The organism is Rhizobium sp. R86522 (genome assembly GCF_042466255.1).
Classification (GTDB): Bacteria; Pseudomonadota; Alphaproteobacteria; order Rhizobiales; family Rhizobiaceae; genus Allorhizobium.
The window spans coordinates 2,820,188-3,050,873 of the sequence record NZ_JAXHBX010000001.1; the positions used below are offsets into that span (position 1 = coordinate 2,820,188).

Consider the following 230,686-nt stretch of genomic DNA (forward strand, 5'->3'; position numbering starts at 1 on the left):
CTGCCTGGGCGGCGGCACGTTCTGCCTCGCGCTGGTGACGCTCGCTTTCGGTGGCCGTGCGCCGGCTTTCGTTTTCCGCCTCGAGTTGGCGCTTGTCGATCTCGGCCTGACGGAAAACGGCGACTGACCGCACCATGTCGCCGATCTCGTCGGAGCGGTCGATGCCCTTGAGGTCGATACCGGTATTGCCGTCGGCAAGCTGCCCCATCGAGGTGACGAGCTCGGAAATCGGACGGGTGAGGCTGCGGGAGAAGATGAAGCCGACGAGCGAGCCGACCAGCACGAGCACCGCACCGATGCCGACTGATTTCAGGCCCGCGGTGACCAGCTGCGCGGCGACTTCGTCCTCGCCGATGAGCGCCACGACGGACCAGCGGACATCGCCGAAATCGAGCGGCACGACGGCGGCATAGCTCGTCATGTCGCGATAGCCGGTGATGTCGCCGCTCGCATCCTGGCCACTGATGGCACTGGCCACCATCGACGATGACAGGCTCACCTTCAAACTCTCGACGTCTGCCGTCCGAGGGCTGTCCGAAACCAGCATGCCGGACTTGTCGACCAGCACCGTTTCCCCAGTCTGACCGAGGCCTCGGGTATTGGCAAAGATGGTGTTCAGCTGATCGTTCGGCAGCTGGTAGGCAAGCACACCGAGCTTGCGCTCGTTCATGATGATGGGAACAGCGACGAAGGCCGCCGGCGCGCCAGCAGAAGGCTCGTAGGCCTCGAATTCCGAATTGGCAAAACTCTCGGGATCGTCGCTCGCGATCGCCTTCTTGAAGACCTGTGCGAGGCCTGTATCCTTGTAGGGACCATTAAGAAGGTTGGTACCGAAGTCGCGCTCCTTCATGACGGTGTAGACGATGTTGCCGTCCGCATCGATGAGGAAGATGTCGTAATAACCCTGCGCCTTAAGATGCTTGAGGAAGGTCGCGTGCCCCTGGCGGTGGGCGCGGTCGTAGCTGTCCTTCTTCGCGCTGTCGAGATTGTACTTCTCACCGACTGGGTTCGGGTTTTCGTCGATGTAGCGCCTCTGCAGTTCGCCGGCCGGATCGTCACCCAGCTTGGTCCAGGCACCGGTGATGCCGAACAGCGCCTGCTGGGTCATCATGTCGGCGGCGGTACCACGGGCATCGAGCCTGATGGCTTCGAGGAAGCGGCGTGCCTCGTTGCGGCGACCGTCGGCTGTCGCCTCCAGCTTCTGGTAGACCTGCTCATCGAGGATGCGGCTTTGCTGAACCAGACCGATGGCCACGGAGGCACTCAGGATCACGAGGGCAAACAGCGTGGCGGCCAGGGGCAGCTTGGTCGATATACGCATGAGGGGTCTCCGAAAAAGGTAGCACGTCAGGCATTTTCATCGCTGACATACGCTCGTTAGCAACAGGTTACTTCCGGTCGCTTTTCCCCTCGTATTTCACACCCTTCATAGTTATTTTAGCGTTTACAAAAAAGCCCGGTCCAGAATAATCGGACCGGGCAAGAGGCAGGGCTATTGGCTATCACCCTGCGGGGTTGGATCAGAGTGTCTCAATCGGTCTTGTGACCGCGAAGGGATCGCTCGGCGCGGCGGCGCGCCAGGCGGGTCAGCTGCTGCGAAGGATCGTCAGCATAGCCGTGTCGACGCAGCACATCCTGGACATCACCCCGGCTGAGGCCGAGGTCGTTCAGAAGGCGCTCGTCGAGATCGACCAGGCTGTTCGCGGCAAGTCGGTTGCGCACGCCCACGCGAAGGGATCCGATCCAGGCCTGCAGGCGGACCAGACGCGCGGCAAGCGTCCGGGCCGGCCGGTCAACGGCGAGGTCGAGGTCAAAGTCGAGGATCCGATCGTTCGTGCGCATGGCTATTTCCTTTCAGCGGGCACGAGAAATTTCTCCCGTCCGCGAGAAAGCGGACAGGCGACGAGGGTTGGAAGTGGATGCTTGGCCGGAGACCGGTCGGTGAGGATTACGATCATGAAGATGCCGAAAGGATATTGATCAGTCCAACGAATGTTTCTAATGGTAGCCATCAACCCTTCTGATGGATCACTCTCATGTCGGCTCCCCTCGATATCGATCAGTTGCAGACCTTTATTGCCATCGTCGACACCGGCAGCTTCACCAAGGCTGCTGGGCGTGTCTTCAAGACACAGTCCGCCGTTTCCATGCAGATGCGCCGCCTGGAAGAACGGGTCGGAAAGCAGCTGTTCATCAAGGACGGCCGGGGCAACCGGCTCACAGCCGATGGCGACAAGCTGCTGAATTACGCGCGGCGCATCATCCGGCTGAATTCCGAGGCGATCGCGGCCTTCGACGACAACAGGCTCGAGGGAACGCTGCGGATCGGCACGCCGGACGACTATGCCGACCGCTACATGCCCGAGATCATCGGTCGCTTCGCCAAGACCCATCCGAATGTAGAGCTCTACATCGTCTGCGAGCCCTCCATGGATCTCGCTGACAAGATGGGCAAGGGCGAACTCGATATCGCGCTCGTCACGCACAATCCGCTGCTCAGACAGTCCGATGTCGTGCGGACCGAACCGCTCTGCTGGGTGGGATCGGCCAATCATCCGCTGAAGGATGATGCGCCCGTGCCACTCGCGGTCGGACGACGCGACTGCCAGTGGCGGCAGCTCGCCTGCTCGGCGCTGGATGCGGATGGTCGTGAGTATCAGATCCTGTTCACCAGCTGGTCTTCGACGGTCGTCGCGGCAGCGGTGCTCGCCGGCATGGCGGTGTCGATCCTGCCGGAATTGGCCCTTAGAACGGGCATGAAGGTCCTGACGGCCAATGACGGCTTCCCGCCGCTGCCGCCGGTGCAGATCGGCCTGATGAAGCGGCCAGGGCTTTCGACCTCGCTCGTCAATGCGATCACAGACCACATCACTGCCTGCCTGGACAACATCACCCCCGCACAGGTCGAAGATGACATGGACGGCGAGCCGAAGACCTATTCGCGCTACTATCCAAGGCTACGCGCCGGCAACATGATCCCCGGTTGGTGAGGCGGATCAGAAGGCGAAGATGCTGCTGCGAATAACGCGGCGCCACTGGTCGAGGTGAACCCGTGCAACCTCGTCCGGCTGCTGGGTGGTGAAGCGGATGACCTCGCCGGTTGCGAGGATCATCAGCTTGATGTTGACGCGAAAACGCTCGAATTCGCTTTGCGGGACGAGATGGGCCAGATCGCGGTAGAAGCTTGCGATGATCTGCTCGTGGAATTCGTTCGACAACTGCGAAAGGTCCTTGTTGACGACGATCGCCTGCCACAACGACATGTAAATGCGTTGCTCGCGGAACATGGCATGAAGCTCGATCAGACTTTCGGAAGCGCGCTCCGCTGCCTCGTCCAGCGTCTTCACCTCTGAAAAGATCTGGCGGATGAAACCTTCCAACTGGGCCGAGAAACGCTCATGCAGCGCCTTGATGACGGCTGCCTTCTGGGGAAAGAACTGGTAGAGCGAGCCGATCGAAATGCCCGCCCGCAAGGCAATTTCGCTCATGGTTGTCTCGGCGACGCCCTTTTCGAGAAAAAGCTCGACGGCGGCCTCGAGAATTGCCTCCAATCGCTGGATGCTTCGTTCCTGCTGCGGCTTCTTGCGAAGTTGCAGCCGCCCCTCCACGGCGTGGTCGTTCATCATTCTTCCCCATCCGCTGCAACCATCATGGCTGTCAGACTTGTGTCATCGACATAAGTGAGCGGTCTGGCAAAAGTGTTAATGGCAGAGGGAGCACCCATCTTTGGTTGCTTCCCCCACAAAAAAGGTCACGATCCTCAGGCTTCCAATTGCAGGTGACGCTCGCGCGCGAGGTCGAAGATCTGGATGCCGTCTTTGGGACGGCCCCGATTGCGCCACTTCGGATGCTTCAGCGTGTAGGAGGCGTCGTCGTAACCTGCCTTCCAGTGCTCCTCTATCGAGCGGCGGGAGAATTCCGCATCCATGGCATGGGTCGCATGCGAGGCGCGGCGGTGGATCAGGTGAACGATGGTAACGTCATACTCGTGACCGATAGAGCGGAGGATCTGCGCGTCCTCGTCGTCACGGAATTCCGGCGGCAGCTTTTCGAGGAGACGCTTGGCAGCGCGGCGGACGATCTGACGCCTGGCAAAATCGTCGGTGTTCATGCGTGTGCGGCTGGAGTAGCGGATCTCCTTGATCCGGCTTTCCACCTCGAACTGGTCGCGCGGCATGTCGCCCCGCGCATTGAAGAGATCCACCTGGAAGATTTCGAGATCGCGCGAAGCATCGTTGACGTTCAGGACATGCTGCAACGGGGTGTTGGAGACGAGACCGCCATCCCAATAGTAACGGCCATCGATTTCGATTGGCGGAAATCCCGGCGGCAGGGCGCCGGAGGCTGCAATATGGCGTGCGTCGAGACGGCCCTTGCGATTGTCGAAATAGGCGAAATTGCCGGAGCGGATTTCCACGGCACCGAGGCTCAGCCGCGTCTGGCAGTCGTTGAGGAGGTCGAAATCGATCAGACGGTCGAGCGTCTTCATCAGTGGCTCGGTGTCGTAGAAGCTGACGCGGTGATCCGGATTGGCGAACAACTGCTGGAAGGTCGGCAAACGCGGCGAGAAGAAACCCGGAATGCCAAAGGCCATGGCGGCCGTGGCCGCGGCGTCGTTCTGCATCCGGCGCAGCGTATTGTCCTGAGCCGTCCAGCCGAAATCGAGGTTGGACGAAACGGTGTGCCAGAAGTCCCGGAGATTGGCGATGCGCGTTTCGCGCGGGCTGCCGGCGATGATAGCGGCATTGATGGCGCCGATCGAAATGCCAGCCAGCCAGTCAGGCTCCACCTCGTTTTCATGCAAGGCCTCGTAGGCGCCCGCCTGATAGGCGCCGAGCGCGCCACCGCCCTGAAAGACGAAGATCCTGTCCGTTGCGGCGTTGGTCTCTGCTTGCGTCATGTGACAATCCCTATCTTGCTGCAGTGCAATATATAGCGACCTGTCAGGCCGGCAACCAGACCCGCCTCCTTCACTCTGCGTTCACAATTGCCGCGCTCTATTGCAGATCCCTCCAAAAGTGATGCGATGCACCGTCGCAGATCTGGATTATCAGGTGGGTGAAGCTTGTTTGGGGACCAACATCACATGATCAGATCGACTGCCATTTTCTTTTCCGCCGCGCTCGCCGCAGCTGTCCTTACGACCCAGGTCGCGCGAGCCGACGAAGCCTCGGTCGATCAACAGATCGAAACCCTTCTCGGGGATGTCGCAGACTACAAGGAGCTGTTTTATGCCTTCAAGGTGGCGCTCGAGGAAGGCAAGTCCGACATAGTGGTCAGCCTGGTGAGCTATCCGATCACCGTGACCATCGACGGCGAAGAGGCGACCTATAGTTCGGAACAGGAATTGCTGGACGGCTATGACAGCGTGTTTACCGAAACGATCGTCGAGGCCGTATCGAACCAGAACTATGGCGATCTCTTCGTCAATTCCGAAGGTGTCATGATCGGCAATGGCGAGGTCTGGCTCTCGGGGATCTGCGAAGACACGGCCTGCACCAGTGCTCTTCCGCGCGTCGCCGTCATCCAGTCGGGCAACTGACCCGCGCGTCGGACGAAAACGTACGAGGGGCGGCATACGCGATGCCGCCCCTCGACTTGTCGTTTTGAATCAGGCTGCGAGATCGAGGACGATACGACCGTCGATCTTGCCTTCTTTCATGCGGTCGAAAATCGCGTTGATGTTCTCCAGCTTGTCCCAGCTGAAATGGGAGGCGACCTTGCCTTCGCCAGCAAACTGCAGGCTCTCCTCGAGATCCTGACGCGTGCCGACGATCGAGCCACGCACCGTGATGCGCTTCAGCACCGTCTCGAAGACCGGCAGCGAGATGAAGCCGGGCGGCAGACCGACCAGCGCCATGGTGCCCTTGGAGCGCAGGAAGCCATAGGCCTGCTCCATGGCCTTGGGCGAAACCGCGGTGACGAGCGCGCCATGCACCCCGCCGGTCGCCTTCTGCACTTGTTCGATCGCATCTGCCGCCGTGCCGTTCACGACGACATCGGCGCCGAGATCCTTGGCAAGCTTCAGCTTGTCCTCGAAAATGTCGGCGGCGACCACATGCATGCCCATGGCCTTGGCATATTGCACGGCCATGTGGCCAAGACCGCCGATGCCCGAGATGACGACCCATTCACCGGGCTTCACCTCGGTTTCCTTCAGGCCCTTGTAGACGGTGACACCGGCGCAGAGAATGGGAGCGGCGGCGCCGAACTCCAGATTGTCCGGCAGACGGCCGACATAGTCGGGATCTGCGAGGCCATACTGGGCAAAGGTACCGTTCACCGAATAACCGGTATTCTGCTGACTGCCGCAGAGCGTTTCCCAGCCGGTGCGGCACGGCGAGCAGCAGCCGCAGGCGGTGTGAAGCCACGGCACGCCGATCCGGTCGCCTTCCTTGATGCGCGAGACGCCGGAGCCGAGCTTCGCAACATAGCCGACACCTTCATGGCCGGGAATGAAGGGCGGGTTGGGCTTGACCGGCCAGTCGCCATTGGCGGCATGCAAGTCGGTGTGGCATACGCCCGTCGCCTCGTATTTCACCAGGATCTGGCCGGGGCCAGGATCCGGGATCGCCCTTTCCTCGATCACCAACGGCTTGCCGACTTCGCGGACCACCGCAGCCTTCATCATCGATGCCATGTCAATCTCCCTCGCTTGATTGCGCGCGACGCGTGTGCCGGCGAATTGAGGGCAAGCTAGGCGCAGGAGAGGTGAAGCGGTTTGATCGGTGTCAAAGGCAGGGAGATTTCATCGAAATGTCATGGATGGGGGGAGCGCGACGCTCCCCCCATCCGATCAGGCAAGGTTCTTCTTGAGGAACTCGATAGTGCGCGACCAGGCAAGGTCTGCGGCGGCCTTGTCGTAGCGGGCAGACGAGGTGTCGTTGTTGAAGGCGTGGTTGACGCCCTCATACATGTGCAGCTCGTAGGTCTTGCCGTTGGCGTCGAGGGCTGCCTTGTAGGCGTCGATGCCGGCATTGATGCGCTCGTCGAGGCTCGCATAGTGCAGCATCAGCGGGGCCGTGATTGACGGCACCTGATCGGCTGGGGCCTGCGAGCCGTAATAGGCGACGCCGGCGCCAAGCTCCGGAGAGGCGACCGCCATGCGGTTGACCATGCCGCCGCCCCAGCAGAAACCGATCGCACCGACCTTGCCATTGGTCTTCTCATGGCCTGCGAGGAAGGCGCGTGTCGCCTCGCCATTGGCCGTGGCACCGGCCATGTCCAGCGACTGGAACATGTTGCGCGCCTCGTCCTCATTGGCGGGCGTGCCGCCATTGGGCGACAGGAAATCGGGGGCGAGTGCGACGAAACCTTCGAGTGCCATGCGGCGGGCGACATCGCGGATATGCGGGTTGAGGCCACGGTTTTCGTGGATGACGATCACGGCGGGCAGCCGGTCGGCGGCATCCTTCGGGATCGCCAGATATCCCTTCATCTCGCCGGATGCGCCGGGATAGGTCACGTCCGACACGTCGAGCCGCGCGTCGGTCTCCTCGACCATGGCGGCATTTGCCTGATTGGCGGCAAGCATGGGCATGATGGCCGCGGCGGCGGCGCCGGAGCCGGCGAGCGCCGTCAGCTTCTGCATGAAGCCTCGGCGATCGAGGGTCAGGTGGGTGTATTCGTCATAGGCATCGATCATACCTTGCGTGATTTCGGGCTTCGACATGACACTCTCCTCGGGGGATGGATGGGATGCCACGCAAAGATAGGGCCGAGGCACGGAGCGCCCAGACACGTTGCCGTGAAGGGTGAAGTCGTCAGCTGGTGGCCATCCAGACGACAAGCCAGAGCCACATCAAGAACAGCGTCGCGAACCCGACCATGAAGAACAGGCGGCGCAGCGGCAGATTGCCGATCAGCTGCATTGCGGCCTGAACGTAACGTGCTGCGACGAAGATCCAGGCGAGAACAACGGCAACGATATTGTCGGCCTCGGTGATGAAGAGCAGCACCGAGAGTGCATAGAACAGCACCGGCAGCTCGAACTGGTTGGCGATTGCCCTGTTCACCACCCTGCTTTCCTCTGGTTCAGCCAAGTTCTCGCGAAAGGCGATCCGCTCGACCTTGCCCGCGCGGACGACGGAGGCGCGGCGCATGACCAGCAGGGCATAGAGGCAGAAAACGAGAAAGGCATGGGCCATCAGCGGCCAGAACATCTCAAAACCGGTCATGGAAAATCACGTCCTTAAATTGATGCGGCGGAGGAATCAGGGCTCGATTGCGGGCTTCGGGCCAAATGTCAGCCGCAGAATGAGGATGCCCGAAATGACGAGAGCGGCAAACTTCAGACGCGTGAGCCAGGAGATGGCTTCCGCAAAAAGGTCTGCGGTGCCCGGCGCGGGCATCGCGGGGGGAAAGAGCATCAGGCTCAGGATGTTTTCGGCATAGTCGACTGCCACATAGGCCACGGGCAGAGCCGTCAGTGCCGGCAGCAGACGCTCGGCCGCGCGTCCGTAGAGGCTCGCACCCGGCGCGGCCTGTCGCATCAGCAGGAAGAGAAACAGGCCAAGCACCGCCGGTAGCAGGAGGTCGGGACCGAGATGCATGGCGCGCAAGAGTTCGGCCGCTTCCGGCCTCGTCTCCAGAAGCGACTTCAGCGCAAGCAGCCCCTGCCCCGTGCTCTCGATATCCAGGTCGGGCATGGCCCGTCCGCCGGTCAATCCAGCGAACGGTCGTGCGAAGCCGATATGCATCCAGGCAAGCAGCCCGGCCGAGAGGACGCCGCTTGTCCAGAGCAGCGGCGCCCGGCGCGGTCCGGGTGTTCGTTCCAGGATCACGCGGCGCCCGGGTAGTTCGGGCTTTCGCGGGTGATGGTCACGCCATGCGGATGGCTTTCACGAAGGCCGGCACCGGAGATGCGCACAAAGGTCGCCTTTTCCTGGAAGTCCTTGATGTCCTTGCCGCCGACATAACCCATGGCGGCCTTCAGGCCACCGGCGAGCTGGTGCAGCACGGCCGAGACCGGGCCCTTGTAGGGCACCTGGCCTTCGATGCCTTCCGGCACGAGCTTCAGCGTGTCGCGCACTTCCGCCTGGAAGTAGCGGTCAGCCGAACCACGGGCCATGGCACCGACGGAGCCCATTCCGCGATAGGCTTTGAACGAACGGCCCTGGTAGAGATAGACCTCGCCGGGGCTCTCGTCCGTGCCGGCGAGCAGCGAGCCGACCATGACGGCCGAGGCGCCGGCGGCAATCGCCTTGGCGACATCGCCCGAGAACTTGATGCCACCGTCGGCGATGACCGGGATGTCGTGCTTGTTGCCTTCTTCGACGGCGGCCATGACAGCTGCGAGCTGCGGCACGCCGACGCCGGCGACGACACGGGTAGTGCAGATCGAGCCCGGGCCGATGCCGACCTTGATGCAATCTGCGCCGGCATCGATCAGCGCACGGGTGCCCTCGCTCGTGGCGACGTTGCCGGCGATGATGCGGATGGCGTTCGACATCTTCTTCACATGGGCAACGGCATCCAGGACCTTCTGGCTATGGCCGTGGGCGGTATCAACGACGATCACGTCGCAGCCGGCATCGATCAGGCGCTCGGCGCGCTCAACGCCATCATCACCGGTGGAGATGGCAGCGGCGACACGCAGGCGCCCTTGCGCATCCTTGGCGGCATGCGGGTTGAGCTGGGACTTCTCGATGTCCTTGACGGTGATCAGGCCAACGCAGCGGCCTTCATTGTCGATCACCAGCAGCTTCTCGATGCGGTGCGAATGCAGAAGGCGCTTGGCTTCCTGCTGATCGACACCGTCCTTGACCGTCACGAGGTTCTCGCGGGTCATCAGCTCGTAAATCTTCTGGCTCGGGTCAGATGCAAAGCGCACGTCGCGGTTGGTCAGGATGCCGACGAGGCGACCGGGGCGGCTTGCACCCTCGACAACCGGAATACCGGAAATGCCGTGTGCGCCCATCAGCGCCTTGGCTTCCGCCAAAGTTGCCTCTGGGCCGATGGTCACCGGATTGACGACCATGCCGCTTTCGAACTTCTTGACCTGGCGGACTTCTTCAGCCTGCTCGGTGGGTGTCAGGTTGCGGTGGATGACGCCGATGCCGCCGGCCTGGGCCATGGCGATCGCCAGCCGGCTTTCGGTGACGGTATCCATGGCAGAGGAGAGGATCGGAAGGGAGAGGTCGATATCCCGGGCAATCCGCGTCGCGATGTTGGTCTGCCCCGGCATCACTTCGGAGTGCCCCGGCTGCAGGAGGACGTCGTCAAAGGTGAGCGCTTCTGCGCCAGTTGCCGACATTACGATGCGTGCCATTGCCAATTCCTTCGTTTGAATAGGCAGAATCCGGCCGGAAAACGAGAAATCCCGTTCGGTCGCTTCTGCATGAAATGCTTGGAAGTTGGCGAGGGCTGGTAACACGTTCATGACAGGAAAGGAATAGCAAAAGCTGGCAAAGTTCCCAGGTCGCGGATCGAGGCTTCGCCGATACAGAAAAATCCGCGATCGTTAGAATTGTATCGACCCGCTACACGGTCCTTGAAGCCCTTGCTTATATAACGGGTCTGCTCTCGGGGCTGGGGGCACAACCAAGAACAAGAAGACCAGGGGATCGACAATGACTGCATTGAAGAAGCGTGCTCAGGCACTCGAAAACCAGTTCGCCCGCCAGGCGGAAATCCAGTTCAAGGCCCGCGTGCGCGGCAGCAAGATGGTCGGCCGATGGGCTGCCTATACGATGGGGCTCGACGATGTCGAAGCCTATGCGCGCACCGTTGCCGTCAAGCAGGTCGTGGAGCCGCATCGGCTGCTTGAGCAGTTGCGCCAGGACTTTTCCTCGGCAGGTGTCGTTGTGAGCGATGCCGACCTCGACAGCCGCATCCATCAGTTCATCGAGCAGGCAACCGACGAAATCTTCGCCGGTCAGTGATCCTCAGAATAAAGGGGCCGCACCTCGGCGCGGCCCCTGATCAGGCTCAGATATCGAACTGGTAGGCCTTCGGCACGTAGCGATAACCCTGGTCAACCTTCTCGACGAAACCGACGGCCGGGAACGGCATGTGGTAGCCGAGGAAAGCGAGCTTGTCGGTCGCCAGCATGTCGAAGACCTTGGCGCGGGTGGCGGCGGCTGCGGCCTTGTCCATGTCGAAGCGGACTTCCCAATCCGGACGCTGCAGCGAGAGGACGAAGTGGTTCGCGGTGTCGGCCGTTAGAACCAGCTGGCGACCTTCCGACTCCAGGCGGTAGATCATGTGGCCCGGCGAATGGCCGAATGCCGCCATGCCGGTAATCCCGGAGACCACCTCGCCACCGTCGCCGATGAAGGTCATCTTTTCGGCCATCGGCTGGACATTGGCGAGCACACCCTTGTGGCCGTTCTCGGCCGGTGTTCCGACGCGGGCCGGATCGGCCCAGAAGTCATATTCGGCCTGGCCCGTCACATAACGCGCATTTGGGAAGGTCGGCTGGCCACCTTCCATCAAACCGCCGATATGGTCGCCATGCATATGAGTGAGCACTACCGTCGTCACATCTTCGCGCTTGTAGCCGGCGGCCGTCAGGCCTTCAACCAGGCGACCGAGGCCGTTTGCACGTCCGCCCTCACCGAGACCGGTGTCGAACAGGATCACGTCGGAACCGGTATTGACCAGCACCGGGGCGAAGCTGTTGACGAACTTGTCGGAGGGCAGGAAGTGAGCCTCGAGAAGCGCGCCCACAGTTTCCGGCGACTGGTTGGTGCCGAAGGTTTCCTGCGGATTTTCCGAGGGGCGCGCGCCATCCTTGACCACCACGACCTCGAACTTGCCGACATTGAAGCGGTGCGTTTCCGGCGGCATTGCATGGTCGATATTCATAGAGGTCTCCGCACCCGACTGCTGCGCCACGGCAGCACGCGTCATGATCATGGGAGCCGCCAGTGCTACACCGGCACCGCCGAGCAGCATACGTCTTTTCATAGAAATCATCGCAATCTCCTCAAACAAAATTCGCCCAGGCCCTGCGCAGGCTCACCACGACATAGGGGAAAGGCGGGCGGCGGGTAGCGGTCTCACACCATCGTGATGCTTTCTGATCCAGACGACGGGAACCTCGCTTCCTTGGGGGTCCGTTTCGCTGGCGATCGGCGGTTTCAACCCGGGCTTGTCTGCGCTATGTGACGCTTAAGACCGGCCGCAGTCGCGACATCTTCCGGAATGCCGATGAACCGCATCACACCGCTTATTCTCGCCGTAGCCCTGTTCATGGAACAGATGGACTCGACCGTGATCGCCACGGCCCTTCCGACGATCGCGGCCGATCTCGGCGTGGGGCCGATCACGCTGAAGCTCGCACTCACCTCCTATATGGTGGCGCTTGCGATCTTTATTCCCGCGAGCGGCTGGATGGCGGATCGTTACGGCGCCAAGCGGGTGTTCCGGGCGGCGATTGTCGTCTTCATGCTCGGTTCGCTGTTCTGCGCCATCTCCGATTCGCTTCTTACCTTCGTTTCTGCCCGCTTCCTGCAGGGTATGGGCGGGGCAATGATGACGCCGGTCGGACGTCTCGTTCTCTTGCGCACCACGAAGAAGAGCGAACTGGTCTCCGCAATGGCGCTGCTGACCATTCCCGGCCTGCTTGGCCCGATCACCGGGCCGCCGGTCGGCGGGTTCATCACGACATTCTTCAGCTGGCACTGGATCTTCCTGATCAATCTCCCGATCGGTCTCCTCGGCCTCTGGCTGTCCAGCGTCTACCTTCCCGAGATCGAGCCGGTCGAGACGGCGCGGATCGACTGGAAGGGCTTTCTCCTGAGTGCGGTGGCGGCATCCGGACTGGTCTTCGGCCTTTCGGTGATGAGCCTGCCGGCTTTGCCCGTCTGGGTCGGAGCCGTCGCAACCTTGATCGGCATCTTGTCGATGATCCTCTACGTGCTGCATGCCCGGCGACATCCCGCACCAATTTTGAACCTCACCCTCTTTGCCAACAGGAGCTTCCGCGCCTCGATCGTCGGCGGCACGCTGTTCCGCATCGCCGCCGGTGCCACGCCTTTCCTGTTGCCGCTGATGCTGCAGCTCGGCTTCGGCATGACCGCCTTCGAATCCGGCATGATCACCTTCATTGCCGCCGTCGGGGCGATCTCCACCAAGTTTATCGCAAGACGTGCCTTTGCCGCTCTGGGCTTTCGCAATGTGCTGATCATGGCCGGCATCTTTGGCGCGCTGACGACGGCTGCCAATGCGCTGTTCACGCCGGCGACACCTGTTCTTCTGATCATGGCGATCCTGCTGGTCGGCGGCTTCTGCCGCTCGTTCTTCTTCACAGGAGTGAACACTCTTGGTTATGCGGAGATCGAGGATCGCGCCGCGTCCCAGGCGACCTCGCTTACCTCCGTGCTGCAGCAGGTAAGCCTGGCGCTCGGCGTCGCCGCCGCTGCCTCGATCCTCGAGGCCAGCACGCGGATGTCCGGCGAGGGCCTGTCGCTCGGTGATTTCCACCTGGCGTTTGCGATTGTCGCGGGTCTTTCGCTGTTTGCGGTCGTGCCGTTCTTCGGCCTGCCACGCGATGTCGGCTCGGCCGTCTCCGGCTACCGGCGGGCAAGCGAAGACGAGACGATCAACGTCAAGTGACTATTCCGGTCGCTCGCAAAGCGCCGAAAGCTTGTTGCCGTCGGGATCCCGGACGTAACAGGCATAGAAATTCGGATGAAAGTGGCGAATGCCGGGGGCGCCGTCGTCCGTGCCGCCATGGGCGATTGCTGCGGCATGGAACGCATCGACTGCCGCGCGCGAAGGCGCCTCGAAGGCCGGCATGGAGCCATTGCCCACCGTTGCCGCGCGGCGATCGAAGGGATGATTGATCCAGAACCGGCAGCGGCTATCGCCGGCGGTGGCATAACCCGCCTCGTTCTCGTCCGTTTCACGGCGCTCGATGCCGAGCGTCGCCAGGACAGCATCATAGAAGCGGATGGCGCCGGTCAGATCGTTGATGCCGACGGTGATGTAAGTAAACATGACAGATGCTCCCTCCGCTTGGCCCAGGCTTAAGACACCGCGCTTCCACCTTGACCTCAGTCCTGATCCAGATCCTCGGTGGCGGGCATATCTTCGCGCGGATCGCGGGCGAAACCTTCCTCGTCCAGTTCGACAACGCCTGGGCCATTGCGGCCCTTGAAGCCCTTGGCGAGCAGGAACATCTCGACCAATTCCTGGCGCGACGAGGCTGGCTTGATATGCAGGACCTGGCGGAAATTCTGCTTCAACATGTTGAGCAGATCCTTTTCCGTGCCGCCCTGGAAGGTCTTGGCAAGGAAATGGCCGCCCTCGGCCAGAACCTCGACGGCAAAGTGTGCCGCCACTTCGCACAGATGCATGGTGCGAATATGGTCGGTCTTCTGGTGGCCAGTGGTGGGGGCTGCCATGTCCGACAGGACCAGGTTCGGCGTGCCACCGACGGCCTCGATCAGCTGGCGGGGTGCATCCGGATCAAGGAAGTCGAGCTGCAGGATCTTCACGCCCGGAATCTGCGCCATTTCCAGGAAATCGATCGCGGCGACGCGGATATCGTCGTCGGTGGAATCGGTGACCTTGGCGGCGATCTGCGACCAGCTTCCGGGGGCCGCACCTAAGTCGATGATGCGCTTGGCGCCCTTCAGGACCTGATGCTTCTCGTCGATCTCCAGCAGCTTGAAGGCGGCGCGGGCGCGGTAGCCCTCGAGCTTGGCCCGCTGGACATAGGGATCATTGATATGCCGCTCGAGCCAGCGTCTGGAAGAGGCCTTGAGCTTGCCCTTCTTGACCTTCTGGCCGAGCTTGCGGCCCGTGCGGTTACCGCCGATGGGTGGTTTCGCCATGGTCAGCGCTCCCTGGATACTGGAGGACGTCGATTGCGGCCGCGGCGCCAAACGCCGTCATCGGCCATCATGTCGGTGAGCAGGCCTTCGCGAAGGCCGCGGTCGGCGACGCGCATGCGGCTCGAGGGCCAGCGACGGCGGATCGCTTCGAGGATCGCGCAGCCGGCCAGAACGAGGTCGGCGCGATCAGGGCCAATGCAGGGATTGGCGGCGCGACCGGCATAATCCCAGGAGAGGAGCTTTGCCTGCATCGCCGTCACCTCGGCATCGGAGAGCCAGAGGCCGTCGACCTTGCGGCGATCGTAGCGCGGCAGGTCGAGATGCACGCCGGCGAGCGTCGTCACCGTTCCCGAGGTGCCGATCAGGTGGAAATCATCCATGCTGCGCGGGATATCGGGGCATTCGAACTTGGCCAGCATGCCCTCGACCTCGCGGGTCATGCCTTCGAAGATATCAGGCGTGACGTCGCGACCGCCATGCCGTTCGGAGAGCGTCACCACGCCGACGGGCAGCGATGTCCAGTGGGTGATGTGGTTGGCAAGCCGGCTGGAGCGGTTGTCTTGGATGCGGATGACCGCAATCTCCGAGGAGCCGCCGCCGATGTCGAAGAGCACCACGGAGCGCGCTTCCCGGCCGACGAGCGAAGAGCAGCCTGAGACGGCAAGCCGCGCCTCGGTCTCGCGATTGATGATTTCGAGCTGCAAGCCTGTCTCGGCGGTGACCCTCTCCAGGAAGAGCTCACCGTTTTCCGCCGCACGGCAGGCTTCGGTTGCGATCAGCCGCATGCGCCTGATGTCACGGCCGGACAGCTTGCTGGCGCAGACGCGCAGGGCATCGACCGCGCGGTCCATGGCGTCCTGCGACAGGCGGCCGGTGGAGCCAAGGCCTTCGCCGAGACGCACGATGCGGGAAAAGGCATCCACGACACGGAACTGGCCAGGCCGGGTCGGCTGGGCAATCAGCAGGCGGCAATTGTTGGTGCCAAGATCGAGTGCCGCATAGAGGTCATCCGGCCCGCCGTCCTGGGCCGGGCGGCCCCGCTCAACAGCGGGCACGGTCTTTTGCTGCACATGGGCAACCGGATGCGCGTTGGGTGCAGCATGCGCCTGGGCTCGACCCGGCTTTGCCGCGGCGGCCGAGGGCGGCTCGGAACCGGCCAGCGGGCGAACATGGCCCGGCTTCTGGGCTACCGCATGGCGGTTTCGATTGCGCTTGCGCTTGCGACCGGGGCGCGGGCTTGCCGGATCCGACCCGCCCTGCTCTCCGATCCGCGCCGCACGCGACTGAGGCTGCATGCCCTGCCCGCCGCGGCCGCTGTCCCGCAGGTTCGCGGACGCCACAGTCTCTGTGCTGCCCGTCGCGTCTTGGTCATGGATCTTGCCGTTGGGATTGGCACTGGTCGCAGCCGCCGCGCCGGGACCGCCGCCCTTGCCGCGACGACGGCGCTTTCGCTTGCGGATGGGACCATCCGCAAAGACTGATTCGGAACGTCGCTCGGCGACCGGCGTGCCCGCCGATCCTGCCGAGGCAGAAGCCTCGTGACCGTTTTTAACCGGCCCCGTCTTCTTGCCCTTGCCGCGCCGACGGGGAGACCCGCCCTTGCGCTTGCCTGTCGACGCCCCCTCGCTGTTCGGCTGTCCGCCGCGATTGGGGTCTGTCACTGAAGTTTTCCACTGCACCGCGCAAGGCGCCAAGATCGACGCATGCCGCTGGTGTCATCATTCGTTTCGTTGGGCAAAGCATACCAGCGCCTGCCCGGAGCACCAAACGGTTTTTCAAATGGGCCGCCGGGAGCATGGGGCACGGCTGCGAGCGGCCGGCCACGGCGCTCAACGAGCGGCCGCCGACCTCGCGTCACGCTCTTTTGCGAAAGCTGTCATTTTTTTTGAAATTCAGTCTTTGCAATGCCGGATGTTTTGGCTATAAGCCCGCTCACCGATCGCGGCAGCGATACCCTGGTGGGGAATAGTTCAACGGTAGAACGACGGACTCTGACTCCGTTAATCTTGGTTCGAATCCAGGTTCCCCAGCCAATTCTCCCAAAAAGCCTTGATTCTCGTGTTTTTCCGTCGTGCCGGATCCCGTTTTGGCGTCATCGGCGACCTGATGCCCAAAACTGATGCCCAAAGGTGAGACCCAAGCCGAAATAGGCACGGGGTGACCTTCGGGCCTGATTCAGGGTGTCTACGTCATGGCAGTCCGCCACGGGGTCGAAAATCTTATCCGCCGGGGAAACATCTTCTACTGGCGGCCACGCATTCCAGCAGCCTTCATTCACTGCCAACCCGGCAGCCGACTTTCACTGACCCTTCATTGTTCGGATCATAGGAAGGCACAGATGATCGGCCGCAAACTCAACACGCGGCTTGCCGAATTGAAGATGCAGTCGAAGGAAACAATGTCCAAGCAGCAGCTCCAGAAGCTCTTTGAACATGAGCGCGACAAGGAACTCGAGCGACTGGGAGAGATCAGCGAAGCCGCAAAGATTTTCGGGCGCGCGGGTGATGTCGTTGACATGGAGCTCGATCTTGAAGCGGGCTGGGCCTACCAACTCCTCGCCAAGTTCGGAACCCGTGTGGAACTCTCCCTGGAGGAAGGGTGCATCGGCCTTAGCTATCTTTTGAAGAATGGCGTACCAGTCTCTCACGTCGATGCCATCCGCATCAATTATCGTGCTGAGCGCACGACAGCCGTGAGCGCAAGTTTTGAAGCTGGCATCAGCAGGCTGATGTACCACTTCGAAATTGAAGACACCGCGATTAATCGCCAGCGAGCAGCGTCGAAGATCTTCGAGGGTCGCGCAGCAGCCCTTCTCGAGATCGATGAGCGCCACGAACTCGTTGATAAAACCTTGAGCGAGTTCACTGGCGGCGGCAGACCTGCCCAGCGCGCACCGCAGGTCCCAGCAGTCGAAGTTGTCGCTCCGGTTTTAGACCAAACTCCTTCTATTCCCGCGGAGGCGGAGGTCCTGCCTGAACCCTTGGCCCCGGCCCCGCCCTCGGAAGAAGCAAAGCCTGCCTATCTCGATCTTACGCCGCGCCCGGCAGAGCCAGGCAAAGCAATTGTGACACCAAAGTCGGGGACACAGCGAGTGGTCCCCGTTTCTGACTTCGAGCAGGAATGTGAGAAGTTGATCGCCAATATGGGTAACGAGTGGGAGCCAGCGACCGGGCGAGATGCGATGGCGTTGGTTCGAATTTTCAAGTCCGTTCTCATCGAGCACGGCGTCGAACATTCAGGCCAGATCGAGCAGTATCACATCGGCCAGCTCCGTCAGCACCTAAACCATATCCCCACAGACTGGGGACGAAGCAGCAGAATGCGTGTCATGTCAGCCCCGGAATTGCGTGCTGAAGGTGACCGATTGAAACGCTTGGCTGAGGCTGCCGGAACCAAGCCGAAAGTGGGGCTCGCGGCCACGACAATTCGCAAACATTTCGGAAACCTTCAGCATTTTCTGAAGCACCTCAAAGGCCACGGTTTCGAAATCGAGGCCTGGACTTTCGAGGGTCTGCGACCGAGGAAGCCGAAAGCAGGAGACATTCGTCACCAGCAATACAAGCCTACGCCGAAAGACATCGCTCCGATTTTCTCGACTCCCGTCTACACCGGATCTCTGGGCCAATTTCGGCAACGGAAAAAGCCCGGCCCGCACGTCTTTCACGACTCGCTCTATTACCTCCCGATCCTCTTCACCTATCTCGGGCCGAGGCGCAAAGAATTTGCCGGGCTGGCGGTGGATGACATTGCGAAGGACGAGGATGGATATGTCATCATCCTTCGAACCAATGCCTACCGCCGCCTGAAAAACAGACAGTCGAAGCGGATGTTGCCGCTCCCAGACGAAATGGTGCGTCTTGGCTTCATCGAATATGTCGAAGCAATCAAGAGATTGGGCTATGGGCCGCTGTTCCCTGACCTCTTCTCCGACAAAACCAACAATGATCCCGGCGATCGCTTCTACGATACATTCGTGCCCATCATGCAGGAAGCGCTGGGCGAAAAGATGTGGGAACGGGCGATCCATGCGTTCCGCCACGGCATGGCAGATACATTGAAACAGGCCGGAGTGTCGCCGGATGTTATCGATGATATCTCAGGTCGCCTCACCGAGGGGAGCGAGACCAATACACGCTACACCAACCCTGCCGGGCTCCCACTGATGCGGAGCGTTCTTCAAAACTACCCCGTGATCACGTCGAACGTCGAACACAAGCCACTCCAGCTCCTGCCTTGGATTGAGAACAAGCAGTCGCCTCCGTGGGCGCGTGAGGGGAAGAAATAAGAGCGTCGAGGCGGAAATGATTTCCGCCTCGATCAACCCTGCCCCCTACGCTGCTTCCCAGACCTGGTTTAGAATACGCGCGGCGAGCGCCGACTTATCCTGAGGCAAGAAGCGACCATAGTGTTTTGCCACCATGTCTGCGGTGTCCTGGATGGCGTAGCTCGCCTGCTCATATGAGCCCGTCTGCTTCAGGATATGTGTGGCAAGCACATCGCGGACATTGTGCGGGCCGTGGGGCAAGAGGCCCTTGATGGCCCCTCGCCCGGTATAGGGATTGTAGATGCCGTATCGCTGGATCGTCAGCCGCCACGCTTCATAGAAGCTGGTGATGTCATAGGCGGCCTCAGTGCTGGTCGTTTTGACCGTCTTCACAAAGAAGGTTCCGGGATCCTCTGCCGTTCGCAGCAGCACTGATCTATGCCGTTCGACATAAGCGTCGATGTAGCGATAGAGATCGAGAAGATCCGGCAGGATCAGCCGAAAGGGCTTGTCGCCGAAGAAAGAGGAATGGGCATTCTTGAATGCGACAGCCGGGATCAACACTTCCCAGCCGCCGTCTCGATCGCTCCACCGGATCTCGCCGCGCTTCATCTTCTCGAGGACACGCTCAGACCGCGGGATCTGCCCCCGAGGGCACAACATCAATTGCCGCAGGTTCTTCTGGCGCAGTCCGAGATGCAGCCCAAGTCGCAACATCAGAAATGAGCGGACGGCTTCGGCGGCTGGCCGAGGATATAGCTCCTCATCGGGCATCAGCCGAATGATTTCTTCCGTGATCTTCCTGTACTCGCCGACCGGGCTTTCAGCTTCCAGCACGGGCATAATGGGTTCGAAGGGATCGCGATGGACGCGGGCGATGCGCTGAATTTCCTTCACGCGTTGTGACGCGTGTTTGTGGAAGTCCTCGCAGGCGCCATGCCAGTCCTCGCGGGCGTTGTCGATCTCGTTTTGAGAGACGAGCCCCGGAATCGCATGCACCCGGGTCAGAAGCTCTGGATGTTGGCGAAGCCACCCAGTCCCCTCCTTGGTGATCGCCAAAGCAATGCGCAGCATGTCGATTTCCCAGGACGTATAGAATCCCCGGCGGCTCTCCCGCCATTGCAGATACCAGTCCCAAACGCCTGGAAAGATCAGAAGGCCAAAGGTCAGATGGCGCAGGGGCACCCCGCAACCTTGAATTTCTCCGCTCTTCGAGGCCGCCAGCGCCCCGAACATCAAGCCAAGATGTTCGATCTTTTGGGAAGCAGTTTCTTCGCCCCAGACCCCGCTGCGCTGAAAGCCGATCGAGGTTAGCGCAGACGTTTTGAAACGAACGAGATCGGCCATCTCCATGGCGAGCGCTGGCGGCGCATCGATAACACCAGAGAGAAGGTCGGGATCCTCGATTGCACCGTGGTCGTCCATAGTAACGTCAATCTTTCCACTCGGGTGCACCTGCCCCCCATAGGCTACTCCTGGGAACCGGATGGCATAGCGCTGCTTTGCCGCCGCCGCCTGAAATTTCCGATAATCGGTAGAGCCGCTGATGATCACCCGCCGGACCCATTCAAGAATTTCCTCCCTTTTGGCGAACGGCAGAGAGTTGAAATCATCGGGCAGATGCCAGGCCAGTCGGCGACGCTCGGCAGGCTCGATCCCAGAAAGATCAAAGCCTGAGCATGAGCGTGCTTGGTGCGGCAGCTTCGCCTTGAAATAGCCTTGGGGCAGTCGGTAGCGGCGCTCGATCCTCCCCAATACCTCGAAGCTATCTGTGCTGCGGGGCACACGCCTGCCCTCCATCCAGCTCAGGATCGTGTTCTTGTCAGTCGGTTCATCCGGTCGAACGATTGATCGGTGCAGGACCCAATAGGTTTCACCGTGCCGCCGCATTTGAAGCGCCAGAGCCTCGGCAAAGCCGGAGGGTTCGATCCACTCGGCGAAAAGAGGCTCGGGAAACTCCACTGTCGCCGAGGACACTCTCTGCGAAGCCGTCGGCTCGATAGCTGACTGGCGCGATTCCGGCCCCTCTTTCGCCCTAGCGGGTTTTGCTGCTTTACGCTCCGCTGCCACTCGGCGGGGCCTCGGGACAGATCGATCGGCTTCAGACAGGCTGCCGTCCCTGCCCCAGCGGATGATTGCATCGAAGCCCGGATCAAGTGCACGGTGATGCGTTGCCAGCAGCTCTGCGTCGACACCAGTCACTCTGGAAACGATTTGCCAGTCGGTTCTGCCATTGGTTCTCGGCGGTCCGCATCTGCGCTCGATCAAGCGTCGCATGTAGGCTTTGAGCGCCTCAGCGTCATCGCTGGAAAAGATGGGGTTCAGTCGCTGCAGGCAATAGGCGTCGATCTTTCGCTGAAAGGTTCTGATGGCTGTAAGCTTCGTCATTTCACATCATGCTCGTGGTTATTCTGCCCCTCGATCGAGAGGGGCAGTCGAGCTAGGCGAGCTGCGTTAACGAAACGTTTGAGATTGGGGGCGCTGTGGAATTCCGATTCAGAATCAAACGGCGTTTTATGAAGTAATGGGGGGAATACGTCCGGATCAGATGAACGCCGTTCGGCGCTCACTGCTTGGCAACAGCGGTAAACACGAAGGCACCGAAGCTAACTCTGGTCAGCTCTCACTCATCCTCAGGAGCGCCATCTGGATGGAGAAGGTGAAGCTTTCGCCGGAACGGACGGTCATCGACCCGGTACTTTCCTACGAGATCATCGAAAACGAGATCGCTTTCGCGCTCGTCAAAGCCCTGGTCGACCAACATCGAGACGATCTTTTCCTGGAACTTCTCCAGCTCGGCTTCCTGCCCCTTTTCAATCGCGCGCCGGATCAGCCAGAACAGGGCGACACGGGCAACGTCATCTCGCTCTGGGCGCTTAGCCCGCCTGTTTGCGTCGCGCAGTGCCTTTTGGCGCTGCCTCGCTGCTTTCAATGTCATGAGCCCTCCTGATAGATTTCTGGCCCTATCATGGTCAGGGGACCGGCGGCGCGACACAAGCTTGTTTTGGCTGAATCGAAACCATCGAGTGCTGAATCTGAAATCCAGAGTTTGGAATCAAAAGAGCGCAATTTGTTTTGAGTTGTGGGCGCTTTGTTTCAGCGCGAGACAGGTTGTCTGCGCATGAAAGCTGTTGCGGAATCGATCTGCCAGACTTCTGAATCAGAAATCCCGAAGTCGGAATCAAACATGCGCAATTTGTTTCAGATTACCGGCAACGCGAGATGCCTTGCCGACAACTCGAAGTCAGTTGGCCCAAATCGACATCGTTTATCGGATGGCAACGCTGGTCCGGTCATCGAGGATGTCGATTACCGCCTCCCCATCCAGCGCCTGCTGTTCAAACAGAACCGCCGTCAGCCGATCAAGCTTATCCCGGCTTCCGGTGAGCAGATCCATCGCCTTCGCCAACGCCTTCTCGAGCCGAGCATGGACGCGAGCGGCAAGATCCGGATGCGCATCGAGGACTTGGGTCGGATCCTTGTCGTCACGGTAGAGGAGCGGCTGCACCGCCCCAAAGCCGAGACTGCGCTCCATCGCCAAGGCAAGCCTCGTCGCGCGTGCGAGGTCACTGTCTTCTGATCCCGCCGAGCCGACGGACACGGAGCAGAAGACAATCTGCTCTGCCGCCCGCCCGGCCAGCAGCATCGCCAGCAGGTCTTCCCGGTAGCTCAGCATGTCACTTCCCGACCTTTGGAAGGCAAGAAGACTGTACCCGCCATCGGGCATATCGATGGTGATCCCCTGGATTGGACCAAGCTTCAGGACATGGTGGACCACCGCATGGCCCGCTTCGTGGACAGCGAAGCGCCAGCGTAGATCGTGCGGAAGCTCTGGCCTGTTCATCCGGACGGCGTCCTCCAGATCCTTGTAGCGGATAGGACGCTTCTGCCTGCGGGCGACATGGCGAGCCTCACGAACAACTCGTTCGACATCAGCCCCGGTAAGCCCCATCGCACGGGTCCCCAGACGCTTCAGAACCGATTGAACATCGCTCTCGGTCGATCCGGTATTGCTCTTGGCTTGCTCGGTCATTGGCTTCCTCCATTCAGCGCCGCCTGTTGACTTAGGCTGTCCTCCGCATCCGGGGACGGCTCGGCGATCTCGGGTTTATCCTTGGTTGGCACCTGCCCCTCGGCGACCAGAACGTTCAGATCCTCGCCGAGATGATGCCGGAAGATCTCGGCCAGTGTCGCGGTGTCAGGCCTGGGGATCTCGATCTGGGTTTCCAGCCGCCCGGAACGTTTCAAGGCCTCGTCGATCTGCTCCGGTCTGTTTGTGGCGCCGACAACAATCAGGCCTTCGCCCTTGACCGCACCATCCAGCAGTTCAAGCGCCTTGTTGACGACCCCATTCCAATAGTCCGCGTATTCCCGCTCCGCCGGCTGCCGCTTTCCGATGCCGTCGATCTCGTCGATGAAGAGGATCGCAGGTGCAACCGCACGCGCCTCGGCAAAAGTCCGGGCCATGCGATTGAGGACGTCACTCAGATGCGCACCCTGGAGCCAGGTCGAGACCGAACTGACCACCAGCGGCACCTGCAAGCTGTTGCAGAGCGCCCGCGCAAATGTCGTCTTACCGGTCCCCGGTGGTCCCGAGAGAAGCAATTTGGTGCTCATGTCAGACCATGCGAGGGCCGAAGCGCGGTAGTCATCGAGATCCGCCTTCAGATCGAGCGCCCAGGTCTTCGCCTTGCCGTATCCAGGGAGCGTCTCGACCGCGAGGCTCGGTGGGCTGCCGTCTTCGCTCCAAGGCTCCGGCTGAATGACCTCGGCCCCGGAGGGCTTGTCCCGCCGCCATCCGCTACTGCTACTGTCTTGCCCCGAAGCAGAGGTGTCATGGCTTGCCCGGCCAGGCTTTTGCTTTGACGTCTTGGAGCCACTTGAGGAGCCGTCGCTCTCATCGTCGTCATTCTCGCCGTCGCGCGCGGCGATGCGGTTGCGCTCAGTTAGGGAAGCAAGGATCGCAACGACCTCGGCGGCGCTGCGCCCCGGTCGGAAGGCCAGCACGACGTCATCGATCGTGAGGTAGTGAACATCATACGCATTCGTCCACCGATCGAGTGGCAACCTGCCGCTTGGTCCATAGACGGCTTCCAACATCAGGACGAGGAATGGGTAGTCCAGCCTCCCGCCGACCAGATTGATGTCGGCCGCGATACTGATCTCGTCCGGAGCACCTTTCGCATCTTCGCAGATTGCAACGACGGGATAGTCACGTCGTAGCGCGTTGAGGAGCCGCCGCTGCAGATTGCCGCCTGCTACACGACGCAAAAGGTGACCGAGCAACAGAACGTATGTTCGTCCGGGCCCCTCATCCCCGGCGATGGTCATGTCGTCATAAACATACTCACCATCGAGCCCTTTAAGATCGCCACCGGGTACAAAACTCGGGACTTCGATCAGCCGTCGGATTGCCGGTTCAAAGCCGATGATCGGCGCATGCAAGGCGATTACGGGAGCCGGCATCGCCGCCTCGCGGACCACGGAGGCCAGGGTCACACGGGCTCTCTCGATCGTCCTCGCAAGAACGATGGCAGCGGTGATGTTACTGACGAGCGGACCTTTGCCAGCCTGGCCGATTAGGCCGATGGCATAGGCCCGGCTTGCATGGTCAGCGTCAGACAGGCGCTCACTTTTGGAACCGGACTTCCGCCGAGATTCCGACCGCAGACCCGCGCTCGCGGAAGTACCTTCGAACGCTCCCGCCGTTGGCTGCAGATAGTCGCCAAAGTGCCGCCGCACCCATGCCAAGTCCTTGTCCCGATCGTCGGTGAGGGACGAGGTGTCGAACACGGGCGTGTAGCGCCGGACCACGTGACCGTCGATCTCGATGGCCTTCACGTCGAGCAAACCGTTGCGCAGGGCGTTGCGCCTCGCCTCGCGCCGGGCAAGCTGTGCGAGCCGGTGAACAAACAAACGGGCGATCTTACTCATCAGTTTTGCCCTCCGCAGTTTCGGCAACAATTGCCAAGTCGGATCGGCCAAGGTCTCGTGCCCGCAAGGCGCGTTTCCGGAGATGGCCCGGCTCTGGCCGGGCGCGCTCGCGAACCCTGCGACGCTGGATCTGCATGGCGGTGTTGCGGCTGCGCTTGGCGAGCCAATCCATAACCACTTGGCAGGCTGGATCGCCACGCTCGATATGGACTAGCAGGTGGGCCATCACGCGAGGCGGCACGGCGCCAGTCAGTCCGTCTTGGGTCCGAACGTGACCAAGTGCGAGGCCGATCGCGACGGCAGGATCATCCGTGGGCGATTGATCGGTGGGGGCACGCCGGGTACGGAGCAAGGCATCGTGGGGACGGTGGCAGTCAAGTGTCGTCGGTCGGTTGCTCGGGGTGACAGCTTCGCAATGCATGCGCGGCAGCCCCTCCGAATAGGTTTCGGAAGACATGGGAACTCCTTGGCTGGACCGCATCAGGGTCCAGCGCAAACGGGGAACGGGGAATGGTGAGAGGATCCACGGCCCGAAAGCGGTGGCGATCAACGCCCACAGCCTGACGGCAAGCGCCTGGCTGCAGTACTCAGATCATCAAACGGATCAGATCAATGCGGCGCAGGACGGCGAGCGTAGCCGACGCGGAAGAAGACCGGGCGCGGCTTGTCGACATCTATTGAATCCAGCCGCTCGAAGCTCTCTTCCTCCCAGGGGGCGCGATCCAGATCCTCGTCGAACGATCGGGCAGCCATATCTTCCTCGAACGTCCGGTCCGGGCCGTTGAGGTTGATCCGAGGTGGCTTCGGCGCGATCAGCTCGGCTTTAGTATCGGCAACCGCTTCGGCGAACCGCTCATCCACCCCAATAGCCTTGCGCGCTTCCACTTCGAGAAGCTGCTGCACCCGGATGCCGAAGCGGCGGCGCAGTTCCGCCATGCAAGATGCGGCCCCGTCGATCTCAAGCAGGTCATCGATTTCGGAGAGCGCCCAGATGCCGGTGGCGTGATCACTCGGACGGCTGGCTCCATCGACGATCGCGACTTCAACGGTATCAACCATCAATCGCTTTTGGGTCTTGTAAAGCCAGTCCGGCAAAACCATTGCCGCGGCCATCATCTTTGTCTTCAGTTCCTCGAGGCGGCTGGTATCGCCATATGACGCGAGCGAGCGCTTGAGGTCGAGGATGTAGGCCGTGTGTCGCGCGCGGTTCACCACGATCAAGTCCGGCGTGTAGCTGCCCTTGGCCGGTGACTCGCAATCAAGTTTGATACCGTCGAGGCTCGACCAATCATTGCCGGACACCGCTTCAAGCGCTGCCTTGACCAGCGGCAGTTTGAGCGATTGCGTCAGCACCAGCACATTCGGATTCGCCCGGGCCACCCGTTCAAACGCGTATTCGAGCAGCTTCCCTTCGCGGAACGAGACCGCCCGGACGAGCGACGCGATGTGAACGTAGTGGCCCAAGATCTCATCTTCGGTCGGTTCGCCATCCGTGATCGCAGTGATGGCGCGATCGATGAGGACATCGAGATCGGCTTCGACGTCTGCGAAGCGGACGAGGTGCGGATGCCGGCGCAACACGGCGGGTTCACGGATCGGCGCGGCAGCCACATTGCGGCCAAAACCAAACGTGCGCGGGCGGGAGCCTGACATGGCCGATGCGCTGGCGTTGGCGAGTGAGTTGAGAACTTCCCCATAGGGGACAGAAGCGGTATTCGTGCTCATAGCCCGATTCCTTCTTATCAAGGTTGACGGTCAGGCCCTTGTCGATGTTGGCGCATCGGCTTGGGCCGCTTGTTCCGGTCATCCGGAACGCGCTTACCCTGGCAGGACCCGAGCTGGGGCTCAAGGACCCTGGGAACACAAAACAGAACAAAGCCGGTACAAGGTTAACGGTGGGCTCACAGCGTCCGGACAGCGATCGCATTCGAGATCGCCCATCGGATCCCATCCTCAATCAGGTCGGAACTGATCCCCAAATTGAAAAGGGCCGACGAGCGGCCCTTTCGAGTTCGATGGCAAAATGGACAGTCAAGCCTTCCGATCGGACCTCAAGCTGCTGGCGCTGAGGCGAGTTTGGCTTCGCCGAGGACGGCAGGACGCGGACTGTGGGACTGGGGTTTGGCGAGGGCCTCCGACAAAGTCGGGATCGTCGTCTTCTTTTCCGGGGCGGTAAGGTTTACCCTAGCGTCGACACCGACCCCGGCAAACATCGACTCCAAACCTTCCTTCAGTGTCGGAAAGGTCTCGGCTATCAGTTTTGATCCCCTCGCCAGTTTAGCCGTCGCTTTCTTGGCGGGCAGCACGTCAACGGAAGCGGCTTTAGCCTTCAATGCTCTCGACTCTGGCGGCTTCGGAGCCACCCAATTCAGCAGCGGGAGCACTTCGTTTTCCAACCACGCGCGAAGTCCCGCTTTGTCCGGCCAGGTATCTTCGCCGCCCATGTTGTAAAGAAGATCGCCGACTGCTGCCCATTTCGTGCGAGCCGGAAGCAATGTGGAGTTGATGTGGTAAGCTGCTTCGGGGTGCGGTGTAACGAACTCGGCAAGACTTTTCAGTTCCTCCCTTGCCAGCCGTGCAGTCAAAGCCGTTCTCTGAACAAGAGCTTTTTTGACGATGTTTTGCTTCGGCAGCGCTTCTTCGATATGCGCGCGGATTTCATTCACGTGTGCGATGAATGACTTCATGCCTTCGCGGACCTTGAGCGCAACGATAGCCTTGAGACCGTCAGGACCGCCGACATCAAAGGGATCGACGTCCTCCTCCTGCTCGGTACCTTCCTTGGACCCGGAAATGATTGCCGCCACGTCTTGGACCCTGAGACGGCCAGTCTCCCGCGCCATGCCGATCGCTTGCTCGATCTGGTCGGGGCTTGCCGAACTCAGCTTGCCAACAACGGTCGGGCCGACGGCGAGCTCCACGAGAACCTGCCTGTATGCACCAAGGTTACGTGCCGTGGCGCGCAATGTCCGGATGTGGCGTGCCGTGTAGCCGCACCGCTCGGCCGCCCATTGTTCTACGGTTCCATCCGGCAGCAGGGTGGCTGCCTGTTCGAGGTGCTCACCGAGTTCGAAGGTCTCTTCAGTGGAGCGTCGCGTCGCGCTGATGAGAAGAACTGCAGTGCTTTCGAGGCGGCTCTTGATGTCCTCGGGGACTCCATGGGCCTTATAGAACTGGTCTGCGGTGGGGGCGGGCGGCGGCGTCTTTGTAGTGTTGGTCACGAGATAACTCCTGCGTTGTTTTCACGTTGTAGACCGATGTGAAGCCTACCCCTTAATTATGAAGCAACTGAAAGTAATGTCAAATCAGCGACGACTAATGAAATTGTCAACAATTAGCGATTTGCTTAAATCATTACTTCATATACTTGAGAAAATGGGGTTATCCACAGGCGTGAGCTCCTTGTTGCTTCATTTTCACCCAAGTAAATCCCAAGCTCCATTTTGGGTGCTCAGACCACCAAACCCACCCCTAGGATCCCTTCACTTGCGCTTCCCATGATCTGCGCGACCTGGTAGCCAAAAACGAACGGCGGGGAGCGCTTTGCGAGGGATCGGCGTGCAATGGCGAAGGCAGTTCTAACGACCAAGGTCACGCCCCAGCGACTGCCATCGAACACCCCTTATGAATAGCCGTCGGCAAGGTGCTCCAGAGCACGCTCGAACGCGTCAGGTGATAAGCTAGTTGTCATGAATCGATGGATAGAGTGCCGTCACGCTGACGACAAGCAGGGGACCAGGTCACTGGAAATTCCGCGCCTTGATCTTCAGGCTGTCGATATGCAGATCTCGAACAAATATGTCCCGCGGTGCCGGAGGCGCCCGATCCCTTGTATCGCCTCCTCCAACGGACCCATGGGCAAACTCGTCACCACGACCCGTGGTCAGCTCGAACTCCATGTCCCTGTCAGCGAGTCCCGAGAGATCCGACGACAGGTCAAAAAGTTGTTGTGCGACGAGATGAACGACATCACCTTCCCGCTGGATGCGCCCGTTGATGGCCATCAAGGATGCTCCGAGTACTACACGCCGCCGCTTCTCGAAGAGTTTCGGCCAGACGACAATGTTTGCCGGTCCAGTTTCGTCCTCAATGGTGATGAACATCACGCCTTTTGCAGAGCCCGGCTTTTGTCGAACGAGCACGAGGCCCGCTGTCATGAGCCAGCGCCCGTCCCGCGCCGTCATCGCCTCTTCGCAAGTGATGATGTTGCGCTTGTCCAGGTCCGCCCGCAAAAACGCAATCGGATGGTCCCGAAGTGTGAGGCCTGTATGGCCATAATCTTCAACGACGTTGTGACCCTCGGTCATTTGCCGTAGCTCAACACCTGGTTCGACCTGCTCTGCAATTGTTCTCATCTCGCGCTCTGCTGCTGCCGCAAAGAGCGGCAAGGGCTCGTCGCGCAAAGCCTTGATGGCCCAGAGCGCATCGCGTCGCTCAAGCTTCATTGACGGACGAAACGCATCGGCCTCGGCGAGTTCAACCAGCGAGGCGGCTGGCACCCCCGATCGCCGCCACATGTCATCAACGCTCGCGAAGATACCATTCATCCGGGCCGCGACGATCCGGGCTGCGTCCGCAACCGCTAGGCCTTTTACCATCCGCATGCCCAGTCGCATCGCATGCCGCCCGTTGTCATCGATCTCCTCCAAGGTGCAATCCCAACGGGATCGATTGACACAGACGGGCAACACCTCGACGCCGTGCGCTCGGGCATCACCGACGATTTGGGCAGGTGCGTAAAATCCCATGGGCTGACTGTTGAGAAGCGCTGCGCAAAATACATCCGGGAAATGGCACTTCACATAGTTGGAGGCATAGGCGATCAGCGCGAAGGAGGCAGCGTGGGATTCCGGGAAACCGTAGGACCCGAAGCCTTCAAGCTGGGAAAAGGTCTTCTCGGCAAATTCAGACGTGTATCCATTCTTCACCATGCCGGAGACCAGCTTTTCCTTGAAGCGGCTGACACCCCCGGTGAACTTGAAGGTCGCCATCGATTTGCGAAGCTGATCGGCCTCGCCGCCGGTAAAGCCGGCACAGACCATGGCAACGCGCATTGCGGATTCCTGAAACAGGGGAACGCCGAGGGTCTTGCCCAGAACCGCTTCCAGTTCAGGTGTCGGATACTCGACCTTCTCCTTGCCCTCTCGTCTGCGCAGGTAAGGATGCACCATGTCGCCCTGGATCGGACCCGGACGCACGATCGCCACCTGGACAACGAGGTCATAAAATGTCCGGGGTTTTAGGCGCGGCAACATCGCCATCTGTGCACGGCTCTCGATCTGAAACGTCCCCAGCGTGTCGGCGCGGCGGATCATCGCGTAGGTTGCCGGATCCTCCTGCGTGATCTTTGCCAGATCCAGATCATCATTCTTGTGCTCGCGGATCAGGTCGAAAGCCTTGGACATGCAGGTGAGCATGCCAAGCGCCAATACGTCGACCTTCATAAATTTCAGCGCCTCGACATCATCCTTGTCCCATTCGATGATCTGGCGGTCCGCCATGGATGCCGGCTCGATGGGAACGAGATCATCAAGGCGATCATGGGTGAGAACGAAGCCGCCCGGATGCTGCCCGAGATGGCGTGGTGCGCCCATCAGTTGCTGCGCGAGTTGCAGGGTCAGCACCAGGCGTCGATCATCCGGATTGAGGTTGAGCTCCCGCACATTGCGGTCGCTCACTTCTTCCGACCAGGACCACATGCCCGACGACAAGGCCTTGATCAGATCCTCCGGCAGGCCAAGCGCCTTGCCGACATCGCGGATGGCGCCTTTCGCCCGGTAGCGCGTCACCGTTGCACAAAGCGCCGCCTTTTCTTTTCCATAGGTCTGGTAGATCCACTGAATGACCTCCTCGCGTCGCTCGTGTTCGAAGTCGACGTCGATGTCAGGAGGTTCATCGCGTTCCTGGCTGACGAAACGCTCGAAGAGCAGGTCATTGGTTTCGGGGTCGATCGAGGTGACGCCGAGTATGTAGCAGACGGCGGAGTTCGCGGCCGATCCCCGCCCCTGACACAGAATGCCCTGGCTTCGCGCGAACCGCACAATCGAAAAGACCGTCAGGAAGTATGGCGCATATTTCATCTTCTCGATCAGATCGAGTTCGTGCCTGATGATCTGCAGCGTTTTTGGCGGCAGACCTTCCGGATAACGAGCGGGCACGCATCGCCAGACATAGTGCTCCAGAGATTGCTGAGCAGTCTTTCCCGGAACGATCGCCTCCTCGGGATACTGATAGGTGAGCTCCTCCAAGGAAAACTTGCAGCGATCGACAATCTCCATAGTTCGGCGCAAGGCTTCCGGATATCGAGGAAACAGGCGCTCCATTTCTTCAGGAGGCTTCAAATACCTGTCTGCATGACGTTCGCGCTCGAAGCCGACAGTATCTATCGTCGTGTTGTGGCGAATGCAGGTGACAATGTCCTGTAGCTGGCGCCTGGCCGGCTCGTGAAACAGAACGTCATTGGTGACAACCGTTTTCACTTTGAAGAGCGCCGCCAAGTTCGACAATTCATGCAGTCGCAGTTGGTCATTGGGTCGACGCCTGAGACACAGCGACAGATACGCCCGGTCGCCGAAGATCTCTGCCAGTTTTCGAAGCTGGACGGCGCAGGTGTCATCGGCAAGATCGGGGACAAGAATGGCAAGCAGGCCATCGCGATACTGCGCGACATCATCGAGCGACAGGATGCAGTTGCTTTTCCCACCACGGCCTTTGCCAAGCGTGATCAGCCGGGTCAGCCGGGAATAGGCGGCCCTGTCCGTCGGATAGACAAGGATGGACATCCCGTCAGCCAAATCGAGACGACAGCCGACCACCAGACGAACCCCTGTGGCACGCGACGCCTCGAGCGCCCGCACAATACCGGCGAGCGAATTGCGATCGACGACACCGATCGCGTCGATGCCAAGATCGCGTGCCGTGGCAAACAGGTCGTCGGCTGACGATGCGCCGCGCAGAAACGAAAAGTGGGTAGTGACCTGAAGCTCGGCATATCTCATGCGAAGATCCCCTGGACAAACCACTTGTGCGAGCCGGTGCCGCCATCGACCCCGTCACCGGCACGAAAGACCCATAGCCGTTCGCCCCCCTCGTCCTCGATGATGAAGTAATCCCGAACCGCAGCCCATTCCGACGTGCGTTGCCACCACTCGCCAAAAATCCGCTCAGGTCCGTCGGCGCGCTTCACTTTCCGGCGTTTTCCACGCCACGTGACGGCAACCGGTGGATGGTCGGGCAAAAGCGCAATCACTTCGATCAGCTCCGGATAGGCCATCAGGCGGACCGGACGCGGCCAGTGATGAGACCAGGACTCAGTTATATCGTCTGCCACAGCGGCGATGCGCTGGACACTGCGTTCCGGCACGTCAGAGGCGACGGGAGCCAGCCGGTAAACCCGTTGCCCGCGATTGCCGAAGATATCGATGAGCGGTGTGATGTCCTGGACCTCATCCTCGACAAGTCCGGACGATCTCTGCGCTTCGTCCAGCGGTTCCGCCATGATCGCGATCAGCGTCAGTTTTTCGATCCCGAAGCCCGGATCGATCTTTTCCGTCCGATCTCGGAACAGCTTGGTCAACCACGCGACGTCGCGCGCTGGCTTGGCAGTCCCCGCCCGGATGGCCTGGACAGTATTGTCGACCCGGTGGACGATCAGATCGGCTCGGCGAACACCCAGCCCTTGGCTTTGCAACGCATCGCAGAGCTGCACGACCAAGCGGCCGACATATTTGTTGATGGTTTCGGCTGCCCCGATCGGTTCCTGGAACGCGCGACTGACCTCAACCAGTTCCGGACTGCGGACAGGCTCAATAGGCTCTCTGAGGCGCCCAAAGGTCTGGTCGAGGCGACGCGCGATTTCTGGGCCGAAGCGAAGAGTCAGCGGTGCCCGCGCGGTGGCTGACAACTCGCCGATGGTGCGAAAGCCAAGGGTTTCTAGATCTCTGACCGTATTTTGAGGCAGACGAAGCAACGAAATTGGCAAGTACTCGACCGCACGCATTGTTTCGCCATGCGGCACGATAACTGTGTTGCGGTTGATCGCACGTGCGCAAGCATGCGCTGCCCCCCAGGTGTCTGCAATCGCGACACGCACGGTCAGGCCCCTTGAATGGAAGCGATTGGCGATGCCTGTCAGCATGAGAAGTTCTCCGCCCCGAAGATGATCGGCGCCATCCGTGTCCATGACGATGCCGTCAGACCCATCGAGGGCAACGATTGGCGAATACTGGGCAAGCGCCCACAGACTGATACGTTCAAGGGCGGCGGCATCCGCTGCCGGATCGGCATCGATCATCGTTAGCCCCTGAAACAGAGCCTGGGCCTTTGCCGCCGGCATGCCGACACGCACCCCAGCCGCCTTTGCGGCTGCATCCGCCGCCGACACCCAGCGCTTTGAGCCGCTCTTTGCGATCACGGCAATCGCCTGCTCAGCCGGAATGGCGGGATCGGTGCGACGAATGCGATCCGTCGGAAGATCCGGAAGGTAGATCGATACGACCCTGGTCATCACATGCTCCAACGATAAACTCAGCACACTCGCCCGCACGCGATCTCATCAACTCCAGCAACCAGGTTGCGCGCCCCAAGCCGGGCACAGGCAGCGCCCGGGATGGCAAGGCGCTGACCCGCCATCTGGTTGTGGACGCGGTCGGTTGGCCAAAGTCATTCGCCTCCGTCTGTCGGCGCCATCGGCGGACGACAAGCGCCAGGCTAGCCTTCTTCTCCGCAGCAAGCTGAAGCCGCCTACTGGCCACCATTGGCAGGCGAACGAGTTCACCGACCACGGCACCCAGACCGCCGTAGGACAGCGCCTCCTCCATGGAGGCGAGCACGTCTTCTTCCCGATCGCCCTCGACGAAGATCACCCTGTTGGGATCAAGCCCTGCCTGCGCGAGTGCGGGGAAGAACAGATCCGGCCGTGTCAAACACCAGACGATCTTACCTTTGGTGCGGGCGGCAATACCCGCGACGAACAGGGCAGCCGCCGCACCATCAACGGTTCCGGCACCACCGCCGGCGAATTCATGCAATGCGCCGCGAGCAAGTCCACCACCTGGCAGCACCTGGTCGATCTCGGCGACGCCGAAAGGCAGACATGCGGACTGCTTCGCCCTCCCTCCCTCAAGACAGGCGATGCGATCACGCAGATCCGCTATGACGTGCTCGCGCGCAGCCGCCATCGTTCACGCAAATCCTCTCGGTTCGTGTTGAGAAAATGAACGGTATCATGCCGTTTTCTCTGATGAAGTTCACGTTCTGTTCTGGACGTGATCGAGAGTCAAGGTCTCTAAAATAGGAAAATTCTCCTTCACTTTAGCAGAGAGAGAGATTCACGAGCCGAATCAGCGCGGTACAGTTCGCGGCGAAGTCGGCACCGCCGATAATAATTATTTCTGAAAACGGCACAGGCTGCCAATCGCGTCACCGCTTGCAGGGCTGCGGGCACAACAGTTCGAAGGCTCAATGCTTCGGACGCGAAAGACGTCTTGCAGCCTGGCTGGCAGCAAAGGACTATGGCGCGTTCATTATTTGTTCTGGAGTCCTTTAGGCAGTGCTGCTAAGCTCACGGCAGGCGATATGGTTCGATGGAATGCAACAGGCCAAGCGGTCAGCTCCGCAACAAACGGAAAGACGGATAGGCACTTCTCAGGGATGACGGTATGACGGTATGACGGTTGCCTATCTGGACAAACTGAACGAGCAACAGCGGAGTGCTGTGGAACACGGTATTGGCCTTCCGGATGGAGAGACGGCAGCGCCACTGCTGATCATCGCGGGTGCCGGCTCCGGCAAGACCAACACACTGGCACACCGGGTGGCACATCTGATCGTCAATGGTGCCGATCCCAGACGTATTCTTCTGATGACATTTTCGCGGCGTGCCGCGTCCGAGATGTCGCGCCGTGTCGAGCGGATTTGCAAACAGGTCCTCGGTGCAAATTCCGGTATCTTGACTGACGCACTATCCTGGTCCGGTACATTCCATGGGATCGGCGCAAGGCTGCTGCGGATCTACGCCGAGCAAATCGGGCTGAACGTGGACTTCACCATCCATGATCGCGAAGACAGTGCCGACCTGATCAACCTTGCCCGTCACGAGCTCGGATTTTCCAAGACGGAAAGCCGCTTTCCAACCAAGGGCACGTGTCTCTCGATCTATTCGCGTGCGGTCAATTCGCAGTCGCCCCTGAGCGAGATCCTGCGGCAGCATTATCCATGGGTGGCGACCTGGGAAGAACAGCTCAAACAATTGTTCGCGACTTACGTCGAGGCCAAGCAGGCCCAGAACGTTCTCGATTACGATGATCTCCTGCTCTATTGGGCACAGATGGTCAGCGATCCTGATCTCGCCGACGATATCGGCAATCGCTTCGATCATGTGATGGTCGACGAATACCAGGACACCAACAGGCTACAGGCCTCGGTGCTGATGGCGCTCAAACCCGGCGGACGTGGGTTAACCGTGGTTGGCGACGATGCCCAGTCGATCTACTCGTTTCGGGCAGCGACAATTCGCAACATCCTCGACTTCCCGGCCTCCTTCAGCCCGGCCGCCGACATCATCACGCTCGATCGCAACTACCGCTCGACACAGCCGATCCTGGCAGCGGCAAACGGCGTCATCGGACTGGCGCGGGAGCGCTATACCAAGAACCTGTGGACCGACCGGCAATCGCTGGAGCGACCAAAACTCGTCACCGTCAGGGACGAGACCGAGCAGGCGAACTTCATCGTCGACCAGGTGCTTGCCAATCGCGAGACCGGGATGGCGCTCAAGAGCCAAGCCGTTCTGTTTCGCACGTCCAGCCATAGCGGTCCGCTAGAAGTCGAGCTTACCCGTCGCAACATTCCCTTCGTCAAATTTGGTGGCCTGAAGTTTCTCGATAGTGCCCATGTGAAGGACATGCTGGCCGTCTTGCGCTTCGCTCAGAACCCGCGAGACCGTGTGGCCGGCTTCCGGCTGCTGCAAATGCTGCCGGGTATCGGACCGAAGACAGCCGGCAACATCCTGGAGACCATCGCAACCGCCCCCGAACCGCTGCTGGCGCTGGCAGAAATCCCACCACCGCCGAAGACCGGCGAAGACTGGACATCCTTCGTTCAGTTGCTGACGAACCTGCGCAAGACGGACGCGGATTGGCCCGCTGATATCGGGCAGGCACGCCTCTGGTATGAGCCGCATCTTGAGCGCATCCATGAAGATGCCGAGACCCGCAAGGCGGACCTGCGTCAGCTCGAGCAGATCGCCAGCGGCTATCCCTCGCGCGAACGCTTCCTAACCGAACTGACGCTCGATCCGCCCGATGCCACCAGCGATCAGGCCGGCGTGCCTTTGCTGGACGAAGACTATCTGATCCTGTCGACCATCCACTCGGCCAAGGGCCAGGAATGGCGCGCAGTGTTCATGCTGAACGTCGTCGATGGCTGCATTCCCTCCGATCTTGGGACCGGCACAACGGAGGAACTCGAAGAGGAGCGCAGGCTGCTTTACGTTGCCATGACGCGTGCCCGAGATCATCTGGCGCTGGTCACACCACAACGCTTCTTCACCCATGGGCAAAACCCGCAAGGGGACCGGCACGTTTATGCAGCCCGAACGCGGTTCATCCCGGCAATGCTGCTGCAATTCTTCGAGGCGACGACCTGGCCGATGATTTCGGCGCTAAAATCTGAGCGAAGCGCCCAGCAGATCCGCGTCGATGTTGCGGAGCGTATGCGCGCCATGTGGAAATAGGAGGCGGATCGATGTGCAATCTCTACAATGTCACCACCACGCGTGAAGCAGTCCTTCAGTTTACCAAAGCCATCCGCGATCAGGCGGGCTGGAATGAAGCAAGCTTTGATGTCTATCCCGGCTATCAGGCGCCTGTTGTCCGGGTGGGCACCGACGGGGGCCGAGAGATTGCGCGCGCTACCTGGGGCATGCCATCACCGCCTGCCTATGTGAAGAATTATGATCCGGGCGTCACCAATATCCGCAACGTGGGTTCCCCGCATTGGCGCCGTTGGCTAGGCGCAGCCAGCCGTTGCGTTGTCCCCTTCACATCCTTTGCCGAGCCTGATCCTGCCAGCAAGGTTGAAGGTGGGCGCGTGCCCAACGCCTGGTTTGCGGGCAGCGACGACCGGCCGCTGATGTTTTTCGCAGGGCTCTGGACACCATGGACGGGCGTGCGAAAAGTGAGAGACGGTGCGCAGGACTATGAACTCTTCGGCTTTCTCACGACCTCGCCAAACGAGATCGTCTCTCCCATCCATGAAAAGGCCATGCCGGCCATTCTGACCACACCGGAAGAGGTCGATGTCTGGCTGACAGCGCCATGGGACGAGGCACGTGATCTGCAACGTCCCCTTCCCTCCAGCATGCTGATGATCGTGCCGCCTCAGCCCAAGCCCACTTTGGACAATGAGGGCCTCTTGCTGTGATCATTGGGTGCGAAAGCCGCAAAGTTCGGCAAATGATCGGCCGAGGCGCGCCAACGTCACTGGGCGACATAAAGAGCCAAAGCAATGAATAGCGCACCAGTGCGCAAGATCATCCATGTCGATATGGACGCGTTCTATGCCTCTGTCGAGCAGCGCGATAATCCGGATTTGCGCGGGCGACCATTGGCCGTTGGCGGGTCGGCGGCACGCGGTGTCGTGGCGGCTGCCAGTTACGAGGCAAGGACCTTCGGCGTGCATTCGGCCATGCCATCTGTGACGGCCAAGCGCAAATGTCCTGATTTGATCTTTGTGCCTCCGCGCTTTGAAGTCTATCGGCAGGTCTCGCAGCAAATCCGAGAGATCTTCGCGGAATATACGCCGCTGATCGAGCCGCTGTCGCTGGATGAGGCCTATCTCGATGTTACCGAGAACCTCAAAGGCATGGAGATCGCCACCGAGATAGCGCTTGAGATCCGCGCGAAGATCAAGGCGGTCACCGGCCTCAACGCGTCCGCCGGTATTTCCTACAACAAGTTCCTGGCAAAGATGGCAAGCGACCTGAACAAGCCAAACGGACAGGCCGTCATCACGCCGAAGAACGGCCCGGGCTTTGTCGAAGCCCTGCCCGTCAAGAAATTCCATGGCGTGGGGCCGGCCACCGCGGAGCGGATGAGGAGGCATGGCATTGAGACCGGGCTTGACCTCAAATCGAAGTCGCTCGCCTTCCTGCAGCAGCACTTCGGCAAGTCCGGCCCGTATTTCTATGGCATCGCGCGCGGCATTGACGAAAGGCAGGTCAGGCCCAACCGGATACGAAAGTCCGTCGGTGCTGAAGACACATTCGCAGAGGACATCGATGATCTGGATGAGGCCAAGGCCGAGCTGCGCCCCCTGGCTGAAAAGGTATGGCGCTATTGCGAGGCGCACGACGTCACTGGGAAGACCGTGACCGTCAAAATCAAATATTCGAACTTCAGTCAGGCGACACGCAGCAGGACCGTGGCGGGGTCGGTCTCTGGCATCGAGACGATTATGGAGATAGCTGAGCCCCTACTCGCCTCGGTGTTCCCGCTTAAACATCCAGTGCGGCTTCTTGGGATCACTCTGTCTTCGCTGAACACCGAAGCCAGCGAACAGAAGCCACAACTCGTGCTCCAGCTTTGATGTGACGATCCTTAACGAAACGACTGCCGCCGGAGGAGACGTAATGTCTTTTCAGCCTCACGAATCTTGGGCCGGGACACCTCGGCAATACAGACACAAGGACACCCGCACGACGGGAAGTCTGCGATCGCTCGGCACATCCACACGATAAAAGGGTAGGATGTACCCCAGTCGCCAATCCTAGCTGAACGACCGCTTTCAACACGGCAGCCCGGCAGTGTGAATGACTGAAAGGAAGGCGCTAAGCTGCCACGAGAACATGCTCCCCTCGCCTCCGGCTTGGCGCTCCCGCGCGGAAATAATTGCCGCTCTCCCGCTATGTTGACGTCGGCCCAAAGCCAGGGCACAAAGATGGCATCCACGGTCGCTCGCGGCAGGAAAACAGAGGAAAATCAACGGCGATTTTGTTAAGCCTTTGAAATCATGTGAGAATCCAGGTTCTCCAGGCAGGCCATTTTAGGCCGGTTCTCCGCGTAAATTCGGCGGCTGTTTCTCACAGAAAAAAGCGACGCCTTCTCAACAGCTTGAGCAATTTCGGCTGCTGTTCTTCAGGCCATCCGTCGTGCTTGAGCGGGGCTCGCAAAGCTGGCTGGGGACCCGCAAGCGATGTCTTTTATGGGGCCGAAAGGGGACAGTACGCTACCCGTGCTGCATGATCGCTTTGCAGCCCATAAGAATGGGGGTGATCTCGACGTTTCCTCGCCAAGATACCCGCAAGAACGGCCCCTCAGCCACAGAAGGCCATGCCATTCGGCGCGTACCACTTTTGGGCCAGATGGCCTACGCCCACTTGCGGCAACGGCTAGTCGAAAGGTCTCCCCGGCAAGCGTTGATACGTGCCGATTGCATCTAGATGGCAGAGGTGGCACTCATGGTTCGTTTGAGTACATCGGGTTTGGACGTGTGACCATGCATAATCGAGAAGCGGATCGAGTTGAGGCTCTCGAAGCCTACAATGTGCTCGACAAGAGGTGGCTCGGTTTGTCTGAACAGCTTCGGGCGTTTCGCTAAGTGGATTTCCGCCTCGATTATGCCGCCACCATCATTGGTGTCTGCGCGTTGAAGTAGGCCTGATCCGGCGTCTGCCGGTCAAGGGATGAATGTGGGCGTCTGGTGTTGTAGAAGTTCAGATATCGGCCGATGCCAGCGCGTGCCTCGGACACAGTCTTGTAGGCATGGAGGTAGACTTCCTCGTATTTGATCGAACGCCAGAGCCGCTCGACGAAGACATTGTCTCGCCACGCACCCTTGCCATCCATCGAGATGGCGATCTGTGACCTCTTCAGCACGGCGGTGAAGTCGATGGAGGTGAACTGCGATCCCTGGTCGGTATTGAAGATTTCCGGCCTGCCATGACGGGCAAGTGCCTCCTCCACCGCCTCGATGCAGAAGGCTGCTTCCATCGTGATCGACAACCGCCATGACAAGACCTTCCGGCTGAACCAGTCCACGACGGCGCACAGATAGACAAATCCCCGCGCCATGGGGATGTAGGTCAGGTCCATTGCCCAGACCTGATTGGGCCGGGTGACTGCCAGCTTTCGTAGGAGGTAGGGATAAATTTTGTGCCCTGGCGCTGGTTTCGAGGTGTTCGGGCGGCGGTAGATCGCCTCGATGCCCATCTTCTTCATCAGCGTGGCGACGTGTAGCCGCCCGGTCTCCAGGCCTTCTCCTCTCAAGAGCCCTTGCAACATCCGACTTCCGGCAAAGGGGTAGTCGAGATGCAGTTCGTCAATCCGGCGCATAAGGGCCAGATCGCCGTCAGACACCGGACGAGGCAGATAGTAGACGCTGCCACGGCTGAAGCCGAGAAGCTTCGCCTGGCGCACGACGGATAGCTTGTGCTCGCGGTCGATCATTTCTTTCCGCCCAGCAATCCCGCCTTGCCGAGCGCACCGGATAAAAAATCGTTCTCCAGTGTCAGTTCGCCGATTTTCGCGTGCAGCGTTTTGACATCGATGGTCGGACCCGACGGCTCCGCCTTCGTTTCATCGCCGAACACACCCGTCGCCCCCTCAAGGAGCTGGTCTTTCCATTGCTTGATCTGGTTGGCGTGCACATCGAACTGCTGGGACAACTCCACCAGCGTCTGCTCACCTCGGATGGCGGCAAGTGCCACCTTCGCCTTGAAAGCCGGGCTATGGTTCCGGCGCGGTCGTCTCGTCATGGTCTCTCCTGTTCCCGGCATCTAAGCCGAAGTCAGGCAGAAACTCCACTTATCCCCGCTGTGCAGATTTCCCGAGCCAGCTCTAACCTTGCCCTCGTGATACATGAATTGGCGACCAATTCGCTGAAATACGGCGCGCTGTCGGCAGAGCAAGGATCGCTCGACATCTCAGGCTCGACAGACGATGAGCATGTAGAGATTTTGTGGAGTGAACATGGCTGTCCGCAAGCACCGGGAAGTTCGACTGACGGATATGGAAGCAAGTTGCTCCAACGCACCGTGGCCGGTCACCTCGGTGGATCTATTTCTTACGAATGGACCGCCGGAGGGGTTATTGTGACATTACGCTTGCGCGCCAGCGGTTTGGCGCACTGATTTACCGCGAGGTCCTTGTCGGCATTGGGAAGGCGCTGGCTTCCATGGTCACAGCGCTTCCCCGATCCAAGGTTGAGATGGTTCGCCTATTGCGGAATTGAGGCCTTCCCGGTTTTTACAGACGGTTCGCGTCCCCATACCCGCAGCTTGCCAAGTGATGAAACGAACCCGTCCAATCCCTCTTCACCTGGCAATTCGATCACCCCCTCATCGAGAGCCTCTGCAATGCCAGCCTTTTCCAGAAGCGGCGTGGCCGTCGGATCGTAGCCAATGAACTTGCAATGCTGAAAGGCATCCGCCACGAAATCGCGTGCGGTCGCTTGCTTGACGAGATCGTCCATTGCCTCTGCCGATGTCAGCAATACGGCCGCATCGAAGAGAACCGATGGCCCGCCGTCAATCATATGGTGGACCTCGAGCCAGGTCCCATCGGACGCCTTGACGCCACCAACCTTCGGCAAAGCCGAGCCGATTGTGATTGCGTCTCCGCAGTTCGATCTCCAGGCGATCCGCCAATGACAATGAATAGTGGCGGATTAGGGTGTCCTCGTCGACCGGGATATCGACAAGCTTCCGGCGATCTTGATCTTTGAGAAGCTTGCGCTTTGCCATCGCCTGACCCCATGCATGACCAATCTGCGTGAAGCGTTGTCGAGTCGGGCCGGACAGAGAAATCAAAACTGGCGCATGTCGATGGCAATCCAGAGAGATCGGATGTTGCATATCCGATCTCTGGCATCGTTCCGATTCTGTTCGACCTTAGCGTACGATTTCGGCCTGCTCTTGTTCTGACCCCATTTAGCGAAACGGACATTCGCGCTTGGTAGGCGCATAGTCACTGCGGCCCATTGCTGACCTTTGTGGTCTGCGCCGCTAAGGCTTGGCTCGCTTCCGACACAAATACGACACAGTCATTTTCGACGGACTGATGAATAGCTGCTGTCCCATCCGTTTCATTACCAAAAGGTAACCCTGACAAAGAAATCGTAACTTGATGTTTTGCACTGCAACATATCTACGACAGTGACAAGTACCAATGCAACAAGGCCGATGGCTCACGATTTTATCAAAGGAATTCAGCTTGACTTCCCACAAGACAAAACGGTTTTCGGTATCAGCAAAAGCCGCCGTACTGATTCCCTTGCTGCTTGCACTCTATCCGAATTTCGCTTTCGCCCATGGCGAAGAAGATCATTGCATGGCAGTAAAGGCATCCGTTGCCGACGCGGGGTTTTCTGATGTCGTCAAGGTGACATGCGAGAACGGCAAGGCAATCATAACGTCAGACACATACCCTTCGCATACCCTGATGACGGGCATTGTTGGTACGAATGAGCAGGTGCCTGTACCTGCCAAGGACTATGCCGCTCCCATCGTCCTAAATCCGGTTCTGGGAAGCACGCCCCAGACCCGTGATGCCGCCCTCGGTGTGGCGGTCAATGGTGTTCCCATATATGATTATACAGGCGGCGGCGAGATGACCCTGGACGACCTGAAGCATCATCAGGAGCAACATGACACCCTGCAAACTGAGCAACTGGATGTCTGTGGCGGGCATGCTGGAAGGGGAGACGACTATCATTACCACGTCAAGCCAACCTGCATGATTGAACAGATGAAGAATGCCGGCGATGCTGCCATTATCGGCTGGGCTTTTGACGGGTTTCCCATCTATGGCGACAACAACCCTGACGGCACGCCAATCGCGATGGGCGAGCTTGATGTCTGCAATGGAAAGACAGACGACACCTATATCTATCGGTATCACACCTCGACCCAGGCACCTTACATCATTCAATGCCTGATGGGTGAGGTTGGTGACATGGCCGATTTACCCAGAGTTTCCCCGTTGGAGGCGGCAGGTGGCTGGTTCAACTGGGGCGGAAAATTAGCAGGAGTGCCGCCAAGTGGGGGCGTCGAGAAGCTAACTTTCACGCAAGACGGGAATGGCCGGCGTAGTATGGACTACATCTACAAAGGCGAGGCCTACTATATGCGTTACACGCCAACTCAGACACCCGATTGTTATACTTTCGAGACGCGTACCATCACCGATGGCGGCTCGGTCGAAACAGGAGAATATTGTCGGTGACCCGCAGATTTTGCCTGACCATGATGCTTGCCATGCTGAGCCTTGCCGCGCCAAGCCTCAGCATCGTTGGCACGGCGGTGGCGCAGGACAGTTTTACGCTGACCAGCCCCGCCATAAAGGATGGCGGCATGTTGCCAGCGGACCTAAAATGCACGCGTGATGGCGGCGATGGAGTGACGCCTCCACTAGCATGGGATGGAGTTCCCTATGACACAAAAAGCCTTGCGCTGATTATGCACCATTACCCGCGAGGCAGAGTCGTAGGTGTGGATGCGCCCAGCCAGTATTGGTTGCTTTGGAATATTCCGCCTGAGACCCGGACCTTGCCCCGCGGCAATCCAGCATCGATTGGGGAAGAAGGTGCCGACAAGGACGAGAGGAGCACAGGCTATACGCCACCCTGTTCTCCGCCTGGCAGCCTGCACGAATATACAATCACACTTTATGCGCTGAGCGCGCCGCTCGACACGTTGCCTTTGCACGATAACCCGGATGTTGATTGGTCAGCCATGACCAAAGCAATGGACGGTAAGATCATGGCAGCTTCCCACATTTCGTTTCAGAACTGACCAAGTAGGACCATCATGCGCAGACTCAGTAAGATCGCCAACTTCTTGGCTGCCGCAACCGTATTGGCCGGACTTGTTTCCGGATGCACCGACAAACCGGAAAACAACAGCACGGTTTTGAATGAGCGCGTGATCGAGGGTGAGGGTGAGATAAAGGTCATCGGCGAAATCTGGGTCGATAACTGGTTCAGCGTCGCCGTAAATGGCGAACAGTTGATCGAAGACAGCGTCGCCTACAACACCGAACGGTCGTTCAACGCCGAGCGGGTCACGTTCACAGCCACTTTGCCGATGACGCTGGCCTTCGAAGTTAGGGATTTCAAAGAGAACGACACTGGTCTTGAATATATCGGATCGGATCGTCAGCAGATGGGCGATGGTGGCATGATTGCTCAGTTTCGCAACGCGGCAACGGATAAGATACTCGGAGCCACCGACAAAACCATGCGTTGCCTTGTCGTGCACCGAGCGCCTCTGGACCGGGCCTGCGCTGATGAAAAGGACCCTGTTGCGGGCCAAGGCGTCTGCAACTTCAGCGAAACAGCTTTTCCGGACAACTGGACTGCGCCCAATTTTGATGACAGCAGCTGGCCCATGGCCGTTGAGCACAGCTCGGACGAAATTAGCCCGAAAGACGGATATGACGATATCAGCTGGGATCAGTCAGCGAAGCTGGTGTGGAGCGAGGACTTGGTGCAGGACAACACATTGCTCTGCCGAATGACAATTGCCGACTAGGGTGTTTTATCCGCTTATCTGACTTCGGCTGCTCCATGACATGGTTTCTGCGACAGACACTAGAGCGTTTCCCCTTCATGCTGGATCGTATCCGCATGATGCGAAGAAGATACGATCTCTATATCCCAAAGCCCTATTTGGAAGAGCAATTGATCGAGGCCGTGACGGCTTCATCCGCTAACCGAGAAGCCTGGCAGTTGTGTCGAAGCGGTGCGTGATGTCACGCATGCACGCTTGCTTCTTCTATGTTCGACATGATCGCAAAGCTGCTGCGCGCGAATGCCGCCGGATCTCCGGCTTAACGATCCAAAGCGGAAATAATTGCCGCTCTCCCGCCATGTTGACGTCGGCCCAAAGCCAGGGCACAAAGATGGCATCCACGGTCGCCCGCGACAGGAAAACAGAGGAAAATCAAAGGCTATTTTTCTAAGTCTTTGAAATCATGTGAGAATCCAGGTTCTCCAGGCGGGCCAATTTAGGTCGGTTTTCCGCGTAGATTTGGCGGCTGTTTCTCACAGAAAAATGCGACGTCTTCTCAACAACTTGAGCACTTACGACATCTGTTTTTCAGGTCATCCGTCGTGCTCAATTGGGTCTCGTAAGATTGGCTGGGGACCTTCATTCCTACATCGGGCGAGCAGAATTTAGACGCAGTCGGACCGCTATGTGGCTGGCTGGATCATAGCTCTTGGGGTCTCCCGCTCACCTCTTTTGTCGATGCACTCCCAATCGTTCAGATCAATAAGAAACCCTGACCCAATAGTTGCGACTGACCATGCGGCAGTTGTCGCTTCCGCCTAACAGTGCGGCGGCTTCCTTCGGCAGAACGATCTGGACGGTAGAAACATGTTCAATCTCCGTCTCGCTCCTGAGCGTGAGGCGCCAGGTCATCTTGCTGCCCGCCCCCTGCCCTGCGGGAATCTGGCCGAAAAGTTCAGGAAACACCTCGGTTATCCAGACATCCTCTCCCGCATTGCGCCAAGCGATCCGGCTCAGCCCTTCAGCCGAAAGTCGGCGGGACATTTCAAGCTGGTCAGGATGGAAAGGGGTCTCGAAATCAAGTTTTCGCGGCGCCAGCCATTCTGCAGGCAGCGCGCCGAGCGACTTCGGGAAGGCCTGCTGCATCATAGCTGGGCAGCCTTCAAGCCGCGTGTCGCCAAGACGCGCCTGCCAGAGGCCAGACTGCGGTTCGATACCGGGGAAAAGTCCGATCGGCGGCTTGCCTGGCGGAAGTTCCTCCGGCTTGCGCTTGTTGTCCGGCAGGTCAACAGGCAATCCGGGTGGCAGGCAGTGACTCGGGCCGGAATACAGATAACCATCGCTGCTTGCGCCAAACCCAACCAAGACCAGGGGCAGTTCTGTTCGTGCGATCCAGATCCCCTGACGGTTTCGGGCGTCGACAACAAGGATCGAGTTTGGACTAGGCGCCTCACCAAAGAAGCTCTCCATGTCACGCTTCACCTCCCGGTCCGGGGAAATGAATTCCGCCTGTCCGTTTGCATCAATGGAGATGACAGGGCTGTTGCAATCCTGCGCGGCGAAGGAAACTGAAGCTGTCACCAGAAGGATGAGGCTTGTTGCTGCTATTTGTCGGCGCATGTTTCAGTTCCCCCTGACAATGGAAAGGGCGCGGTCAAATTCGGCAGGCGCAAGGGTCCGGATGCCGGATGAGGCGGCTGCGCTGACCTTCAGGTTCTCGCGAATGAGGTCGAACTCATCCGTCGAAATGTAAGGCGTGTATTCGCAGAGTATCTGCCCTTCCCCGGCCTCAAGGCAATTGTCACCGTCCGGTTGATTGAGACCGATCAGCTTGAAATTGCCCGCGCGGTCACGATCCCAGAACCATGTGGAGATCCGGCCGTCGGGGAGCGGACGCCCAACCTCGACAGACCAGAGCGCTGGCAACCTTCCAGAGAGTGCGGGGTTGGGGTGGGAAAAGTCGCATTCCTCATCGCCGCAGCGACGCAGAACCTCACCTGTCGTCAGCGTGAACTGCAGGGTCTGTCGCACACCGTCAAGCGCTTCATCTACGCTGTCCGGATCCAGGCACAATTGCCCGACCCGCGTCAGGAAACAGCCACGATCGCCGAGAAGCCAATCCTTCGGATTGAGCCAGATCGAATGGGCTGAACCGGCCTGCTGTGCAAACTCGGCACGAGGAAATGGGGATGAGGGTTCTACCTCCGCCACCCAGTCTTCCGGCAGATGGAAGGAAAGATTGGTCGCCCCATCGCGCATGTCGCAGTTTTGAACCGTCCGGTCACCCGGCAGGCAACGATGGGAATAGTCAGAAAATGCTTTCGCTTCAGCCTCCATCCCGTTTTCGCAAGCATCGGGACCATGGCCGTCATCATCGGCGCAGCCACGGTCAAGAGAAGATTGATCCTGTGGCGGATCCCATTTCAAGGTCGCCTTGACGAGCTGATAGGCGGCGAGCACCTGCGGATCCGTGCTCTCAAACATGCAGAACGGACCGAGCGCGCCCATCTCCTCACATGGGCCATTCATTGCTACCCACTGGCGTGGGCCAAGGACCAGCGCATCGTTTGTACCCGTTCGGAAGAAATTGACCCGCGGGGGAAAGACGTCGCCTGCCGCCTGAGCACCGCGAGTGTACCCCTCAGTCGTGGGGTAATCGGTCGACCAGCCAGCCGGCAGCATGAAGGAAAGACCCGTGCTGCCGTCCGTGATGGGGCATGGTGCCGGGCCCTCGCACAGATAGCCGGTGTCCTCGCCGAGGTTGTCAGATCCAGGCTTTGAGGGGACAAGATCGATGGAACCGGCCGGAGCCTGTGTCTCGTCCGGGAGAATGACAAAGCGGTTCTGTCCATCGGAAGAGATCGTGACCTCGCCGGTGAAGACGACGTCAGCCGCATCGCCGCGAACAGCGTAGGTCCCAGGCTCAAACTGTTGCGTGACGGGCCCGGTCACGAATTCATTCATTGCCCAGGCTTCAGGCGCAGTGGATTGGCCCGGCAACGGTACCGCCGACCACTGGATCGCGGTTCCGGCGAAATCACCGGGCACATCGAAAGTCGCCTCCACCATCGCAATGGCCGGGATCTCGGGCGCGTTCGGATCCACCGAGAGTGGGATGCTGGCAAGCACCCGGCGTCCGCCGGCACCCTCCGAGAGATAACGGATCAGATAATTTCCAGGCTCCGTTGGTGCCCCCAGTTCACGGGGGCCTGGTCCTGCGCCGCCAATATAGGCGTAGGTCAGTTCGCCACTCGGTTCCGTATGGTTCGAAGGCACGATGTCGATGTAGTCAAGGCTACTTCCGGGACCTTTCCACCGCACGGCGATTGTTGCGCCAGGCCGGACAAGAAGAGCCGCCTGCAACGAGACTTCGCCTTCGACAATCTTCAGCGGCACGGAAACACCCGGGCGACGCTCGCCCGAACCCTCGACGATGTAGAGAAGCTCAAAGTCTCCAGGCACGTTCGGCACCACCATTTCGGCGGGATTGGCATCCTTGGTGTAGGCATAGTTCAGGTCGCCTGCCTCGGCGTTAACGGTCTCCCTGATCGCGAGATAGTCGCCGGGACCATCGGGGCCTTTCCAACGAACCGAGATGGTGGAACCCATCTGGATCGGGCCTTCAGGCAGAAAAATCGCAAATTCGGAATCGCTGACCGTGAGCGGTGCGGTGGCTAGGACCTTGCGGCCTTCGGGGCCACTCCAGATGTAGCGGACAAGATAATCGCCTTCGTTCGCGGGTACGAGCAGGCGCGCCGGCGATCCTTCCCTCGTATAGGCGTAGTTGCGGCTGCCGCTGACGACCTCGCTCGTTCTCGCCGGCACAATCTCGAGATAGTCCTCGGCATTGTTCGGACCGGTCCATTCGACATCGATCGTGGTCGCTATCGCGGCTGTCGATGGCGCTGAAATAACTGCCTCGGGCAGAGCAACCGGCGCGGGTTGCGGAGCAGTCTGTTGAGCCGCAACCGTTTGCGTCAGTGCATCCGTCAGATCCGCAGTATTGCTGGCCTGGATATATCGCCCGCCTGTGTTTTCGGCGAGGCAGGCCACCTGGGCGCCGTCTTCCTTTGACAGCCCGAAACCGACCACATGGGCGGTAAAATTGACGCCTGCCGCCTCCAGTTCAGATGCCAGCGCACACGGGTCCGCCTCGCAAGTCTCAAGTCCGTCAGTCACGAGCACGACTGTTGCACTTTCCTCGCCATAGCGCAGCGCCTCGGCGGCCTGACGCACGGCTGCCGAAAGCGGTGTCTTGCCAAGGAAGCGCATGGCGTTGACCGCTCCGACGACGGTTTGGCCGGTGTTCTTGCCCGGCGGCACGAGAAGCTCGATATCGCCGCAATTGCCCTTGGAGCGGTGCCCATAGGCAATCAGCCCCAGTTCCTGCTCAGCCGGCAGGCGTGTCAAGACGTCAGCCACTGCTTCACGGGCGATTTCGAGTTTCGGCCGACCGTCAATCTGCCCCCACATCGAGCCTGATCCATCCATGACGATGATCGTGCGTGGTGCTTCCTCGGCATGCCCCGTCGGGATCTGAACAAGCAGGAGCCCTGCGAGGAGACTGCCGATTTTCAGCAAAGCGTTTTTCATGGATCTGTTCCTCTCAAGCCGATGCCGCAAGGGGCTGGACAGGTGTCTGCCGCGCCGATGCCCAGCTTGCGGATTTGCTGCCGATATCTCTGAATTTTCCCGAAAGCTCCTGCAGGCGTGCTCGCCATTGCGGATCCGGCACCTGTCCTTCGGTCGTCTTGAAGAAGACCTGCAGCATGCAGGTGATGGCGAGCGGTTCGAGCAAGGCTGCCTTGAAGGCCCAGGCGAAGAGAAGAGCAAAGACGAAACCGCCTGCGCTGAGCGCGCCGGGCAAGAGATAGACAAGTGCTGCAGCAGGCGCGAGCGCCAGCAGAAACACGATGAAGGATAGTCCGTAGATGATGACTGCGAGCCAGGCTGCATTGCGCAACATGGTCTTGTAGTTCTGGCCATAAAGAACAAGGGCTTCCTCCGCCGACGCCCAGGGATTGGCGGCACGGGTTCGCAGGGCATGGGCAAGGATGACCTCGTCGGTGAAGCCGACGGCGATCTTCAGGAAACTCCGGAAAGCCCGGGCAGCCGTATCGAGACCGGGAATAGGCAGGAGTGACGCAATCCCCTCGATAAGCCCTGCAATGGCGGCAATCACACCTTTCACGAGCTGGTCGATACCGAACAGCACACTTGCCTCGGTAAACCGTTCGCGGACCATCCGGCTGCCATAGGCGATCTGTCCTTCGCCAGCAGGCAGTGCTCGACCGTCCATCAATTCCACGAGTACGGCGATATGTCCCGCCTTGACGAGGTAGAGCAGATACTCCCGCAGAAGATAGAGGACCGCGGCCAACAGGCCAAAGCCGGCCACTCCACCCAACATCGTGCTGGCCGCCAGGAAGTCTCCATCTCCGAACTGACCGACGCCATAACCGATCGCAGCCCCCGTTCCGGTCGCGATCACATAGGCGCAAGCCACGGCGAAATAGACGACTATCCGGAAGACAAGAAAAGGAGCGGTACGGGCCATGAGCGCCAGAGCAGCCGATAAACTGAAATTCCACATAGAGCTTGATCCTCAAAAAGGTCACGAAGGGGCATGTCCTGGCAAGGGAATGGCCGCCAGGATCGACAGTAGATTTCGATGAAGCTTCGGTCTTGGGCCTGACGGCACCCATTTGCGGGGGCAATGGCACAAGGACACAGAGACGGGCACCAAGGCGGACTAAAGCTGGTCCCGCCTCTTCCCTGTCAGGCGGCTATGCGAGTCCGGCCCGCGCATCCCTTGGTGTCATGCCATAGGTCTGTTTGAAGCGGGTGTTGAACCAGGACAGATCCCCAAAGCCTGCGTCCATTGCAATCTGAGCGATGTTGAGATGTTGCAAAGCCGGGTCGCTCAGCATGCGATAGGCACACGCCAGACGCCGGCTCGCCACATAGTCGCGAAAGGATGTTCCCTCCCGCTCAAAGAGGGCGCGAAGATAGCGCGAGGAGAAGCCCAGCCGACTTGCGACACTTTCGGCACTCAATTCAGCCGAGAAGAGATTTTGCTCGATCTGTCTTTTTACTTCCTTCAATCGTGCCGCCCGCACCCCGCGTCCGGCGGCAATCTCGGTCGCCTCCCGCGTCGCCCCCAGCGCCATCAAGGCAAGATCCTGCACATGCGCCACGCATTGGGCTGCCTCTTCGGGAGCAAGTGCTGGCAGTTCGGCGTGCAGACTGCGGGCGTAGTTGAGAAAAAGCCGCCATTGCGGTGTGAGCGGTGCAGAACGCCGAAGCACAGCCTGAAGTCCTGCCTCAGCCATTCCGAGATGTGCCTTTGGAATGGAGACATAAATGCCCTCCATGTATTGGCCACCGAACCGCACAGTCCCGGGCACGTCGCCTGGATCGACATAGACAGTTCCGGCACGCAAAACCTCTTCCTTGCCACCGATCTGCGAGATCGTGCCACCGCCGGCCAGCGGAATATGAAACATCACGTCGTCGCTACACTCGGCGGCATGGCTGCGTGTCCGGATGGCTCTCGACGCAGAATGCCGACCATGTCCGATGATCACACCGGGCAGGACGGCGATCGATGTCTCCGAATTGAAGTGCTGCCGGTCATCGGGAATGAAGTCGACCCTAGTCATACTGGCAACGACATTGCGAAACGCATCGACGCGGCTTGCCCGATCGAAATCCTGCGATCGAATGGACAGCAATGGCATGATGACCTCCCCTCCAGCTCTTCTCCTCTCCCTTTCTAGTGATACACGTCATTTGGCGCATACCCCATTTGGCGTATCATCCCGATCAAGGCTTTTGGCAGGAGATTGGCTGTGCACAGAGATGAAGGACGTTCGAAGCATGCAGTGAAGGCAGGAATGGACCACGAGGAAGGGCCGGTTGCTTCCGGGATGATAGATCCAGACGTGGACCTCGACATCATCTCGAACACCTATCGCGCCATTGTCGATCAAGAGGCTTTCGACGCCATGATCGACAGTTGGCAGGCGAAACTCGGTCTCATTCCGGATGATGAGAAAGCCTCAAAACAGCTGTCGCGCGCGCTTCTGGCACAACTTGCCTTGGCACGCACGACCCTCGACGGCCTCGACATTCCCGCCGAGAACGATCCCTTGGCACGCGCGGTGCAGGATGTGCCGGGTCCGGCCCTCGTTCTGTCCCCCGAAGGCCGCGTCGTCGTCACCAACACCGAAGGGGCATCCGTGCTCGGAGCGCGGCAGGGAAGTTTCCTTGATCTGGACAGAATAGACCCTCGGTCGCTTGAAACCTTCCGCACCATGATGCGCGCGGCGAACAAGCGCGCCAATCGATCGCAGGCCATTCTCCGGATGTCTCCGCTTAATGACGGCGACGCCATTCTGGCCGAATCGTGGCTCCTGACACCGAAGATCGAGGGCGCCGCTTTTGTCGTCATCCGTTCCTTGGAAATCGAATGGACCGATCGCGCCTCCGAGATGCTCGCGCAAGCCTTCGGGCTCTCTGCCGCAGAAGTGGAGATCGCCCGAATCTTCTTCCGTGTCCGAGACGTTGCCGCCACTGCCGCCGCCCGCAATGTATCGCTACTGACAGTGCGTACCCAGCTCAAGAGCATCATGGCAAAAACGGAAGCCCCCTCGCAGGTCGAACTCATGCGGCTTCTCGCGATGACCGCCGGACGTGCCATTCAGGACCGTCAGGGCAAGACCGATACATGGAGGGACCCGCTTGGCCGCGAAGAAGTTCTCAACCTGGCGGACGGACGCTCCGTCGCCTGGACGTGGCTCGGTGACCCGAATGGTCGACCCGTAATTCTCTGCCGCGGTCTACCGATGTGCTATCTCCTGCCACCCGACAGCGAGGGCCAATTAAGAGATGCCGGCATCAAGCTTCTGGCCCTTTCTCGACCAGGCTTCGGCAATTCCAGCCAGCATCCCAATTTGTCTCCACTGGAAGACAATCTCGCCGCGCTGCGCGGCTTCCTCGACCATGTCGTCAAGGCACCCTGTATCGCGATCGGGCTGAGCAATGGCGTCTTGCCCCTGCTCGCGGAAGCCAGCCTGCGTCCCGACCGGTTCCATGCGCTTATCGCCATCGGCTATACGGGTGTGCTTGACCGCAGCGGCATCCGGCGATTACAGCCGACACAACAGGCTATGATGCGGCTCGTCGGGATGTTGCCCTGGCTGGTCGACCTGATGGCCAAGCAAGCCCATCGGATGATCCAGACCTATGGGGTAGATTGGTATATCGAGCGCGCCTATCGCACCCGTCCACTCGATTACGCAACCTGTACGGACCCCAATCTCGCACCCTTCATTCGAAACGCCTGTTCGCACCTGCTGGCCCAAGGGCATCAGACCTTTGTCCGTGAGCTTCTGCTTGCCCGATCTGACATCGACCCGGCTATCGACACCTTGTCAGTGCCATTGACATGGGTTGCACCGAAAGAAGACGGCGTCTTCGACGAGACGAGTTTTCGGCGAATAGAGAGGAAAAATCCTCGCATCCGCGTAAGACCTCTCGCAAAGGCTGGAGAGCTGGCACTCTACCAACAAACCTCCCGCATTGTCGACTTGATCATCGACACCGCGAGCAGCAAAACTGATGGCTTAGATCGGCTGTATTCGGATTCTCCGTGAATCCGTCCACGCATCTCGTTTCAGTGCGACTGGATTGACTGCCTACTCGGCCCTTAAAGTTGGAAACTGTTACCGCTCCGCTTTGCTCATAGCCTGCCTCCACCTCCGAGGTGGTGCCCCCGAGCGGAAATAATTGCCGCTATCCCGCCATGTTGACGTCGGCCCAAAGCCAGGGCACAAAGGTGTCATGCACGGTCGCTCGCGACGGAAAAACATAGGGAATTCAAAGGCTATTTTTCTAAGCCATTGAAATCATGTGAAAATCCAGGTTCTCCAGGCACGCCACTTTAGGCCGGTTTTTCGCTGAAAATCAGCGACTATTTCTCACAGAAAAAAGCGACGCCTTCTCAACAACTTGAGCAATCCAGGCTGCTCTTCTTCACTCCATCCGTCGTTCCGAAACGGGTCTCGCGAGAATTGGCTGGGGACCCGCAAGCGATGTCCTTTCAGGGGCCGTAAGACGACCGTCCGCTCTTAGCGCAGGCGCGAAAAAGCGGACTTCCTCACCGGGAAATTCTAGCCCCAACTATTGTGGGGCCGGACTTAGGAGTGCATCACAAGCGACGTTACGCCAAGCTGATACGTCGACCAGTTCGAACGCTTTCCAGTGCCGCGTCAGCGAGCTCAAGTGCGAGCAGGCCATCTTCACCGCTCGGCGAGATGGGCCCACCACTCCCAATCGCAGCGATAAACCCGGCAATCTCATTTGCGTAGGCTTCGGTGTATCGAGTCATGAAAAAATCGTGCAGAGGGGGACGGGTGTACCCTTGCGCGCTTGCCACCTCGATCGAGATCGGACGCTGGTTTTCCGCACTGGCCGACCCCAATGAGCCGTGGACTTCGATGCGCTGGTCGTAACCGTACGTCGCGCGGCGGGAATTCGAGATCACTGCCTGGCGACCCGTTGCCGTTTCGAGGATAACGGTCACGCTGTCAAAGTCGCCGGCAGCGCCGATCTCTGGATCGACGAGGACAGCGGCGTGGGCAGAAACGGACGAGATCGCTTCTCCATCTAACAGGAAGCGGGCCATGTCGAAGTCGTGGATCGTCATATCACGGAAGATACCACCCGAGCGGGCGATATAGTCGAGGGGCGGCGGACCCGGATCGCGGGACGTGATGGTGATCATTTCGACCTTGCCTATGCGGCCATCATCGATTGCCTGCTTGACCGCCATGAAGTGCGGGTCGAAGCGGCGATTGAAACCGACCATCAGCTTAGCCTTCGTCTGTTTGACCACGTCGATGCAGGCCTTGACCCTGGTAACGTCGAGATCGACGGGCTTCTCGCAGAAGATCGCTTTTCCCGCTTGAGCAAACCGCTCGATGAGGTCGGCATGGGTATCTGTCGGTGTGCAGATGATGACCGCATGAATGTCGCGGGCCGCCTCGATCTCATCGATGGTGCGAACCTCGGCGCTGTATTGAGCCGCGATCGATTGGGCAGCGGCTGGGAACGCATCGGCCACGGCAACTAGCTTCGCATCGGGATTGCTGCTCACAGCCTTGGCGTGGACGCGACCGATACGGCCCGCGCCTAGAAGGGCGAAGTTTACAGTCATCGTATTGTCTCCTATCGGCTCGATCAGCCGTTGATCATAGTGGTGAAGCGGGCAAGCTCGTCTGCTGGCATACCGACATTGTGTCGATCGGCAGGATAGGCGCCGCTCTCGACGTCTTGGCGGAACTCCTTGAATGCCGAAATCCGCTCTTGCTGAAGGCGGTCGTACTCCACCGCGAAATTGCGATACGTTTTGGCATGACGCGGCAAGTGCCCCTGAGTTTGACCCAAAACATCTTCTGCGAAGAGATATTGCGCGTCGCAGCCAGCGCCCGCGCCCATGGAAATCATAAATAACGAGGTATTCGAGCTGATAAGTGCGGCAACTTCCGCCGGGACCACTTCGATTTCTGCAGCAAAAGCACCAGCCCCTTCCAGAGCCTTCACGGCATGCCATATCGAGATGGCACTCTCTGCGGTCTTTCCGACAGCCTTGAAGCCACCGGTCCAAGTTGCTTTTGAAGGGATGAGGCCGACATGGCCGCAGACCGGGATACCTTCGTCACGCAGCCTACGAATGATGCCCAGGCTCGCTGCGCAGTAGACGGCATCGCCGCCCGCCCGCATCGCCAAGAAGGCAGCTCGGAGATACTCCTCTGAGGTAACGAAGTCGCCGTACTCCAAGCCGGGAACGGCGAACACAGTTGGGGCTGCATCACGGAATTCCGGCCCAAGCAAGGCCGGAGGAACCGAGACCATTTCGATACCGGCTTTGTCAGCGGCCTCTGCCTCCTCAAGCGTGACGACTCGCAGCATGCTCAATTGCCGCTTGCCCTTGAGTGCCAAGATATCAGCGACGGTGGGACGATTGGATTTCATGGATCTTCCTCTGGCGCCCTGCGCCTATAAAAGGGATTTGAGCTTGACGGCAGGGTCGGCGAGCGCTGAAGGATCCGGATGCGCCCGACGGGCGATCAGCATTTCCGCGAGCCGAATATCGCGCGCCACAGCGCCTTCTCGCCCGAGGCCGCTTGCCGCAAGAAGGCGCCCGTCATCATCGAGGTGAAACAGGATCTCCGCTCCGTCAGACAAAGGGCGCATGACGGTCGAGACGGCACCATCTGCAAGTCCGGCTACCTGCAGCGTCAAGTCGTATTGATCGGACCAGAACCATGGCACGGAATCAAAGAATTCAGCCTTACCGAGCATGTTGGCTGCGGCCACACTGCCCTGTTCCTGAGCGTTTCTCCAGGATTCGAGCCTGACCCGTCGGCCACCGTAAACGGCAACCGGATAGGAGCAGCAGTCACCTGCGGCGAAAATGTCGGGATCATTCGTGCTCAGGTACCCATCGACAGCAACACCATTTTCGAGGGTAAGCCCTGCCTCCGCCGCAAGGGCAGTGTTGGGCTGAACGCCAATTCCCACGACCAGCGCATCGGCACTGACCCGCTGGCCGTTCGCGAGCGTGATGCTCACACACGTGTCGTCCTCTCCAATGTTTTCGACCCCTTGGCCACAGAAAAGGTGGACGCCTTCCGTCGCGTGCCGCGCTTGAAGCGCCAGCGCCAGTCTTTCCGGAACACCGCGCATTAGCACGCGCGGCTGCATTTCGATCAGCGTCACCGTGGCTCCAAGTATCCGGCCCATTGCGGCAAGTTCCAGGCCAATAAAGCCGCCTCCCAAGATAGCAAGGTGCTGCCCCTCCCGCATCGCGCAGCGAATGGCGGCAGCCTGTTCAACAGTCCTCAAGGTGTGAATGCGTTTCCCGTAATGAAGGCCGGGAAGCTCACGCGGTGCAGCCCCAGTGGCCAGGAGCAGTCGCTCATAAGCGAGCGTTTCACCGCTCGCCAGAATCAGTGAATGCTCCACGCGATCAATGGCGCAGACTCGTGACCCACGGCGGTACGAAATTCCTGCTTCGGCGAACCGGGCCTCGGCGACGATCGCCCGAGCACTGTCAGCCTCGGTTCCCACCTTTGATAGGGGTGGGCGCTCGTAGGGCAGGTGCGGCTCATCCCCGATAAGGCTGATGGAGCCCTGGTATCCCTGCTCGCGCAACGCAAAGGCGGCGCGAACACCTGCCTCGCCTGCCCCTACAATCACCATGGCAGAGGTGGCCATTTCATGCCACCTGGATGAAGACGCGACCGTCCTCGACCTTTGTTGGATAGGTCTTGAGGTTAACGCAGACGGGAGCGCCCTTTGCTTCGCCCGTTTTGTAGTTGAAGCGGCCGTTGTGTTTCGGACATTCGATGATGTCGTTCATAACGAGACCATCAGCCAGATGCACGTTTTCATGGGTGCAATGCCCTGCCGTCGCATAGTAGCTGTCGTCCGGGCTTCGATAGATTGCAAAGCTCTTGCCGTCATGATCGAAGCGGATCACATCCTCTTCGTCGATCTCGTCCTTGTCACAGACCTCGATCCAGGTGCTCATCGGGTTCTCCTCCCAAAATTATGGATGTCTTGGCAGCCGGGGTTACTCCGCCGCAGGTGCTAAGACTTCGCCGTGGAAGTCTTCCCGGTACGGCCTCGCTGTCGCCGGCAGGTGGCGCTTGAGAAAGTATTCCTCGTTGCGGAGTTGACGCAGGAAGGCTGGGATCATCTCACGGTAGCCGTCGAGGATTGACGGGTTGGGAGCCGGCAGATCGTCCTTGATCATTGCGTGCAGTTTCGGCAGGGCGTGATACGGCACCATTGGAAACATGTGGTGCTCGACGTGGTAGTTCATGTTCCAATAGATGAAGCGGCTGATCGGGTTCATGTAGACTGTGCGGCTGTTAAGCCGATGGTCGATCACGTTGTCGGCCAAACCTCCATGCTGGAGCAGACCGGTCATTACATGGTGCCAGGCACCGTAGAGACGCGGCAGTCCGATAAGCATCAACGGCAGGATCGAACCCATGTAGATGGCCAGCGCGCCTGCCGCGAGATAGAGCGCAAGCCAAATGCGGGCAACACGGACTGCCTTGGGCTGTTCGCTTTCCGGGACGAACGTCTTTTCCTCCGCACTGATGACCCCGAAGGCATTGCGGACCATGTCGATCATCGCGTGCCAGGTATCGAGCAGACCAAAGAAATTCAGAACGAGGCGCAAAAGGTCCGGTGGACGCATGACGGCGATTTCAGGATCGCGACCGACGATGACGGTATCGGTATGATGCCGGGTGTGGCTCCAACGCCAGGTGACCGGGTTGCGCATGATCATGAAGCAGGCGATCTGATATACGGCATCATTCATCCACATCGTCTTGAATGCCGTGCCGTGACCGCATTCATGCCAGCGGCTGTCGGAGGCTGACCCGTAGAGCACACCGTAAGCTATGAAGAAGGGGATCGCCCAATAGCTACCCCAGAAATAGACGCCGAGGCCACCGAAGACGGCCATTGCGCCAAGCCAGATTGCGGTGTCGCGAATGGCCGGGCCATCTTCGCGCTTCATCAAGTCCTTCATCTGCTTGCGGGGAACATCGGTGTGATACCACTCGGCCGCTGACAGGCCGTTGGCAACCGCTGCTTGGGCGTCCCGCCCCAAAAGGCTGTAGTCTCTTTTGCTTGTTGTGCTCGCCAAGATTTCCTCCTGCCTGTCCGGTTCTGGCCGGACCAATTCGTCTAACGAATGCCAGAAGGAATACCGCGGATTCCTATCCGCTCAATGGGGGCCTTGATATAATCTATCATTTCACATCATACTGATGTTTATAGATGATGGAATAACATCAGGGGATAACAGCCATGGCATCGCGGCCGACCATTTCAGACCTCGCAAAAGCAGCAAATGTGAGTGTAGCGACTGTCGACCGAGTATTGAACGGTCGCCACAAGGTGCGGGAAGATACCGCAAGGCGAGTGTACGACGCGGCGAACGAAATCGGTTTCCATGCAGTCGGCCTGCTCAGGCAGCGCGTGTTCGAGGGACTACCCCAATACAAGTTGGGGTTCGTCCTGCAGAAGCCGGATCATCATTTTTATCAGGCTTTTGTGCGCGAGATCGAGGTCGCTGTACAAAACCATCCAGGGATACGAGGTATTGCGCAGATCGATTTCTGCACATCGCAGACGCCTTCGGAACTGGCAGACAAGCTCCGCGAGGTTGGCGGCCGAAACCAGGCCGTCGCGATGACTGCTCCTGACTACCCCGCCTTGTCCGTTGCAGTCGAAGAAATGAAGGCGAAGGGCGTGCCCGTCTTCTCGCTGCTATCGGATTTTGCTTCCGGCATTCGCGAAGGCTACGTCGGCCTCAACAATCGCAAAGCCGGGCGCACCGCTGCCTGGATGATCGCAAAAACGGCGAAGAAGCCCGGAAAGGTCGCGGTTTTCGTCGGCAGCCATCGGTTCCACGGTCATGAATTGCGCGAGATCGGCTTCCGCTCCTACTTCCGGGAACACGCGCCGGACTTCGAGGTACTCGACACATTAGTGAACCTTGAGACGGTTCAGATCACCCATGAAGCAACTCTCGACCTCTTTATGCGCCATCCCGATCTCGTCGGCTTCTACGTCGCAGGCGGCGGCATGGAAGGCGCGATCTCCGCTATTAGGGAAGAGAAGCTCGGCGGAAAGCACATCGTCGTCGTCAACGAACTGACGCCAATCTCTCGCGCCGGGCTGGCAGATGAGATCGTGACCTTGGCCATCGCAACCCCTCTTGCAAATCTCTGCCGTGAACTGGTTCAGTTGATGGTGGAGGCGGTCGACAGCGGCCCTGCGGCTGCACCAGGGCAGACTTTCCTACCCATGGAGCTTCACGTGCCCGAAAACATCTAAAAAGATGGAATCGCATCATAGCATTCTGCAAATTCTAGCATGAATGAAAGATAATACCTCTATTTCTGCTTTGACGAACGTCATGAAACCTGATGACTTCCATGACAGCGAGCCCCGAGGAGGAACCAGGGGCCCGACGGATACCTCGGGAGAATTTTCATGGCTGCGCCCACTTTCGCGCTCAACCATATGGTTGCGCCACAGATGTCGCTTGGCTCTTTTTTCAAGCTCGGCAAAACTCTTGGCATCAACCAATTTGAGATCCGCAACGATCTCACAGGCAATGCCATTCTAGACGGGACTTCACCGCATCAGGTTCGCGAGTTAGCGGAAGGAGAAGGTGCGGAAATCATTTCCATCAACGCCCTTCAGCGTTTCAACGAATGGACGCCTGCTCGTGAGGAAGAAGCACGACGCCTTGCAGCCTACGCTTCAGCATGTGGCGCAAAGGCACTCGTGCTGGTGCCTGTAAATGATGGTTCCGGCAAGCTTGAGGGCGAGCGCCAGGGCAATCTCCGCATTGCGCTCAAGGGGCTTAAACCGATCCTTGAACAGGCAGACATTATAGGTCTCGTCGAACCACTAGGCTTCCAGATCTGTTCCCTTCGCTCCAAAAAGGAAGCTGTTGATGCCATCCACGCGACCAATGGTGCTGACCGCTTCAAGCTAGTGCATGACACCTTCCATCATGTTCTTGCTGGCGAGCCAGATATATTTCCGGCGATGACCGGTCTCGTACACATCTCCGGGGTCGACGACAGCAAAGTCAGCGTCGACGGTATGCGCGATCCGCACCGGGTGATGGTGACGGGCGGGGATCGCCTCGGCAACGTGACGCAAATCAGGGACCTGCTTGCGCAGTCCTACGCAGGTCCCTTCTCTTTCGAGCCTTTTTCGCCTGTTGTTCATGCCACGACCGATGTGACCGGCCTCATCAAGTGCAGCATGGATTTCATTCGCGAGAAGCTCTGACCAGATCCCCGTACCTCCAGGAGGAGTTGGGCGTACGGGCGAATTGCCTCCTGGGAGGAGGCGTGCCGGCTTTCAGGGGTGTTGCCGGGCACCGAACAACATGTGGAGGATACAATGAAGAAAATCATGGCAGGAGCCCTTATGGGCATGCTGATGGGATCCAGTGCGATGGCCGGGAACATCGGCGTCTCGATGGCGAACTCCGATACCTTTCTGACCGTGCTGCGCAAGGGCATCGAGAAGGCTGCAGGCGATGCCAGCCAGCCCGTTCAGATCGAAATTGCTGACGACGATGTGCAGAAGCAACTTTCTCAGATCCAGAACTTCATCGCGTCCAAGGTCGATGCCATAATCGTTAACGCGGTCGATACTTCGGCAACCGCACCGATGACCAAGCTTGCCAACGATGCCGGCATCCCAATCGTCTATGTTAACCGTCAGCCCGCGGACGTTGACGCACTTGGACCTAAGGGTGCCTTCGTTGCTTCGAACGAAGTCGAATCCGGCACCTTGCAGACCAAAGAAATCTGCCGGATCCTCGGCGGAAAGGGTGACATTCTCGTGATGGTCGGCGATCTTGCCAACCAGGCCGCTGTCCAGCGCACGAAGGACATCCACGACGTGATTGCGACGGCGGATTGCGCGGGCATGAAGATCCTCGACGAGCAGACCGCTGTCTGGGACCCGGTCAAGGCTCAGGACTTGATGACCAACTGGATTGCCGCTGGCCACAAGCCGGCAGCCGTCATCGCCAACAATGACAACATGGCAATCGGCGCGATCAATGCCATGAAGTCCGCTGGCTGGGACATGAAGGATGTAGTCGTCGGCGGTATCGACGCGACCCAGGAAGCGCTTGCCTACATGAAAGCCGGAGACCTTGACGTAACCGTCTTCCAGGACGCCTTCGGTCAGGGAGCAGGCGCTGTGGATGCAGCCGTCAAACTCGCCAAGGGTGAGAAGGTCGACGCAAAGGTCTGGATCCCCTTCCAGCTCGTCACCCCTGAAAACATGGATCAGTTCGTAACCAAGAACTGATGTTAGACTGAACAGGCCCGCCGTCGACAAGGCGGCGGACCTGTCACTCGGGGAGGAGCTGACATGGCACGATCACAGGCAGTAAGCCCGCAGACCATGCAGGCGGTCAGACAGAGTGGTGCCGTACCACAGAGCGAATATCTGCTCGAGGTCTCGGACGTGCGAAAAGAATTTCCAGGAGTTGTCGCTCTCGACGATGTCCAGTTGAGGCTCCGCCGGGGAACCGTTCACGCACTCATGGGTGAGAATGGCGCTGGCAAGTCGACCTTGATGAAAATTCTCGCTGGCATCTACACGCCGGACAGCGGCAGCTTCAGGCTGCGCGGAATCGATATCCGCCTGAAAAACCCGCTCGATGCCCTTCAAAACGGCATTGCCATGATCCATCAGGAACTGAACCTGATGGCTCCGATGACTGTTTCCGAAAACATCTGGATCGGACGGGAGCCTCTGGGGCGTTTTGGCCTTGTCGACCACTCAGAGATGAACCGTCGTACGGCAGCCCTTTTCGACCGCCTTGGTATCGAAATAGATCCCGAGATCAAGGTCGGCAAGCTCAGCGTCGCCAATCGTCAGATGGTTGAGATCGCCAAGGCAGTCTCGTTTGACTCCGATGTCCTCATTATGGACGAACCGACCTCCGCTCTCACCGAGAAAGAGGTGAACCATCTCTTCCGGATTATCCGGTCGCTTCGCGAGGATGGAAAGGGCATCATCTACATCACACATAAGATGAACGAGCTCTTCGAAATCGCCGACGAGTTCTCGGTGTTCCGAGATGGCAAGCACATCGCGACTTGCAACTCTGCAGATGTGACACGCGACGACATCATTCGGATGATGGTCGGACGTGAAATCACCCAGATGTTTCCAAAAGAGCCCGCCTCCATAGGCGACGTAGTCCTGTCGGCGAAAGATCTGACGCTGAATGGCGTTTTCCGTGATGTGTCTTTTGACCTTCGTGCGGGCGAAATTCTTGGTTTTGCTGGACTGGTTGGTTCGGGCCGCTCGAATGTGGCGGAAACCATTTTCGGCGTTACGCCCGCCGATGCGGGAACAATCGAGCTTTTCGGGAAGAGGGTTGATGTATCGTCGCCATCAATTGCGATGGGCCACGGGCTAGCTTTCCTGACTGAAGACCGCAAGGAAACTGGCTGCTTCCTGTTGCTCGACATCCAGGAAAACGCCCAGATGGCCGTTCTTCAACAGGGCTACTCCAATCTAGGCTTTGTCCAACAGGAGAAGCTCAACAAGGCGGCATCTGACATGGCCAACAGGCTTCGTGTTCGCACGCCTGATATGAGCGAACCTATCATCAATCTTTCCGGCGGCAACCAACAGAAGGTGTTGATCTGTCGGTGGCTGATGACCAATCCCAAAATCCTGATCCTGGATGAGCCGACCCGCGGCATTGATGTGGGTGCCAAAGCCGAGATCCATCGCCTGATCTCCCAGCTCGCAAGTCAAGGTGTGGCGATCATCATGATCTCATCGGAAATGCCCGAAGTGCTTGGCATGAGCGACCGCATCGTCGTGTTGCATGAGGGTCGGGTCACAGGGATCCTGGACCGGGCTGAAGCCGACCAAATCAAGATAATGGAGCTGGCGTCGCGTTGACGACCAGCCGGGAGGAAATCATGTCAGATGCCACAAACGAACTCGGCGAGACGTCGAAGACGGGCCTCAAGAAGGTCCGGCGGCTGCCACCTGAAGTCTCGATCCTGGCCGTCCTGATCGGGATCGCCCTCGTCTTCGAAATCCTCGGCTGGTATGTGGTGGGTGAGAGCTTTCTGGGCAACAAACAGCGCCTCTCGATCATCGTACTGCAGGTGGCCGTTACCGGGATCATTGCCGTCGGTGTCACCCAGGTAATCATTACAGGCGGAATTGACCTGTCGTCCGGTTCGATGGTCGGTTTCATTGCCATGGTCGTCGCAAGTTTCGCCCAGACGTCGCTCAATGCCCGCGCCGTGTTTCTGCAACCGGAATATGCCGCTTTCGGCCTGGACTGGTTCATCGATTCCAGTCCGTTCTGGCCGATCTTGGCAGGTATTCTGCTCGGTGCGCTGCTTGGCTACCTCAACGGTCTGATCATCGCAAAAACTGGCATCCCACCGTTTATTGCGACACTTGGGATGATGGTTTCCGCGCGTGGTCTTGCCAAATGGTACACCGAAGGCCAGCCCGTGGCACTTCTGAACGAGAACTTTACCTGGCTCGGCCAGAGCTTCGATGTCTGGGGCTTTCCGGTCCCACGGACGGTTATCGTCTTCTTCATCGTGGCGACTATCTGTCATATCGCTCTCTGCTACACACGCTACGGCAAGTTCACCTACGCAATTGGCGCAAACCCACAGGCCGCACGCGTCTCTGGCATTGATATCGGGAAACACCTGATCAAGGTCTACGCGGTCGCAGGTGTGCTATCAGGCATTGCAGGCGTGATGCTTGCGGCCCGTGCACAATCAGGCCAACCAAATATGGGGGTCGCATTCGAACTTGATGCGATTGCGGCGGCCGTGATCGGCGGCACATCGTTAGCAGGTGGCGTTGGACGGATAACCGGTACCGTGATTGGTGTAATCATCCTCGGAGTCGTGACCTCCGGCTTCACGTTTCTCAAGGTGGGCGCCTATTACCAGGAGATCGTCAAGGGCGCGATCATCGTCACCGCCGTCGTGATTGATGTGCACCGCCAGAAGAAAAAATCTCGCGCCTGATTTCATCTCGTCAGGTGCGTAGAGGCGATGCGGCTCGGGGGAGCTGCATCGCCTCCCTCCCCTTGCACATCACTCTTTCGCACAGTTCATTCGGAGCGTCCAAGGCCCATGAAGACCTATGTATTGACCGTATCCTGCCAGTCGACCCGCGGCATCGTCGCTGCGATCTCGGGTTACCTCGCTGAGCAGGGCTGCAACATCGTCGATAGCTCCCAGTTCGACGACCTTCATACCGGCCAGTTCTTCATGCGCGTTTCCTTCATCTCGGAAGACGGTGCCAATGAAGCCAAGCTCGAAAAGGGCTTCCTCCCCGTCGCCGAGAAGTTCGGCATGAACTGGAACCTGCATGACGCCGCCAAGCGCATGAAGGTGCTGTTGATGGTCTCGCGCTTCGGCCACTGCCTGAACGATCTGCTCTACCGCTGGAAGATCGGCGCCCTGCCGATTGAGATCGTGGGAGTCGTTTCCAACCACTTCGACTATCAGAAGGTCGTCGTGAACCACGACATCCCTTTCCACCACATCCCGGTCACCAAGGCGAACAAGATTGAAGCCGAAGCTCGGATCATGGACCTGGTCGAGCAGACCGGCACTGAGCTGATCGTGCTCGCCCGCTATATGCAGATCCTGTCCGATCAGATGTGCCAGAGAATGTCCGGCAAGATCATCAACATCCACCACTCCTTCCTGCCCTCTTTCAAGGGCGCGAACCCATACAAGCAGGCATTCGAGCGCGGCGTGAAGTTGATCGGAGCGACGGCCCATTACGTCACCGCCGATCTCGACGAAGGCCCGATCATCGAGCAGGACGTTGCCCGCATCACCCATGCACAGTCAGCCGACGATTACGTCTCGATTGGCCGCGACGTGGAAAGCCAGGTGCTGGCGCGGGCCATCCATGCCCATATCCATCACCGGACCTTCATCAACGGCAACCGCACTGTCGTCTTCCCGGCAAGCCCGGGCTCCTACGCCTCCGAGCGCATGGGGTGACACATGACAGTTATCATCGACGGAAAGGCAGCCGCCGCTTCGGTGATCGAAGCAGTAACCTCGGCAGCGACGACGCTGGAGAGCTCTGGCCATCGCAAACCCGGCCTCGCCGTCGTCATCGTCGGTGACGACCCGGCGAGCCACGCCTATGTCGGCGCGAAGAGCCGCATGGCCAAGCAGTGCGGCTTCAACTCCATCCAGCACACGCTGCCCGAGGACACATCTCAAGCTGACCTGATGGCGCTGGTTGCCTCGCTCAATGCCGATCCCGAAATTGATGGGACGCTCGTCCAGCTTCCGCTTCCCAAGCATCTGGACACCGAGCAGGTCATTCAGTCGATCCTGCCGGAAAAGGATGTCGACGGGCTGCACATCGTCAACGCCGGAAAGCTGGCGACGGGCGATCTGAAAACCGGGCTGATCTCCTGCACACCCGCCGGAGCCATGATCCTCGTGCGCCAGATCCACGGTCACGATCTTTCAGGCCTCAACGCGCTGGTCATCGGCCGCTCCAACCTCTTCGGCAAGCCTATGGCGCAGCTTCTGCTCAACTCCAATGCCACCGTCACCATCGGTCATTCGCGCAGCCGCGATCTGCCGGAACTCGCCCGTCAGGCTGATATCCTGGTCGCGGCCGTCGGCCGTGCCGAGATGGTCAAGGCTGACTGGTTGAAGCTCGGTGCAACGGTTATCGATGTCGGCATCAATCGGGTGGCCGCACCGGAAAAGGGCGAGGGCAAGTCCAAGCTTGTAGGCGATGTCGCCTTCGCCGAATGCAAACCCATGGCAAACGCAATCTCTCCCGTTCCGGGCGGTGTCGGCCCCATGACTATCGCCATGTTGATGGCCAACACAGTCATCGCCGCCCATCGGAGGGCGGGTATCGTAGCGCCACAGTTCTGAGCGCAAGTTACAGAATTCTAACCCCCGGGAGGGCGACATGGGACTGGGAGTAGGACTGATCGGTTCTGGTTATATGGGCAAGTGTCACGCGCTTGCATGGACATCCGTCGCAACGGTATTCCCGGATGTACACCGTCCACGGCTCGTCGCGCTCGCCGATGCAACCTCAGAACTTGCACTTCAGCAGGCTCAAGCTTTTGGCTTTAGCAGAGGCACCGGAGACTGGCGCGATCTAATCTCCGACCCAGCGATCGACGTGGTCTCTATCGCGGCCCCAAACCAGTTTCACGCGGAAATGGCCATCGCGGCGCTGGAATCCGGCAAGCACGTCTGGTGTGAAAAGCCGATGGCAACGTCCCTCGAGGATAGCACCCGCATGCTAGATGCCGCGAGACGCTCAGGGAGGACGGCGATCCTTGGCTACAATTACATCCAGAACCCGATGATCCGGCACGCACGCACACTGATAGCCGAAGGCAAGATTGGGATCGTCAATCACATCCGCCTCGAAATGGATGAAGATTACATGGCAGACCCGGCCGAGCCCTTCTACTGGAAAAGCGAACAGAGGTCGGGATACGGCGCACTCGATGACTTTGCAGTTCATCCGCTTTCGCTCCTGTCTGTTCTTCACGGACGCATCACCTCCGTGGTCGCCGATATGGCCAAACCCTATTCGGAACGTCCGACGAGGGATGGTGGTCGTCGTACCGTCGAGAACCACGATATCGCCCAGGCCTTATTCAGGACTGACACAGCCGCCTCGGGCGTTCTGATGGTCAATCGTTCCGCGTGGGGAAGAAAGGGACGGATTTCGCTGCAGATTTTTGGTTCGAAAGGATCAATTCTCTTCGACCAGGAGCGGATGAACGAGCTACAGATTTTTTCAACAAATGATCCGACGAACCTTCAGGGGTATCGTACGATCCTGTCGGCTCCGGACCATACGCCCTATCGCCAGTTCATCCCCGCACCGGGCCACGGCCTAGGGTTCAACGAACTCAAGGTGATCGAGTGCTATGAGCTGCTGCAGGCAATTTCTGGCAGCCGCGGCGCTCACGTGATCGACTTTGAACGCGGTCTTGAGATTGAGCGAGTGGTGCACGCAATGGCGCAGTCGGCACAGGACGGGAAATGGGTCGACGTGTAGCGCGCTTTGCTTGCAATAGTGCCTGACATTTCTTGATGTTCAGCTATCGGCTTCTGGTCGAGAACCTGCAAGGCATAGCCCTTGGAATGGGGACGTAGCGGTGATCGTTTCCGAAAGTAGGGCATATCGGCCGACGATTCCGGCTTGTCGCGAAAGCAAGTTAGTCTCAGAAGATCTTTCGCATCCAGAAGCTACCTTTGAGAGAATGACTGGAAGAATGATCAGACAAGTCGCTGGCCAACGTAACGTCGCTGCCGAGAGCAAAACCGTCGACGTTTGCATGGAGAACGCCGCCAAGCCCTAGTTCGCCCGTCCATGGAGCGCGCGGATCGACCACCGGCACACCACCCACCAAGACGGATGTCTCGCTGATCATCTCATGCGTCAGATTGACGATGCCATAAATGCTGATGCGTCGATCGGTGCCATACGGCGTCGTCCAGTCATGCGCCCGCTCGACATGCAGTCCCATTCGCGCGGCTAGCCTGCGACCATCATCAACAGCGACTATGCCACCGGCCTTAGAGGCAAAGCTGTCGAAGGACAGGGTCGAATAGGTTAGCTGCGCCTGCGGTGTCAGCGTGAAGTCGTTAGCGATTGAAAGCCGCTGGCCCACTTCCAGAGATAAGACCCCACCCAGCCCATCATTACCCTCAGCAAGCGATCCCATACTCGATGAGTGAAGATCGCTGTCGAACCAGGCAAGCCGTCCCTGCAGGTCCGCGTAGAAGCCTGATGGAGTATCCCAAGCTGCCGTCAGGCTCGCGCCACGGGCTTCGCTCGCAATGCTGCCATTTCCTGCCTCCGCCTCGATCACGGTTGAGACCTTGCCGACGAACGCTTCTCCGACCAGTGTCAGGCGACCGCGTTGATCGTCGATCACCGGAATATCGATTGTGCCGCGTAGCATCCAGGACTGACTGTCGGTCGCCGATTGTGCCATCGCGCCGCTAGCGTCTCGCTTTTCGGAAATGCCCTCGGTTGTGATCCGGAACGCTTGTCTGACGCAACCTTCCGCCCCGTCCCCAGCACCATCAGGACAATCATCGAACTGGCGACTTCCGAGCCTTTGATCCCGACGCCGTACGCTGTTGAGCAGGCCCAGCGTATGGAGATAGTTCTCGTAGACCGGCGCAACGGGCGACAGGCTTGCCGTCAGATACCAGTCATTGGCCAATGCCTGAAGATCATAGCGATATAGTCCGCTCATCAGAGGTTGAGAGAGGTAGAAGGCATCTGCAGCCGTCGTACCTGTGACGTCGATCAGCCGGACGCGTCCCCCCTTGATGGCGCTGGTCGATCGATCGGTAATTGAGAGCCGCGTCCGCCCCGTCACGTCCCCGCTGATGCTGAGCGTGTCTGCTGATCCAGTTGCCAGGTCTGTGTCGAGCGCCAGCACACCGGTCCCGGTATAGTCCTCGGTTACGGTCAGGACATCACCCACGACACCGTCAGCCAGCGACATAAGACCGTCGTTGTCGATCGTCCCCGTGACAGAGAGCAGGCCAGTGCTGCTACCGCGCGCCAGAAATCGCGAACCGCTGTCGATCGCGAGGTCACCCGAAAGTGCAAAGGTCGAGCCAAGATTGACGGTGGAGCTGTTTGACAGTCTGAGCCCGGTTGCCGCATCGTCGCCGACAGACAGCGCTGTGTCGGAAAAGGAGAGTGTCGAGGCGGAGAGGTCGATCACTTCCCAATTAAGCAGCCGTGCTCCTGCAACCGTCGCGGTCACGCCATTGAGTGTCAAGGTGTCCACCATGCCGTCCGCGGAATCCGCGTCGTCGCCACCGTCGAGCGTCTGACTGCCGTCGAATCCAGCGCCTGCCCCGATCGTCGCAGTGTCAGAACCGTCCTGACCGAAGAAGCCACCGATAAGCTGTCCGCCGCTCCAGGTGAAACTGTCGTTGCCCTCGTTATTGGTGATACCGTCATCGCTGGCGGCGGCATCCCGGTCGTCTCCGTAGATGTTGCCGGTGAGCGTTCCGCCTGTCAGGGCGAGGCTATCGTCACCCATACCAAGGACGACGTCTCCACTGATCGTTCCGGCCGTGGTGATCGCGGTCGCGCCGCCAGTGGTGGCGAGCGTCGCTCCGTCGCGCAGGGCCGTTCCCGAGGCCGTTCCGTCGATGGTCGCGGTCGAGCCGATCGTGACCGTACCCGCGCCGTCGCCCAGCAACTGGATCGCGACGCCCGTACCGGAACCACCGGTGACTGTGGCGCCATCGACACTAACCTCCCGCGCACCGGACCCACTGTTCTCTACCTGGATAGCGTCGGAATTGGCACCGCTCGCTGTGATCGTGCCACCACTGACGGACACCGCGGCCGTTGCGCCGCTCAACGTATTGTTGACGCGCGCAGACAGGCCGTCGCTGCCGCTCCCATTGATCTGGACAGTACCGGCATCAACCGTGACCCGCGCGTCGCCGAGGCCCGCATTTAAACCATACAGCCCGCGTGAACCGGAGCCGTTTGTGCGGACCACGCCGCCCTGCATGATCGCGTCTGCATCGGCCGTGCTGGTCGTCGAAGCGACATGGGCGTGCAGCGCCGTCCCGGATGTGCCGTTCATCGTGATGGTGCCGCCGCTGATGCGTGCGGTTGCCGTTCCCGACCCGTTGGTCAAGGCGTAGATGCCGGCCGTGGAATTGCCGTTAGTGGTAATGCTGCCACCACTCATGAAGACGCTTACCGCAGAGGCGTTGGATGCGTTCAAGATTCGCGCGCGCATGCCGTTGCTGGAATCGCCGAAAGTGGTAATCGAGCCGCTGATCAGGTTGGCCGTCGCCGCCCCGAGCGCCTGGTTGAAGGCATAGATGCCCATCTTGGCGGGGTTGGTTGTGACGATTGTGTCGAAGGCCGTTCCGGTGATGACGATCGCATTTGTATGCGAGCCTGTGCCCGTCACGATGACACCGTCATTACCCACGGTCATGGCCGGGTTGTTCAAGTCAAGGGTGAGCCCGTCAGAGCCAGGATAGGTGATGCCGCTCGGATAAGAGTTGGCACTGCAGGTCAGGCTATCGGCACCGGCTCCGTCCGCCCCACACTCAGCGTCAGCCTGTGCTGTCGGGACTGATTGCATCAAGAACAGCAACATTAGCGCCGGGAGCAGAGTGACGGGCAGAGCGTTGCATGATTTTCGATCGCGCCTCCATCTCAGCAGTCTCCGCGAGACGAAAAAACCTCTCCAGAACTGCATGCGATGCCTTCATCTATGTCCGGGGCTACCAGTGGAGAGGTACCGAACCTGAATCCCACAATGTTCGAATTTTCGAATTTCCATTATGGTTAAGAAGTCTTGAATATTGAGTTAACACAGGGCTTTGCGCCGGCCTCTGGTGCAGTTTTCGATATGCCTTCTAGCGCGGCATGGGAACCAACACTCGGAGTATCAGGGCCCGGCGCAGCGATCGCGTGACCATCCGGTAGCGGGTGAACAAGCTTCTGATCTACTCGCACGCCAACACTCTTAGGCTACTGGTCCATCGCAAAGTGCTTGCCACCCAGGCCACACGCCCTGCCGCCAGTTCATCTCGGCACCAGATGACGGTCTGGCGTTCAACGAGTTTAAGATGATCACGAGTCACGTATTGCTGCAGCCGATCTTCGGCAACCGCTGAGCCCATTTAATCGGCTACAGCCGCGGCGGTGAGAACGAGCGCGTGGCGTATTCGATGGTGGAGAAGCCGTAGTGTCTGCTTCTGGGACGCAGAAGTCGGTCGTTGAATGGCAAGAATGGAGGCGCACAGCGGACACGCGAAAATGCTCACCTCACCTCCGGCTTGACGCACTTAAGCGGAAATAATTGCCGCTCTCCCGCTATGTTGACGTCGGCCCAAAGCCAGGGCACATAGATGGCATCCACGGTCGCTCGCGGCAGGAAAACAGAGGAAAATCAACGGCGATTTTGTTAAGCCTTTGAAATCATGTGAGAATCCAGGTTCCCCAGCCAATTCTCCCAAAAACCACTGATTCTCACGTTTTTTCGTCGTGCCGGATCCCGTTTTGGCGTCATCGGCGACCTGATGCCCAAAACTGATGCCCAAAGGTGAGCCCCAAGCCGAAATCGGCACGAGGTGACCTCAGGGCATGATACAGGGTGTCTTCGTCATGGCTGTCCGCCAAGGCACAAAGATGGTGTCCATGGTCGCTTGCGGCAGCAAAACAGAGGAAAATCAAAGGCGAATTTTTTAAGTCTTTGAAATCATGTGAGAACCCACGTTCCCCAGGCGAGCCAGTTTAGGTCGGTTTTCCGATGAAAATCAGCGACTATTTCTCAAAGAAAAAAGCGACGCCTTCTCAACAACTTGAGCAGTCACGGCTGCTGTTCTTCAGTCCATCCGTCGTGCTGCCACGGGTCTCGCGAAAAAGGCTGGGGACCCAAGAACGATAACTGCAAAGGGGCCGAGAGCGGACTGGGTGCTGGGCTGCTGCATTCACCCAACGGATCGATCATTACCAGGTCCTGTTGACTAAGTAAGGCAGCCAAATCTTTGCGGCGGCCCGAGCAAGAAATGCGGAGAAGGATTCTCGGGTTTTGTCAAATCGGGTCGCATGCGACGAAACTGCTTGAGACGATTGCACATCCGCTCGATGATCATGTCCCGCCGCGAGCCCAATTTGCCTGCCAAAAAAGCAGTCTTGAATTACGTTTCCCTTGATTTTGGAACCAATTTTGACAACAGTTCCTGTAATCAAGCCGGGACAGCCAAACTCTGCTTTCGCCGAAGCCTATGCAGTTCCGGCCTTGTTTGCGAAACCGGATGTGACCAAGTAAAGCTTCCAATATGGATCTTGGTCGAATGAGCGGCGATATTCGTCGGTTGCGTATAGCCGGGACGGGACATTTTGTTCCGTCCCGGGTCCTTTTGTCGACGGACCTCGATCGGGAACTGGGCTTAGAAGAGGGTTCTCTTGAGCGACTATCCGGCGTGTTCAGCCGACATGTGTGTCAGGCAGAGGACGATCAGATTGCAATGGCTGTCGCCGCTGCAAACCTTGCGATGCAAAAGGCGGGCATGGGCCCTGAGGACATTGATCTTGTCATCGGCGCTTGTGGTGTTCCCTATCAGCCCCTGCCGACAACCGCCCCGCTGGTGATGGACCGGCTCGGCATTGCCGCTGGCCGTGCTGCCGCCTTCGATGTCAATGCGAGCTGTCTCAGCTTCCTGGCCGCTGTTGATCTGGCCGCCGACCGTATCGCGATGGGACGGGCACAGGTCGCCATTGTCTTTTCTGCAGATATTGCCTCGAGGGCGCTGCCTTGGCACGATCAGCCGGATGTTGCGGCATTGTTCGGCGATGGGGCGGCTGCAATCGTGCTGGCGGCCGCTTCCGAGGGTGACAGTTCAATCCGTGCCAGTCTCATGCGCAGCTATCCTTCAGCCTATGACGCTTGCGGAATCGGTGCGGGCGGTACGCGCTTCGATTTTCACCGGCAGCCGGATGAATTCGCCGCCCATGCCTCCTTCCGTATGGATGGCAAAGCGCTGTTTCGCGTCACGCATCGTCATTTCCCCCGCTTCGTCGACGAGCTTCTCACCGCTGCCGGATGGACGGCCGATGATGTTGATCTGGTGGTGCCGCATCAGGCCAGCCCTTTGGCGCTGGAGCACATGATCAGGCAGACCGGGATGGCGGCTAATCGGGTGGTCAATATTACGACGCGATTTGGCAATCAGATAGCAGCCTCTATTCCGACGGCGCTCGATATCGCCTGGGCTGACGGGCGGATCAGCAAGGGAAGCAAGCTTCTCATGCTCGGCACATCGGCCGGTGTGTCCTTTGGCGGCATGGCGATAGAGGTTTGAATCCCATGCGTGTTCTCGTCACAGGCGCCACGGGTTTTCTGGGCGGTCGGCTGATCCGGTATCTGGCGGCCCGCGGATTTGAGACGGTCGGGCTCGGTCGTGATGAGGCCCGTTGCCGTCATCTCCAGGATCTGGGTTTCGCGACCGTTTGCGCGGATATGTCCCGACCCGTGCTTCAACTTGTCGATGAGATCGGCACCGTGGATGCTGTGGTGCATTGTGCGGCACTCTCGGCATCCTGGGGAAAGCCTGCAGCCTTTCGCCTGGCCAATGTCGAGGGCACGGGCCATGTGCTTGATCTGGCTCATGCGCTCAAGGCCCTTCGCTTCGTCAACATATCCTCGCCGACGGTTTATTTCGAACTCAAGGACAAGACCGACGTCGCCGAAACGGCGCTGCTGCCGCCTCCGATCAACGCCTATGCCCGAACCAAGGCCGAGGCCGAAGCAATGGTTCTTGCCCGAGGGAGTGTCGGCCCGGTGAACCTGCGGCCGCGTGGCATCTATGGCCTTGGCGACCAGACGCTGCTGCCTCGGATCACGGCTGCTGCCCGCCATGGTCCCCTGCCGCTGTTGCGGTCCGGCGCGGCCGCCATCGATCTTACCCATGTTGATGATGTTGTGCAGGCCATCGAGGCGGCTTTGACGATCAGTGATATCGAGGGGCAGACCTTCAACATTTCGAGTGGCGAAATGGTGCCGGTGCGTCACATCGTCGAGCGTGTTTGTTCAAGGCTTACAATCGAGCTGCGCTGGAGACGCGTGCCGTTTTATCCGGCGCTGGCGGCTGCTCGCCTGGTGGAACTGGTGAGCCTTGCCCGTTCGGCCTCAACCGAGCCCCTGGTTACGCCCTATACGCTCGGTCTATTTGCGTTTCGCCAGAGCCTCGATATCTCCAAGGCCCGCCGGATGCTTGGCTGGCGACCTCGGATCTCATTCGAAGAGGGGCTTGCAATGACGATTGCCCAGGGGCGCGGGCCATGAGACCGGTGTTTGCCAACAGCGCCTTTGTCAGCGCGCCGGAACGCTTCTATCTTCGCGGCGGAGGCTGGCGGCCCGTGCCTCTGAGGGTGCGCTACGGTCTTTTCGAGCATCCGACAGCGGGGCTTGTGCTGATCGATACGGGCTATGGGCCGCGGGTGACGCAGGGCAAGCGCAGCCTCGGCTTGCGCCTCTATAACGCAATCCTCGGTCCGGATCTGGTGACGAGCGGGCAGCCCGCAGCGGTTTTGCAAAGGCTCGGATTTACGCCCGATGATGTCTCTATCGTCATCGTCACCCATTTCCATGCCGATCATGTCGCGGGTCTCGATGCGTTTGCCAATGCGCGGATCATCGCAAAGCAAGAGATGCTGGGACGCGTCCTGCGGGCGCCCGTTCGGGCCAATCTGCGCCACGGCATATTCACCGAGCTTCTGCCTGCCGGCCTTCTTTCGCGAACGGTCGATGTCGACGGATTTGCCCTGATCGAGGCGCCGCTTGGCCTTGGGAAAGGCCGCGACCTTTTCGGTGACGGCAGCGTGCTTGCCATCGATCTTCCGGGGCATGCCGCCGGCCATTTCGGTCTGTGCTTTAGCGCCATGCCGCGGCCGCTTCTCTATGCGGTCGATGCACAATGGTGCGGGGATGCATTGGTGCCGGAGCGGCGTCCGGGCTTTCCCGCAAGCCTCGTGGCTGACGATCCCTTGGCCCTTGCCGAGAGCACCCGTCGCGTCCTTGCCTTTCAGGAGGCGAGCGGTGAGGTGCTTTTGTGTCACGACCCTGCGGTCAGCCCACATGATCTGGGTGAGGGCATGCCGTGAGCTCCCGCCTTCGCATTGCCTCCGCCTTTGCGCAAACTCTCTGGACCTCGCGGACCGGGCGCTCGCGTGTCGCGTTCAAGCGCTGGCAGTCCTCGGCGCTTCAGCGCTGGCTCGACCACAGCCTGCCCGCTGTCGATTTCTACGAGGGTGCAGCACGTCGGCTGGAGATGCTGCCCATCATCGACAAGTCCGTGGTCATGGCAGATTTTGCCGCCTTCAACCGAGGGCGGATCAGCGCCGAGGACGGATGGCGCGCGTTCCAGACCACCGGCCAGATCGGGGAGGTCAGCCTTGGTGCAAGCACCGGCACGAGCGGCAATCGCGCGCTTTATGCTGTTGATGCCTGCGACAAGGACCGCTGGCTGGGCACCATTCTCTCAAAAGCCGTGCCGCGGTTCCTTCTTGATCCCGAAAGGGTTGCCGTCATCCTGCCGCAGAACTCCGCGCTTTATGACGGTGCCAATCGCTCCCGCTTGCTGCGACTGATGTTTTTCGATCTCAACCGGGGTATCGAAGCCTGGCTTGACGATCTGGAGCGGTTTGCACCCACCACCATCGTCGCGCCGCCTCGGGTTTTGCGCCATCTTGCCGAGCATGCCGAAAGGCTGCAGCCGAGACGCATCTTTGCCGGTGGCGAAACGCTGGATCCCTTCGACCGCACGATCATCGAGACCCACTTCGGCAAGAGGCTGGGGCAGATCTACATGGCGACGGAAGGGCTTTTCGCTGTCTCCTGCTCGCATGGGGCCCTGCATCTTGCAGAAGACGCCAATTTCTTCGAATTCGAGGCGGTGGAGGGCGGGCTGGTTTCGCCCCGTGTCACCTGCTTCCGGCGCCGGTTCCAGATCATGGCACGGTACCGCATGAACGACCTTCTGCGCCTGTCCGACCGCCCCTGCGCCTGTGGGTCGCCGCTCCAGGTTGTCGACGAGATCGTCGGTCGGCTGGATGACGCGTTTGTTTTTGACCGTGCGGATGGCATGCGGCTTCTGGTGACGCCTGATGTGATGCGCAACGCCGTGCTTGAGGCCGATCGCTCGATCACCGATTTTCGCATCCTGCGCGAGGGGGCCGAGCAGATCGCGCTCGTGCTGGAGCCAAAACTCGCCGCCCATGGTGCAAAGGCGGCCCGGGATGCACTCGCCGATGTGTTTTCGCGGCGCGGGCTGTCCCCGACACTTATCCTTCGACAGCAGGCGATGGAATTTGAGCCTCACCGGAAGCTTCGACGGGTGGAAAATCGGCTTCCGCCTGAGGATGCACGATGATGACACTTTCTGGAGCGGGTAGCGCGGTGTCCAATGAGCCGGAGGCGGTTCGTCGTTTCGTGGCGCTTTTCAACGCCTATCCCGTCCCGGACCTCATTGGCAACCTCTCGACAAAGGTTGATGCAATCGACGTGGAAGGGCGTCATTTTCCGATTACCCTCAACGAGCAACGCGATGCTCCGACCTGCTATATCTGTTGCCCAAGCAGCGCCTATATCGACTATGCCCTCGACGAGACACGCAATTTTGCCAGCGCTCCCCTCTTGCGTTGGGCTGCATCTGGCCTGATCCGTGCCTGCGGCCCGCTTTTGAGGGCCAGTGGGCTCGATCAGCAGGTGCAGGTCAACAACTGGCTGCTGTCCACCAATCCGGTGCCGGCCATCAGCGCCTCGGGGGCCTCCGGGCTGGTGGCAGAGTTGTGCGAGCGATATCCCAATCGGGCGATTATCATCCGCTCATTGAACGAAATGGCTGACGGGTCTTCGATCCGTCATCTGAGGGCGGCGGGATTTCGCATGATCGCGGCGCGGCGGATCTATCTGTTTTCCGGCAATGACCGACGCAAGACGCAGAACCAAGGGTATGACCGCAAGCTCATCAGTCGGACAGCCTACCGGTTTGCTGCCGGAGAAAGCTTTACCGAAGCGGATTACGAGCGTGCAGCCGAGCTTTACGCGCTGCTGTATCTGGAAAAATATACCCCGCTCAATCCGCAATATACCGCGCTTTACATCAGGGAGATGCACAGGCGCGGCCTGTTTGACCTCGTAGGCTTCCGGGACGGCGCGGGCAGGCTTGCGGCGGTGTCCGGCTTTTTCGCCAATGGTCGCACGCTGACGCAACCGATCGTCGGCTATGATACGAGCCTTCCATTGAAGGATGGGCTTTATCGGCTGGTCATGGCGACAGGCCAGATGATCGCGGCGGAGCGGGGGCTGTTTTTCAACATGAGCGCCGGGGCAGGCCGTTTCAAAAGCCTGCGCGGTGCGGTACCCGTCATCGAATACAATGCCGTCTATGTCGCGCATTTTCCGGCACGCCAGCGGATGGCGGTGCGGGTCATGGAGGCGTTGCTGCGGCGTATAGGCATTCCGCTTCTGGAGGGTTTTGACCTGTGAGCATGTCTCCCGACACCTGGCAGGCCGTTGCCATTGCCTCTGAGATTGGCAAGAGACCGCGGCGGATATTGCTGGCAGGACTGCCTGTGGTGCTGTTTCGCAGCGGCGAGACGATTGCCGCTTTGCATGATCGCTGCCCCCACCGGCATGTGGAACTCTCGAAGGGCAATGTCAAAGACGGTGAGATCGAGTGTCCGTATCACGGCTGGCGATTCAACGCGGCAGGTTTCTGTACGGCCATTCCCGGTCATACGGGTGCCGTGCCCGGCTATCGCGTGCCACGATTGACGACATTCGTGAAGGAGGGTGTGGTGTTCGTGGCAAGCGGCGCGCCCAAGGACGAGCCCTATCTGCACTGCGCCGAGGGGCAGAAGATCATCGTCAAGCTTGTGAGCAGCAGCACGCGCTCGACGCTGGTCGATGCCGCCGAGAACATTCTCGATGCAACACACACCCATTTCACCCACAAGGGCCTTCTGCGCGGATTGAGCAGCGAGCGGCAGCGCGTGCGTGTCGATGTCACCGGCGGTCCCGGCTGGGTCGAGGCGTGTTATACCGGCGAAGAACGGCAAAACGGCCTGATCAGCCGTTTGCTGGAGGGGGAGCGGGTGAGGACGATTGGGCGTTTCCGCTATCCCGGTATTGCCGAACTGGAATACTGGGGGCCGAAGGGCCTGGTACTTGCGACGACATTCCATCTCCGTCAGGCGGCGGAGAGCCAGGTGGATGGGATCGGTTGCCTGATCGGGCCGCAGGGCGGTCTGCTTGATCACCTGAAGTCTCTGGCTTTCCGGCCCATGTTCCGCATTGCCCTGGAACAGGACCGGCGGGTACTGGCATCGGCAAGCCGGAATGCGGCTTACTGGCCGCAGGCATCGGCGATCATCGGACCGCTTGATTTCCTGCGTCGAAGCATCGAGGCGATCATGGACGGTGCAGCGCCGCCTGCTGCCAATCAGTCGGAGAGTTTCTCTTTCGAACTCTGATCCGGCCCGTCCCATTCGATATCGCGGGTGGAGGCGCGTTGAAGGGAAATGCGGTGGCGAAGGGCGAGCGCCGCGATTTCGCCAAGCGCACGCCATTGCGCGCGTTTTGGTTCAGGGTCTTGCGGCCAGTCGAGAAGCTCCTCCGCGCTTTTGAGGTCATGCATAAAGCTGCGGAGATCGCCACGGCGCAGAGCGGCTGGCAGCCCGTAGATCCACAAGGCAAGGCGGACTGTCTGCGGGCTGGATATATCCGGTTTCAGGCTGCCTTCGCCTGTCCAGATCGCCTGTGCGAATGGCTTTGGATCGCAGAAGAAATGCAGCCCGCTTGTAGCGCGCGGATTGCATTCAAGCGGCAGTACGGCACCGTCGGTCTTGAGGATCAGGTCGAAGGAAAGCTGGCCCGTCCAACCGGTGCCGGCGGCAAAATCCGTCACGAAAGCCTTGGCCGCCTCGTTCTCAACAGGCTTGAAATAAATGCCCGCGCCCTTGCCGGCACGGTAGATTGAGCTGTAGAGCGAAAGCGCCTGCAGACGGCCATTCTGCGCGATGGCGTAGGCACTGATCTCCTGTCCCGCGATGAATTCCTGGGCGAGCCAGGGTGCCTGAGGCGTTGGCGCAAGAGCGTCTACCTCTTCAGGTTTCGGCTGAAGCAGCACCCGGCTCGCAAAGCGCGACCAGGCGGGTTTGAAAACCATCTGAGACGCCATCGAGCGGATAGCGGCAAGGTCGGCTCTGTTCTGCAGGAGCACGGTATGCGGCGCTGCCAGTTTGAGGCTTTTGCAGATTTCGATGAAATCAAACTTGTTGTGCGCCCGTGTAAGGACATCTGCGTCTGGCGCGAACAGCCGTGCCGTCATCCCCCGTTCGCGCCAGAGTGCAGCCAGATAAAAGATCTCCTCGCAGGTCGGCACGACCAATGAGACATTTTCCCGTTTCACCAGGTCTTCGACCACATCGGCATAGCGTTTCGGTTCAAAACGCGGCGGTGGCAAACGAAAATAGCCATCGCAGGCACGGCTGGCGGCTGAAATCGGTTTGGCTGGCGTGTCGGCAAGCAGCACGCGCCAACCTGCGCCGTGGAAGAGCCGCGCGAGGTGCAATGCCACCGGTGCCCTCGCCCCGGTGATTAAAACTGACCGACTTAAAACCGAAGCCACCATCGTTGCTGCGTCCTACTGTACTGGTGTCGTAGCGGAGATACTGGCATGCCGCAGAGCTTTGCCTGACGCATTAGCCAACAGACGTTCCAGGCACAAGATCATCGAGCCGCAACGTTGCGGTTGCTAGGCCCTGTTGACAAATTGGCGGCTTCACGACGAAAATCCACGCCCGAGCAGACGGTCATCCTTCTCATTCGAGGTCAGGACGTGGATGCACAGGCCGAGTTTAGCCGCCAAGCAATCCCAGCCACCGTCGCCAATGCGGTTCCGGGTCTCGCAGGGCCCGTGACAACGAGCATGGGCATCACACCTATCTCTAACGACGATGCCTTGACGACCTTGTATGAACGAGCGGACAAGCTTCTTTACGAAGCCAAGAGTGCGGGACGAAATAGAACCCGCAGCGCGATAGGTCCCACGCATTCATCGAAATCCGCCCAGATCGATAGGGTCATGATTGCATAGCCCGCGGCAGCGCCGGCCATGCGGTTCATAACGACGAACTGTTTTTGCAGAGATCTCACTGTCTGCAAGTGGCGGAAAGGCTACGAGCCACTTGCGCGAGCCGCGTCTGATTTCAGGTGCCTGCCGCGAAGTTTCTACGACCGAGATGGTGGAGGGTTTCGGGTGCCGTCAGGCGTACGAAAGCATCCACCATTGCCGTCATTCGCTTTTGCAATTCGCTAAATCGAAAGCTGTCGTTCAATTAATTGCGCTGGTAATAGGATGAAACGGGGGGAAACCCTCGGCGTTTGGGCCGAAACAACAGAGACTAATCGATGATATTGCCCACGGTGTATTGCGACTATTGGCTGTGGGCCAAGGGGCAAGTCCATCGCCTCCAACAGCCGTCCCCCTTCACCCAACGTACCGCTGTTCGAGGCGCACGGCTTTGTCTCGCGCGAAGCTGGCATCACCACGACACCCTGCATTCTGAATACCAACCAGAGCGCAACATTGCACAAATGCCCAGTGAGACACCCAAGGGGAGAGGCATGAAATCGAGGATCGTATCGGCGCTGCTGGGCACGGCGCTGCTGAGTTTGGCTGCGGCTGGTCCAGCCCAGGCGGTGATCATTCTCGACAGCACCTGGGCCGATCAGGGCGGGGCGGATGGTGCGGAAGGCGACGGATTCGGCGCCGCCAAGGCGCTGGCCATGGAGCCGCAATTTTGCGCCATTATGAGCTTTTTCGACGGCGAGCAGATTGGCGCCTCCGGCACCTGGATCGGCAACGATCAGGATGGCAATACTTATGTATTGACTGCGGCGCATAACTTCGGCGACGGCGACGACCCCAACACCTGGACCTACTACACACCCGCGCTGGTGCCGAATTTACCGGCAAGGCCGTGCATATCCATCCCAATTACGACGCCAATAGCGACGAAACGCCCGGCTATGACATGGCCATCGTGGAATTGAGCGGGCCCGTGACGGATTGCGATACGCCGCCACTCCTTTATGGCGGGGACGATGAACTGGGACAACGCGCCACAATGGTCGGCTTTGGCTCGAGGGGCATCGGCTCGGTCGGCCAGGATGACAAATATTACAGTAGCGAAGATGCCGCTGCGGCGCGCAACATCATCGACGTGGTCGAGGACCCCGCCCCCGACGGCAAAGGCGGCAATCAGTTGCTGGTCGACTTCGACAGCGAGGACGGTTCCACCAATGTCTTCGAGGACGGCGGCTCCCTGCCGGTTGATGAATACGAAGGCGTGCTGGGCTCAGGTGACAGCGGCGGGTCGCTGTGGATCGAGACCGACGAAGGTTGGGCTATTGTCGGGGTCAACGCCTGGGGCGACGATGCGGTTTATGGTTCGACCGGTGGTTTCGGCCGGATCAGCACGCAATATGACTGGGTCAAGTCCATCTTCGATGCGAACTTCACCAACGAGTAAGCACCGGTGCGGCGAACGCCGCCTGACCGTTTGGCGACCCACCACGGGCCTTCCGCCCTTGAGACATTTGCAAGCACGACATTCGGTTACCGAGCCATTGAACCACCAGGTAAAGCGTCCCGGTACCACCGTTAAGCTCGGCCAAGGATCATGGCTGATAGGGCGATTTTCTGCCTGTCCGCCGGCAGCCCTCTTTCGCCCATCTGCCTATGTCCGCTTTTCAAGCAGTGGAACCATTAACGGACAGGCAGGCCCCCATCACGGACATCGGAGTTACGCAAACAGACCAGCAGCTTTCCACTATTCGGCGTTTCGGCTTGAATGGCCGACATGAAGGCGCAAAGCTGCCACGCGAAATGCTCACCTCGTCTCCAGCTTTACGCCCCCGAGCGGAAATTATTGCCGCTCTCCGCCATGTTGACGTCAGCCCAAAGCCAGGGGACAAAGATGGCATCCACGGTCGCTCGCGGCGCAAAAATATAGGGAATTCAAAGGCATTTTTTATAAGCCTTTGAAATTATGTGAGAATCCAGGCTCTCCATGCGGGCCATTTTAGGTCGGTTTTCCGCTCAAAATCAGCGACTGTTTCTCACAGAAAAAAGCGACGCCTTCTCAATAACTCGAGCAATCATGGCTGCGGTTATTCAGGCCATCCGTCTTGCTTGATCGGGTCTTGCAAAATCGGCTGGGGACCGCCAAGCGATGTACTTTATGGGGCCGTTTCCGGACATCCAGTTCCAGCTACTTCTTCCGAAAAGCAGACACTTGGCGCCCCACTTGCTTGGGGCCATGGAGGACAAGCGCGGGCAAAGGCCCAGGCTCGCTGCTTGAGATATGATTCGCCGGAGGTCTTCACTGCCGAATAGGTCGCCAAACCGATCGCGAGCTTAAGCAGGATATGTTTGGCGAACAGCCGTCAAGACGACCCGCCTTCTTGAAGCGACCCAATCAACTCATGATCACGAAATCCGTGCCCGTCCGGCTGTCTGGAGCAAGCGGAGCGTCCGTCAGAATGAGGACTGCGCCGGGGTGCAGAACCCTTTGCATGGCCGACACGAAAGGCGGGTCGGCGGATATCCGGGAGAGAAGGTTTGCGGTCGTGCTGACAACAGCCTCGTCCTCGTTCGGATTGGCAAACGCAATCCAGCGCATGCCCAGGACGGCGTCATCGAGGTCGTCAAGCAGGAATACATGGCTGCTGAATTTGTCCCTGCCGCTCACGGTGATCCTTCCCTCGGCGCGGATTTCAGAGTTTTCGACCAGCAAGGCCCGCCCATCGAAGGTCGACATGATGACCGAAACCACGGGCTGCTTCTTCAGGTCCGTCCAGTCGTTCGGCCGCTGTTTGCCGTGCAGCGCCGCCACGGCATCGCCGAATTCCCGGGCGGCGTAGGCACCGAGCACCATGCCCGGATGGGTGAGTTCCTGCGGATCTGCGGCAGCGCCCGAAATGATGACGGGTGTGCCGAGATGGGTGATGTCGAAGAGACGTTCGGAAAAGGCCATAGGCAGGCGCACGCAGCCATGTGAGGCCGGATATCCCGGCAGATTGCCGGCATGAAGCGCGATGCCAGACCACGTCAGCCGGCTCATGTTTGGCATTGGCGCGTCGTCATAGGTGCTGGACTTGTGGTGCTTGTACTTCTGCAGCACGACGAAAACGCCGGTCGGCGTCTCATGCCCCGGCTTTCCGGTGGAACAGGTGGCGACCGCTATGCGGATACCGTTGCGATAGACATGCACGCGCTGCTCCGGCAGCGAGACGACGATCGCCACCGGCCCGGTCCGCTGTCGTTCGGGATGCCAGGTGAATTCGCCGGGCTTCAAGGCCGCGACCTCCTTCATCACCTCCCCGGCCAAGAGTGCGACCGGACTGCCTAGAAGCGCGACCGCCGAAATGCCCTTCACAAAAAGACGCCTGTCATCGTCTGTCTTCGTCATGGTCGATCTCTCGTTCACAATTTCGACGTGAGAGACCATTTCAGGGCCGACCGCGGGTGTCCAATGAGTTTCTCTCTTGAATTTTAAATAATCCTCATGAAACGTTAGTTTCAGGCGCACCCACTCTCGCTTGTGCCGGGGTGCAGGGCGCCCGATATCGAGCGCATTGCCGCATCAAGGATTACGCGATGGATTTCAGGCATAATCTCAGGGCCTTGCACACGTTTGAAACGGTATCCCGCCATCTGTCCGTGGCGGCGGCGGCGGACGAACTGGGCGTCACGCAAAGTGCCGTCAGCCATCAGTTGCGGCTGCTCGGAGAGATCGTCGGAGAACGACTGATCCAGAAAAGTGGTCGCGGCATCGCATTGACAGACGCTGGCCGGGACCTTGCGCGACGGCTGCAGCCGGCCTTTGCCGAGATCGACCGATCCTTGGCCGTAGCGATCGGCGGCACACGCGATCGGGTGCGGCTCGCGATTTGCAGCAGTTTCGCCCAGGCCTGGCTGGTACCGCGGCTGCATTCCTTCTATGCGGCCCATCCGGATATCGATCTGCAGATCAACATGTATGCGCAGGATCCGGAACTCACGGATGCAACGGGTGATGCGTTCGTGACGACGCTCCCCAAGGATCGCGGCTATCACGCGCAACTGCTCTGGCCGGAGAATCTGGTTGCAGTCGTGTCGTCAACAGTTGCAGCGCGAAACAAGAGCTTCGATTACATTACCACCGAACTGCAGCCTGGAAAGATCGGCTCGGACTGGCAGACCTATGCGCGACACAGCGGCCGGGCGGATCTCCTTCCCCTCACCTGCCGCTGGCTGTTCGCATCCCACTATGTAATCGCGCTCGACATGGTTCGCCAGAACCTCGGTGCGGCGCTCGTACCAGACTTTCTCGCACAGCCCGACATAGAAACGGGAAGAATGGTGCTTCTGGACGAAGCACTGCTTCCTATCCACGAGGATTATCACCTGTGCATCAAGGAAAGCCGCAGAACTGAGCCTGCTCTCGACGCCTTGCTGCGGTGGTTCAAGCAGGAGCTCGGCACATCGGAGCGCCGCGCGACGGACAACCGTTTGAAACTGGTGCAACCATGAAACCCTCTCACATTGGACGAATATAATTCACTGGTTCGCAGGCTTTAGGCATGTCAGTCTCGGGACATCGAGAGGTTGCAATTCAATCGCTTGAAGCCTTCCCAACGGGAGATGTCGGATGCGTATGTGGCGTGCGTTCGTGGGTGTAGTGGTCGCGATGGCGCTTGTCGTCATTGCAGATTTCGGGCAGCAAGCGGCACTCGCGCAGGAACGCAGCGCCCGGGTCGAATTCGGCCGGGGCCAGAGCTCGACGGTCATCCGCGGGACGGTCCGGGGCTACGAAGGCGCCAATTACCGCATCAATGTCCGTGGCGGCCAGAGGCTCGCCGTCACCATGGATAGCTCGAACAGCAGCAACTACTTCAACATTCTCGGCCCCGGCGGTGGCGAGGCCCTGTTCAACGGCTCAATCTCGGGCGATTTTGCCGACATCATCGTTCCCGGTAGCGGCGACTATGTCGTGCAGGTCTACCTAATGCGCAATGCCGCGCGCCGCAATGAGCAGGCGCGCTTCACGCTGCGGATCGAGGTCACTGGCGGCAGGCCGATTGCGCCGCCCGCACCTGATTTCGCCGATGGTCTTTCCGGCGGGCCGGACTTCTTCCAGGTGGTGGGCATTTCGCGCGGCGATGCCTTGAACATCCGCACCCGCCCGAGTGCCCAGAGCCCGATCGTGACGCGCGTGGTCAATGGCGAGATCCTGCGCAATGGCGGCTGCCGCATGACCGGACAAACACGATGGTGCCGGGTTTCCCGGCCTGATGGCAGCAATGCCGGCTGGGCGGCTGGACGGTTCCTGGTCGAGGCGAGCAACTGAGCTCGATCAGGCCCTGATGAAGCAAAACAGGAGGGGAGACGCATGATCAGGTTCATCACGACTTTAGGAACGATGTGCATCGCTTTGGGGCTGCTTGCGGGCTGCACCTCGGACGGAACATCGCAACTGCCGCCCACGGCTGCCGCAACTCCGAGGTTGATGGACGAGAGCGTGCCGCCGGCTGCCCGTAGCGCCTGTCTGGCAGCAGTATCCAACACCACGAATAATGGCGATGTCGAGATCATCGAAATGATCTTCTCGGAAGCCAACTCGCAGGTCACCGTTGGCGTTGGACCGACGCGCGCACCGTGGAACTGCATCGTCTCCAATAGCGGAGTGGTCGCCAACGTGATGTCCATGACGAACGAGGGCGCTCTGTGAGGCCCGCTTCCTAACGGTGCCGGCTCGCTCCGGCACCGGATCTCCGCGCCATGAGCGGAGGACTTGGCCACGACAGGTTTTCATCATTGACCAAAAAGAGGATCCTCATGCAACGCCTGACGCCTCTCGTCCTCCTGTGCCTGTCTGCCGCCATGTCCGCGCAGGCGGCCGAATTGGTTCCGGTGCCAGAGATCGGCCCGGACCAGCTATCGTTCTCTGTGACCAATATGGACATGTCGGTCGATCCGGGCACCGATTTCTATCGTTATGCGGTGGGCGGCTGGCTGGACCGCGTCGAGCGGCCGGCAGACCGCGTCAGCATCGGGACCTTCGACTTCATGGGGCTGAGACTGACGGCGCAGATGAAGAACCTGATCGCGGAGGCCGGGGTGAAATCCGCAACCGCGACAAAGGGAAGTCCGCTGCAGCAGGTCGGCGCTTTTTACAACTCCTACATGGATATTGCCGCCCTCGACGCGAAGGGCATAGCGCCCATCGAGCCTGAACTGGCCAGGATCGACGCCATCGCGAGCCTCGACGATCTCGCGACCTATCTCGGGCACTATGTTTCCGTTGCTGGAGAGGTTCCCCTGGTCGGCATCGTTCCCTCGGCAGATCAGGCCGATACGACGAAGATGGTGCTCTTCATCGTCAAGGGTTCCCTGATCTTCAATCAGGAAAACCTCTACGAGGCTCCGGCGGGTTCGGCACTCGATATTGCTCTGAGGGGCAACCTGAAGACCGTTCTGGAACAGGCCGGATACGAAACTGCCCGTGCGGCGACCGTGGTCGACATAGTTGCTGATCTGGAGCGCGAGCTGCATGGCGCAATGCTGACACCGGTCGAATCGATGAACCCGGACAACAGCTACCAGCCCAAACCGTTCGACGCTGTTCAGGCCGAGATCCCGGCACTCGATCTCACGAAAATCCTCGCAGCCGTCAACGTCTCGGTGCCGGGAACGATTGTCCAGACGCAACCCCGCTACCTTGCGACACTTTCGCGGGTGCTGGCGGACAGGCCACTCTCCGACATCAAGGACTACCTCAAGGTCAGGGCCATCAACCACTTCAAGCCGTTCCTTGGGACACGCTTCGATGGCAGTGCCCGCGAATGGAACCGGATCGTCTTTGGCATTGACCGGCTCCCGCCGCGCGAGGAGCTCGTCCAACAGAGCCTGCAGGCCAACATCGGTCATCCCGTTTCGCGTCTCTATGTCGAGCGCCACTTCTCCGAGGAGACGAAGGTCAAGGCGACAGACATGGTGGAGCGTGTTCATCAAACCTTCGAGAACCGCATGAAGCGCCTGACCTGGCTCAACGACGACACCAAGAAAGCGGCCCTCACAAAGCTTGAAAAACTTTCTTACAAGATCGGCTATCCGGAAAACTGGATCGACTATTCGACTGTCGACATCCGCGCGGACGATCTGATCGGCAACATCATGCGGATCAATGCTTTCGATACAGCGCGCTCCTATGCGAAACTCGGCAAGCCGGTGGAACACGAGGCCTTCGCGGATTCCACCTCGACATTGCCCGTTATCATCAACGCCGGCTACGACATGCAGATCAACGGCTTTGAGGTGCCAGCCGCGATCCTGCAGCCGGCGGCTTTCGAGGCGACGAAAGATGCGCCCACCTATTTCTGCCGCATCGGCGCGGTGCTCGGGCACGAGATGACCCATGGTTTCGACAGCCGGGGCCGGCTCTACGATGCCGATGGCAATCTCAACAACTGGTGGAAGCCGCAGGACGCGAACGCATTCGACAAAGAGGCCGCCAAACTCATCGAACAGGCTGGTGCCTATGAGGTGCTGCCGGGCCTCAGGCTGAACGGTGCGCTGAGCGTCGGCGAAAACATGGCGGATGTCGGCGGCATCAACTTCGCCTTCGACGCGCTCAAGGACTATCTGGCGGAGCATCCGGAAGAAAATGTCTCGATCGATGGCCTCACACCCGCGCAGCGCTGCTTCGTTTCCTGGGCCCAGTTCTGGGCGATGAAGGTGACGGACGAGGCCATCCGCAGCGTCTTCATGAGCAATGCGCATCCGCCGGGCTTCTACCGCGCGACGGCAGCGCTCAAGCATGTCGACGGGTTTTACGAGGCCTTCGACATCAAGGAGGGCGACAAGGAATGGGTGCCGCCGGAGCGGCGGGTGAAAGCTTGGTGAGCAGATCGCCGACCGGCAGACATCAGGATCATGAACCAGAAAAGTGCAAAGGAGAGGGACTATGAAACGCATCGTCGCATTGCTGGCTGCCATGACCCTCGCTCTTCAGATGGGTCTCCAGCCGGTTGAAGCCGGCATGAGCGACAAGGACAAGGCGGCCGCGGCCGCCGCAGCCATCGCCATTCTCGGCATCGCCGCTCTCGCCCACAGCAAGCATCATTATGAGGAGGGCTATGAGCCGGGCGGCGGCGAGGAGACGGCTGAATTCGAGCGCGGCTATCGCGACGGCGTTCACGGTTACCCCTATTGGGAAGGAAACCGGACAAGCGGTTATGCCGCAGGCTATCAGGCCGGTGATCGGGAGCGCGAGAATTCGATGGCGCATCGCCAGCAGGCGTCCGCTGCCAAGGCGCCACCCATGGCCTATCAGGGTTGCGCCCAGACTGTGGCCCGCAACTTCGCGGTCGGCACCCATCAGGTCCACTTCACCAAGGCGCGCTCGCCGGGCAAGCATGAATGGATGATCGAGGCCGCAGTCGGACGGCAGTACATGACCTGCAAGATGCGTGACAGCGGTGAGTTGATCGACCTGAGGGGCGGCCGCCTCTAACGCCTGCTGGCAGGTCGCGGACACAGGTGCCGCGACCCGTTTCATGACCGAAGATGCAGTAAAACAGGGGTTTTACGATGGACTATACCGGCATACTGGCCTTGATCTCCTTCCTCACCGGCAACGCCGAGGACGGGTTCGCCACGTTGAAAGCGGGTACGGCTGGAAGCACGCTGATCACCCAGATCGTCTGCCCCCGCCCGCTCCCGGTGGACGAGATCGAAGGTAAGACAGTATTTTGCGGCAGGGTCCGGGTTCCGGAGGATCATGCCAAGACGGACGGAAAGAAAATCAGCCTCGACTTCGCGATCCTGAAATCGCATTCGCTCTATCCGGAACCCGATCCGGTCGTCTATCTGCAGGGTGGGCCAGGCGCGAGCGCAATGGTGCAGATCCCGCTTCTGGCCCAGACCTTCGAACCCTTCCGGAAGACCCGCGACGTGGTGTTCTGGGACCAGCGCTCGGCAGGCCTGTCCGGTCATTCGGTGAAGTGCTTCAACGCTCTGGCAGCCAATGCCGCCAGCATCGCCAAGAAGCAGTATACGACCACCGCCATTGACGGATCGAACGTCAACAACAATACGATTGCCGATTGCCTGCGGGAGATCGAGGCCGCCGGCATCGACATCTCCAAGTACAACACAACGGAAAACGCCAGGGACATCCCGACAATCATCAAGGCTCTCGGCTACGAGAGCTACAACATGTATGGCATTTCCTACGGTACGAAGCTGGCTCTGGAAGCCATGCGGGTCGCACCCGAGGGCATCCGCTCGGTCATCATAGACGGTGTGGCGCCTTCCTGGGTAAAGCTCTACGACACCTTCGCGCTCAAGGTCAGCGAGCCAATCGAACACGTGGTCGAACAGTGCAAGGCGGATGAGACCTGCAATGCGACCTTCCCGGAGCTCGACAAGATCATCATCGAGACACTGCATGCGGCCAAGGCCGGCAAGGTCATCCACCAGGGCAAGCCAGTGGAGCCGAAGACGATCTTCCGCCCTTTCGAGGAGCGCAATGCAAAATACGGCAACCTGTCGATGACGCCCTATCTGCCTGCCTTCATCTACGAATTGCATCGCGGTAAGGAGATGCCGACCGTCGACCTGCTGGTCGGTCGCGACTTCATCATGCCGATGCCGGGCGACGACGACGTTGCCAAGGCTTCCGCGACACTGCCCAAGGCGCAACGCGCCCTGATCGGCACATTGGCCGACAATGCCATGATTTCTGCCAGGATCACCCGTTCCAACCAGAACGTCATCGAAGAACTGCGCGACGAGATCGATGCGGAAAAGAACTATGGCCCCGTCGCCATCTTGTTCGACACCGAGCTCGAGAAAGCGCTGATTGCCGCGCGCGGAACCGATGCGACAAAAGGTGCCGGCATGGTGGCCGATTACGCCGCACTGCAGGTCATCACTCCATCAAAGGAAGCCCTCGGCACCTTCGTCAAAACCCATACCACGGGCGAAGCCACGGCCCGGTTGACCGCTCTGATTGACAGCATGAGCGAGGCCGAACTCGCCGGCTACTTCGCCATCATCCAGCGGGATGTAGCAAGATCAGAGGAAGGTTTCTTCGGCGACCTCTATCTCTTCAACTACGCCTGCCAGGAGGACCTGCCGTTCAACAGTTTCGAGGGCTACCAAGCCTTCACCGCTGCCCAGAAATACCCCTATATCGGGGATGATGCCGACGAAGCGGCCCGCTTCGTCTTCGGTTCCTGCATTCCCTTCAAGCAGGTTCAGCGCGACAACTGGCAGGTCCCGGTCAAGAGCGACATTCCGACTCTGTCGATCGGCAGCCTTTATGACAGCCAGACGCCGGCGAGCTGGGCCGAGATCGCGACCGAGGAGCTGAGCAATGCTCAGGTCTTCATGATCCCCGAGGCCGGCCATGGCGCCCTAATCTACCAGTCCTGCGTGGGCGATATGGGCGTGGCTTTCATCAACCAGCCCGGGCGCAAGCTGTCGAACGATTGCGCGGAAAGCATCAGCATCGAGTGGCACATCCCGGACTGGGCAAAGGCAGCGAAGTGAGGTCCGGCACTTGGCCCTTCGGGAACAGACAAGGGATTTAGGAGCTGCAACAAAGGGTGCGCCGCCACTCTGGCTGCGCATCCTGCAGTTTCCGCTGACACGCATCCTTCTGCTCGCCCCACTGCTATTCCTTTTGATGGGCATCAGCAATGGGTTCTGGAGCGTCCAATTTGCCGATCGGCCTCTGCTGGCGATTGCCAGCGCGGCCCTGATGGCGGCGCTGGCAATCGCCGTCTATGTGGGCTTCGTCCGTTTCGTGGAAAGGCGCACCGTGGACGAACTGGCCCTGTCGGCGATGGGCCGCGAACTGGGCCTCGGCCTGTTCGCTGGCGCCGGCCTATACACACTGTGTGTCGTGATCCTGATCCTTCTCGGGGTCTACAGCATCGACGGCATCAATCCCGCTTCGCTCATGCTCCCGTCCGTGGCGATGGCACTGAGTTCGGGGGTCTTCGAGGAACTGCTGCACCGGGGCACGATCTTTCGCAATGTCGAAGCGCTTGCGGGAAGCTGGATTGCGTTACTGGTCTCGGCGCTGATCTTCGGCCTGGTGCATCTTGGCAACCCGGACGGCAACATCATTGGCGCGCTCGCCATCACCATCGAGGCCGGCCTGCTGCTTGCCGCTCTTTATCTGGTCACGCGAAGGCTTTGGTTGAGCATCGGTGCCCACATCGCGTGGAATTTCACCCAGGGCGGCATCTTCTCCGGCTCGGTGTCAGGCGCCTTCGAACAGCCAGGCCTGTTCAAGGCCGTGATCGAAGGGCCGCAGCTTTTGACCGGCGGAAAATTCGGGATGGAAGCAAGCCTTGTCGCGCTTGTTATCTGTACTGCGACGGGCCTTTTGGTCCTACTCATGGCCGTGAAGCGCAAAAACATGGTGCCGCCGATGTGGAAACGGACCTGACGAGATGCCGGGAAGAGGCGCAATACTGCCGAGTATCGCCACGGCAAAGGCAAGTGAACAAAGGTAGGTTCAAATGAATTTTGCACACGGGAAGGCCCGTCTCCCTCTCAGCCTCATCGTCTACGTGCTCTGGGCCGCGATCACCATTGGCGGCGGGATCTGGCTGAGCGGCGGGCAAAAGCAGTCCTTGATTGAAGGCCTTTCCAAGGGACCACTGTGGAACGTTATCGCGGCCTTTCTGTTTCTCGTCATCGTCATTGTCCTGGCAGGCTGGCGCGACCTGAAATTCGGGGCGCCCGACCCGATGAGCTCGCTTCGGATCATGTGGTTCCCGGCGCTTTACGTCATTGCGTTCCTCAGCGTGGCAGGTCTCCTTGGACTACCACCTCTCAACCTGATGCTTTTGATCCTTCTCAGCACCGCATTTGTCGGCCTGTCAGAGGAGACCATGTTCCGTGGTGTGCTGTTTGAGGCTCTGCGGACCCGGGTGAAGCTCTGGCCCGCGATGATATGGACATCGACCCTGTTCGGCTCCGTCCACATCCTCAACGCGCTGACGACGGGCGAATTCCTGAACGCCTTGCTGCAGGCCTTTACCGCGACCCTGAGCGGCTTCGCCTTCATCGCCATTCTCGTTCGCACCGGCTCGATCTGGCCGGCGATCATCTATCATGCGCTGTGGGACTTCGGCACATTCGCGATCTCTGCCAGCAGCGAGGCAAGCGGTGCCGCGTCGAGCGGCGAAGTCGACAGATGGGCCTTCCTGCTGCCTGTACTGCTCGTCCTGCCAAACTTTCTCTATGGGATGTACCTTCTGCGACACGTTCGGAACGAGGATGTTTGAGTAGGAAGAAGCCTTTCGCCCAGTGACTAGAAAAGGGCTTCACTGTGCCTTTGTGCCAGCAGCGTTTGTCGCCGACGTCATGGTCTCTGCCGTAGTCGACGCCAAAAGTCGGGAATGCGGCGTGACGCCACTCCCGCGCTATGTCCGCTGCCAGGCGAGGGCAATGAAGACCGAACGACCGAAATGGAGGCGCATAGCAGAAATCATTACGGCAGGGGGGCCTGGGCATACTGGTGGGCTCGAAGCTGATCTGGCTGACCGTCGAGAACGCATTCCTCCATAAGCAACGTTCAGGTGTCTGTCAGCTTTGCACGGCAGTGCATCGGATCTTAGGATCCATGCACGAAAGGAAGCGGGCTTGTTGAAGACGCTTTTGAAGTTCAGACCGCGCTTGCGCAGCGAATGGCTGAGCCTACTCACCGCAGTCTATCTGCTGTTTTTCATGAACGGGACTTTCTGGGGCAAGTCCTTCCTCTACCTCCAGGGGCAAGGCTTCGCGCTTGTTGGGCTGGCGGTCGGTCTTTTGGCCGCCTTTGTCGCGCTGACCGTCACGTTCTCAGCCAAATACCTGATCAAGCCGGCCCTGATCCTCATGGTGATCACCAGCGTGGCGAGTGCGTGGTTCATGGATCGTTTCGGCGTGATCGTCGACACTGAGATGATCCGCAACGCGGCCGAGACCAACACGGCCGAGGCCGGCCACCTGATGACCGGTGCCTTCGTCCTTCATATGGGGCTCTTTGGTATCCTGCCCTCGCTGTTCATCGCCTGGGTCGAGGTCGTGCACCGTCCACTCCTCAAAAAACTCATAGTCAATCTGATGATCATCGCGCCGTCTCTGCTGGTATTTGCTGGTGCTGGCCTCTCGAACAGCGGCACATTCATCTTCAGCACCCGTGAGCACCGTGACTGGTTCCGAACGCTGAACCCGATCTTTCCGGTCGGAAGCGCGGCCAGCTTCCTGATTGGACGATCACGCGAGCAAGCGATTGTTCTCCAGCCGATCGGTACCGATGCCAGGGTTTTGGATGCTCTGCCGGCCAATGGCCGCCGACCACGCGTCACGATCATCGTCGTTGGCGAAACGGCGCGGGCGCAGAGTTTCCAGCTCGGCGGCTACGAGCGCCCGACGAACCCTCAGCTTTCGAAGCGCGACATCACCTATTTCAGCGACACTTCTAGCTGCGGAACGGCGACGGCTGTCTCAGTGCCCTGCATGTTTTCGGTCTATGGTCGACGGGACTACTCGCACGCAAAAGCCTTGGCGACAGAGGACCTGATGGATGTCCTCACCCATGCCGGCATCAAGACCGAATGGTGGGACAACAACACCGGCGACAAACATGTCGCCGATCGAATCCAGAAGACCGATTTCTTCAAATCGAACGATCCGCGTTTCTGCCATGGCGGTGAGTGTCTGGACCAAATCCTGGTCGACGGCCTCGATGCCTGGCTGGACAAGGTGGATGGCGACGCCGTTCTGGTCCTCCACCAGCTCGGCAATCACGGCCCCGCCTATTATCTACGCTATCCCGACGAGTTCCGCAAATTCGTGCCGGATTGCCGCTCGGCAGACTTTGATGCCTGTACGCCGGAGACCATCAGGAACGCCTATGACAACGCCCTGCTCTACACCGACCATATTCTCTCCGAGGTAATCGACAAGCTGAGCGCCCATGCCAAAACGCTGGATACGGCGATGATCTACATGTCTGACCATGGCGAGTCGCTGGGCGAAAACGGTCTCTATCTGCACGGCGCGCCGTATATGTTTGCGCCAGCCGAACAGACCCATGTTCCGCTTGTTCTCTGGACGTCACCCGACCTTCGACAGTCGACCGGCATCGACAAACCGTGCCTCACATCCAAGGCGGATTTGCCCCATTCGCACGACAACCTCTTCCACAGTGTGCTCGGCCTGATGCAGGTGAAGACTGCGGTCTATGACCCGGCCCTCGACATTTTTGCAGCCTGCCGCAGCAAAGTCTCGTCTTGAGGGGCACTTCAGAGATTCGGTCCATCAAACCCATCAAACCCATCAAACCTACTCACGACAGACAAGGACGCCGCGGTTTGCGGCGTCCTTTGTTTCGTTGGGGCTTCTCTTTCAGAGAATATCGCCGCCGTCCGGTGCGCGTTTGCGCCCGGTGAACATGGCAAGCGCAAGGTTTTCATGATGCCGGAGGCTGGCATGAATGACGCCCACCACGTGGACAGCGATGGCCACCAGCAGCAATTGAGCGAGCGCTTCATGTGTCTCCTCGACCCATTCAATGCCCCAATAGGCATCCGTCGTCTGCATCCAGCCGGTGAGCGCGATGCCACCGACCATCAGAAGCAACACGACCACCATGGTGGCCCCGAGCGGGTTGTGGCCGAGATATCGGGCCTCCTTGTGGCGAAGCATGTCGCCGGCGTAATGCAGCGTGCGCTTCGGCGAGCGGATGAACTGGCTGAAACGGGCGTAGCGCGTCCCGGCTATGCCGAGAATGAGCCGCAGGCCAATCAGGCCGGCGGCCGCATAGCCTGCCACCTCGTGCAGGCTTTGCAACTCGTCCGCCGTCAACCAGCACAAGGCGACACTGCCCACGAGGCTCCAGTGAAAGAGCCTGACCGGACGATCCCAGACCTTGACAGTCGACGTCATCGATCAGTCCTCGATCTTCATGTCGACCGACTGGAGGGTCTGCGGGTCAAAATAGGCTTCGACCTTCTTGCCTTCGGCATTGATGGCATAGGCTTCATAGCAGCCGTCTTCGGTCTTGATCGAGCGGACCTTCCAGCCTTCGCCTTCAAGCTTGGTTTGCAGCGCCTCGCGCGGCTTCCAGTCGGCCATGGCGACATTGCATTTTTCGGAAGCAAGTGCGGTGCCGCCAAAGGCAGCTGCGAGGCCGAGAGCGATGATGATCTTCTGCATGGAATGTGTTCCTTTCCTGGTGTTGGACACGAGGGGAGGATCGACCCGCAAGCTGACAGCCACCTGAAGGGCGAGCTCAGACCTTGCGGGCGGTTCAGCGGGCTGTCAGTTTGGTGCGCGACAAGAGATCTCGATCTCTTTGACAGGGGAAAATGAATGCGGGTCTTGCTGGTCGAAGACGATGAAATGCTCGGCGATGCGGTGAAGACATACGTGCACCGCCAGGGCCATGCCGTGGACTGGGCGCTCTCGTGTGACGAGGCCGAGGCGAGCCTTCAAGCAGCAGCCTATGATCTCGTGCTCCTCGATCTCAGGCTGCCGGATGGGAGCGGGCTCGGTATTCTGAAGGCTCTGCGGGCCCGCCGCGATGAGATGCCTGTCATCATCATGACGGCCCACGACCAGGTGTCCGATCGCATTGCCGGATTGAATGCCGGGGCCGACGACTATCTTGTCAAACCTGTCGATCTCGGCGAGCTCCAGGCCCGTATTCACGCCGTATCGCGACGCTACGGCACGCACAAGCTGCCCGATCTCACCATCGCAGGCATCGGAGTTTACCCTTCCGAGCGGCGGATTGCGGCTGGGGACGGTGCGGAAATCCTTCTCTCCTCCCGCGAATGGGCCGTGCTCGACAGGCTGATCGCCCGCAAACGCGCCATCGTGTCGAAGGCCCAGATCGAGGAAGCGCTTTACGCCTTTGGGGCGGAGGTCGAGAGCAACACGGTCGAAGTCTATGTCAGCCGCTTGCGCCGAAAGCTGGGCAAGGATGCGATCGAGACCGTGCGCGGTATCGGCTACAGGATTTCCGCCGATGCGAGTTGAGACCCGAAGCCTTTCCGGACGCCTTGTCCTTTCTCTGTCGGTCCTGCTCGTGCTATTCTGGACGATCGCGGTCGGACTCTCCATTCACGTCATGCGTGCTGAATTCGATGAAGTGTTTGACAGCGCGCTGCAGGAGACCACGGAACGCCTCGCCCCTCTCGTCATCGACGATTTCTTCCGTCGCGACATCGGCAAAGGGCCGGACCAGGTGGCGGCGCTCAATCCTGGCGCAACAGACGAATACCTGACCTATCAGGTGCGCGATGCCTCCGGAAGGGTGCTCCTCCATTCGCACAATGTCGGAGCTGAACCTTATGCCGCACCGCTCTTGCCCGGCTTCTGGAGCGGCGATGACAGACGGATCTTCACCATCGCGGCGGTCAGCGATACGCTCTTCGTCCAGGCGGCGGACTCGCTCGCGCATCGACGCGAGGCGACGCTTGAAAGCGCCTTGACGCTGTTGCTGCCGATCCTGCTTCTGCTTCCGCTCGGCATGTTCGCAATCCGCTGGGTCGTCGTGCGGGCGACAAGGCCGGTCAATGAACTGCGGGACGCGATCAGTAGACGCGATGGCAACAACCTCGAACCCATCGCTTTGTTTGGGCTTCCGACAGAAATCGCGACGATACCGGGCTCGGTCAACACACTTCTCGGACGATTGAAGCTCGCGTTGCAAGCAGAACGGGACCTCGCCGCCAACAGCGCCCATGAACTTCGAACACCACTCGCCGGCGCACTCGCCCAGATGGAACTGCTGGCCGATCAACTCACCGAGCCGGATGACCGGTCGCGGTCGCATCGGGTGCTGGAGGCGCTTCGTCGCCTATCGCTTATGCTGGAAAAACTGCTGCAACTCTCCCGCGCGGAGGCAGGCGTCGGATTATCCAGTACTCCGGTTGATTTGCTCGCCCTCGTAAAGCTGCTTGTCGAGACCTTCCAGCGCTCGCATCCAACCGCGATGATCGAGTTGCGGCCGGAACCCGGGTTGCTGGGCCTCGTACGAGCAATCGACCCAGACGCCTTCGCCATTGCCTTCAACAACCTTCTGGAAAACGCAGCTCGTTACGGCGATGCCGAACAGCCCGTCACGATCGCCATCTCCGCGGATGGGCGCATCACGGTGACCAATGCCGTTTCCGTTCCACTCGATCCAGACCTTAATGTTTACCGAGCGCGCTTCAGGCGCGGCCATACGAGTAAGCCTGGAGCCGGTCTCGGTCTTGCGATCGTCGAAAAACTGGTGGCTCAGATGAGCGGCGCGATGAGCTTGAGGACTGTGGTTCTGCCTGAGGGAGTCACGGGATTCGAGTGTGAACTCTCACTCCCGCCGCCAGAACAATGACTAAATGGCGCTCGTGATAATCGGCGAGCCGGCGTAGCCGTTCGGAGCTGCTCGTGATCTAGGTTCCGGAGCAGATCACCACTTGCGTCCCGGTTTGAGTTAGCGCTCCACTTGAAAGGCTGCTGACTTGGTGCGCGATGCGGCGGCTTTCAGAGCAATCAATTGAGATTGCCAACGACCGGCATGACGGCGCTTAGCTGCCCCGCTCAAATGCTAACCTCACCTCCGGCTCTGCACTCCCGAGCGGAAATAATCGCCACTCTCCCGCCATGTTGACGTCAGCCCACAGCCCTGTGAGGCATTCCACCCCTCTCGACTGATCAGCAAAGGCGGGCACAATAACCAATGGCGGGCCCGCATAAGCCTCAGGCCTCAGTGTCACGAGTTGCACCCGCAGCCCGATTGCTGCCTAGCAATGCTAGAACGACCTTATGGTCCGCGAAACTTCCTGAAGGTTGAGGAAGGCCTGATAGCGTCCTTCATGGAGTGTCGCTACACGCTGGCCGCTCGGCGTATGGATCGAAGCACTCCTTGTGAGTTCACGCATGGCATCGCGAACATCTTGGAAGGCCTCAGCCGCAACGCTACCAAGAATGGCAGAGCCGAGCAGGACAGGTTCGTCCGCTTCAGTCGCGACAACAGGCTTGCGACAGGCGTCTGCCAAGATCTGGCGAACTAAGGGGCTTGCACCCGCGCCACCGCTGATTACCACCCGCTCCACGGACGCACCGGATTTTGCCTGCGTCTCGATGATCTGGCGCAATCCGTAGCCGATCCCACAGAGGCCGGCGATGTAGAGAGCGATCAGACTGTCGAAGTCACGCTCCATTCCAAGCCCGGCAATGACTGCGCGGGCATGCGGATCAGCAAACGGTGCGCGGTTCCCGAGAAACTCCGGCACCACATGCAGGCCCGCAGCGAGCTCGACGGCCTCTGAGGCATTGGCAATCTTGAGTGCTACCTGCTCGGCCATGAAGGCGGGCAAAGACTTCCCCTCGGCCTGCGCCCGGGCGGTCGCCTCGGCGGCAGCGGGATGGAAAGAGAGAAGCTGATCTATCGCCGCGCCAGCAGCACTCTGACCACCTTCGTTCAACCACATGCCGGGTACCATGGCCGAGTAATACGGCCCCCAGACACCAGGCACGAAGACGGGATCAGCCGTCGACGTCATGGTGCAGGAGGAGGTCCCGAAGACGTAAGCCAAGTTCTCGGCGGGCTTGCCACCAATGCCGACCGTGCCGATGCCACCCGCATGGGCATCGATCATGCCCGCGGCGACGGCCGTACCGGGCTTGAGACCCATGGCTTCGGCGGCTTCAGGCGTCAGCCCCTGCCCCAATCGGGTGCCGGGCTCGACGATGTCAGTGCCGATGCGGGTAAAGCCTTCTTTCACCAGCTCTGAAAGGCCGATCTGCTCGAAATAACTTTGATCCCAACGCGCCTCATGGGCGAGATAGGTCCATTTGCAAGTCACGGTACATGTCGAGCGCGAGAGAGCGCCAGTCGATTTCCAGGTCAGAAAATCGGCGAGATCGAAGAACTGCCAAGCGGCTGCGAAAGTCGCCGGGCGATTTTCCTTCAACCACAGGATCTTCGGCGTCTCCATCTCGGGCGAGATGCGGCCACCGACATAGCGCAACACATCATGCCCCATCGCATTAATGCGTTCGGCCTGGGCGACTGCGCGGTGGTCCATCCAGACGATGATGTCACGCTCTGCCTTTTCCGAGGGGCCGACTGCAAGCGGCTTACCACCCTCACCCAGCACCACCAGCGAGCAGGTCGCGTCAAAGCCGAGCCCGATGACCTGATCCGGCGCCACTCCGGCTGCCTCCACCGCCTCGCGGATGATAGCGCAGACCGCGTTCCAGATCTCGGTGCTCGACTGCTCGACGATCGAGCCTGCCTCGCGGTAAAGCGTGATCTCGCGCTTGACGACCGACAACATACGCCCCTCAAGGTCGAAGAGGCCAGCACGTGCGCTGCCCGTTCCGACATCGACGCCGATGACGTAACGCGTGGCTCCCTCGGTCGAGTTCTGTGCTGAGGTCATGGTCTTCTCGTCTGTTTCCGCATTTCAAGGGCAGGCTACTGAGGATCAAGCAGGCGTCAGAGATCGACGCTGTTGGGCAGAATCACCAGGTCACGAATGGTCACATTGCGGGGCCGCGACAGCATGAAGAGCACGGCATCGGCCACCTCCTTCGGCTGCATCAGGCTGCCATTGGCAAGCGCCTCTTCCATCTTGGCCTGCGGCCAGTCATCGAGGAGTGCTGTAACAACGGGACCCGGCAGAACCGCACCGACGCGCACGCCATGGGGCGCCACCTGGCGGCGGGTCGAATGGACAAAGGCCTGAACCGCGAATTTCGAAGCTGTGTAGATCGGCTCCCAGACGACCGGAACGACGCCGGCGATTGAGCTGGTGAACAGGATGTCACCGGACTTCTGCGCGATCATGTGCGGCAGGACTGCATGCACCGAGCGGAAGGCAGCGTTGATGTTGAGGTTCAGCATGCGGTCCCAGGCATCAGGATCGCCTTCCGCGACTGGACCGCCGATATAGGCACCGGCATTGGCGTGGAATATGTCCAAACCGCCTGCCAGCTCAAGAATGCGCGGCAGCATGCTGGAGACGGCAGGCCCATCGAAGAGGTCGACCACCAGCGGCTTGGCACGCTCGCCGAGTTCCTGGCAGAGCGTCTCGAGCTTGTCCTTTGCGCGGTCGATCAGGACGACGGTCGCGCCTTCGGCGATCAGGGTTCGGGCGCATTCAAGACCGATCCCGGAGGCCGCTCCGGTGATAGCGGCAACCTTGCCCTTCATCAGTTCAGTCATAACAAGTCTCCAGTCTTTGGATCAGGCGCGGCCATGGCTGACGCGGGAGCGGCGGGCAAGCGAGTCGACGATGACGGCGATGGCGAGAACAGCACCGGTGATCATATAGCGAAGCGACGAGCTGAGGTTGAGGAGCGTCAACCCGTTCGAGATCGCCTGGATGACGATAATGCCAAGCAGTGCCGAATAAGCGCTGCCGCGTCCGCCGAAGAGGCTGGTGCCGCCAATGACGGCCGCTGCGATCGCGTTGAGGTTGACGTCACCCGTGCCGGCCTGCTGGCTAGACGAGGCGAGACGCGATGCGGACAAGGTGCCGCCGAGAGCTGCCAGCGTCGAGCAAAGCATGAATGCGCTCATGTAGATGCGGCGGACATTGATACCCGAGCGGCGCGCAGCCTCACGGTTGCCACCGACAGCAAACATCGAGCGGCCCCACTTGGTCTTGGTGAGCGCATAATTCAGGATCACGACCAGGGCCACGAACAGGCCAAACATCCATGGTACGCCGCGCCCGAGGTTCAGGTAGTAGACTGCAGCTTCAAGCACGACCGTCAGGACCACGGCCTTGACGATGAGGCTGCTGATCGGCTGCGAGGAGAGATTGACCGCCTGTCGACGCGCACGGATGACCATACCGGCGACAATCAGGACGGCGCCAGGCACAAGTGCCAGCAGGTAGGACAGCCAGTCAGGCATCACGAGGATCTGGCCGAACCGGACGAGCGGCGAGGCATAGGGCAGGTTGATGCTGCCCGTCGGGCCGAGGATATAGAGCTGCAAGCCGAGCAGCGCGAGCAGGCCGGCAAGCGTTGCAACGAAGCTTGGCATGCCCAGGCGATTGTACATCATCGCGTAGATCGCACCGACGCCCGCTCCCGTCACCAGTGCCGCACCAATGGCGAGCGGCAATGAGATACCGGAGTTGACCCAGAGCACGCCGATGATCGCCGAGGCGAGACCGCTCATCGAGCCAACCGAGAGATCGATCTCGCCGAGAATGAGCACACAGACGATGCCAAGCGAGATGATGCCGACTGTCGCGCAGTCGAACAGCAGGTTTACGAGGTTGTTCGGCGCAAGAAAGATCGGATTGAGGATGCTGAAGACCGTCGAAATGACGATCAGACCAATGGCGACCGGCAACATTCCGAGGTCGCCGGAACGAACCCGGCTGACGAAGGCACGGACCATACCGCCGATGCCATCGGCGTGGCGGACGCGCTCATCGCTGCGATCGAGAGCAAGAGGCGCAGGTTTGTTTTCATTCGACATCTGAGTGCTCATGCGGGGCTCCCGCCGATTTCGGCCTGTTCGACGGCCTTTCGGCCAGCGCGGCGCGAGACAGAGTTTTCCGTGGCGCCGGTAATGGCGGCCACGAGTTCGTGGTTCGAGGCGTCGGGCGAGAAGACGCCGTTGTTCTTGCCAAGACGCAGGACGACGACGCGGTCGGCAACGGCACGGACGTCCTCCATGTTGTGGCTGATGATGATGACCCCGAGGCCGCGCTCACGGACGCGTTCGATCAAGTTCAGGACTTCTGCCGTCTGCGCAACGCCAAGTGCTGCCGTCGGCTCGTCGAGCATAATGATCTTCGGGTCGAGCAGAAGCGAGCGGGCAATCGCGACCGTCTGGCGCTGGCCACCTGACAGCGAGGCAATCGGCTCACGTACCGAGGGAATGCGGGCGGCGAGTTCGCGCAGCAGCGTCCAGGCACGCACCTCCATCGCCACCTCATCGAGGTTCCAAGGCGAGAGTTCGTGTCCAAGAAAGAGATTGGCGACGACATCGAGATTTTCGCAAAGCGCCAGGTCCTGGAAGACGGTCGCAATGCCGAGCTCGAGCGCGCGGCTCGGGCTGTCGAGCGACACTTCCTGGCCCAGGAACTCGATCCGGCCGGAACTCGGCTGATGGACGCCGGCCAGAACCTTGATCAGCGTCGACTTGCCGGCACCGTTGTCACCGACGAGAGCGACGACCTCGCCCGCCTTTACTTCCAACTCGATGTCGCTCAGCGCAGATACCGCGCCGAAGTTCTTCGAGACATTGCTCAGCTTCAAGATGGTCGTGCCCTTCGGGGGCAGACCGATGTCATTTCGTTGCATGACGCGGCGCTCTTCCTTGCGAATGGAATACGCCCGGCCGGAGCAAGCCCCGACCGAGCGCCTTGGGAGATCATTACTTGATAATGCCGAGCTTCTTGCAACCCTCGGCATATTCACCGGTGCAGACATCTTCGGGGTTCTGGATGCCCTTGTCGAAGATCTCTGCCTTGATGTTTTCCGCGGTCACAACGGCCGGCACGAAGAGCTCGGACGGTGTGTTGTAGAGGGTGGTCTTGGCTTCGACCGTCTCGCCCTTAAGCAGCTTCACAGCCACATTTGCTGCTGCAGCCGCGACGATTTCCGATGGCTTGGAAATCGTGTTGTACTGGTCGCCCGAGATGATCAACTGCAGCGCCGCGATCGTCGCGTCGTTGCCGGTGACAGGCGGGACAGGGTTCACGCCGGCTGCCTTGAAGGCTGCGATGGCGCCACCGCCGGTGCCGTCGTTGGCAGCAACGACGCCCTTGATCTCGGCGCCGAAGCGGGTGATCTGGCCGGCGGCCCATTCCTGTGCCTTTGGCGGCGCCCATTCCGGCGTGTCGAATTCGGCAAGCGTCTTGTAGCCGGAGTCCTTCAAGCCGCGATGGATGCCGTCACGGATGAGGCCAGCCGCCGCATCGGTTGGCGAACCGTTGATCTGCAGCACGCCCGCACCTTCCGGAACGCCACTGGCCTTCAGATGGTCAACCAGCGACTTGGCGATCGCATGGCCGATGCCTTCATTGTCGAAGGACACGTAGTAGTCTGCAGCCTTGTCCGGGATCGGACGGTCATAGGCGATGACCTTTACATCCTGGGACTGGGCGATTTCGACGAGAGCGGCGGCCGCAGCGGAATCGACCGGATCGAGAACAACGACCTTGGCGCCCTGCGCAATCACCGAATTGAACTGCTGCTGCTGGAGCGCGACATCCGCATTGGCATTCTGGTAGATGACGGTGCAGGTCGGGCAGAGCTTTGCCATCTCTGCCTTGAAGCCCGGATAGTCGTGCTCTTCATAGCGCGTCGATGCCTGGTCGGGCATCAGGAAGGCGACTGTCGCCCCTTCCTGCGCGAGAGCAGAGCCGGAAAGCATTGCGGCGAGACCGACGGTCGCCAGCAGCATGGAACGAATTTTCATATCTCATTCTCCTCCTTGAATGGGAACAGCTCGCCTTGTGAGGCTGCTCCGGACTGTCATTCTCCCGCCCATTCCGCATCGCCCGACATGAGGACGCAGCGCATCGTTCGTCGCCGAGCACATCGGCGCCGCAAGACATGGGCACTGGCAGAACGCCTCCCGGTCGACCCTCCACAGCCAACCTGTATCATCGATTGAGCACCACTGCTCAATCGATGAAGCATGAATTGCCACTTCTCTCATTTGATGTCAAGTTGAGACTCGCAGGAGGAATTCGTGAATCAGCAGCGCCCGCAGAAGAAGACGACGATTTACGATCTGGCCGAACTCGCCGGAACGTCCGCAAGTGCTGTCAGCGCCGTCCTGAACGGCAATTGGAAAAAGCGCCGGATCAGTAGCCAGTTGGCAGAAAAGATCACCCGGATCGCCGAGGAACAGGGCTACGCCATCAACATGCAGGCAAGCCTGCTGCGCCGGGAAAAGTCCCGGATCATTGGCATGATTGTTCCTAAATACGACAACCGCTATTTCGGCTCGATCGTCGAGACCTTCGAAATCATGGCGCGCGAGCGCGGGCTGTTCCCGATCATAACCTGCACGCTGCGTGATCCTGGCTTAGAGATGGAAGCGGCACGCACCATGCTGTCCTACCAGGTGGAATGGCTGATCTCCACGGGTGCGACCGATCCGGATCGCATAACAGACATCTGCTTGGCTGCAGGCACTCGCAGTCTGAACCTTGACCTACCAGGAACCAAGGCGACGTCGATCATCTCCGACAACTTCGCCGGCGCGCGCGAGCTAACGCGGCGCACATTGATCAACCATCACACTAAAACTGGTGTCATGGCGCCGCTGCTCTTCATCGGCGGCCGTGGCAGTGACCATAACACCGCCGAACGTATCCGCGGCTTCCGCACTGCCCATCAGGATCTCGGCGTGCCAATCGAGGAACATCATGTCCTCGCCTGCGGCTACGCGCCAGAAAAGGCCGCGCAAGCGCTCAGCGCCATGGCGGCCAGAGAAGGAAGCGTGCCGCGCGGCATGTTCGTCAACTCAACCATTTCGCTCGAAGGCGTCATGCGCTGGATCAAGTCCTCAGCCCACTTTCAGGGTGAGCAACCCATCATCGGTTGCTTTGACTGGGACCCCTTCGTCGCCCTACTTGGCCACGACATCGAAATGGCACGCCAGGACGTGCCCGGCATGCTTACCGCAGCCTTCGACATCCTCGAGACAGGAAGCAGCGACGGCCGCAAGCTGATCGAGATCCCGCCGATTTTTGCGTGAGCCAAATAGATCGGCCGATCTGAAGCGTTTGGTAAATCCAAAATAGGGGGTGCAAACATCAGCACCGTCACGAGCGGTGGCACATTTTGCGATATATCAAACTGTCGCTGCGCGATCATTTACGCTCTAACACAGCGCACTCGGGCAGCCGCATACGAATGCCGCGTCACCTCCAACTTGGTGCTTACGAGCGGAAATGATTGCCGCTCTCCCGCCATATCGACGTCAGCCCAAAGCCAGGCCACAAAGACGGCACCCACAGTCGCTCTCGGCGGGAAAACACAGGATAATCAAAGGATATTTTGTCAAGTCCTTGAAATAATGTGAGAATCCAGGATCTCCAGGCGAGCTCTTTTAGGTCGGTTTTCCGCTGAAAATCGGCGTCCGTTTCTCACAGGAAAAAGTGACGCCTTCTCAAAAACTTGAGCAATCCTGGCTGCCGTTCTTCAGGCCATCCGTCGTGCTTGAGCGGGTCTCGCAAAACTGGCTGGGACCCGCAAGCAATCTCTGTGTAGGGGACCGACACCGGACATTCCACAGATACCGAATAACTTGTATCAGCCGATATTAGTGCTCACGCGGCCAGTCCGGATGTAGCCGATCGATCATGAAGGCATGACTGTGCCGGCGACCTTGGCGATGGTGTCCCTCGCGCAGATGTGGGTCATCATCTGCAAGGTCATCGTGACTGTGTTCCACCTCGGCTTCATCCGCCATCTCCCAAAGGGACACCGCGGTAACAAGACCCGCCGCGCCCATCGCCGCCATGATCAAGGCGGTCCCAGGAAGACCAACGACGACACCGAGCCACCCGGCAAGGGGATAGGTTATCAGCCAGCAGGCGTGAGACAGGGCGAAATGGGCCGCGAAGAGTGCTGGCCGGTCCTCCGGATGAGCTGATCGCCGCAGCAGACGGCCGGATGGTGTCTGAACAACGGAGTAGCCGATACCAAGGAGAAACCAGAGCGCCAGCAGCAAACCGTAGGTCTCGATGAACGCGGTCGCGATCAGACCTGCACTGAGCAGTGCAGCGCCGTAGAGCATGACCAACCTGTCTGGCATTCGGTCGAGAAGCCTGGGCAGCACGAGTGCCGCGAGCATCGAGCCAGACCCGAATGCAGCGAGTGCGATCGCCGTGTCGGAGGCTGTCAGTTCGAACTTTGCCTGCACGAAGACGACGGTGTTGACGATCACCATGGCGCCTGCGGCAGACACCGTGAGGCAGAGTGCGAGCAGACCGCGAAGCCGTGGCGTCGCGAGATAGATCTTCAAACCGCGTGTCGTGCGCTCGTAGATGCTCCGGCGCTCTTTCGCGGGATGATTGGGCAGCGTCACAGAAACGACGAGTGCCGCCGAGGCCAGAAATCCGAATACGGTTCCGGCAAAGAGCGAGTGGAAGGAGATGACCGTCAGCAGGGCAGCCGCCAGCATCGGGCTGACAAGGCTTTCCAGATCATAGGCGAGCCTGGAGAGAGAAAGCGCCCGGGTATAGTCCTTTTCTTCCGGCAGGACATCCGGGATGGTCGCCTGAAATGCCGGAGTGAACGCGGCAGACGCAGACTGGAGAACGAAGATCAGGACATAGACCTGCCAGATCTCCGAAACGAAGGGCAGACAGAGCGCGACTGCGGCCCTGATGAGATCGAGCGTAACCAGCATGGCCCGGCGCGGCAGCACTTCAGCGAAGGCTCCGGCAATCGGGGCGACAGCGACATAGGCGATCATCTTGATCGCCAACGCCGTGCCGAGCACCGCTCCGGCACGATCGCCTGCGAGATCGAAGGCAAGCAGACCCAGGGCGACGGTGGCAAGCCCCGTTCCAACAAGCGCGATGACCTGCGCGAAAAACAGATGCCGGTAGGTTCGATTGCGCAGAACATCCAGCATCGACCGCGTCCTTCAGAGGTACTTCGTGATGGTCTTGAAGTCGTCGATCGTCTTTCGCTGCGAAAGATCCAGCGCACCGACCGTTTCCTCCAGGCAATGGTCGAGATGGTCCTGGATCAGCGTGCGCTTGGCGTTGCGGACTGCCTTCTCAACGGCATCCAGTTGTTGGGCGATGTCGAGGCAAGGCTTGCCCGCCTCAATCATGGCGGTGACACTCCTCAGATGGCCCTCGGCGCGCTTGAGGCGCTTGATGATGTCGGGATGCGTTTCGTGTCGATGTTCGCTCATGGGCCATTCCTATCCCCCTGGAGGGGATATTTCAATCGGCTTTCTTGTTTCCGCCATCAATCAGGGCTATCTCGTCGGCCATGAAGTTTCGCGGTGGACGACGATTCGGATCTCTGTTGATGACCATGCTGGCGATCCTCGCCACGCTGGTGTTTTCGTTCGTGCCCCAGAGTAGTCATCCGCTGATCGAACACGCCTCGGCTCAGTCCATGCTGGACCATGGACATGATCATGGCGATCACTCTCACGACGATGATCAGGATTTTGGCGTCGACACGGCTGATGCTGAGCATCATCATGCTGACCATACGCATGAAAAAGCCGGTCTCGTGTCCGGATCCCGGCCCAAGGTGCCGGATGGTCGGCACTCGGCCTTCATCCTGGTCGATACGACGCGGGATGATGGTCGCCTTTATGGCATCGACCGCCCGCCGCGCTTCGTGAACCTCGTCTGATCCATGCCGCCCCAGGCGGTCGGTTCAACCGTTCACGGATATCCAACATGACAACACTGCTTCTAGGAGGCGTGTGGCACAGGGATTATACCCGCCACATCGTCGCCACCCTGCTGCTTGCCAGCCTCTCTTTGCTGCTCTTCGACCATGGGGCGGCGGCCCATGCCGTTGCCGAAGGCGACAAGGGCTATATCCAGGAGATCTCGGGGGTTCACATCATCCCCTTCATCTATCTGGGCGCAAAGCACATGGTCACCGGCTATGACCATCTGCTCTTCCTCTTCGGCGTGATCTTCTTCCTCTACAGGCTGAAGCACATCGCTCTCTATGTAAGCCTGTTTGCCATCGGGCATTCCACCACGATGCTGCTCGGCGTCTACTATGGCTGGAATGTCAGCTCCTATCTCATCGATGCGATCATCGGGCTTTCGGTCGTCTACAAGGCGCTCGACAATCTCGGCGCCTTCCAGCGCTGGCTCGGCTTCCAGCCGAATACCAAGGTGGCGACTCTCGTCTTTGGCCTGTTCCACGGGCTCGGTCTGGCGACCAAGATCCTCGAATACGACATTGCCGAGGACGGGCTGATCCCAAACCTGCTCGCCTTCAATGTCGGCGTCGAGATCGGCCAGCTTATCGCGCTTACCATCATCCTGATTGCCATGAGCTACTGGCGCAAGACCTCGGGTTTCCTGCGCCATGCCTATACCGCCAATGTCCTGATGATGACCGCCGGCTGGCTGCTGTTTGGCATGCAGATGACCGGCTATTTCGTTTCCTGAACCTCAGAGGAATAAACCATGTTCAATTCTCAAGCTCCCAATCCCGACGACCTCCCGTCCTCGGCACAGCTCGTCAAGTCAACAATCATCTCCGTCATCGCCGCAGGCGTTCTCCTGGTCACCGTGGTGATGCCCTCGGAATATGCCGTGGATCCGACCGGACTTGGCGCCGTCATGGGCCTGACCGAGATGGGCGAGATCAAGGCGCAGCTTGCCGAAGAAGCCGAACTCGACCGCATCAAGGACCAGAATGCAGGCGAGAGCCTCATTGCTCCGCAGCCGGCACCCGGATCACAAGAAGGATCGAACCTTCTTGAGCGTATCATCCGCGAATTCGGCATCTCCGCGGCCTATGCGCAGGATGCCGTGCGTCAGGACGAAGTGTCGATCACGCTGCAGCCTGGCGAAGGTGCTGAGGTCAAGCTCGTCATGCTCAAGGGCGCCAAGGCCAACTATAGCTGGACCGCCAATGGCTCGAAGGTGAACTTCGACACCCATGGTGACGGTGGCGGCGAAAGCATCAGCTACGAGAAGGGTCGCGGCGTTGCCGAGGACACTGGCGTTCTGGAAGCTGCCTTCGACGGCAATCATGGTTGGTTCTGGCGCAACCGGACCGGCGATCCCGTGACGGTGACGCTGAAGACCGACGGCGCCTATAGCGATATCAAGCGGGTGATGTGAGATGTCAGATGCCGGCGGATCGCTCCGCCGGCATCCTCGTTTCGTTTGATGGCTAGGTTATCACATTTGATGTCCTGGCATGATCCCGGAGTAGGCCAATGCCATCCACACCGCCATCGCGATCATCATCAGGTTCTCGGTGAGTGAGATGAACCCGAGCGGTACGTTGCTCGATCCACCGACGCAGGCGCATTTCAGCTCACGCTTGTCGATGTAAACGGCCTTGAAGACCGAAGCTGCGCCAATGCCACCAATGAACAGAGCCACGGGAACGGACAGCCAGTTCGCGATGCCGGCGACCATCAGGACGCCCGCGAGTCCTTCGGCATAGGGATAGATATAGCTGTATGGCACCCACCGCTTCGCGAGCAGATCATAGTTCAGGAACATCGTCGCGAAGGTTTCGACATTTTGAAGCTTGAGCATGGCCAGAACGACCATCGAGAAGGCGATGAACCATTCGGCTGCCTTGATGGTGAAAGGCGTCCCGAGAACGGCGTAGCTTGCTGCCGTTGCCATCAGGGCAGTCAAGACAAACAGCACGATGACAGGCCGATAGGTCGTCGCCTTGGGATCTGCAACCGGCTTTCCGAAGTGCCGCCGCAAATCGTCATAGCCTCCGATACGGCTTCCGCCGATAAAAACCTGGGGCGTTGTCTGGACGTCATGCTCCTGCTTGAACTCGTCCGTTTCCGCGCGCGTTTTCAGATGATGGTCTTCGACCTCGTAGCCTGATCGCTTGAGCAGGTCCTTGGCTTTCAGGCCGTACGGGCACGTATGCTCCGCAGTCACCATCCGGTAGAGGACGGCTTTCTTCGCTGTAGTCGAGGGTGTTACTCTGTCCAACATTTCACGTCTCCTTTGGCTTGTGAAACAGTTGGCAAGACCATAGGTTCCGTACCATGGTACGGAGTCAACACCCCATGGACATGACAATCGGAAAATTTGCATCAGCCGGCGGCGTCGGCGTGGAGACGGTCAGGTTCTACCAGCGCAAGGGTCTTCTGAAGACCCCTAAGCGTCTCGAGGGTGGCAGGCGCTATGGAACTGAGGATCTGAGGCGTCTGCAGTTCATCCGGCAGGCCCAGACCGCTGGTTTTACGCTGGAGGAGATACGAGAACTGCTCGAACTCGATGCCGGAGATGACAGGGAGCGGGCACGCGAGGCAGCAAAGGCGCGGCTAATCGCGCTGGAAACGCGGATCGCCGAGCTCAATCGGACCCGCGACGCGCTCCAGCGCCTGGTTGCAGAGTGCTCATCTGGGAAGAGCGGTCCGTGCCCGATCCTCCAGTCGTTTGGACTGTAGCCTGCAAAAGCAGCAGCTCCTGTCAGTCCGGCTTGAATGACTGATAAACATACATCTCACCCCCATCGCGCGGAATTGCGATGACGTCGTAGGGTTCCGGCGAACCGCCCATGCCGAGCGAACCCAATGGCATTCCTGCGACTGCGAGCCCGGCCAGGGGTGGTCGTTCATCGAGCAGCCTTCTCACGGCATCGATCGGCACATGTCCCTCAAGGAAATAGCCTTGTACTTCCGCTGTGTGGCAGGCTCGAACGGACAGCGGAACCTTGAAGCGCTGCTTGACGTGATCCATGTCCGGTTCCTCAACAGCGCGAACCGAGAAGCCCCCCTTGGTGAAAGCATCGCCCCATGATGAGCAGCAGCCACAATTGGGATCCTTATGAAGGATGACCGATGGCGCTGCGGCGAAGCCAGTGGCGGGTGTCATAGCCACCGTGGCAGCCACAGCCAAAAACTGTCTGCGTCTCATTCTCTCTCCTGCGACCTTCGGTTAGCCCCCCCCAAAAATGAAGGGAGATGCACGGCAGGGCTCCAGACAGTTGATGACCTGATCTTGGCACGGCGATGGCGTGACATCTTTGCCCCAAGTCAAGGATCCTACCACTCTCCCTCGCGCGCTTCCGAGATTAGAACTTCCCCTGCGCGGTGGTCCCGTCCGGGGTGATCACCTGGATCGCACCCTTGACACCCGGATTGACCGGAACGGGCGAAGTCCCCGTGAGGCGGTTGCCATCAGCAGCAGACAGCGCAAACCGACGAACAGCGCCGTCGATCAAAAGGATTGCATTGCCTGTGTGTCCGGTTGCCGAGACAGGCTGGTCGGCCGCGTCGAAGAGGTAGATCGTCATGTCCGTCGTCCCGGTGGCGACCAGTTCGACATGATGGTTTGCCCCGGCATCTACCTTGAGGCCGCCGTTCGGACCCGGGCGTGGTGCATGTGCATGAGCGGGAAGAGCCGTCATGACGGCGATGAGGGACAGGGCAAGCAGGCTGCGACGCATGGAGTTCTCCTGGCAGGACTAAAAGGCTTCAATAGTTCGGGTGGCTGATCCGGCAGACTGCTGTGCATCGCTGGCCTGGCGGCGCGCCTGCTCGACCAGGCGCTCCAGAGGCTTGCGACCGTATTTCAGGAACAGCGTCGGCGTGAGAAGCGTGTCGAGTACGGTCGCTGTGACCAAGCCTCCGAAGATCGTGATCGCGACCGGGTGGAGGATTTCCTTGCCAGGTGCGGTCGCATCGATCATCAGCGGGATCAGGGCGACACCCGCAGACAGGGCCGTCATCAAGACCGGGGTCAGACGTTCCAGCGAGCCCCGCACGACCAGTTCCTTGCCGAACGGCAGATCTTCCTGGATCGCGAGGTTGATGTAGTGGCTGATCTTCAGGATGCCATTCCGTGTCGAGATGCCGGTCAGGGTGATAAAGCCAATCATCGAGGCAACAGAAAGCGGCTGGCCGGCAATCCAGAGCGCGGTGACCGAGCCGATCAACGCAAGCGGCACGCTCGCCATGATGATCGAGACGAAGAGCACCGAGCGATAACGCGAATAAAGGATCGCAAACACCATCGTCAGCGAGATGATGGACAAGAGACCGATCGTCCTCATCGACTCTTCCTGCGCCTGGAAGGTCCCTTCAAGGCTGACGAAGAAGCCGGGTGGCAGGGTCGAGGTCGCGATCACCTTTCGGATCTCGGCAATGACCGTGGCCATGTCGGCTTCGCCGTCGGTATTGGCAAGGACCACGACGCGACGCTTGCCGTTTTCGCGCAGGATCTGGTTGGGGCCATCCGTCTCGCGGACTTCTGCGATCTGGCTAACCGGGATCCAGCCTGCAGGCGTCTCGATGAGGAGATCCGATAGCCCCTTGGTGCTGCGGGTCTCGTCCTCGAGACGCAGCACGACGTCGAACCGCTTGTTGCCGTCGACGATGCGGGACACGACCGTCCCGTTCGACAGGCGCTCAAGCTGCTCGGTCACGGCCGCCGGCTGGATGCCGTAAAGGGCAGCCCGCCGGTAATCGACAATGACCTCGAGATGCGGGATGCGAACCTGCTTTTCGACCTGCAGGTCGACGATCCCAGGGATCTCAGCCAGCTTGCCACGAAACTCCTCGGCAAAGCCGCGGATGCTGTCGAGATCCTCGCCAAAGATCTTGAGTGCGATCTGCGCCCGCACGCCCGAGAGCATATGATCGAGGCGATGGGAGATGGGCTGGCCGACATTGGTCGCGACGGGCAGGACCGAAAGTCGCGAGCGGATATCGGCAATGATCTCGTCCTTGGACCGACCGTCTGCAGCGAGCGCCACTTCGATTTCGGACGAGTGGACGCCCTCTGCATGTTCGTCGAGTTCGGCGCGTCCCGTGCGACGGCCCACCTGCTCGACCTCGGGCACTTCCATGATCAACCGCTCTGCGATCAGGCCGACCCGATGGCTCTCGGCAAGCGAGATGCCGGGGTTAAAGAGCATGCTGATCGTCAGTGTCCCTTCATTGAAGGGCGGCAGAAACGAGCGCGGCAATTGGGTGGCAAACAGAACCGCTGCCACGACACCCGCGACCACGGTCGACATCAAGATCTTCGGATGGCGGAATGACCAGTCGAGCAGCCGACGGTTGGCGCGTTTGAGAACCCGCACGACCACGCCCTCATGCTCATCGAGACGCTTCAAGCCCGGCAGCATGTAATAGGCCATGACGGGGGTCAGCGTGATCGAGACCACGAGCGAAGCGAGGATGGAGATGATGTAGGCTTGACCGAGCGGCGCGAAGAGCCGGCCCTCAATGCCTGACAGGGCAAACAAGGGCACGAAGACCAGAACAATGATCATCGTTGCGTAGACGATGCCCGAGCGGACTTCCTGGCTTGCGGAGACGACGACGTCGAACACCGAACGAGGATTGCCCTTTTCCCGGTTTTCCCGCAGGCGCCGGAAGATGTTTTCCACGTCAACGACGGCATCGTCCACCAGTTCGCCGATGGCGATCGCCAACCCGCCAAGCGTCATCGTATTGATCGACAACCCGAGCAGGTGAAAGACGATAGCGGTGACCAGAATGGATACCGGAATAGCCGTCAGCGAGATCGCTGTCGTCCGGGTATTCAGGAGGAAGACGAACAGGATGATGGCAACAACGACGATTGCCTCGGCGAGAACCTTCTGCACGTTTCCGATCGAAGTCTCGATGAAATTGGCCTGCCGGAACAGGACCTGATCGGCCTTGACGCCCGCGGGCAATGTGGCGCTGATTTCGCTAAGGGCTGCCTCGACTTCGCGGGTCAATTTGACAGTGTCGATATCAGGTTGCTTTTCTACCGAAACGATGACGGCAGACTGCCCCTGGTAACCGGCATCTCCGCGCTTCAGGCGTGGTGCAAATCCGACTTCCGCGACCTGCCGCAGGAGAACCGGCTGGCCATCGACACTGGCAACCACCACGCTCGCCAGATCCTCGATGTTTTGAGTGCGGCCGACATTGCGGATCAGGAACTCGCGGCTGTACTGGTCTGTGAAGCCGCCCCCGGTGTTGGAGCCGAACTGCGCGAGAGCCTGTTCAATCTGTTCGAAGGACACGCCGAGTGCCCGCATGGCGGCGGAGTTCGGAGATACGCGATATTGGCGAACTTCGCCCCCGATCGGAATGACCTGGGCGACACCCGGAATGCTAAGGATTCGCGGTCGGACAGTGAAATCGGCCAGTTCCCGCAACTCCATGGCCGAAATGGTTTCAGGCCCGGTCACAGCAATCAGCATGACCTGACCCATGATCGAATTGATCGGTCCCATCTGCGGCACGACATTGGCGGGCAATTGCGGCTGCACGAGTGACAGACGCTCGGCGATCTGCTGGCGGTTGCGATAGATATCCGTGTCCCAGTCGAATTCGACATAGATAATCGAGAGACCGACGCCCGAAGTCGAGCGGACACGGCTCACACCGGGAAGGCCGTTCATCTGGGATTCGAGCGGATAGGTAACGAGCTGTTCGACCTCCTCCGGTGCGAGCCCCTCGGCCTCCGTCATGATCGTGACGGTCGGCCGATTGAGATCTGGGAAGACATCGACGGGCAAACGTGTGGCCGTGAACGCCCCGTATATCATCAGGACGGCCGCGATCGCCAGAACGAAAAGCCGATTCCGCAACGACTGGGTAACGAGAAAATTGAACATCGGAGCCTCAGCGGATCTGGTTCAGGAGTTCGGCACCCTGTGTGACGATGCGTTTTCCGGCTTCGACCCCGGACACGATGAGAAGACGATCGCCATCCAGCGGCTCCGTGCGCACTTCTCTCGGTACGAAACGCTCCGCATTGGTGTGTTCATAGACGAGCGACTGGCCGTTTGAGGCACGCAGCACGCTCGTGCGCGGAACAGCGATGCCTGCGCGCTCTTGCGTGGTCGACGACAAGACGGTCAGCAATTGCCCGGCGCGAATACCATCAGGCGTCTCCTCAACGCTGAAGTGTATGGGGATCGCCTGATTACGATCGGCAAGGCCGCTTCCTCGATAGGTGAGTTCGGCGGTCCGGCCGTCCATGAACTTGCCTCTGGCCATACCAGTGACCGAATGCGCGTCGAAGCTCAAAGCTTCAACCCAGTAACGGCTGGGATCGATGATCTGGAAGATGATGGTGTTGGGCTCTGCGATCTGTCCTGCAACGGCCTGGGCCGCAGCGATGACGCCTGATACGGGTGCGGTCAGTTTTTCAGCCGCCGTCGGTGCCTGTTCCAGATTGGCGCGCCGTGCCTTCAGGCCCTGGAGTTCCAGTGTTGCATCCTCGATCTCGGCGCGCGCCACCACCGATTGAAGCCGCTCGAAGCGTTGCAGTTTTCGTTCGACCAGCATGATCTCTTGGTCGAGCTCTCGGGCCTGCTGCTGCTGGCTCGTCAGATCAGCGGCACTGAGTGAGGGCTGGACCAGCGCCAGTACATCGCCAGCGGCGACACGCGTGCCGAGTTGGGGGAAGCCGCCGGGAGGCGGCAGAAGCCTTCCCGACACGGATGCCTGTACATAGCCGGATGTCGTTGGGTCTGGGATGATACGCGCCGGCAACTCGACGGTACCAGAATGGGCGGCCTGTTCCGTGAAGATCGTGCGGATGGCAAGGATGCGCTGGGTTGTCTTCGGCACGAAAATCGAACCATCGGCAAAACGCTGGGCGACATCCCGTTCGGCTGCTTGCGCCGTGAGTGCTGCAGGACCAGCGGCCTCGGACTGCGGTGCTCCGGCAAGCACGAGGGCTGCCGCGATCGCAGCGACAGATCCGGCAGGTTTGCGGCGGCGGAAGAGTGCAGCAAGGAGAAGCCCGACCACGATACCGCCACCGCCGACGGCCCACAGTGTCATGTCCTGTCGCTGCAGCCGCGCGCCCACGTCCTGCGCAAAAGCCGAACTGATCAGGAAACCATCAGCGGCAACCACTGGCACGGCGGTGCTGGCCATCTCGGGGATCACCATGGTGACTGTCAGGACGTCGAAGACGTCTCCGGCCATCACGGTGATGGCAAGATCATACGAGCCGGGATTTGTCAGCCATGGCGCATTCGCCACGTAGGTCCCCTCGCCCGCAGGTTCGACTGTCAGCGTTCCTGAAGGGCCGTCAATTTCAAGCATCGCACCGTCGACCGGTTCATTGCCCTTGAAGCTGTCGAGGAAGATTTCCAGCCGCTCTCCGCGCGCTACAGCAACCAGCTCAAGATCGGCCGTCGAAGCGTCGGCGCGCGGTGCGATCGTGGTGGAGACAGGCGGAGGCGGAGCGCCGTGATCATGGCCCTCATGGGCCGCAGCGGAGGATGCAGCAAGTCCTGTGATGGAAAGGCAAATTCCAGCGAGGACAGAGGCGAATCGGTCGACCATCGTAACCCTGAGCAAAAGTTGATTTGCTTCGGTGTAGCTGCGCCTCTTTGTCCGTCGATGTCCCGATTGTTACAGAATGTTTCAGGATGATTTTGGCGAGTCCTTCGGGAGGATGACACTGACGACCAGCCCTCCCGTTTGACCGTTCTCCAGGCGAAGCGTACCGGAATGCCCGTCAATGATCGCCTGGGCAATCGGGAGGCCGAGCCCGAAACCGCCGGTTTCAAGGTTCCTGGACGGCTCGAGCCGAACAAAGGGAGAAAGGGCTCGTTCGATGTTCTCTGCTGCGATGCCGGGGCCTTCATCACCGATTGTGACGACAACGTCGGATCGCCGATCATCGACCTCGACCCACGCCCTCTTACCGTATTTGAGTGCGTTCTCGATGAGATTGGAAAAGGCTCGCTTGAGCGCCAGCCGACGCCCCGTGATAATTGCATGAGCAGCACCGGAAAGCTCGACGGATGCGCCGCGATCGACCGCATCATCGACGAGAGTTTCAAGGATCGCGACGATGTCGATCGGCTTCAGTTCCTCGTCGCTACGATCACCGCGAAGGAAAGACAGCGTCTGATCGAGCATCCGCTCCATCTCAGTCAAATCCTCGGCCATTGCGTCGCGCGCGACACCATCGGCCAGATCCTCGGCTCTGAACCGCAGTCGTGTGATCGGCGTCTTCAAATCATGCGAAACGGCTGCGAGTGCTTGGGTGCGATCTTCGATCAATCGCTCGATGCGCCGTTGCATGTCGTTGAAGGCGACGGCCAGTTCAACCACCTCCCGCGGACCCTTTTCCGCAACGGGCACGACGGTCTTGCCTCGATAGAAATCCTTGGCCGCGGTAGCGACAGCAGTCAGAGGACGAGTGAACCAACGCACCAGAAGCATGGAGACGATGATTGCCCCGAGAGCCATCAAGGTCGTCGAAACCAGCATTCCTCCCGGCGGCGGCACCTTGCGGTCCCAGGAGACCAGATTGACGTTGATCCACGACGCATCGGGGAGCTTGATCGACACGACTGCCAGATGCGGATCATCACCTGCCTGGTTATCCGGCCCGATGATTAGACCGTCTTCGGCGATTTCGGGAGCAAGTGCTCGAAGGTTGCGACGAAGTGGCTCCCAGTTCTGGCCAGCGGTATCACCCTCAACCGCATAGGGAGTTGAACCCCAATGGGCGTCTATCGAACCGCCGGAGAAGTCGTGCGCGACATCCTCCCGTTCATCGAGCGGCGCACGCATGACGGATCGTTTGATTGTCAGTAGCTGGTCTGCAAGCCGGACTTCATTTGCGAGGTCCAGTTCTTTTTCCAGGCTCTGGTGGTAAGTGAAGAGGCTTCCAAAATGGACGAGAGAGATGCCAAACAGCACGACGAGGGCTGTCCGCAGTCTCAGGCTGTCTATCGACCGCCACCAGCCTTGTAACCGTGTTTCGGAACGAACATCATGCACGGACGACATCCGTCGCAAAGAGATAACCCGCGCCGCGCACTGTCTTGATAAGATCCTCACGCCCGTCGAGCTTGCGACGCAGGCGGCTGACCTGAACATCGATAGACCGATCATAGCCTTCGATCGCACGATTGCGGGCCGCGTCCAAGAGGAACTCACGGCTGAGAACGCGTTGTGGCGCTTCGAGAAACGCGAGCAGCAGGTCATATTCCCCCGTTGAAAGATCCACGACCACGCCGCTCGGTGCGGTCAGTTCACGTTTCATGGTGTCGAGCGACCATCCAGCAAAGCTGAAGCTCCGACCGGCACGCTCAGTCGTCGGGTTGCCAGCCGTGCGAGTCCGCCGTAGCACCGCGCCGATGCGTGCCAGCAGTTCGCGAGGATTGAAGGGTTTGGGCAGATAGTCGTCAGCCCCGACCTCAAGACCGATAATGCGATCCGTCTCGTCACCCTTGGCCGTCAGCATGATGATCGGGACGGAGGAAGTGCGACGGAGTTCACGGCAGATCTCCAGCCCGTTCTTGCCCGGGAGCATCAGATCAAGGACAATTAGATCCACTGAAAGCCGCTTCAAAGTCTCGGCCATCTCGACCCCGTTACGCGCCGTGTGAACACGGAACCCGTTTGCCCTCAGGAACTTTGCCACAAGGATCAGGATCTGGCCGTCATCGTCAACGATCAGAATTTCGGCTAAGGCATCCAAGGGTATTCTCTCCGCAAGTCCATTCATAGCGCAGCCCTCCTCACTTAGCAGAGGGCTGGGCTGCAGTTTGTGTCGAGAAGGTAACAGATTGTTTCACCAGCAATAGCCTACACAGGAAAACCGGCGCATTTAGCCCTTGAGCATCATGGGGCGAACGGTCTCTTCTGGGCTATTGTTCTGCAAGCCGAACGCCGGAAATGAAGCCGCTTCACTGCTGCTTGAGTGTCAACCTCACCTCCGGCTCTGCACTCCCGAGCGGAAATAATTGCCGCTCTCCCGCCATGTTGACGTCGGCCCAAAGCCAGGGCACAAAGATTGCATCCACGGTCGCTCGTGGCGGGAAAACAGAGGAAAATCATAGGCTATATTTCTAATCCGTTGAAATCATGCGGGAATCCAGCTTATCCAGGCAGGCCGTTTCAAGTCCGTTTTTCCGCGGAAAACAGCGTCTGTTTATCACAGAAAAAAGCGACGCCTTCTCAACATGAGGAATCCTGGCTGCTGATCTCCAGCCACTCCTCGTGCTTAAAACGGGTCTCGCAAAATCGGCTGGAGACCCTCTAGAACGCTAGCTCTGGCGCGCCCAAAACGGCAACAGCGCTAGTACTTCAAAAAGGCGTTCGCTCACGTTGGTCAAATGGGCCCGAACCTCTGTTCCTGAGAAAGGGATTCGTGGTTGAGAACCGTAGCTTCGGCTCGCCGGCTGAACACTGCGCCGACGCCGATCAGAACAGGTTCGTCGACGCCGATTGTCCGCATGGCATCTGCTAGGCGTCCAAGAGAGCCTGCCCAGCGACGTTCTTGCGGGCGGCTGACTGAGGAGACCACAACGACAGGCGTGTCAGACGTCATGCCGTTATCCCTCAGGCGCTGTTCGATCTGTCCAGCCATGCGTCCCCCCATGTAGAAGATCGAAGTCTGGTTCGGCCTGGCGAGTGAGCCCCAGTCGATGGTTCCAGGCAGTTCGTTGTGCCGGGAATGGCCGGTGACGAAACGGACCTGCTGGGCGTAATCACGGTGGGTGAGCGACGTCTTGAGCGACGCCGCCATGGCCGAGGCTGCGGTGATGCCCGACACGACATCCACGGCAATTCCCTCGCTCTCCAGCCGTGCGATCTCTTCTCCCGCGCGACCGAAGATCATCGGATCACCCGATTTCAGCCGAACCACCCGTTTGCCTGATTTCGCGAAGCGCACCATCATGTCGTTGATGTCATCCTGACGGCAGCTCTCTCGACCGCCCCTCTTGCCGACGAGGAAACGTTTCGCCTCGCGTCTGGCCAGTTCCAGAACCTCCGGCGAGACGAGATCGTCGAACAGGATGACATCGGCTGCCTGCAGCGCCCGCATGGCTTTCAGCGTCAGAAGCTCAGGATCTCCTGGACCAGCGCCGACCAAGGTCACAGAACCGGTGCGCGGCTCAGTTGCGATCTGCTCCGCCGTGGCGAGCAGATCGTCAGCGATCCCTTCCCTGGGCGGTTCGTTGGTCGAAAGGCTCCGGGCAACGAAGCGTTCCCAGAAAAGACGCCTTGGCCCGCCCGGTGCCAGACGGCGATTGATTGCTTCTCTCAACGACTGAGCAAGGCTTGCCCATTGCTTCAAAGATGGAGGGAGCAGTGTCTCGATCCGCTGGCGGATGGCCTGGGCGAGGATGGGGGCAGCGCCATCGGTGGAGATCGAGACGATCACCGGCGAGCGATTGACGATCGAGCCGAACTGGAACTGGCAGAAGGCTGGCTTGTCGATCACGTTGACGGGCACGCCCGCCGCACGCGCCGCACAGAAGAAGGCACGCGCCTCGTCCTCGGTTTCGCAGTCGGCGAGCGCCAGCGAGGCCCCGGTGAAGATGCCGCAATGCCAGGGATGGGCATGGTGGATCAGGGATGTCCGCTCGATCAGCGCTGTCATCGTCTCGCCGAGATCATCGGTTTCGCAGTAGAGCTCGACGGCAGCGCCGCAGGCCTGCAATAGCTCTGCCTTCCAGGCAGCGCCATCCGATCCTCCCGCAATGACCGCCCGTTTGCCGGCAAGGTTCCAGAACACCGGAAGCTTGGCGAGCGCCGAAATGCGCTCCTGTCCGTCACTCGGCGGCAATGGGTTGCGTCGCATCGAGGATCCTCCTGATTTCGGGGCGGCACGAGCCGCAATTCGTTCCGGCATTCAAGGCAACGCCGATGGCTTCGACCGACCGGCAGCCGCTTCGTGCGGCCGCGTTGATCTGGTTGATGCCGACCGAAAAGCAGGAGCATACGATCGCCCCCTTGTCGGGTCGGCCGGCAGCCGGTCGACCGGCAATCAGCATGGAGCGCGCACTGCGATCCGGATGGCTTTCCGTGAGTTGATCGACCGCCCATTGCCGCGACACCGAAACAGGGTCCGAAGAGACGAACAGGCCAGCCACAAGCCTCTCTCCCTCGAAGGCGAGCAGGCGGTGGTCACCGGCTCGCTGGTCTATGTAACCGGAGAACTCATGATCATCTTCAAGCTGCAGGCTGCGCCGCAGCCAGGTCTCCCAGCCCTCGGCGGGCGGGTCTCCGGCAAATTCCACGCGGTAGCCGCCTTCGGCTCTCGCGATCGCCCAGTAGGTGAATGGAAGGTCGAGTGGACGGCTCGCCGATACCAGGAAGCCATGGGCCTTCGCCGCGTGGCGGGTGACGGACGCGCGGGACATCTTCAACGCCGGTTGGCCGGAGGTCGGATCGACGCGGGAGGAGACCAGGGTGTCGACACGGGCGCTGGGTGCTGTCTCGCCCGTCCAATGCATGGGCACGAAGATCGCGCCGCGCATCTGCCGTTCGGTCAGCAGGGCTCGCAAGATGATCGATCTGCCGTTTGCGCCTTCGACACAGACGAGATCGGCATCATTGATGCCGGCGCTCGCGGCGTCCCCCGGATGGATCTCGCAGAAGGGTTCAGCAATATGCGCAGACAGCCGGGCGCTTTTCCCCGTCCGTGTCATCGTATGCCAGTGATCGCGGATCCGGCCCGTGTTGAGGGTGAAGGGATAGCGCTCATCCGCCTCTTCAAGCGCAGGCGTCGCAACAGGCACGAGGCGCGCCTTTCGGTCCGCAGTGAAGAAGCCACCATCCGCGAAAAAACGGGCAGCCTTCGATCCGTCTTGACGCATAGGCCATTGGAACGGTGCGAGGTCATCGTAGTCGAGGTCGACAATTCCGGCATGCGCACCGATGTCGAAATCCCGTTCGCCGTCGTTTTCGAAGGCGGAGAGCGCCGCATGCTCGGCATAGATATCGGCAGGACCGCGATAGGCGAAATCAGCACCGAAGCCCAAGCGTTTGCCGACCTCAGCCAACTGCCACCAGTCGGCGCGGGCCTCGCATGGAACGGACAGGAATGGCCTCTGCCGAGAGATCCGCCGTTCGGAATTCGTCACCGTACCGGATTTTTCGCCCCAGCCACTGGCCGGCAGCAGGACATGGGCGAGACGGACCGTGTCGGTATCTTTCTGGATGTCCGAGACGACCACGAAGGGACAGGCCTCAAGGGCTGCCTTCACCGCATCGGCATCAGGCATTGAGACAACCGGATTGGTCGACATGATCCAGATCGCCTTGATCCGCCCATCGGCCGCCGCCTCGAACATGTCGACAGCCTTGAGGCCGGGTCTCTGCGCGATTGCAGGCGATTTCCAGAAGCGTTGCACGCGCTCGCGGTGCTCTGGGTTCTCGATCGCCATATGGGCCGCGAGCATATTGGCGAGCCCGCCGACCTCGCGCCCGCCCATGGCATTGGGTTGGCCGGTCAGTGACAGCGGCCCCATTCCGGGTCGACCGATCCGGCCTGTCGCCAAGTGACAGTTGAGGATGGCGTTGACCTTATCGGTGCCGACGGAGGACTGGTTGACCCCCTGGCTGTAGCAGGTGACGACCTTCTCAGTCTGGGCGAAAAGGCGGAAGAATTGGCGCAGCAGCATACCGGACACGCCGGTGGCATCGGAGAGATCCGCCATGCTTCCGCGCGAGGCGGCGAGCAGCGTTTCGCCAAACCCGGAGGTGTGCTTTCCGACATAGTTTTCGTCGATCGCGCCTGTTTCCGCCAGATAGGCGAGCAGACCGTTGAAAAGGGCGATGTCACCGTCCGCCCGGACCGCGAGATGCAGGTCGGCGATGTCGCTGGTCGCGGTTCTGCGGGGATCGATCACGACCACCTTCATGGCAGGACGGGCAGCCTTGGCCGCCACCAGGCGCTGATAGAGGACCGGATGGCACCAGGCCATGTTGGAGCCGACCAGGACGACGAGATCGGCGAGCTCCAGGTCCTCGTAACAGGCGGGCACCGTATCGGCGCCGAAGGCACGGCGATGGCCGGCAACCGAGGAGGCCATGCACAGGCGGGAATTGGTGTCGATATTGGCGGAGCCGATGAAGCCTTTCATCAGCTTGTTGGCGACGTAATAGTCTTCGGTCAGTAACTGCCCGGAGAGGTAGAAGGCGACGGAATCGGGGCCATGATCGGCGATCGTCCGCTGGAAGGTCGAGGCAACAAGATCGAGCGCTTCGTCCCAGCCGGCGGTTTGTCCATGGATTTCCGGATGAAGCGCGCGACCTTCGAGGTCGAGCGTTTCGGCGAGCGCCGACCCCTTGGAGCAAAGGCGACCGTAATTGGCCGGATGGTCTGGATCTCCCCGCACGCTGACCTTCCCCTCGTCGTCAACTGCGGCGATCACGCCGCAGCCGACACCGCAATAGGGGCAGGTCGTCTTGGTTTCACAGGACATGTCTGCGGCTCCGCGCGTTGATCTTCCCACTTACTCGGCTGCGACCATCATGCTTTCGAGCATGATGGAGAGATGACCGTCGATATTGCGGACCGGGATGGTCTTGACCTCGCCTTCGTCGGCCCCAAGCGCCCGGCCGGTTTCGAGCGAGATGACCCAGTTGTGCAGTGGGCAGGTCACTGCCTTGCCGTGGACAATGCCCTGCGTGAGCGGGCCGCCCTTGTGGGGGCAATGGTCCTCGATGGCGAAGACCTCGTTTTCGGCGGTGCGAAACACCCCGATCTTGCCTTGGGGGGTCTTAACGCAGCGTGCGCCACGCAGCGGGATGTCGTCGATCGTCCCGATTGCGATCCAGTTTCCGTTCATCGCCTCACTCCGCAGCCTGATTGTAGTTGATGGTCGCCATCGGCTTGAACTCATGCTTGTCCTTGCCGGAGACGCGCTCCGACCACGGATCGACCTGGGCGAATTTCTGGCTGAAGACGAAGCGGTCGTAGTAGGCACGGCGCTTGTCGGCATCCTCCATGATCTGGCGGCGGATTTCGTCATGGCCGATGCGTTTTGCCCATTTGTAGATGCGCTCGAGATAGCGCCCCTGCTCGCGATACATCTGGGTGAGTGCAACGATGTGCTCCAGCGCCTCGTCCTCGGTCTTCACGAGGCCCAGAACATCGGTGCCCTTGATATCGAGGCCGGCGGCACCGGCGAAATGGATCTCGAAGCCACTGTCCACGCAGATCACGCCGATATCCTTGCAGGTCGCTTCGGCGCAATTGCGCGGGCAGCCGGATACGGCGAGCTTCAGCTTGGCCGGTGTCCAGGAGCCCCACATGAATTTCTCAATGCGGATGCCAAGGCCGGTCGAATCCTGCGTGCCGAAGCGGCACCAGTCGGAACCAACGCAGGTCTTCACTGTGCGCAGACCCTTTGCGTAAGCCTGGCCTGACACAAAACCTGCCTTCCCGAGATCGGCCCAGACGGCGGGGAGGTCTTCCTTTTCGATACCGAGCAGGTCGATACGCTGGCCGCCAGTCACCTTGACCATGGGGATTTCGAACTTGTCGACGACATCGGCGATGGCACGAAGCTCGGCGGCATTGGTGACGCCGCCCCACATGCGCGGCACGACGGAATAGGTGCCGTCCTTCTGGATGTTGGCGTGGACACGCTCGTTGATGTAACGCGACTGATAGTCGTCGGCATATTCGTCCGGCCAATCCGAGACGAGGTAGTAATTGAGCGCCGGGCGGCACTTGGCGCAGCCGCAGGAGGTCTTCCACTCCAGCTCCTGCATGACGGCCGGAATGGTCTTCAGCCCCTTGGCCTTGATCAGACGGCGGACGTCGTCATGGCCAAGTTCGGTGCAGGAGCACATCGGCGTGACGGCGGCGGGGTTGTAGGCATCGCCCAAAGACAGAGCCATCAGCTGTTCGACGAGCCCGGTACAGGAGCCGCAAGAGGCGGATGCCTTGGTATGGGCGCGCACGTCATCGAGCGAGGTCAGGCCCTTGGAGGAGATCGTCGTCGTGATCTTCCCCTTGCAGACGCCGTTGCAGCCGCAGATTTCTGCATCATCCGGCAAGGCTGCAACGGCCGCCATAGGGTCCAGCGGGGTGCCCCCCTGGTAGGATTGGCCGAAGATCAGGGTGTCGCGCATCTCAGAGATATCGGTTCCGCGCTTCATCAGGTCGAAGAACCAGGAGCCATCTCCCGTTTCGCCATAGAGCACGGCGCCGATGATCTTGTTGTCCTTCAGCACGAGGCGCTTGTAGATGCCGGCAGACGCATCGCGCAGAACGATCTCCTCTCGATCAGGCGCTTCTGCGAAGTCGCCGGCGGAGAAGAGATTGATGCCGGTGACCTTGAGCTTCGTGTTGACGACGGAGCCGTGATATTCGCTGGTGCCGCCGGTCAGCCGATCGGCAAGAACCCGGGCGGCCTCGTAGAGTGGCGCGACCAGGCCGTAGCAGGTGCCGCGGTGTTCGGCGCATTCGCCAAGCGCAAAGACATTGGGGTCCGAGGTCATCATGCCGTCATCGACGACGATGCCCCGGTTGACGGCGATCCCGGCGTCCTTGGCAAGGCTCGATGCAGGGCGGATGCCAACGGCCATCACCACCATGTCGCCGGTAATGACGCGGCCATCTTCCAGCTCGATGCCCTCGACCTTTTCGGTGCCCAGGATCTGCTTGGTGTTGGCCTTGGTGATGATGTCAATGCCGCGTTCGGTGAGCGCCTTTTCCAAGAGATAGGCGGCGGCCGGGTCGAGCTGGCGCTCCATGATGGTCGGCATCAGGTGGATGACCGTGACATCCATGCCCTGACGCTTCAGGCCATAGGCTGCCTCGAGACCGAGCAGGCCGGCGCCGATGACGATCGCCCGCCCCTTCCCTTGCGCGATCCTCAGCATGTTGTCGACATCGTCGAGATCACGATACGGCAACACGCCGGGCAGTTGATGACCTGATACGGGGATGATGAAGGGCAGCGAGCCTGTCGCAATGACCAGCTTGTCGTAGGGTACCGTGATGCCGTTGGCCGAGGTGACCGTCTTCGCATGGCGGTCGATCTCTGTGACCCTGGCGCCTTTGTGCAGCGTCACGCGATGGCCGGCGTACCAGTCGTCATTATGGATGACGATGTCTTCATAGGCCTTCTCGCCTGACAGTACCGGCGAGAGCATGATGCGGTCGTAGTTGACGCGCGGCTCGGCGTTGAAGATCGTGACGTCGAAATGGCCGGGTGCCCTCTCGAACAGTTCTTCCAGCATGCGGCCGGGGGCCATGCCATTGCCGATGATGACGAGTTTCTCAGCCATTGATGTTACTCCGCGGCTTCGACGAAGCGATGGCGTTCGTAGAGGAACTTCAACACGGCTTCGCGGGATTTGAGATAGGTGCGGTCGGCTGCGAGCGCGATGCGGTCGCGCACCCGCGGAATGGGGACTTCCAACACTTCGCCGATGCGGGCGGCCGGGCCGTTGGTCATCATGACGATGCGGTCGGACAAGAGCACCGCCTCATCGACGTCATGGGTGATCATGATCATCGTATTGCCGAGACGGGAGTGAATCTCCATCACCGCATCCTGCAGATGGGCGCGGGTGAGGGCATCGAGCGCGCCGAAGGGTTCGTCGAGCAGCAGGATCTTCGGCTCCATGGCCAGCGCCCGGGCAATGCCGACGCGCTGTTTCATGCCGCCGGAGATCTCAGCCGGACGCTTGTCCTTGGCATGCGCCATCTGCACGAGGTCGAGATTGCGCATGACCCATTCATGCTTCTCCGCCCTTGTCTTCTTGCCTGCAAAGACCTTGGAAACGGCGAGATTGACGTTCTCATAGACGGTCAGCCAGGGCAGCAGCGAGTGGTTCTGGAAGACGACGGCTCGTTCAGGACCGGGTTCGTTGACCTCGACATTTTCGAGGAGGACAGCGCCTGCAGACACCCGCGTCAGCCCGGCGATCAGGTTCAGCAGCGTGGACTTGCCACAGCCGGAATGGCCGATGATCGAGACGAATTCACCTTTACCGATAGTGAGGCTGACATCCTTAAGGACCTCGGTCTTTGTGCCGCCACGTTCGAAGCTTTTGTCGATATGGTCGATCTTGAGATAGGCGTTCATGGTCGCTCTCCTCAGTTCTTCGCGGTGCCGCGGGTGATGACGTTGCCGAGGAATGCGACGAGCTTGTCGAGGACAAAGCCGGTCACGCCGATATAGGCGAGCGCCACGATGATGTCGGAGAGACGCGAGGAATTCCACGCATCCCAGATGAAGAAGCCGATGCCGACACCGCCGGTCAGCATTTCCGCGGCAACAATCGCGAGCCAGGAGAGGCCGATGCCAATGCGAAGACCGGTGAAGATGTAAGGGGCGGCGGCCGGCACCATGATGCGGATGAAGAATTCCAGCGGGTTCAGGCGCAGCACGCGGGCGATGTTGCGATAGTCGTCGGGGATGTTGCGCACACCGACAGCGGTGTTGATGATGATGGGCCAGATCGAGGTGATGAAGATGACGAAGATCGCCGACGGATTTGAATTCTGGAAGGCAGCAAGCGAGAGCGGCAGCCAGGCAAGCGGCGGTACCGTGCGCAGGATCTGGAAAATCGGGTCGAGACCACGCATCGCCCAGACCGACTGACCGACAACGGCACCGAGAAAGACGCCGACGACAGCCGCGAGGCCAAAGCCGATCGCGACACGCTCGAGCGAGACGAGAACGCGCCAGGCAAGGCCGATATCCTGCGGCCCATAATCAAAGAACGGGGCGGCGATCAGATCATAGCTGTCGATCCAGACCTGTGATGGTGGCGGCAGCGTGGCGCCCGGATTTGAGCAGGCGATCTGCCAGATGCCGAGTAACGCGATCAGCACCACAAGCGGCGGCAGGACATTGCGACAGATGGCGGCGATTGCCTTCTGGAGGTCAATCTTGCGGGTCGGGCGTTGTGCGATCATGACGACCGTGCCTGTCCTGGTCGCTGAAATGGCCGTCGCCTCGGTGTCAATCTTGCGGGCGGTTGCGGTCATGGTGTGGTCCTCTTTCGAGTGGTTTTCGTTGTCATGAAACTGCCCCTCACCCTCTCCCCGCAGGCGGGGAGAGGGGACGGAACGGCTGCGGCTGAGTCCTTCTCTCCATTTAAGGGGAGAAGGTGCCGGCAGGCGGATGAGGGGCCGTGATCGGAACTAGGTCCTTACGCCCCAGCCTTGATCGTCAGGCTGTCGAGATAGACCTTCGGATTTTCCGGATCGAAGACCTTGCCGTCGAAGAAGGTTTCCGGACCGCGCGAGGTCGATGCCGGGATGTCGGCGGCAGCAATGCCGAGATCAGCGGCCGCCGCACGCCAGATGTCTTCGCGGTTGACCTTATCGACCAGCGCCTTGATGTCGGTGTCGGGGGCGAACTTGCCCCAGCGGATGTTCTCCGTGAGGAACCAGGCGTCATGGCTCTTGAAGGGATAGGAAGCGTGGTCCTTCCAGAACTTCATCTCGAGCCCGGTGTTTTCGGCGAGACGGCCATTGCCGTAGTTGATGGTGCCCTTGAGGCGACCGGCGACATCCTTCGGAGGCACATTGAACCACTGGCGCTTGCCGAGGATCGCCGACATCTCTTCCTTGTTGTCCATGCTGTCGGCCCAGATCTGGGCTTCCATGACGGCCATCATGAGCGCCTTTGCGGCGTTTGGATTCTTTTCGATCCAGTCGGTGCGCAGGCCGAGCGCCTTTTCCGGATGCCCCTTCCAAAGCTCGCCGGTGGTGCAGGCGGTAAAGCCGATGCCCTGATTGACGAGCTGCTCGTTCCACGGCTCCCCGACACAGAAGGCGTCCATGTTGCCGACCTTCATGTTGGCGACCATCTGCGGCGGCGGAACAACGATGGTGGAGACGTCCTTGTCCGGATCGATGCCTCCGGCTGCCAGCCAGTAGCGGAGCCAGAGGTCATGCGTGCCACCGGGGAAGGTCATCGCGACCTTGATCTCGTTGCCGGCTGCCTTCTTGGTGGCGAAGGCTTCCTTCAGCTTGGAAGCGTCGAGCTGCACGCCGGTCTCGGCATATTCCGTGGCGACCGAAATGCCCTGGCTGTCGAGATTGAGCCGGGCAATGATCGACATCGGCACCGGCACGTTGTTCTGCGTCACCTTGCCGGTCGATATCAGGTAGGGCATCGGGGTCAGGATATGCGCGCCGTCGATGCCGTTCGCCTCGCCGCCAAGCACGAGATTGTCGCGGGTGGCACCCCAGGAAGCCTGTTTGAGGACTTCTACTTCGGTGAGACCATATTTCGCAAACAGCCCCTTTTCCTGCGCGATGATCAGCGGTGCGGCATCGGTGAGCGCGATATAGCCGAGCTTCACACCGGTCACTTCAGGCCCGGCGGTTGCGGCGAAAGCGCCCGACGGAAATGCCAGGCGAGCCGCGCTTGCAAGTGCTGCCGCAGAACCGATCTTGAGAATCTGACGCCGGCTGATGCTCGTTGCTGTGGTCTTGGTCATAGCTGTGTGCCCCTCTTTGTCTGTTGACGGAGATCCGGAAAAACGAAAAAACGCCGCGTGCTATCTTGCGAGGTCCTGGCGGGAGGAGCCGGACAGCAAGAAGCCTGCGACGTCATTGTCTGATGGTTATCTGCGCCGATAAGGCGCTCATCCGTCCCGCGATCGCCGTTGACCGTGGACATCAAGAGCGAAGCAAGGGCCGTGCCAGTTTCACCTGGCGACGGTTAAGCGTCGGAAAAACAAGCGCTGTTTCAAGGGCAGGCACGACCGCCTCTCGACGGTCGCAAGATCAGCCTGCTCGTTCCAGAACCTGACTTTTCGTGCAAATGCCTCAGGTTTGTGCACCGCAGCGCATCAGCCATCGACCGTCCCCACGCCTGACGACGAGGCTGATCGGACCGGAAATCCCTCGACGTAAGCCTGCACCGCATCCGGATCAAAACGCTTGCCATCCATGAAACCCTCATAGCCGCCAGCGCCCTTCTCGCTCGCCTCGTCCGGCATGGCAGCATACTGTCCCAGCGCTGTCAGATAGAGGTCCGGCCGAAAAGCGCTCCGCGCATGTGCCATGCCTTCATCGCTGAAGTCTGTCTGGCCCCAGCGAAGCATCTGGCTGTAGATCCACGATGCCTGATCTGGCCGCGGATGGTTGGCGGCCCCGCGATGGAAAAGGAAATAATCCGGGACGACCCGTTTCGTCCCCTGCGCATCAAGACTGAACTCGCCATTCAATACGCGGCGAATGATGCCAGTGGGCGCTGCGATGTATTCCGGCGCGCTCAAGATCCCGGCAAGCTCGTTGTGGTGACCGGGGTCATCGCACCAGCGCGCCGCCCGATCGAGCGCGACGATCAGACGGGAGACGGTATCGCCATTGGCATCGGCCCAGTCGGGGCGCATGCCGAGCACCTTCTCAGGTGCCAGAGGCCAGATATCCTGCTTGGCAGCCACGATGCGCCCCGTGCCTCGTTCCGACGCAATCATGTTCCAGGGCGCCCCGACGCAGAAGCCATCGATTGCGCCAGCCGCGAGCGCATCCGAAGTCAGCGGTGGCGGAACTACCACCAGCTTCACGTCCCGGTCCGGATCGATTCCGCCCGCCGCCAGCCAGTAGCGGAACTCATAATTATGCGAGGAGAAGGGATAGGTCATCCCGAGTGTTGGCACCGGTTCGCCCCGCGCGCGCATGTCAGCGAGCAAGGCCGCCAGTGCCCTGGCATTGGCCAGGGCATCCGCATCGTCTGCCAGCCCCGTCAAAGACTTCATCCGTTCGAAGATTCGGGCGGACAACGTGATGGCATTGCCACCGCGACCGAGGGAAAAGGGCGCGATGGTCGGCGAGGGATTGGATCCAAGCCCGAGCATGGATGCGACGGGCATCGGCGAGAGCATGTGCGCAATGTCGAACTGGCGGAAAGCGAGACGGTCGCGGACATTGGCCCAGGTGACGTCCCGGACCAGCTCGAGATGCAGTCCCTCCCTTTCGGCAAAACCAAGCTCTGCAGCTGCGATCAGGATCGAGGCATCCATCAGCGGGATGTAGCCTGCCCTGAGCGTCCTCTGCTCCTTGCCACGCACAGTCACGGGGGCATGGATGGCCGTATCGCCGGATTGGGTTGAAACCATATCGCTCACCAGCATTCTCCGATCCACGCCGCGCTCACAGTAGCAGTCCTGCAGCCGTCACGACGCTCTGGGCGATGTCGGCCAGCTTCTTCTTTTCGTTCATGGCGGTCTGTCGAAGCAGAGCGAAAGCCTGCTCCTCGCTCAAGCCCCGCATTTTCATCAGGATGCCCTTGGCGCGCTCGATGACCTTGCGCTCCTCAAGCGCATTGCGCGCCTCGACCAGTTCGCGTTGAAGGCGGCTGAAGGCATTGAAGCGGCTCACCGCCATGTCGAGGATCGGCTTGATACGCTCTTTCTTCAGCCCATCAACCACATAGGCCGATACGCCGGCATCGACGGCAGCCTCAATGGCGGCAGTATCCGAGCGATCGACAAACATGGCAATCGGCCGCGAAATCATCCGGGTGAGCTGGAACATATGCTCCATCATGTCACGATTGGGGTTCTCGATGTCGATGATGATGACGTCAGGATCCATCGTCTCGATCAGCCGCGCCACGCCCTGCATCTCATGGATCACCCGGACATTCATATGCCCAGCTTCGTTCAGCCCCTCTTCGATGATCGAGGCCCGAATGGCATTTTCGTCAATGACAAGGATCGTCAGGTCGGAGGAGGTCTTCGCCATAGTCAGACCACGGTTGCCAGAAGCAGCCACGAGATCCTCGTGATACTTAGACATCTCCCCGGATCCACTGCTTCGCCCAAAACGCGCCGTGGCTTCCTTGCAAGTGCATGGCGTATTGTGTGTACGGACAATGAGATCTCCCGGTCATATCTTCCGGTAGCGATGCAATTCTCACGCCAGATTTCTCGCTCGATATGTGAAGATGAGATCGTAAACGCCGCGCTGTTCGGACGGTGAAGCAGTATTCCACATTGCTGTGCAATTCCTGAGCCCACCGATAGGATGAGGCGAGAAACACCATCCTGGCAATGCACTCGTATTTCCAACTGACGCCTGAAGATATCACTCCGATTTTCTCAAGCCCAGTCTACTCACGGTCAGGCACTTGAGTCCGTTGCGCGCTCTGCAACGACAGAAACGGCCGACGTCTTGGCTTCGGGCTTTGTCGTGACAATGATTCCATCGACGATTTCGATGATGCGGTCCGTCCGGCGCGCAAGGTCGAGATTGTGTGTCACGATCAGGAAGGTCGTCTTCTCCCGTCGGTTGACGTCTCGCATCATCGCAAACACCTCGTCGGCGGACTGGCTGTCGAGATTGCCGGTCGGCTCGTCTGCCAGCACCAGTGCAGGGTTCATGGCCAGCGCCCGGGCGATGGCGACCCGCTGTTGCTGCCCGCCGGACATGCGGTTGGCGGGACTGTTCTTGAACGGGGCTAGCCCCACCTTGTCGAGCAAGGTTCCCGCCTGCTCCCGCATTGCCTGACTGGGCCAGCCCTTGTCGAGCAGCATCGGCATCATCACGTTCTCGACCGCAGTAAAGGCAGAAATCAGATGGTGATACTGGAAGACGAAACCGATGCTGTGTCCTCTGAGGCTGGTCTGTGCCGCGTCACTGAGGCCTGCGGTATCCTTGCCTTCGATCTGCATCCGGCCGGAGGTCGGACGATCGAGAAGGCCGATGATGTTGAGAAGCGTGCTCTTGCCGGATCCGGAGGGGCCGATCAGGGCGCAGAACTCCCCCTCCTGGAGGACCAGATCTATGCCATGCAGCACTTCCGTCTCGATCTCCGTCCCGACGCCGAACGACTTGGTGACCGCCTCGAGGCGCAGTACGGTCTTGTCTGTCGGTGCGGGCCTATCCACGGATCGCATCCACCGGATCGAGACGGGCGGCACTGAGCGCCGGAAGGACGGCGGTCACCAGACCGGTAAGGGTCGCAACCACAGCGGTGGCGACGAAGAGCGACGGCTGAAGCGCAATCGGAAAGAATTCGGTGCCGTCGGGGTTCCTGGCAAAGGCACGCCAGACGAGAACGAAACCGGCCCCGAGCGCAGACCCGGCCAGCGATCCCAGCATGCCGATCACGGCCCCCTGGACGAGAAAGACCCGCATCACCTGGGCGCGCGACGCCCCCATGGCCCTGAGGATGCCAATTTCGCGGGATCGCTGAACGACGGACACCACCAGCACGCTGGATATGCCGAGCGCCACCGCGATCGCCACAAAGAACTGGATGACGTAATTGGCGATCGACTGGGTGTTGAGTGCGGTGAACAACTCCTCGAAGGTCTTGATCCAGCTCTCGGCATTGACGCCGAGAGCCGAGCGCAGATCGGTGGCCACCACTTCCGCCTGATAGGCGTCGATCAGATTGACGCTGAGGCTGGTCACGCCCCCTGCCAGCCCAAGCAGGGATTGCGCCGATCGCAGGGACACGAAGACGCTGCGCTGATTGACCTCCTTGTTGCCGAGATCGAAGGTCCCGCCGATGATGAAGGTCTGGTCGGAGCCGCTTGTGGTCTTCGTGCTGGTGGTGCTGGTGGTGCGGATGCGCAGTTTCTCGCCGACCCCGATACCGAGATCGCTTGCAAGTTCAATGCCGATGAGCACGCCATTGGGCGACAGTGTCGCCGAGCCGGAGATCATCTTTTCGGGCAGCGCGATGATCCGGTAAAAGGCGTCCGGCTCCATCCCGGTCACCGAGACCGCATCGGCGACCTCGCCGCGCACGGCAAAGGCGGCACCGACGACCGCCGGTGACACGGTGACGATATCAGGACGTGCTGTCAGCTGGGCGGCAATCGCCTGCCATTGGTCAATCGAGCGCAGCCTTTGCGCCGGCTTCTGCACGATCGCGAAGGTCTGGAGAGCTGTCGCCATGCGCTGGGGCCGGGCCACCTCCTCGCTCGGCGAAATCACGATATGGGCCCGGGTGGAAAGGACCCGGCTGAAGATATTGGCCTGAACACCCGCGAGCAACGAAGACATGAAGACGATGACGGAAACACCCACCGCCGCCCCGACAATGGTCAGCAGGGTCTGCATCCGCCCCTCGAGCAGGAAGCGGAAAGCGGCGATCAGTTCGAACGGCAACCAGGTTTTCATGGGGATAGCGCAACGTCAGCGACGCGGACGCGCGCACCCGCCACGACGGTCGTGACCGTCGAGGGAATGACGAGGTCGCCGACAACAAGTCCATCGAGGATCTCCATGCTGGCGATCCCCCTCAGGCCCAGGGTGACGGGTCGCTCGACGGCATGCCCGTCGAGGATCAGCAACACCTTGGGCGCAGCACTCGCGGCATCGCGAACAGCCGCATTGGCAACCACCAGCGCATTCTCATGGCGGGCGACCTCGATGTCGACCGACACGGTCATGTCCTCCTTGAGGTAGCTGGGTGGCGCATCGATGGAGAGCTTGACCTCGACGGAGCCCTTGTCGGCATCGACAGTCGGACTGATCGTTGCGACGGCGGCGCGAAAATTCTCCTCCGGATAGGCATCGGCCGAGGCAAGGGCCGGCTGGGCGATGCGGATCACGTCGAGATTGCGCTCGTCGAACTGCACGACAAGCTGCTTGGATCTGTCTGGCGCGAGCACAAGAAGCGGCGTCCCCGCCTGAACGATGGCGCCTTCTTCGACGGCTCTCTGGATGACGACGCCCGTGACGGGGGCGGTGATCAGTGTCAGGCCCAAGCCGGCCTGCGCGGCCCTGAGCACCGCCTCGGCCCGGACGACGGCACCCTTTGCCGCCGCATGACCACTGCCGCCGACGGATAGGCTCTTCACCTGCAACTCGGCTGATCGGACCTCCGTCTTGGCAATATCGAAGGCGCGCTGAAGGTCCTCAACAGTCTCGCCGGTCGCAATCGAACGCTCAGCCAGTTGCAAGGCACGGGTCAGTTGTGATTCGGCATTGCGCAGGGTCGCCTCGGTCTGGATCAAGGTCTGCTCGGCCAGTGGCAGCGTCAGTTCCTCCACCTGTCGGAGGCTCGTGCGGGCCTCTGACAGGGATGCGGCGGCCTGGTCGACGGCAGCCCTTGCCTGCCGGTCATCGAGGGTGATGAGTGCATCGCCTTTGCGAACAGCGGCACCCTGCCTCACAAGGACGGTGAGCACGGTTCCGATGATCTGGCTGCCGATATTGACACCCGATGGTGTCTCGACGCGGCCACTCGCCACGACCGTCTGGACGATGGTGCTGCGGACAACAGAGATTGCCGCGACCTTCTCACCCAGGACAAAAGGAATGCCAAAGTAAACGCCGACTGTGGCGAAGACGGTGGCACAGATCGTCCCGGCGATAAGTTTAGGCCCAATCTTCATGACGCTCTCCGCCGAGAGCGACCGGACAGGACCCGACTGCGTGAACGTTTCATGCGGGCGGATGCGGAGGCGCACCTCGCATGGGTCACGTCTCTGGGGCCGCGAGGACAGATTTGCTTCATGGTCGTTCACATATGCCCTGCGCGCTTGCGGCAACAGGATCGGAAGATACTCATGTTGCCGAGACGGACACGATGCGTTGGAGGCCGGAGCAGCAAGGCAATCTTGCTCACCGTCATCATGTGCTTCCGGCTCGCCATCCTGCCGACTTTTGCGACAATGGCATCCCTTGTCCGCGAGGGTCTGGCCTGAGAAAGACGTTCCGCCATTCCATACCGCTGAGCGACGACCGTTAACGGCGTTAGTCGACCGGGTTTCCGATACGGAGATACTCAGCACTGATGTCCCGCATCAGTGCTGTGACATCGGTGACAACTCCATCAAGTGTCATATCGATAATGTATTCAAGACCTTGCAGCCCTCTTGAGATCGTCGTGCTGGAGGTCGTGCCTTTCAATCCTCGCCAGGCGGTCAGAAACAATGCCGCATCCGCGTCATCGTAACGCGCCTTCTGTTCATAGCCGCCGTCCTCAGGCGTGAAATAGAGCGAGATGACGTCCCAGTTGTAGTCAGCCTGGTCTGAGCGCTTCAATATCTCCTCTGCCCGCGCGGCAATCGCCTTCATCACCGAAATGCGCACGCGCAGCTTTCCCTTGTCCGCAATCGTGTTGATCATTTCATTGAGGGACATGTCGTGTTCCTGATTTCGGGGCGGGCGCGACACCAGACGGAGAGAGACGTTGATCCCAAGATCAATCGTTCCCGAATGTCAGTTCGGCGATGCGTAGAGGGGCTTACTGACGGTCGTCTCGCCCGCACTCGGAAAGTAGTATCTCAGGAGCAGTATGCCCAGAACACCGCCAATCGCGAGGGTGAGAAGTGCCAGCATGACGAGGCGCAATTTGTTACAAATCCCGGATGGATGGAGGAGTACTGCCGCTGGTTGATAACGGAAAACGACCATGATCGCGGCCAGTGCAGCATCACGGCTGCTGCCGGCCGGGGCCAGGGACGGATTCTACCTAGTTTGGCCGACCATGGGTATATTCCGGCCCTCACCGTTATGGCCCATTCCTCTTTATTCTGAGCACGGTCAATTCGTGGCGGGTCTTGTGGAGGAAAGCATGACCTTAATCCCAGACAAACTGATTGACGCAGCGTCCGATGCAAACCTTCTGGCAGCCTTCACCAAGACCTGTGAGCAGCACGGGTTTTCGTCAGATGGCGAAGATGGTTCCGATCTTGCGACAGTGCTCAGCCACGCGTTTGAACGGGGCATCACCAGTGAAGCGGCCCTGATCGCCCTGGTGAGGAACCTGACCGACGGGTGATGAACGATAGCGTGCAGAGCCCTGCCCTGTCGGCTTTTACAATGCCGGAGACCGGATCAAGGTCTGGGGTTCCCAAGGCGCATTCTGGGGCGGATTGTGGGGATTGTTCTTTGGCGGGCTCATCCTGACCGTCCCCCTCTTCGGATATGTGTTCATATTGGGTTCGCTCGCAGCAACAGTGGCTTCAGCACTCGAAGGCGCGCTCGCGGTCGGCGGACTGATACCCGCGCTGAAGGCCGACAGTTTTCTCGTGATGGTCCATGGATCCGAAACAGAGCTTTCGCATGCGAGACAGGTCCTCGACGCCGTCAAGCCGACGAAGCTCGACACGCATTCAGGTGCAGCCGAAACGGATCTGAAAGCGATCGTATAGCAGGTCAAAGGAACACTCGAACTTCGCGAGAACAGCCTGGTCCGTTTCGATCAGGTGGCTCTCGCGAAGGTGTTTTCAGAATGGCCTGCCTGCTGCCTGCATGGCGGCATGGATCGCCTGATCGACATCCGCATCAAGGAAAGGCTTCTGCAATATGATGGCATTGGCCGGGACCTCTTCTCTGACCAGCCTATCGCCAGTCATGAAGATGTAGGACACCGGTCCTTCTTTCAGGATCCTGGCGACAGCAACGATGCCACTGCCCTGCTTCAGATGCCTGTCCACAATCAGAAGGTCTGGCTTTAGCCGCGTCGCCGCTTCGACAGCCGCGTCCTCCGTCACTTCGATGGCACAGACCTCGTATCCCATTTCCACGAGGAGTTCTGCGAAGAAGATGGAAATGAGAGGCTCGTCTTCCGCAAGCAGTATCCGAAGTTTCTCCATCTTTTCAAACAATCGCTTTTACCGGACACGCATCCGACCCGGCGTTTATCAGGGACGGAAATGACAGGGGCGTGAGAAACCGCTCGAACAGCCAGAGTTGCCTTTCGGTGTCGCCCGTGATGCCTGCAAACAGGCCAGCCGTCACCGGGTCGCCTATCGCGTTGAGAAAGGCGATCGCCTTCTGCATCGAGTGGGCATAAGCGGCAATGCTCCTGGAGGCCGCAAATGCATGCTCCTGCTCCCCCGCGATCAGGACGGGATATTCAGGCAGGAATGAGCGGGCGGCCACGAGTTTGACGGTGCCGAAAGCGATGTCACCAAGTGCCCCGCTTCTGTCGGCAAGTGCATCGCACTGTGCAGCCACCAGCATGGCGGCTGAACGCAAGATCACCCGCATTCCCTCGTAGTTCGGGCCCTGCACGTTCCATTCCGCCTGCTTTATGTGGGAATGAAGATCGAGCGCTGCCGCAAGATGATTATTGATGGTGAACGTGGACTGGGCGCGAACATTCTCCGGCAAGCTGTTCTGGGTGGGGCGCATGGCATGAGTTCCTGGCATCATCGATTGCGATGCCGCAGGACGCAACATCTGCAAATCAGTCAGCCGGAGCATAGCTCCCCGACTTTCTGACTGTTTTCGGAACCATAATTCATGCCAGCCTTTGAACAGAGGCTCGGAAAACACTCATTCAGGCAAGTCGGCCGGCGCCGCATTGACCCACCGGAGCAAAGGTGACCATGTCTTTGACATCGATCAGGTTGGAATGCTCCCCATAGGGGTATTATTGGTCTTTGCAACGGCTTCTTTCCAGGAGCACGAAGGGATCGATACCATGAAGGCTGCCGATACAGTCAGCGGCAACGGACCGCCGGCGCCCGCTCTTCCGGATGAGATGCAAACCGTGAGCGCTTCTCCAAAGCAGTTTCCTGTCGTCGCCATCGGTGCGTCCGCAGGCGGCCTGGACGCATTTCGCAAGCTTCTGGATGGCATCGCTGTACCAAGTGGGGCGGCTTTCATTTTCGTGCAGCATCTCGATCCGCACCACGAAAGTCTCCTCGTTGATCTCGTGACAGACAACACGCCCATGACCGTGGTCGAAGCGCGCAACGAGATCGCCCTTGAGCGTGACCATGTCTATGTCATCGCGCCCGGCACCGTGCTGACGGTAAAGAACGGCATATTGCAGGTGGCAACAATCAATCCGCCGCATGGCGCGCGGTTGCCGTTCGATACGCTGTTGATTTCACTTGCAGAGGACGCAGGAACATCCGCGCTCTCGATCATTCTTTCAGGCTCCGGCACAGACGGGAGCATCGGGCTTGCTGCGATCAAACAACAAGGCGGCATGGTCTTCGTTCAGGAGCCCGAGGAAGCCGGCTATGACGGCATGCCCCGCAGTGCCGTGGCGACCAATCTCGCCGACAGGATCCTGACCCTGGAGAAAATGCCGGACGCGATCGCGGCATTCGGCCGAAATCTCGCAGAAGCACCAGTTCCCGCAATGGAGGCTCAGTCTCCGACAACATCAGCGACACTGCTCGACATCATCAAGGTTCTTCGCTCAAAAACGGCGCACGACTTCACGTCCTATAAACCTGGCACCCTGCAGCGTCGGGTCGAGCGACGAATGGGAATGAAGGGATTATCCCCTAACGCCATGGATCAGTATCTTGCGCTGATTGAAGAGGATAAGGGCGAGCGTGACGATCTGGCCAAGGATCTGCTGATCAATGTCACCAGCTTCTTCCGTGATCGCGCGGTCTTTGAAACTCTGGAAAACGCCGTCATTCCCGACCTCGTGAAGGCGCATCCCTCCGATCAGCCCATGCGAATCTGGATCGCTGGCTGCAGCAGCGGCGAAGAAGCCTATTCGATCGCCATCCTCTTCCGCGAAGCACTGTCCGCCGGCAACTCTCCCATCAAACTGCAGATCTTTGCCTCTGACGTCGATGAGGATGCAGTGGCCGCGGCCAGAGAGGGACTTTACCCCGAAACGGTCAAGACTGACATCGATGCCGAGAGGCTTTCGCAGTTCTTCCTCAAGGAGGACAATGGCTACCGCGTGAACCCGGATATCCGGTCGATGATCGTTTTCACCGTTCAGGACGTGCTATCCGATCCGCCGTTTTCCCGCATCGATCTGGTCTCCTGCCGCAATCTCCTGATCTATCTGGACCCCAAAGGTCAGGCAAAGGCGATCTCTCACTTTCACTTTGCGCTGCGCGAGGGCGGCATCCTGCTTCTCGGTGCTACGGAAACAGCGGGCAGTGCTGAAGGTCGCTTCACACCGATCTCCAAGTCTGACCGGGTCTATCGCCATGTTGGCCGAAGCCGTCCGGGCGACATGATCTTTTCGCTCAATGGGTCTGCGGGCGTTCATGTGCCTCAGAGGTCAACTCCAAAGGCAAACAACGCCAGTTCCCCGTCTCTCGCGGACATCTGCAACCGTAAGATACTCGAGATCAATGCGCCGGCCGTTGCCGTGGTCAACAGGAAGAACGAATGCCTTTTCACGATGGGGCGCATCGGAAACTATCTTGAAATCGCGCCCGGCTATCCCTCGACCGATCTGTTCGCCATGACACCAAAGACGCTGCACACCAAGCTGCGCTCGGCGATCCAGCGCTGTCAGCAACAGAAAACCGCGATCGTCGCGCGCGGGGGGGAGATAAATGACGGGAAAGGCAGCCCCAGGCGCGTCAGCGTTCGGGTGGAACCGATCGAGCATGAGTGTCAGAGCCTGTTTCTGCTCTGTTTTGTCGATGAACCCGACGTCCAAGCGAAAACCCAATCCGGGACTCCCGAGACGGCCGACCTTGGACGGGTGCGCGAACTGGAGGCTGAACTTGTCGCCACGCGCATCGAACTGCATGGAGCGATCAGCAATCTCGAACTGTCGAGCCTGGAACAGAAGGCAATCAACGAGGAAGCCCTATCATTCAATGAGGAATTTCAGTCGACGAACGAGGAGCTGCTGACCTCGAAGGAGGAGCTGCAGTCTCTGAACGAAGAGCTGACAGCCTTGAACAGCCAGTTGCAGGAGACACTGGAAAAGCAGCGAACGACCTCGAATGACCTGCAGAATATTCTCTACAGCACCGCTGTCGCAACCCTCTTCCTGGACGTAGACCTGAACATCCGCTTCTTCACGCCCGCCACCAAGGTCGTGTTTCATGTCATCCCGGGTGACATTGGTCGCCCTCTGGCCGACCTGCGGTCGCTCGCCGTCGATACCACGCTGATCGCCGATGCAAAATCCGTGCTTGGCGATCAGGAACCGCTTGAGCGCAAGATCGAGGCATCCGGCGGTCTCTGGTATCTGCGGCGCATCATGCCCTATCTTAACGAAGACAAGGCCGTTGAAGGCGTGGTCATCACCTTTGTCGACGTCACGGACCAACGCAACACTTCCGAGGCATTGAGACTGGCCAAGCGGCAAGCCGATATCGCCAATGTTGCGAAATCCCGGTTTCTCGCGGTGGCCAGCCACGATCTGCGCCAGCCCTTGCAAACCCTGAGCCTGCTGCAGGGCCTCCTGGTTCGTCGAAACCATGATGAACGATCGGGTGAATTGCTGGCGAGATTTGAAACCACACTTGGCTCAATGTCGGGCATGTTGAACGACCTTCTTGATATCAACCAGATCGAAACCGGTGTGGTGAAGGCGGCCATTGTGGATTTCGGCGTACAGGCGCTGTTCACCTCGCTGCGGAACGAGTTGACCCTGGTTGCCCAGTCCCAAGGCCTTGATTTCCGAGTGGTGGACAGCAGTCTGTTTGTCCGCACGGACCCGCTTCTGCTGGAACAGATCCTGCGCAATCTGATCGCCAATGCCTTCAAATACACGCAGACGGGAAAAGTGCTGCTGGGATGCAGACGGCGCGGCACGACAGCCAGCATCGAAATATGGGATACCGGGATCGGCATCCCCGAAGCGGAACTGCAAGCGATCTTCGACGAATACCACCAGATCGACAATGATGCGCGCGAGCGCAGCAAGGGGCTCGGCCTCGGACTCTCGATCGTGCAACGGCTGAGCGATCTCCTCGGCCATCGGATCAGCGTGAAGTCCCGGCCATCGAAAGGATCGGTCTTTGCAATCGCACTCGAACGCCTGGCCGGTCATCACAGCGCGCCCATCGCAAACGTGCCGGTTGAGACACCCTCAATTGTCAGCAAGCCCCTGAAAACCGGCCGGATTCTTGTTGTCGAGGACGATGCCGAGATTCGAATGCTGCTTGAGCAGTTGCTGAGCGATGAAGGCTATACTGTCACTTCGACGCCCGATGGCCCTTCAGCCTTGAACCACCTGACATCCGGCATCGCGACGCCGGACGTGATCCTCACGGACTACAATCTGCCAGGGGGAATGAACGGCGTTGACGTCGTTGCCGAGATCAGGAAGAGCCGCAAGTCCAATGTCCCGGCCATTGTGCTGACGGGCGACATCTCAACGAAGACCTTGGCGCACATCTCGAGCGCCAAGGTCATTCACCTCAACAAGCCGATCACGCTGCAGGCTGTGACCAGCTTGATCCGGCGACTGCTCGAAACGAAGCCGACACCCGAACAGCCTGCTGCACTTGCGACCGAAGATGTCATCGCGCGGGCAGGTCTGGTCGACGAACCGCTTGTCTATGTCGTTGATGACGACGAGGATCTGCGGAAATCCTTGTGCCAGATGATCGAGGCGCATGGCTTGATCGCCGTCCCCTATGACAGCAGTGAAGCCTTCCTCGCGCATTCTCATCCCGAACAGCCGGGTTGTCTTCTTGTCGATGCCTATCTTCCCGGCATGACGGGCGTCGAGCTTCTGCAGACCGTCAAGCGGTCCGGGCGAAAGCTGGGGGCAATCATGATCACCGGCAACAGCGACGTTCAGATGGCTGTCGATGCCATGAAGGCCGGCGCCTCGGAGTTTATCGAGAAGCCCATCATGCCAGCGGCGCTGCTGGAGATTATCGACACCACGATCGCCCAGTCACGGGATCAAACGGAAACGCTTGCGCGGACCGCGTTGGCGGTCCAGCAAATCAACTCGCTGACGGCACGGCAGCGCCAGATCATGGAAATGGTGCTGGCTGGACATCCGAGCAAGAACATCGCGGCTGATCTCAATATCAGCCAGAGAACGGTCGAAAATCATCGCGCCTCGATCATGTCGAAGACAAAGTCAAAGTCTTTGCCGGCCCTTGCGCGTCTGGCGCTGGCGGCGTCCGAAGCTGGCCCGTGAACATCGTAGGGAAGCTGCGGGCAATACACATACCCTGCCTGCATAGGCGACGCTAATGTCTGTCGAGCAGGAACGCCTCCCCTGTCGCTTCCGCGAGATATTCGCCATGGCCGACAAGCTTCAACCTTCGACCATCGGACAATTCCATGGTCCGAATGCCTCTGTTGTCGTTCGCGCTCGGCTCCAAGGCCATCGTCAGCTCTGCGAGGTCTTCCATCTCGTAGAGTGTGACGGGTTCACCCGCTGATGTCTTTGCTTCATGCATGCCAACGATCTTTTTCATCATTCTCTCCGGTCAAGCGCGGCCTAATCGTGTGATCAAAAATTCTAGCCGCCATCCAGACGCGCGAAAGCATCGGAAACTACCTAGGGAGTGCATGGTAGTTTCACATTTAACCCGGATCCTGCCTTTGAGGCGATACAGACCGCCCCCCCTCAAGCCTGGGTAGTTTCCGAACCTAGTCGCGACCCAAAGACGCCGCGATATTGCGACGCAATCAGGCTCTGCCTGCAAAGGCCAGACGCACCGGTTCGCCAGAGCAATCGTAAGGAGATCGATCATGGACAGCACCGCTGGTAGGATCAAAGACATCGGTCCGAAGCCGCAATCCTTCGACATCGAGCGCGCATCGAAAGACAACAGCGATTATCGTTCGGTTGCCTGGAGTGGCCGCTATCTCCAGGTAACGCTGATGTCGATCCCCGTCGGCGGCGACATCGGTCTTGAAGCACATCCACAGACCGATCAGTTCATCCGCCTCGACGGAGGCAACGGTCGCGTGCAGATGGGAGATGCGAAAGACAAGCTCACGTTCGAAAAGGACGTCTCGGATGGCTGGTGTGTCCTCGTTCCCGCAGGGACCTGGCACAACATCACCAATACAGGGGCGACGCCGATGCAGGTCTATACGATCTACGCGCCGGCCCACCACAAGCCCGACAAGGTGCAGGCAACGGCGGCGACAGCAGAAGCAGACAAAGACGATGAACCGGCGCTATGGTCGGTGCAGCCAGATCACCGACCGGATCAACAGGGGTGATCTGATCGAAGCGGCACGCTGAGGCGGCCTTCCCTGACCAGCGTTCCATTGCGCAATTGCTGTTGGAAACATCAGGGATGGCTGTCTTCGGCCGTCTCGCCGCCCTCGGTCTCCCATGACGATATTACGGCACTTTGCTTCCTGCTGAATTTGAAGCGGATCCCAGCACCAGCTCCGCGTGCTTCTGGTATGAACGTCATGCCCAGCCTTCCCAGCGCGTCTTTCAGCGCATCCGGCAACCCAACAGGAAGATCAGCGGTCTTTCGTCGTCCTGTCGCGATGACGTGATCGCCCGGGCGTGAAGGAGGCGAACAATTGCAAGCCCAATGCCCGATGATGCGCCAGTTGCGAATTAGGACATGGGGCACAGGACAATCGATGTGCGGTCAAATGCCACTTCTGCATGAACGGATCTGCTTGAAGATGATGGGGATCAGCGCGATCTCGGCCACCGTAAAGAAAGCAAGCGTGATTTCTCGGGTGACCAGATTGGATATGTGTGCCTCGCGTCCGGCTTCTTGTGCAGCGACCAGCACGCTGTCTACGCCCTGGCCGAGATGGGCATAACCGTTAGACATCGTTGAGTGACCAATCATAGACAAAGGAGCCGACAGAGGCTGTATCGATCCGTTGCGCAAGATCGGCACTGGCAAGGGATTTCCAGTGTGCCTTGAGCGCGCCCTTGCCGCCGAAGTCGTCGGCATACCAGGAATAGATTTTCGATGCAGTGATCTCGTCATCCGAGACTGTGACACCACGCGGATGGTTGACATAGTCGCGGGCGTTTTCAGCGAGTAAAGCGTCGACATTGCCACCAGTGTAAGCCCTCGCCGCCAGGTTCGGGCATGAATATGACGCGCAGTTCAGGCCGTAATGGCTCATCGGGTCCTTGAACAGAGCCCGAACGATTTCGTGTTCGACATCATCCAGCGAAAGCTCGACCCCGCCGACGACCATGATCTTCCTCGACCAGGGACCTGTTTTGAACAGGCCACCCCCGCCGAGCTTGATGTCTCTTATCGAGGCGACGGGATAATGGTCGATAATCACCTCGAGGGTCTTGGCGTTGTAGAGATTGATCCAGAACGCATGGCCCTCGTTGCGTGATAGTCCCGCAGGGTTGATGCTGGACAGTTCCGAAATGTAGGATTTGAGAACCGCCGCCCCATCTCTCCCAAGCGACTTGTAGTCGACTCGGTTGTAGCGGCTCTTGTCGGGTTTGACATAGCGCTGAAGCAATTGATCGAAGGCAGTGTGGTCGAGGCTCGCTGCTCCGGCTGGAGCGAAGGCTGCGAGGCCTGAGGCGCTGGCAGGCCGTGCCCCCATAGCGATTACGCCGGCACCCGCCAGACCAAGCATGGCGCGACGAGATAGTCGGCTGTGTATCGGTTTCATGCTCTTGTCCTTCTCGTTGTGAATCTGATTTTGCTCAAGAAGCCCCCGAATTCAGAGTCACGATGACTTGAAGCTCGCGAATCTTGCTGGACTTTCAGAACGATTGTTCTGTTAATGCCTCGCCAACATCGACTGGAGGGGCTGTGGAAGATAACGAGTGTGATGACGCGATCTTGCTTCCGCGGCTGGTCGTAGGCGATCAGATGGCTTTTCAGCGACTGTTTCGGCTGCACAATGCCCCGATGATCCGTTTTGCGACTGGCATCGTCAGAAGCCGTCATGTGGCCGAAGAAGTCGTCCAGGATACCTGGGTCTCGGTCCTCGGACGGATCGATCTCTTCGAAGGACGAAGCTCTCTGGCAAGCTGGATCTACGCCATTCTCGTCAATAAAGCCCGAACCGTTGCGAAGCGTGAGGGCCGCATCGTCTTCTTCGACGATGCCGGTGATGGCAACGGCCTTGCAGATGCCTTTGACGGGCGCGGTCGCTGGCGCGACATTCCCGAGCTCTGGGATGAGTTGACGCCGGACAGACATGTTGAGGGCCGCAGCGTCCTTCAGCACGTCGAAGCGGCCATCGAGGCGCTCCCGCCGGCGCAGCGCGCGGTCCTGATCCTCCGCAGCCAGCAGGAACTCGAGGCCAAGGAGGTCTGCACTCTTCTCGGCATGAGCGAGGGCAACATGCGCGTGCTTCTCCACCGGGCTCGTGTGAACGTGCGAAACGTCCTCGATCGGCTCAGCAAGGATCTCTGACATGGCGCTTGGCGTAGCGCACTCCAGTATCGGCGCAATGCAGGCCGAGACTAGGTCCGCATATCCTGCCCCAATGGCAATCCGATTGCGGTTCAACCGTTTTGGTCGCGACCAAAGACGATTGGACCGGGCGGAGTTTTGATCGGTCGATGCCACCCGGGCTCCTTGCGAAACTTCGGCCCAACAGGCCTGCTGCACGAAGGACTATCGAGCATTCAATCTGTTACACAGGAGGAAGCAAAAACGTCGCCAGATGTTTCTCGCAGGCGTGTTCAGGTCGCCAAACAAGTTCGCCAGTTCCTTATGGAGCGGCGCTTAGGCTCGTCACAGCGGTGACTGCCGCTTGGGCGACAGGTTTGAGCTCATCGGCTGTCTGGCCAGAGCGCGCCTTGAGCGTCATCCCGCGGGCCACGGACGCAATCATTCCTGCTACAGCCCCAGGCGCCATCTTGGCGTTAGCGGGCCACGGGGCCAATTGAAGGCGTACCTCTATTTGCTTTTCCATCGCCACGAAACGACGGTCGAGCTCTACCGTGAAGACCGGGTTGGTTCCCGCTGCTTCCGCCAGGACGCAGGAGATCAGGCAACCTGGTGTCTCACGATCCGATGAGGCAAGATAAATGACCTCATCGAAGAAGGCAGACAAATCCTCAGCAAGCGTGCCCTTCGGTCCCAGCGCAGCAATAACACGCGATACGCGCGTCTCGCCGTAGCGGCCGAGCGCAGACAGAAACAGGCCCTGTTTGTCCCCAAAGAGCTGATAGAGGCTGGCGCGAGGCATGTTCATCGCCCGACACAGCCTGTCGATCGAAGCCGCTTCGTATCCTTCTGCCCAGAAAGACCTCATCGCTGCTTCCAACGCAGTCTCCCGATCAAAGCCGCTGGGACGGCCCCGCTGACGGGTTGTTGGGGTGGTGGCTGCCATTGATCACCCAATTCTGAACTGATCATTCTAAAATAACTGTTCATTCCTCGAAATTCAATTTAAAGAATGACCGTTCTGAAATTAAGGAGGCTTCATGACTCGCACCCCTCTTCTCGATATGCACCCCGAAACACTAGAAGCATCCACGGGCGAGGCGCATGCCTTGTTGGCGACGGCAAAGTCAAAACTCGGCTTCGTGCCCAATATGTATGGCTACATGGCGAAATTACCGCCGGTCCTCGCCAACTACATGTCGAGCTATGACGCCTTTCGCAACCAGTCCGGCTTTACACCTGCTGAACAGGAAACCGTGTTTCTCACCATCAGCCGCGTTAATGGCTGCACCTACTGCATGGCCGCACATTCAATGATTGCCGACAAGAAGTCGGGCGTACCTGCAGCATCTCTTGCCGCGCTCAGATCCGGAAAAGAATTGCCGGATGCCGGACTTCAGGCTGTCGCAGCTTTCACCGAAGTCATGGTCATCTCGCGTGGCAATCCTGGAAAAGCGGCGGTCGATGCATTTATCCAGGCTGGCTACACCGAACAGCACATCCTGGGCATCGTATTGGCGATCGCTGCAAAAACGTTTTCCAACTACGTCAACCACCTGGCAGGAACTACGGTCGATCCGGTATTTGCGCCTTATTCGGTGGATTGATACAGCATGGCAAAGAACAATTGAGGTGCGCCCCGAATAGGGGCGCCCACTAGAGACAGCCATTGAAAACGGGCGTTCGAGATCGGCACTGGATGAGATATTGTCTAGCCTGAAGCGAAGGCTTTCCCGCCATGTTGACGTCAGCCCAAAGCCAGAGCACAAAGATGGCATCCACGGTCGTTCTCGGCGGAAAAACAGAGGGAAATCAAAGGTAATTTTTCCAAGCCTTTGAAATGAGGCGAGAATTTAGGTTCTTCAGGCCGGCCATTTTAGGTCGGTTTTCCGCTGAAAATCAGCGTCCGTTTATCACAGAAGAAAGGGACGCCTTCTCAAGAACTTAAGCAATTCTGGCTGCTGTTCTTCGGGCCAGCCGTCATGCTTAAAACGGATCTCGCAAAATCGGCTGGGGACCTTAGTCGGCGCCCGAATGGTAATAGACCTCACTGACTTGGTTCCCCCCCATCCGGTCCTGCCGGATAAGGTCGGCCGCTTTCTCGGCGATCATCACCACCGGTGAGGCGGTATTGCCCGAGACGATGCTGGGCATGATGGAGGCATCGACGACGCGCAGGCCCTGGATGCCGGTCACCCGCAGCGAGGGGTCAACCACGGCATCGGGGTCCGGGCCCATGCGGCAGGTGCCGACGGGGTGAAAGATGGTGGTGGCGATGTCGCCGGCCTTTTGCAGCAGGGCTTCGTCGTCCTGGAACTCAAGGCCCGGCAGGATCTCCTCGGGTTGGAAGGGGCGAAGGGCTGCAGCCGACATCACCTGTCTTGCCTGGCGGATGGCAGCGATCGCGACGGAACGGTCCTGATCGGTCGAGAGGTAGTTCGGGCGGATCTCCGGCTGCAGGGCCGGATCGGGCGAGGTGATGTGGCAGGTACCGGCGCTGGTCGGGCGCAACTGGCAGACCGAGACGGTGATCGCCGGAAACGGGTGCAGCGGATCGCCGAGCTTGTCGGTGGAGAGCGGCTGGATGTGATATTCGATGTCGGGCCGGTCTTCTTCCGGGTTGGACCTCGTGAACATGCCGAACTGGCTGGGTGCCATCGACATGGGACCCGAGCGGTAAAGGGCATATTCGGCAGCGATCTTCATCTTGCCGCGCCAGGAATTGGCAAGCTGGTTTAGCGTCACCACGTTTTTTACCTTGAAGACCGTGCGGATCTGCAGATGATCCTGCAGGTTTGTGCCGACGGCAGGTTTCGCCATGGTAACATCGATGCCGAGCGACCAAAGGCGGGCGGGATCGCCGATGCCGGAGAGTTCAAGCAGCTTCGGCGAGTTGATCGCGCCGGCGGCGAGGATCACTTCGCCTGACGCCTTTGCGGAGAACGCGCCTCCCAGCGTGCGATACTGGACGCCGGTCACGCGTTTGCCCTCGAAGGTCAGGCGTTCGACCAGCGCATGCTGGACCAGGCGTAGATTGGGGCGTTTGAGGGCCGGCCTCAGAAAGCCGCGGGCCGTGTTCCAGCGGACGCCCTTGTGCTGGTTGACATCGAAGAAGCCGGAGCCTTCATTATTTCCGTCGTTGAAGTCGGCGCGCGGTTCGATGCCGAATTCGCGGGCGCCTTCCTGGACGGCCTCCAGGATATCCCATTTCAGGCGCTGGCGGCTGACCTTCCAGGGGCCACCCTTTGCATGCATGTCTCCTGACGGCCCGTGATAGTCCTCCGACTTGCGGAAATAGGGCAGCACATCCGACCAGCCCCAGCCGGGATTGCCGAGGTCGCGCCAGCCGTCATAGTCGGCCGCCTGGCCGCGCATATAGATCATGCCATTGACCGAGGTGCAGCCGCCGAGCACCTTGCCGCGCGGATAGGCAAGGCTGCGGCCGTTGAGACCGGGTTCGGATGCGGTGCGCATCATCCAGTCGGTGCGCGGATTGCCGATGCAATAGAGATAGCCAACCGGGATCTGCACCCAGTGATAGCGGTCAGATCCTCCGGCCTCCAGGAGCAGCACGCGGGTCTTCGGATCCTCCGTCAGGCGGGCGGCGAGCACGCAGCCCGCTGTCCCTGCCCCGACGATGACATAGTCATAGTCGCCATCGAGCCGTATCGTGTCCGGCATGGTCTGTCCTTTCGTTGGCGATCAGGATCGCCTCTGTTCGTCTGTGGTCTTTAGCCGGCCTAGGGCTTCAGGCGGAGTGCGCTCCAGAAGTCCCGCATCTGGTCGGTCAGGGCCGTGTAGAGCCCGTATCGCCTGCGAAAAAGCTCCGTCCGTTCCGTATTCGGCTGGAAGTCTCTGGCAGAGCGGGTCATCGCCGCCACGGCCTCTTCGTAGGAGGCGTAAAGGCCAATCGCGACCGTGGCGCCGATCGCAGCACCCAGAGCCCCCGTCTCGCGGGCTTCGGCCACGGTGAGCGGGATTTCCAGGACGTCGGCCATCATCTGCGGCCAATGGGGGCTGCGCGAGCCGCCGCCGGACATGACTGCGCGGTCGACGGCCAGACCGGAATTGCGCAGCACTTCGATATGCCGTCGATGTTCGAAGCAGACGCCTTCGAAGAGCGCCCGGATCATGTGGCCTTCACCATGCCACCCGGCCAGCCCATAGAAGCCGCCGCGAAACTCGGCGCCGAGGCGCGAGCCGAAGATGAAGGGATGGAAGAAGGGGTCGTCGGCGCGGGCCACGACCTTGCCGACCTCTTCGTTGCAGCGATCGAAGGCTTCGCCGCCATGGTCGCCGCGCATGCGATGCACATACCATTCGAGATTGGCGGCCGATGTCGCGCTGGATTCAATGTTGACGTATCGCCCCTGCCCGAAGGTCGTGACCATGAAGACGTCGGGGCTGATGACAGGCTCATCGGCAAAGACCTGGTTGATGCTCCAGGTCCCCGCGATGACGGAGGCTTCACCGGCATGGATGACGCCGGAGCCCATGGCGCTTGAGACGACGTCGAAATAGCCACCGATCACAGGCGTGCCTTCTGCGAGACCCGTTGCCTTGGCGGCCGCTGCGGTGACCCGACCGACAATATCTGCGGACTGCACGCGCTCGGGAAAGAACGGCAGGGCATCCTCGAGGTGGTAGAGGCCGAGCAAATCAGCGTCGAGTTGGCCGTCCGGCATGGCAAGCAGCCCCGCGCCGCTGAGGTCCGAGATATCGTTGGCCAACCGTTCCGTCAGACGGAAGTTGATGTAGTCCTTGCAGAACAGGACAGCGCCGATCCTGGCATAGGTCTCCGGCGCGTGGCGCTTGATCCAGGCGAGCAGGCTCGGGGTCTGTGATGGCCAGGGCCGCTGGAGACAGCGCGCCTGGAGAGCGTCCCCGTTCTCGCGGTCGAGTTCTGCGGCGATATCGGCTGCCCGGCTGTCCAGCGACTGGATGCCTTTCAGGGGCTGATAGGACCGATCGAGCAGATAGAGGCCGTTGCCATGGCCGGCACATCCAAGGCCAAGGATCCGCGTGGGATCGACACCGGACGTGGAAATCACTTCGCGGATCGCCGCGCAGCCGTTTTCCCAGAGTTCGGAGAGATCACGCTCGACATGGCCGGGTTCGGGAAAGCTCGACTGGCCGTCGATGGCGCAGTGGGCGATCTGGTGGCCCTCCGTGTCGAAAAGCACGGCCTTGATAACAGTGTTTCCGACATCGACACCCAAAATGTAGTTCTTCTCAGCCACGGTTATAAATGTCCCATGCTTCTTCGCCGCTGGCGCGCTGATGGATGATCGCCATCAGTGCCTTCACGACCGCCTTCGGATTGTCATGCTGATAGATGTTGCGTCCATAGACCATCCCGTTTGCGCCTTGAGCCATCAGGGCCGCTGATTTCGCCAGCACGACGCGCAGATCTTCGCGACCGCCGCCACGGACCAGAACCGGGCAGCGGGCAGCTTCGATGACCTTTTGGAAGTCCTCGGGATCGCTGGTCGGATCGGCCTTGATGATATCAGCGCCCATTTCGGAGGCCAGGCGGACCAGCGTGACGATCTTCTCGGCATCGCCATCCACCTGATAGCCGCCCCTGATATCGTTGGGCAGCATCACCAAGGGCTCGATCATCAGCGGCATGCCATAACGATGGCAATCGGCGCGGACGCGGGAGATGTTTTCGACGCATTGGCGAAAGAGTTCCGGCTCGTCCGGCAGCATGAACAGATTGACGACGACGCAGGCCGCATCCATTTCCAGCGCGCCGATGATCGGTTCGTCATGGTTCTGCAGTTGCGACCACATGCTGCGGTGGCGCGTGGAATTGTAGGGATTGCCCATGTCGATGCGCATCACCAGAGCCGGCTTGTCACGTTCGGGTCTTGCCTGCAGCAGATCGGCTTGGCCATAGGCCATCTGGATGGCATCGGGACCTGCTTCGACGAGCTTGTCCACCACGCCTGCCATGTCCTCCAGGCCGATCAGAAAGCTCGGCTCGTTGCAGACACCGTGATCGATGGCGACGTCGAGGCAGCCGCCCTGACGGAACAGCCTGTTCATTCGTGCCTTCTTGGAAATTCGCATCATGACGCCTTGTCCTTTTCCTTGCATCTGTCCTGAAGCATTGCGACCGAGACCCCGTAATAGGTCCCGAGTTCATCGATGAGTTGCCGCCGCTCCGCCAACATCTGCTCGCCCGACCAGGCGAGCTCGCGGGCCATGACGGTCAGCAGGGTGTCGAGAATTTCGAGATCGATCCGGCCGGTGATCGCAAGGCTCGTGCGGCGGAGCACGATGTCGGCCAGGTGGTGAACGTCTTCGCCCTGGATCAGCCAGAGGATTTCGGCCAGCGTCATCACAGTTGTGGAGGACAAGGGAACGTCATCCGTGTGCCCGTCGCAGAAGGCCATGAGATCGAAGGCGCGCGATCCATAGGTGGATGCCAGGTGATCGGCGCGGGCTTTGCTTATGGGAAACTCGCGGGAGAGCAGAGCCGACAACCGCTCGCCATCCGCCGGGTAGTTCCGGCCGCCACCGATCGGGCGGTCGGCGGTTGTCGCGATGCGGGGACGGCCGAGGAAGGCGAGCACCTCGTCGGTCACCTGTTCACCAAAGGCGCGGAAGGTCGTCCACTTGCCGCCGACCATGCAGAGCTGGGGCGGATCGCTCTCGACACGATGAATGACATGGCTGCGCGAGATCTTGCCCGTGAATTCCGCATCGCTGCGCGGCAGCGGACGGATGCCGCTGAAGCTGAAGACGATATCGGAGGCAGCGATGGCGAGATCCGGAAAGACGGTGCGGATCGCAGCGAGAATATAGTCGCGTTCCTCAGGCTCGCAGCGCGTCCGGCCCGGCTTGTCGACCTTGATATCCGTCGATCCGGCCAGCACGCGGCCGAGATAGGGAAAGAGGATGCAGACCCTGTTATCGGTGTTCTCGAAGAAAATCATGTGGCCGTTCAGAGCCTGATAAAGGGCGTCATTCGCGAGGATGAGATGTGAACCCTTGGTGCCGGTCACCGTCTTCTCGGCTGGTGCTGCGCCGTCGCTGAGCGCCGTGATGGTCTGATCGATCCATGCGCCTGTGGCATTGACGATCATGCGGGGACGCACGACGATGAGTTCGTTCGAGCCTTCTGCCGAGAGCTGGTAGCTGTCGCCGATCCGCAGGAGTTTCGCGTAGTTCAGCGCGATCGCCTGGGGCGCGTCGCGTCGCGTGTCGAGGACGAGTTCGAGCGCCAGGCGTTCCGGCTGGCTGATCCAGGCATCGTAATAGGTCGCGGAATAGCGGACCTGAGACGTCAAGGCCGGCCAGAGGGCCCGGGTACTGCGGGCATTGCGGAACTGGTGACGCGGGAGAAGCCGGTTCTTGCGGGTGACAAAATCATAGAGCGAGAGGCCGGCCTTGATCGCGAGCGCGCCGCGGCTCGACGGTTTGCCGGCCGAGCCGAAGAAGGTCGCAGCCGCGTTGAAGAAGCCACTGAAGATCGAGTGGATCGGGATCGTCGTCGGCAGGGGGTGGACCATGTGGGGTGCGAGCCTGAGCAGTGCATCGCGCTCGGCCAAGGATTCCCGGACGAGATTGAATTCCCCGTTTTCGAGATATCGCAGGCCGCCATGGATCATGCGCGAGGGGGCGGCACTGCAGCCCGAGGCGAAATCGTCCCGCTCGACCAGAAGCACGCGCAATCCCTGCAGCGCCAGATCGCGATAGGCGGCGATGCCATTGATGCCGCCGCCGACCACGACGGCATCAAAATCGCCGTCCTGTCGAATTCGCCTGAGCGCGTCCTCGCGGAATGTGGACATGGAAGTACCGTTCGCTGGTTTTGACGCCAACGTCCCAATTCTCTGTTGTGGTCTGTGATGGTTACCGGTCGAGTTCGACCAGATGGTCTTTCATGCCGGCCGTGATGGTCGACACTTCATGTTCTGCCAGGCGCAAACGTGCGGCGCCGGCATTCTCGATCGCCTGGGTGGGGTCGCGCGCACCGCATAGCGAGAAGGTGATGCCCGGCTGGGCGAGCGTCCAGGCGATGACGACCTGGGCGACCGATGCCTGGTGCTGGTCGGCGATCGGGCGGATCACATGCATCAGTCGAGCGACCTTCTCCCGATTGCCGAGGCTGAAGCGCGGATTGTCATGCCGCTGGTCGTCATCAGCAAAGATGCGGTCCGGACCGATCTTGCCCGAGAGCAGTCCGAGCGCCAGCGACGAATAGCTGAGAATGGAAACCCCGTTGTCGAGACAGGTCGGAACGAAGCTCGTCTCGATGTCGCGCTTGACCATGGAGTATTCCTCCTGGATCGCATCGAGCGCACCCGTCGCGAGATAGGCGGCCAGATCTGCCTCTGACACATTGCTCGCGCCGATCGAGCGGATCTTGCCCTCGTCCTTCAGGCGAAGCAGTTCCCCGACCGTCTCGGCAATCGGGGTCGTTCCATCCTGCCAGTGGGTGACATAGTGGTCGATATAGTCGGTGCCCAGGCGGCGCAGGCTTTGTTCGACTTCGTAGCGAATTGAGGACGGGCCCAGGTAGCGATGAACCGGCTTGCCAGCCTGCTCGAAGAAGTAGGTTCCCTCGCCGACATGCCAGACGAGACCGCATTTGGAGACGAGCACGACCTTGTCGCGCTGGCCTGCAATCGCCTTGCCGACGATGGTTTCGGCCAGCCCCATGCCATAGGCGGGTGCGGTATCAATAAGCGAGACGCCGGCATCCACCGAGGCCCTGATAGCGTCGATCGATTGCTTCTCGTCGGTGCCGCCCCACATCCAGCCGCCGATCGCCCAGGTGCCGAGCCCGACTGCCGATGCTTCTATGCCGCTTCGGCCGATGGGCCGGGTTACAATGCCTTTGTCCGTCATCGGATCATCCTTCCCCATGTGTATCGAGTGCCCGGGCGATTTCTTCGTCCACCACGAGCGAGGTCAAAAACCGCCCGGCAAGGGTCGCTGCCACCGGGCCCGCCTTCAGACTGCCTGCCGCCACGCCAATGATGGTCGGGCAGTTGGCAAGGTCTGCCGGATCGAGTGCGACGACCCGCGAATTAAGATCGATCTCGGCGAGCGAACCGTCCGCCTTGATCAGATGCGCCAGAAATTCTCCGGCAATGCCCGCGTCCACCAGCGCCTGGCCACCCCGTGCCGGATCCGGCAGCAGGTCGTAGTAGCCGGAGCCCGGTGCCTGGACCGAGCCGATGCCAACCAGGGCCACGGTCGCCTGGCGCGCCAGATCGAAGACATCGCGGATCGAGGCGACATTCATCAGAAGGTCGCGCTGCTGCTCGTCCTCGGCAAACAGGGGTGCGTGGACGAGTTGCGCCGTGCCACCCAGCTTGTCGGCCAGTTGCGTCGCAAGGTGGTTGACGTCGGTATAATGCTTGCCCTGCACGCCGCCGGTCAGCGGCACGACCCGGACATCGAAACGGCGCTCGGCCTCGAGGTTTTCGACCACGGCACTCACCGCCTTGCCGCCGGTGATAGCGATGACGTCGCCATCCCGAAGCGTTTCGAGGAGATGGTTGGCCGCAACCCGTCCCACCATCTGCAGCGTCGTCTCGGGATTATCCGATACGGTGGGCGTGACCACCGACTGCTTCAGGCCGAAGCGCTGCGTGACGTCGTTTTCCATATCGACCAGCCGCTGATAGGGGCTGGAGATGCTGATCTTGACCATGCCTGCCTTGCGGCCAGCGGCAATCATACGGTTCACCTTCGTATGCGAGAGGTTGAGCTTCTCGGCGATCTCCGACTGCTTCACACCCTCGATGAAATGCAGGACGAGGACCGAATACATCTGGCGCTGCTGATCGAATTCATCCCTGTTGTCCACCATGACGCGTCGTCTCCTCGTTGCTTCCCGGCTGCTCAGCGGCGGCGCTTGACCAGGTAGTGGTCGAACAGCACGGCGGTGAGCAGAATGCTTCCCTTGATGATGTCCTGCCAGTAAACCGACACGTTGAGCAAGGAGAGCGAGCTGGAAACCACCGAAAGCAGGACCGCGCCGAGGATCGCACCGAAGATGGTGCCGGCACCGCCCGAGAGGCTGGCGCCACCGATGACGGCAGCGGCGATCACGTTCAGTTCCATGCCGACGCCGAAACTGGGCTGGGCGGAGCCGAAGCGGGCCATGTAGATGACGCCAGCCACACCGCAAAGCGCAGAGCATAGCGTGGTGGTGGCGAAGACGACGCGGCCGACGCGGATGCCGGAATAGGCGGCCGCCTTGGGATTGCTGCCGGTGTAGAAGACCTTGCGGAAGGCCGTTGTCCGGCGCAGCAGGAAGTCGAAGGACACCACGACGACCACGAAGATGATGATGACGAGCGGGATGCCGTAGACAGCGCCCTGGCCGATGAACTTGAACTCCGGCGGCAGGGAGAAGAGCCCGAGCGGTCGACCACCCGTCGCCAGCAGGCAGATGCCGCGGGCAATCACCATGACGCCGAGCGAGACGATGAAATGGTGCAGGCCGACCACGGTGGTCAGAAAGCCCATGAACATGCCGATGCAGGTGGTGACAGCGATGGCAAAGGCGGCAGCGGCCCAGGGATCGATCCCGTTCAGGAAGAGCCAGCCGGCGACCACCATGGCCAGCGCCGTAACCGAGCCGACCGACAGGTCGATGCCGCCCGAGATCAAGAGGATCGTCATACCGACCACCACGATGCTCTCGACCGCGAAGGCCATGGACATGGCCCGGAGATTATCCACCGTCAGGAAGTAGGGTGAGATGAAGGACATCACCGTGAACAGCGTCAGGATGATGACGATCAGGCCTGTCTCGCGCGCCTTGATCGCAGGTGTCCACCACTGTGCGCGGCGCTCGGCGGCCGAGCCTGCGTGATGCTGTGTTTCGATCGTTACCATTTGTCCCACTCCCTCATGCTTCGCCGTGGGGCGACGCATCGCCCGGGGCCAACTGACTGCTGATCGATGCAAGCTGCATGATCCGTTCTTCGGTCATCTCGGCACCGGTGACCTCTCCGGTGATGCGCCCCTCGCGGACCACCAGCACCCGGTCGCTCACCCCGATGAGCTCGGGGAGTTCCGAGGATATGACGACGACACCAACGCCCTCATTGGCGAGGTCCCTGATCTGGCGATGGATCTCGGCCTTGGCGCCGACATCGACACCACGGGTCGGTTCGTCGAGGAACACGACCTCAGGCTCGACCGACAGCATTCTGGCAAGCGCGACCTTCTGCTGGTTGCCGCCGCTCAGCGTGTTGACGGCGTCGCCCACCCCGTTGGAGCGCAGCTTCAGCCGCGTCCCGTAGTGCTCGGCGCGTGTCGTTTCCTGCCGGCGGCTGATCAGGCCGAAGGGATTGGCCACACGCTTGAGATCAAGCGCCGAGACATTGCTGGCGATGGACATGTTGAGAAACAGGCCGTCGCCCTTGCGGTCCTCGGAGACATAGACCAGCCCCTCGCGAATGCTGTCGCGATAGTCGCGGAGAGAAAGTTTCCGGCCCTTCAGCACCACCTCGCCCTCGGCCTTGCCTTCCAGCCGGCAGATGGCGCGCACAATCTCGCTGCGCCCCGCCCCGATCAGGCCGGCCAGGCCGAGGATCTCGCCCTTGCGTAAGTCGAAGCTGACGTTGGAGACCCTTCGCCCTTCGGTCAGATTGCGCACCGAGAGAATGACATCGTCGGACTTTGCATCCGGCGCCTGCTTGGGCGGATAGAGCTTGTCGAGCACGCGGCCGACCATGCTGTTGACGACATCCTCCGGCGTGATCGCCGCGACGTCCGCCGTCTTGATGTGGCAACCGTCACGCATGATGGTGATCCGGTCACAATGCTGGAAGATCTCCGCCATGCGGTGGGAAATGTAGATGATCGCGATACCGCGATCGGCGAGGCGACGCATGATCTTGAACAGCGTCTGCGCTTCGGTTTCGGTGAGGGCCGCCGTCGGTTCATCGAGGATCAGGATGCGGCAGTCGAGCGTCAGCGCCTTGGCGATCTCGACGATCTGCTGCTGCGAGATCGAGAGATCGCCCGCACGGCGTCTCGGATCGATATCGCCGATTTCCTTGAGGATCTCGCCGGCGCGGACGACCAGTGCGCGGTAATCCATCAAAAGGGTCCGGCTGCTGCCCGTTTCGGCCATGAACATGTTTTCGGCGACCGAGATCTCCGGGCAGAGCGCGATTTCCTGGTGGACGAAGCCGATGCCGAGCCGGTTGGCGGCATTCGGCGAAGCGATGCGAACAGGAGCGCCGTCAAGACGGATCTCGCCGCGGTCGGGCTGCAGGATGCCGTCGATGATATGCATCAGCGTCGACTTTCCCGCACCGTTTTCGCCGGCCAGCGCATGGATTTCGCCCCGGCGCAGTTCAAGTTGGGCGCCACGCAGGGCCTGGACCGGTCCGAACGACTTGTGCACATCCGTCATGCTGAGGACGACCTCGGCCATGACACCCCTCCCCTTCCATCACTTCGACTTCCCCGGCGCCGCGCGACGCGCCGCCGGGGTCATGCAGGTCGGCGCTCAGCGCCCCTTCATGTATTCGTTGAGGTCGAAGGATGCGGCGTTCGCCTTGGTGATGACCGCAAAACCATTGTCCATCGACGGCACTTGCATCGGGTTGAAGCCCGACACCTTGTAGTCGTTGAACGGGTCGATCAGTTCCGGATGGGCGCCGAGGAAGGTATTCATGAAGCCCATGAAGCCCTGGATGCCCTGGTTCGGGTTGATCGACATGTGGATGTTGCCCTGCTTGATGTGCTCAAGCGTTGTGGGCGTGATGTCGGCGTGCAGGATCAGGACCTGCTTCTTGGCTTCGAGCACGGAGGCAACCGCACCTTCTGCCGAACCGGCTTCGGGGATCCAGAGCGCGCCGAGGTTCGGATTGGCCTGCAGCATGGCGGAGACCGCCTGATAGGCCGCGTTGGAATCCTGGTTGGTCGCCTGGCGACCGACCAGCTTCATGTCCGGATGGGTCCGCTCCATGTAGTCGATGAGTGCGGTCACCCGCAGATCATGGTTGCTCTGGCCCGGGTTTTCGAGAACCGCATATTCGCCCTTACCACCAAGGGCCTTGACGATTTCTTCGGCCGCAAACTTCGCCTCGGCGACATTGTCGGAGGTAATGTAGGCGGTGCGCTTGGACTTCGGCGAGTCTGCCGCAAACGTGGTGACCGAAATGCCGGAGTCGATGGCCCGGTTGATCGGCTCGATGAACGGATCCGACTGCATCGGATGCAGCAGGATGCCCTTCGGCTTCTTCACCACTTCCTGCTCGAAAGACGCGATCTGCTTGGTGATGTCGTATTCCGGCGTGCCGGTAAAGGCAGCCTCGCAGCCCAGCGCCTTGGCCGCCTGCTTGAAGCCTTCGAAGACCGGGACCCAATAGGGATGGCCGGATACCATGACGTTCATGACATAGGTTTCGCCCGGCTCGCAGGCAAACTTTCCTTCGGCGTTGGCTGGCGCGACGGCCCCGGCAATGGCGGCGGCGGCAATCAGGCCGATGGCGGTGGCGGCCTTCAGAGACTTCAGCATTTTTCCCCTCCCAGAGATGGTGATCAACTGCAATAAAAATCGCTTTAAGCAATTTATTGCATGACGTGATCAATATCGCGGCGAAGGGCTTGCGTCAATCACGACTGCATAATATTTTTGTTTCTGCAATTTATTTCACGCAAGGGGATCACATGAACCAACAGCGACGGTCGATTGGCGTGCATCTGCGGATGACCTGTGCACCTCTGGAGGCAGATAGCCTGCTGAGTGCCCTTCAGGATCTGCAGCGCTTGAGCCGCGAAGAACCCGGAAACCGAATGTTCGACATTCTGCAGTGCTGCGAGCATGCCGGTGGTTTTCTGGTCCTCGAAGAATTTGAAAACGAAGCGGCGCTTGCGACCCACAGGGCATCGGACCAATTCCGGCGATTCAAGGAGGCCACGGCATCGCTGACGTTGACGATCGAGCGTTATGCCCCGGTCTGATGCGGCACGTCACCGGGTGACTGCAGCATTAGCCTTCGAAAGCGTGAGAGTTTCAGGTCTTGAAACGACAATAGAATCACGGAAGCGCATGATGGGTCAGACGCGGATATAATTGCCGCTCTCCCGTCATGTTGACGTCAACCCAAAGCCGAGGCGCAAAGATGGCATCCACGGTCGCTCGCGGCAGGAAAACCATAGGAAAATTAAAGGCAATTTTTCCAAGCGTCAGAAATCATGCGAGAATCGAGGATCCCCAGCCAATCCCCCCAAAAGCCCTGATTCCTAAGTTTTTCCGTCATGCCGGATCCCGTTTTGGCGTCATCAGCGACCTGATGCCCAAAACTGATGCCCAAGCCGAAATCGGCACGCGCGACCTTTCGCTTAACCCTCCATGCCGGACCTGACCGAAGCCGATGCCGGTTTCTGTTGTTGTAGCGTGAACAGTGACCATGCCGAAATGAACAGCGCCGCAATGAGTGGCCCGATAACGAAACCGCTCAGGCCAAAGAGCGAGATTCCACCGACGGTCGAAATGAGGACGACATAGTCCGGCAGTCTCGCGCCCTGCCCGACCAAGGGAGGACGCAGAAGGTTGTCGATCAGACCGATAACGAGAGCGCCGACCGCGACCATGACGATCCCCTTGATCCAGGCACCAATGAGGAAAAGCCAGATAGCGGCCGGCAACCAGACGATCGCGGCGCCAATGGCCGGGAGCATCGAGAGAAACGTCATCACAACGCCCCAAAGGAGGGCCGCCTCTATGCCCAGGGCCCAGAAGGTCAATCCGCCGATGACACCTTGGACTATCGCGATGATTACATTGCCACGGACCGTGGCACGGACAACCGCCGCGAATTTGTCGACGAACTGCCGGGTGTAGTCGTCGCTGAGCGGAATCGAGTGGCGCAAGGTCTTTGCAAGGGATGCGCCATCCCGAAACAGGAAGAACAAAAGGTAGAGCATCAGCCCCATGCCTATGAAGAATTGCAGCGTGTTCTGACCAAAGCTCAATACTCCGCCTGCAATTGACTGGCCTGCCTCCATCAGGCCGGACGAGAGCTGTGCCCACAACTCGGCAAAGCCATCAAGCTTCAGCGAAGTCAGCCAGGTGCCCACAAACTCCGGAAGCACCGCCTGCAAACGCAGAAGATGGGCGTTCAGGTCAATTTCATTGCTGCTGATGCGCTGGTAAAGGCTCGTCCCTTCTTGAATGAGGGATGCCAGGATGCCGAGAGCCGGCAGGATGACGAGGCAGATGCAAAGAAGCAGCGTCAGCAATGCCGCCACGGTTGCGCGACCACCCAGCCACCGCTCCAGCCGCTTATGGACCGGGAAGAAAAGGATCGCCAGGATGACGGCCCACAACACCGCTGTGTAATAGGGAATGAGAAGCCACACGAAGGCAATCGTTATGATGAAAAGCAGCACATAGAAGCTTGCTCGCTGAATGGTCATTTGGGCACCTTCCTTTGTCGGCTCGGTCTCGCGCCCATGGCGATGGTTCGAGGTCTTCGTCCATCGCGCCAGGTGCCTGATGGTCGTCAGTCGACTTCTTCCGTGACGACTTCGAAATGCGTCAGCGTTGCTGGCCCGAAGGCTGTCGAGAGCGCGACATCCGTGGCATCACGCCCCCTCGCCATCAGGATGCGCCCGATACGCGGGACATTGTGGCGCGCATCGACGGTCCACCAGCGACCGCCGAGATAGACTTCGCACCAGGCACTGAAATCCATGGGATGCGGATCCTTCGGCACGCCGATATCACCGAGATAACCGGTGCAATAGCGGGCTGGGATGTTGAGGCATCGGCAGAGCGTGATGGTGAGATGCGCGAAATCGCGGCAGACGCCTGTCCGGTCCATGAAACCGCCATGAGCCGTGCGGGTCGGGTCGGCCCTGTCATAATCGAAGACAAGATGCCCATGGACGAAGTCCAAGATGGCCTTCACCCGCGGCCAGCCCAAAGGCGTCTCGGAAAACTGCTTCCAGGCAAAATCGGCCAGACGGTCCGTGTCGCAGTAACGGCTCCCCAGCAGGAAAACCAGGACATCGTCGGGCAAGTCCTGAATTGGAAGCTGAACGGCCTGTTCGGGCAGGGCTTCCAACAGGCCGCTGTCGCTCACATCGAATTGGGCCGAGATCATCGTTCGGCCAGCAGGCGCCACGATCCGGCTGCAGGCATTGCCGTAAGCATCGAGATAATCGCGCTGGGAAATCGGGCGGCTGAAGGAGAGGTTTTGTTCGCTGCACAGATCCCGTTCCCGCGACGGGTGAATTTTGAGGACGAGCAGCATCGGAGTCTCGTTCTGACACGCGTATTCGATGTTAAACCCTGCACGGATCTTCATGCCATCGTCTTCCTGCAATCTCGCCAAGCCAGTCTACTCATGGCAACGGTTGACGCGCGGCGGCGTTCCTCTCCATCCCCGAATCCCGAAATGGAGACGCTTGTCAGCGTCACCCCGCCGCCATCCAGCGGAAAAAGCCTCAGGCTGCGGTACTCGTGTTCGAGTGGAACGTCGCATGGGCAATGGTGACACTCATGCCCTTGTCGCTGGATGCAATCTCGACCCGCGCATCGAGCTGCTTGGCGAGCGCCTCGATGATCAAAGATCCGAGACCAGATCCGGGCTCAATCGGCTTTTCCGTCACGCTGCGACCGAGACCGTAGTCAGCGACGACCAGCCGCCAGTCAGTATCGCGTGTCTTGTAGCTGACGAGCACCCGTTCAGCCCCAGTGGACACCGGGAAGGCATATTTTATGTCGTTGATGACAAGTTCGGTCACGATCAAGCCGATGCTCACGGCGTTGCGTGACGGGAGGGTGCTTTCACTGGCATGCAGATCAATTGAGATCGGCCGGCTATCCAGAATGTTCGACTTTGCCAAACCGTCACAGAGCTTCTGCAGATAGGGCGAAACTTCGATCTCGTCGACGCCATCCGTTAAGTGCAGGTCGTTCTGCACCGATGCGACCGACATAACGCGCTGGCGGGCGTCTTCGAGATGGCGACGGCTTTCCTCGGACGTCACGGCGCAGGCCTTGAGCATCAGAATGCTGGCGATGATCTGCAGACTGTTGGCCACCCTGTGCTGCATTTCCTGAAAGAGAACGTGCTGTTGGACGAGCAATTCTTCCGTGCGCTCCAGCAGTGCCTGCTTCTCAGCTTCCGCCCGCCTTGCCTCAGTGATGTCGCGAAACGCGAGCAGCGTGTTCGGGGCGGATGATCCGCCATAATCGACGGTTCGCGCCGACATCAGGAGCGTGCGGCGTCCGATCTTGGCGACATCCCTGTCGAACTCGAAGGCCTCGAAAAAGGTAGCGTTCGCTGCAACCAGCCGCATATGACTATCGAGCACAAAGAAGGGTTCCGGTATGCTTTCAACGATAGCGAGCGCGAGCCTTTTCGCGCCATTCGGGTCCCCGAATTGCTGCATCGGCTATCCCCTCCATGGCAAGGCTGACTATCGCAATTGACTTCTGGCCCGGCCACCAAGAAATACTACGCCTCGTTGTTCCCTTTGGCCATAACAATCGACATGTGTTGTTTGTCATGGGCTTGACGACCTTCGCACAGAAGTTCAACGCCAATTTCAGCCGTCTTGATGCCGATCAACTCCCGCCTGTGGCCTGATGATACGGTGCATCTCATGATCCTCTCGGAGGATCCCGTGAGCAGGACGTGCGATGCTTGCATACAGGATCTCGGCACGACGGATTGATCACAGGGAGAGCGTGGCGCGTACCTCCGCCGCAGAGGTCAGGTGAACCGGCAAACGCTCGTATAGTCGATCAATCGCCCTGCCTATGTCAGCTTCAGCGCACTGGCAAAGGTTCCGGCTGCATGGGTGGCACCGAGACCAACATCGGTCAGATTGAACGCTGCGCGGAAATAGGAGCCGGAAACAGAGACGAAGTAGGTCTGGCCAAAGCTTGAAAGCGCCATCAACAGCGCACCGAACAGCAGCTGCTGCCCGTTCGCGCTGGCGAAATCGCAATAGCTGCGAACCATTGGCACTTTCCAAAACGATACGCGCCCGAGGCAAGACCTGGACGTTGACGAAACGTGATAAAAGCGGATGAGCGGCGCATGTGTAACGCTGCATTTTCTGACGCGCTACCGGCAATCGAGGTTTGGTGGCGACGGTTGAGATTCTGGGCCATGGCTGCTGTTGCATGGCGTCCATGCGAGATAATCGTCCCACGCTCTGCTGATCCAGCTAGACCGGAGCCCGATACGCGCGGCTTTCGTCAACCAGCCGAACCATCTCAATCAGCTCGTGTTCGAGACGGCACTTGAACGCCTCGACGATATCGAGATCCTCGATCGTTTTCATGGTTTTCTTCCGGGCAAGAGGGCGGGCAGTTTGCCCGCCCGTCCTGATCTCAGCGGAAGATGACGACCGGCACCTTGCAGGAGCGGATCATCTCCGTCGTCGTCGAGCCGATGAAGAGGGAGCGCAGCCGGGAATGGCTGTAGGCCCCCATGGCAAGGAGGTCGAAGCCTTCCTTTTCCACCATCTCCGAGATCACCTTGTCGGGCGCGCCCTGCACGAGTGCGACTTCCGGGGCGTAGCCCGCGGCCTTCAGGATCACAGCAGCATCATCGAGCTTCTTGCGGTTCTCGCTCGCGTCCGAACCCGCCATCACCACTGTGCAGCCGAGACCGTCAAGGATCGGGCTGCGGGACACCTGGTTGACCGTCTTCATCGCCATCGTGCCGCCGTCATGGGCGATCAGCAGCTTGGCGACCGGCTTGAAGGCGCGCGAGGCAATGACGATCGCCTTTTGTGTCGAGCGCACGACACGTTCCAGGTTGGATCCGAGGTGGCCCTTGGCAAAGTCCGCACCCTCCCCACGCTTGCCGATAACGATGATGTCGGCATTAGCCTCGAATTCCAGCACGGTCTCGACCAGATCACCGTTGCGCAGCTTCGTCTCGACATTGGCAACGCCAGCATCGTTGAGCCGGGCCTTTGCCTCGTCGAGCAACAGACGTCCACGTTTGTGGGCAACCTTGGCCTGCTGCGCATCAAGTTCTGCCAGTTCTTCAAGAAGCGCCGTGCGGGCACCCAGCCCGATATTGCCGCTGAGGTTGACTGGCTCGGAGGCGAGATCCCGCCTGCCGATCACGTGGAGGAGTTCGACGGTCACGTCGGTTTTGCCTGCGATCCAGGCAATGTGGTCGCATACGCTCTGGGCATAGGGCGAGCCGTCGATCAATCCGAGTATTCTTGTCATTTTTGATCCTCCCTCAATGGCCCATCAGACGTTCCATGGCGCCGGGCTTGTCATGGATGGCGAGCTTGTCGACGATGGTCTCGCTTGCCTGATTGAGGCCAATGATTTCCACATCCGCGCCTTCACGACGGAACTTGAGCACGATCATGTCGAGGGCCGCGACGCTGGAGATATCCCAGATATGGGCATGGCTGACGTCGATGGTGACCTTGTCGAGGGCTTCCTTGAAGTCGAAGGCCTTATTGAAGTCCTCGACGGAGGCAAAGAACACCTGCCCTTCGACCGTATAGGTGCGATGCATGCCGTCAGCCGACACAGCCGAGGTGACGCGGAAAATCTGCGAGATCTTCCAGGCGAAGAAGACGGCCGAAAGCAGCACACCGATCAACACGCCGATGGCGAGGTTGTGGGTGTAGACGACACCGATGACGGTCGCGATCATCACGATCGACGACGACCGCGGGTGATCCCTCAAATTCTTGATCGAGGACCAGGAGAAGGTGCCGATCGAGACCATGATCATTATGGCGACGAGTGCTGCCATCGGGATCTGGCTCACGAGATCACCCAGCACAAGAAGCAGGAAAAGCAGGAAGACGCCGGCGCAGAAGGTCGATAGACGTCCGCGACCGCCGGACTTCACATTGATGATCGACTGGCCGATCATCGCACAACCTGCCATGCCGCCGATGAAGCCTGTTGCCGTGTTGGCAATGCCCTGGCCGACGCATTCGCGGTTCTTGTCGCTCGGCGTGTCGGTCAGATCATCGACGATCTGAGCCGTCATCAGCGATTCCAGAAGACCCACGGCTGCCACAGCGATGGAATATGGCAGGATGATCATCAGTGTTTCGAGGTTGAACGGGATCTGCGGGATCAGGAAGATCGGCAATGTCGACGGCAGCTCACCCATATCGCCAACGGTGCGGATGTCGAAACCGAACCAGAGCGAGAGCGCCGTGAGTACCACGATGCAAACGAGCGGCGACGGCACAGCCTTGGTGACATAGGGGAAGAGATAGATGATCCCGAGACCGGCGGCGACCATGATATAGGTGAGCATCGGCACGTCGATCAGTTCCGGCAGTTGCGCCATGAAGATCAAAATGGCGAGCGCGTTAACGAAGCCGGTCATGACGGACTTCGAGACGAAGCGCATGACGTAACCGAGTTTCAAAATACCCGCGACGATCTGGATCAGCCCCGCCAGGACGGTCGTCGCCAAGAGATACTGGAGGCCATGGTCGCGCACCAGCGTGACCATGAGGACTGCGGTGGCGGCGGTGGCGGCCGAGATCATGCCAGGACGACCGCCGACAAAGGCGATAAGGACAGCGATCGAGAAGGAGGCATAGAGGCCAATCTTCGGATCAACGCCAGCGATGATCGAAAAGGCGATGGCTTCGGGGATGAGGGCGAGTGCCACCACGAGACCGGCCAGAACATCTGCCCGGATGTTGCCGAACCATTCGGCTTTGAGGGTTCCTATATAATCGCGATTCAAGTGTGTGTTCTCCATGCCGGCGACGCTTGGGAGTCCGTCAGCGCGGCGGGTCAATTGTGAATGGATGCGTGACGTCGCGCGCACAGAATGTGAGCATGATGAGCACGGCGAGCGCCGTGGTGATCGACGTCGGTTCTATGGCGCAATCAGGCCGTCATGGTCATTGGGGATGTCCAATCGGAATACTCGCTGCAGCGATATCGATAGAGATATGGGCAGGAGTCAGCTGGTTGCCGGGGGATAGGCGCCCGGAGAAGCCACCCGCTTTGCGGGTCCGGTTGATGGTGGCAATATTGCGGCAAACAGGCCTAAGGGCAAGTGAAAAATCCCTCGCCCAGGCTGATGTCGCAGCGAACGGGTCGAAGCTAGGGCCTTGGCCTTAGTTTCGCTCGATGGCTACAGGGAAGCTCCATTAGCAGTAGGTCTGCATCCAGCAGCGAGGGATCACGAATTGAATGACCGAAGGGAAGGCGCTTAGCGAAAATGAGTTCCGGAATGGGACCACCTAAAACTGAACTCGGCAATGACAAAACCAAAGGTTGACAACCTTCTGAAACACTCATAAAAGGGGTTATCGATATTTTGCTGCTGAGCTTTGGTTATCGCGCGTTTGGCACCGCGCCCTGAACGAACCCTCCCTTTAAAGCATCGCTATTACCATCCGCTGCGCAATCGCGCGGGGGTCTCTCCTATTGCTACGAAAGGGTTCATCATGACCACTGGCACAGTAAAATGGTTCAATTCCACCAAGGGCTTCGGCTTCATTCAGCCTGACAACGGCGGCCCGGACGCATTCGTTCACATCTCGGCTGTTGAACGGTCCGGCATGCGCGAAATCGTCGAAGGCCAGAAGCTGTCTTACGACATGGAGCGCGACAACAAGTCGGGCAAGATGTCGGCCTGCAACCTTCAGGCCGCCTGATATATCAGGGATCTGCTTTCCTCTGACCACGGATGTACTGGCAGAGTGAGAGCGCGAGACCAATGAAGGTCAGGCAATTGCCTGGCCTTTTTTTATGCCTCACTCGCAGCCGATACCGGACTGCAGACGGGAGCCTTCATGACACAAGCAGCAGCAGCAGAACTTCAGGCGATCAACACTGCCTGGCAGATCGCCATTCAAGAGATCCTGAGGGTCGTCGTACGCGATATGTACATGTCTGGTGACGAGCCCGCATTCAGATCGCATGTCAAGCGGATCGAGGAGACAGCGGTCGACAGCATCTACAGCGGCTTGGTGCTTCGAGGTACCGACGAGTGGACGGAAGTCCTGGTCAAGGAAAAGGCCAGCAATTTCGTGACAACGCTTCTGACCTCGTTCACCTACGACAAGGTTTGATCCAGAAGCTCGACTTGGTCCCGGCGCCCTCTGGTCGGCTCGCTTGTTGATATGCCGAGTTGAGGCTGAATACTATATTTGACGCCTGACCCTGCTATGGTCGAAACGCCCGATGCGACGAGGTATCTGGTAGACGCCGCCTTGCGAAACTGCTCGAATGCCACGGTGCGAGGGTGTGTCGATCAGGGCGTCCCAAAGACAGGAGACAAGAGCGCATGGATGTGTTTCGGGCCATCTACACGTCACAACCCTTTGGCTATGACAGCTCAATTTTAGACGGGATCCTGATGGAGGCCCGGCGCGCGAATGTCCGTGACGGCATTACAGGTGCCCTTATCTGCCGTGCAGACATCTACCTGCAGTGGCTTGAAGGCCCCGAGCTGGAGGTGCGCAAGACCCTTGAGCGCATTGAGCGCGACGACCGCCACCTCGACGTCAAGGTGCATGTTGCTGAACATGTAACAGAGCGAACGTTCGCAGAATGGGCCATGTTGCACGATCCGGCGGCGACATGGATCTGGTCGCAAAGCGAGATTGCAGGCGGTGCCCTCGAGCGAACAACTCCGGAAGAAATAACGGGCTTTTTCCTAAAACTTCGCAGCAGCGGAGCTGCTGACGACAAGTGACACCCCTGCCCGCAAGCTGCTTCGGACGCTTGCCGCGATGAGACAGGAGCGCCATCTTCGAAAACGCCTCAATATCGGGAGGCTCGAGAAGGCAGGCGCCGACCGCACCAAAACAGCGATGAATGCGAGCCCATGAGAAGTCCGCTTCCCAAGCGGATGCCTATAATGGTGCGAGCATTTCTCGGATGGCTGATATGATGCGGGCATGGTCATACGGCTTGCTGAAGAACTTGCCCTCTATCGGAAGAAGATCATCTCGCAACTGCCGGTGTCCTGAAGCAATGATGATCTTGACCGGAGGCCACCTGTCACGCACGGCCTCTGCAAGCTTCAGGCCATCCATACTCCCGGGCATGTCGATGTCCGTGAACATGAGCCTGATTTCTGCATGCGCATTGAGAAGTCCTATCGCTTCGTCGGCATTAGACGCTTCGAGCACGATGAACCCCTCATCCTCAAGCGACATTGCGATGTCCATGCGGACGATCGTTTCGTCCTCAACGACAATAACTGTGGTCCCCTTCTGCGCCATTGCCTATGCTTTCTGTCTGATACGTTGCGCATGTGCCAATTAAGTGCGCTATCAGAGGCAACGCGCGCTCAGGCTATTCGATCCTTTTATGTTCGGCTTATTTTCTCAATGGTTACGACCGCTTGCGTAGACAGACTGTTCCAGATGGCAATCAATTCGCGCTAATGCGTTCGACAGGCCCTCGCCCGCAATCTTCACATTGGCTTCGAATATGAGCAAGGGGTGCCGCTCGCTCCAGTGCAATGATGATTGGCACTTCGGACCAGTCGGGCTGCTCGGCCAGATGCGCCCCAATTTGCGCGAAATCGGCGGGATTCAGCGCCTCGTTTCCCCGTCTCAAAGATGTCAGGCTGTTCCACCGCCGGACCGGGAGCGGGCGTACCTGCCATCCTCGACCAGATCCGCTACGGCAGTCCAGAGATGATAGAGCGAGCTTGCGGGGATTGTCTGGGCAATCGGCATATCATTCGTATCAAGCCGGTCATGCCAGCAACCGGGAGGTGCTCCGTTCATGTAGGCTGCCAGGATAGCAGCAGCCACGTCGTCTGCCTCGACGAGATATCCTTGGAAACCGAAACGCTCATAGAGTGACAAGAACGCCTTCAGCATCTCCACCTGAGGCCAGAGTCTCCGCGACGGAGTAATGGGCCTGATCGCCGAAACGACATCGACGAGGAAGGGTGATCCCTCTATGCGCCCGATCGCCAGAGCGGTCGAGAGGAGATCGAGGCAGATCTTGCCGTGGTCGCTGTCGGCCAGCATGTCATGGCGTGTCGTCAGCCACACCCATTCGCACATGTGACCAGGTTCCAGCCGATCTGATCCATAGCGGGCGGCGAGTTCCCATTGCGGCCCGAAGAACTCGTGAAGCGGCCCTTTCGGTCCGACCAGGAAATGTGAGCCCAGAAGTGCGAAGGCCCGACCTTCGGCGCTCATGTGAGCGGATGTTCGGTTGTTTTCGCATAGGGCCAACGCCGCTTCGAGGTAATGCATATGCGGGTTCTGTCTGCGTGGCAGGCTTCCGTCGCTGTCTTCGGCCCACCCGCCGAAAGGATCCTTCAATGTCTGGTCGATCGCGGTGAGAGCCTGATCGATATGATTACGGTACATGTCCTTGCCTGTCGCGGTCAGCAGCCAGGAGAGGGCAAGCAGGATACAGGAACTGTCATAGAGGTCGCGGATGGGGTCGGTGATGCTATCTGTATGGCGGTTGAACGCGCGAGCGTAACCGCCACGCGGACCGCCAATCCAGGCGACGCGGTGGAGATTGGCAAAGGCCGCCTCAGCCATTTGAAGTGATGCGGGCGGGGCGACGCCGAGATGCGCCGCATGCGCATGCACATAGATCTGCCGCGCTACCGTCCGCGTCCTCACCTCTCCGGATGTCTGGGCTGATCCGTCGAGTTCCAGATGTTCAACAAACTGACCGCAGCGCTCGTCGTAGCCCACTGCGGCCCAGGTCGGCAAAATCTGTTGAAGGAACTGTGATTTGAGAAGCGACAGGCTCACATGGAACTCCTCTCGGCTGCGTTGCGATACCCTTCGTCGTCATGACGTCGCCCCGACGGGACGCATCGTTTCCAGAAGCTCACGGATCTTGATCGTCATGAAGTTGGAGTAGGTGTCCGACACGGCATAAGGCAGGGCGATCAGATCGCCGTGTCGCATTGCACCGCAGGAATAGACTACATTGGGCACATAGCCTTCCCGCTCGGTCGGTTCCGGCTGCAGCAGGGGTTCGACTGTCCGCGAGAGAATGATGCTTGGGTCCTGCTTGTCGAGCAGGGTCACCCCGATCGCGTAGCGTCGCATCGGCCCCACCCCGTGGGTGAACAGGAGCCAGCCCTCATCGATTTCGACTGGCGAGCCGCAATTTCCGATTTGTACGAACTGCCAGGCAAATTCCGGCTTCATCAGCATCTGCCCCTCCTCCCAGTGAAGCAGGTCGTCAGAATAGAGCAGGAAGAGGTTTTCGCTGTCTTGCCGGGCGATCATCGCGTAGCGGCCGTTGATCCGCCGAGGAAAGAGCGCCATGCCTTTGTTGCGGGCTGCAGGGCCGCGCAAAGGGGTCAGGGTAAAGCTCGCGAAGTCTTTCGTCTCAAGAAGTTCCGACCGGATTGAAGAGCCGCTATAGGCCGTATAGGTGGCAAAATAGATGGTCTCGCCCTCGTCCTCGAAGGCCACGAAACGGGCATCCTCAATGCCGTTGGACTGGGCTTCGGTGACCGGAAAGACAACGCGCTCACTGAGGTCGCTGTCACGGTTGAAGCTGAGCCCGATACAGCCGGCAGGCGCGAGCCCGTCATGGGCATGAATAACCGGCAGCCCCGCCAAACGTGTCGGAGGATCGATGGCCAAATCACCATCCGGATCAAGCACACCCGAGCGGAAGGTTAGCGAGGAGATGTGGCCCTCTCCGACAGCCCTGAGGCTGAGGATCACCCGTCTGCTACCCTTGGCGACACCAGACTGATCTGGATGCGCAACGATACTGGGATTGAAGAGGGCGGCGGATTCGAACGAATACTCGTTCATGAAGTAGGCCCCGACCAACTGCCTTTGTTGCTGGCTGAACTGCTGATGATGGTGGAACGCATCTTCCATCGCATCCGCCCGAAGCTCGAACTGCCGCAACAGGTTGCGATGTCGTGTGTCGAAATTGGCGAGGATATCGCGCAACTGGTTGGCCGTGGCGATCGGGTCCAGTGACAGAACACGATCAACGATCTCATTCGCCCTGCTCTTGTCACGGGGATTGAGGTGGCGCGGCTCGGTCGATGGCTTGAATGGGCGCACGATCACGCGTGTCGGGTCAGGCCTGAGATAAAGAGCCTGCCGATTCAGAAGGCTGTCTTGGGGCAATAGGGAACCTGTTCTCTCTGGATATGGGGTAACCCGGCTCATGAGAATTGCCGGAAAACGACCCGGGGAAGCACGGGCGTGTGTGCCTGATGAACTCTGCCGATTTCGATTGAAGAGATCAGATAGCAGAGCACGGATTCAGCGCCTCTGTTCTCATTGGCGCGGTCGGCATGCAGGCCATCTCGGCAACTTCCCGTTTCCGGATCGACAAGGGAGATCCCGTGATCATTGCTGCCCGTGAACCAATTGAAGGTGCTGTTGGCAAGCTCGATCCAGTGCTTGTCGGAGGTGGCGTCATAGGCGGCAAGACATGCCGATATGGTTGCCGTTGCCTCCACCGGCTGCTGGTCGAAGGGCTTCGGCGGCTCGCCGATTTCAAAGAAGCCTTCCGTGCCAATGGCGCGAAAGTGACCTGCCTCTGCAGTCTGCTGGACCATCAACCATTGCAGGGTAGCCAGGCCGGTGTCGACAAAGGCAGACACTTTGGTAGCAAGCCCCGTGACAATCAAAGCCTGGCTCAGTCTCGCGTTTTCGTAAGAGAGGCCCTCCTCGAACCAGCGGCGACCGTTCTTCGACACACGCCGCTCCAGATCCATCAGACTTTCGGCGAGCCGAACGCGCAGCATACGTGCGTGGGGATCGTGGGGATTGGCCGTGCAATAATCGTTCAAGCCGAGGAGCGTGAAAGCCCAGGCTCTGGGAGAGCGAAAGTCGAGCGTAACCGACATGGCTTTCGCAAAGAGCGCACTTGCCCAGCGGCGGCGAGGCGCATCGGTATCCGACAGCGCACAGGAACCCAGGGCCCAGAGCGTCCTCCCGTGGCTATCTTCGGATCCCTCGTCTTCGAGCCATCGGCGATCATAGCTCATGAAGTTGCGGAAACGGCCCGTATCCGGATTCCACGCATGTTCGACAAAGGCTGCGAATGACGCCGTCATCCGATCGGTAATTCCAATCTCAGCAGCTTTCGACAGCAGAGAAGATAAAAGCAGCGCCCGCGCATTGTCGTCCACGCAGTAACCGTGGGACCTGTCTGGCACAGAAAAGACGGCATGTTGAACAATGCCAGTATCGTCACACATGGCGTGGAGATGACCGAGCTTCAACGCCGTTCGCTGCGCCGGCCGCGTTATCCGCAGCGAGACGAGGTCGCTGACGAGTTTCGGTCGAAAGGATTCGCGCGCCTTTGCCATGCTCTCCAGATAGAGCACGGCCACATGGGACCAGATCATTGAACGTCCCGCATCGTATGCGAGGTGGCGCATGGCCATACGACGCTCATCGTCTCCCAGCAGATCGCCAATCGCCTTGCCGATCGCCGATGCGTCGCCAAATGGAACGAGAACGCCGCGTGCATCCGTCAGAAGTTCCAGGGCGTGCCAGTAGGGGGTCGATACGACCGCGCTGCCCATGCCGAAGCTATAGGCAAGCGTTCCGGACGTCATCTGCGCTTCGTCGAGATAAGGCGTCACATAGACGTCGCACATGGCGATAAAGTCGAGCAGTGTCGGCAGGTCCACAAACTGATTGAGGAATTCCACGGCGTGGTCGACGCCAAGCTTTTCCGCACGGTGCCGCAGGCTGTCCCGATAGGTGTCGCCCTGCTTGCGCAGCAATGTCGGATGGGTGGCTCCAAGCACGATGTAGAGCGCCCGAGGATTCTGCTCCAGGATCGCGGGCATGGCATCAATCACCACCTCGATCCCCTTGTTCGGAGAGAGCAGGCCAAATGTCAGGATGATCGGTCGTCCCGCGTAGCCCCGTTCGACTTTGGCCAATTCCGGATCATGAAAGGGGCGATCCGGTATGCCATGCGCGATGACGTCGATCTTCTCTGGCGCAACCCCATAAACCTGCGTGAGCAAGAGACGTCCGCGCTCCGCCATAACGACAATGCGATTGGAGTGCGCGGCGACCTTTTTCAGGACGTGGTGTTGTGAAGGTGTCGGATCCGCGAGGATCGTATGGCAGGTCGTGACGACCGGTACCCGCAAATGCGACAGGAGTGTCAGGATGAATTCGCCGTCAGGTCCGCCGAAGATGCCGAATTCGTGCTGCAGGGACACAGCGTCGAACCGTCCTTCGTTCAGGATCCTCGCCGCGGTCACATAGTCTTCAGGTTCGGACTCCCGGATCTCGAAGATCACGTCGGGCGGGTAGGCGTAACTCTGGTCCTCGTCCGTGATGGCAATGATGCTGGCACTCACATCGGCGGCGCTTTCGGTCATGGCGTGCGACAGATCACCCGTGAAGGTGGCAATGCCACACTGACGCGGGGGAGAGTTGCCGATAAAGGCAATACGCGTTGGCTTGTTCATGGACGTTCACCTTCCGACACAATGGCAAGCTGGTTGCCGCACAGGTTAAGACATCAAAGTCGTTCGGGTTCCACCGCTTCGAGTTCGCGTTCGAGAGCGACACGCCCCTGATGGAGTTCAGCATTCCACAGTCGGTACTGCGGGCTGTTCTGATAGGCGGGCATGGGAGCCGCGACCGTGTAGGTGACTGCGGCAGCAGGCGACAGGCCCTTGGTCGTGACGAGGCGGACCATCTGGCCGATGGTAAAGCGATGAGAAGGCATGCTGTTTCTCCTTTTCAGAGGGTTAGCGCGACGTGGGCGGGACTGCGGGCCTTTCGGGTCGACGATCGGCTCCCGATCAAAGTCCCGGCACCGCAAGAAGCTTGTCCTTTTCCAGGGCGGCATCGAGTTCCGACGGATCTATGTCAACCAAGCTCTTCTTGTTGCCTGAGGCCACTTCGATCATGGTGGAGACGCGCCGGTAGGCGAGCCAGGAGATCCCGGTGATCTGCTCCTCGTCGTCCAAGATATCGTAGTCACCCGCCGGGTACACGCCCTGGAGACCCGTCAGCGTGAAGGGTGCCTTGAATTGTACGGTTCTCTTTTTCGTTCGCGTGAACATGTGAGACTCCTTTTGTGGTGACGGCGAGACATTGCAGCGGATGGAATCCGAGCGTCTCGCGTCATCCGTGTTCATGAGCCCTGCTTGGGCGGAACAGCGGGCCTTGCTGTGAATGCGTGGATGCTGCAATCCGGCCGTTTCCCAGCCCCCGACCTGATCTCAAAGACATTCGGTCGGCAGGTCGCCGTTGCAATCCGCTTCTTGCGAATGTCAGCGAGTATGATGACCTTGTCGGAGCTCTCCATCAGGTGCTTGGCTTTCCGGCTGTGCCAGACAGATCGCCACCACACGGACTTCCGCCCTCATCTTCCCAGCGCCACAGAGCAGCGGCGTCACTGACAACCACATCCTCCCAGATTGCGGTTTGCATATCGGCCATCAGCATTCCGTTGCGAAGGCGATTGATGATCAGCACCTCCGTTTCGTAGTTGCTGCCTGACTGAGCGTGCGGATCCGTACTCGAGTAGTTGGAGCGATGGAGCAGTGCGCGCAGCAGCGCCTGGTCAGCCAGTCTTCGCTCGTTCTCTGGCTGGTTTCTAATCAACATTGCAGCACGGCGAGATCTGCCCGACACCGTCGTTGTGCCGGCAAATTGCAGTGGACCGCTGAAGATCGACCATGATCTGCTCCTATTGTGGGTTCACAAAGCGCTCTGATTGACGTCTTCACACAGCCGTCTGAAGGGACGATCCGAATGCACTGAGATCGAGTTCGATCGTGTGTCGTCGCCGAGACTGATAGGCTTGCCTCGCTGCCGTCAGGATCCGATCCCGCAGGCGGTCGAATGCCAGGAGATAGTCGCGTTCCATCCGGCGGCTGGTCGCCCCCTCACGGTCAAACACTGCGACAGGCAATAGAAACAGAACCTGGTTCAGACCATCATGACCGATGAAACGGATCAGACCACGCGTCTCGTCATAGGCACGGGTCGGGTTGGGGAAGGCAAGGGTCACAGGCTCGATCCCTGAACGTTATGCTTTTGCCTTGTGAGTACTGTCTTATCTGCCCAGAGGTTGACGGCGGGGGTCAAGTCGCCGGATCTGCGGACGCCCTTCTGGTAAAGGGTGATCGCGTGGCGCGCCGCGCCGCGGTCCAGTTCGCACAGTGGTTCCTCATGGCGGAAGCCTGCATGCCGTAATGCGTTTCTGATGGTGCTAATGTCGAAGCTGCCGATAGGCTGATGCAAGGCGGAAGACATGATGTCCTCCTTAATTGGGGCCAGGGTGAGTGCCGCCCAGAAAGTGGCAGTGCCCGTTCAATGGCTGCCACTCATCTATATATGGACCCTATATCTGAAATTGCAAGGCAAGCCCAGAAACATCCAATGAGCGTATCTTGCGAGCTGGGCCATCGTGGATCGGGTGCGGTGGGGCACTCGGGGCTATGTAGAATAACACCTGCGTAATTCCTTCCGACAAACAGCTCGAGAGTTGGCGCCGGCCATATCCGAAGTCACAAGGGGCGGACATGGATGGACAGGCCAGGCTCACTGCCGAGCCGATGAAGAAAAACTTCGTGTGACCGTCTCGAATTTCAGCCTCAGGCTCCATAAGTGGGTTCATATGCCGCTCGCGCCCCGCGGGCGAAAAGCGCCAATCGCGACAACCGCTTCCAGGAGCCCATGGCCGAATTTTACGTTCTCGAACCACCAGGCGTCGGTCTGGTTCCGATGTGGCAGTGGCTTATGGCCACCTGGTTCGGAACAGGATTGGTCGTTCCGCTGCGTGCGGGGCTTGCGGTCTTCGCGCTCCTGCCCCTGCTGGTCGTGTCCATCAAGATGCCCCGGCTCGCGGTACCGATGGTTGCCTTGCTCATCTTCGCCCTCGGAGTCTATGTCTCGTCGTCGATCGATTTGGCGACCGGTGTGAAGGATGACCGCCGGATCGTCATCGATGAAGTGGCGGCCTTCCTGATCGGTGCCTCGCTGATCCGTCAGGCGGGCTGGCGGATGCTGGTGCCGTTTGCGGCTCTCTTCCTGTTCTTCGACAGATTGAAACCCTGGCCGATGGCCTATGTCGAGCAGGTCCCATCCGGCTGGGGCGTCATGCTGGATGACCTGGTCCCGGCGGTCGCGGTCGGCCTTGTCCTGGCGGTTGCCCAGCATTTCTGGAACCGCCAATCGCGTTGAAACCGACCACCGACCGACTTGCTGGCACAGGGCCGACGCGCGTGCGCATCACCCCTCACGGCGCCAGATAGATCGTCACGCGCTTTTCGGAACTCAAGCGACTGTCTCCGTCGGCAAGGTCCGCACCGATGACATCACTCGCGGCGACACCCTCGCTTCGCATCGCCGTGTAGAACAATGCGCTGCTCTCTACGGCGGCCTGCAGGCGCGAGACGTCGGATTGCCTTTTTTCGAGCTCCGGTGCCACGACGTCCATGCTGTCCTGCTTCAGCGCCACGAACCGGAACTGCGTGGCGCCGAAGACCATTTTGACCTCCTCAGCCGTGTCTCTGGCGCGCTGGATGGCACGCAACGCGTTTTCGGCCACGCGCTCACTGTCCGTTTCGCTGACCTCAATCTCGTAGCCGAAGAGTTCGGCAGGGTCATCGTTCCCAGGGTATGGTGCGGATTGTCCCAATGCCGGCGAGGCCGCGGCCCCGCAGGTGAGCATCGCCATCATCGCGAGCGTGCGTTTTAGTGTCATCTGTCACTCCTTTGGATTCGTCGCCCCTTTCGTCTTGATGCGCGGAGGCGTGCGTTCGGCCCCTGGCATACTGTCTCCTGAAGCTGGCAGCGTCAGGCCTCAGAAAATCAGCATCAGGAGCAGAACGACGACCGCCAATCCGATGAGAAATATGACCCCGATGGTGCTACCTATAAACTTGAGCATGTGTCTTCTCCTTAGCGATGTTCGTGAGTGAACGCGGTCGGGGCTTTTGCCCCGAATTCCACTTTAGGAAATCGTCTTGGTAGGCCGATGGTTCCCCTCCGTTCGAATACGCGGCCGTGCAGACTTTGACGAAATGCGTCCTCGGGGTCGTGAAGCTTCAAGAGTATTCGCGCGTTCGGAATTCCGAATTCCGATAGCTCGCATTCGGAATTCCGAACACACTTCGAGAAAGCTGACATCTAAAGCCCTGATTTTCAGGTGTTTTCAGACTGGCACGCCTCTTGCTGTCCGATAATGGACAACAAGAGGAACTCGCACCGTGAACTTTGAGTGGACCATACTGATCGCACTGGCCGGGGCCATCATTGCCAAACCGGCCTCGTCGCTGCTCGGGCGATACACCGGCTGGGTGGTAAGCCTCATACCTCTGTTCATCTTCGCCTCGCTTCTCACGCATCTCGCTCCAGTGGCGAACGGAGAGGCGTTGATCGCGCAGCTGGCCTGGGTGCCCTCGCTCGGCGTCGAACTCGCGTTCCGCCTGGACGGTTTTGCACTGCTGTTCGGCCTGCTGATCAGCGGCATCGGAACGCTGGTGGTGATCTATGCGGGGGCCTATTTCGCCGAAAAGCCGAGCGCCGAGATCGGTCGTTTCCTCAGCCTCATCATGCTGTTCATGACCGCCATGCTGGGAACCGTCCTGTCGGACAATCTCATTGTCATGTTCGTCTTCTGGGAACTGACAAGCCTCGCCTCCTTCCTGCTGATCGGCTTCGACGGTCACAAGGAAGCGGCACGCAAGTCGGCGCTGCAGTCACTGATCGTCACCGGCGGCGGCGGTCTCGCGCTGTTTGCCGGCATCCTTCTCATCGGCATGACGCTCGGCACCTTCTCGTTCACGGAAATCCTCGCACGCTCGAACGAACTGGTCGCAAGCAGCTGGGCTATCCCGATCGCAGTCCTGATCATGATCGGCGCCTTCACCAAGAGCGCGCAGTTCCCGTTCCACTTCTGGCTGCCCAATGCCATGGCCGCGCCGACACCCGCCTCCGCCTACCTGCATTCGGCAACCATGGTGAAGCTCGGCGTCTTCCTGCTCGCCCGCTTCGACGGTGTGTTTGCCGGCATGCCGGGCTTCGGACATACGCTGGTGGTCTTCGGCTCCTTGACCATGGTCGTTGCGGCCTTGCAAGCACTTCGCGCCGAAGGCTTCAAGGCGGTCCTCGCCCAGTCCACCGTCGCCTCGCTTGGCATTCTGGTGATGCTGATCGGCCTGACAGGCGAAGTCGCAGCTGTCGCCACGGTCGGCTTTATCCTCAGCCATGCGCTCTACAAGGCGGCCCTGTTCTTCTGCGCGGGCACCGCCATCCATGCGACCGGCGAAACCCGATTGGACAAGCTTGCCGGCCTCGCGCGCTTCCTGCCGGTCACCGCCGTTGCTGCCGTCCTTGCCAGCCTGTCGATGGCGGGACTGCCCCCCTTTGTCGGCTTCATCTCGAAGGAATATCTGTTCGAAGCGCAGCTTGCCAATGACTGGAACATCCTGCCGATCGCGGCTGCGGTTCTCGTCAATGCCGTCATGGTCGGTGTGGCCGGCGTCGTATCGATCCGTCCGTTCTACTTCAAGTCCGAGGCTGAACGTGAGATCCATCATGGCGAGACATCAGGCCTGCTGGCAGGCCCCTTACTACTCGCAGCCGGCGGCATTCTGATCGGCCTTATCCCCGCGCCGGCTGGACAGTGGCTCATTGGTCCGGCTGCCTCGGCACTCCTCGGTCAGCCGGTCGACGTTTCGTTCAAGCTCTGGCACGGCCTGACGCCCATGCTGGTCCTGTCAATGCTCGTCGTCGCCATCGGCGCTGTCATCGTCATCCAGTGGACCCGGATCCACAACGCGCTCCGTCGTTACGACACGCTGTATGCCTTCCTCGGCGATCGCTTCTACCACAAGGCCCTGAACGGCGTACTGGCGACGGCACGCCTGTCGACGAGAGTGCTCCAGAACGGCGACCAGCATCGCTACACCACACTTGTCGTCCTGGCGGTCACCCTGGGTCTGGCCATCGCCTTCCTGGCGGCCCCGTCGGCCGACTTCCTCGCCTCTGAGGGCAGCATCCGCATCTCGGTTGCACTTGTCCTGATGCTGACCGTCGTCGGTGCCTTGGCGACGATCATCGTCCGCTCGCTGATTGCCGGGCTCGTCTCTGTCGGCATCGTCGGCTTCGGTTCGGCTGTGATCTTCATGTTGAACGGCGCTCCGGACCTCGCTCTGACACAGATGGCCGTTGAAACGCTGATCGTGATCCTGATGACGGCCGTACTCATCAAACTGCCGTCGCGACGCCGGCACTCGCGCACGCTTTCCGAGCGCCGGCGCGACGGCGTGATCGCTTCAGGCTTTGCCGTGATGATGTTCATCGCGCTCGCCTCCATCGGCGTCACGCCCATTGACCTGCGCCTTTCCGACTACTTCGGCGAAACGAGCTACCTCGAAGCCTATGGCCGCAATGTCGTGAACGTCATTCTCGTCGATTACCGCGCCATCGATACGCTTGGCGAGATCGTCGTCGTCGCGATTGCCACCATTGCCGCCTGGGGACTGCTGCGCGGCTCCCTCAAACCCGCCCGCAACAAGGAGTGACCGACCATGTCCGTCATCTTTTCCACCATGTCCCGCCTGTTCTTCGTGCTTCTGCTGGGCGCGGCTGTCTTCATGCTGTTTCGCGGCCATAACGAGCCAGGCGGCGGCTTCATCGGCGGGCTGTTCGCAGCTCTCGCCTTTGCCCTGCTTGCTCTCTCCGACAGCGTGGCGAAGGCCCGCAAGGCGCTGATCGTCCACCCGGTCGTGCTGATCGGCATGGGTCTCGTGCTGGCCTTCGCCAGCGGCATACCCGGCCTGATCTCCGATGGATCGTTCCTGACCCATTGGTGGTTCAAGCTCGGCTCCACGCATCTCGGCACCGCAACCGCCTTCGATATCGGCGTCTTCATGGTCGTTATCGGCGGCGTGCTTTCCCTGGTTTTCCGTTTTTATGAAGGAGTAGAACAGTGAGCCTGATCTACGCGTTTGCCGTTGCCGCCCAGATGGGTGCCGGCATCTACCTCCTCCTGTCGCGCCATGTGATGCGCATCCTGTTCGGGGTCGTGCTGCTGTCCACCGCAGCGAACCTTCTGATCTTCATTGCAGGCGGCCTGCAGTTCACAGCGCCCCCCGTCATCGAACCGGGATCACAGACGCTGGGCGAAGGGGCTGCAAATCCCCTGCCCCAGGCGCTCATCCTGACCGCGATCGTCATTGGCTTTGCACTCGTCTCGTTCGCCGCAGCCCTCGTGCTCAAGGCCTACTACACGCTCGGCTCGGTCTTTACCGACGAGCATAACGATGCCGAAGCTCTTGGCTCGCCTTTCGAAAAGGAGGCCATCCGCAATGGCTGACACGCTTCTCCTGTGGCCCGTCGTCCTACCGCTCATCGGGGCGGCGCTGGCTGCCGCCTTTCACTCGCGGCCGGAGGTGCAGCGCATCATCGCGCTCACCGTGATGATCCTGACATTCGGCGCTTCCCTCGTCCTCGCCAATGCAGTGATTGCAGGCGGCATCCTGACCAAGACCTTCGGAAGCTGGATGCCACCCTTCGGCGTCGTGTTCGTTGCGGACCGCTTCAGCGTCGCGATGGTGGTGATCTCGAGCCTTCTGGCGCTCTGCGCCCTGATCTTCTCCGTCGCTGACCTTCGCCAGCGCCAGGTTCGTTCCGGCTTCTACCCCCTGTTTCTGGGTTTGATGATCGGGGTCAACGGTGCCTTTCTGACTGGCGACATTTTCAATCTGTATGTCTGGTTCGAAGTGATGCTGATCGCAACACTCGGCCTGATCACGCTGGACCGGACCCGCGCCCAGATCGACGGGGCGATCAAATATGCCGTTCTCAACCTCCTTTCGACCATCCTCTTCCTGATGGCGATCGGGTTGCTCTACGGCGCGACCGGCACCTTGAACATGGCAGACCTGGCCATGGTCCTGCCGCAGACGGAATCGTCGGCTGCGCTTACCCTGTCGGCGATGATGTTCCTGCTCGCCTTCGGCATCAAAGCCGGCTTCTTCCCTATGTTCTTCTGGCTTCCCGCCTCCTACCACACGGCATCGATCATCGTGTCGGCGGTGTTCGCAGGACTCCTCACCAAGGTCGGCGTCTATGCACTCTTCCGCGTCTTCACGCTGCTGTTCGAAGTCGACAACGGGACCCTGAAGCCACTGATCGGCGTGTTTGCCGCAGGCACAATGCTGTTCGGCGTTTTCGGGGCGGCCGTGCAGTGGGATGTGCGCCGTATCCTGTCGTTCCACATCATCAGCCAGATCGGCTACATCATGCTGGGCCTTGCGATCGCGACGCCGCTCGCCATGGCCGGCGCGGTCTTCTACATCATCCACCACATCGTCGTGAAGGCGAACCTGTTCTTCATCGCAGGCGCCATCCACCGGGCGACAGGGTCATTTGATCTGCGCAAGTCCGGCGGATTGATGAAGTCCTCGCCGTGGCTGGCCGTGCTCTTCGCCATACCTGCCCTGTCTCTGGCCGGCATTCCGCCGCTTTCCGGCTTCTGGGCAAAGCTGATGGTGGTCGACGCGTCCTTCCAGGGGGATGAGGCATGGCTGGCAGGCATCGCGCTCTTCGTCAGCCTCCTGACGATCTTCTCGATGAGCAAGATCTGGATCGAGGCTTTCTGGAAAGAGCCCGTGCGCAAGACCCGGGTGCGCCATGTGCCGGCTGCCATGATGGCGCCCATCGTGGTGCTTGGAGCCATCACGTTGGCCATCGGCATCAATCCGGAACCTCTGGTCGCATTCTCAAACCTCGCCGCCGACAGCATCGGCAACCGTACCGAGCTGATTGGCGCCATCATCGACCAAAGCACCACAGCAGGAGTGACGCCATGACCCTCGTCAAGCGTATCGGCAGGTCCATGACACTTGGACTGGTCTTCATCAACGAACTCGTCCGTTCGTCGATTGCCGTCGCCCGTCAGGTGCTTGGCGACAGCTCGCAGCTCAAGCCGGCGATCCTCGCCGTGCCGCTTGATCTGCGCAGCAGAGCGGGCGTTACGGCGCTTGCGAACTGCGTGAGCCTGACCCCCGGCACGACCTCGCTGCATGTCAGCGAGGATCTGAGCACCCTCTATGTTCACGTTCTGGATGCGCCACAGCCCGATGCGGTGGTGGACAGCATCAAGAACACGTTCGAGACACGCATAAAGGAGATCGAAGGATGATTGCGCTTCTGGATGGGTTTCTATCAACATTTGCCGCCATCATGATCGCCGTCCTGATGGTACCGCTGCTTCTTGCGGCCGTCCGCATGGTGACGGGCCCCGGCTATGCCGACCGCTTCATCGCGCTGGACATGCTGACCGGCATTGCCGTCGCGATCGCCGCCTTGACGATGATCGTCACCGGCCGGCGCGAATTCCTCGACGTCGCCTTCGGGATCGCGTTGATCGGGTTCCTTGCGACGTGTTCGCTGTCTGCTCTTCTCGAGAAGAAAAAGGAGGATGCGTGATGCTCGCAATCCTGTCCATTCTGTTCAAGCTTGTCGGTGTCGTGTTCCTCTGCATCGCCGCCTACGGCGTCATCAAACTTGCCGATCCGTTCCAGCGCATGCACGCCGCCACCAAAGCCGGCACCTTGGGTGCAGGCCTGGTGATCATCGGCAGCGTCATTGCCCATGGAGCGCTGGACGCGACGGTAATGGGTATCCTGACCGTGGTCTTCCTGCTGCTTACCGTTCCGGTCGCTGGCCATCTCCTGGGTCGCGCCGCCTATGTCTCGGGTGCGCAGCTGACGCTCTCGGGCAATGACGCACTTGACGGTGTGCTGACGCGGGCCGACCAGTCGCTCGGCAAGCGAAGCGGCTGGGATCCCGTCACTCCGATAACACTAACGGTCGACGAGCGAGCCAGATCGCCCGTACCGAAACCGGCGCCACGAAACGACATGCCGGTGTTGCCGGCACTCGAGGCGGTCCGGTTCGCCGTCATCGACGGACAGGTTGCTCACGTTGCGGAACGTGCTTGTGCCATTGCCAAGCAAACAGGGGCGAGCCTCTCGGCATTCACCATCATCGATACGCATGCGATCCATGCCGCAGCCGATCAGGCGCGCGTGCGGCGGTTGATCCGCGAGCGGGCGAGCGACGCCATCAGCGATCTCAAATCCGTGACGGCGGCGACGGACGTGGCTTCGATCCTGCACTATGATGAAGGCGATCCCGAAGCCATTCTCCGCTGCGAGACACAGCCGGGCCAGACCGTCCTTGTCCTGCCGTGCCAGGGCTGGTTCCATCACCAGGTCGAGGCCCGGATGGACCGCACCACCTGGGATCCGGATGGCCTTTTGCGTCTGCCGAGCTGCCATAGCGGCCCGGTGCTATTCGTAGGCAAGACGCCTTTGCCTGACACGGCACGGACGCTGGTGGTTCGTGATTGTGGCGAAGATCATCTGGCCCCGCTCGTCGAATGGTCCCTTCTCAACAATCTCTGGGAGGTGACGCAGATCGTGCATGTTGCGGACAAGCAGTTGAAGGATACCGGATTTGCCGAGATCGCTGACCGTTTCGGTTGCGGCTACACGCGCCATGCCGCACCGGACAGTGTCTGCGCCATACCGGCCGGGATCGTCGGTGTACGTGCAGTAGTGCTTGGCCGTACACCACGGCCACTGCGGACGAACTGGTTTGGCGCGCCCTGGCTCGACCGCATCGCACCCGACATGGCAGGTGACGTCCTGATCATGGAACGGTGAGGGCTCGGGCTGGAATAATGTGCTGGCAGGTCAAGCGCGAGTTGGTCTAATCAATCTGCATGTCCTCACTTTCGCGTCCCAAACTGCCTCTCTCCGTCGCACTGCCACTCTTCGTGGCAGTCGCGATGTTCCTGGTGGCAGTCGGCACGACCCAGATCGGCATCATGGCTCTGCGGTCGAGCAACGAGACGGGCCTGCGCGATCAGGCGCTGGTCTTCCTCGATGCCGTCGCCGGCAATATTGCTGCCGAGATCAGAGAGGCCGATGCCCGGCAATCCGTGCAGCGGACCCTGGCGGCGTCGCTTGAGTTTCGCACCGCGCTTCTCGAAGAAAGCATCGCGGCACGCTGGACCGACACGTCGGGCGAAACGATCACGGTGGCGCTGGCCGAAAGCGATGGAGACCTGCTCGATCAGGCTTTGAACGAGGCGCAAGCCAACAGCCCTGGCGACGTCAGTCCGCGACTGGTTCCAGACAGATCCGTTCTTCTGGTTGCACGCAGCTACGGAATGGCCGAGGGGCGCCTCTATCTCGCCGCGACCTTTGACACGCAGCCGCTTGAGGCGGCCACGGATGCCGCGTCCAATGCGGCAATCGGGATCGACATCCTGGTGGCCATCATCGCTGCGGCTGCGGCTTATGTCGTAACACGGCGTTCGCTCAAGCCACTCGATCAGTTTATCGACCGGCTGGCCGATCCGGAGGGTTCCTCGACAAACGGGGCCGACTGGCGGCGCGGCAACGAATTGCGCCAGCTGGAAGCGGCTCTGGCGATGCGCGAGCAATCGGAAGCCCAGAGGGTCACCATCCTCGAACAAATGGCGCAGCAGGAACGCGACGGTCTTCTCGCGCGCATGGCAGCCAGCATCGCGCACGAGGTGCGCAATCCGCTGGCCGGGCTGAAGAACGGCATCTCCACGCTGAAGCGCTTTGGCGACCGCGAGGATGTGCGGAAGGAAACGCTGACATTTCTGGAGAACGGGCTCGACAGCATCGGCCGGGTGGTCGACGTCACGCTCTCCACCTATCGCCGGCGCTCCGGATCCAGAATGATCACGGCCCAGGATATTCGCGACCTCGAGATCTTGATCGCTCCGGAAGCGGGACGAGCCGGCGTCGGGCTTGCCTGGATGTTCGAGGAGCCGACTGAGTTCCGGGTGGATGTCGATGCGCTCCGACAAATTCTGATCAATCTGATGCTGAATGCCGTTCGCGCATCACCGCCAGGATCCACCGTCACCGTTTCCCTCACCCGCAAGGATGCCCAGACGGTTGTGCTCAGCGTCGCCGACGAGGGACCGGGGATGCCGCCCGAGATCGTCGCCGCCATGATCTCGGGCCGTGTCAACGACATCCCCGTGGAGCGCAGCATCGGGATCTGGATCGTCGCCTCCCTGGTGGAGCGGATTGGAGCGGATTTGTCGATCCGCAGCGACAACACGGGAACGAATGTCCAGCTGACGCTGGCGACGGCGCTGCAGGGCGGAGCGGAGACATGACATGGTGACGGCAGGTCGCATTCTGGTGGTCGAGGACGACGCGACGCTTGGCCAGTCGCTGCAACAAAGACTTACCCTGGAAGGCTTCACCGTCAGATGGGCGCGGTCGGCGGCAGAAGCCAATGCAGCGCTCAAGGCTGGGGCACCCGACATCATCCTCTCGGATATCCGGCTGCCGGATGGCGACGGCGAGACCATCATGCGCCGGCATTTCGAACGCTTCGGATTGGTCCCGGTCATTTTCATGACGGCCTATGGCGACATAGATCAGGCCGTTCGCCTGGTGCGGGACGGCGCGGTCGATTACGTCAGCAAACCTTTCGATCTCGATCAGCTTGTCGAGACCTTGCAGGGTATCAGCCGCCGCAGGAGCAGCGGCCCACAGGTTGGGGCGGCATTTTCCGGCAGCAGCGCGATGCGCAGGATCGGCGCGACACTTTTGCGGGCAGCCGAAATCGATCTGCCGGTCCTCGTCCTCGGCGAGACGGGAACCGGCAAGGAGGTCGCGGCCCGCTATGTCCATGAGGCCGGCCCGCGCAAGAACCTGCCGTTTGTCCCGGTCAACTGCGGCGCATTGCCTGCAGAGCTCGCGGACTCGCTGCTCTTCGGCCATGAGCGCGGCTCCTTTACCGGCGCTTCGGGCATGCATCGCGGCTTTTTCGAGGAGGCAGACGAAGGCACGCTGTTTCTGGACGAGATCGGCGATCTGTCGCCCGTGCTGCAGGTGAAGTTGCTGCGCATTCTGGAAACGCGGGAATTCCGACGGCTGGGGGGAAGCGAGACACGCAAATTCGGAGCACGTCTCGTCTGCGCCACCAACAAGGAACTCGGCGCCATGGTGGCCGAGGGCCAGTTCCGCGAGGATCTCTGGTTTCGCATCAATGTCATCGCCTGCAAGCTGCCGCCGCTCAGAGAAAGACATGAAGAGCTGTCGTCACTGCTTGAGAGCTTCGCATCTGCCGCAGCATCAAGGCTTGGGCACGGCAGCATCGTCGTTGACGCGGCAGCACATGAAGCGACCAAGCGCCACCGCTGGCCCGGAAACATCCGCGAACTGATCAACCGTGTCGACCGCGCCGTTGCCATGGGTGACGGCCGTGTCCTGTCCGAGGCTGAACTTTTCCCCGAGGGACTAGCCCTGACGGATACCAAGTCAGGCGTCGTTCCAGACACGAATGCCACACTCGCCGACGTACGCGACGCCGCCGAGCGGGCTCACATCAAGGCGGCACTGGCTCGCGCCAATGGATCGCCCAAGGAGGCTGCCGAAGCGCTTGGGGTGTCGCGAACGACATTGTGGGAAAAGATGCGACGCCTGAACATCAGCCCCGACGACAACTGAGGCGTCTAGCCTTGGTCAGGCTCCCTGGCGGTCGGAGACACACTGCCGCTGCGTGGCAGCGGCAGTGTCCTATGCGCCGAGGGCGGCCTAAAACTCTGCAGAGGCGCCGACCCAGAGAGTGCGGCCGATGACCCAGGGATTGCCGTTGGATGACTTTGCGTTGCCAAGCTCGTTGAAGAGATTGACGACCTTGAAGTTCAGGGTCATTCCATGGTCGTCCACGGATGCGAACTTGTAAGAGCCGCTCAAATCGACGGTCAGCACGGCAGCGAAAGCCTTGTCATCCCAGATGTCATGCAGCACTCCATCAATGCTCTCGTTGTCGTCGGTGTCTTCGACGCCATCATATGCGAAGTTGTAGTTGGCAGCGAGACCAAGCGTCAGCCGCTCGTCGAAGAAACTGCCGGAGAGACCGACCTGGGCGCGCAGCGGAATGTCCATGTTGCCGGTGACGGCGTTGAATCCAGCCTGCGTGTAGGATGTTCCCTTGTATGAAATCCGTTTTTCCAGATCGTCTTCGTCGACGAAGTAGCTGTCGGCTGAGACATTTTTGTCTGCCCAAGTGATCGAGGCTGCAAGAAGCGAGTTGTCCGCCGGGTTCCACGTGGCTATCGGCAGTTCCTTCGCATATTCGGCCGTCAAGGAGTCATACGAGCCTTTGGCATTGTTGGTCAGCACATAGGACGTATTTGTGGGCGTCCGCGAGGAATACTGATCACGAGAACTACGATGCAGATAACGAAAGCGCCATTCACCCTCGGTGAAAGGATCGGTAAAGTTGATCGCGGCAGTGAACTCGTCCGTATAAGGCGTCTTCAGATCCGCAGCATCAAGGGTGTAATAGGTTTGCGTCGGCGTCGTTGCGAAATCCCCGACGGCACCTGTGGAGCTCGGCTGCCTTGAGTAGGTCGTGACGCGTGGTTGCTGGTTCCGAATTGCGTAAGAAAGATTGGCAGCGTCGTAATACCGGTTGAAACCACCGGAAATGCTGAAATCCTCCATCGGCGTTACCGTCGCAACCAGGCGCGGAGATATGTTCAGGTTGCCCTGATAGTCGTCATAGTCGAAACGGATGCCGGGGCGGAGGTTCAGCCAGTCGAAGGTCTGGTCGAGCTCCAGATAGGCGTTTGCCTGCATGATCTGCGCATGGATATCGTACGCCTTGTGGACCGTCTTGCTATACGCAAACTGTTCGCCGTAGCACTCTTCCGTCGTGTTGCAGGTAAAGGTCGATATGTTCGCAGCCCTCAAGGCCGTATAGGCTTGAGCGACGTTGTAGGTGTAGCTGACATAGTCTTCTGCCCGCCATCGGTGAGCCTCAGTGTAGCCGAACTCGTAGCCGGTCCGGAAAGTACCATTCCCGATATCGCCGGCCAGAGCCTGGGACCAGGTGTAGCTTTCCTGCCCCTGACCGCGCTCCTTGCCCATTCCGCCTTCTCGGCAAGATGTGGTGGTGGTCGAGGTCGGATCGACGCGGCACCAGTCGAGCATGCTCGATTCGAAGACCTTGGTTCTTGTCCCCGAAATGGTGCGCCAGTAGGTCGAGATCCAGTTGCGGATCGTGTTATCGCCACCGAGGTTGAGCGCGTCGGATTTCGATGCCGTGATCTTGCTGGTCAGAGAAACGTTCGAAAGCGTTTCGCCACCGAGCGAAAAATCCTCGAACTCGTACAAGTTCTCCAGCTTGCCTGCATAGGTCCGGGTCGCAGTATCAATCTCAAGGACCCGGTAATCGTCTGACTCGAAATCCTGATAGTAGTCAGTGTGAATGCCTTCCAGCTTGAACAGGCCGAGATCCGTCTCCGCATTGGCCTGGAACCGGTAGAACTCGTTCTTGGATTCGGACTGCATGAGCTCGTCGCCGTAGATGTAGTTCTTCGCCTTGTTGGTCCAGGCATCCGTCACGCTGTACTGGCCGATGACAGCGATATTGTCCGTGATCGGACCGGTGACCGAGAAAGCCTTCTTCTTCTTGTAGAATTCCGGCTCACCTATGGCATTCGGATTGAGACCATCCTCTGTCGCGAGATTGTATTTGACGAGGTCATCACTCTCGTATTCCACCGAGGCCAATGCTCTCAGCCTGTCGGTTGCTGGCTGCATCAGTTCGTACTCAACAACGCCGCCCTGGAAGGCGCCGTAACGGGCCGACGCATTGCTGTCGATGACCGTTGCGGATTCAACAAAATCCGTGGGCACGAACACCGTCTGTGAATGCAAGCCATAAATGCGATCAGCATTGTAGGCCGTATCGTCGTCAGACAGTTCACCGCGATTGCCGGTGTCGTAAGGCTCCTCGGTCCCCGTGATCGTGTTGATGCCGATGCCGTTCAGGATGAAATTGTTCTCATAGGTTCGCCCGCCTGAGATCGAGACTTCCTGTGGCTTGGTGTTGAGGAGTGCCTGGCTTTCAACGCCGGCATTCTCGTTGGTATCGTTCTGGTACTGCACATTGGGCAGACCGCGCAGGAAGCTGTTGGCATCCCCGCTGCTCGTGCGAATTCCGACCTGGGTTGAATCCATCACGGTGGTGCCGGTATCGCCTGCGCTCTCGGTTCCGAGTTTCACGCCGCCGCCGGAGGACGACACCGTTATTTCCTCAAGAACGGTCGTGCCGGCAGCCGCGGCTTCGTCGATCGTGCCTTCGGCAACCAGCGATGCGGTGCGGGCACCTGTCACGCGGATCTCGATGCCGGCACCGGCGGTGAGGGCGCGCAGTGCAACCAGCGGATCGGTTTCGCCGGCGACGGCCGCTGAGGTCCGGCCAGACACGAGGGCTGCGGCATAGCCGACCTGCCAGCCCGTCTGACGCGTGAAGGCCCTGAGGGCCGCATCGATCGGCTGCGCAGGGATCGAGATCGCCCGGGGACCGTTCGTCGTCGGACTTGTCCCGGCATCCTGCGCTCGAACCTCAAATACACCGGCCGAAGCCGAAACCAGTGCCGTGGACACCATGAACATGGCAAGCCTGCGCTTGCCGACCGATACTTTACGCTCTGCCATCTTGATCCCGGGCCGGAAGCCCTTGTAACCCTGTTGTCACCCCGCCGCCGCGCATCATGCGCGTCGGCTCTGATGGGGATGACGTGTCAGCCCGGCCGGTCTCACAAAAAAACTTGAGACTTTAGCGAATGAATAAGATTCCGCCCGGCAATCGCTCGATTCGCGCCCCTGCGGCGGTGGCGACGCTGTCGAGTGCAACATCTGCCTCGGCAATGCGGAAGCTGCCGCTGACGGGGGTTTCAAGGGCGGCGGCCGGCAGAGTGACGATGGTGAGATCCGTATGGCGTCCGATCTCGACGAGGGCGTCACGCAAGGGAATGGCGGAAAGCTGGATCCAGCCTTCGCGCCAGGCAAGCCGGCTTTCATCGTCTCCCTGAGGAAGGAATGCGATCCGTGTGCGATCGACGGCCGCCGTCTGGCCTGGCGTCATGGCAACCGGGCTCGATTGCTCGCCATCGCGGGTCAAGACGACGCGACCGCTTTCCAGATGCACGACGTCTTCTGCATCACCGCGCGCCACATCAAAAGCCGTGCCCGTCACCGTCACGGTGCCATAGGCCCCTGTCACGCTGAACGGCCGGGCAGCGTCATGCGCCACCTCAAAATAGGCCTCACCCTCGAGAAGCCGCACGGCCCGCCTGCCATCTTCGAAATCGAGGCGGACTGCCGTCTGGCTGTTCATCTGCATGCGGGAGCCGTCGGGCAGATCGACCGCGACGATCTCGCCGGCAGCGGTCCGATAGTCGGCCTGCAAACCGAGGAGCCAGTCGCTTCCATGCAGCGGCACGACGATGGCGGCGGTGATCGAGGCTGCGAGCGCGAGCGACAGACGCGGACAGCGCCGGGTGATAGCCGGCGAGTGTCTGATGGCCTCGACCGGCAGCAGCGATGCCGTCGCCGTCTGGGCGGAAGCCACGGTCAATGCGGGACATTCATAGAGCGCGAGCACCCGCGCCAAAGCTGCGCCCCTGTCCGCACCTTCGGCCAGCCAGGCATCGAGCGCATCCTGATCGACCTCCCCCGCCTGACGCTTCAACACCCATTCGAGCGCCTGGTCTATTATCGGGTCCGGATGCCGATAGCGCGCTTGATCCTCATTGTCAGTCACTGCGTGCATGACGGTCTTCCGCTGAAATGGTGCATGTTAATAGATGACGTTTCAAATCAGTTCTCCTCCCAAAAATTGCAGATTCGCGCCCGTGCACGCGGCTCATCGCTCCATCTTCTCCCGGATTTCCATGAGGACGGCCATGGCCATCTTCATGTCGTTGAACACGGTGTTTGGCGACACACCCAGCCTTCTGGCGATCTCGGGATAGGCAAGGCCTTTCAGCCGGTTGAGGCACCAGGCCGAACGGGCGCGCGGTGGAAGCGTCAGCAGCGCACGATTGAAGGCCTTGACCAGGTCGCGCTGGATGGCCTGATCTTCGATGCTCGGCTGGGGATCGGCGACAACGACGGTATCGGCCGCCTGGAATTCCCGCTCCTCATGCAGGGCGCGCACCTTGCGCCGGCGAAGATGATCGAGGGCGAGATTGCGAGCGATCTGCCAGAGAAAGGCCTCGATATTGCCAGGCGTGCCTTGGTCGAGCGCCCGACGCGCTCTCAGATAGGCGTCGTGCGTCAACTCCTCGGCCTCGGCCGCATCGCGCACGATCCGCAGGATCGCCCGGTAGAGCGACTGCCGCATGCCGAGAAACGCGTCGTCCAGCCTCTGCGTATCGCCGGTCATGATGATCCCTTGCCGAAGGACACGAGCGACGACGCCAGCCTCAGCCAAGCGCGCAATTGCTCCGCCAGGGCCGGCATCTCCGTCATTCGACCTCGCGTTCCGGCCTGGCGACCGCGCCAAGCGGCAGCTTGGTCAGGACGGCGATATTTTCAGTGCGGAATATATGCGTCGCATGAGCGACAAGCCTTTGCGCCGTGACCCGCTCGCCAAGCCCTTGCATGCGCCGCAAATATCCGGCATCGCCATAGCGGCGATGGCTGAGAGCAAGGCGGCGCAGCCAGGTGTTGGGATCGGTCAGACGACTTCCTTCAGCAAAGGCGATGTCCGAGCGGAACTTCTCCACATCCGCCTGTCTGGCAATCTCCGGCATGCGATCGAGTACGGCAAATGCGGCTTGCGTCAGTTCCTCCGTGCGTTCCGGCGCGCAGTAAAAGGCGAGCGTGCCGAGAACACGGTCCTGGTCGGGATCGGCCTCAAGCTCGAATTCGAGGCTGTAGATCCCACCGAGAACATTGCGCAGTTCCTTCTTCAGGTTCTGCTGGGCAATCGGCGTCAGCGTTGAGATGACGAAGCTTGCCTCCGGCGTCCAGTCGAGCCCGGCGAAGAAGGAAATCTCGACACGTGCGCGATCGCCGGAGAAGACTTCGACCTGTGCCGCATGCCGCCCGGCCCTTTGCAGGGCAACCTGCGTCTTCATCGAGGCCGCACGCGGGACGGCGCCGATCACGGAGGCGAAGCTGTCGCGGATCTCAGAGCCGGGCTCGGGGCCGACGGCATACCAGGTCACCGTTTGTTGAAAGTGGGTGCGGGCGATGTGGCTCAACTCTTCCGCATCCACCTGCCTCAGGTCCTGCAACGTATCGACCGCACCTGCTTCGCCGTAAAGCAGTTTGGTGCGCTGTGCGGCAACCTCATCCGGCCGTTGGTCGTTCATCTGCGCATGCAGGGCCTCGACGGCTTCCGGCCTTACGCCGCCGAAAGCAATATTTGCGGCATAGGTCTCAAGGCGGGCCGGGAGATCGGCCGGGGCTGCAGCGATGCCAGCGTCGAGATTGCTTTCCTTGAGCGCGATGCTCCACTGCTGCGTCTGCTCCTTTGCCCAGAGATCGTGTTCGGACTGGCTCCAGAAGGTGAAGCCACTCTGATCAAAAAGCTGGACCGCCGCCTGGGAGGCCGAGCTTGGAAAAAGGCTGTTGAGGTATCCCGGGCGCGATTGGCCCGAGAGATAAACCTTGCCATCCGGCGTATCCCGCACCAGCCAGACCACCACGTCCCCGTTTGACAGCGTCCATTCGATGACATCGGGATTTCCGGAGCGGCGCTCAGCGGAGATGCGGCCCGATCTGGCCACCTGTCGATCGGCTGGCCATACGGGTGCGGCGGTCGCAATCTCAGGTTCTGGTGTCCGTGGCTGACGTGGCGGAAGGTCAGCCATGGCCGCCCAGCGCGCGCGTTCCGCTTCCACGGTGGCAACCGTCGGCAGCGTCACCGAAACGCCGCCCGGCACCTGGTAGAACAGGACCTGATCCTCGGCTGCCAGCATCTCCCGCAGGCGCTTATTGAGACCCTCGAACGTGATGCGATTGAGGAGAGCGGCCGTGCGGGTCGTGCGGGTTGCGGGATCATCGACGACCGAGCCGGTCAGAACCGCAGAGGCGATCCGGTCCTCCCATTCCGCATAGGTTCGGTTCTCGGCTGCTTTTCTGTTGTTCTCGTTGATGGCGCGGGCGCGCATCATCAGGCTTTCAAACCCGTCGCGCGCCACACCGTCACGCCGCAGCCGTTCGAGTGTTTCCATCAGCACAGGTATAGCTGCTGCGTGGTTGTCGGTGCGGGCGTTGAACGCGAGGATCAGCCGCTCCTCGGTCGTTTCCTGCGCCGCAAAGCCGAGGCTGTCAGTGACCGTCGCATGATGCGGTGCCTCCGCCTGCACGGCGTCGCGGATCAACCGCGTCAGGAAATACTGCTGCAGATAGGCGATCTGTCCCGAATCCGTCAGCCGGTTCGGCATGGGCAGCCGCAGGGCATAGGTTACCTGCGAGCTCGAGCCCTGCTCGTCCTGCACCAGGTTGACGTTGAGACCCTGCTTCAGGGGCAAAATACGGTAGTCGCGCTCCGGTGCGGGCAGCCTCGGTGCAGGACCGAAAGCCCTCTCAAGGGCATCACGTGCTGCTTCCTTGTCAATGCGGCCGGAGACGATCAGCGTCATGTTGGAGGCGCGATAGAAGCTGTCATAAAAGCTGCGGATCTCCTCGATCGAGGTGCGCGATATGCCGGCATGGGTGCCGATTGTCGGCCGGTCGACGTAACGCGACCCCGTGCGCAGGGCGGCCTTCTTCAGGCGGCTCACCCGGTCGGCGACGCTTACCGTCTGGCGCAGTTCCTCGAGGATGACGAAGCGCTCCTTCTCCCAGTCCTCAGCCTCCAGTGCCGGCTTCATCACCAGATCGGCCATGAACTGCAGCGATCCCGCAAGATCAAGCACATCATCAGGGCGGGTGCGCAACATGAACTGTGTCTCGGCCTCCCGCGTCACCGCATTAATCTCGACGCCGGTTCGCCAGCCGAGCGCCTCGATCTCCTCGTGCATGGAGCGTCCACGAGCCTCGTTCCTCTGGAAAACCATATGTTCCAGGATATGGGCAATGCCGCTCGGCACCGGCTCGTCCACCGAACCGGCATGCACGATCAGGCGGATATTGAAGGGGTCCGTCTCCTTGCCGCTGTCATGGAGGAAGTAGCGCAGGCCGTTGTCGAGCGTCCCGGTCGCAATGCGCGGGTCCCAACCGGGGTCTTGTGCGGCCGAAGGGCCAGAAAGGCAAAACAGCGAGAGGACCGCAATGAAGATCAGGCGCATGTGAAGTTCCAAACAAGGGGGATCGGATCGTCGCAAGACGCGACCGCCTCCAAAAGATGAATGGAACTATCAACTATAACAATTGATCACAAGTGCTGTGTTCGGAGCTTCCCAAGGGGGCATTCAATGGAAACAGCGGAGCCCGCCCCTCTCCACAAGGGTCAGGGCTGATCTTGCGGCGGATTGGCCGAAGGAACGGACGGGTTGCCTTCGGTGCGGTCGCGGTGCAGCGCTGCCCTTGCAAGCAGGATAAGGGTGACCGGGGTCGTCAGCGTGACGAAGACACCGATGAGGATCTCGTGCAGGACGGCGCGCGAGCCGACGACTGAGAAGTAGAGGATCGAGGCCAGCATGATTGCGCCCGTGCCCCAACTCGTGCCGAGGGTTGGCGCGTGGATCCGCTGATAGAAGGTTGGCAGGCGCAAAAGCCCGATGGCACCGAGCAGCGTCAGGCCCGAGCCGAGCAGAAGCAGCACGGAAACGCCGATGACGACCCAGAGCGGAAGATCGGCGACTGGCACGGTCATTCGATTACCTCACCGCGCATGAGGAATTTGGCCAGCGCCACGGTTGCCACGAAACCCAACAGGCTGATCACCAGGGCCGCCTCGAAATAGACCGTGCGGCCACTGCCGATCCCGAAGGTAACGAGCATCAGCATGGCGATCACATAACATGCATCGAGGGCGAGGATGCGGTCCTGGGCACGTGGGCCGATGAAGATGCGTACGGCCGCGATGATCAGCGCGAGCCCGAGCAGCACCTTGGCAATCGAGACGGCGGTGAAAAGAATGATGGCGCTCATTCGATAATCTCCAGCAACAGGCGTTCGTAGCGATGCTTGATGTTAGCGACCCACTGCTCCTCGTCGATCAGGTCGAGAACGTGGATCAGGACGGTCTTCCGGCGCTCGTCATAGGCAAGCCAAGCCGAGCCCGGCGTGCTGGTCAGGATGACGGCCATGATGGCAAGGGCGGTCGGATGCTCGATTTCGAGCGGGACCGTGATGAAGCCCGATGTCTGTTTCCGACGCTTGCCGCTGAGCATCAGCAGGGCGACGGCAGCATTCGAGCGGATGATGTCGACGAAGACGATCAGCAAGAGCTTGAGCAGCAGATACCACTTCTTTATCTTCGGCTTGTCGGGTCTGAGCGATGCTATGGCCCAACCGCCGAAGATCGCCACGACAGAACCAAGGACCAGATGTCCGAGGGTAAAGTCATTGAGCAGCAGCCACATCAGTAGCAGCGCCAGGCTGAGAAGCGGATGAGGGATCATGGCGCGCTCCCTCCCTCACCTGCTGTCGTTTCAGAAGAGCTTTGATCCTTCACCACATGGGCATTGCGCACAGCATCCACATAGGCGGACGGGTTGGAGAGTGTCCGGATCGTCGTGTCCATATAGGTCATCGCCGGTCCTGCCTTCACGGTCAGGCCGAGCGTGAGCGAGAGCAACAGCATCACGGGAACGAGTTCGACCACGAGTACCCGCGGCACAGCCCCTTCGATCGATCCCCAGAAGGTGCGTATGCCCGCACGGGTCATGGAGATCAGGGCCGCGACGCCTGAGAGAATGACCAGCACGATCAGGGTCCAGACGGCAAGATCGGGCGTCGTCCCGATCGAGCCCGTGCCCATCATGGCGGACAGCATGGCGAACTTGGCGATGAAACCCGACAGCGGCGGCAGACCGGCAAGCAGGATGCCGCAGGCGGCAAAGCAGATACCGAGGATCGCCATGGTGCCGGGCATGGTCGTGCCCTCGCCGTCCTCCATGTCCGCCTCCTCGCCGTCGCCATAGGCCTCCATGGTGACGGCAAGGACGTTGGCGCCCGCATCCTGTCCGCGCTCCACCAGTTCGATCAGCATGAAAAAGGCGCTGATCGTCAGGGTGGAACTCACGAGATAAAGCAGGGCACCGGAGGAGACGACACCGTCATTGATGCCGAGCACCATCAAAAGCGTGCCGGAGGAGACGAGGACCGAATAGCCGGCGAGACGCCCCAGGGCCTGGGATGCAAGGACGCCGATGGTTCCGAAGACGAGCGTCGCCATGCCGCCGAGCAGCAGGACCTCCGCCCCGAAACCTGCCGATGGACCATCACCGAACAGCAGCATGGTCAGGCGCAGGATGACGTAGATGCCGACCTTGCTGAGGATCGCGAACATGCCCGCCACCGGGGCGGAAGCGGCACTGTAAGCGGACGGCAGCCAGAAGCAGAGCGGCCACATGCCAACCTTGATCAGGAAGGCGACGCCGAGCACTGCAGCACCAGCCTCCATCAGGATCAGGCGATCCGGCTCCATGTCCGGCATGCGCAGGGCAAGGTCGGCCATGTTCAGCGTGCCGGCGGTTCCATAGACAAGGCTGACCCCGATCAGGAAGAAGAGCGCTGCGACAAGGTTGACGGCGATGTAGTGGAGCCCGGACTTGACGCGCAGCGTGCCCGTGCCGTGCAACAGCAACCCATAGGAGGCGGCCAGCATGACTTCGAAGAAGACGAAGAGATTGAAGAGGTCCCCGGTCAGCAGCGCGCCGTTGACGCCAACCAGCAGAAGCTGGAACAGGGTGTGGAAATGGGCTCCGACGGCGTGCCACTTGGCCATGGAGAAGACCAGTGCGGCGATGGCGAGGACAGCGGTCAACAACAGCATCATCGCCGAAAGCCCGTCAATGACGAGCACGACGCCGAAGGGGGCCGCCCAATTTCCGAGCAGATAGACGTTTTCGAAACTGTTCGGTCCGCTCTCGACAATGAAGAGAACGAGGGCGTTCGCGAGCAGCAGAACCGTCGCCGTCAGGCTGACCAGCGCCTTGGTCGTCCTGTTGCGTTCGTCGATGAACAGTAGGATCGCTGCCGTCATCATCGGCAAGAGGATCGGCGTGACGATGAGATGGTGGCTCCAGTCGATCACGGCTTCTCGTTCCTCCCGTCGACATGGTCGTTGCCGGTCAGTCCGCGAGCGGCGAGCAGCACGACAAGGAAGAGAGCCGTGGTGGCAAAGCCGATGACGATGGCGGTCAGCACCAGGGCCTGGGGCACGGGGTCGCTCAGCGTCGTCGACACCACGCCGTCCTCCAGGATAGGCGGCATGTTGCTCTTCACCCCACCAACGCCGAAGATGAAGAGGTTCACTGCGTAGGACAGCAGCGACAGTCCAATGATCACCTGATAGGTCCGCGGACGCAGGATGAGCCAGACACCACAGGTGGTCATCAGTCCGATGGCGAGCGACAGGATGAGTTCCATCAGCGCTTCTCCCCCTTGGCTTCAAGTGCCCTCAGGCGGTTGATGCGGATCGACTGGTGGGCAAGCGCCGTCAGGATCAGCACGGTCGCGCCGACCACCAGCGAAAAGACCCCGAGATCAAAGAGAAGCGCGGAGGCCGCCGGCACCTTGCCGATCAGGGGGATTTCCAGATAGCGGAAATGCGAGGTAAGGAAGGGATAACCGAGGAGCCATGCCCCGATCCCCGTTGCCGATGCAGTGAGGATGCCGGCTCCCATCCAGCGCAACGGCAGGATGCGGATGCGATCTTCCGCCCAGCGCGTGCCGCCCGCCAGATATTGCAGCAGGAAGGCGATCGACAGGGTGAGGCCGGCCGAGAAGCCGCCACCGGGCATGTCGTGACCGCGCATGAAGAGATAGACGGAAAGCGTGATGATGACCGGAAAGAGCCACTGCATCAGCACCGAAGGCACGAGCAGATAGTCGCGCATCATGTCGCCCGGCGACCGTTCCGGCTGGTCTGCATCGAAGCGGTTTTGGCGTACCTGCTGTTCCGGCAGTTCCATGCTGTCATCAGCCGGACGGAAACGGCGCAGCAGGCCATAGACGGTCAGGCCGACGATGCCGAGGACGGCGATTTCACCGAAGGTGTCGAAGGCGCGGAAGTCAACGAGGATGACGTTGACGACATTGCGTCCGCCGCCTTCCGTATAGGCGTTCTCAAGGAAGTAGGTGGCAATCGCATCCGGCACCGGCATGGTCATCACCGTGAAGGCAACGACCGACATGCCAATGCCGCAGGCGATCGCCAGTGAAAGATCGCGGAAACGCCGGAACCGGCTTTTCAGGGTCATGACCTCGCCTCGGTCGGGGCTGCGCTTCGGCAACCAGCGCAAGCCGAGAAGGATCAGGACCGTTGTGACGATCTCCACCAGCAACTGGGTGATCGCAAGGTCAGGCGCGGATAGCCAGACGAAGGTCATGCAGACGATCAGCCCCACCCCGCCGAGCATGATGAGGGCTGCCAGACGATGGTACTTGGCAGAAACCGCGGCGCCGATGGCGAGCGCCATGCCGACCAGCCAGAGAAGGCCAAAAGCCGGATCGATGGCGGAAAAGACGATCGGCCTGCGTTCGAAACCCGAGAAATAGAGTGGCAGGGCTGCAGCGACGAAGCCGCTGACCACGATCCAGCGGAGCTGCGGCTGCAGATTGCGGGTGCCGAGACGGCTTTCCGCGAGACGCGCCCAGCGCCAAGAGACGGTAACCAGGACCCGTTCGAAAAGGCGCTGGCTACGCAGTCGACGGAGATAGGGCGGCCCATCCTCGCAACGTGACAGGTAGTCCCGCATCACCACATAGAGACCGATGCCGCCGAGAAGGGCGATCAGGCTCATGAGCAGCGGCACGTTAATGCCGTGCCAGACGCTGAGGCTGTATTCCGGGGTCTGGTCACCCAGCACACTCTCAACGGCCGTCTGCAGGAACGGGCCGATGGAAATCGCGGGCACGATGCCGACGATGAGGCAGACCACCACGAGGATCTCGATGGGAACGCGCATCCAGCGCGGCGGCTCATGCGGGGTCTTTATGGGCAAGTCCTTCGGCAGCGGGCCGAAGAAGACCGTGTGGATGAAGCGAAGCGAGTAGACGACGCTGAAGAGGCCAGCCAGCGTTGCGACATAGGGCAGGATCACATCGAGCCAGGAATCCGCGTGGGTCTCGACAGCTTCGGCAAAGAACATTTCCTTCGACAGGAAGCCATTGAGAAGGGGCACGCCCGCCATGGCGGCGCTGGCGACCATGGCGAGCGTGGCCGTTGCCGGCATGAAGCGATAGAGGCCGCTCAGCCGCTGCATGTCACGCGTGCCCGTCTCGTGATCGATGATCCCGGCCGCCATGAAGAGGGAGGCCTTGAAGGTTGCGTGGTTGAGCATGTGGAAGATCGCCGCCACCGTCGACAACGGACTTCCGAGGCTGAGGAGCGTCGTGATCAGGCCGAGATGGCTGATCGTCGAATAGGCGAGCAAACCCTTGAGATCACGCTGGAACATCGCCAGGAAGGCGCCAAGCAGCATGGTCGAGATGCCTGCAAGGCCGACGAGAATGAACCATTCATAGGTCCCTGACAGCACCGGCCAGAAGCGCACCAGCAGGAAGACACCCGCCTTCACCATGGTCGCGGAATGCAGGAAGGCGGAGACCGGCGTCGGGGCTGCCATCGCATTGGGCAGCCAGAAATGGAACGGGAACTGGGCGCTCTTGGTCAAGGCACCGAGCAGGATGAAGATCAGCGTCGGCAGATAGAGCGGATGTTCGCGCACCAGCTGGCCTGAAGCCAGGATCTTGTCGAGATCGTAGCTGCCGACGATCTTGCCGAGGAGGAGCATGCCGATCAGCAGGCAGAAACCGCCGATACCGGTGATCGTCAGTGCCATGCGCGCCCCGTCGCGGGCTGCGGCATTCGTGTGCCAGTAACTGATCAGCAGGAAGGAGAAGATGCTGGTCAGTTCCCAGAAGATCGAGAGCAGGATGACATTGCCCGAGACGATGATGCCAAGCATCGCCCCCATGAAGGCCAGCAGGAAGGAGAAGAAGCGCGGGATGGGGTCATCCTTGCCCATGTAGTAGCGGGCATAGAGGATGACGAGAAAGCCGATCGACGTGACCAGCATGGAGAAGATCCAGGCGAAGCCATCAAGCCGCAGGGAGAAATTTAGCCCGACTTGCGGCAGCCACTCGGCCGTGAACCGCAGAACGCCGTTCTGCATCACGAACGGGTAGGCCGAAGCCGTCAGGATCAGGGTCAGGAGCGTCGTTGCCCCTGCAACGAAGACCGGAAGATCACGGGACGTCGTGTTGAGGATGAAAGCCGAGCCAAGACTGCCGAGGAACGGAAGAACCAGCAACAGAAGCAAAAGACTCGAAGCGTCCAGCGTTATCCCAAATCCATATCCCCCGAAGAAATCTGCTCGGGTGACACAAAGCGCAGACTGGAAAACCCGCTGCAGTCACCCTAAATGGTCAATATCCACTTATATGGTTAGTTATGAACATGGTTCAATCCGCTCAGGACACTGTTTTTTCACCTGCTCTCTGTCGTGCGGCCCGTGGGTATCTGGACTGGACGCAGGAGGAACTGGCGTTGCAGTCGCTTGTCTCCCGCAGCACCATCCGCGACTACGAAGGCCAGCGCCATGGTGCGCACCGATCGACCGAGGCGCAGCTCAAACTGGCCTTCGAGAAGGCAGGTCTGCGCTTCACCAACGACAATGGTTTTCCGGGCATCTTCTGCTCTTCTCCGCGGGAAGGCTAGTTGAGGCGGGCTCGAAACGTGCCCGCCTCGCGCTTTTATCACGCGGGCTGTTCCTGCAGCGGCTCCCGATTGCGGATCTTTCTGCGGTTTCGCCAGTCCCCGAGGAAGAGCAGGATCGGCGCGGCAATGAACACCGAAGACGACGCCGCGATAAAGATCCCGAAGACCATCGGCACGGCAAAGCTCTCGACCGCACTGCCACCCCAGACTGCCATAGGCAGCATGGCGAGGAAGGCTGTGGCGGAGGTGTAGAGGCTTCGGGCCAGCGTCTCGTTGATTGACAGATTGATCAGGTCTCGGAACGGCATTGCCTTGTAGAGACGCATGTTCTCACGCATTCGGTCATAGACCACCACCTTGTCGTTGACGGAGTAGCCGACCAACGTCAGCAATGCCGCGATCGCCGTCAGATTGAAGTCGAGCCCTGTGAGAGCGAAAAAGCCGATCGTCTTGGTCACGTCGAGGATCAGGGTCGCGATCGCACCAACGGCGAACGGCCAGTCGAAACGCACCCAGATGTAGACGAGCATCGCCAGCGACGCGAGGATGACCGACGTCAGTCCTGCCGCTGCCAATTCGCCGCTGACTTTGGGACCAACCACCTCGGTCCGCTCGATCCTGGCCGAGGTGTCGATCGCCTGGATCGCCTCGCGGACCTTTGTGACCGCATCCGTCTGGGCCTGCTCTCCCCCCGGCTGCCGCTCGAGGCGCAGCATGACGTGATTGCTGTCACCGAACTCCTGCAAGGCGACTTCACCGAGGTTCAATCCCTCGATTCCAGAGCGGAGATGGCCAAGATCGGCGGGCCCGTTCGTCAAGAGTTCGAGCTGGATGCCGCCCTTGAAATCGACGCCATAGTTGAGACCGGGCGTGATGAACAGGATGATCGACGAGATCGACAGGAATGCCGAAACACCGATACCGAACAGGCGCGCCTTCATGAAGTCGATCCTGGTGCCGTCCTTGATCAGCTTGAACGGCAACAGCGGCTTGATCGTGATCGTCTTGAGTTTCCAGCGGCGAGCGATGGCAACCATGGCGACACGGACGACCGAGACGGCGGTGAACATCGAGATTGCGATGCCGAGGCCCATGGTGACGGCAAAGCCGCGCACCGGACCCGAGCCGAACCAGAACAGGAGCACGGTTGCGATCAGGGCCGTGACATTGCTGTCGATGATCGTCGAATAGGCCTTGGCGAAGCCCTGGTCGATGGCCGCGAAGGCCCCTCGCCCCTTGGTCGCCTCCTCGCGGATGCGTTCGTTGATCAAGACGTTCGCGTCGACCGCAAGACCGATGCCGAGCACGATCCCGGCGATACCGGGCAAGGTGAGCGTCGCCCCCACGATAGTCAGCCCTGCAAAGGTGAGGATGACGTTCAGGGTCAGAGCGAGCACGGCCAGCAGGCCCCAGGCGCCGTAGAGCGCGACGATGAAGGCAACGACCAGGCCGAAACCGGCAAGACCCGATACGATGCCCATTTCGATCGCGTCGCCACCGAGGTCGGCGCCGACGGTGCGCTCCTCGATGACGGTGAGCTTGGCGGGGAGCGCACCGGCGCGCAAGAGTGCCGCGAGCGTATTGGCCTCATCGACCGAAAAGTCCCCGGAGATCTGTCCCGCTCCACCTGTGATCGGCTCACGGATGACCGGCGCGCTCAGGACCTTGTCGTCGAGCACGATGGCGAAGGGACGGCCGACATTGTCGCTCGTGATGCGGGCAAAGCGTTCCGCGCCGACGCCATCGAAGCGGAATGACACCACCGGCTGGCCGCCCTGCTGGTCGAATTGGACGCGCGCATCGGTAAGCCTGTCACCGGCCAGCAGCACCGTTGCCTGCACCGGATAGCTGCGACCTTCGTCATCCCTCAGCGTCTCGACGCCTGCAGCACCCGGCTCGCCGAGCAGATGAAAGCTCATCTTCGCGGTCGTGCCGAGAAGCGCCCGCAGCCGTGACGGATCCTGCTCTCCCGGAAGCTGGACGAGAACACGGTCGCCACCGACACGCTGGATGGTGGGTTCGGCCACGCCGACCTGATCGACACGCTGGCGGATGACTTCGAGGCTCTGGTCGACGGCATGGCCGAGGCGCGCCGTGATACCCTGTTCGGTTGGCGCCATGCGCACCGTGTCGCCGCCGCTTGTGGAGACGTCGAGCTCCGGCAGGCCGTTTCCGGTCACTGTGATGGCAGGGTTGTTGAGCACCGAAAGCGCCTGTCTTGCCGCAGCAAGCTGGGCGGGGTCGGCCAGCGCGGCAGCAAGGGCATCGCCGTCACGGCGGATGCCGCGCGTCTGGATCCGGGCTTCGAGCAAGGCGGTACGCGCTTCCTGGGTGAGGCTCTGAAGCCATTCATCGACCATGGCAGGACGATCCACCTCCAGAACGAGATGGGATCCGCCGCGCAGATCGAGACCGAGAGAGACGCGCTCGTGGGGCATGAAGGAAGGAAAGCGGGACAGGGTTGCGTCGGAGAGCACGTTTGGCAGAGCCACGAGCAAGCCGAGCACGATGACGAGCATATAGCCCATCACCTTGGCGATGGAGTTCTTCATTTGAAAATCCAGCATTATGCGGCCGCTGCTTGACGAGCAGTGGCGCAAACGGTTCGAGCCATCACGAAGATGGCGGCAAAACGGTCAGACGAGGGGCTGGATCGTTGGGGGTGCGCGCGACCGATAGGCCAGCGGCGAATGAAAGAGGGCGCGGTCGGAAAGGATCCGTTTGGCCCGGTCACCCTGTCGGCTTGTCGAGACGGCGTGGATCTCGGGCGCAACAAAGCCATCACCCGCCTCGCCCGGCCTCAGCTTCGGTCGCGAGGACCGTTCGGATGCGCTGATATAGCGGGTGTCACTGGCGGCGGCGGCAACCAGTTGTCCGGCATCCGAGCTGGTCAGGACGCTTGCGCTGGAAGATCCGTGGTGAAGACGACCAAAAGCATCGCCGCCTAACACCAGGAGCAGCGAGGCAAACAGACTTGCAATGACGGCTTTCAGGTGCGCGCGCTGCCGAAGCGGCGTGTGATGCCTCAAGTCTTGATCGTCCATGACCATCCTTCCGAGGACGGATGTGGCACATCCGAAAGCACTTTTCCAACCAGCAAGCTCGAGCCTCCTCTATTGTCGGACCGCTCGCCACCAGCCGGCGTTCGGGTCGATGGACCGCGCTTTTACGTGCATGTGATCGAAATGCAGGTCATCTGGCCTTTGCGAAAGTGGTGGCGAGCGATCGAGAAGGCGAGCCTTGTGCCGCGCAGATCCCTCTCCGCCCACGTTTTCAATAGCATCCGATCGCGATCTTTGATTGTACACAGCTCCGGACAACCGACTGTCACAATTTCGTTGCAGGTTCATATGTTTTCGTTTTGAATGCGGGACGCTTCAAACGAAGCGCGCTCACGCAGATCTGGGAGGATCTGACGTAGGGCAAGTCTTGGCCAGCCTGTCGCTTGGCCAAGTGGAACATCAGGGAGGCACCATGTCCACGAAACGTTTCGCTGCATCCGCGGCGACCCTCGCCCTTTCGCTTTCTTTCGGCTCTTCTGCCTTTGCTGCCACGGAACTGCAGTGGTGGCATGCCATGACCGGCGCCAATAACGAAGTTGTCGACCAACTGGCCAAGGAATTCAACGAGAGCCAGAGCGATTACAAGATCATGCCCGTCTTCAAGGGCACCTATCCGGAAACGCTGAATGCCGGCATCGCCGCATTCCGCTCCAAGCAGCCACCGGCTATCATTCAGGTCTTCGACGCTGGCTCGGGCGTCATGATGGGCGCTGAAGGCGCTGTCGTTCCGGTTGCTGAAGTGCTGCAGAAGGGTGGCTTCGAGTTCAACAAGTCCGACTATCTGGCCGGCATCGTTGCCTACTATTCGAAGCCTGACGGCACCATGCTGTCCTTCCCCTACAATTCGTCCTCGCCAGTTCTCTACTACAACAAGGATACCTTCACGAAGGCCGGCCTTGACGCAGAAAACCCGCCGAAGACCTGGCCGGAAGTCTTCGAAGCCGCACGCAAGATCAAGGACAGCGGCGCGGCTCCATGCGGCATGACGTCGACCTGGCTGACCTGGATCCAGACCGAGAACTTCGCCGCCTGGAACAACGTGTCCTACGGCACCAATGAAAACGGTCTTGCCGGCGGCACCGTCGAACTGAAGGTCAATTCTGATCTCTACGTCCAGCACTTCCAGTCGATCGCCGATCTGGCCAAGGATGGCGCGTTCCGCTACGGCGGCCGCACCTCGGAGGCCAAGCAGCTGTTCCTTTCCGGCGAATGCGCGATCATGACCGAGTCCTCCGGCGGCCTTGGCGACATCGTCAAGTCGGGCATGAACTACGGTATCGGCCAGCTTCCCTACTACGAAGGCAATGGCCCGCAGAACACCATTCCGGGCGGCGCCAGCCTCTGGGTCTTCGGCGGCAAGAGCGATGAAGAATACAAGGGCATCGCCCAGTTCTTCAACTTCCTGTCGCAGACGGAAATCCAGGCACGCCTGCACCAGGTTTCCGGCTATCTTCCGGTGACCAATGCGGCTTATGAAGCGACCAAGTCCTCGGGCTTCTACGAGAAGAACCCGGCGCGCGAAACGCCGATCCTGCAGATGACCGGCAAGGCTCCGACCGAAAACTCCAAGGGCGTGCGTCTGCCGAACCTGCCGCAGGTTCGCGACATCATGAACGAAGAGTTCGAAGCCATGCTGGCCGGCTCGCAGGATGCCAAGACGACGCTCGACAAGATCGTCGAGCGTGGCAATGCAGCCATCGCTTCCGTTTCCAGCAACTGATCTGACCGAATGACGACACTGCCCGCATCGCAAGGTGCGGGCAGTGCTTTTTCCATGGCCGGCTGAGGAGCATCGCCTTGCACACGGTTCACTTCCCGAACAAAATCCTGCCCTATCTGCTGTTGGCGCCCCAGATCATCCTGACGCTGGTCTTCTTCTTCTGGCCCGCAAGCCAGGCGATCTACCAGTCCATGCTGAGGGAAGATCCGTTCGGGCTCAAAAGCACCTTCGTGGGCTTCGCCAATTTCTCCAACATTCTGTCGGATCCGAATTACCTGCACGCGTTTCAGGTGACGATCGTGTTCAGCGCGCTGACGGCTCTCGTCTCGATGGCGGTCGCGCTGCTTCTGGCCACGGCGGCCGACAAGGTGGTCCGCGGCCAGACCTTTTACCGCACGCTGCTGATCTGGCCCTATGCCGTCGCCCCTGCCGTTGCAGGCATGCTGTGGCTCTTCATGTTCAACCCGGCCATGGGAACGCTTGCCTATCTCTTGCGCTCCACAGGCTTTGATTGGGATCCGCTTCTGAAGGGCGACCAGGCTATGGCGCTCATCGTCTTCGCCGCCGCCTGGAAGCAGATCAGCTACAACTTCCTCTTCTTCGTTGCAGGCCTTCAGGCGATCCCGAAATCGCTCATCGAAGCGGCCGCCATCGACGGGGCCCGCGGCAGCAGGCGGTTCTGGACCATCATCTTCCCGCTTCTGGCGCCGACGACCTTCTTCCTGCTGGTGGTCAACACCGTCTACGCCTTCTTCGATACCTTCGGCATCATCCATGCCGTCACCGGTGGTGGCCCGGCCAAGGCGACCGAAACGCTGGTTTACAAGGTTTATAATGACGGCTTCGTCAACCTGAACCTCGGCTCATCCGCAGCGCAGTCCGTCATCCTGATGATCATCGTGATCGGCCTGACTGCCTTCCAGTTCCGCTTCGTCGAGAAGCGGGTTCATTACGGCTGAGGACCGGACATGATTGAAAAACGCCCCATCGCCAATCTGATTGGCCACCTGATCCTCGTCATCGGCATCATCGTCGTTGCCTTTCCGATCTACTACACCTTCATCGCGTCCTCGATGAGCTCGCAGGATATCATCCGGCCGCCCATGTCGCTGTTGCCGGGCGACCATCTGGTCGAAAACTACACGGAAGCCATGTCCGGCGGCGTGGAGCGCGTCGTCGGCGTGAGCCTCGAACGGCTGTTGTTCAATTCCTTCGTCGTCGCGATCGCGATCGCCGTCGGCAAGATCATCATCTCGTTCCTCTCGGCCTTCGCGATCGTCTTCTTCCGCTTCCGTTTCCGGATGTTCTTCTTCTGGATGATCTTCATCACCCTGATGCTACCGGTCGAGGTGCGCATTCTGCCCACCTACAAGGTGATCGTGGATCTCGGGCTGATCGACACCTATGCTGGGCTCACACTCCCGCTGATGGCGTCAGCCACGGCAACCTTCCTGTTCAGACAGTTCTTCCTGACGATACCGGGCGAGCTGGTTGAAGCCGCGCGCATCGATAATGCCGGGCCGTTCCGCTTCATGAAGGACATCCTGCTGCCGCTGTCGACCACCAACATCGCAGCACTCTTCGTAATCCTCTTCATCTATGGTTGGACCCAGTATCTCTGGCCGCTTCTGGTCACGAACGATGCGAAGATGAATACCATCATCATCGGCCTTCGCCGCATGGTCGATTTCACCGACGCCTCCACGCCCTGGAATTACGTCATGGTTACGGCGATCCTCGCCATCATCCCTCCCATCATCGTTGTCGTTCTGATGCAGCGATGGTTCGTCAAAGGTCTTGTGGAGACAGAAAAGTAATGGCCCAGATTGTTTTGAACGATGTCCGCAAGATGTATGGCAATGTCGAAGCCATCAAAGGCGTGTCTCTGGAAATCGCCGATGGAGAACTGGTGGTTCTCGTCGGGCCATCCGGCTGCGGCAAGTCCACGCTGTTGCGCATGATTGCCGGCCTTGAGAGCATCTCAGGCGGCGAGATCGCGATCGGCGACCGGGTCGTCAACCAGCTGGAACCATCCGAGCGCGACATTGCCATGGTGTTCCAGAACTACGCGCTCTACCCGCACATGACCGTCCGCCAGAACCTGGCTTACGGTCTGAAGAACCGCAACACGCCGAAGGACGAGATTGACCGCCGCATCGAGCAGGCGGCCAAGGCACTCGAGATCGAGCAGTTCCTGGAGCGCAAGCCCCGCCAGCTTTCCGGCGGCCAGCGTCAGCGCGTTGCCATGGGTCGCGCCATCGTCCGCGAGCCGGCGGCCTATCTCTTCGACGAACCGCTGTCGAACCTTGATGCGAAGCTGCGCGTGCAGATGCGCGTCGAGATCAAGCGGCTGCAGCGGTCGCTCGCCACAACCAGCGTCTACGTGACCCACGACCAGATGGAAGCGATGACGCTCGCCGACAGGCTCGTTGTACTGAATGCCGGGCGTATCGAACAGGTCGGCACGCCGATCGAGCTTTACGAGCGCCCGGCGACGACCTTCGTGGCAACCTTCATCGGGTCACCCTCGATGAACCTGCTGCAGATGGCGAAGAAGACCGACAGCTGGTCGATGACGTCAGATGCGTCGGTCCCGTCGGGCACCGCCACCCTCGGCATTCGCCCGGAAGACCTCCACCTGATCACGGACGTGCCGGGGGACGAGATCTTCACGGCGAGCGTCAAGGTCGCGGCAGTCGAACTGGTCGGGGCCGAAAGCTACGTGCACGGTACGCTTACCGATGGCAGCGACATCGTCTTCCGTGTGGCGGGTCGCTCGCGGATCGAGATGGACGACATGGTGCAGATCGGCGCGAAGCCATCGGACCTGCACTACTTCGATGCAAACGGCGCGCGTCTCAACTGATACCATCGGTTCGATACATCAGCGGGGCCTTCCGGCCCCGCTTCGATGGCTGCCTGGCACGGTCCGAGACCTCAATCTGCCCGTTGGACACTCGACAGGTGGTTCAGGAGAAACCGGTGTGTGCCGGGATTGGCGACGATCAGCAAACCGGATTTCTCGAAGAACTCCGGTCCCCGGCCCCACCAGTCGGTCACCACCCCACCGGCTTCTTCCACCAGAAGAATCCCGGCTGCCGTATCGACGAAACCGGTCTGCTCGAAGTAGCCGGTAAAGCGACCGCAGGCGACATAGGCGCAACAATTGGCGGCACTGCCGAGAACGCGGACGGCGCCGATCGGTGCGCGGATCGCATCCAGCCGTGCATAGGCGCCGGCATGCATGGAGAGGTTGGGCGTGGGAAGGCCGGTTCCGACCACCATCTGGCTGACATCGGCGCTGTCGCGCATTTCGAGCCGCTTGCCGTTGAGGTAAGCACCCTGCCCTTTGACGGCCGTGAACATCTCGTCCGTCACCGGATTGTAGACGAGGCCGCAGATCGTCTCTCCGGCACGCCGCAATGCAATCGTGATCGTATAGTCGAGACCCCAGAGGAAATTGGTGGTTCCGTCGATCGGGTCAACGAGAAAGCGATAGGTGTCATCCACACCCTTGACCGGCGGAAACTCTTCTCCGCTGAGGCTCCAGTCGGGATAGCGCGTCAGCAGGTGATCGCGGATGAGGGTTTCGGACTGCTCGTCGGCAATACTGACGAAATCGCCCGGTCCCTTCACGCCGATTTCGAGTGTCTCCCTGCGATGAAAATGCTCAAGCGTCAGCGCGCCGGCGCGCCGTGCAGCCTCGACCATGTCGGTCAGGACGATTGCGGGATCGATGGACATCAAGCGGCTCCTTCGGCCAATGCAAACAGGAGACCTTCGGGGTCATCGGTGGTGATCTGGTCGACCCGCAGGTCGAGGAGACGGCGGATCTTTGCAAGCGTGGCCGCATTGATCGACCGGATCGTCCAGGCATCGACACGCCGGTTGTCGTCGTGCACGGCGCGGATGAGATCGACGCCGGCAGCATCGGCCGCCAGAATGAGTTCGTAGTCGAGATAGATCATCGCCGCTTCCGGTGCCGTCTTCAGTGCAGCCGCAATAAAGCGCGAGAAGTCCTCCCGGGATTGCAAGTCATCGAGTACGCCGACATAGGTCGGGTCGTATCCGGTTCTGAGCCCAGGCGTGGCGGCAGCCAGAGACGCGACGGCAGCGCTATCGCCACCCGAAAGGATCATCGCATGCGCCACCTTGGAAACGGCCGCCGCAAAACTGGCAATGACGGCCGGCGACAGGCGCGACAGGTCTTCCTTGTAGTCGAGCTGCAGAAGGGCATCGCGATGGGCAGGATTTGCAGCCAATAGGTCACAGAGATCCTCGAGCAACATGACCCGGTCAGCGATCGGCTCCCCGTCGTTTCCGCGCAGGAAAAGCCGGCGCAGCGTTTCGGCTGATGTCTCGCAGACCAGGCCGGATCCGGTGGTGCCGTGATCGAGTTCGAGATCGTGCAGGATCGCAAAACCCTTGTCGGCATGCACCACGAGATCCACCTCGACACTCGCGCCGATACGCATGGCGTCGAGAATGCGGGTCGGCGTGAATTCGGCGTCAGAGGCTTTTCTCCGCGCCCGGTGCCACTTGATAAGGGTCCTGTGACCCTGGTGGTCGAGGAATACGGGGTCAGGCTGCATCAGAGGACCGGTAGAGTTTGACGTTGTCGCGGAAGGCGGCAAAGGCGCGGGGACGCAGATCCACGGCGTGGCCGGAACGGAAGGGTTCGGGGCTGCGCACCATGGATTTGAGCCGCGTACCATCGGAGAGATGGAGATCGACCAGACCATGGGTTCCGAAATCGGTCACGCGGTGGACAACTGCCGCGCCATCTTCCGTGCTGACCAGATCGAGCGCTTCAGGCCTGACGGCCAGTGTGACCGGGCCATCCGAGACGGGCATGTCCACAGACAGGTCGGGATGCACGAAACGGCCGTTCTCGACCTTGCCTTCGACGAAGTTCATCGTGCCGATGAAGCCAGCGACAAAGGGCGTTTGCGGATCGCGGTAGATGATCTCAGGCCGATCGGCCTGCTCGGTCCTGCCATTTTGCATGACCACGATGCGGTCCGCCATCGAGAGGGCCTCGTCCTGCCCGTGGGTGACGAAGAGCGTAGTGATCTTCAGGCGAAGCTGGATGTCGCGCACCTCCTCGCGCAAGCGCTCCCGAAGATGCTGGTCGAGGCTTGCGAAGGGCTCGTCCAGAAGCAGGATCTTCGGCTCGAGGATAAGAGAGCGTGCGAGTGCGACGCGCTGCTGCTGGCCTCCCGAGAGCTCGTTGGTCATGCGTCGGTCGTAGCCCTTCAGGCCGACCAGCTCGAGCACGCCCTCGACCCTGTCACGGATTTCGGCAGCGGGCCGCTTGCGCAGCTTCAGCCCGAAGGCGAGGTTGTTGAAGACATTCATGTGCGACCAGAGCGCATGGCTCTGAAAGACCATGCCCGTCGGACGTTGCTCCGGCGGCAGACGCGTCACGTCCTGATCGTCGATCGCGATGGTACCCGCTGACGGCTGTTCGAAACCACCCACCATGCGCAGCAAGGTCGACTTGCCGGAGCCGGAAGGCCCGAGCAGGCAGACCAGCTCGCCATCCGCGACATCGAGCGAGACGCTGTCGACGGCGGTGGTTCCTGCCCCAAAGATCTTGGAGACCGCGCGTATGCTCAGTTTGGACATCTTGGCATTCCTGTAAGGCTGTTGTTCATCCCCCAAAGCCCTTGGCAAAGGCGTTGCCACCGATCACCCGGCGGGCGAACATCAGGGCGATGAAGGAGGGGACCCAGAGCATGACGGACAGGACCGCGCCGAACTGGATGACCATCTGGTTGTTGATGAAGCTGATCATCAGCACGGGCATGGTGCGGATGCCCGGCGCGCCGATCAGCCAGGCGCCTTCCGTCTCATAGAAGGTGCCGACGAATGTCAGGAGAAGGGCCGCCGCGATGGTGGGCGCGGCCTGGGGCAAGGTAATCGACCAGAAGACACGGAACGGGCCTGCACCCACGTCGCGGGCAGCCTCTTCCATGCGGCGATCGACGGCCTGGAATGCGGCAACCGGGATCCAGATCATGAACATCAGCGTGTTGACGAGCTGGATAAGCGCCACACCCCAGAAGGTGCCGATCAGGTCTAGCTGCAGAAAGATCGCGGCGATGGCGACGAGGAGACCGAACTTCGGGAAGGCATGGCCTGCAAGAAACGAGAAGAACAACAGGTCCCGGCCTGGAAACCGCATCCGCGCAAAGGCATAAGCTGCCGGCAGGCAGATGACCGCGGAGGCAAGCGTCACCACGGCCGAGAGCGTCAGGCTCAGCCACAGCGCGCTCCACACGTCCGAACGGTTGAGCGTCTGCTCCCAGAACCGCAGACCGAATTGTTGTGGCAGCACATTCGGATAGCGCCAGACCTCGGTGAATGCCCAGATGCCGACGACGAGCAGAGGCAGGACGACGACGATCGAAAGGACGAGCGCGAGCAGAATGCCGGTGCCATCGATCCGGCGCGGTGGGGCAATGGATTGATTCATTTACCTCATCTCCCCTGGTTGCGGGCGACGGAGCGCACATAGAACAGGCCAAAGACAATGCAGAAGCCGAAGGTGATGACAGCCTGCGTTATCGCTCCAACAGGATCATTCAGGTCCCGGAACGTGCGCTGCATGAAGGGACCCATCATCTCGGGCGACGCTGGGCCGAGCAGATAGGGCAGCGTAAAGGCGGAGAAGATGCCGAGTACGGCGAAGGAGAGTGCCACCAGGATGGAGTTGGTGATCTGCGGCAGAATGATGTGCCGGAGAACCCGAAGCCTGCTTGCACCGACATCCCGCGCCGCCTCGATCGCCATGTTGCTCACCGAGCCGAGACCCGAGAGCAGGATCAGCACCGTCAGCGGAATATTGTCCCAAACCAGTCCGATCACCGGCCCCCAGGGCGTGAGATAGGGCGTTCTCAATTTCGGCAGGCCGGCGAAGTTCAAGAGCAGGTCGACCATGCCATTCGGCCCGAGCACGCGGATCAGGGCATAGGCGAGAATGATCGATGGAACGAACATCGGCAGGATGGCAAGCGCCTGCACATAGGAGGCGATACCGCCCTTGGCAAAGCGCAGGTAAAGCGCGATCGGAAGCGACACGACCAGGAGCAGCAGTGCACAGACCGCTGTGGTCCAGAGCGTCAGGCTGAGATTGTTGAGACTGTAGGCATCGGAAAAGAAGAAGATGTAGCTCGACAGGTCGAAACCTGCCTCACCATCGGGCGACGTCCGCCACACCGTGCGCAGGACGGCACTGATGATTGGCCAGATGACCAGCCATCCGACAAGCGAAACCGGTAGGGCGACGAGCAGGAGGCCAATAAGCCCCCTGCCCGACATGGTTCTGGATATGGCAGACGCACTCACGCCTGAACTCACGACTTCCGGTCGATGGTCGGTGCCACATTGCGGTACCAGCCGTCATTGACGGCGACTTCCCAGGCGCCCGACGGGAAGGTCGGAATGCTGTTCGGGATGATAGCGGCAAACTTCTCGCGCAGATCGGCGGAGACATGTTCCCAGCTGACGCCAGGGAAGCCGCCGAGCTCGGAGAGGATGGCACCCTGGATCTCTTCGGTCAGGACGAAGTCGGCCAGCTTCAGGGCTGCATCGCGGTTCTTGCCATTGCTCAGCACCACGGCGCGCGAGAAGTTGCCGCAAAGAGCCAGATCCTGAAGCTGCACGATGCCGGTCGTTTCCGGCAGGACGCCCTGGGCGATCGCCTGGAGAACCTGGTCGGACCAGACCGGGGTCATGGTCACCACGCCTTGGGCGAGCAACTGAATCGACTGGGTGTTGCCGGAGGAGTAAGCGCCGTTGTCGTAGAGCGACGGGGCGATGTCCTTGAGCAGTTCCCAGGCCTTGCCGAGGGCCTCATTGCCGAAGGCTTCGGTGTAGTTGTCCACCGTGAATGCCTTGGGGTCGAGGCCGTTTGCCTGATGGATGGCACGACGGACGAAGTTTCCGCCCGAACCACCCTTGTCTGGGCGGTTGTAGACGAACTGGCCGGGGTTTGCCTTGATCCAGGCGACGAGCGCATCCCACGTCTTCGGCGCATCGGCCGCCGACAGCTTGGTGGTGTCATAGGCGAGAAGCACCTGGCTGCCGCGATAGGGAAGCGAGAAGTCGCTATCGATCGCGAGCGGGTTGACCTTCGCATAGTTCGACAGGCCAGCTTCCTTCATGTTGACGTAGAGGCCGGCTTCGATGGCGCCCTTTGGCAGACGCGGATCGGTATGCTCGAAGTAATCGGCCTGCGGGTCGGTGTTCGTCTGCATTGCCGCGATGGCGCGCTCGGCGATGGACTGGATGCCTGCATTGTCACCGGCATCGACGAGATTGAGCTTCACGCCCGCATGCGCCGCTTCGAAAGCCGGCTTGACAGTGTTGGTCCAGAAATCGAGCACATTGGCATCCGAGCCGGTATACCAGTCGATCTGGCCTTCGGCTGCAAAGGACAGCTTCGGCAGGATCATCATTCCGGCAACGGTGCCGGCCGTGGAAATCAGGAATGCGCGACGCTTCATCGTCTTCTCCCTTGGCTGCCGCGCCACTCGGCGTCGGCTTACAATCAAACCCCGAGACACCGCGACATTGACCCAGACGGGCCTGCAGCCTGCATCTCTCGAAATGCTTCGCCCGGGCACGCCTGCAGAGGGACCACCGCCTCGGCCCCTCTGCAGGTCTGCACCATGCGCTTGCACATGCGTGCAACGCGCTTGAACGGGCATTTCCGTCCTACAGGGATTAGACGAAGGTTTGATGACACCAGCGCAATGCACACGCGTGCATTAGGTCGTCCCAGGTTGGGGACGAACGGAGCGGCGCCAGACGGCAACCGGCTCGAAGACCGCTCCGTCCCCCTGCGGAGCCCCTGTCAGGTCTTGCACTTCCGTCAGGAGACTGACGACATGCGCCGCTATCCGATCGAGTGGCTGCTCGAAGGTTGTCAGGCGATAGGCTTCCCAGGAAGCCTGTTCGATATTGTCGAAGCCGATGACGCAGAGATCTTCCGGGATCCTCAGGCCGAATTCGAGGCGTGCCCCATCTATGAAGCCGATCGCCAGCAGATCGGTGACCGAGAACACACCGTCCGGAGGTTCCGACCGGGCATAGACGCGTTTGGCGGCCTCGAAACCGGCGCGATAGCTGGTAGCGTCCGCCTCGAAGACGGTCACCCTGATCGCTTCATCGGCTGCCGCTTCGAGGAAGCGCTCTTCTCTCTCCACCAGGCTCGGGGTTCGAGCAGCAGAGGTCAAGATCCCGAGGCGCTGGCACCCGGCCCGTTTCAGGAGGAAAAGCGCCTCTCTTGCGGCCGTCGCATTGTCCAGCCCGACATTGTCGCAGCCTTCCAGACCGTCGTCGCGGTTGATCAGGATAACCTGCTGGCCGTTGGCAAGCGCCGTTTTCACCAGTCCCGTCGACGGCGTTCCCGACAGGACCACCGTCGCATCAGCGCGGTAGTGCAAGGTGAGCTTCAAGGCGTGATTGACGCTTGCCTCGTCACTCTCGGTATTGAGAACCACGGTGATCTTGCCGGCCGCCTGAAGCTTGCGGGTCAAGCGGTCGACCATCGCCGCCCTGACGGGCGTGGTCAGATCCGAGACGATCAGACACACGATATTGCTGCGCTCGCGCAGCTGGCGGGCCAAGTGATTGACGTGATAGCCAAGCGCCTCGGCCGCTTCGACGACCTTTCGACGCGTTTCCTCAGACACGCTCGCGCCTTCGGTAAAGGTGCGTGACACGGCCGAACGGGACACGCCGGCACGCTCGGCCACCATTCTGGCGCTGACAAAAAGCGGCGAGCCATTCTTACGCATGCAGCAAAACCAATAGAGAGTTAGGGGCTCGTTCCGACAAGCCCAGTTGCGGGCCTGACTGAACGGGACAGAGGGCGCATTACGCGTCTAGTGTGACACAAATTCGTGAGAAGGGTGAAGCAGACGGTTGAGGCACCGGGCCGAAATTGGTTGCAATTCGTACCGATTAGGGGTTTTCGCCATGGTGGACGAGGCCGATTTCTGAAGAACGGACAGCTAAGCCTCAGCCTTCATTTCGCCCGCTTCTTAAGAACTTGGTAAGAATTCATTCCTGTCGGAGGTCTCCATGGCGCTTGGCGCATCGCATCGTTTGCAGGATGGCGTCCTTGCCGTCGAAACCATGACCCGCTTTGCGCTCGCCGTTCTGGCCCTTGCGTCCGGTGTCTACACCTATCTGGGGGTTCGCAGCCTTCTCGATGGCTCACCGACCGCGGTCTTCTTTGCCGCCATCATCTATTCGGCCTCGGTCTCGGTCGCGATTTATGCCTTCTGGTCCTACATGGCGCGCTTCCACCCCCATGTAACCGGCGCTGCGGCGCGCGGCGCCATGATCGGCGTGATGGCACTCGGCTGCGCGATGATCATTGCCATGTCGAGCTGGCTGAATGCGGCGGCGCTTGCAGGCTCTGCGGCGCTCGAACAGCATCTCGCAGAGACGGTGCAGGACTACACGGCGGATCTCGATCAGGCGCATCAGAATGCGCTCGCCGCCCAAAGCCTGTTGCCAGACATCCAGCGGACATCGGAGCGCTTTTCGCGGCTCGCCGAAGATGAACGGCAGAATGGCGCGCTCACCGGCACCACGGGTGCGGGCAGCGTCGTTCAGCTTCTGACGCAGATGTCTTCGCAGCTGAGCGAACTCGAGGCCGGCATTGTCGCATCGCGCGAGCGGGTCACGACGCTCTTTGACCAGGGACGCGCTCATCTGGCGACCATGCGCACGCTGGTTTCGGCGCCCGGGGCAATCGCTCCCCGCAGCGATGAATTCTCTGCCGAGGTAGTCGCCCTTTCCGGCGTCATCACATCGCTGGAACAGACCTCGATTGCCCCCTCCGTCAAGCGGGCCGCCGATGACCTTTCACTCGGCTTCATCGCGCCTGTTGCCGATGGCCGGGCAGCCGATCTCGCGGAGCGTCAGGATCAGGTCATGCAGACGATCCGGACCTCGGTGTCCGCCCAGTCTCAAGTGCTGTCTGAGGCTGCCGACGAAATTCTCGCGCGCGAGCCGGTCGCGGAGCGGCGCTTCGTACCACTGTCCTCGGCAGAGGCCGTTCTGCGTTACGCCGCAGATTTTATTCCGGCCTGGGCGGGGGCGATTTCGATCGATCTTCTTCCCGCCGTCTTGGTCTTCATCCTGACCGTGGTGCACGGAGCGATCCGGCGACAGGAGGAGCGTATGCCCTTCGCACAGCGCATCACCGCAGCCGAATTGCTTGAGGCGCTCGAGGTGCAACGTGCGCTCAATCGACAGGGGATCGATGTCGAGCAGGCGCTCCAGTCCGCCGAGGCGGAGGACGAGCGTGGGCGGATCGATTCCAACATCACCAGCCTCGACATGTCCGCCAAGGCGCCACGCAAGGGACCACCGGCGTGAAACCAGCTTCGCTCGCCCTGCGCCTGAAAACAGCCATTGTACATGCCGATGACGGTTTGCTGATGCGCAGCGCCTTCTTCGGGCTGCTGGCGGCTGCAGGCGCCTTCCTGTTCACGGACCTCAGGGAGATGAGCCTCGCGCATGCTACGCTTCCCGGCCATGATCCGATGACCACGGATGCCCCCGTGCTTCCGCCGGCGCTGACGGACGGCACTCCCCAGTTGCCCCCGGTGGAGCCCGGCAGTTCTCCGGAAACCCTGCGCCAACCGATGCGGTTCGAACTGCTGACCGGTGGCTTGCTCAAAGCGGAAGGTTCGATCGATCTTGGTGCTGCAGAACGATTTGCCGAGGAGATCGCTGCTCGCGGCGAATATGTTCAGGCGGTATCGCTGAATTCGCCGGGAGGCTCCGTCAATGATGCCCTGGCCATGTCGAAGCTGATCCGGGAGAAAGGCATCAACACCAAGGTGGCGAGCAAGGCGCTCTGCGCCTCTTCCTGTCCTCTGGTCTTTGCCGGCGGCGTGGCGCGCGAGGCAGAAGAGGATGCCATTCTCGGCGTCCACCAGGTCTTCAATGCCGGGCAAGACCGCCCCTCGCCCGAGCAGGCGATGTCCGGTGCGCAGAGCACCACGGCACGCATTGCCCGGCACCTTGAGGAAATGGGCATCGGCAACGGGCTCTGGATCAACGCGCTCGAAACGCCTCCGGACCGACTTTACTACCTGACGCCCGAGGAGATGGTGGAGTTCAAACTGGTCACGGCCCCGGTGGCTACCGCGAAGCAGGCAGACTGATCTGCGTCGGCGGGGCCCGGTTCCCAGACAGGTGTGTGACGGCACGCCTCTCTGCAATACGCGTCAGGCATAATCCCGGAGCATGGACGAGAGCGGCATCCGGACGCGCAGCTTCATGCTGAGAAGCGCAAGCCCAGTGATCTTGCGTTGCAGGAACATTTTGTCCGGAGCCGGCAACGCCCAGAGCGCGCGATCGGCAAAAATCGGCACCGCGCGCTCGCGGATCTCCACGAGTGGGCCACGGTCGCTGAAATCAACCAGCCCCTCCGGCGCCTTCAGGACATGATCCAGAACGATCATGATCATCTGGTCCAGTGTCGGCCCGTAGCGGTCCATCTGTGCGCGGGACAGGTAGCGCATCTCCATCAGCGCATGGCGCACCGCCGTCACGCTATCACCGAGGGTCGCCTGCAGGAGGAGATGGTAGTCTCTGGCGCTTTGCGGGGAGACCGGTCGTACCGCGCCGAAATCGAGCAGGGCCACCCGTCCGTCCCGAGGCCTCCAGAGATAGTTGGCGAAGTTCGGATCCGTCTGCATGTGACCGAAGACGAAAAGCTCGCGCAGTGCCAGCTCGGAGATCGCCTGCATGGCCGCATCCCTTTGCGCCTGGGGTGCATGGGCCAGGGTTTCGAGCGGAGCCCCCTCGATGAAATCCATCGCCAGGACCGTCGGCCGCAGGAGTTCCTCCACCGGGGCCGGCACCACGAAGCGGTCGTCATCGGCGAGCAGGCGGCCGAAGCGACGCATTTCCTCCGCCTCGCGCAGATAGTCGGCCTCTTCCCGCAACTGCCGCTTGGCTTCGGCCAGATGTGGCGCAATGTCGAGACCTGCGGGAAGAAGGCCCGACAGGCGCAGGAAGGTCGCGACATTGTCGATGTCGGAATCGATGCTCTGGAGCACACCCGGATATTGAACCTTGACGGCAACGGGACGGCCTGAGGACAGAACGCCCCGATGCACCTGTCCAATCGATGCGGCCGCGATCGGTGTCGTCTCGAACTGGATGAAATGGCGTCGCCAGTCCGGACCCCAGGCGCTGGACAATGAGGCTGCAAGCTGGCTCGGCGGCATGAAATGCGCTGAGGACCGGAGCTGCGCAAAGATCGACTGGAGTTCGGGCGGCAGGAATTCGCCCGGTTCCAACGAGATCATCTGGCCGAGCTTCATGGCCGCGCCGCGCATGCGCGACAGCTGATCCGCCGCCTTCAGTGCGTTCGACGGCGTCAGCAGCAGGTCTCTCAGATGCGGACGCTCACCTTTCGCCAGGCGGCTCAAGCCCTCGGCGACCATGCCCGAGGCGACGCCACCGGCAATCTGGCCAAGTGCTGCGAGCCGGCTGAGACGCCCCTGAGGGACGGGCCTGTATCGATCACGATCACTCATGACTATCCTTCCGAGCATTGGAGCGCATGTCAGCGGTGCCCCGCCTGCAGAAGGGCTGGAATCTTCTCCTTCAGCCCGAAGAAGCCCTTCCGGCAATGTGGCCAGGCCATCCGATCCCACTCGCGGAGATATTCCGTGAAGGCGATGCCGAGCCTGTCGAACTCGCCTCGCACAGGGGCAATGGAAGACGCGACGGGGCCAACGGGCAGGAAAGCGGTTGCGACCTGTGTGCAGCCTGACGATTTTGCTGCGGCAGGAAGCTCACCAGGGGCGAGAGCCCCGCAGACTTCCGCATCCGGCCACACCTGTGCGGTACGTGCAAGAGCATCGGCGAGAGCAGTCTCGTCCCACGAGTTGCGACCTTCAAGATAAGAGATGGACTTCACCGGCAGCGCACGTATCGCGCCAACCTGCTCGACAGACAGATCCTCTGTGGTCAGCAGCAACAGGGTGGCTGCGGATGGATCCGGCGAAGAGGTCAGCCGAATGGATGCAGGTGAAGGGGTCCGTACACTGTCTGCGGGAATGCGGGCCGTACGTGCCAGGCCGGCGGGCGCAAAGCGGCCATCGGTCATCGAGCGGATGCGTTCGGCATCGGCGAGATAGGCCTTGCCGGCCGTGTGCAGCCCCGCCACCCAACGCCAGGACAGGGTGTTCGATGCCGGATCCGCGTCGATCAGACGGTCGAACATCGAGGCGGCGCCGAGTTCCCAGGGCAGGCCGAGCGTGAAGATCCAGATCGAGGCAAACTGCATGCGCGCCCAGTTGTGCAGATAGCCCGTTTCATTCAGTTCCTTGGTCCAGGCGTCGAAACAGTCGATGCCGGTCGATCCAGCGATCGCCGAGGCATGGCGTTTGCGCAGTCCCGACACTGCATCCACCTGCTCCAGCGCCCGTTCGACGGCTGCGCCATAATCCTCCCAAACGGTCGGGCGCTGCTCGAGCCAGCCCTTCCAGTAGGTGCGCCAGAACACTTCACTGACGAATTTTTCGGCCGCCGCCAGTCCGTGCCGGGTCAGCACCGCGTCGACAACCTCCTGCTCGGAGATCAGCCGTCTGCGCAGCGCGGCAGACAATCGCGATACATGCACATGCTCTCCCTGCCCCTGTTCCTTGTTGCGCAAGCGTGCATAGGCAGCACCCGCATGCGGCAGAAAATCGTCCAGGCGTTGAAGGGCGTCGCTGCGGGTCAGCGGGAAGTCGAAGTCTGCCATCGTTACTCCAGATGCGTTCAATCCGGCTGGCACTGACTGATGCCTGCCGAACAACACTACGGCTCCGCGTCGAAGGCGGACCTGCGCTCCTTCGTCACGATCTGAGCCCTGGCGCAGAACAGCCACGCCCACAGGCACAGTTCAAAAATATGATTTATTAAGTCATCTTTATTGACCCAGCGCCTGCATCCGGCCAATAGTGCGCCGCGCCATGACGCATGTGCAGGTCACCGAAACCGGGTGAGAGGCCAGTGGTTTGACATATCTCCATTCGATGCAGTCCGAAATTGAGGGCATTCGCGCCCTCATGCCGCCCAGATGGCGTTCCCTCGACGGCGTCGTCGGTGTCCACTGGGAAGCGGAAGGCCATGCAGGGGCAAACGGCTATTATCTCTCGCCGGATCCACGGATCGTCTTCTTCTTCAACGATGTCAGCAGCCAGATCCGGGTGGCGGACCGGGCGGAAGAACTGGACCGGGGCGAGCGGGGCATGGCACGCGCCATCTATGTGCCGGCCGGCATGCCGATGTGGACGAAGTTCAGCAGCCGCCATCGCTTTTCCCACCTCGACCTGCATCTGCACCAGGAACGGCTGATGCGGTATCTCACGCCGGCTGTCGGCTCATCGGCGGCGCGGGCCATCATCAGGCAGCCGGTTGAACTGCAGGATCCCGGTCCCCTGGCCAGCCTTGCGACGCTTGTGGTGGACGAGCTGTCGACGGATGGCAGGCATCCAGCCTTTGCAGAGAACCTGGTGGGCAGCATCATCACCGGACTTCTCGACCTGCGGGTAAGCGAAGGTCGAAGCGCTGCGCATGCCGGGCATCTCACCAAGGCGCAACTGAACCGGCTTTCCGGCTATTTCGCCAATTGCGGCGGGCGTCGGTTGAGCGTGCGAGAAATGGCCGATGTCGTTGGCCTGTCGGAGAGCTGGTTCGCCACGGTGTTTCGTCAGACTACCGACATGACGCCGCTCCAATGGCAATTGTCACGCCGGATCGACATGGCGCGGCAGATGCTTTCGGAAACGGAGATGAGCATCGCTGGCATCAGTGCGCAGCTCGGCTTTTCCGACCAGGCGCATCTGACCAAGGTGTTCCGCAGCATCACCGGGGAGACCCCGGCCGTCTGGCGACGCAAACAACAGCATTCGATCTAGATGGCCGAGGGCTCGTCGCACTCTGCGCGGCGAGCCCTCGCTGTTTTTCACCAGGTCTGGCGAAGGGTCGCGTAGATGGCGCGTCCGGGATTGTAGTAGAGGGCACCGCCGTCGTTGTTGGCGATGTGCTTTTCGTCGAACAGGTTGCTGACGTTCAGCTGGAAGCTCGTGTTCTCCTTGATCGCATAGGTGAAGGAGGCATCGAAGACCACCGCGCCATCGGATTTGCGGGTGTTGGCATTGTCGAAATAGTAGGAGCCGATGAAGCGCGCCCCTGCCCCGAACGTCATGTCGCCGCGATCACCGTTGCCTGGGAGCGTGTAGGTACCCCAGAGCGAGGCCATGTGCTCGGGAACCTGAGACATGCGCTTGCCGTTCACCGAGTTCGAAGCGGTGCTCGTATCCTCGATCTTCGAGTCGATGTAGCTGTATCCCGCGATCAGCCCGAAGCTCGGCGTGACCTCCAGCTTTGCTTCGAGATCCAGGCCGCGATGGCGCACTTTTTCGACCGTGGTCGCAAGGTAGAACGGTCCCTCGGATGTGGTGATGTTTTCGAGCGTCAGGTCGTAGATCGAGGCGGTGATCAGACCGGGGAAGGCGTCGGGACGATACTTGACGCCCACTTCGTACTGGGAGCCATAGAGAGGCTCGTTGCCCGTGCTTGGCGGGGCGACAAACTCGGCATAGCTGACATAGGCCGCCAGTTCCTCGGTGACCTTGTAGCTCAAACCGACGCGCTTGCTGAACTCACTGTAGTCGCGCGACTTGGACACCCGGGTCCCCAGATCGGTCTCTTCGAGATCGAGCCAGTCGTTGCGCAGGCCGACACTGGCCGTGACGCGGTCCGAGAAGATCAGATCCTGCTGCAGATAGATGGCCCGCGTGCTTCGGTCGTTGCTCTTGCGGGTCGAGAGCGGGATCGCCGACGGCAGACCTGCGTAGACGGGATTTTGCCAATCGATCGAAGGCGTGCCTGCGCCCCAGAGATAGCCGGACTCGTTGGTGGATTCGATGCTGTTGTAATCGGCACCCGCGAGGGTGCGGCTCTCCACCTGATCGAAGCTTGCCTCGTACAGCAGATGGGCATCGACTATGAACTGCTCGCTTGATCCGGAGCCGAGAGAGTAGATGCGGTTTGCCCTGGTGTCCGACAGGTCGGCAGCACCGCTGGAATCATAGATATAGGCAAAGCCGGTGTCGCGGTTGGAATTGCTGTAGCGCGCACTGGAATTGAAACTCAGGCCGTTGCCGAAATCGTGGTCGAACAGCATCGTATAGGTATTGCGGTTCGTCGCATCGTAGTTGAAATCGGGCTCCCCGAAGAACCGGTCCCGATCGAAATCCGTGTGGAGCGGATGGCCGCCACCGCTCGGTGTCACATTGCGGTCGAGGTGATCGAAGACGAATGTCAGATTGGTCATGTCGGCGGGACGCCAGGTCAAACCGCCCATGATGAAGTTCTCGTCGTTCTCCGAGAAATCATACTCACCGTCGGCCCGCTGGAACTTTCCGGTCAGGCGATAGGACAGGGTGTCGTCTTCCGTCAGATTGTCGCCGAAGTCTAAGCCCGTCTCCTTGTGGGCGAAGGATCCGACCGTGCCATAGACCTCGCCGAACCGCTCGCTGCGCGGCGTCTTCGTCACATAATTGATGGCACCACCCGGATCGGAAACGCCGAAGCCGGTCGAATTGGCGCCCTTCAGGATCTCAAGCCTCTCGAAGGCATAGGGTTCCTCCTTCACGCCCAGCCAGGTGCGGCCGATGGCGAGACCGTCGCGATAGGTGTAGGGCGAAAAGCCACGAATGGTGACGTAGTCGAAACGGTCGTCCGATCCGTAGAAATCGGTGGTCACGCCGGCCGTGTACTGCACGACCTTCTCGATGCTGTCCGCACCGCGCTGCTCGATTTCCCTGGATGTGACGACGGAAACGGTCGCAGGCGTTGTCAGGATCTCGCCGGGCATCTTGCCGACAGCGCTCGATTGGGTCGCGACGATCGACTTTGAATCCGCGTCAGCCTTGCCGGCCCCTTCGACGGTGATCGTCTGTAGAACGGTCGTGTCGCCGTCGGTATCGGCGTCCTGAGCGAGGGCGAATACCGGCATCAAGGCTACGAATGCCGTGCAGCCCAGAAGAATGCTGATGCGATGGCGAAGGGAGACGCGCGTGGCGCCCCGGGCGGAAATGGCTCTGATCATGTTGCTTCCAGAATTTGACGTTCCGACATTCCCACACGATGAACATTGAGGATCATCGTCGGGCGCCGACCGACACCGGATCCAGCTCTGCAGTCTCCTGTGGCCCTATCCCTGAGCCCCGGCCGCTGCAGTCCGAGATCGGATCGGTCTGCACGCCTTTAACTGGATAATTTTCATCCAGTATTGTAGATTTCTCTCTTTTGTAAAATCCCCCGGAAAATCAAGAGCCGATGTCGTCAGCTCGGTCCAAATTGCTTGACCCCAGGAATTGAAGCTGAGAGGGACAGTCAACTTAACCAAGGGATGATTGGGACCCATGCGGATCAATTTGCATCACCTGGCGCCTCTTGCAGCCATCTTGTTGTCCGTCTCCGGCTCGACGGTCGTTGCTGCCGAGGAGGCTGGCTTTCCCCTCGAGATCAGCCATGCGCTCGGGCAGACGACCGTTCCGGAAAAACCGCAACGCGTGGCAACCGTGGCCTGGGCCAATCACGAAGTCCCGCTTGCCCTCGGCATCGTGCCGGTCGGCATGGCGGCTGCGAATTTCGGTGACGACGACGGCGACGGGCTGCTGCCTTGGGTGTCGGAGCGCTTGAAGTCCCTGGGCGCCGAGGCCCCTACCCTGTTCGACGAGGGGGACGGGATCGACTTCGAGGCGGTTGCCGGGACGGCACCGGATGTGATTCTCGCCGCCTATTCGGGCTTGAGCCAATCCGACTACGACACCTTGAGCCAGATCGCCCCCGTTATCGCCTATCCGCAGGCGCCATGGTCGACGGATTGGCGTGAAACAATCCGCTTTGACAGTGCCGGCATGGGGATGGCGCCTGATGGCGAAGCGTTGATTGCAGACATCGAGCAGAAGATCGCAGCCGAGGTCGCCAAGTATCCTGAACTCAAGGGTAAACGGGCGATGTTCGTCACCCATCTCGACGCGACCGACCTCAGCATCGTCAATTTCTATACGACCCAGGACACCCGCGTTCGGTTCTTCGCCGATCTCGGACTTTCGATGCCGAAAAGCGTGATGCAGGCGTCGACGACCGGCAGCTTCGCCGGTTCGATCAGTGCCGAGCAGATCGATCTCTTCGATGACGTCGACATTCTCGTGACCTATGGCGATCAGGCCTTGATCGAGGCCATGAAGGCCAATCCTCTCCTGTCCCATATGCCGGCCGTGAAGCATGACGCCATCGTCACGCTCGGCCGCGATCCCGTGGGAACCGCAGCCAATCCCACGCCGCTGTCGATCACCTGGGTGTTGCCCGCCTATGTAGAAAAGCTCGCGGACGCGGCGCGAAAGACGGAATGATTTCTGCTCGCTCCCTTTCCTCCGCCCATCGGCCGTCTCTTCCGAAGACGGCCAAGGGCAGCGTCGTTTGGCTGGCTGCGGCGATCGCGGTCTGCATCGGCGTCGCCTTGCTGTCCCTCACCATCGGCACCCGCGATGTACCGCTGTCGGAGGTGCTGGCGGCCCTGTCCGGGGACGTCTCGACGCTTGACCGCGCCGCGGTTGCGACCCGTGTGCCGCGCACCGTTCTGGCACTGCTCGCCGGTGCGGCCCTTGGCCTTGCCGGCGCCGTCATGCAGGGCGTGACGCGCAATCCGCTCGCCGATCCCGGCATCCTCGGCGTCAATGTCGGCGCATCGCTTGCCGTTGTGGTGGGGGTGGCGTGGTTCGGCATCAGCTCGGCTGATGCCTTCATCTGGATTGCCATCGCGGGCGCCGCTGCCACAGCCGTCTTCGTCTATGTCATCGGTTCGATGGGACGCGGTGGCGCAACGCCGCTGAAGCTCGCACTTGCTGGTACGGCAACCGCGATCGCTTTTACATCGCTGGTGATTGCCGTCGTCTTGCCGCGTGCAGACATTGCCGGTGGCATCCGCTCCTGGCAGATCGGGGGCGTCGGGGGCGCCACCTTCGAGCGGATGGAGCACATCTATCCGTTTCTTCTGGTCGGGTTTCTGCTGTGCCTGCTTTCAGCCCGACGCCTGAATGCCCTGGCGCTCGGTGACGAACTCGCCGCGGGGCTTGGCGAGCGCGTGGCATTGGCGCGAGGCATGGCCACACTTGGTGCAGTCGTGCTGTGTGGCGCGACGACAGCCGTCTGCGGCCCGATCGGTTTCGTCGGCCTCGTTGTCCCGCATGCCTGCCGGCTGCTGGTGGGCGTGGATCATCGCTGGCTTCTGCCATTCTCCGCGATCGGCGGGGCCATCCTGCTGACGGCGAGTGATATTCTCGGTCGCCTTGCGGCACGCCCGTCCGAACTCGAGGTCGGCGTCGTGACCGCCCTTATCGGCGCGCCGGTCTTCATCTTCATCGTTCGTCGGCAGAAGGTGAGAGAGCTGTGACCCTTCTTCGATCAGATGCTTCCCTGACAGCAATAGTCGCGGCAAACCGCAAGCACCGAACGCGCCGGCGGCTGGTCATGCTGATCCTTATTTTGACCCTCATTCTCGCCGGCTTCACGCTGACGCTGATGGCCGGTCGCACCTTCACGCCGTTTGGAGACGTCATGCGCGTCCTCATCGGAGAACAGGTTGCCGGGGCAGGTTTCACGGTGGGGCAACTGCGCCTGCCGCGTGCCGTGCTCGCGATTGCGGCCGGCATGAGTTTCGGCCTCGGGGGAGCGGCCTTCCAGACGCTATTGCGCAATCCTCTCGCCAGCCCCGACATCATCGGCATCACCTCCGGCGCCAGCGCGGCAGCGGTGTTTGCGATCGTCGTGCTTTCACTCACGGGGCCGCTGGTCTCTCTTCTCGCCGTAGGTGCCGGCCTTGCAATCGCACTTCTGGTGCATGGCCTCGCCTCGAAGAACGGCGTTGCCGGCCCGAGGCTGATCCTTGTCGGGATTGGCGTCTCTGCCATGCTCGAAAGCATGATTGCCTACATCCTGTCGCGCGCGCCCGCCTTCAGCCTGCAGGAAGCGATGCGCTGGCTGACCGGCAGCCTCAACGGCGCCAAGCTGGATCAGGCCATTCCCCTGATCGTTGCCCTGATTGCGCTGGGCAGCCTGCTTCTGGCCAAGGCGCGCGATCTCGATGTCATGCGGGCCGGCGACGATACGGCAACCGCGCTCGGTGTAAACGTTGCCTCAACGAAACTCCTGGTCATCGTCTGTGCCGTCGGACTGATCGCCAGCGCGACCGCGGTCACGGGGCCGATTGCCTTCGTCGCCTTTCTCGCTGGGCCAATCGCAAGCGGCGTCTTCGGACGACGCAGCTCCATTCTCCTGCCGGCCGCCGTGGTCGGCGCCTTGCTGGTCCTTACGGCAGATTTCGTCGGCCAGTTTCTTTTGCCAAGCCGATACCCGGTCGGCGTGGTGACCGGGGCGCTCGGGGCACCCTACCTCATCACCCTGATCATCCGGAGCAACCGTCGGGGAGCTGCGACATGACCGATCAACGCCTCGAAGCAAAGACCCTTTCGGCCGGTTACGGTGAAAGCCTGGTCCTTCGGGACCTCGACCTCAGCCTTCCATCCGGCCAGATCACCGCCATCGTCGGCGCCAATGCCTGCGGCAAATCCACCTTGCTCAAGGCCATGTCGCGGCTGATCGAGCCCAAGGCCGGCGAGGTGATGCTCGACGGCAAGGCGCTCCACAAGCTGCCGACCCGCGAACTCGCGCGCCGGCTGGGGCTTCTGCCACAATCCCCGATCGCGCCTGATGGCATCACGGTCATGGATCTGGTGAGCCGTGGTCGCCATCCGCATCACGGCCTGTTTCAATCCTGGACCAGGGACGACGACAAGGCGGTCGCCGATGCCCTGGCGGCCACGCAGACGGCGGACCTGGCTGACCGGCCGGTGGACGAGCTTTCGGGTGGCCAGCGGCAACGGGTCTGGATCGCGATGGCACTCGCCCAGGAGACCGAATTGCTGCTGCTCGACGAGCCAACGACCTTTCTCGACATCAGCCACCAGATCGACGTTCTGGATCTCCTGACCGATCTCAACCGCAGCCGCGGCACGACCATCGTGATGGTCTTGCACGACCTGAACCTGGCAGCCCGCTACGGAGATCATCTGGTCGCCATGCTGGATGGAAGCCCCTTCCAAAGCGGCAGCCCGGACACGGTCTTGACCGAAGACATGGTGCGCCGGGTGTTCAACCTCGAGGCCCGGATCCTCACCGATCCGACCTCCGGCCGACCGATGATGCTCCCGATCGGGCGGCACCACATGCAACCCTCGTCCTCCCTCACTCGACTGGCGTTTTCATGACCGATCTTCAGCCCACCAAACTTTCAGGCATCGCCCGTCCCGCCGATGTCGGCGCCATGCTCGCCGAAATCTGCGAACACTTCGTCGAGCACTCGGACGTCGTTCACGCTGATGGCGTAGCCACGTTGAAATCGGAGGACTGGACGATCGACATCGTGACGGCCGAGGACGTGCTGCAGATCGAGATTAGCACCTTGGGCGAAGAGGCGCTGGCCGTCACCCGCACGATGTTTGCCGAACATCTTTTCTTTTTTGCCGGGGATGAACCCTTCTCGCTTGAGTGGTCAAAGCCAGCCGCGAAGGTGAAACCACCCGGTTTCCACGAGGCGACCGTCGTCGGCGTCAAGGATGTCACGCCAAGGATGCGGCGGGTGACGCTCTCCGTCGCCGACGTCACGCCCTTTCTCGATCGCAACATGCATGTACGGCTGCTCGTGCCGCCGAAAGATCAGACACCTGTCTGGCCTCACCTTCAGGAGAACGGACGCATCGGCTGGCCCGACGAGTTGCTCGTGCGGATCTACACGATCCGTTACGTCGACGCGGAAGCACGCCAGATCAGCCTGGATATCCTTCAGCATCCGGCCGAAGGTGTCGCCACACCGGGCGCGGATTTCGCGCGGGACTCTGAGATCGGCCAGCAGGTGGCGATCATGGGACCCGGCGGCGGCGGCTTGCCCGCTGCGCAGGACATCTTCTTTGCCGGCGACGAAAGTGCGCTGCCAGCGATTGCCCGGATGGTCGAGGAAGCGCCATCAGGCGTGACGATGCGGGCGATCATCGAAGTCGAAGATGCCGGTGAAGAACAGCCATTGCGAGGGTTGTCTCCGGTCCATGTCGAATGGCTGCACCGATCATCCTATTCGGTCGGCGATGCCTATGTTCTGGTCGATCGGGTGAAGACGGCGCTCAAGGACGTGGAGGACGAGACCTTCGTCTGGTTCGCGGGCGAAAAGGCGGATGTGCGGACGATCAAGCGTCATCTTGCCGAGAAGGCGCGCGACCGACGACGCCAATACGTCGCCTGGTATTGGGAGAAAGAGAGCTGAGAGCCCGAGCTTTTCAGCCCCCGGCGCCGAAGGGCCCGTTCCTCGCCATTTCAGGATACTGAACGGTTTCGTCGCTGCCGGTGTCGACAGACTGGGAAGCCGGGACGGAAAGACGCACGCCAAAGCCGCCTGCAGCGCTTGTCACCCGTTCATCGATGAACGTGATGCCCGCTTCTTCGAGAACGGCGCTTATCTGAGCGCGCGCGCTTGCTTCATCCTCGGCGCCCTCGTCAGCGTTCTCCAGTCGCTCGAGCGTTGAGACAGAAAGGCCAACTCGGTCGGCGAGCTGCGCCTGCGTCATGCCGAGCAGCATTCTGGCTGCTGAAACCTGTTTTCCTGTGGTCACGGACGTCCTTTCGGGTTTGCTTGACGCAAGCGTCGAAACCACTCGCCGTAAGGCTAACTAGAAGCGCGTGGCTGCTGATCAAGCTTTCGTCACCCCGTTGAGCGGAACACGTCGAGGCCGCCCGCGCAATTTTCAAGGGTCCGCCCGAGCGAGATACGCCAGGATTCGCGAATATTCCGTCGAATAAACAGGCATTTGATAAAACCGGCAGAGCAAATTCAGAAGAATCTTAAGGAACGCGTGCTGAATTAGGAGCTCAAGGGAGACCCATCATGCGCTTCATCGTTTCAACCGTCCTCTGTCTTTTCCTGACTTGCCTTGCCGGTGCGGCATCGGCCGCGGGCGAGGTATGGATGGCGGCTAAGGCGACGGCACAGGTCGCCTACACCGTCGACAAGAAAACCTGGGTTCCGCTCAAGAGAGGCATGCAGGTGCCCAACAAGGCCTGGATCTCGACCGGGCCGCGGGGGCGGTTGCAGCTGGTGCGCGGTACGGAAAGCATCGCCTTTCAGCCGAATACACTGGCGGCGATCATTACCCGGGGCCAGGATATCAGCCGCAAGACCGAGGTGGTTCAGCAGGTGGGCGAGATCAGCCTCGAAATCGAGAAACGGCAGCGTCCGCATACGACGGTGCAGACCCCGTTCCTGGCGGCCGTGGTCAAGGGTACGCAATTCACCGTCAAGGTCGGCAAGGCCAATGCTGCGGTCGCTGTCGAACGGGGCCTGGTCCAGGTGACCAGTTTCGGCAGTGGTGAACGCAGTGACCTGGGTGCCGGCCAGGGTGCGCAGGTGGATGCATCCGGCATGACCGTCGCCGGGCTTTCGGAAAAACCGCAGATCACGCGTGTGGCGCCGTCGCAGGCCAAGGTTCCGGCCGCAGGCAGCGTCGTCAAGGCGACGTCGACGATGGATGAAGCCAAGGGCGCTATGGACGCGGGCAAATCCAAAAGCAGCGTTGCTGGCAACAGCAATGCTGGTGGCAACGGCAACGGTGGCGGCAACGGCAACGGCGGCGGAAACGGCAACGGTGGCGGCAACGGCAACGGTGGCGGAAACGGCAACGGTGGCGGCAACGGCAACGGTGGCGGAAACGGCAACGGTGGCGGAAACGGCAACGGTGGCGGCAACGGCAATGCCGGCGGAAACGGCAACGGTGGCGGCAACGGCAATGCCGGCGGAAACGGCAACGGTGGCGGCAACGGCAATGCCGGCGGAAACGGCAACGGTGGCGGAAACGGCAACGGCAATGCCGGCGGAAATGGCAACGGCAAAAGCGACCGCTGATGATGATGGCTTTCGTCACACCACCGCCAGGATACGCGCATGACGGATAGCATTCGCCCTGCACGTGGCTTCCTCGCAAGGCTGGTTTCGTTTCGGGTCGCCATGATCGCCGTGATCATGGCGCTGCCGCTCATCTTGCCATCAATCTCGGTCGTACA

Annotated in this window: 197 protein-coding genes, 1 tRNA gene, 3 pseudogenes and 1 other annotated feature (2 of these 202 cut by a window edge); of the genes and pseudogenes, 82 read left to right on the top strand and 119 right to left on the bottom strand. The window is 60.3% G+C overall.

Features of this window, described 5'->3' with window-relative positions; all coding sequences use genetic code 11:
• Both SJY08_RS13820 and SJY08_RS13825 read right to left on the bottom strand, forming a co-directional pair.
• A protein-coding gene (locus SJY08_RS13820) for a methyl-accepting chemotaxis protein (RefSeq protein WP_054148768.1) crosses the window boundary here: on the bottom strand, positions 1-1,321 show its 5' portion. Its footprint begins 1,187 nt before the window's first position; 1,321 of the gene's 2,508 nt are visible here — the first part of the coding sequence; it begins with the start codon at positions 1,319-1,321; its stop codon lies off the left edge, out of view.
• A 209-nt stretch (positions 1,322-1,530) separates the two neighbouring features.
• On the bottom strand, positions 1,531-1,842 hold the full coding sequence (locus tag SJY08_RS13825; protein WP_377276306.1) for a DUF1127 domain-containing protein: 312 nt from the start codon (positions 1,840-1,842) through the stop codon (positions 1,531-1,533).
• Positions 1,843-2,036: 194 nt separating this feature from the next.
• On the opposite strand from SJY08_RS13825, the gene SJY08_RS13830 reads away from it, so the two are divergent.
• Positions 2,037-2,990 (top strand): LysR substrate-binding domain-containing protein, encoded by a 954-nt coding sequence (locus SJY08_RS13830; protein WP_377276308.1) that lies wholly within the window; start codon positions 2,037-2,039, stop codon positions 2,988-2,990.
• 6 nt (positions 2,991-2,996) lie between these two features.
• Here SJY08_RS13830 and SJY08_RS13835 read toward each other — a convergent pair whose 3' ends face one another.
• Positions 2,997-3,626, bottom strand: a complete 630-nt coding sequence (locus tag SJY08_RS13835) for a TetR/AcrR family transcriptional regulator (protein WP_377276310.1) — start codon at positions 3,624-3,626, stop codon at positions 2,997-2,999.
• A 134-nt stretch (positions 3,627-3,760) separates the two neighbouring features.
• Positions 3,761-4,900: a patatin-like phospholipase family protein gene (locus tag SJY08_RS13840; protein ID WP_377276312.1), complete on the bottom strand. Its 1,140-nt coding sequence runs from the start codon at positions 4,898-4,900 to the stop codon at positions 3,761-3,763.
• Positions 4,901-5,086: 186 nt separating this feature from the next.
• Between SJY08_RS13840 and SJY08_RS13845 the strand changes: the two genes are divergently transcribed.
• Positions 5,087-5,542 (top strand): hypothetical protein, encoded by a 456-nt coding sequence (locus SJY08_RS13845; protein WP_069042091.1) that lies wholly within the window; start codon positions 5,087-5,089, stop codon positions 5,540-5,542.
• Between the two features lie 69 nt (positions 5,543-5,611).
• On the opposite strand, the gene adhP is transcribed toward SJY08_RS13845, so the two are convergent.
• The 5 genes from adhP to guaB form a co-directional block, all read right to left on the bottom strand.
• Positions 5,612-6,640: an alcohol dehydrogenase AdhP gene (gene adhP / locus SJY08_RS13850; RefSeq protein ID WP_377276314.1), complete on the bottom strand. Its 1,029-nt coding sequence runs from the start codon at positions 6,638-6,640 to the stop codon at positions 5,612-5,614.
• A gap of 156 nt (positions 6,641-6,796) precedes the next feature.
• A complete protein-coding gene (locus SJY08_RS13855; protein ID WP_377276316.1) occupies positions 6,797-7,672 on the bottom strand; it encodes a dienelactone hydrolase family protein in 876 nt (291 codons plus the stop codon).
• Between the two features lie 91 nt (positions 7,673-7,763).
• A complete protein-coding gene (locus tag SJY08_RS13860) occupies positions 7,764-8,177 on the bottom strand; it encodes an MAPEG family protein (RefSeq protein WP_377276318.1) in 414 nt (137 codons plus the stop codon).
• Between the two features lie 36 nt (positions 8,178-8,213).
• Entirely contained in the window at positions 8,214-8,783 is a 570-nt protein-coding gene (locus tag SJY08_RS13865) for a hypothetical protein (protein ID WP_377276320.1), read from the bottom strand.
• A complete protein-coding gene (gene guaB, locus SJY08_RS13870; RefSeq protein WP_054148758.1) occupies positions 8,780-10,270 on the bottom strand; it encodes an IMP dehydrogenase in 1,491 nt (496 codons plus the stop codon). Before guaB ends, SJY08_RS13865 begins: the two co-directional genes overlap by 4 nt.
• Before the next feature lie 301 nt (positions 10,271-10,571).
• Between guaB and SJY08_RS13875 the strand changes: the two genes are divergently transcribed.
• A complete protein-coding gene (locus SJY08_RS13875) occupies positions 10,572-10,883 on the top strand; it encodes an ATPase inhibitor subunit zeta (protein ID WP_069042093.1) in 312 nt (103 codons plus the stop codon).
• A 46-nt stretch (positions 10,884-10,929) separates the two neighbouring features.
• Here the strand turns inward: SJY08_RS13875 and SJY08_RS13880 are convergent, their stop codons facing one another.
• On the bottom strand, positions 10,930-11,919 hold the full coding sequence (locus SJY08_RS13880) for an MBL fold metallo-hydrolase (protein WP_377276323.1): 990 nt from the start codon (positions 11,917-11,919) through the stop codon (positions 10,930-10,932).
• 234 nt (positions 11,920-12,153) lie between these two features.
• Here SJY08_RS13880 and SJY08_RS13885 point away from each other — a divergent pair, with 234 nt between their 5' ends.
• Complete coding sequence (locus tag SJY08_RS13885) at positions 12,154-13,560, top strand: DHA2 family efflux MFS transporter permease subunit (RefSeq protein WP_377276325.1); 1,407 nt, start codon at positions 12,154-12,156, stop codon at positions 13,558-13,560.
• On the opposite strand, the gene SJY08_RS13890 is transcribed toward SJY08_RS13885, so the two are convergent.
• Genes SJY08_RS13890 through SJY08_RS13900 form a run of 3 tightly spaced genes read right to left on the bottom strand, consistent with a single transcriptional unit; the run spans position 13,561 to position 16,444 of the window.
• Positions 13,561-13,944 carry a VOC family protein gene (locus tag SJY08_RS13890; RefSeq protein ID WP_377276327.1) on the bottom strand — a complete coding sequence of 128 codons (384 nt, stop codon included), beginning with the start codon at positions 13,942-13,944 and terminating at the stop codon, positions 13,561-13,563.
• 56 nt (positions 13,945-14,000) lie between these two features.
• Complete coding sequence (locus SJY08_RS13895; RefSeq protein WP_377276329.1) at positions 14,001-14,783, bottom strand: RlmE family RNA methyltransferase; 783 nt, start codon at positions 14,781-14,783, stop codon at positions 14,001-14,003.
• Between the two features lie 2 nt (positions 14,784-14,785).
• Positions 14,786-16,444, bottom strand: coding sequence for a Ppx/GppA phosphatase family protein (locus SJY08_RS13900; RefSeq protein ID WP_377276331.1), 1,659 nt, complete (start codon positions 16,442-16,444; stop codon positions 14,786-14,788).
• Positions 16,445-16,742: 298 nt separating this feature from the next.
• Between SJY08_RS13900 and SJY08_RS13905 the strand changes: the two genes are divergently transcribed.
• Positions 16,743-16,816: transfer RNA gene (locus tag SJY08_RS13905), tRNA-Gln, on the top strand.
• Positions 16,817-17,121: 305 nt separating this feature from the next.
• On the top strand, positions 17,122-19,068 hold the full coding sequence (locus SJY08_RS13910; protein ID WP_377276333.1) for an integrase: 1,947 nt from the start codon (positions 17,122-17,124) through the stop codon (positions 19,066-19,068).
• 45 nt (positions 19,069-19,113) lie between these two features.
• Here the strand turns inward: SJY08_RS13910 and SJY08_RS13915 are convergent, their stop codons facing one another.
• Positions 19,114-21,435, bottom strand: coding sequence for a hypothetical protein (locus SJY08_RS13915; protein WP_377276335.1), 2,322 nt, complete (start codon positions 21,433-21,435; stop codon positions 19,114-19,116).
• Between the two features lie 160 nt (positions 21,436-21,595).
• Between SJY08_RS13915 and SJY08_RS13920 the strand changes: the two genes are divergently transcribed.
• Positions 21,596-21,997 (top strand): hypothetical protein, encoded by a 402-nt coding sequence (locus SJY08_RS13920; RefSeq protein WP_377276337.1) that lies wholly within the window; start codon positions 21,596-21,598, stop codon positions 21,995-21,997.
• A gap of 318 nt (positions 21,998-22,315) precedes the next feature.
• Here SJY08_RS13920 and SJY08_RS13925 read toward each other — a convergent pair whose 3' ends face one another.
• From SJY08_RS13925 to SJY08_RS13960, 8 genes are all read right to left on the bottom strand, one after another.
• Positions 22,316-23,080 carry an ATP-dependent Zn protease gene (locus tag SJY08_RS13925; protein ID WP_377276339.1) on the bottom strand — a complete coding sequence of 255 codons (765 nt, stop codon included), beginning with the start codon at positions 23,078-23,080 and terminating at the stop codon, positions 22,316-22,318.
• Positions 23,077-24,981, bottom strand: a complete 1,905-nt coding sequence (locus SJY08_RS13930; RefSeq protein ID WP_377276341.1) for an ATP-binding protein — start codon at positions 24,979-24,981, stop codon at positions 23,077-23,079. The genes SJY08_RS13925 and SJY08_RS13930 overlap by 4 nt, the downstream gene beginning before the upstream one ends.
• Positions 24,974-25,438 carry a hypothetical protein gene (locus SJY08_RS13935; protein ID WP_377276343.1) on the bottom strand — a complete coding sequence of 155 codons (465 nt, stop codon included), beginning with the start codon at positions 25,436-25,438 and terminating at the stop codon, positions 24,974-24,976. The genes SJY08_RS13930 and SJY08_RS13935 overlap by 8 nt, the downstream gene beginning before the upstream one ends.
• Positions 25,439-25,590: 152 nt before the next feature.
• Complete coding sequence (locus SJY08_RS13940) at positions 25,591-26,592, bottom strand: hypothetical protein (protein ID WP_377276345.1); 1,002 nt, start codon at positions 26,590-26,592, stop codon at positions 25,591-25,593.
• 440 nt (positions 26,593-27,032) lie between these two features.
• The gene (locus SJY08_RS13945; protein ID WP_377276347.1) at positions 27,033-28,202 is read right to left on the bottom strand and encodes a hypothetical protein; all 1,170 of its coding nucleotides are present in this window, start codon (positions 28,200-28,202) and stop codon (positions 27,033-27,035) included.
• 519 nt (positions 28,203-28,721) lie between these two features.
• Complete coding sequence (locus SJY08_RS13950; protein ID WP_377276349.1) at positions 28,722-31,979, bottom strand: error-prone DNA polymerase; 3,258 nt, start codon at positions 31,977-31,979, stop codon at positions 28,722-28,724.
• Positions 31,976-33,487, bottom strand: coding sequence for a Y-family DNA polymerase (locus tag SJY08_RS13955; RefSeq protein ID WP_377276351.1), 1,512 nt, complete (start codon positions 33,485-33,487; stop codon positions 31,976-31,978). Before SJY08_RS13955 ends, SJY08_RS13950 begins: the two co-directional genes overlap by 4 nt.
• A complete protein-coding gene (locus tag SJY08_RS13960; RefSeq protein ID WP_377276353.1) occupies positions 33,408-34,160 on the bottom strand; it encodes an ImuA family protein in 753 nt (250 codons plus the stop codon). The genes SJY08_RS13955 and SJY08_RS13960 overlap by 80 nt, the downstream gene beginning before the upstream one ends.
• Before the next feature lie 488 nt (positions 34,161-34,648).
• Between SJY08_RS13960 and SJY08_RS13965 the strand changes: the two genes are divergently transcribed.
• The 3 genes from SJY08_RS13965 to dinB all read left to right on the top strand — a co-directional run bounded on the left by SJY08_RS13965 (position 34,649) and on the right by dinB (position 38,568).
• Positions 34,649-36,715: an ATP-dependent helicase gene (locus SJY08_RS13965; protein ID WP_377276355.1), complete on the top strand. Its 2,067-nt coding sequence runs from the start codon at positions 34,649-34,651 to the stop codon at positions 36,713-36,715.
• Between the two features lie 11 nt (positions 36,716-36,726).
• Positions 36,727-37,404: an SOS response-associated peptidase gene (locus tag SJY08_RS13970; protein ID WP_377276357.1), complete on the top strand. Its 678-nt coding sequence runs from the start codon at positions 36,727-36,729 to the stop codon at positions 37,402-37,404.
• 84 nt (positions 37,405-37,488) lie between these two features.
• Positions 37,489-38,568 carry a DNA polymerase IV gene (gene dinB / locus SJY08_RS13975; RefSeq protein ID WP_377276359.1) on the top strand — a complete coding sequence of 360 codons (1,080 nt, stop codon included), beginning with the start codon at positions 37,489-37,491 and terminating at the stop codon, positions 38,566-38,568.
• Positions 38,569-39,596: 1,028 nt separating this feature from the next.
• Here the strand turns inward: dinB and SJY08_RS13980 are convergent.
• The 3 genes and pseudogenes from SJY08_RS13980 to SJY08_RS13990 form a co-directional block, all read right to left on the bottom strand.
• A protein-coding gene (locus tag SJY08_RS13980; RefSeq protein WP_377276361.1) for an IS3 family transposase occupies positions 39,597-40,735 on the bottom strand; the annotation gives its coding sequence in 2 pieces (ribosomal slippage) (positions 39,597-40,477 and positions 40,477-40,735; 1,140 coding nt in all).
• 461 nt (positions 40,736-41,196) lie between these two features.
• Positions 41,197-41,568 (bottom strand): annotated as a pseudogene (locus SJY08_RS13985) (catalase HPII); the annotation flags it as partial.
• Positions 41,567-41,722, bottom strand: a pseudogene (locus SJY08_RS13990) (DUF4158 domain-containing protein); the annotation flags it as partial. The pseudogenes SJY08_RS13985 and SJY08_RS13990, both read right to left, overlap by 2 nt.
• Before the next feature lie 469 nt (positions 41,723-42,191).
• Here SJY08_RS13990 and SJY08_RS13995 point away from each other — a divergent pair.
• The 3 genes from SJY08_RS13995 to SJY08_RS14005 are packed head-to-tail and all read left to right on the top strand — an operon-like array spanning position 42,192 to position 44,509.
• Positions 42,192-43,202 carry a YHYH protein gene (locus SJY08_RS13995; protein WP_377276363.1) on the top strand — a complete coding sequence of 337 codons (1,011 nt, stop codon included), beginning with the start codon at positions 42,192-42,194 and terminating at the stop codon, positions 43,200-43,202.
• Positions 43,199-43,771 carry a YbhB/YbcL family Raf kinase inhibitor-like protein gene (locus SJY08_RS14000; RefSeq protein WP_377276365.1) on the top strand — a complete coding sequence of 191 codons (573 nt, stop codon included), beginning with the start codon at positions 43,199-43,201 and terminating at the stop codon, positions 43,769-43,771. Before SJY08_RS13995 ends, SJY08_RS14000 begins: the two co-directional genes overlap by 4 nt.
• Positions 43,772-43,786: 15 nt before the next feature.
• Positions 43,787-44,509: a PEBP family protein gene (locus SJY08_RS14005; protein WP_377276367.1), complete on the top strand. Its 723-nt coding sequence runs from the start codon at positions 43,787-43,789 to the stop codon at positions 44,507-44,509.
• Positions 44,510-45,247: 738 nt separating this feature from the next.
• On the opposite strand, the gene SJY08_RS14010 is transcribed toward SJY08_RS14005, so the two are convergent.
• From SJY08_RS14010 to SJY08_RS14025, 4 genes are all read right to left on the bottom strand, one after another.
• Positions 45,248-46,108 carry a hypothetical protein gene (locus tag SJY08_RS14010; protein WP_377276369.1) on the bottom strand — a complete coding sequence of 287 codons (861 nt, stop codon included), beginning with the start codon at positions 46,106-46,108 and terminating at the stop codon, positions 45,248-45,250.
• A gap of 3 nt (positions 46,109-46,111) precedes the next feature.
• Positions 46,112-49,081: a VWA domain-containing protein gene (locus tag SJY08_RS14015; RefSeq protein ID WP_377276371.1), complete on the bottom strand. Its 2,970-nt coding sequence runs from the start codon at positions 49,079-49,081 to the stop codon at positions 46,112-46,114.
• A gap of 13 nt (positions 49,082-49,094) precedes the next feature.
• Positions 49,095-50,081: a hypothetical protein gene (locus tag SJY08_RS14020; protein WP_377276373.1), complete on the bottom strand. Its 987-nt coding sequence runs from the start codon at positions 50,079-50,081 to the stop codon at positions 49,095-49,097.
• A 193-nt stretch (positions 50,082-50,274) separates the two neighbouring features.
• Positions 50,275-51,228 (bottom strand): AraC family transcriptional regulator, encoded by a 954-nt coding sequence (locus SJY08_RS14025; protein ID WP_377276375.1) that lies wholly within the window; start codon positions 51,226-51,228, stop codon positions 50,275-50,277.
• A 156-nt stretch (positions 51,229-51,384) separates the two neighbouring features.
• On the opposite strand from SJY08_RS14025, the gene SJY08_RS14030 reads away from it, so the two are divergent.
• The gene (locus SJY08_RS14030) at positions 51,385-53,145 is read left to right on the top strand and encodes an alpha/beta fold hydrolase (RefSeq protein WP_377276377.1); all 1,761 of its coding nucleotides are present in this window, start codon (positions 51,385-51,387) and stop codon (positions 53,143-53,145) included.
• 566 nt (positions 53,146-53,711) lie between these two features.
• Here SJY08_RS14030 and iolG read toward each other — a convergent pair.
• The 5 genes from iolG to SJY08_RS14055 are packed head-to-tail and all read right to left on the bottom strand — an operon-like array spanning position 53,712 to position 58,220.
• Entirely contained in the window at positions 53,712-54,707 is a 996-nt protein-coding gene (gene iolG / locus SJY08_RS14035) for an inositol 2-dehydrogenase (RefSeq protein ID WP_377276379.1), read from the bottom strand.
• A 23-nt stretch (positions 54,708-54,730) separates the two neighbouring features.
• Complete coding sequence (locus SJY08_RS14040) at positions 54,731-55,525, bottom strand: 3-methyl-2-oxobutanoate hydroxymethyltransferase (protein WP_377276381.1); 795 nt, start codon at positions 55,523-55,525, stop codon at positions 54,731-54,733.
• Between the two features lie 24 nt (positions 55,526-55,549).
• Complete coding sequence (locus tag SJY08_RS14045) at positions 55,550-56,770, bottom strand: NAD(P)/FAD-dependent oxidoreductase (RefSeq protein WP_377276383.1); 1,221 nt, start codon at positions 56,768-56,770, stop codon at positions 55,550-55,552.
• 1 nt (position 56,771) lies between these two features.
• Positions 56,772-57,086 carry a MocE family 2Fe-2S type ferredoxin gene (locus tag SJY08_RS14050; RefSeq protein WP_377276385.1) on the bottom strand — a complete coding sequence of 105 codons (315 nt, stop codon included), beginning with the start codon at positions 57,084-57,086 and terminating at the stop codon, positions 56,772-56,774.
• A 42-nt stretch (positions 57,087-57,128) separates the two neighbouring features.
• Positions 57,129-58,220 carry a fatty acid desaturase family protein gene (locus SJY08_RS14055; RefSeq protein WP_377276387.1) on the bottom strand — a complete coding sequence of 364 codons (1,092 nt, stop codon included), beginning with the start codon at positions 58,218-58,220 and terminating at the stop codon, positions 57,129-57,131.
• A gap of 164 nt (positions 58,221-58,384) precedes the next feature.
• Between SJY08_RS14055 and SJY08_RS14060 the strand changes: the two genes are divergently transcribed.
• The 8 genes from SJY08_RS14060 (at position 58,385) to SJY08_RS14095 (ending at position 67,192) form a co-directional block, all read left to right on the top strand.
• Entirely contained in the window at positions 58,385-59,416 is a 1,032-nt protein-coding gene (locus SJY08_RS14060) for a LacI family DNA-binding transcriptional regulator (RefSeq protein WP_377276389.1), read from the top strand.
• A gap of 159 nt (positions 59,417-59,575) precedes the next feature.
• Entirely contained in the window at positions 59,576-60,388 is an 813-nt protein-coding gene (locus SJY08_RS14065; RefSeq protein ID WP_377276391.1) for a TIM barrel protein, read from the top strand.
• A 114-nt stretch (positions 60,389-60,502) separates the two neighbouring features.
• The gene (locus SJY08_RS14070; protein WP_377276393.1) at positions 60,503-61,426 is read left to right on the top strand and encodes a sugar ABC transporter substrate-binding protein; all 924 of its coding nucleotides are present in this window, start codon (positions 60,503-60,505) and stop codon (positions 61,424-61,426) included.
• Positions 61,427-61,489: 63 nt separating this feature from the next.
• Complete coding sequence (locus tag SJY08_RS14075; protein ID WP_377276395.1) at positions 61,490-63,043, top strand: sugar ABC transporter ATP-binding protein; 1,554 nt, start codon at positions 61,490-61,492, stop codon at positions 63,041-63,043.
• Between the two features lie 20 nt (positions 63,044-63,063).
• Positions 63,064-64,146, top strand: a complete 1,083-nt coding sequence (locus tag SJY08_RS14080) for an ABC transporter permease (RefSeq protein WP_377276397.1) — start codon at positions 63,064-63,066, stop codon at positions 64,144-64,146.
• 108 nt (positions 64,147-64,254) lie between these two features.
• Entirely contained in the window at positions 64,255-65,139 is an 885-nt protein-coding gene (gene purU, locus SJY08_RS14085) for a formyltetrahydrofolate deformylase (protein WP_377276399.1), read from the top strand.
• Positions 65,140-65,142: 3 nt separating this feature from the next.
• Complete coding sequence (gene folD, locus SJY08_RS14090; RefSeq protein WP_377276401.1) at positions 65,143-66,042, top strand: bifunctional methylenetetrahydrofolate dehydrogenase/methenyltetrahydrofolate cyclohydrolase FolD; 900 nt, start codon at positions 65,143-65,145, stop codon at positions 66,040-66,042.
• Positions 66,043-66,079: 37 nt separating this feature from the next.
• Positions 66,080-67,192 (top strand): Gfo/Idh/MocA family protein, encoded by a 1,113-nt coding sequence (locus SJY08_RS14095; protein WP_377276403.1) that lies wholly within the window; start codon positions 66,080-66,082, stop codon positions 67,190-67,192.
• Between the two features lie 166 nt (positions 67,193-67,358).
• On the opposite strand, the gene SJY08_RS14100 is transcribed toward SJY08_RS14095, so the two are convergent.
• Entirely contained in the window at positions 67,359-70,127 is a 2,769-nt protein-coding gene (locus SJY08_RS14100; protein ID WP_377276405.1) for an autotransporter outer membrane beta-barrel domain-containing protein, read from the bottom strand.
• Between the two features lie 1,870 nt (positions 70,128-71,997).
• Here SJY08_RS14100 and SJY08_RS14105 point away from each other — a divergent pair.
• The 6 genes from SJY08_RS14105 to SJY08_RS14130 are packed head-to-tail and all read left to right on the top strand — an operon-like array spanning position 71,998 to position 78,178.
• Positions 71,998-73,005 (top strand): 3-oxoacyl-[acyl-carrier-protein] synthase III C-terminal domain-containing protein, encoded by a 1,008-nt coding sequence (locus SJY08_RS14105; protein ID WP_300890365.1) that lies wholly within the window; start codon positions 71,998-72,000, stop codon positions 73,003-73,005.
• Between the two features lie 5 nt (positions 73,006-73,010).
• Positions 73,011-73,988, top strand: coding sequence for an NAD-dependent epimerase/dehydratase family protein (locus tag SJY08_RS14110; protein WP_377276407.1), 978 nt, complete (start codon positions 73,011-73,013; stop codon positions 73,986-73,988).
• On the top strand, positions 73,985-74,806 hold the full coding sequence (locus tag SJY08_RS14115) for an MBL fold metallo-hydrolase (RefSeq protein WP_377276409.1): 822 nt from the start codon (positions 73,985-73,987) through the stop codon (positions 74,804-74,806). Before SJY08_RS14110 ends, SJY08_RS14115 begins: the two co-directional genes overlap by 4 nt.
• Positions 74,803-76,074 carry a CoF synthetase gene (locus SJY08_RS14120; protein ID WP_377276411.1) on the top strand — a complete coding sequence of 424 codons (1,272 nt, stop codon included), beginning with the start codon at positions 74,803-74,805 and terminating at the stop codon, positions 76,072-76,074. Before SJY08_RS14115 ends, SJY08_RS14120 begins: the two co-directional genes overlap by 4 nt.
• Positions 76,071-77,192 carry a GNAT family N-acetyltransferase gene (locus tag SJY08_RS14125; RefSeq protein ID WP_377276413.1) on the top strand — a complete coding sequence of 374 codons (1,122 nt, stop codon included), beginning with the start codon at positions 76,071-76,073 and terminating at the stop codon, positions 77,190-77,192. Before SJY08_RS14120 ends, SJY08_RS14125 begins: the two co-directional genes overlap by 4 nt.
• A 2-nt stretch (positions 77,193-77,194) precedes the next feature.
• Entirely contained in the window at positions 77,195-78,178 is a 984-nt protein-coding gene (locus SJY08_RS14130) for a Rieske 2Fe-2S domain-containing protein (RefSeq protein ID WP_377278603.1), read from the top strand.
• Here SJY08_RS14130 and SJY08_RS14135 read toward each other — a convergent pair.
• The gene (locus SJY08_RS14135) at positions 78,148-79,284 is read right to left on the bottom strand and encodes an ATP-grasp domain-containing protein (protein ID WP_300890361.1); all 1,137 of its coding nucleotides are present in this window, start codon (positions 79,282-79,284) and stop codon (positions 78,148-78,150) included. The two genes, SJY08_RS14130 and SJY08_RS14135, sit on opposite strands and share 31 nt — an antisense overlap.
• Before the next feature lie 261 nt (positions 79,285-79,545).
• Here SJY08_RS14135 and SJY08_RS14140 point away from each other — a divergent pair, with 261 nt between their 5' ends.
• The 3 genes from SJY08_RS14140 to SJY08_RS14150 all read left to right on the top strand — a co-directional run bounded on the left by SJY08_RS14140 (position 79,546) and on the right by SJY08_RS14150 (position 81,241).
• Positions 79,546-79,803: a diguanylate cyclase domain-containing protein gene (locus tag SJY08_RS14140; RefSeq protein ID WP_300890360.1), complete on the top strand. Its 258-nt coding sequence runs from the start codon at positions 79,546-79,548 to the stop codon at positions 79,801-79,803.
• A gap of 530 nt (positions 79,804-80,333) precedes the next feature.
• Entirely contained in the window at positions 80,334-80,762 is a 429-nt protein-coding gene (locus tag SJY08_RS14145; RefSeq protein ID WP_377276416.1) for a hypothetical protein, read from the top strand.
• On the top strand, positions 80,744-81,241 hold the full coding sequence (locus SJY08_RS14150; RefSeq protein WP_377276418.1) for a hypothetical protein: 498 nt from the start codon (positions 80,744-80,746) through the stop codon (positions 81,239-81,241). The genes SJY08_RS14145 and SJY08_RS14150 overlap by 19 nt, the downstream gene beginning before the upstream one ends.
• 948 nt (positions 81,242-82,189) lie before the next feature.
• On the opposite strand, the gene SJY08_RS14155 is transcribed toward SJY08_RS14150, so the two are convergent.
• Positions 82,190-83,182, bottom strand: a complete 993-nt coding sequence (locus SJY08_RS14155; RefSeq protein ID WP_377276420.1) for a L,D-transpeptidase family protein — start codon at positions 83,180-83,182, stop codon at positions 82,190-82,192.
• Between the two features lie 188 nt (positions 83,183-83,370).
• Between SJY08_RS14155 and SJY08_RS14160 the strand changes: the two genes are divergently transcribed.
• The 9 genes from SJY08_RS14160 (at position 83,371) to SJY08_RS14200 (ending at position 94,056) form a co-directional block, all read left to right on the top strand.
• Positions 83,371-84,285, top strand: coding sequence for a LysR family transcriptional regulator (locus SJY08_RS14160; RefSeq protein WP_377276422.1), 915 nt, complete (start codon positions 83,371-83,373; stop codon positions 84,283-84,285).
• Between the two features lie 118 nt (positions 84,286-84,403).
• Positions 84,404-85,102: an SH3 domain-containing protein gene (locus SJY08_RS14165; RefSeq protein WP_300890356.1), complete on the top strand. Its 699-nt coding sequence runs from the start codon at positions 84,404-84,406 to the stop codon at positions 85,100-85,102.
• 42 nt (positions 85,103-85,144) lie between these two features.
• The gene (locus SJY08_RS14170; protein WP_377276424.1) at positions 85,145-85,483 is read left to right on the top strand and encodes a hypothetical protein; all 339 of its coding nucleotides are present in this window, start codon (positions 85,145-85,147) and stop codon (positions 85,481-85,483) included.
• A 107-nt stretch (positions 85,484-85,590) separates the two neighbouring features.
• Positions 85,591-87,657, top strand: coding sequence for a M13 family metallopeptidase (locus tag SJY08_RS14175; RefSeq protein WP_377276426.1), 2,067 nt, complete (start codon positions 85,591-85,593; stop codon positions 87,655-87,657).
• Between the two features lie 61 nt (positions 87,658-87,718).
• Positions 87,719-88,267 carry a hypothetical protein gene (locus SJY08_RS14180; protein ID WP_377276428.1) on the top strand — a complete coding sequence of 183 codons (549 nt, stop codon included), beginning with the start codon at positions 87,719-87,721 and terminating at the stop codon, positions 88,265-88,267.
• Between the two features lie 77 nt (positions 88,268-88,344).
• Complete coding sequence (locus tag SJY08_RS14185) at positions 88,345-90,309, top strand: alpha/beta hydrolase (RefSeq protein ID WP_377276430.1); 1,965 nt, start codon at positions 88,345-88,347, stop codon at positions 90,307-90,309.
• A gap of 10 nt (positions 90,310-90,319) precedes the next feature.
• Positions 90,320-91,216, top strand: coding sequence for a CPBP family intramembrane glutamic endopeptidase (locus tag SJY08_RS14190; protein ID WP_377276432.1), 897 nt, complete (start codon positions 90,320-90,322; stop codon positions 91,214-91,216).
• Between the two features lie 73 nt (positions 91,217-91,289).
• The gene (locus SJY08_RS14195; RefSeq protein ID WP_377276434.1) at positions 91,290-92,060 is read left to right on the top strand and encodes a CPBP family intramembrane glutamic endopeptidase; all 771 of its coding nucleotides are present in this window, start codon (positions 91,290-91,292) and stop codon (positions 92,058-92,060) included.
• A gap of 334 nt (positions 92,061-92,394) precedes the next feature.
• Positions 92,395-94,056 (top strand): phosphoethanolamine transferase, encoded by a 1,662-nt coding sequence (locus tag SJY08_RS14200; protein ID WP_377278605.1) that lies wholly within the window; start codon positions 92,395-92,397, stop codon positions 94,054-94,056.
• Between the two features lie 111 nt (positions 94,057-94,167).
• Here the strand turns inward: SJY08_RS14200 and SJY08_RS14205 are convergent, their stop codons facing one another.
• Together SJY08_RS14205 and SJY08_RS14210 are read right to left on the bottom strand one after the other, a co-directional pair.
• Entirely contained in the window at positions 94,168-94,707 is a 540-nt protein-coding gene (locus SJY08_RS14205; RefSeq protein WP_300890349.1) for a cytochrome b/b6 domain-containing protein, read from the bottom strand.
• Between the two features lie 3 nt (positions 94,708-94,710).
• The gene (locus tag SJY08_RS14210) at positions 94,711-94,977 is read right to left on the bottom strand and encodes a PepSY domain-containing protein (RefSeq protein WP_054148736.1); all 267 of its coding nucleotides are present in this window, start codon (positions 94,975-94,977) and stop codon (positions 94,711-94,713) included.
• Between the two features lie 156 nt (positions 94,978-95,133).
• Between SJY08_RS14210 and SJY08_RS14215 the strand changes: the two genes are divergently transcribed.
• Together SJY08_RS14215 and SJY08_RS14220 are read left to right on the top strand one after the other, a co-directional pair.
• Positions 95,134-95,802, top strand: coding sequence for a response regulator transcription factor (locus tag SJY08_RS14215; RefSeq protein WP_300890347.1), 669 nt, complete (start codon positions 95,134-95,136; stop codon positions 95,800-95,802).
• Entirely contained in the window at positions 95,792-97,144 is a 1,353-nt protein-coding gene (locus SJY08_RS14220; RefSeq protein WP_377276437.1) for a sensor histidine kinase, read from the top strand. The genes SJY08_RS14215 and SJY08_RS14220 overlap by 11 nt, the downstream gene beginning before the upstream one ends.
• 418 nt (positions 97,145-97,562) lie before the next feature.
• Here SJY08_RS14220 and SJY08_RS14225 read toward each other — a convergent pair whose 3' ends face one another.
• From SJY08_RS14225 to SJY08_RS14245, 5 genes are all read right to left on the bottom strand, one after another.
• Entirely contained in the window at positions 97,563-99,197 is a 1,635-nt protein-coding gene (locus SJY08_RS14225) for an FGGY-family carbohydrate kinase (RefSeq protein ID WP_377276439.1), read from the bottom strand.
• Positions 99,198-99,253: 56 nt separating this feature from the next.
• On the bottom strand, positions 99,254-99,982 hold the full coding sequence (locus SJY08_RS14230; protein WP_300890344.1) for an SDR family oxidoreductase: 729 nt from the start codon (positions 99,980-99,982) through the stop codon (positions 99,254-99,256).
• A gap of 21 nt (positions 99,983-100,003) precedes the next feature.
• Complete coding sequence (locus SJY08_RS14235; protein ID WP_377276441.1) at positions 100,004-101,266, bottom strand: sugar ABC transporter permease; 1,263 nt, start codon at positions 101,264-101,266, stop codon at positions 100,004-100,006.
• Positions 101,263-102,084, bottom strand: a complete 822-nt coding sequence (locus SJY08_RS14240; RefSeq protein WP_377276443.1) for an ATP-binding cassette domain-containing protein — start codon at positions 102,082-102,084, stop codon at positions 101,263-101,265. Before SJY08_RS14240 ends, SJY08_RS14235 begins: the two co-directional genes overlap by 4 nt.
• 73 nt (positions 102,085-102,157) lie before the next feature.
• Positions 102,158-103,204, bottom strand: a complete 1,047-nt coding sequence (locus SJY08_RS14245; RefSeq protein ID WP_377276445.1) for a sugar ABC transporter substrate-binding protein — start codon at positions 103,202-103,204, stop codon at positions 102,158-102,160.
• 276 nt (positions 103,205-103,480) lie between these two features.
• Here SJY08_RS14245 and SJY08_RS14250 point away from each other — a divergent pair, with 276 nt between their 5' ends.
• Positions 103,481-104,494, top strand: coding sequence for a LacI family DNA-binding transcriptional regulator (locus SJY08_RS14250; protein WP_377276447.1), 1,014 nt, complete (start codon positions 103,481-103,483; stop codon positions 104,492-104,494).
• 567 nt (positions 104,495-105,061) lie between these two features.
• Here SJY08_RS14250 and SJY08_RS14255 read toward each other — a convergent pair.
• Together SJY08_RS14255 and SJY08_RS14260 are read right to left on the bottom strand one after the other, a co-directional pair.
• Positions 105,062-106,381, bottom strand: a complete 1,320-nt coding sequence (locus SJY08_RS14255; protein WP_377276449.1) for an MFS transporter — start codon at positions 106,379-106,381, stop codon at positions 105,062-105,064.
• A gap of 12 nt (positions 106,382-106,393) precedes the next feature.
• On the bottom strand, positions 106,394-106,669 hold the full coding sequence (locus SJY08_RS14260; RefSeq protein ID WP_054148722.1) for a metal-sensing transcriptional repressor: 276 nt from the start codon (positions 106,667-106,669) through the stop codon (positions 106,394-106,396).
• A 119-nt stretch (positions 106,670-106,788) separates the two neighbouring features.
• Between SJY08_RS14260 and SJY08_RS14265 the strand changes: the two genes are divergently transcribed.
• The 3 genes from SJY08_RS14265 to SJY08_RS14275 are packed head-to-tail and all read left to right on the top strand — an operon-like array spanning position 106,789 to position 108,584.
• Positions 106,789-107,124, top strand: a complete 336-nt coding sequence (locus SJY08_RS14265) for a hypothetical protein (RefSeq protein WP_377276451.1) — start codon at positions 106,789-106,791, stop codon at positions 107,122-107,124.
• A gap of 47 nt (positions 107,125-107,171) precedes the next feature.
• Complete coding sequence (locus SJY08_RS14270; protein ID WP_377276453.1) at positions 107,172-107,903, top strand: HupE/UreJ family protein; 732 nt, start codon at positions 107,172-107,174, stop codon at positions 107,901-107,903.
• A gap of 18 nt (positions 107,904-107,921) precedes the next feature.
• On the top strand, positions 107,922-108,584 hold the full coding sequence (locus SJY08_RS14275) for a hypothetical protein (RefSeq protein WP_054148719.1): 663 nt from the start codon (positions 107,922-107,924) through the stop codon (positions 108,582-108,584).
• 60 nt (positions 108,585-108,644) lie between these two features.
• Here SJY08_RS14275 and SJY08_RS14280 read toward each other — a convergent pair whose 3' ends face one another.
• The gene (locus SJY08_RS14280) at positions 108,645-109,433 is read right to left on the bottom strand and encodes a MauE/DoxX family redox-associated membrane protein (protein ID WP_377276455.1); all 789 of its coding nucleotides are present in this window, start codon (positions 109,431-109,433) and stop codon (positions 108,645-108,647) included.
• 53 nt (positions 109,434-109,486) lie between these two features.
• Between SJY08_RS14280 and SJY08_RS14285 the strand changes: the two genes are divergently transcribed.
• The gene (locus tag SJY08_RS14285; RefSeq protein ID WP_069042124.1) at positions 109,487-109,891 is read left to right on the top strand and encodes a MerR family transcriptional regulator; all 405 of its coding nucleotides are present in this window, start codon (positions 109,487-109,489) and stop codon (positions 109,889-109,891) included.
• Positions 109,892-109,913: 22 nt separating this feature from the next.
• Here the strand turns inward: SJY08_RS14285 and SJY08_RS14290 are convergent, their stop codons facing one another.
• The 19 genes and pseudogenes from SJY08_RS14290 to SJY08_RS14380 all read right to left on the bottom strand — a co-directional run bounded on the left by SJY08_RS14290 (position 109,914) and on the right by SJY08_RS14380 (position 135,248).
• Positions 109,914-110,360 carry a DUF411 domain-containing protein gene (locus SJY08_RS14290; RefSeq protein ID WP_377276458.1) on the bottom strand — a complete coding sequence of 149 codons (447 nt, stop codon included), beginning with the start codon at positions 110,358-110,360 and terminating at the stop codon, positions 109,914-109,916.
• A 157-nt stretch (positions 110,361-110,517) separates the two neighbouring features.
• A complete protein-coding gene (locus tag SJY08_RS14295; RefSeq protein ID WP_377276460.1) occupies positions 110,518-110,892 on the bottom strand; it encodes a hypothetical protein in 375 nt (124 codons plus the stop codon).
• An 18-nt stretch (positions 110,893-110,910) separates the two neighbouring features.
• Positions 110,911-114,063 (bottom strand): efflux RND transporter permease subunit, encoded by a 3,153-nt coding sequence (locus tag SJY08_RS14300; RefSeq protein ID WP_377276462.1) that lies wholly within the window; start codon positions 114,061-114,063, stop codon positions 110,911-110,913.
• Positions 114,064-114,070: 7 nt separating this feature from the next.
• Positions 114,071-115,750 (bottom strand): efflux RND transporter periplasmic adaptor subunit, encoded by a 1,680-nt coding sequence (locus SJY08_RS14305; RefSeq protein WP_377276464.1) that lies wholly within the window; start codon positions 115,748-115,750, stop codon positions 114,071-114,073.
• A gap of 81 nt (positions 115,751-115,831) precedes the next feature.
• Positions 115,832-117,202, bottom strand: a complete 1,371-nt coding sequence (locus SJY08_RS14310; protein ID WP_377276466.1) for an ATP-binding protein — start codon at positions 117,200-117,202, stop codon at positions 115,832-115,834.
• Positions 117,195-117,905: a response regulator gene (locus tag SJY08_RS14315; protein ID WP_377276468.1), complete on the bottom strand. Its 711-nt coding sequence runs from the start codon at positions 117,903-117,905 to the stop codon at positions 117,195-117,197. The genes SJY08_RS14310 and SJY08_RS14315 overlap by 8 nt, the downstream gene beginning before the upstream one ends.
• Before the next feature lie 633 nt (positions 117,906-118,538).
• Entirely contained in the window at positions 118,539-120,014 is a 1,476-nt protein-coding gene (gene cysG, locus SJY08_RS14320; protein ID WP_377276470.1) for a siroheme synthase CysG, read from the bottom strand.
• Entirely contained in the window at positions 119,986-122,643 is a 2,658-nt protein-coding gene (locus SJY08_RS14325; RefSeq protein WP_377276472.1) for a molybdopterin-dependent oxidoreductase, read from the bottom strand. The genes cysG and SJY08_RS14325 overlap by 29 nt, the downstream gene beginning before the upstream one ends.
• Before the next feature lie 30 nt (positions 122,644-122,673).
• Positions 122,674-123,009: a nitrite reductase small subunit NirD gene (gene nirD / locus SJY08_RS14330; protein WP_110792334.1), complete on the bottom strand. Its 336-nt coding sequence runs from the start codon at positions 123,007-123,009 to the stop codon at positions 122,674-122,676.
• A gap of 4 nt (positions 123,010-123,013) precedes the next feature.
• On the bottom strand, positions 123,014-125,461 hold the full coding sequence (gene nirB / locus SJY08_RS14335) for a nitrite reductase large subunit NirB (RefSeq protein WP_377276474.1): 2,448 nt from the start codon (positions 125,459-125,461) through the stop codon (positions 123,014-123,016).
• A 5-nt stretch (positions 125,462-125,466) separates the two neighbouring features.
• The gene (locus SJY08_RS14340) at positions 125,467-126,264 is read right to left on the bottom strand and encodes an ABC transporter ATP-binding protein (protein WP_377276476.1); all 798 of its coding nucleotides are present in this window, start codon (positions 126,262-126,264) and stop codon (positions 125,467-125,469) included.
• A gap of 11 nt (positions 126,265-126,275) precedes the next feature.
• Positions 126,276-127,172 carry a nitrate ABC transporter permease gene (gene ntrB, locus SJY08_RS14345; protein ID WP_054148695.1) on the bottom strand — a complete coding sequence of 299 codons (897 nt, stop codon included), beginning with the start codon at positions 127,170-127,172 and terminating at the stop codon, positions 126,276-126,278.
• Positions 127,173-127,336: 164 nt separating this feature from the next.
• Positions 127,337-128,635 carry a CmpA/NrtA family ABC transporter substrate-binding protein gene (locus SJY08_RS14350; protein WP_377276478.1) on the bottom strand — a complete coding sequence of 433 codons (1,299 nt, stop codon included), beginning with the start codon at positions 128,633-128,635 and terminating at the stop codon, positions 127,337-127,339.
• A gap of 354 nt (positions 128,636-128,989) precedes the next feature.
• Positions 128,990-130,261 carry a CmpA/NrtA family ABC transporter substrate-binding protein gene (locus tag SJY08_RS14355; RefSeq protein WP_377278607.1) on the bottom strand — a complete coding sequence of 424 codons (1,272 nt, stop codon included), beginning with the start codon at positions 130,259-130,261 and terminating at the stop codon, positions 128,990-128,992.
• Between the two features lie 34 nt (positions 130,262-130,295).
• Positions 130,296-130,889, bottom strand: coding sequence for an ANTAR domain-containing response regulator (locus tag SJY08_RS14360; protein ID WP_377278609.1), 594 nt, complete (start codon positions 130,887-130,889; stop codon positions 130,296-130,298).
• Positions 130,890-131,341: 452 nt separating this feature from the next.
• Positions 131,342-132,034, bottom strand: a pseudogene (locus tag SJY08_RS14365) (ABC transporter ATP-binding protein); the annotation flags it as partial.
• Positions 132,027-133,277, bottom strand: a complete 1,251-nt coding sequence (locus SJY08_RS14370) for an ABC transporter permease (RefSeq protein ID WP_377276480.1) — start codon at positions 133,275-133,277, stop codon at positions 132,027-132,029. The gene SJY08_RS14370 and the pseudogene SJY08_RS14365, both read right to left, overlap by 8 nt.
• Complete coding sequence (locus SJY08_RS14375) at positions 133,274-134,497, bottom strand: efflux RND transporter periplasmic adaptor subunit (protein WP_377276482.1); 1,224 nt, start codon at positions 134,495-134,497, stop codon at positions 133,274-133,276. Before SJY08_RS14375 ends, SJY08_RS14370 begins: the two co-directional genes overlap by 4 nt.
• A 361-nt stretch (positions 134,498-134,858) precedes the next feature.
• Entirely contained in the window at positions 134,859-135,248 is a 390-nt protein-coding gene (locus SJY08_RS14380; protein ID WP_377276484.1) for a hypothetical protein, read from the bottom strand.
• A gap of 271 nt (positions 135,249-135,519) precedes the next feature.
• On the opposite strand from SJY08_RS14380, the gene SJY08_RS14385 reads away from it, so the two are divergent.
• Together SJY08_RS14385 and SJY08_RS14390 are read left to right on the top strand one after the other, a co-directional pair.
• A complete protein-coding gene (locus SJY08_RS14385) occupies positions 135,520-135,888 on the top strand; it encodes a hypothetical protein (RefSeq protein WP_377276486.1) in 369 nt (122 codons plus the stop codon).
• A 157-nt stretch (positions 135,889-136,045) separates the two neighbouring features.
• Positions 136,046-136,261: a hypothetical protein gene (locus tag SJY08_RS14390; protein ID WP_377276488.1), complete on the top strand. Its 216-nt coding sequence runs from the start codon at positions 136,046-136,048 to the stop codon at positions 136,259-136,261.
• Positions 136,262-136,336: 75 nt separating this feature from the next.
• Here the strand turns inward: SJY08_RS14390 and SJY08_RS14395 are convergent, their stop codons facing one another.
• Both SJY08_RS14395 and SJY08_RS14400 read right to left on the bottom strand, forming a co-directional pair.
• Positions 136,337-136,705: a response regulator gene (locus SJY08_RS14395; protein ID WP_054148686.1), complete on the bottom strand. Its 369-nt coding sequence runs from the start codon at positions 136,703-136,705 to the stop codon at positions 136,337-136,339.
• 4 nt (positions 136,706-136,709) lie between these two features.
• Positions 136,710-137,246 (bottom strand): ferritin-like domain-containing protein, encoded by a 537-nt coding sequence (locus SJY08_RS14400; RefSeq protein ID WP_377276490.1) that lies wholly within the window; start codon positions 137,244-137,246, stop codon positions 136,710-136,712.
• A gap of 352 nt (positions 137,247-137,598) precedes the next feature.
• On the opposite strand from SJY08_RS14400, the gene SJY08_RS14405 reads away from it, so the two are divergent.
• The gene (locus tag SJY08_RS14405; protein ID WP_377278611.1) at positions 137,599-141,939 is read left to right on the top strand and encodes a CheR family methyltransferase; all 4,341 of its coding nucleotides are present in this window, start codon (positions 137,599-137,601) and stop codon (positions 141,937-141,939) included.
• Between the two features lie 52 nt (positions 141,940-141,991).
• Here the strand turns inward: SJY08_RS14405 and SJY08_RS14410 are convergent, their stop codons facing one another.
• Positions 141,992-142,222, bottom strand: a complete 231-nt coding sequence (locus tag SJY08_RS14410; protein ID WP_377276492.1) for a hypothetical protein — start codon at positions 142,220-142,222, stop codon at positions 141,992-141,994.
• A gap of 277 nt (positions 142,223-142,499) precedes the next feature.
• On the opposite strand from SJY08_RS14410, the gene SJY08_RS14415 reads away from it, so the two are divergent.
• Positions 142,500-142,979, top strand: coding sequence for a cupin domain-containing protein (locus SJY08_RS14415; RefSeq protein ID WP_054148683.1), 480 nt, complete (start codon positions 142,500-142,502; stop codon positions 142,977-142,979).
• Between the two features lie 386 nt (positions 142,980-143,365).
• Here SJY08_RS14415 and SJY08_RS14420 read toward each other — a convergent pair whose 3' ends face one another.
• Together SJY08_RS14420 and SJY08_RS14425 are read right to left on the bottom strand one after the other, a co-directional pair.
• Entirely contained in the window at positions 143,366-143,557 is a 192-nt protein-coding gene (locus tag SJY08_RS14420) for a hypothetical protein (protein ID WP_377276494.1), read from the bottom strand.
• Complete coding sequence (locus SJY08_RS14425; protein ID WP_082347597.1) at positions 143,550-144,374, bottom strand: DUF547 domain-containing protein; 825 nt, start codon at positions 144,372-144,374, stop codon at positions 143,550-143,552. The genes SJY08_RS14420 and SJY08_RS14425 overlap by 8 nt, the downstream gene beginning before the upstream one ends.
• A 203-nt stretch (positions 144,375-144,577) precedes the next feature.
• Here SJY08_RS14425 and SJY08_RS14430 point away from each other — a divergent pair, with 203 nt between their 5' ends.
• The gene (locus SJY08_RS14430) at positions 144,578-145,126 is read left to right on the top strand and encodes an RNA polymerase sigma factor (protein WP_377276496.1); all 549 of its coding nucleotides are present in this window, start codon (positions 144,578-144,580) and stop codon (positions 145,124-145,126) included.
• A 301-nt stretch (positions 145,127-145,427) separates the two neighbouring features.
• Here the strand turns inward: SJY08_RS14430 and SJY08_RS14435 are convergent, their stop codons facing one another.
• Entirely contained in the window at positions 145,428-145,985 is a 558-nt protein-coding gene (locus SJY08_RS14435) for a TetR/AcrR family transcriptional regulator (RefSeq protein ID WP_377276498.1), read from the bottom strand.
• A gap of 160 nt (positions 145,986-146,145) precedes the next feature.
• On the opposite strand from SJY08_RS14435, the gene SJY08_RS14440 reads away from it, so the two are divergent.
• Positions 146,146-146,712 (top strand): carboxymuconolactone decarboxylase family protein, encoded by a 567-nt coding sequence (locus tag SJY08_RS14440; protein ID WP_069042159.1) that lies wholly within the window; start codon positions 146,146-146,148, stop codon positions 146,710-146,712.
• A gap of 412 nt (positions 146,713-147,124) precedes the next feature.
• On the opposite strand, the gene SJY08_RS14445 is transcribed toward SJY08_RS14440, so the two are convergent.
• From SJY08_RS14445 to SJY08_RS14485, 9 genes are all read right to left on the bottom strand, one after another.
• Positions 147,125-148,786, bottom strand: a complete 1,662-nt coding sequence (locus SJY08_RS14445) for a GMC family oxidoreductase (RefSeq protein ID WP_377276501.1) — start codon at positions 148,784-148,786, stop codon at positions 147,125-147,127.
• Between the two features lie 59 nt (positions 148,787-148,845).
• Positions 148,846-150,345: an FGGY-family carbohydrate kinase gene (locus SJY08_RS14450; protein ID WP_377276503.1), complete on the bottom strand. Its 1,500-nt coding sequence runs from the start codon at positions 150,343-150,345 to the stop codon at positions 148,846-148,848.
• Positions 150,338-151,180, bottom strand: coding sequence for a class I fructose-bisphosphate aldolase (locus SJY08_RS14455; protein WP_377278614.1), 843 nt, complete (start codon positions 151,178-151,180; stop codon positions 150,338-150,340). Before SJY08_RS14455 ends, SJY08_RS14450 begins: the two co-directional genes overlap by 8 nt.
• Positions 151,180-152,907 carry an FAD-dependent oxidoreductase gene (locus tag SJY08_RS14460; RefSeq protein WP_377276505.1) on the bottom strand — a complete coding sequence of 576 codons (1,728 nt, stop codon included), beginning with the start codon at positions 152,905-152,907 and terminating at the stop codon, positions 151,180-151,182. The genes SJY08_RS14455 and SJY08_RS14460 overlap by 1 nt, the downstream gene beginning before the upstream one ends.
• 61 nt (positions 152,908-152,968) lie before the next feature.
• Entirely contained in the window at positions 152,969-153,967 is a 999-nt protein-coding gene (locus SJY08_RS14465) for an aldo/keto reductase (protein ID WP_377276507.1), read from the bottom strand.
• A gap of 4 nt (positions 153,968-153,971) precedes the next feature.
• Positions 153,972-154,937: a sugar-binding transcriptional regulator gene (locus SJY08_RS14470; RefSeq protein ID WP_377276509.1), complete on the bottom strand. Its 966-nt coding sequence runs from the start codon at positions 154,935-154,937 to the stop codon at positions 153,972-153,974.
• A gap of 32 nt (positions 154,938-154,969) precedes the next feature.
• Positions 154,970-155,971 (bottom strand): ABC transporter permease, encoded by a 1,002-nt coding sequence (locus tag SJY08_RS14475; RefSeq protein ID WP_300890334.1) that lies wholly within the window; start codon positions 155,969-155,971, stop codon positions 154,970-154,972.
• A gap of 13 nt (positions 155,972-155,984) precedes the next feature.
• On the bottom strand, positions 155,985-157,523 hold the full coding sequence (locus tag SJY08_RS14480; RefSeq protein ID WP_377276512.1) for a sugar ABC transporter ATP-binding protein: 1,539 nt from the start codon (positions 157,521-157,523) through the stop codon (positions 155,985-155,987).
• Between the two features lie 75 nt (positions 157,524-157,598).
• Positions 157,599-158,612, bottom strand: coding sequence for a substrate-binding domain-containing protein (locus SJY08_RS14485; RefSeq protein ID WP_377276514.1), 1,014 nt, complete (start codon positions 158,610-158,612; stop codon positions 157,599-157,601).
• A gap of 65 nt (positions 158,613-158,677) precedes the next feature.
• On the opposite strand from SJY08_RS14485, the gene SJY08_RS14490 reads away from it, so the two are divergent.
• Positions 158,678-159,058: a putative quinol monooxygenase gene (locus SJY08_RS14490; protein WP_377276516.1), complete on the top strand. Its 381-nt coding sequence runs from the start codon at positions 158,678-158,680 to the stop codon at positions 159,056-159,058.
• Between the two features lie 381 nt (positions 159,059-159,439).
• On the opposite strand, the gene SJY08_RS14495 is transcribed toward SJY08_RS14490, so the two are convergent.
• The 6 genes from SJY08_RS14495 to SJY08_RS14520 form a co-directional block, all read right to left on the bottom strand.
• Positions 159,440-160,516: an AI-2E family transporter gene (locus SJY08_RS14495; RefSeq protein WP_069042168.1), complete on the bottom strand. Its 1,077-nt coding sequence runs from the start codon at positions 160,514-160,516 to the stop codon at positions 159,440-159,442.
• Between the two features lie 86 nt (positions 160,517-160,602).
• Positions 160,603-161,409: a transglutaminase family protein gene (locus SJY08_RS14500; protein ID WP_054148668.1), complete on the bottom strand. Its 807-nt coding sequence runs from the start codon at positions 161,407-161,409 to the stop codon at positions 160,603-160,605.
• 139 nt (positions 161,410-161,548) lie between these two features.
• Positions 161,549-162,499, bottom strand: a complete 951-nt coding sequence (locus SJY08_RS14505) for a sensor histidine kinase (protein WP_377276519.1) — start codon at positions 162,497-162,499, stop codon at positions 161,549-161,551.
• Positions 162,500-162,867: 368 nt separating this feature from the next.
• Positions 162,868-163,074, bottom strand: coding sequence for a hypothetical protein (locus SJY08_RS14510; RefSeq protein WP_377276521.1), 207 nt, complete (start codon positions 163,072-163,074; stop codon positions 162,868-162,870).
• 374 nt (positions 163,075-163,448) lie between these two features.
• On the bottom strand, positions 163,449-164,303 hold the full coding sequence (locus tag SJY08_RS14515) for a universal stress protein (protein WP_377276523.1): 855 nt from the start codon (positions 164,301-164,303) through the stop codon (positions 163,449-163,451).
• A gap of 13 nt (positions 164,304-164,316) precedes the next feature.
• On the bottom strand, positions 164,317-165,822 hold the full coding sequence (locus tag SJY08_RS14520; RefSeq protein WP_377276525.1) for a SulP family inorganic anion transporter: 1,506 nt from the start codon (positions 165,820-165,822) through the stop codon (positions 164,317-164,319).
• A 212-nt stretch (positions 165,823-166,034) separates the two neighbouring features.
• Positions 166,035-166,086: a sequence feature (sul1 is cis-regulatory element that is thought to sense ions involved in sulfur or methionine metabolism; They are found in Alphaproteobacteria), on the bottom strand.
• 433 nt (positions 166,087-166,519) lie between these two features.
• Here SJY08_RS14520 and SJY08_RS14525 point away from each other — a divergent pair.
• From SJY08_RS14525 to SJY08_RS14535, 3 genes are all read left to right on the top strand, one after another.
• Entirely contained in the window at positions 166,520-166,729 is a 210-nt protein-coding gene (locus SJY08_RS14525; protein ID WP_069042173.1) for a cold-shock protein, read from the top strand.
• A gap of 138 nt (positions 166,730-166,867) precedes the next feature.
• Positions 166,868-167,146 carry a hypothetical protein gene (locus SJY08_RS14530; RefSeq protein WP_054150723.1) on the top strand — a complete coding sequence of 93 codons (279 nt, stop codon included), beginning with the start codon at positions 166,868-166,870 and terminating at the stop codon, positions 167,144-167,146.
• 215 nt (positions 167,147-167,361) lie between these two features.
• Positions 167,362-167,772, top strand: coding sequence for a BLUF domain-containing protein (locus SJY08_RS14535; protein WP_377276528.1), 411 nt, complete (start codon positions 167,362-167,364; stop codon positions 167,770-167,772).
• Between the two features lie 160 nt (positions 167,773-167,932).
• Here SJY08_RS14535 and SJY08_RS14540 read toward each other — a convergent pair whose 3' ends face one another.
• The 8 genes from SJY08_RS14540 to SJY08_RS14575 form a co-directional block, all read right to left on the bottom strand.
• Positions 167,933-168,304, bottom strand: a complete 372-nt coding sequence (locus tag SJY08_RS14540) for a response regulator (RefSeq protein WP_054150725.1) — start codon at positions 168,302-168,304, stop codon at positions 167,933-167,935.
• Positions 168,305-168,649: 345 nt separating this feature from the next.
• Positions 168,650-169,813: an AGE family epimerase/isomerase gene (locus SJY08_RS14545; RefSeq protein WP_377276530.1), complete on the bottom strand. Its 1,164-nt coding sequence runs from the start codon at positions 169,811-169,813 to the stop codon at positions 168,650-168,652.
• A 39-nt stretch (positions 169,814-169,852) separates the two neighbouring features.
• The gene (locus tag SJY08_RS14550) at positions 169,853-171,208 is read right to left on the bottom strand and encodes a glycoside hydrolase family 130 protein (protein ID WP_377276532.1); all 1,356 of its coding nucleotides are present in this window, start codon (positions 171,206-171,208) and stop codon (positions 169,853-169,855) included.
• A complete protein-coding gene (locus SJY08_RS14555; RefSeq protein ID WP_377276534.1) occupies positions 171,205-173,484 on the bottom strand; it encodes a glycosyltransferase family 4 protein in 2,280 nt (759 codons plus the stop codon). The genes SJY08_RS14550 and SJY08_RS14555 overlap by 4 nt, the downstream gene beginning before the upstream one ends.
• Before the next feature lie 53 nt (positions 173,485-173,537).
• Positions 173,538-173,747, bottom strand: a complete 210-nt coding sequence (locus SJY08_RS14560; RefSeq protein WP_054150729.1) for a hypothetical protein — start codon at positions 173,745-173,747, stop codon at positions 173,538-173,540.
• 76 nt (positions 173,748-173,823) lie between these two features.
• Positions 173,824-174,087 (bottom strand): hypothetical protein, encoded by a 264-nt coding sequence (locus SJY08_RS14565; protein ID WP_377276536.1) that lies wholly within the window; start codon positions 174,085-174,087, stop codon positions 173,824-173,826.
• A 665-nt stretch (positions 174,088-174,752) separates the two neighbouring features.
• Positions 174,753-175,040, bottom strand: a complete 288-nt coding sequence (locus SJY08_RS14570; RefSeq protein ID WP_054150732.1) for a DUF1488 family protein — start codon at positions 175,038-175,040, stop codon at positions 174,753-174,755.
• Positions 175,037-175,285 carry a hypothetical protein gene (locus SJY08_RS14575; protein ID WP_054150733.1) on the bottom strand — a complete coding sequence of 83 codons (249 nt, stop codon included), beginning with the start codon at positions 175,283-175,285 and terminating at the stop codon, positions 175,037-175,039. The genes SJY08_RS14570 and SJY08_RS14575 overlap by 4 nt, the downstream gene beginning before the upstream one ends.
• A gap of 423 nt (positions 175,286-175,708) precedes the next feature.
• On the opposite strand from SJY08_RS14575, the gene SJY08_RS14580 reads away from it, so the two are divergent.
• Entirely contained in the window at positions 175,709-176,215 is a 507-nt protein-coding gene (locus SJY08_RS14580; protein WP_153761480.1) for a phosphatidylglycerophosphatase A, read from the top strand.
• A gap of 55 nt (positions 176,216-176,270) precedes the next feature.
• Here SJY08_RS14580 and SJY08_RS14585 read toward each other — a convergent pair whose 3' ends face one another.
• On the bottom strand, positions 176,271-176,738 hold the full coding sequence (locus SJY08_RS14585) for a hypothetical protein (RefSeq protein WP_377276539.1): 468 nt from the start codon (positions 176,736-176,738) through the stop codon (positions 176,271-176,273).
• 505 nt (positions 176,739-177,243) lie between these two features.
• On the opposite strand from SJY08_RS14585, the gene mbhE reads away from it, so the two are divergent.
• Genes mbhE through SJY08_RS14630 form a run of 9 tightly spaced genes read left to right on the top strand, consistent with a single transcriptional unit; the run spans position 177,244 to position 186,555 of the window.
• Complete coding sequence (gene mbhE / locus SJY08_RS14590) at positions 177,244-179,562, top strand: hydrogen gas-evolving membrane-bound hydrogenase subunit E (RefSeq protein ID WP_300890311.1); 2,319 nt, start codon at positions 177,244-177,246, stop codon at positions 179,560-179,562.
• Between the two features lie 6 nt (positions 179,563-179,568).
• Positions 179,569-179,973 carry an MnhB domain-containing protein gene (locus tag SJY08_RS14595; protein ID WP_069042186.1) on the top strand — a complete coding sequence of 135 codons (405 nt, stop codon included), beginning with the start codon at positions 179,569-179,571 and terminating at the stop codon, positions 179,971-179,973.
• Complete coding sequence (locus tag SJY08_RS14600; RefSeq protein WP_054150738.1) at positions 179,970-180,356, top strand: NADH-quinone oxidoreductase subunit K; 387 nt, start codon at positions 179,970-179,972, stop codon at positions 180,354-180,356. The genes SJY08_RS14595 and SJY08_RS14600 overlap by 4 nt, the downstream gene beginning before the upstream one ends.
• A complete protein-coding gene (locus SJY08_RS14605; protein ID WP_054150739.1) occupies positions 180,349-181,854 on the top strand; it encodes a Na+/H+ antiporter subunit D in 1,506 nt (501 codons plus the stop codon). The genes SJY08_RS14600 and SJY08_RS14605 overlap by 8 nt, the downstream gene beginning before the upstream one ends.
• Complete coding sequence (locus SJY08_RS14610; RefSeq protein ID WP_153761478.1) at positions 181,851-182,186, top strand: Na+/H+ antiporter subunit E; 336 nt, start codon at positions 181,851-181,853, stop codon at positions 182,184-182,186. Before SJY08_RS14605 ends, SJY08_RS14610 begins: the two co-directional genes overlap by 4 nt.
• Positions 182,183-182,473 carry a monovalent cation/H+ antiporter complex subunit F gene (locus tag SJY08_RS14615; protein ID WP_054150741.1) on the top strand — a complete coding sequence of 97 codons (291 nt, stop codon included), beginning with the start codon at positions 182,183-182,185 and terminating at the stop codon, positions 182,471-182,473. Before SJY08_RS14610 ends, SJY08_RS14615 begins: the two co-directional genes overlap by 4 nt.
• A complete protein-coding gene (locus SJY08_RS14620) occupies positions 182,473-183,714 on the top strand; it encodes a monovalent cation/H(+) antiporter subunit G (RefSeq protein WP_300890308.1) in 1,242 nt (413 codons plus the stop codon). The genes SJY08_RS14615 and SJY08_RS14620 overlap by 1 nt, the downstream gene beginning before the upstream one ends.
• A 59-nt stretch (positions 183,715-183,773) precedes the next feature.
• A complete protein-coding gene (locus SJY08_RS14625) occupies positions 183,774-185,213 on the top strand; it encodes a HAMP domain-containing sensor histidine kinase (protein ID WP_300890306.1) in 1,440 nt (479 codons plus the stop codon).
• 1 nt (position 185,214) lies between these two features.
• Entirely contained in the window at positions 185,215-186,555 is a 1,341-nt protein-coding gene (locus tag SJY08_RS14630; RefSeq protein WP_377276544.1) for a sigma-54-dependent transcriptional regulator, read from the top strand.
• A gap of 87 nt (positions 186,556-186,642) precedes the next feature.
• Here SJY08_RS14630 and SJY08_RS14635 read toward each other — a convergent pair whose 3' ends face one another.
• The 10 genes from SJY08_RS14635 to SJY08_RS14680 form a co-directional block, all read right to left on the bottom strand.
• Positions 186,643-189,558 (bottom strand): hypothetical protein, encoded by a 2,916-nt coding sequence (locus tag SJY08_RS14635; RefSeq protein WP_377276546.1) that lies wholly within the window; start codon positions 189,556-189,558, stop codon positions 186,643-186,645.
• A 121-nt stretch (positions 189,559-189,679) separates the two neighbouring features.
• Positions 189,680-190,675, bottom strand: a complete 996-nt coding sequence (locus SJY08_RS14640) for a FecR family protein (RefSeq protein ID WP_377276548.1) — start codon at positions 190,673-190,675, stop codon at positions 189,680-189,682.
• Positions 190,676-190,768: 93 nt separating this feature from the next.
• Positions 190,769-191,290 carry an RNA polymerase sigma factor gene (locus SJY08_RS14645; protein ID WP_377276550.1) on the bottom strand — a complete coding sequence of 174 codons (522 nt, stop codon included), beginning with the start codon at positions 191,288-191,290 and terminating at the stop codon, positions 190,769-190,771.
• A gap of 82 nt (positions 191,291-191,372) precedes the next feature.
• On the bottom strand, positions 191,373-194,147 hold the full coding sequence (locus SJY08_RS14650; protein WP_377276552.1) for an insulinase family protein: 2,775 nt from the start codon (positions 194,145-194,147) through the stop codon (positions 191,373-191,375).
• 161 nt (positions 194,148-194,308) lie between these two features.
• Positions 194,309-194,674 (bottom strand): monovalent cation/H(+) antiporter subunit G, encoded by a 366-nt coding sequence (gene mnhG, locus SJY08_RS14655; RefSeq protein WP_377276554.1) that lies wholly within the window; start codon positions 194,672-194,674, stop codon positions 194,309-194,311.
• Positions 194,671-194,952 (bottom strand): K+/H+ antiporter subunit F, encoded by a 282-nt coding sequence (locus SJY08_RS14660; RefSeq protein ID WP_054150750.1) that lies wholly within the window; start codon positions 194,950-194,952, stop codon positions 194,671-194,673. Before SJY08_RS14660 ends, mnhG begins: the two co-directional genes overlap by 4 nt.
• Positions 194,949-195,425: a Na+/H+ antiporter subunit E gene (locus SJY08_RS14665; RefSeq protein WP_377276557.1), complete on the bottom strand. Its 477-nt coding sequence runs from the start codon at positions 195,423-195,425 to the stop codon at positions 194,949-194,951. Before SJY08_RS14665 ends, SJY08_RS14660 begins: the two co-directional genes overlap by 4 nt.
• The gene (locus SJY08_RS14670; RefSeq protein WP_377276559.1) at positions 195,422-197,062 is read right to left on the bottom strand and encodes a monovalent cation/H+ antiporter subunit D; all 1,641 of its coding nucleotides are present in this window, start codon (positions 197,060-197,062) and stop codon (positions 195,422-195,424) included. Before SJY08_RS14670 ends, SJY08_RS14665 begins: the two co-directional genes overlap by 4 nt.
• The gene (locus SJY08_RS14675; protein ID WP_300890294.1) at positions 197,059-197,397 is read right to left on the bottom strand and encodes a Na+/H+ antiporter subunit C; all 339 of its coding nucleotides are present in this window, start codon (positions 197,395-197,397) and stop codon (positions 197,059-197,061) included. The genes SJY08_RS14670 and SJY08_RS14675 overlap by 4 nt, the downstream gene beginning before the upstream one ends.
• Entirely contained in the window at positions 197,397-200,318 is a 2,922-nt protein-coding gene (locus SJY08_RS14680; protein WP_377278616.1) for a monovalent cation/H+ antiporter subunit A, read from the bottom strand. Before SJY08_RS14680 ends, SJY08_RS14675 begins: the two co-directional genes overlap by 1 nt.
• Positions 200,319-200,431: 113 nt before the next feature.
• Here SJY08_RS14680 and SJY08_RS14685 point away from each other — a divergent pair, with 113 nt between their 5' ends.
• Complete coding sequence (locus SJY08_RS14685) at positions 200,432-200,692, top strand: helix-turn-helix transcriptional regulator (RefSeq protein WP_054150919.1); 261 nt, start codon at positions 200,432-200,434, stop codon at positions 200,690-200,692.
• Between the two features lie 38 nt (positions 200,693-200,730).
• Here the strand turns inward: SJY08_RS14685 and secD are convergent, their stop codons facing one another.
• Both secD and SJY08_RS14695 read right to left on the bottom strand, forming a co-directional pair.
• On the bottom strand, positions 200,731-203,244 hold the full coding sequence (gene secD, locus SJY08_RS14690) for a protein translocase subunit SecD (RefSeq protein WP_377276561.1): 2,514 nt from the start codon (positions 203,242-203,244) through the stop codon (positions 200,731-200,733).
• Positions 203,245-203,328: 84 nt separating this feature from the next.
• The gene (locus SJY08_RS14695) at positions 203,329-203,736 is read right to left on the bottom strand and encodes a hypothetical protein (RefSeq protein ID WP_377276563.1); all 408 of its coding nucleotides are present in this window, start codon (positions 203,734-203,736) and stop codon (positions 203,329-203,331) included.
• 430 nt (positions 203,737-204,166) lie between these two features.
• Between SJY08_RS14695 and ugpB the strand changes: the two genes are divergently transcribed.
• The 4 genes from ugpB (at position 204,167) to SJY08_RS14715 (ending at position 208,340) form a co-directional block, all read left to right on the top strand.
• On the top strand, positions 204,167-205,474 hold the full coding sequence (gene ugpB / locus SJY08_RS14700; protein ID WP_054150921.1) for a sn-glycerol-3-phosphate ABC transporter substrate-binding protein UgpB: 1,308 nt from the start codon (positions 204,167-204,169) through the stop codon (positions 205,472-205,474).
• A 77-nt stretch (positions 205,475-205,551) separates the two neighbouring features.
• The gene (ugpA, locus tag SJY08_RS14705) at positions 205,552-206,433 is read left to right on the top strand and encodes a sn-glycerol-3-phosphate ABC transporter permease UgpA (RefSeq protein ID WP_006726481.1); all 882 of its coding nucleotides are present in this window, start codon (positions 205,552-205,554) and stop codon (positions 206,431-206,433) included.
• Between the two features lie 9 nt (positions 206,434-206,442).
• On the top strand, positions 206,443-207,291 hold the full coding sequence (gene ugpE / locus SJY08_RS14710) for a sn-glycerol-3-phosphate ABC transporter permease UgpE (RefSeq protein ID WP_153761468.1): 849 nt from the start codon (positions 206,443-206,445) through the stop codon (positions 207,289-207,291).
• On the top strand, positions 207,291-208,340 hold the full coding sequence (locus tag SJY08_RS14715; protein ID WP_054150757.1) for a sn-glycerol-3-phosphate import ATP-binding protein UgpC: 1,050 nt from the start codon (positions 207,291-207,293) through the stop codon (positions 208,338-208,340). The genes ugpE and SJY08_RS14715 overlap by 1 nt, the downstream gene beginning before the upstream one ends.
• A gap of 71 nt (positions 208,341-208,411) precedes the next feature.
• Here the strand turns inward: SJY08_RS14715 and SJY08_RS14720 are convergent, their stop codons facing one another.
• The 7 genes from SJY08_RS14720 to SJY08_RS14750 form a co-directional block, all read right to left on the bottom strand.
• The gene (locus SJY08_RS14720) at positions 208,412-209,218 is read right to left on the bottom strand and encodes an inositol monophosphatase family protein (RefSeq protein ID WP_377276566.1); all 807 of its coding nucleotides are present in this window, start codon (positions 209,216-209,218) and stop codon (positions 208,412-208,414) included.
• A complete protein-coding gene (locus SJY08_RS14725) occupies positions 209,218-210,066 on the bottom strand; it encodes a glycerophosphodiester phosphodiesterase (RefSeq protein ID WP_377276568.1) in 849 nt (282 codons plus the stop codon). Before SJY08_RS14725 ends, SJY08_RS14720 begins: the two co-directional genes overlap by 1 nt.
• Positions 210,056-211,102, bottom strand: coding sequence for an ABC transporter ATP-binding protein (locus tag SJY08_RS14730; protein ID WP_300890286.1), 1,047 nt, complete (start codon positions 211,100-211,102; stop codon positions 210,056-210,058). The genes SJY08_RS14725 and SJY08_RS14730 overlap by 11 nt, the downstream gene beginning before the upstream one ends.
• A gap of 25 nt (positions 211,103-211,127) precedes the next feature.
• Positions 211,128-211,952, bottom strand: coding sequence for an ABC transporter permease (locus tag SJY08_RS14735; RefSeq protein WP_377276571.1), 825 nt, complete (start codon positions 211,950-211,952; stop codon positions 211,128-211,130).
• Between the two features lie 5 nt (positions 211,953-211,957).
• The gene (locus SJY08_RS14740) at positions 211,958-212,797 is read right to left on the bottom strand and encodes an ABC transporter permease (protein ID WP_069042204.1); all 840 of its coding nucleotides are present in this window, start codon (positions 212,795-212,797) and stop codon (positions 211,958-211,960) included.
• 35 nt (positions 212,798-212,832) lie between these two features.
• A complete protein-coding gene (locus tag SJY08_RS14745; protein ID WP_300890284.1) occupies positions 212,833-213,984 on the bottom strand; it encodes an extracellular solute-binding protein in 1,152 nt (383 codons plus the stop codon).
• A gap of 264 nt (positions 213,985-214,248) precedes the next feature.
• On the bottom strand, positions 214,249-215,280 hold the full coding sequence (locus SJY08_RS14750) for a substrate-binding domain-containing protein (RefSeq protein WP_377276573.1): 1,032 nt from the start codon (positions 215,278-215,280) through the stop codon (positions 214,249-214,251).
• 286 nt (positions 215,281-215,566) lie between these two features.
• Here SJY08_RS14750 and SJY08_RS14755 point away from each other — a divergent pair, with 286 nt between their 5' ends.
• Both SJY08_RS14755 and SJY08_RS14760 read left to right on the top strand, forming a co-directional pair.
• Positions 215,567-216,874 (top strand): hypothetical protein, encoded by a 1,308-nt coding sequence (locus tag SJY08_RS14755; protein WP_377276575.1) that lies wholly within the window; start codon positions 215,567-215,569, stop codon positions 216,872-216,874.
• 62 nt (positions 216,875-216,936) lie between these two features.
• On the top strand, positions 216,937-217,668 hold the full coding sequence (locus SJY08_RS14760; RefSeq protein WP_377278619.1) for a hypothetical protein: 732 nt from the start codon (positions 216,937-216,939) through the stop codon (positions 217,666-217,668).
• A gap of 63 nt (positions 217,669-217,731) precedes the next feature.
• On the opposite strand, the gene SJY08_RS14765 is transcribed toward SJY08_RS14760, so the two are convergent.
• Together SJY08_RS14765 and SJY08_RS14770 are read right to left on the bottom strand one after the other, a co-directional pair.
• Entirely contained in the window at positions 217,732-219,051 is a 1,320-nt protein-coding gene (locus SJY08_RS14765; protein ID WP_377276577.1) for an ABC1 kinase family protein, read from the bottom strand.
• A 29-nt stretch (positions 219,052-219,080) separates the two neighbouring features.
• Positions 219,081-220,265: an FAD-binding domain-containing protein gene (locus SJY08_RS14770; protein ID WP_377276579.1), complete on the bottom strand. Its 1,185-nt coding sequence runs from the start codon at positions 220,263-220,265 to the stop codon at positions 219,081-219,083.
• 256 nt (positions 220,266-220,521) lie between these two features.
• Between SJY08_RS14770 and SJY08_RS14775 the strand changes: the two genes are divergently transcribed.
• Entirely contained in the window at positions 220,522-221,424 is a 903-nt protein-coding gene (locus tag SJY08_RS14775; RefSeq protein ID WP_153761461.1) for an AraC family transcriptional regulator, read from the top strand.
• 47 nt (positions 221,425-221,471) lie between these two features.
• Here the strand turns inward: SJY08_RS14775 and SJY08_RS14780 are convergent, their stop codons facing one another.
• Positions 221,472-223,622, bottom strand: coding sequence for a TonB-dependent siderophore receptor (locus SJY08_RS14780; protein ID WP_377276581.1), 2,151 nt, complete (start codon positions 223,620-223,622; stop codon positions 221,472-221,474).
• Positions 223,623-223,944: 322 nt separating this feature from the next.
• Here SJY08_RS14780 and SJY08_RS14785 point away from each other — a divergent pair, with 322 nt between their 5' ends.
• The 5 genes from SJY08_RS14785 (at position 223,945) to SJY08_RS14805 (ending at position 228,896) form a co-directional block, all read left to right on the top strand.
• Entirely contained in the window at positions 223,945-224,934 is a 990-nt protein-coding gene (locus SJY08_RS14785) for an iron-siderophore ABC transporter substrate-binding protein (protein ID WP_377278621.1), read from the top strand.
• Positions 224,931-225,974: a FecCD family ABC transporter permease gene (locus SJY08_RS14790; protein ID WP_377276583.1), complete on the top strand. Its 1,044-nt coding sequence runs from the start codon at positions 224,931-224,933 to the stop codon at positions 225,972-225,974. The genes SJY08_RS14785 and SJY08_RS14790 overlap by 4 nt, the downstream gene beginning before the upstream one ends.
• Before the next feature lie 77 nt (positions 225,975-226,051).
• A complete protein-coding gene (locus SJY08_RS14795; RefSeq protein ID WP_377276585.1) occupies positions 226,052-227,020 on the top strand; it encodes a FecCD family ABC transporter permease in 969 nt (322 codons plus the stop codon).
• The gene (locus tag SJY08_RS14800) at positions 227,017-227,847 is read left to right on the top strand and encodes an ABC transporter ATP-binding protein (RefSeq protein WP_377276587.1); all 831 of its coding nucleotides are present in this window, start codon (positions 227,017-227,019) and stop codon (positions 227,845-227,847) included. Before SJY08_RS14795 ends, SJY08_RS14800 begins: the two co-directional genes overlap by 4 nt.
• Positions 227,844-228,896 carry a DUF2218 domain-containing protein gene (locus SJY08_RS14805; RefSeq protein WP_377276589.1) on the top strand — a complete coding sequence of 351 codons (1,053 nt, stop codon included), beginning with the start codon at positions 227,844-227,846 and terminating at the stop codon, positions 228,894-228,896. Before SJY08_RS14800 ends, SJY08_RS14805 begins: the two co-directional genes overlap by 4 nt.
• 13 nt (positions 228,897-228,909) lie before the next feature.
• Here SJY08_RS14805 and SJY08_RS14810 read toward each other — a convergent pair whose 3' ends face one another.
• The gene (locus tag SJY08_RS14810; RefSeq protein WP_150127448.1) at positions 228,910-229,242 is read right to left on the bottom strand and encodes a helix-turn-helix transcriptional regulator; all 333 of its coding nucleotides are present in this window, start codon (positions 229,240-229,242) and stop codon (positions 228,910-228,912) included.
• A gap of 272 nt (positions 229,243-229,514) precedes the next feature.
• Between SJY08_RS14810 and SJY08_RS14815 the strand changes: the two genes are divergently transcribed.
• Both SJY08_RS14815 and SJY08_RS14820 read left to right on the top strand, forming a co-directional pair.
• Complete coding sequence (locus SJY08_RS14815; protein WP_377276591.1) at positions 229,515-230,528, top strand: FecR domain-containing protein; 1,014 nt, start codon at positions 229,515-229,517, stop codon at positions 230,526-230,528.
• Between the two features lie 39 nt (positions 230,529-230,567).
• Positions 230,568-230,686: the 5' portion of an EAL domain-containing protein gene (locus SJY08_RS14820; RefSeq protein WP_377276593.1), read on the top strand. Its footprint extends 2,716 nt past the window's final position; the window shows 119 of its 2,835 coding nt (coding positions 1-119); it begins with the start codon at positions 230,568-230,570; the stop codon falls past the right edge of the window.

Coding starts and splice junctions, on each gene's coding strand:
- SJY08_RS14735 (WP_377276571.1), bottom strand. CDS start 211,952: ATGAATCAATCCATTGCCCCACCGCGCCGGATCGATGGCACCGGCATT.
- SJY08_RS14150 (WP_377276418.1), top strand. CDS start 80,744: ATGGCCATCGTGGAATTGAGCGGGCCCGTGACGGATTGCGATACGCCG.
- SJY08_RS14745 (WP_300890284.1), bottom strand. CDS start 213,984: ATGAAGCGTCGCGCATTCCTGATTTCCACGGCCGGCACCGTTGCCGGA.
- SJY08_RS14225 (WP_377276439.1), bottom strand. CDS start 99,197: ATGACCTCAGCACAGAACTCGACCGAGGGAGCCACGCGTTACGTCATC.
- SJY08_RS13845 (WP_069042091.1), top strand. CDS start 5,087: ATGATCAGATCGACTGCCATTTTCTTTTCCGCCGCGCTCGCCGCAGCT.
- SJY08_RS14065 (WP_377276391.1), top strand. CDS start 59,576: ATGGCTGCGCCCACTTTCGCGCTCAACCATATGGTTGCGCCACAGATG.
- SJY08_RS14790 (WP_377276583.1), top strand. CDS start 224,931: ATGATTTCTGCTCGCTCCCTTTCCTCCGCCCATCGGCCGTCTCTTCCG.
- SJY08_RS13910 (WP_377276333.1), top strand. CDS start 17,122: ATGATCGGCCGCAAACTCAACACGCGGCTTGCCGAATTGAAGATGCAG.
- SJY08_RS14550 (WP_377276532.1), bottom strand. CDS start 171,208: ATGAGCCGGGTTACCCCATATCCAGAGAGAACAGGTTCCCTATTGCCC.
- SJY08_RS14355 (WP_377278607.1), bottom strand. CDS start 130,261: ATGGTTTCAACCCAATCCGGCGATACGGCCATCCATGCCCCCGTGACT.
- SJY08_RS14215 (WP_300890347.1), top strand. CDS start 95,134: ATGCGGGTCTTGCTGGTCGAAGACGATGAAATGCTCGGCGATGCGGTG.
- SJY08_RS14720 (WP_377276566.1), bottom strand. CDS start 209,218: ATGTCCATCGATCCCGCAATCGTCCTGACCGACATGGTCGAGGCTGCA.
- SJY08_RS13825 (WP_377276306.1), bottom strand. CDS start 1,842: ATGCGCACGAACGATCGGATCCTCGACTTTGACCTCGACCTCGCCGTT.
- SJY08_RS13855 (WP_377276316.1), bottom strand. CDS start 7,672: ATGTCGAAGCCCGAAATCACGCAAGGTATGATCGATGCCTATGACGAA.
- SJY08_RS14020 (WP_377276373.1), bottom strand. CDS start 50,081: ATGTGGAATTTCAGTTTATCGGCTGCTCTGGCGCTCATGGCCCGTACC.
- SJY08_RS14760 (WP_377278619.1), top strand. CDS start 216,937: ATGCGCAGCGCCTTCTTCGGGCTGCTGGCGGCTGCAGGCGCCTTCCTG.
- SJY08_RS14755 (WP_377276575.1), top strand. CDS start 215,567: ATGGCGCTTGGCGCATCGCATCGTTTGCAGGATGGCGTCCTTGCCGTC.
- SJY08_RS14410 (WP_377276492.1), bottom strand. CDS start 142,222: ATGAAAAAGATCGTTGGCATGCATGAAGCAAAGACATCAGCGGGTGAA.
- nirB (WP_377276474.1), bottom strand. CDS start 125,461: ATGGCTGAGAAACTCGTCATCATCGGCAATGGCATGGCCCCCGGCCGC.
- SJY08_RS14520 (WP_377276525.1), bottom strand. CDS start 165,822: ATGGAGAACACACACTTGAATCGCGATTATATAGGAACCCTCAAAGCC.
- SJY08_RS14275 (WP_054148719.1), top strand. CDS start 107,922: ATGTTCAATTCTCAAGCTCCCAATCCCGACGACCTCCCGTCCTCGGCA.
- SJY08_RS13935 (WP_377276343.1), bottom strand. CDS start 25,438: ATGTCTTCCGAAACCTATTCGGAGGGGCTGCCGCGCATGCATTGCGAA.
- SJY08_RS14210 (WP_054148736.1), bottom strand. CDS start 94,977: ATGCAGAAGATCATCATCGCTCTCGGCCTCGCAGCTGCCTTTGGCGGC.
- SJY08_RS14175 (WP_377276426.1), top strand. CDS start 85,591: ATGCAACGCCTGACGCCTCTCGTCCTCCTGTGCCTGTCTGCCGCCATG.
- SJY08_RS13830 (WP_377276308.1), top strand. CDS start 2,037: ATGTCGGCTCCCCTCGATATCGATCAGTTGCAGACCTTTATTGCCATC.
- SJY08_RS13840 (WP_377276312.1), bottom strand. CDS start 4,900: ATGACGCAAGCAGAGACCAACGCCGCAACGGACAGGATCTTCGTCTTT.
- SJY08_RS14610 (WP_153761478.1), top strand. CDS start 181,851: ATGACCCTCGTCAAGCGTATCGGCAGGTCCATGACACTTGGACTGGTC.
- SJY08_RS14040 (WP_377276381.1), bottom strand. CDS start 55,525: ATGAAATCCAATCGTCCCACCGTCGCTGATATCTTGGCACTCAAGGGC.
- SJY08_RS14540 (WP_054150725.1), bottom strand. CDS start 168,304: ATGGCGCAGAAGGGGACCACAGTTATTGTCGTTGAGGACGAAACGATC.
- SJY08_RS14495 (WP_069042168.1), bottom strand. CDS start 160,516: ATGACCATTCAGCGAGCAAGCTTCTATGTGCTGCTTTTCATCATAACG.
- SJY08_RS13860 (WP_377276318.1), bottom strand. CDS start 8,177: ATGACCGGTTTTGAGATGTTCTGGCCGCTGATGGCCCATGCCTTTCTC.
- SJY08_RS14070 (WP_377276393.1), top strand. CDS start 60,503: ATGAAGAAAATCATGGCAGGAGCCCTTATGGGCATGCTGATGGGATCC.
- SJY08_RS14750 (WP_377276573.1), bottom strand. CDS start 215,280: ATGCGTAAGAATGGCTCGCCGCTTTTTGTCAGCGCCAGAATGGTGGCC.
- SJY08_RS14615 (WP_054150741.1), top strand. CDS start 182,183: ATGATTGCGCTTCTGGATGGGTTTCTATCAACATTTGCCGCCATCATG.
- SJY08_RS14505 (WP_377276519.1), bottom strand. CDS start 162,499: ATGCAGCAATTCGGGGACCCGAATGGCGCGAAAAGGCTCGCGCTCGCT.
- SJY08_RS14465 (WP_377276507.1), bottom strand. CDS start 153,967: ATGACGGACAAAGGCATTGTAACCCGGCCCATCGGCCGAAGCGGCATA.
- SJY08_RS14395 (WP_054148686.1), bottom strand. CDS start 136,705: ATGGAGAAACTTCGGATACTGCTTGCGGAAGACGAGCCTCTCATTTCC.
- SJY08_RS14635 (WP_377276546.1), bottom strand. CDS start 189,558: ATGGCAGAGCGTAAAGTATCGGTCGGCAAGCGCAGGCTTGCCATGTTC.
- guaB (WP_054148758.1), bottom strand. CDS start 10,270: ATGGCACGCATCGTAATGTCGGCAACTGGCGCAGAAGCGCTCACCTTT.
- SJY08_RS14235 (WP_377276441.1), bottom strand. CDS start 101,266: ATGAGCACTCAGATGTCGAATGAAAACAAACCTGCGCCTCTTGCTCTC.
- SJY08_RS14380 (WP_377276484.1), bottom strand. CDS start 135,248: ATGTCCCTCAATGAAATGATCAACACGATTGCGGACAAGGGAAAGCTG.
- SJY08_RS14245 (WP_377276445.1), bottom strand. CDS start 103,204: ATGAAAATTCGTTCCATGCTGCTGGCGACCGTCGGTCTCGCCGCAATG.
- SJY08_RS14305 (WP_377276464.1), bottom strand. CDS start 115,750: ATGGTCGACCGATTCGCCTCTGTCCTCGCTGGAATTTGCCTTTCCATC.
- ugpB (WP_054150921.1), top strand. CDS start 204,167: ATGTCCACGAAACGTTTCGCTGCATCCGCGGCGACCCTCGCCCTTTCG.
- SJY08_RS13875 (WP_069042093.1), top strand. CDS start 10,572: ATGACTGCATTGAAGAAGCGTGCTCAGGCACTCGAAAACCAGTTCGCC.
- SJY08_RS14650 (WP_377276552.1), bottom strand. CDS start 194,147: ATGCGCCTGATCTTCATTGCGGTCCTCTCGCTGTTTTGCCTTTCTGGC.
- SJY08_RS14800 (WP_377276587.1), top strand. CDS start 227,017: ATGACCGATCAACGCCTCGAAGCAAAGACCCTTTCGGCCGGTTACGGT.
- SJY08_RS14425 (WP_082347597.1), bottom strand. CDS start 144,374: ATGAAACCGATACACAGCCGACTATCTCGTCGCGCCATGCTTGGTCTG.
- SJY08_RS14525 (WP_069042173.1), top strand. CDS start 166,520: ATGACCACTGGCACAGTAAAATGGTTCAATTCCACCAAGGGCTTCGGC.
- SJY08_RS14795 (WP_377276585.1), top strand. CDS start 226,052: ATGCTGATCCTTATTTTGACCCTCATTCTCGCCGGCTTCACGCTGACG.
- SJY08_RS13925 (WP_377276339.1), bottom strand. CDS start 23,080: ATGACCGAGCAAGCCAAGAGCAATACCGGATCGACCGAGAGCGATGTT.
- SJY08_RS14630 (WP_377276544.1), top strand. CDS start 185,215: ATGGTGACGGCAGGTCGCATTCTGGTGGTCGAGGACGACGCGACGCTT.
- SJY08_RS14325 (WP_377276472.1), bottom strand. CDS start 122,643: ATGTCCTGTGAAACCAAGACGACCTGCCCCTATTGCGGTGTCGGCTGC.
- SJY08_RS14675 (WP_300890294.1), bottom strand. CDS start 197,397: ATGGAACTCATCCTGTCGCTCGCCATCGGACTGATGACCACCTGTGGT.
- SJY08_RS14170 (WP_377276424.1), top strand. CDS start 85,145: ATGATCAGGTTCATCACGACTTTAGGAACGATGTGCATCGCTTTGGGG.
- SJY08_RS14580 (WP_153761480.1), top strand. CDS start 175,709: ATGGCCGAATTTTACGTTCTCGAACCACCAGGCGTCGGTCTGGTTCCG.
- SJY08_RS14230 (WP_300890344.1), bottom strand. CDS start 99,982: ATGACTGAACTGATGAAGGGCAAGGTTGCCGCTATCACCGGAGCGGCC.
- SJY08_RS14500 (WP_054148668.1), bottom strand. CDS start 161,409: ATGAAGATCCGTGCAGGGTTTAACATCGAATACGCGTGTCAGAACGAG.
- SJY08_RS13915 (WP_377276335.1), bottom strand. CDS start 21,435: ATGACGAAGCTTACAGCCATCAGAACCTTTCAGCGAAAGATCGACGCC.
- SJY08_RS14045 (WP_377276383.1), bottom strand. CDS start 56,770: ATGGCCACCTCTGCCATGGTGATTGTAGGGGCAGGCGAGGCAGGTGTT.
- SJY08_RS13930 (WP_377276341.1), bottom strand. CDS start 24,981: ATGAGTAAGATCGCCCGTTTGTTTGTTCACCGGCTCGCACAGCTTGCC.
- SJY08_RS13880 (WP_377276323.1), bottom strand. CDS start 11,919: ATGATTTCTATGAAAAGACGTATGCTGCTCGGCGGTGCCGGTGTAGCA.
- SJY08_RS13890 (WP_377276327.1), bottom strand. CDS start 13,944: ATGTTTACTTACATCACCGTCGGCATCAACGATCTGACCGGCGCCATC.
- SJY08_RS14715 (WP_054150757.1), top strand. CDS start 207,291: ATGGCCCAGATTGTTTTGAACGATGTCCGCAAGATGTATGGCAATGTC.
- folD (WP_377276401.1), top strand. CDS start 65,143: ATGACAGTTATCATCGACGGAAAGGCAGCCGCCGCTTCGGTGATCGAA.
- nirD (WP_110792334.1), bottom strand. CDS start 123,009: ATGAACGGAAACTGGATCGCAATCGGGACGATCGACGACATCCCGCTG.
- SJY08_RS13950 (WP_377276349.1), bottom strand. CDS start 31,979: ATGAGATATGCCGAGCTTCAGGTCACTACCCACTTTTCGTTTCTGCGC.
- SJY08_RS14025 (WP_377276375.1), bottom strand. CDS start 51,228: ATGCCATTGCTGTCCATTCGATCGCAGGATTTCGATCGGGCAAGCCGC.
- SJY08_RS14270 (WP_377276453.1), top strand. CDS start 107,172: ATGACAACACTGCTTCTAGGAGGCGTGTGGCACAGGGATTATACCCGC.
- SJY08_RS14300 (WP_377276462.1), bottom strand. CDS start 114,063: ATGTTCAATTTTCTCGTTACCCAGTCGTTGCGGAATCGGCTTTTCGTT.
- SJY08_RS14730 (WP_300890286.1), bottom strand. CDS start 211,102: ATGTCCAAACTGAGCATACGCGCGGTCTCCAAGATCTTTGGGGCAGGA.
- SJY08_RS14185 (WP_377276430.1), top strand. CDS start 88,345: ATGGACTATACCGGCATACTGGCCTTGATCTCCTTCCTCACCGGCAAC.
- SJY08_RS14060 (WP_377276389.1), top strand. CDS start 58,385: ATGGCATCGCGGCCGACCATTTCAGACCTCGCAAAAGCAGCAAATGTG.
- SJY08_RS14220 (WP_377276437.1), top strand. CDS start 95,792: ATGCGAGTTGAGACCCGAAGCCTTTCCGGACGCCTTGTCCTTTCTCTG.
- SJY08_RS14100 (WP_377276405.1), bottom strand. CDS start 70,127: ATGACCGTGGGTAATGACGGTGTCATCGTGACGGGCACAGGCTCGCAT.
- SJY08_RS14110 (WP_377276407.1), top strand. CDS start 73,011: ATGCGTGTTCTCGTCACAGGCGCCACGGGTTTTCTGGGCGGTCGGCTG.
- SJY08_RS14030 (WP_377276377.1), top strand. CDS start 51,385: ATGGACCACGAGGAAGGGCCGGTTGCTTCCGGGATGATAGATCCAGAC.
- SJY08_RS14015 (WP_377276371.1), bottom strand. CDS start 49,081: ATGAAAAACGCTTTGCTGAAAATCGGCAGTCTCCTCGCAGGGCTCCTG.
- SJY08_RS14685 (WP_054150919.1), top strand. CDS start 200,432: ATGGTTCAATCCGCTCAGGACACTGTTTTTTCACCTGCTCTCTGTCGT.
- secD (WP_377276561.1), bottom strand. CDS start 203,244: ATGAAGAACTCCATCGCCAAGGTGATGGGCTATATGCTCGTCATCGTG.
- SJY08_RS13885 (WP_377276325.1), top strand. CDS start 12,154: ATGAACCGCATCACACCGCTTATTCTCGCCGTAGCCCTGTTCATGGAA.
- SJY08_RS14115 (WP_377276409.1), top strand. CDS start 73,985: ATGAGACCGGTGTTTGCCAACAGCGCCTTTGTCAGCGCGCCGGAACGC.
- SJY08_RS14455 (WP_377278614.1), bottom strand. CDS start 151,180: ATGCGAATTTCCAAGAAGGCACGAATGAACAGGCTGTTCCGTCAGGGC.
- SJY08_RS14160 (WP_377276422.1), top strand. CDS start 83,371: ATGGATTTCAGGCATAATCTCAGGGCCTTGCACACGTTTGAAACGGTA.
- SJY08_RS14725 (WP_377276568.1), bottom strand. CDS start 210,066: ATGCAGCCTGACCCCGTATTCCTCGACCACCAGGGTCACAGGACCCTT.
- SJY08_RS14515 (WP_377276523.1), bottom strand. CDS start 164,303: ATGACAAGAATACTCGGATTGATCGACGGCTCGCCCTATGCCCAGAGC.
- SJY08_RS14765 (WP_377276577.1), bottom strand. CDS start 219,051: ATGAGTGATCGTGATCGATACAGGCCCGTCCCTCAGGGGCGTCTCAGC.
- SJY08_RS14440 (WP_069042159.1), top strand. CDS start 146,146: ATGACTCGCACCCCTCTTCTCGATATGCACCCCGAAACACTAGAAGCA.
- cysG (WP_377276470.1), bottom strand. CDS start 120,014: ATGCGACGCAACCCATTGCCGCCGAGTGACGGACAGGAGCGCATTTCG.
- SJY08_RS14665 (WP_377276557.1), bottom strand. CDS start 195,425: ATGATCCCTCATCCGCTTCTCAGCCTGGCGCTGCTACTGATGTGGCTG.
- SJY08_RS14205 (WP_300890349.1), bottom strand. CDS start 94,707: ATGACGTCGACTGTCAAGGTCTGGGATCGTCCGGTCAGGCTCTTTCAC.
- SJY08_RS14265 (WP_377276451.1), top strand. CDS start 106,789: ATGACCATGCTGGCGATCCTCGCCACGCTGGTGTTTTCGTTCGTGCCC.
- SJY08_RS14375 (WP_377276482.1), bottom strand. CDS start 134,497: ATGAAGATTGGGCCTAAACTTATCGCCGGGACGATCTGTGCCACCGTC.
- SJY08_RS14780 (WP_377276581.1), bottom strand. CDS start 223,622: ATGATCAGAGCCATTTCCGCCCGGGGCGCCACGCGCGTCTCCCTTCGC.
- SJY08_RS14255 (WP_377276449.1), bottom strand. CDS start 106,381: ATGCTGGATGTTCTGCGCAATCGAACCTACCGGCATCTGTTTTTCGCG.
- SJY08_RS13965 (WP_377276355.1), top strand. CDS start 34,649: ATGACGGTTGCCTATCTGGACAAACTGAACGAGCAACAGCGGAGTGCT.
- SJY08_RS14535 (WP_377276528.1), top strand. CDS start 167,362: ATGGATGTGTTTCGGGCCATCTACACGTCACAACCCTTTGGCTATGAC.
- SJY08_RS14295 (WP_377276460.1), bottom strand. CDS start 110,892: ATGCGTCGCAGCCTGCTTGCCCTGTCCCTCATCGCCGTCATGACGGCT.
- SJY08_RS14360 (WP_377278609.1), bottom strand. CDS start 130,889: ATGGCGAAGACCTCCTCCGACCTGACGATCCTTGTCATTGACGAAAAT.
- SJY08_RS14565 (WP_377276536.1), bottom strand. CDS start 174,087: ATGTTCACGCGAACGAAAAAGAGAACCGTACAATTCAAGGCACCCTTC.
- SJY08_RS14350 (WP_377276478.1), bottom strand. CDS start 128,635: ATGACCAAGACCACAGCAACGAGCATCAGCCGGCGTCAGATTCTCAAG.
- ntrB (WP_054148695.1), bottom strand. CDS start 127,172: ATGACCGCAACCGCCCGCAAGATTGACACCGAGGCGACGGCCATTTCA.
- SJY08_RS14485 (WP_377276514.1), bottom strand. CDS start 158,612: ATGCTGAAGTCTCTGAAGGCCGCCACCGCCATCGGCCTGATTGCCGCC.
- SJY08_RS13895 (WP_377276329.1), bottom strand. CDS start 14,783: ATGGCGAAACCACCCATCGGCGGTAACCGCACGGGCCGCAAGCTCGGC.
- SJY08_RS14005 (WP_377276367.1), top strand. CDS start 43,787: ATGCGCAGACTCAGTAAGATCGCCAACTTCTTGGCTGCCGCAACCGTA.
- SJY08_RS14400 (WP_377276490.1), bottom strand. CDS start 137,246: ATGCGCCCCACCCAGAACAGCTTGCCGGAGAATGTTCGCGCCCAGTCC.
- SJY08_RS14430 (WP_377276496.1), top strand. CDS start 144,578: ATGGCTTTTCAGCGACTGTTTCGGCTGCACAATGCCCCGATGATCCGT.
- ugpE (WP_153761468.1), top strand. CDS start 206,443: ATGATTGAAAAACGCCCCATCGCCAATCTGATTGGCCACCTGATCCTC.
- SJY08_RS14805 (WP_377276589.1), top strand. CDS start 227,844: ATGACCGATCTTCAGCCCACCAAACTTTCAGGCATCGCCCGTCCCGCC.
- SJY08_RS14010 (WP_377276369.1), bottom strand. CDS start 46,108: ATGCGCCGACAAATAGCAGCAACAAGCCTCATCCTTCTGGTGACAGCT.
- SJY08_RS14640 (WP_377276548.1), bottom strand. CDS start 190,675: ATGCACGCAGTGACTGACAATGAGGATCAAGCGCGCTATCGGCATCCG.
- SJY08_RS14575 (WP_054150733.1), bottom strand. CDS start 175,285: ATGTCTTCCGCCTTGCATCAGCCTATCGGCAGCTTCGACATTAGCACC.
- purU (WP_377276399.1), top strand. CDS start 64,255: ATGAAGACCTATGTATTGACCGTATCCTGCCAGTCGACCCGCGGCATC.
- adhP (WP_377276314.1), bottom strand. CDS start 6,640: ATGGCATCGATGATGAAGGCTGCGGTGGTCCGCGAAGTCGGCAAGCCG.
- SJY08_RS13955 (WP_377276351.1), bottom strand. CDS start 33,487: ATGACCAGGGTCGTATCGATCTACCTTCCGGATCTTCCGACGGATCGC.
- mnhG (WP_377276554.1), bottom strand. CDS start 194,674: ATGACCGTGCCAGTCGCCGATCTTCCGCTCTGGGTCGTCATCGGCGTT.
- SJY08_RS14585 (WP_377276539.1), bottom strand. CDS start 176,738: ATGACACTAAAACGCACGCTCGCGATGATGGCGATGCTCACCTGCGGG.
- iolG (WP_377276379.1), bottom strand. CDS start 54,707: ATGACTGTAAACTTCGCCCTTCTAGGCGCGGGCCGTATCGGTCGCGTC.
- SJY08_RS14370 (WP_377276480.1), bottom strand. CDS start 133,277: ATGAAAACCTGGTTGCCGTTCGAACTGATCGCCGCTTTCCGCTTCCTG.
- SJY08_RS14645 (WP_377276550.1), bottom strand. CDS start 191,290: ATGACCGGCGATACGCAGAGGCTGGACGACGCGTTTCTCGGCATGCGG.
- SJY08_RS14155 (WP_377276420.1), bottom strand. CDS start 83,182: ATGACGAAGACAGACGATGACAGGCGTCTTTTTGTGAAGGGCATTTCG.
- SJY08_RS14415 (WP_054148683.1), top strand. CDS start 142,500: ATGGACAGCACCGCTGGTAGGATCAAAGACATCGGTCCGAAGCCGCAA.
- SJY08_RS14660 (WP_054150750.1), bottom strand. CDS start 194,952: ATGAGCGCCATCATTCTTTTCACCGCCGTCTCGATTGCCAAGGTGCTG.
- SJY08_RS14195 (WP_377276434.1), top strand. CDS start 91,290: ATGAATTTTGCACACGGGAAGGCCCGTCTCCCTCTCAGCCTCATCGTC.
- SJY08_RS14260 (WP_054148722.1), bottom strand. CDS start 106,669: ATGAGCGAACATCGACACGAAACGCATCCCGACATCATCAAGCGCCTC.
- SJY08_RS14080 (WP_377276397.1), top strand. CDS start 63,064: ATGTCAGATGCCACAAACGAACTCGGCGAGACGTCGAAGACGGGCCTC.
- SJY08_RS14125 (WP_377276413.1), top strand. CDS start 76,071: ATGATGACACTTTCTGGAGCGGGTAGCGCGGTGTCCAATGAGCCGGAG.
- SJY08_RS14445 (WP_377276501.1), bottom strand. CDS start 148,786: ATGCCGGACACGATACGGCTCGATGGCGACTATGACTATGTCATCGTC.
- SJY08_RS13960 (WP_377276353.1), bottom strand. CDS start 34,160: ATGGCGGCTGCGCGCGAGCACGTCATAGCGGATCTGCGTGATCGCATC.
- SJY08_RS14555 (WP_377276534.1), bottom strand. CDS start 173,484: ATGAACAAGCCAACGCGTATTGCCTTTATCGGCAACTCTCCCCCGCGT.
- SJY08_RS14050 (WP_377276385.1), bottom strand. CDS start 57,086: ATGAGCACCTGGATCGAGGTCTGTGACAAGGACGAGATCGACGAAGAG.
- SJY08_RS14460 (WP_377276505.1), bottom strand. CDS start 152,907: ATGTCCACATTCCGCGAGGACGCGCTCAGGCGAATTCGACAGGACGGC.
- dinB (WP_377276359.1), top strand. CDS start 37,489: ATGAATAGCGCACCAGTGCGCAAGATCATCCATGTCGATATGGACGCG.
- SJY08_RS14105 (WP_300890365.1), top strand. CDS start 71,998: ATGAGCGGCGATATTCGTCGGTTGCGTATAGCCGGGACGGGACATTTT.
- SJY08_RS14180 (WP_377276428.1), top strand. CDS start 87,719: ATGAAACGCATCGTCGCATTGCTGGCTGCCATGACCCTCGCTCTTCAG.
- SJY08_RS14605 (WP_054150739.1), top strand. CDS start 180,349: ATGGCTGACACGCTTCTCCTGTGGCCCGTCGTCCTACCGCTCATCGGG.
- SJY08_RS14075 (WP_377276395.1), top strand. CDS start 61,490: ATGGCACGATCACAGGCAGTAAGCCCGCAGACCATGCAGGCGGTCAGA.
- SJY08_RS13835 (WP_377276310.1), bottom strand. CDS start 3,626: ATGATGAACGACCACGCCGTGGAGGGGCGGCTGCAACTTCGCAAGAAG.
- SJY08_RS14770 (WP_377276579.1), bottom strand. CDS start 220,265: ATGGCAGACTTCGACTTCCCGCTGACCCGCAGCGACGCCCTTCAACGC.
- SJY08_RS14475 (WP_300890334.1), bottom strand. CDS start 155,971: ATGGTAACGATCGAAACACAGCATCACGCAGGCTCGGCCGCCGAGCGC.
- SJY08_RS14560 (WP_054150729.1), bottom strand. CDS start 173,747: ATGCCTTCTCATCGCTTTACCATCGGCCAGATGGTCCGCCTCGTCACG.
- SJY08_RS14145 (WP_377276416.1), top strand. CDS start 80,334: ATGAAATCGAGGATCGTATCGGCGCTGCTGGGCACGGCGCTGCTGAGT.
- SJY08_RS14280 (WP_377276455.1), bottom strand. CDS start 109,433: ATGTTGGACAGAGTAACACCCTCGACTACAGCGAAGAAAGCCGTCCTC.
- SJY08_RS14340 (WP_377276476.1), bottom strand. CDS start 126,264: ATGAACGCCTATCTCAAGATCGACCATATCGACAAAAGCTTCGAACGT.
- SJY08_RS14165 (WP_300890356.1), top strand. CDS start 84,404: ATGCGTATGTGGCGTGCGTTCGTGGGTGTAGTGGTCGCGATGGCGCTT.
- SJY08_RS14095 (WP_377276403.1), top strand. CDS start 66,080: ATGGGACTGGGAGTAGGACTGATCGGTTCTGGTTATATGGGCAAGTGT.
- SJY08_RS14740 (WP_069042204.1), bottom strand. CDS start 212,797: ATGTCGGGCAGGGGGCTTATTGGCCTCCTGCTCGTCGCCCTACCGGTT.
- SJY08_RS14420 (WP_377276494.1), bottom strand. CDS start 143,557: ATGTCTAACGGTTATGCCCATCTCGGCCAGGGCGTAGACAGCGTGCTG.
- SJY08_RS14285 (WP_069042124.1), top strand. CDS start 109,487: ATGGTACGGAGTCAACACCCCATGGACATGACAATCGGAAAATTTGCA.
- SJY08_RS14815 (WP_377276591.1), top strand. CDS start 229,515: ATGCGCTTCATCGTTTCAACCGTCCTCTGTCTTTTCCTGACTTGCCTT.
- SJY08_RS14620 (WP_300890308.1), top strand. CDS start 182,473: ATGCTCGCAATCCTGTCCATTCTGTTCAAGCTTGTCGGTGTCGTGTTC.
- SJY08_RS14470 (WP_377276509.1), bottom strand. CDS start 154,937: ATGGTGGACAACAGGGATGAATTCGATCAGCAGCGCCAGATGTATTCG.
- SJY08_RS14130 (WP_377278603.1), top strand. CDS start 77,195: ATGTCTCCCGACACCTGGCAGGCCGTTGCCATTGCCTCTGAGATTGGC.
- SJY08_RS14595 (WP_069042186.1), top strand. CDS start 179,569: ATGTCCGTCATCTTTTCCACCATGTCCCGCCTGTTCTTCGTGCTTCTG.
- SJY08_RS14385 (WP_377276486.1), top strand. CDS start 135,520: ATGATCGCGGCCAGTGCAGCATCACGGCTGCTGCCGGCCGGGGCCAGG.
- SJY08_RS14695 (WP_377276563.1), bottom strand. CDS start 203,736: ATGGACGATCAAGACTTGAGGCATCACACGCCGCTTCGGCAGCGCGCG.
- SJY08_RS14290 (WP_377276458.1), bottom strand. CDS start 110,360: ATGAGACGCAGACAGTTTTTGGCTGTGGCTGCCACGGTGGCTATGACA.
- SJY08_RS14405 (WP_377278611.1), top strand. CDS start 137,599: ATGCAAACCGTGAGCGCTTCTCCAAAGCAGTTTCCTGTCGTCGCCATC.
- SJY08_RS14480 (WP_377276512.1), bottom strand. CDS start 157,523: ATGGCCGAGGTCGTCCTCAGCATGACGGATGTGCACAAGTCGTTCGGA.
- SJY08_RS13920 (WP_377276337.1), top strand. CDS start 21,596: ATGAACGCCGTTCGGCGCTCACTGCTTGGCAACAGCGGTAAACACGAA.
- SJY08_RS14510 (WP_377276521.1), bottom strand. CDS start 163,074: ATGGTTCGCAGCTATTGCGATTTCGCCAGCGCGAACGGGCAGCAGCTG.
- SJY08_RS14240 (WP_377276443.1), bottom strand. CDS start 102,084: ATGCAACGAAATGACATCGGTCTGCCCCCGAAGGGCACGACCATCTTG.
- SJY08_RS13970 (WP_377276357.1), top strand. CDS start 36,727: ATGTGCAATCTCTACAATGTCACCACCACGCGTGAAGCAGTCCTTCAG.
- SJY08_RS14530 (WP_054150723.1), top strand. CDS start 166,868: ATGACACAAGCAGCAGCAGCAGAACTTCAGGCGATCAACACTGCCTGG.
- SJY08_RS14625 (WP_300890306.1), top strand. CDS start 183,774: ATGTCCTCACTTTCGCGTCCCAAACTGCCTCTCTCCGTCGCACTGCCA.